This is a genomic window from Novosphingobium sediminis (genome assembly GCF_007991615.1).
GTDB lineage: Bacteria > Pseudomonadota > Alphaproteobacteria > Sphingomonadales > Sphingomonadaceae > Novosphingobium > Novosphingobium sediminis.
The window spans coordinates 1-170,418 of record NZ_BJYR01000003.1; the positions used below are offsets into that span (position 1 = coordinate 1).

Below are 170,418 nucleotides of genomic sequence, written 5' to 3' on the forward strand. Positions count from 1 at the left end.
CCGGATAAGGCCTCCCCGCCCCAGCATCCCCTTGGGAGAGGACCATGGCTGACTACAAGCTGCTGATCGGCGGGAACCTCGTCGATGGCGACATGACGATGGACGTCATCAACCCGGCAACCGGCGCGCCGTTTGCCACGGTGGCGCGGGCTTCGGCACGGCAGGCCGACGAGGCGATTGCCGCAGCCAAGGCCGCCCAGCCCGCCTGGGGCGCACTCGATTTTACCGAGCGAGCTGCAAAGCTCAACGCGCTCGCCGACGCCATCGTGGCGCGCGCCGACGAGTTTGCCCGCATCCTGACGCAGGAACAGGGCAAACCGCTGCCCGAGGCCATGGGTGAAGTTGCCTGGACCGAAGGGTTCCTGCGCCATTACGCGTCGCTCGAACTGCCTGACCGGATCATCCAGGACGACGAAGCCGGCTACATCGCCGTCAAGCATCGTCCGCTTGGCGTTGTTGTCGGCATCATCGCGTGGAATTTCCCGCTGCTGGTTGCCTGCTGGAAGATCGGCCCTGCGGTGCTTGCCGGCAATGCCATCGTGCTCAAGCCAGCGCCGACCACGCCTGTCACAGCGCTGCTGCTCGGTGAAGTCTGCCGCGAGATCTTCCCTGCGGGTATCGTCAACATCATCACCGATGCCAACGATCTCGGGCCGCACCTTACCGCCCATCCCGATGTCGCCAAGATCGGCTTTACCGGCTCGACCGCCACCGGCAAGCGCATCGCCGCTTCGGGCGCGGACACCTTGAAGCGCGTCACGCTCGAACTCGGCGGCAACGATCCGGCGATCATCCTCGACGACGTCGATGTGAAGGAAACCGCTGCCGCGATCTTCGGCAATGCCTTCCTCAATGCGGGGCAGGTCTGCCTCGCGATCAAGCGCGCCTATGTCCACGCCGATATTTACGACACAATGTGCGCCGAACTCGCGCGTCTGGCGGAAGAAGCCATCGTCGGTGATGGCCTTGAGCAAGGCACCCAGATCGGCCCGATCCAGAACGCCGCGCAGTACGAGAAGGTCAAGGGCTTCCTCGAAGCCGCGCGCGCCGAAGGCGCCATCGTGGCGGGCGGCAAGGCGCTCGAACGCGCCGGATACTTCATCGCGCCCACCATCGTGCGCGACGTGACCGACGGCGCGAAGATCGTCGACGAGGAACAGTTCGGCCCGATCCTGCCGCTGGTGAAGTTCGACAGTGTCGATGACGTGATCGCCCGCGCCAATGGATCCGAATATGGCCTCGGCGGCTCGGTCTGGTCGAAGGATGTCAAACGTGCGAGCGAGATCGCCGCAAGGATCGAGAGCGGTCAGGTCTGGGTCAACCAGCATATCGCCATCGGCCCGCACATCCCGATGGCCGGCTTCAAGCAGTCTGGCCTTGGCGTCGAGCAGTCGGTCGAGGGCCTGTCCGAATATACCCAGGTCCAGGTCATCAACATCAAACGATGAGCGCGCTGTCCTATGCCGCGGGGCCGGTGGAAACGCCCCTGCTCGACACGACGATCGGCGAGGCTCTGCGCCTCGCCGCGTCACGCTGGCCTGAAGGTCTTGCGCTGGCCTCGCGCCATCAGGGCCTGCGCTTCACCTGGGCGGAGCTCGATGCGGCGGTGGACCGGACCGCCACCGGCCTGCTGCGCCTCGGCGTCCGGGCGGGAGACCGTGTCGGCATCTGGGCTCCGAATTGCGCGGAATGGACGCTGATCCAGTTTGCCACCGCGCGGATCGGCGCGATCCTCGTCACGATCAACCCGGCGTACCGGGTGAACGAGGTCGAGTACGCACTCAACAAGGTCGGCTGCAGCGTGCTGGTTACCGCCGTACGCTTCAAGAGCAGCGACTACCTCGGCATGCTCCGCGAGATCGGCGCCGAGCGCCTGCCGCAGCTGCGCCACACGGTGACCATCGGCCCGGACGCGCACGAGGGCTTCCTGCCGTGGCACACGCTCGACGTATCGCCCGATGCAGATGCGCTGGCCGCTGCCGGAGCAGGTCTTGGTCCTGACGATGCGATCAACATCCAGTTCACCAGCGGCACGACCGGCTTCCCCAAGGGCGCCACGCTCACCCACCGCAACATCCTGAACAATGGCTATTTCACCGGGCAGACCATCGCCTTGAGCGATGCGGACCGCATCTGCATTCCGGTGCCGCTCTACCACTGCTTCGGCATGGTGCTGGGCAACATGGCCGCGCTCACCAGCGGCGCCGCGATGGTCTATCCCGGCGAAGCTTTCGATCCCGCGGCCGTGCTGCAGGCGGTCGAAGCCGAAGGCTGCACCGCGCTTTACGGTGTGCCGACAATGTTCATCGCCGTGCTCGGCCAGCCTGCATTGGAAACGACAGACGTATCCACCCTGCGCACCGGGATCATGGCGGGTTCGCCCTGCCCGGTCACGGTGATGCGCGAAGTGATCGGCCGCCTCGGCATGCGCGAGGTGACCATCGGCTACGGCATGACCGAGACCAGCCCGCTTACGACCCAGACTGCGCGCAACGATCCGCTGGAGGAGCGCGTGAGCACCGTCGGGCGCGTGCATCCGCACGCCGAGGCCAAGATCGTCGGCCCGGACGGGCAGACCATGCCCATCGGACAGCAGGGCGAATACTGCTCGCGCGGCTATGCCGTCATGCTCGGCTACTGGGACGATCCGGCCAAGACCGCCGAAGCCATCGACGCCGAGGGCTGGATGCATTCGGGCGATCTCGCGACAATGGATGCCAACGGCTATGTGCGCATCACGGGCCGCATCAAGGACATGATCATTCGCGGCGGCGAGAACATCTACCCGCGTGAGATCGAGGAGTTCCTGCTCACGCACCCGCATGTGGCCGATGCGCAGGTATTCGGCATCAGCGACGAGAAGTTCGGCGAAGAAGTCTGCGCCTGGGTAATCTCACGCAATGGGGCCGCGCTAGAGGCCGAGCATATCCTGGAGCACTGCCGCGGGCGCATCGCGCATTACAAGGTGCCGCGCTACGTCCGGATCGTCGAAAGCTTCGCAATGACCGTCACCGGCAAGGCACAGAAGTTCGAGATGCGGCGGATGATGGAAGCCGAATTGGGGATCGCCGGCGGCTGAACTTCCGCAAATGTGCGTCTCTGCTGCAACAGACGGCGTAATTCGCTCGGTTCGTCGCACATGCCCCAAGGGGCATTTCCTTAGGCCATTTGCGAACCGTTCATATCGATTTCGGTGTGTGGACTACCGTTCCTGACGCAGCCCGGCCCCATCACGCAAAGTTACATTCTGGAAAAAATTGCGCCACTTATCCTGTGGATAACCATGGTAACAGGGCTTGCCAGCCCTCTTCGTTAACAAACCATTTTGGTTAAATATTGGGTGAACTTACGAACCAGAGCGCCCAATATCCCCATTGCGGGCATAGTGCGAGAAACAAACGATATTTCCCGTTTTACCCATTTTTTCGCAGTTTCTTGCGGGTTACCGCCCTTTTGGGTGACGATATTGCCAAGCCTCTCGCAATGAGGCTCCCTACCTTTCCTAACACAAGAAGGGAGAGACGATTCGGTCATGACCGAGGCCCAGATCATCGAGAGAGCCCCGCAGGCCGAGATCAATCCGGTACGCACGCGTGCGGATTGGGAGGCCATGCGCGCCGCCGCGCTCGCTGATCCCGGCGCCTTTCACGGCGACATTGCTGCTCGGCGCATCCACTGGTTCGTCGCCAACTGCGGTCCCGATGGCGCGTGGCTTTCGAAGAACGATGCCGGTGCATGGACCGGTTGGGATGCCGCCACCGGCGCGCCTGTCGCCCCTGAGCTTCCATCGTCCTTCGTCCCGTGGACCAAGGCCTTTGACGACAGCACCCCGCCTCACTGGCGCTGGTTCACCGGCGCCCGCACGAACGCGGCCTTCAACGAGATCGACCGCCATGTCCTTTCGGGACACGGAGCCGAAGCCGCGCTGATCTTTGAAGGCGACCGCTGGGATATGGCAGCAGACGGCGGGCGCGGCGCGCCGGTCGATACCTTCACTGTCAGCCGCAAGCGCATGCTGCTCGAAGTAGCCAAGTGCGCCGTCGCGCTCGAGGGGCTTGGCCTCAAAGCCGGTGACCGCATTGCGCTCAACATGCCGAGCATCGTGCCCCAGATCTTCTGGACCGAAGCTGCGAAGCGCCTTGGCGTGGTCTACACTGCGGTTTTCGGCGGCTTCAGCGACAAGACCTTGTCGGACCGCATTGCCGATGCCGGCGCGCGCGTGATCGTCACCTCGGACGGCAGCTATCGCAATGCACAGGTCGCCGCGTTCAAGACGGCCTATACCGACCCTGCGCTCGATAACTACGTGCCCGTCAGCACCGCGTTGGCAGTGCTCGCCGCCACCGATCTTGGACTCGATCCGGCGGACGCGGCAGTCATCAACGACACGGTTGCCGAAACGCTGGCGGGTGAAGTCACCGTCGAACGCTCCGATGTCATGCGCGGTGTCGGCCGCGCCCTCATCAAGCTCGGCGAAACCGGCCGCATCGGCGCCAGCGATGCCGCGCGCGTGCGCCTTGCCATTGCCTCCAGCCTCGTCACTCTGCCGCCGCGCGTCGATACCGTCATCGTCGTGCGGCACACCGCGCAGCCCGATATCGTCTGGCGCGAGGAGCGCGACCGTTGGAGCCACGAGCTGACCGACGCAGCGCTCGAAGCGATCCTTAAGAAGGCTGGTGTCGCCAGCGAAGAAGCGCTGCTGGCGCTGCCGGATGCCGATTTCGTCCGTGCGGTCTGGGCAAGCTCGAAGCCGCTGCCGGTCGATTCAGAGTACCCGCTGTTCTTCATCTACACCTCGGGCTCCACCGGAAAGCCCAAGGGCATCGTTCACGTCCACGGCGGCTATACCGCCGGCATCGCGCAATCGATGCAGGTTGCCTTCGATGCGCGCCCGGGCGATACGATCTTCGTCGTCGCCGATCCGGGCTGGATCACCGGGCAGAGCTACCAGATCTCGGCGTCGCTGCTTTCGCGCGTCACCACCGTGGTGTCCGAAGGCTCGCCCGTATTCCCGCACGCAGGCCGCTTCGCCTCGATGATCGAGCGCCACAAGGTCACGATCTTCAAGGCCGGCGTCACCTTCCTCAAGTCGATCATGTCGGACCCGTCGAACCTCGCCGACGTCCAGCGCTACGACATGAGCCACCTGCGCGTCGCCACCTTCTGCGCCGAGCCGACCTCACCCAGCGTGCAGGCCTTCGGCATGGAGCACGTGACCCGCCAGTACATCAACAGCTACTGGGCGACCGAACACGGCGGCATCGCGTGGACGCATTTCTATGGCAACGCGGACTACCCGCTGAAGGCCGATGCGCACGCATTCCCGCTGCCGTGGATCGTCGGCGACGTCTGGGTCGAGGACGAGAACGCCGCACCCGGCACGTCGCCCTTCACCCGCAGCAGCAGCGAAGGCGTCAACTGGCGCCGCGCCGAACCGGGCGAAAAGGGCGAAATCGTCATCGCCGCCCCCTACCCCTACCTCGCCCGCACGATCTGGGGCGATGTGGAGAACTTCCACGTCAAGGACGGCAGCGTACAGGGCGATTGGAAGGGTGACGCGGGCCGCTGGGTCGGCGGATACTGGAACCGCTGGCAGGGCAGCTGGGCCTATACGCAGGGCGATTTCGCCATTGCGCATCCCGATGGCTCGTTCTCGTTCCACGGCCGATCGGACGACGTCATCAACGTCTCGGGCCACCGCATGGGCACCGAGGAAATCGAAGGCGCGGTCCTGCGCGACAAGGCGCTCGATCCGAACTCGCCGGTCGGCAATGTCCTCGTCGTCGGCGCGCCGCACCGCGAAAAGGGGCTGACCCCACTCGCCTTCGTCGTCCCCGTCGCGGGCCGCAAGCTGACCGAGGAAGACCGCCAGCGCCTGTTCAATCTCGTCCGCACCGAAAAGGGCGCGGTCGCGGTTCCGGCCGATTTCATCGAGGTCAGCCAGTTCCCCGAAACCCGCTCGGGCAAGTACATGCGCCGCATGGTCCGCGCGCTCGTCGAAGGCGGCGAGCTCGGCGATGTCACCACGCTGCGCAACCCGGATAGCCTGACCGAACTCAAGACCGCGATCGACGCATGGCAGCGTCAGCAGCGCCTTTCGGAGGAGCAGTCGCTATTTGAGCGTTATCGCTACTTCCTCATTCAATACAACGCGGTAGCCCCCGGCAAGCGCGTCGCCACCGTCACCGTCACCAACGCGCCGGTCAACGCGCTCAACGAACGCGCGATCGACGAACTGGTGATTGTCGTCGATCACCTCAGCCGCAAGGACGATGTCGTCGCGGTCGTGTTCACTGGCGAGGGCACCAGCTCGTTCGTCGCGGGCGCGGATATCCGGCAGATGCTGGAGGAAATCCACAGCCACGACGAAGCGATGGTGCTGCCCAACAACGCGCAGCTTGCCTTCCGCAAGATCGAACTGATGGGCAAGCCGTGCATTGCCGCAGTCCAGGGCGTCGCGCTCGGCGGCGGCATGGAATTCGCACTCGCCTGCCACGTCCGCGTGGCCGAGACGACCGCGCGCTTCGGCCAGCCCGAAATCCGTCTGCGCCTGCTTCCCGGCTATGGCGGCACGCAGCGCCTGCCGCGCCTGCTGGCCGACCGCCACGGCGCGACCGGCGTGCGCGATGCGCTCGATCTGATCCTCGGCGGCCGCAGCATCGATGCCGCGCAGGCCGAGGCTATCGGTCTCGTCGACGCGCTCGCCGATGGCCCACGCGATGCGCTGGCCGAAGCCCACGCGATGGTGCGCGACTGGGTGAAGCGCGGTGCAGAAAGCCCGCTCGGTAAGGCTTTCGCCGCGCGCGAAGAGGCGACGATGGCGTGGGAGAAGCCCTCCACCGTTGATCTCGACGCCGTGATGCAGGACGACTTCCTTCGGCGCATCCTACGCCAGCTTAATTGGGCCGGCCGTGGAAAGGCTGGCGAGCGCGCGCTCGATGCCGTCCGCACTGGCCTTGCCAGCGGCATCTCGGCCGGTCTCGCCCGCGAAGCTGCGCTGTTTGCCGAAGCCATCGTCGATCCCGAAGGCGGCAAGACTGGCATCCGCCAGTTCATGGACAAGGTCGCGCCCCCACTCCCCGTCCGCCGCGACGGCGTGTGGATCGACAGCGAACACGAGACCCGCGCAGCCGAGCTGGAAGCGAACGGCGATCTGCTCCCCGTGGGCGCGCCGTTCTACCCCGGCGTCACCGCGATCCCGCCCTATCAATATGCCTTCGGCATCGCCCGCGATCCCGATACCGGCGCGCCGCGCTTCGGCCCGCCCGCAACACATGAGCGCGAGCTGATCGTCAAGGTGCCCGAGCCAGCGCCCAACGAAGCGTTGCTCTACATGCTGACCAGCGAGGTCAACTTCAACGACATATGGGCGCTGACCGGCATTCCCGTCTCGCCCTTCGATAGCCACGAGGAAGACGTCCAGATCACCGGCTCGGGTGGCATCGCGCTCGTTGCGGCGCTGGGCAGCGAGACGCGCAGCGAGGGCCGCATCAAGGTCGGCGATCTCGTCACGGTCTATTCGGGCACCAACGATCTGCTCTCGCCTGCAGTCGGCAACGATCCGATGTACGCCGATTTCTCGATCCAGGGCTACGAGACCGAAACGGGCAGCCACGCGCAGTTCCTGACGGTGCAGGCGCCGCAGATGCACAAGGTGCCGCCGAACCTCACGCTGGAGCAGGCGGGCAGCTACGTTCTCAACCTCGGCACGATCTCGCGCTGCCTGTTCACCACGCTCCAGATCGCGCCGGGCCGCACGCTGTTCGTCGAAGGCGCCGCCACCGGCACCGGGCTTGATGCCCTGCGCTCCTCGGTCCGCACCGGCCTGCAGGTCACCGGCCTCGTTTCCAGCCCGGACCGCGCTGCGTTCATCACCACGCAGCAAGGCGCAGTCGGCGCGATCAACCGCAAGGACCCGCGCTTTGCGGATCTCTACACGACAGTGCCGGAAGACGCCGAAGCCGCCCGCATTTGGGAAGCTGCAGGCCAGCCGCTCGTCGAGGAATACAAGGCGCTCAATGGCGGCAAGCTGGCGGACTACGTCGTCAGCCACGCGGGCGAGACCGCCTTCCCGCGCAGCTTCCAGCTCCTCGCCGAGAACGGCACGCTGGCGTTCTACGGCGCGTCCTCGGGTTATCACTTCAGCTTCATGGGCAAGTCTGGCGCTGCCAGCCCCGAAGAGATGCTGCGCCGCGCGGCCCTGCGCGGCGGTGAGGCGGTGCTGATCTACTACGGCCCCGGCTCCGATGCGCTGCTTGATGACATGGGCCTCGAGATCATCGAGGCGGCCCGCCGCTTCAACGCCCGCAGCGTTGTCGCGACGACCACCGACGGCCAGCGCGAGTTCCTGGGCTCGCTTGGCCTCGAGGACGCCATCGAAGGCATCGTCAGCCTCGAGAGCATTCGCCGCCGCGAAGGCGACAACTTCCTCTGGCCCGACACGATGCCGCGCCTGCCCGATGCCAAGGCCGATATCGAGGTCTTCAAGGCAGCGGTGCGCGACTATCAGGACCGCGTGATGAAGCCGTTCGGCAGCGCCATCGGCAAGATCCTGCGCTCGGCGGACAACCCGCGCGGCGCGCCGGATCTCGTGTTCGAACGCACCGGACAGGACACGCTTGGCGTCTCGACCTCGCTGGTGAAGCCCTTCACCGGTCGCGTCGTCTTCGCCGAGGACTGCGCCGGGAGCCGTTTCACGTTCTACGCGCCGCAGGTCTGGACCCGCCAGCGCAAGATCCTCATGCCCACCGCTTCGATCCTCGGCACGCACCTCTGCAACGCCTTCGAAGTCGCGCGCATGAACGACATGATCGCGGCCGGCCTGCTCGAAGTGACCGAGCCCGAAGTCGTCAGCTGGGACGGCCTTCCCGAAGCGCACCAGTCGATGTGGGACAACCGCCATTCGGGCGCGACCTACGTCGTCAACCATGCCCTCCCCGCCATGGGCCTGCGCAGCCGCGACGCGCTGCTCGAGGCTTGGGCCGTTCTTGGGGCGGAACAGGAGGCGGATAGCAGCGATGAGTAGACCAACCTCGCCGCATTAGCGCGGCACCGCCTCCAGCTGCCCTCCCCAGGCCAGAATCCACCTCAATCCAGCGCCGCTCAGTCCGCGCATTTTTTCAGGAGAGTGACATGGCCAAGGCAAAGACCATCGATCCCGCACCGCAAGCCACGACCGCGGCTACCGGCCGCCTCGCCGGCAAGATCGCCCTCGTCACCGGCGCTGCCGGCAATCTTGGCGGCTATATCGTGCGCCACTACCTCGCCGAGGGCGCCACGGTCGTCATGACCGGCCGCACCGAGGCCCGCCTCGAAGCCGCGGCTGAGGCCATGCGTGCTGCCAGCGGCGTCGATGCGACCCGCCTTGCCACCGTCATCCTCGATGGCGGCAATGCGCAGTCCGTCCGCGATGCCGTCGCCGATGTCGTCCGCCGCTTCGGCCGCATCGACATTCTCGTCAACAACGCCGGATCGGCGGGGCCCAAGCAGACCATCGAGCAGCTGCCGTTCGACGACGAGGAACTGGCCGCCCTGCAAAAGCGCGGTGCGAACGATACCGAGACCGTGCCCGCCGCGATGCGCAACATCTTCGGCGTGGCGTGGAACCTTGCCCGCACCGTTGCCGCGGCGATGCCCGAGGGCGGTTCGATCATCAACGTCTCGACGATCTTCTCGCGCACGCCCTACTATGCCCGCGCCGCCTATGTCGTCCCCAAGGCGGCAATGAACGCGTGGTCGCGCGAGCTTTCGCTCGAACTCGGTCCGCGCGGCATTCGCGTCAATCTCGTCTTCCCCGGCCCGATCGAGAGCGAGCGCATCCGCACCGTGTTCGCGGCGATGGACAAGGCGCGCGGCGATGAGGACGGCACGACCGCCAACACCTTCTTCGACATGATGTCGCTGGAGCGCAGCACCGGCGGCGCGCCCAAGGCCAAGACCTTCCCGGTGCCTGACGACATCGCGACGACCTGCGTCTTCCTCGGCAGCGACGAGTCCGCCGCCTTCAACGGTCACGATTTCGAAGTCACCCACGGCATGACTGTCCGCAAGGAAGAGCGCGCGACCTACCTTGCGCGGCCGACCATGCGCTCGATGGACGGCGCTGGCCTTGCGATCCTGATCGTCGCCGGTGAAAACTGGGAAGAAGCGCTCGAGATCGCGAAGATCCAGATTTCCTGCGGCACCAGCGTCCTTCTCGGCGTACCGCGCCAGGCCGACGTCGCCATCGCGCAGGCCCGCGCCAAGGCGGAAGGCATCGGTGACGCGCTCACCATCGTGCGCTTCAACCGTACCGAGCCTGCGACAATCGAAGCCGCGCTGACCGACTACACCGAAAGCAAGACGCCGATCACCGGCGCGATCTTCCTGCCGGTGTTCGGTCCGGGCGAATTCGGCGGCCGCCTTGTCGACGCCGAAGACGACATGATCGACAGCTTCATGGATGTCGAACTCGTCGGCGCGATGGCTTTGGCGCGTACGCTCAGCCGCTACTGGAAGCGCCACGGTTCTCTGCTGCAGGCCCCGCGCTTCATCTTCATGTCCAACGCCAGCGACGGCAAGGACAACGTCTTTGGCAACGTGCTGCGCGCCGCGATCGAGCAGCTGATCCGCATCTGGCGCGATGAAAGCGAGATCGACGTCGCCCATGGCCGCCGCCGTCAGGGCGAATGGGGCAACCAGATCGTGCGCTTCACCAATGCGGAAAGCGAATGCACCCGCTTTGCCGCTGGGCACGCTGCGCGCGTGCTCATCAAGGAAAGCAAGATTGCCGAAGTCACGCTCTACGTGCCGCGCAGCATTGGCGAGGCGACGGGCGCACGCAAGGCGATGGCGGGCTTCAGCGAGAACATCACCGGCCTGCACCTCGGCAAGGTGGCGCTGATCACTGGCGGTTCGGCCGGCATCGGCGGCCAGGTTGCGCGTCTGCTCGCGCTGGCGGGCGGCAAGGTCATGATGGTTGCGCGCCGCGAAAGCGAACTCGCCGTCGCCCGCGCGCGCATCGTCAGCGAGCTTGAGGACATCGGCTTCGCCGGCGTCGAGCGCCGCGTGCAGACGATGGCCGGCATGGACGTCAGCAACCTCGACAGCCTCAAGGCGGCGGTCGACGCGACGATCAAGGCGTTCGGGCGAATCGACTACCTGATCAACAACGCCGGCGTTGCCGGTGCGGAAGAGATGGTCGTCGACATGAGCGTGGACGCGTGGAACTACACGCTCGACGCGAACCTCATCTCGAACTTCATCCTGATGCACCATGTCGTGCCGCACATGAAGGCGCAAGGTTCGGGCTACGTGCTCAACGTCTCGTCCTACTTCGGCGGCGAGAAGTACCTCGCGGTCGCCTATCCCAACCGTGCCGACTATGCCGTCTCCAAGTCCGGCCAGCGCGCGATGGTGGAATCGATGGCGCGCTACCTCGGGCCTGAAGTGCAGTTCAACGCGATTGCCCCCGGCCCCGTCGATGGCGACCGCCTTGCCGGCACGGGCGGCAAGCCCGGCCTGTTCGAGCGGCGCGGCAAGCTGATCCTTGCCAACAAGCGGCTCAACGCCATCCACGCGGCGGCGGTGAAGTCGCTGCGCCGGGGCGTCCGCGTCGAAGCGCTGCTCAGCCGCCTCGCCCGCAACGACACGGTCCGCATGTCACACGATACCAACAACCCGCGCGAAATCCGCGAGCTGGCGCTGGCCTGCGCGCGCGAGGGCGACGGTGTGTGCACCTGGGATCGCTATCTGATGACGCCGGACATCGCGGCCAAGCTCGTCAGCCGCCTGCGCGGCGCGGGTTACTTCCTCGACAGCCCGGAATGGGCGGACCGCCCGGATACCCCGGAGGCCAATCGCGACTGGCTGCTGAAGACCCCGCCGGAAGACGAACCCTTCCTCCCCGGCGACAAGATCGCGGTCGAGGCCAAGAAGGTCGGCACCGGCGTGCTCTCGCAGCTCTTCCTCGGCAAGATGCCGACCGAAACTGATGTGGCGCAGGCGACTGTGTTCTTCCTCGCCGATCGCGCCGTTTCGGGCGAGACGTTCATGCCCTCGGGCGGCCTCAGCGTCGAACGTTCGACCACCGAGCGCGAACTGTTCGGCAGCCCGAAGCAGGAACGGCTCGACCAGATGCGCGGCCGCACCGTGTGGATGATCGGCGAGCACCTCACCGATTATCTCGCCGAGACGGCACGCCAGTTCATCGCCGATTGCCACGTCGCGCGCGTGGTGATGATGACGGGGAGCGAGGCCGGCTACACTGCGGTCAAGGACCAGCTCGACGATATCGAGAACCCGGCGCTGGAATACGTCGCGCTCGATGGCGGCGTCGAGGCCGCAATGGACGAGGCGATCCGCCGCTGGGGCCACCCGACGACGATCGTCTCGACCCCCATGCAGCCGCTGCCGAACCGGCTGTTTGCGACAGATGCGCTGCTGACGCCGGAAGAGTTCCGCGGGCTGGTGAAGGACAATCTGACCAATCACTTCCGCGTCGCCCGCAAGGCCTCGCTCTTTGATGATTGCCAGCTCGTCCTCGTCTCGCCCGACGTGCCGATGGGCGACAAGAGCCCGGCCTTCGCGCTCGCCAACTTCATCAAGACGACGCTGCACTCGTTCACCGCCACCCTCGCGGTGGAAAACGAGCGCCTCGTCCACGGCGCGCCGGTCAACCAGATCAACCTCACCCGCCGCGTCCGTTCGGAAGAACCGCGCGATCTCGATGAACATCTGGAAGAAGTGAAGCGTTTCGCCCGTGCCGTGCTGCTTGTCGGTACCCCCCTCCCGGATGCCGAAGATTCGCGCTATCGTGCGCGCATCTATCGCGGGATGTCGATGACAGTCTGACGGACTTTGGGTGATTGGGGCCTGATGGAATACCTGTCGTTTGAAAAGCCGATCGAGGCTCTCGCGAAGCGCGCCGCTGCGCTTCGCGAGGGCGGAAGCGGCGAGGCCGAAGCCCTGATGCTCGACGAGCGGGCGCATCGCCAGCTCGCGGATCTCTATGCGCGCCTGACCCCTTGGCAGCGCACGCAAGTGGCCCGGCACCCGTCTCGCCCTCACTTCGTGCATTACGTGCAAGGCCTGTTCGAGGAATTCCTGCCGCTGGGCGGGGACCGCCTCTACGGCAACGACCAGGCGATCATCGGCGGCTTTGCAAGGCTCGGCGGGCGCGCGGTGATGGTCATCGGCCACGCCAAGGGCGAAGACACCACCTCGCGCCTCAAGCACAATTTCGGCATGGCCCGGCCCGAAGGCTACCGCAAGGCGATCCGCCTGATGGACATCGCCGACCGGTTCGGCCTCCCCGTGATTACGCTCGTCGATACCCCCGGCGCGTTCCCCGGCGTCGATGCCGAAGCGCGCGGGCAGGCCGAAGCCATCGCACGCAGCACCGAAAAGTGCCTCGAGATCGGCGTTCCGCTCATTGCGGTGATCGTCGGTGAAGGCGGTTCGGGCGGCGCTGTTGCGCTTGCCAGCGCTAACCGCGTGCTGATGCTGGAGCATTCGGTCTATTCGGTGATCTCGCCCGAGGGCTGCGCCTCGATCCTGTGGCGCGGCAATGATCGCGCGCCCGATGCGGCCGAGGCAATGAAGATGACCGCGCCCGACCTGATGCAGCTCGGCGTGATCCACCGCGTGATCTACGAACCCGTCGGCGGCGCGCATCGCAACCATGCCGAGACGATCAAGCGGCTCGGCACCGCGCTGCGCAGCGAATTGCAGGATCTCACGCCGCTCACGGCAGATGAACTGCGGGCTGAACGCTGGTCGTTCTTCATGAAGCTCGGTTCCGTCTGAAGCGATGGCGCGAGGGCCGATCGAAAACGACCGCGAGGGCCGTGAGGTTCTGGAGAACATGCGCGGCGGCCCGGGCAGCGTCTCCGTCCGGCACTTCCGGTTTGACGGCAAGGGCGCGCCGGCGCGCTTCCTGATCCTCGAAATTCCACCGGGCGCAGCCGAAGGCGACCACGTCCACTATGCCGATGATCGCAATGGCACCGGCGCCTACGAAGAATTCTACTACGTGATCTCAGGGCGCGGAATAGCGACCTTGGGAAACAAGACGTATCCGGTCTCGGCGGGCGACTACTGGCATGCCCCGCTCGATCTGGCGCGCGGCCTTGCCAACAGCGATCCCCATGAAATCCTGAAGGTCCATCTGACCGTGGTCCTGCGAGCCCCAGCCTAGAGCGTCAGACAGGCGGTGTCTGCGATCTGCTGGGCACGCTCCGGCTCAGCACCTAGGCCGGTCAGCCCGAGGACCAGCATCGCACTAAGCCGCTCGCGCGCGGTATCGAGGCCGCTCCGTTCTTCGACAAGGTTCGCGAGCAGGACCTGGCACAGGCCCAGCCAGTAGAGCACGCCGCCCGTGCGTGCCGCATCGCGCAGCAGGCCCGCTGCGAGCGCCGCTTCGATATCAACCACGAGCCCGCGATTGAGCGGATGCGACGTCAGGGTTGAACTGGCGTTGCTGCGCAGGAGCACGATCGTCCGCTTCGGCTCTGCCAGCGCAAAAGCAGCGCCGACGCACATGCCGCCTGCGATCCGCACAAGGGGATCGGCAACATCGGAATTGGCCGCGGTGATACGGTCTTCCAAATCGCTCCGGACTTCCTCTGCGATGGCAGAAGCGAACGCAGGTTTATCCGAAAAATGATTGAAAAAACTGCCTTTTGCTACCCCAGCCCGCGCGACGACCTCATCGATGGGTATCGCATCGATCGGCTTTTCGGCCAGCAGTTCGAAGCCCGCCGAAATGAGGGCACTGCGCGTGCGGGCAGCGCGCGGTGACAAGGATGGGGGCGATTGGATGGGAAGCGAAGCCATGCACCCCCTCTACTTGACTATATGGTCAAAAGCAAGATATTTGACCATATAGTCAACTGCGACTCGCCACTGCCGAAGCGAGCCAGTCGGGAGAGAACCTGATGCCGGTGATCAAGATCGAGGACATTGCCCATGTCCGTTTTGCCGCGCCGAGGCTCGCCGAAATGCGCGGCTTTCTTCTGGATTTCGGGTTCGAAACCTTTGAACAGGGCGGCAAGCTATATGGCCGTGGCAGCGATGGACGTCCTTTTCTCCACGTCACCGAACCGGGCGAAGCGCGCTTCCTCGCTGTCGGGCTGCGCGCCGCTTCGGTGGAGGATCTTGAAACGCTGGCGCAGGCAGAAGGGGTGAGTGTCGAACCATTCGATGCGCCCGGCGGCGGGCATGTCGTCCAGTTGATTGATCCCAATGGCTATCAGGTGGAAGTTGTGGCGGGCCAGGAGGTCGGCGCGCCCACCCCGCCCGTCACCGATACACCGCACAACACAGCCACAGCCAAGCCGCGCCTGCGCGAGCCGATCCGGCTCCAGAGCAGCCCGGCGCATATCCAGCGCATTGGCCATGCCGTCCTGCGCGTAAAGGACTTCCGAGCCTCAGAAGCCTGGTACAAGGCGCGCTTCGGACTGCTTACTTCAGACGAAATCGAGGCGGCAAAGGACGTCCCCCTTGGCGCCTTCCTGCGCTGCGACCGCGGTGACGTGCCAAGCGATCACCACACCCTGTTCCTTGCGCAGTTGCCGGGGCCGCCGGGGCTGCTTCATGCCGCGTTCGAGGTTGCCGATCTGGACGACCTGATGCTGGGCCACCAGCACCTCAAGGCCGCTGGTCGGAAAGCCGCCTGGGGTGTCGGCCGCCACATCATGGGCAGCCAGATCTTCGATTACTGGCTCGATCCCTTCGGAAATGAACTCGAGCACTGGACCGATGGCGATCTCTTCACCGCCGCCGATCCGCCGAACAAGCAGACGATGCAGGCGCTGCTTGCCGTGCAGTGGGGCACGCCCCACCCGATGCAGACCGGACGCCTCGCGCCGCCCGTCGGCCTTGTCGCTTTCGTCATGGCGCTGCGCCTGCGCGTGCTCCGCCTCTTCAGCCGCAAACCCGAAGGAAATCCCGCATGAAGCTCGCCACCTACACCGCCGATGGCCGGACACGCACTGGCATCGTCGTCGAAGACCGCATCATCGACACTGGCCTTGAGGGCACGATGATCGACCTGATCCGCGATTGGGATGCCCTGAAGGATGGCCTTGCCGCTAAGGCCGTAGCGGGCGGCGGCATTCCCCTCGCCGAGGTCACACTTGAAGCGCCAGTCCAACGTCCGGGCAAGATTTTCGCCATTGGCCTAAACTATGCCGATCATATTGCTGAATCCAATATGAAAACCCCTGAGAGGCAGGTCTGGTTCACCAAGGCGCAGACCTCGGTCAACGCGCCCTTTGCCGATGTCGAGATCGCCAAGGGTACAATGACGGCAGACTACGAAGTCGAGCTCGTCGCGGTGATCGGCAAGGGCGGCAAGCATGTCTCCGCCGACGACGCGGCCGGGGCCATCTTTGGCTACTGCGTCGGCAACGATGTGACCGAGCGCATGTGGCAGCATGCCTCGCCGCAGTGGTCGCTCGGCAAGAGCTTCGACACACACGCTCCGATGGGCCCGTGGATCGTCACCGCTGATGAAGTCGGCGATCCCCACACGCTCGGCCTGCGCTGTTTCGTCAATGGTGAAAAGCGTCAGGATTCCAATACGTCCCATCTCGTTTTCAATATCTGGCAACAAGTTGAGCATCTCTCGGTCGGCATGACGCTCGAACCCGGCGATTGCCTCTTCACCGGCACCCCCGGCGGCGTCGGCGCGGCGATGGATCCTCGCCAGTTCCTCAAGGCAGGCGATGTCGTGCGCTGCGAGGTCGACGGACTTGGCCACATCGAGGCCACCATGGTCGCTGAGGGCTGATCCGGCATGCGCTGGGGCAGGCTTGCGGCGGCGCTCGCCATCGCGCTGGGCGCGGTGGCGGCGGGCCTCTGGGTGGAACGCGACGCGCTGGCCGACCGGGCCATCCGCGCCCGGCTGCAAGCCAGACCCGACACGAGCTTCATCGACGACAAGGAGCACATCCGCGTCCTCCTGTGCGGAACGGGCTCGCCTGAAGTCAGCGGCGCGCGGGCGCAGGCCTGCACGCTGGTATCGGCCGGCGGGCGGATGTTCCTGTTCGATGCGGGTGATGGCGCCGTCCGCTCGCTGCTGGGATCGAAAGTGCCGGTGGGGCAACTGGAGCGGGTCTTCGTCACCCACTTCCATTCGGACCACATCAATGATCTTGGCCCGCTGGTAAACCAGACGTGGATCTGGGGCCGCAAGGTGCCACTGGTGATCGAAGGTCCGGTGGGCATGAAGCGCGTCCTCGCCGGCCTTGCCGAAGCCTATGCGCTCGACGAGCAGTACCGCAGCGCCAACATGCCGCACCTCGCCGCGACGCGGGTCGCTGCGTTTGCCGATGGCCGCGAGATTGCAACGCCAGGCCCCGGCGCTTCGGTTCGTGTTTACGACGAAAGGCGGCGTCACCATCGACGCTGCGCTGGTCGCTCACGATCCGGTGCGCCCGGCGCTGGGGTACGTCCTGCGCTACAAGGGCAAGAAGGTGTTCATCAGTGGTGATACCGAAGTCAGCCCGGTCAATTTCGCCGCGATGCAGGGCGCGGATCTCGTCATCCACGAATCCTACGCGGCGCACATGGTCCGCCGAGCAATCCCGCAGATGCGCGCGCTCGGCATGAATTTCGAGGCCGAGGTGGCGACCCGCACGATCCCCTATCATGCCGATAACTGGAAGCTGGCGGAACAGGCGCAGCAGGCGGGCGTGAAGCATCTCGTGCTCACCCACCTCATTCCATGGCCGGACAGCTTCATCGTCCGGCACATGTACACCGAAGGCATGGCGGAGCGCTTTCACGGCGAACTGACTGTGGGCGAAGACGGCATGGTGATCGTGCTGTGAAGGAGAGCGGCGTGAACGGGTTCGATTGCGATGTCCTGATCGCGGGCGGCGGGCCGACCGGCGTCACGCTGGCGGTGCTGCTGGCGAAACGCGGGGTGAAGGTGATCGTCGCGGAGAAGGAGGGGGAGATCTATCCCCTGCCCCGAGCGGCGCACATCGATCATGAGGGCATGCGCATTCTGCAGGAGGCCGGGGCGGCGGATACCGTGATGGCCACCTGCCGCCGCGCCTCACGTTATGAGTTCCGGAACGCCAAGGGTGAAGTGCTGCTGTGCTTCGAAGGGTCTGACCGGATTGGCCCGGGCGGCTGGCCCGGTGCCAACATGATCCACCAGCCTTCGGTAGAGCTGGCCCTGCGGGCAAGCCTTGTCGCCTGCCCCGAAGCCGCGTTGCACAGCAATTGGGAGCTCGGCGCCTTTGCCGAGGATGCCGACGGCGTCACCGCCGAGATCGCGACGCCCGAGGGCAAGCGTACGATCCGCACGCGCTGGCTGATCGGAGCGGACGGCGCCCGTTCGCCGGTGCGCAAGGCGGTGGACATCGCATTCGATGATCTCAATTTCGAAGAACCGTGGCTGGTGGTCGACGTGCTGGTCGATGATCCCTCGCGCCTGCCTACCGCCAATCTCCAGATCTGCGATCCGAAGCGGCCGACGACCTGCGTGCTGATGGGCGAAGGGCGGCACCGCTGGGAGTTCATGATCCTCCCCGGCGAAACGCCAGAGCAGGTCAGCGACGACGCGTTCATCGAAAAACTGATGAAGCCCTGGAATGTCGAAGGCGCTGTTCGGCTCGAACGCAAGGCAGTCTACACCTTCCGCGCACGCATCGCCCGCGAGTGGCGCAAGGGCCGCGTCTGTCTGGCGGGCGATGCCGCGCATCAGACGCCGCCATTTGCCGGGCAGGGCATGTGCTCGGGCCTGCGCGATGCGGCAAACCTTGCGTGGAAACTGGCGGCTGTCATCCACGAGGGTGCGCCGGAAAACCTGCTGGACACCTATCAGCCCGAGCGCGAACCAAACCTGCGCGCCACGATCGCGATGGCCATCATGATGGGCCGCATGGTTTGCACAACCAGCCGCTGGGGCGCCTTCGTGCGCGACACCAAGATGCGCATCGGCCGCGCACTGGGCAAGCTGCCGACCACGCCGCCCGACTATCCGCCGATTTCTGCCGGGGCGATCCATACCGGCAGCGCGGGCGCCGGCAGCTACTTCCCGCAGGCCATTGCAGAGGGCGGAGCGAAGCTGGACGACGCGCTGGGCGACGTTGCCTTGCTCATCACCCGCGATGCGCTGGCTGGGCAGGCGCTTTTGCCCTTTGCCCGCAAGCTCGGCGGCTGGCTGGAGAAGAATGGCGCGGAGGCCGTCCTCGTGCGGCCCGATCACTACGTGTTCGGCACGGGCCATCCGGAAGCGCTGCGCAGTGCATGGCAGGCCGCAACCGGCCTTGAGCCGCCCTCTCCCCTCGCCTAAGCGGAGGACGGCCCGCATCGGGTCACGAGGGAGATTGGCTGGGATGCCGGCAATGCAGGAGCAGGACTGGGTCCACTGGGCCATTGGGCGGATCGAGGCGGACTATGCCCGCTCGGCCGATACGCACCTGCTGCCGGTGCCGCTCCCGGCGCTGCCGGGCATCGCGATCTACCTCAAGGACGAGAGCAGCCATCCGACGGGCAGCCTCAAGCACCGCCTAGCGCGCTCGCTGTTCCTGCACGCGCTGTGCAGCGGCTGGATCGGGCCGGATACGACGGTGGTTGAGGCATCTTCGGGCTCCACGGCTGTCTCCGAAGCCTATTTCGCGCGTATGCTTGGCCTGCCCTTTGTGGCCGTGATCCCCGAACGCACGGCGCGCGAGAAGATTGCCGCGATCGAAGCTCTGGGCGGCACGTGCCACGGCGTTGCGGATCCGGGTACCGTCCACGCCGTAGCGGCACGCATCGCTGCCCAGTGCGGCGGGCACCACATCGACCAGTTCACCTTTGCCGAACGCGCGACCGACTGGCGCGGTAACAACAACATCGCCGAAAGCATTTTTACGCAGATGCGCCGCGAGCCGCATCCGGTGCCGACCTGGATCGTCTGCGGTGCGGGAACGGGCGGCACTTCGGCAACCATCGGCAGGTTCCTGCGCTACTATCGCCATCCCACCCAACTGTGCCTGGCTGATCCTGCCTCATCGGCCTTCCACCGCCACTGGTACGACCGCACGCAAAGCGCTGGCACTGGCGAGCCATGCCATATCGAAGGGATCGGCCGCCCGCGCGTGGAGGCCTCGTTCGTCCCCAGCGTGATCGACCGCGCCGAAGTGGTAGCCGACCGCGCTTCCATCGGCGCGGCGCGGGCGCTGTCTCGCCATCTCGGGCGCCGCGTTGGCGGCTCGACCGGGACCAACCTCGTCGCCTGCGCCCGCATCGCTGCCGAGATGGCCGGGCGCAGTGAGGACGGCGCTATCGTATCGATCCTGTGCGATTCCGGGGAGCGCTATGCCTCCACGCTCTACAGCGACGATTGGCTGGCGGCGCAGGGCCTCGATGTCAGCGCGGACGAAGCGCGGATGGCGCGCTTTCTGGCGGAAGGCTGCTGGCAGGACTGACCCTACCAGGGAATGATCAGTTGCTTGCCGTCCCAGTTTTCGGACTCATGGCGCGCGCGGGCATACATGCCGCGGATGATCTCGCTTTCAGGGTAAAGCTCGATCATGTGGCCCATGGTTGCCCGCGCATCGATATAGCAGATCTGCGCGCCGAAGCTGACGATGAACTCGCTCGCCACCGGCATTCCCGCCGCAACATAGCGGTCGCGGGTACCTTCATAGTCCTCGCAAAACATCGCCATGTGGTGGATGCCCTGCTCCCCGTTCGGGTACATGTCGTGGAAAGCGCTCGGCCCGGTCGAGACCAGCTCGACCAGTTCGATGTTGAGGTCACCGCTTTGCACGAACACGCCGCGGATGCGGATCGGCTCGGCGGGCTGGCCGCGATAGACGTGGTTATCCAGCACCCCGTTTCCGCCGCCGATGAACGGCCCCATGCCGAATAGCTTGTTATAGCGCGCGCAGGCCGCCTCGAGGTTGTCCACCACATGGCAGACCTGAATGAACGCGCCGCTTGGTACGATGCTTGAATCTGGCATGGGCACTCCCTCCCCTAGTCGACAACGGCCTCCACGAGGCTCGGGACATTGGCTGCGAACGACCACTTGAGCGCTTCGTCGAGTTCGGCCGCCGTCTCCGCGCGCCGTGCCACCACGCCCTGTGCCTGCGCCAGCGCGCAGAAATCGAGATCGGGCAGCTGCGTTCCCGGCAGCTTCTGGATGCCGAAGCGCCGACCGAAGCTGTGGAGCGCCTCGTAACGGCCGTTGCGGATGATGACGAAGCTGACCGGCGTCCCGAGTTGCGCCGCGGCGTGGAGGCCCTGGATCGCATACATGCTGGCGCCGTCGCCCAGCAGCGCGATGACCTTGTCGCTGGGGCGCGCCAGTGCCGTGCCGATGGCGGCGGGAAGACCGTATCCCAGCCCGCCGCTCGCCGTCGTGTAGAAGGTATCGCGTTCGACGATTGGCAGCCGGTCGTGCATTGCGCCCCGGCTGGAGGCGGCTTCTTCGACGATGATCGAGCCCTTGGGGCGATGCGCGGCGATCTGCTGGAGCAAGTAGGCATCGGTCATTACACTGCCATCCAGACGCGGCAGAGGTGTCAGCGGCGGCGGAGGATCGCGCCGCAACCGCGCCGGATCGGCCAGCAGCTTCTCCAGCGCGAGACGGCAGTTCGCGACAACGGCGTTACCTTCAGGCAGCCAGGCGGCATGGACCGGATTGTCGCCGATGAACCATAAGTCCGCGCCCTCCGGCACATGCGGGCCGAACCCTTCGACGTGGTAGAGCGACATCGGCCCGCCGAGCACGAGGATCAGGTCGTGCCCGGCAAGGCTCTCCACAATCGCCTCGCGCCCTGCCGTCAGGAACCCGCGAAACAGCGGATGGTTCTCCGGAAAACTGCACTGCGAGGAGAGCGGCGCAACCCACACGCCGGCCTGATGCCGTTCGGCAAGCGCGATCACCTGACCCCACGCGCCGTCCCGGCCCACCCCGGCACCAACCACGATGACGGGCCGCTCCGCCTTCGCCAGCGCTGCTGCCACTTCCGCCAGCGCCGCCGGATCGCCGGGATTGCGGGCGAACATGCGCCTTGCGGGCACAGGATCGCATTCCTGATCCCAATCGTCGATCGGCACCGAAACGAAGGTCGGCCCCCACGGCGGCTCCATTGCCACGTGATAGGCCCGTGCAATGGCGGCGGGAACATCCTGCGCCCGTGCCGGCTCGCACGCCCATTTCACGAAAGGCTGCGGAAACTCTGTCGCCTGCTGCGCGAACAGGAACGGCTCATAAGGCAGGATCGAGCGCGCCTGCTGGCCAGCCGTTACCACCAGCGGGGTCTGGTTCTTGTAGGCCGTGAAGAGGTTGCCGAGCGCATGGCCGGTCCCGGCCGAACTGTGCAGATTGACCAGCGCGGCATTGCGGCTTGCCTGCGCAAAACCGTCCGCCATGGCCAGCACCACAGACTCCTGAAGCCCCAGAACATAGCGGAAATGCTCCGGAAAATCGCGGAACATCGGCAGTTCGGTCGAGCCCGGGTTGCCGAACACCGTCGTCATTCCATAGGCTTCGAGCAGGGCGAAGGTCGCCTCGCGAACGGTCGTCATGGTCTCTCCCGTGGCAGTTGCGTGCGGTTCTGCTCCCCCGCAGCATCAAACACAACCGCCGCTAGCCACTGTGCTCGCGGTGCGAAACGCGCGCACAACAAAGCCCCTTGCCGAGCGACATCCAGACCGCAATGAATGGCAGCAAGAGCAAAAGAGGATGCCCCTGATGAATACGCGCCATCTCGTCGATCCCGATTTCCTGCCGCTGATCGACCTGCTCCCCAACAATGCCTTCACGCGTGAGAGCTTGCCCGCGATCCGCACGGAATCGGAAAACCGCTTCGCCTTTGTCGGCGCGCCGCCGATCGCACCCGAAATCAAGGTGATCGAGGGCGAAGGCGGGCCGCTCGAAGTCTATTGGTACGATCCTGCACCGGGCACGTCAGGCCGCGCCGCGCTGCTCCACATTCACGGCGGCGGGATGGTCATCGGTTCTGCGCGCTCGATGCAGCAGGCGCCTTCGGGCATGGCGGCGGCACTGGGCATTCCGGTCGCCTCGGTCGAATACCGGCTCGCACCCGATCATCCCTTCCCCGCACCGCAGAACGATTGCTACGCCGCTCTCAAGTGGCTCGCCGCCAATGCCGACGCGCTGGGGGTTGATGCCGCACGCATCGGCATCACCGGAGAGAGTGCGGGCGGCGGGCTGGCCGCAGCGACGGCGCTGATGGCGCGCGATCTCGGTGGCCCCGCGCTTGCCGCGCAGTTCCTTACCTATCCGATGCTCGATCACCGCACTGGTAGCCACGATTGCCCCTATGGCAACCCGATCACCGGCGAGTTCGTGTGGACGCGCCTCCACAACCAGTTCGGCTGGGAATGCCTCAAGGGCGATTATGCCGCCGATGATGATCGCAAGGGCTGGTTTTCTCCCGCACTTGCCGAAGATGTCTCGGGCCTGCCGCCGACATGGATCGGCACCGGCAGCCTTGACCTGTTCCTCGACGAGGACATGGATTACGCCTTGCGCCTCGTGAAGGCGGGTGTGCCGGTGGAACTCCACTCCTATCCGGGGGCGATCCACGCTTTCAACGCGATTGCCGAAGCGACCACGGCCAAGGCCTTCACTCGCGATCTGCTGGGAGCGATGGCCCGCATACTCAAGGTATGAGCAGCCCTAGGGCAGGCCATTAGGAATTCTGAAGTCCACGCCGTTTTTCACGATCGGCCCAATTCGCCATTCCAATCCGGCGCGGCACAATTAAGCTCGTCCCCAAAGGCCGAGAGGGAGCCCCATGAATTTCGAGACGTTCATCACCTGCGCCGTCACCGGCTCGGGCAACACCGCCGACAAGCATCCGGGCCTGCCCGTCACCCCTGTGCAGATCGCCGATGCAGCGATCGAGGCTGCCAAGGCCGGCGCGGCCATCGCGCACATCCACGTCCGCGATCCGGAAACGGGCAAGGGCAGCCGCGACGTGGCGCTTTACCGCGAAGTGGTCGAACGCATCCGCGCGAGTGACACCGACGTTGTCATCAATCTCACCGCCGGCATGGGCGGCGATATCGTGTTCGGCCCGGGCGAGAACCCCTTCCCGCTCGACCCCGCCGGCACCGACATGGTTGGCCCGATGGAGCGCCTGCTCCATGTGCAGGAACTGCTGCCCGAGATTTGCACGCTCGATTGCGGCACGATGAACTTCGCCGAAGCCGATTACGTGATGACCAACACGCCCGGCATGCTCCGCACGATGGCCGCCGAAGTGCAGCGCCTTGGCGTGCGACCGGAACTCGAAGTGTTCGATACCGGCCACCTCGTGTTCGTGAAGGAGATGATCCGCGACGGGCTGCTCGATGATCCCGTCATGATCCAGCTGTGCATGGGCATCCCCTATGGTGCACCGGACGATCCGCTGACGACGATGGCGATGGTTCACCAGCTGCCGCCGGGCGCTGTTTTCAGCGGCTTCTCGATTGGCCGAAACCAGCTGCCGTTCGTCGCGATGGCAGCGCTCGCGGGCGGCAACGTGCGCGTCGGGCTGGAGGACAACCTCTATATCGGACGCGGCCAACTCGCCACCAACGGCCAACTTACCGAGCGAGCGGTGCAGATCCTAACCGGCATGGGCGCACGCATCCTCACCCCCGCCGAAGTACGCACCAAGCTCAAACTGCAGAAGCGCTGAAACGCATGGCTCCGGCATCCCTCCCCACTCCGCTCACCCTGAGCTTGTCGAAGGGTCCTGGCGCGGCGGTTGGATGAGATGCTTCGACAAGCTCAGCATGAGCGGACTTTGGGGAATTTGACTGGGATTTCTCGCGAAGCCTCAGTGGAGATTTGAAAAATGACATCCGAGGCTGGTTCAAACATCCGGAAAGTCGGCATCGTTGGCGGCGGCGTGATCGGCGCCGGTTGGGCCGCCCGCTTCGTGCTCAACGGGATCGACGTTTCGATCTACGATCCCGACCCCGAAATCGAGCGCAAGACTGCCGCCGTCATCGCCAATGCCCGCCGCGCGCTGAGCCGCCTGTTCGGCAATGCGCTGCCAGCAGAAGGCAGCATCACCTTCGCGGCCAATCTTCAGGACGCAGTGCGAGACGCTGATTTCATTCAGGAAAGCCTGCCCGAACGCGAAGATCTCAAGATTCGTCTGCTTGCCGAAATGGACGCTGCGATGCCCGCCCATGCGGTGATCGGTTCATCGACCTCGGGCCTCCTTCCCACCAAGCTCCAATCCGGCATGGCGCGGCCTGATCGGCTAGTGGTCGGCCACCCGTTCAATCCGGTCTACCTTCTGCCGCTCGTCGAAATCTGCGGCGGCGACCAAACCAGCCAGGAAACGAAGGACATCGCCGCTGCCGTCTACACGCAGATCGGCATGAAGGTGCTCCACGTCCGCAAGGAAATCGACGGTTTCATCGCAGACCGCCTGCTCGAAGCCGTGTGGCGCGAGGCGCTGTGGCTGATCAACGACGGCATCGCTACGGCCTCCGAAATCGACGACGCGGTCCGTTTCGGCGCGGGCATGCGCTGGTCGTTCATGGGCACGTTCCTCGTCTACCGGCTCGCGGGCGGCGAGGAAGGCATGCGCCATTTCCTCCACCAGTTCGGCCCCTCCATGGAATGGCCGTGGACCAAGCTCATCGGCCCCAAGCTGACCGACGAACTGATCGAGACCATCGCCCGCCAGTCCGACGAGCAGGCCGGCGGCATCGACCTGCGCACCTACGAAAAGCTGCGTGACGATTGCCTCGTCGACCTCACCCACGCGCTCGAACGCAACGACTTCGCCTCGGGCCAGATCGCCCGCGCTCACCGGGCGCGGCTCACAGACGCGGGCAAGAGCGCAGCACCCGCCATCGGCTCGATCCGTGATGACGGGCGCATGCTCACCATCGCCACCCCGGTCCAGCCCGAGTGGATCGACTACAACGAGCACCTAACCGAATACTGCTATCTGAAGCTCTTCGGCGATGCGACCGACGTTGTCCTCGGCGCCATCGGCGCGGGCGCGGACTACGTCGCGGCGGGCCATTCGTGGTATACGGTCGAAACCCATATCCGCCACCTTGGCCAGGCCCGACTGGGCGACAGCGTGGAAGTGCGCACGCGCGTTGTCGCTGCCGATGCGAAGCGGCTGCACGTGTTCCACGAGATGGTCCGCGGCCCCGAAGCCGTGGTGATCGCCACCGCCGAGCATATGCTGGTTCACGTCAACGCCGCTGCGGAAAAGTCGGTCCCCGCGCCCGACGCCATGCAGCAGGCCGCTCAGGCACTCGTCACGGCGCAAGCATCGCTTGCGCCGCCCGAAGGCATGGGCCGGCAGATCAGGATGCCGGGCTGAGGCCAAGCTTAGGGGGGGATCGCATACCGCATGGCCTTGGTTGAGACGCGCTCGATCGATTACGTCCCCCTCGCCGAACGGCGCGGCAAGGTGCATCATCTCTGGCCGGTGTGGTTCATGGGTGACGCCCATCTTGCCACGCTTGCGACAGGCGCGATCAGCGTGGTCGGCGGGCTGGACCTGTTCTGGTCGAGCCTTGCAGTGATCGGCGGCTGCGCGTTCGGCACCGTGCTGATGGCGCTCCATTGCACACAGGGGCCGCACCTCGGCCTGCCGCAGATGATCCAGTCGCGCCCGCAGTTCGGCTACATCGGCGCGCTGCTCGTGTGGATCGTGGCGCTGTTCACCTACATCGGCTTCAACGCGCTCAACCAGTCGCTCGCCGCCAGCACTCTGCACGAACTTGTCGGCCTGCCAGAGGCGCCAGCGATCATCGGTTTCGGCCTCGTCGCCGCGCTGGTTGCGGGGATCGGGTACGACATCATCCACGCCACCCAGCGTGTGCTCGCCTATATCATGCTGGCAGCGCTGGCGGTCTATACGGTGGGCTTCTTCACCGCGTTCGATCTTGGCGCGCTGCTGAAACCTGGCGAGTTCAAGCTCACGCTATTCCTCGTCCAGTTCTTCGCCGCTGCCGGATATCAACTCAGCTGGTCGATCTACGTCTCGGACTACTCGCGCTATCTCCCGCGCGAGGTCGGCATCCGTTCGGCCTTCCTGTGGACCTTCTGCGGCGCATTCATCGGCGGCACATGGATGATGCTGGTCGGCGCCTTTGCGGGCGCAACGTTCACCGATCCCGATATCGTCGTCGCCCTCCGCCGCAGCGCGGATGCCATGTTCGGCGGCTTCGGTTGGCTCATGCTGGTGAGCAGCTTCTTCGGGCTGATCACGATCACCTCGCTCAACCTCTACGGTTCCTCGCTCACCCTGCTCAGCGTGATTGACAGCGTGCGCCCGATCCAGCTTGGCGCATCCTCTCGCCTCGTATCGCTCATCGTCTGCCTGATCGCCTCGCTGTCGCTCTCGCTCGGCATGGGCGGCAACGTGCTTCACCAGTTCGAAGCCTTCCTCGGCGTGCTCGTCTACCTGTTCACGCCGTGGACCGCGATCAACCTCGCGGACTTCTTCTTCGTGCGCAAAGGCCACTATTCGATCCGCGCGATGTTCATAGCGGACGGCATCTACGGCCGCTGGAACTGGCGCGGGCTCACCGCCTACGCCGTGGGCTTCACCGCGATGATCCCCTTCTTCAAGACCGAGCTCTACGTCGGCCCGGTCGCGCAGAGCCTTGGCGGCGCTGACATCTCGATGCTTATCGGTTTGCCGGTTTCGGCGGCGGTCTACTTGCTGCTCTGCCGCAATCTCGACCTTGCGCGGGAACTGGCGCAGATCCCCGCTCTCGACCGCAATCTCGAAACGGAGCCTGTGCGGTGATCATGCGGCTCGCAGCGCTGGCGCTGGCCTTGTTTGCCGTGCCGGCCATGGCAAAACCCAACGCCTTCCCGGACCGCTTCGATCCCATCGGCACCCCGGTGCAAAGCCTCGTCAGCGGCGAAGGCCGCACGCTCCACTACACCGATACCGGCGAGGCGGGCTGGCGCCCGATGCTGTTCATTGGCGGGGTGGGAACAAGCGCCCGCGCGCCCGAACTTGTAGCTTTCCTCGATACCCTGCGGCGCCGGTTGCATGTCCGGATCATATCGGTCGAACGCAACGGCCTTGGCGATACCGCCTATGATCCGAACTGGACTTTCGCAGACTATGTCGGCGAAGTCAGGCAGGTCCTCGGCCACCTCAAGATCGACCGGTTCGCCCTCGTCGCCATCTCCGGGGGCGGCGCCTATGCGGGCCACATCGCCGCTGCCATGCCAGAGCGGATCACCTCATGGCACATGCTGGCGGCCATCGCCTCGCTCCCGGCGGAAAGTCCGGTTTGCAAGGCCGATCCTGCCGCGCTTGAAGCCATGCTGGCCAAGCAGGTTGGCGCCCCGCGCGAGTTCTGGGCCATGCCGGCAGACGGTGTCGCCGCGCATGTCCCCGGCTTTGCCGACCGCGCAGCAGACGAAGGCGCGCATGCCTACTTCATCGCCGGCCAGCACGGCGATGCCCGTGCTGTGGCCCGCGAATATCGCAGCTTCTGCAATGCGCCCGCCGCTGTCACTCGCTTCCCCGCCCCCGCGTTCTTCACGTATGGCGAGGCGGACAAGCTCGTTCCGCCCGCGCAAGGCGAATACTGGGCCGCGAAAGTCGCCGGCAAGGTCACTTTCCGCCGCTACCCCGGCGAGGGGCACGACGTGCAATACCGGCACTGGGATCAGGTTCTGCTCGATGTTTCAGGCCGCGGCGGGGAGACACTGGTGTGCCGCGGCGGCAAATCGCAGCTTGTCTCCGGCATCATCGCACCAGCAGCAATGCCCAAGGGCAGCACACTCGGCCTCTGCGCCTGGAACAGGAAGGAGCCAAGCCATGCCGGACAATGAACCCCACGGCCTCACCACGCCGCTGGAAGGCATCGCCGCCGATCCGTTCCAGCCGGGCGAGGCGATCCCTGCCCCGCTACGCCTCATCCGCCCCACCGTCCCGCGCGAGTGGGTCGATTACAACGGGCACATGAGCGAGAGCTGCTATCTCCTCGTCTTCGGCGATCAGTCGGACGCCTTTTTTCGCAAGATCGGCATCGACGAGGCTTACCGCGCGGGCGGACATTCGCTGTTCACCGTGCAGACGATGATCTTCAACCTCGCCGAAGCGCATCTCGGCGATCCGCTCGATCTCGCGATCCAGCTGATCGATGCGGACGACAAGCGCCTCCACATCTTCCACACCATGCACCACGGCAAAACCGGCGAACTGCTGGCGACCGGCGAGCAGATGCTAGTGCATGTGGACATGAACGCAGGCCGCTCCACCCCCATGCCGCCCGAGCTGCACGCGCGGGTACACGCCGTTCTCGCCGCCCACGCGGGCCTCGAACGCCCGAGCCAGGTCGGCCGCTCCATCGGAATCAGACGGGACAAGAAGTGATGCATTTCGAACTTTCCTCCGAACAGCAGATGCTGGTCGATACGGTCCGCCGCTTTGTCGAGACCGAACTCTATCCGCACGAGAAGCTGGTCGAGGACACCGACAACGTGCCCGCAGACCTCGCTGACGAGATCCGGCGCAAGTCGAAGGAACTTGGCCTCTACGCGGTCAATATGCCCGCCGAACTTGGTGGCGGCGGCCTCGGCACATTCGATACAACGCTCATGGAGCGCGAGCTCGGCCGCGCCAGCTACGGACTGCAGATGATGATCGCGCGCCCCAGCAACATCCTGCGCGGCTGCACCGGCAGCCAGATCGAGGAATACCTTCTCCCCACGATCCGGGGCGAACGCCACGATTGCCTCGCCATGACCGAGCCCGATGCAGGGTCCGACGTCCGCTCGATGCGCACCTTTGCGCGCCGCGATGGCGATGACTTCGTGATCAACGGCTCCAAGCACTTCATCAGCCACGCCGATGTCGCCGATTTCGTGATCCTCTGCGCCGCGACTGGCGAAGCGGGCGGGAAGAAGACCATCAGCTGCTTCCTTGTCGATTTCGACACCCCCGGCCTCACCCGCCGTCGCGGGCCGAAGTGCGTCTCGCATCGCGGCTATCACCAGTGCGAACTGATCTTCGAAGACTGCCGCGTACCTGCCTCCGCCCTGCTGGGCGAGCTCGACAAGGGCTTCGAACTGATGGGCCAGTGGCTCGGCTCGACCCGCCTGCAAGTCGCCACCACCTCGGTCGGGCGCGGCCAGCGTGTGCTCGAAATGGCGACGCAGTGGGCCGCAACCCGCAAGCAGTTCGGGCAGGCCATCGGCAAATTCCAGGGCACCGGCTTCAAGCTCGCGGACATGAAGACCGAACTCGAAGCGGCCGAACTCCTCACCTTCCGCGCGGCGTGGAAGGACGATCAGGGCACGATGACCGATACTGATGCCGCGATGGCAAAGCTCTTCGCCTCCGAAGCGCTTGCCCGCGTGACGGACAATGCGCTCCAGATCTTTGGCGGCATGGGCCTGATGGACGAACTCCCCATCGAACGCTTCTGGCGCGATGCGCGCGTCGAGCGCATCTGGGACGGCACCAGCGAGATCCAGCGCCACATCATCAGCCGCGCACTGCTGCGTCCGCTGGAGGCATGACTTCGGATCGCCTCACACGCTTGCTGCGCCCGCGCAGTCTGGCATTGGTCGGCGGCAAGGCGGCAGAAGAAGCCGTGCGCCAGTGCCGGGCGTTGGGCTTTGCCGGACCGATCTGGCCGGTAAACCCGAAGCGCTCGGAAATGGCGGGCCTGCCCTGCTTTCCGGATATGGCCTCACTGCCAGAAGCGCCCGATGCAGTGTTCGTCGCGGCTCCCGCACCTGCGACCATCGCACTTGCAGCTGAACTGCAAGGCACCGGCGGCGCGATTTGCTACGCTGCCGACTTTGCCGAAAGCGGCGAGGAAGGCCGCGAACGGCAAGCCGCATTGCTGGAGGCCGCACAGGGCGTCCCGCTGATCGGCCCAAATTGCTACGGCATGCTCAACCTGTTCGACCGGGTGGCGCTGTGGCCAGACCAGCACGGCTGCCTGCCCATAGAGCATGGCCCCCATGGCCAGCGTGGCGTCGCCATCGTCAGCCAGAGCGGCAACCTTGCGCTCAACCTCACGATGCAGACGCGCGGCCTGCCCATTGGCTATGTCATATCGGTCGGCAACTGTGCTGACGTCACGCCGGCAGACCTGATCGAAGCGCTGATCGCCGATGAACGGGTTAGCGCCATCGGCCTGCATCTCGAAGGTCTTGGTTCGGTTGCGCGGTTCTCCGAAGCCTGCCTCGCCGCGCGCAAGGCTGGCATTCCGCTGGTTGCACTCAAGACGGGCGCTTCGGCCAAGGGCGCAGCGCTCACGATGTCGCACACCAGTTCGCTCGCGGGAGCCGATGCGCTGACCAATGCGCTGTTCGCGCGCTACGGCGTCGCCCGCGCGCATGATCCGGCCACGTTCCTCGAAACGCTGAAGCTGCTGCACGTTGCAGGCCCCTTGCGCGGGCGGCGGATCACCAGTGCAAGCTGCTCAGGCGGCGAAGCCTCGCTCACCGCCGATCTTGCCGAAGCCGCCGGCCTCGAAACGCCGGACTTCCCGGCTGCGACGCAGGCCACGCTCGAAGAAGTCCTCGGCCCCCGCGTCCATGTCGCCAACCCGCTGGACTACCACACATACATTTGGGGCGATCTCGCCGCGACCACCGCGTGCTTCAGCGCCATGCTCGGCGCGGACTTCGAAGCCTCGCTGCTGATCCTCGATTTCCCGCGTACCGACCGCTGCAGCGCTGCCGACTGGGATGTAACGCTCGCCGCCTACCGCGCGGCATGCCGCGCACCTGCGGCTCCCGGCACGGTCCGCATCGTCGTCAGCTCTCTGAGCGAAACGATGCCGGAAACCGTTGCAGCCGCGCTGCTCGCCGAAGGCATCCTTCCCGCCGCCGGACTTCCCGAAGCCTTACGCGCCATCGCCGCTGCCGCCAGCATCGGCGAAGCGTGGGCGAACCCTGCGCCAGATCCTCTGCCCGAATTGCCCGGGACGATCCACGGTGAACCTGCAAGCTGGGATGAAGTTCGCAGCAAGGCGGTGCTCGCCGCAGCAGGCGTTCCCATCGCGCGCGGCAAAGTGCTGACCCTTGCCGAACTGGAAGACCCGGCAACTCAGCTTCCCGCACCATTCCCATTGGTACTCAAGGCAGTAGGCGCCGATCTTGCACACAAGACCGAGGTTGGCGGCGTTGCCCTCAACCTATCCGGCCGCGATGCCCTGCTTGCCGCCGCCAAGGGAATGAGCCGCCTCTCCGACACGTTCCTGATCGAGGAAATGGTTGGCGGCGCGGTGGCAGAACTGATCGTCGGCGTCGGACGTGATCCGCAGTTCGGGTTGTTCCTCACCCTCGGCGCGGGCGGCATTTTCGTCGAGTTGCTGCGCCAGACCGAACAAATCCTGCTGCCGGCCAGCCACGCCGATATCGAGGCCGCGCTAGCCCGCCTCCCGCTCCACAAGGTGCTGACAGGCTATCGCGGCAAGCCCGGCTGCGACATGTCCGCGCTGGTGAACGCCATCGCCGTGATCGCCGGATGGGCCATGGCCCACGCTGATCGGCTCGAAGAAATGGACGTCAATCCGCTCCTTGCGCTCACCACCGGGGCCGTGGCGGTAGACGCCCTCATCCGCATCAGGGAACCGCAAGCATGACCGCCGTGAAGCTCGAAAACCGTGATGGTATTCTCCTCATCACGCTCGACCGGCCCAAGGCCAATGCCATCGACGTGGCCACCAGCCTAGAACTCTACGCCGCCTTCAAGGCACTGAACGACGACCCTGCTCTGCGCGTTGGCGTCATTACCGGCACGGGCCGCTTCTTTTCCGCCGGGTGGGATCTGGGCGCCGCCAACGATGGCGAAGCCGTCGATGCCGATCATGGCCCGGGCGGGTTTGCCGGCCTCACCGAATACTTCAGCCTGACCAAGCCGGTGATCGCCGCGGTCAATGGCCTCGCAGTCGGCGGCGGGTTCGAACTGGCGCTTGCGGCGGACCTCATTGTCGCCAGCGAAACGGCAAAGTTCTGGCTGCCCGAAGCGCAACTGGGGATGCTTCCCGATTCCGGGGGCCTGCTGCGCCTGCCCAAGGCCATCCCTGCCCGGCTTGCCCGCGAAATGATCCTTACCGGGCGGCGCATGGATGCGGCCGAGGCGCTGGCACTGAACCTCGTCAACCGGGTGGTGCCGGGGGAAGCTCTGCTCGAAACCGCGCTGGAACTGGCTGCGACCATCGCGAAATCCGCACCCCTCGCCATTACCGCGGCGCGCGATATCCTCCGCGAGACCGAGGCGCAGGGTGTCGAAGCCGGCTACAAGCACATGCGCAGCGGCGCGATCCCATCGTATCAGGCAATGCTGAAATCGGAGGATGCCCTCGAAGGCCCCCGCGCCTTCGCCGAAGGCCGTGCGCCGGAGTGGAAGGGGCGCTAGGCCGCTTCCCAATCCACCGGCGCGACGCGCGGCAGGATCACCAGCCAGCCGACCAGACCCAGCACGTTGACCAGCCCGGCCAGCAGGAACGCCGTGCCATAGGAACCGCCCCCGGCGTCGATCAACACGCCCGCAAAAAACACGCCGATGATGCCCGGCATATTGCCCATCATGTTCTGCACCCCCACCCAGCGCGCGGCTGCGCCCGGTCCGGCCATGATCTGCGGGATCATGAAGTACGCGGGAGAGGAGAACCCGAGAAAGATCTCGTACACGAACAGCAGCGCGATGCAGGTCCCGATCGGCATGAACGGCATCGCCAGCATGCAGCCCAGCCCTGCCAGATGCGCCAGCGCCAGCGGAGCCTTGAGCGTCAATGAAGGCGACCAGCCGCGCTGGATCAGCTTGTCGAACGCCCAACCCGCCGCCAGCGCCGCCAGCGCGTTGACGAGGTAGGCGCTGGCGACAACCTCGGCCATCTGCTCCTTGGAAAAGCCGCGCTGCATTTCGAGGTACATCGGCAGGTAGCCGAGGATGAAATACCAGTTCCAGTTGCCTGCAAAGTGCCCCAGCGAAGCCCCCCACAGCGCCCGGCGGGAAAGGATCTGGCGCATGGTCACAACCGGCCCTGCCCCGTCCTGCGCTTGCGTTGTCTCCTGGATCCGCACTCGGCTCCAGGGCAGCAGCCACAGCAGCGACAGCGCTCCAAACAGTATGAAGGTTGGCCGCCAGCCCCAGCGCGCCATCAGCATGCCGCCGATCAGCGTCCCTGCCGCTGGTCCGACCAGATAGCCGAAGCCGATCAGCCCGTTGGCCAGCCCCATCTGCGCGCGCGGCACATTGCTGGCGATGATCTTGGACGTGGTGGTGAAGGCAACGCTCTCACCCATCCCCAGCATCAGGCGCAGCACGAATAGCCCGGCAAAGCCCTGCACGAACCCCGTCAGCAGCGTGGAAACCGACCAAAGCGTGGCGCCGATCGCCAGCACCAGCTTGCCGCCCAGCCGATCAGATAGCGCGCCTGCCGGCAGCTGGCAGAACGCATAGGCAAAGTAGAACCCCGCCGCGAGCGCGCCGTAGGCCGTGGCGCTGAGGTGCAGGTCCGTGCGGATCTGTGTCGCGCCCGTCGCGAGGTTGCCGCGGTCGATGTAGTTGATGAACAGGCTGGTTGCCATGAGGCCGACCAGCAGCAGCGGCGCGGTGGTGCGAAGCGATCCGGCTTCACTCCGCATAGTCAGAGCCCTGCCTGTCGAGCATCCGCTTCAGCGCCGCGAAATGCAGTTCTATCCGGTCCAGCCCTTCGACCTGCGCGGAGGTGGTATACTGCTCGACCGTTCGGCCCAGCGCCGGTTCGTCAACCAACCGGATCTTCCCTCCGCTCGATTGCGCGAGGATCTGCGTCATCGCTGCACGCTCGAAGAAGTAGAGCGTGTTGAATGCCTCCGCGACGCTCTTGCCCGTTGTCACCACACCATGATTGCGCAGCAGCAGCACGGCCTTGCCGCCCAGAGCAGCAGCCATCCGCCGCCCCTCACCGCTGTCCAGCGCGAACCCTTCATATGCACACAGCGCGACGAGCCCTGAAAAACCGATGGCATTCTGGCTTGCCATCAGGAGTTCGGGCTCCTCCAGCATCGAGAGCGCCGTGGCATAGGGCATATGCGTGTGCATCACGCAGCGCACATCGGGCCGGGCGGCGTGGAGCGGAGCATGAATGTGGAACGCGGTGTCCTCGACCGGTCCCGTGCCTGCCAGCTTGTTGCCTGCGAAATCCACCACAAGGAAATCCGAGGCACGGATTTCCGACCAGTGCAGGCCGAACGGGGCAAGCAGGAAGCGGTCCGCATGGCCCGGCACCAGCAGCGTGAAGTGGTTATCGATCCCCTCGTGGTAACCGAAATGGACCGCCAGCCGGTGCGCGGCGGCAAGGTCTACCCGCGCCTGCCATTCGGCTTCGTCCAACCCGGCACCTGGCATCAGCGCGCAGGCTCAGGCGCGCCGTCAAGCTCGCGGATCAACGGTTTGCGCAGCAGCAGGATTACGGCCGCACCAACTACGCCAATGGCGGCATCCATGGTCCAGAATGCCGATGGGCTCATCGTGTCGAAGTAGCTGCCGACCCAACCCGCGGTGACGTGCGCGGCGAACGGAGAGAGGAACGCAACGCCCATAAGGGTCGAGGCGACGCGCGGCGGCGCTGCCTTGCTGACGATCGCCATGGTGGTCGGCCAGTAGTACATCCAGCCCAGCCCCATGATGAGCCAGCCTGCGACGGCCCAGAACGCGCCGACGCCGTGCGGCTCTGTCACGCCAAGGTTGGAGAACGCGAACAGCAGAGCTGCGAACGAGACGATGGCCGTGCCGATGCCCTGCTTGGTCACGTTAGCCGGTTCCTGCCCGCGCTTTGCCTGCCAGCTCCACAGCGCGACAAGGATCGGCGCGGCAAGGATCGATCCGAACGAATCCATGCCCGCAAACCAGCTTGATGGCACGGTGCCAAGCGGGGTGGCGAGGTTGACCCACTGATCGACCCAGAGGATGCCGATGCTCCAGACCATCGGATAGGTGATCTCGGCCGGGAAAGTCAGCGCGATGACGAAGATCAGCACCGCCACACGGCGGCGCTCGGCCGGCGTGAGCGGCGGCGCTTTCGTGCGCTCGGCACTCACCGGCTTGAAATCGGGCAGATGGCGCTGGCCCATGATGTATCCGACCATGGCCACCAGCATCAGCACCGCCGCCACGGCGAACCCGGCATGGAAGCCCCAGATCGCCGCCACGAGGCCGGTCGTCACCGGGCCGCTCGCGGCGCCGATGTTGATGCCCGTCGCGAAGATCGTGTAGCCCTGCGAACGGCGCGATTCATCCTCGCGCGGGTACAGCGTGCCGACCTGCGCCGAGATATTCCCCTTGAGGAAACCCGAACCCATGATGAGCAGCGCGAGCGCCAGCACGAAGCTTTCGTAGAACGACATCGCCGCGTGCCCGGCAGCCATCAGCAAGACGCCGATCAGAACGGTGCGCTTGGGGCCGAGCAGGCGGTCTGCCACCCAGCCGCCGATGATCGGGGTGAAGTAGACGAGGCCCGCATACCAGCCATAGATGATCGAGGCGAAAGCCACGTCGCTCATCGCGCCGTTGAAGCTGAGGCCATGGCGCAGCGCGGCCAGTCCGATGACCTTGTCTCCATGGAGGGGCAGCAGTTCCTTCACCATGTAGAGCGTGAGCAGCGCCGACATCCCGTAGAACGAGAAGCGTTCCCACATTTCGGTGAAGGCGAGGTAGTAGACCCCCTTGGGATGGCCGGCGAACTGTTCGAATTGCTGCTCTTCGGCCGCCATTATTCTATCTCACCCCTCATCGCGCACTTCGGTTCACGGTGCGCGGAAGTGCAAGGGATGGGCGATTGCTCGCCTATCCGTCAATTGCCAAAGTCATATATCTGTTCAGGGAATCGTGATGACAGCATTCCCGATTAGCCGCCCGGATTCGACTGTTTCGTGCGCCTTGGCGCTGTCTGCCAGATCAAACGTGGCGGCAATCGCGTGGTTCAGCGCGCCATCTTCCAGTGCGGCCGTCAGGCGCGCGATCATGCGCGCGCGCTCCTGCGAGGAAAGCAGGTAGACCAGCAACATCCTGAGCGTCACGTGGCGGAACATCAGCGGGTAGAACGGCAGCTTCGGCTCGGCATCAGCCATCGAGCCATAGGCGGCGATGACCCCTCCGTCACCGATCACGGCGGACGTCACCGGCAGATTCCCGCCAAACTCCACTTCGACCACGCGATCGACCGGCCTGCCCTGGTTGGCTGCGAGGATCGCATTGGCGATATCGCCGTCGCGGTAATTCACCACGGCATCAGCGCCAGCTTCCTGCGCCGCGCGCGCCTTTTCCGGTCCGCTCACCGTCGCGATCACCCGCGCGCCGCCCCACCGGGCCAGCTGAATGGCATAGTGCCCGACTGCACCGGCGCCGCCTGTCACCAGCACGGTCTGCCCTGTAACGTCGCCATCGGCGAACACGGCATGGCAAGCAGTGGAGGCCGGAATGCCGAGGCAGGCGCCAGCCTCGAAGCTGGTGCCCTGCGGCAGCGGCACGGCCTGCACTTCGGGCAGGCAGACATATTCAGCCGAGGTGCCGAAGGGCCGGCGATAGGCCGAGTTCCACACCCAGACGCGCGTGCCGATCCTCGCGGGCGAAACGCCCTCGCCGACCGCGTCGATCACGCCGGCTCCGTCGGAATGCGGTATGACGCGCGGAAAGGCGATGGGGCCGCGCAGCCCGGCGCGCGATTTCACGTCGGACGGGTTCACGCCCGAGGCATGCAGCCGCACCCGCACTTCGCCTGCACCGGGCTGCGGTGTCTCCATCTCTCCCAGCCGCAGTACCTGCGCAGCAGGGCCAGTCTCTTCATACCAAACCGCGCGCATCAAGCCTCCATATCCAATGACAGGCTCTCGGTATGCCCGTCGATCGCCAGCGCCTGCCCGGAAATCCGCGCCCCGGCCGGCGACATAAGGTATTGCACCATTGCCGCCACATCCTCCTTGGCCGCGAAGGTGCGCAGCGAGCTCTGCCGCTTGTATTCGCGCTCGACCTCTTCGGTGGTGAGGCCCCGCTCAGCTGCATCCGCCGCGATCACGCGATCGATGCGCGGACCTTCCACGCTTCCCGGGCAGATCGCGTTCACGCGGATGCCCTCGGGCCCCAGTTCCATCGCGAGCGTCTTGGTCAGCCCGATCAGCGCCCACTTGCTGGCCACATACGGACCCCGCAGCGGACAGCCAAACAGGCCCGCGTTCGAACTCATGCAAATGATCGCCGATCCCGGAGCGCGGCGGCGCAGCAGCGGGATAGCGCTGCGAGTCATCAGGAACGTGCCATTGAGGTTGACGTTTATTGTGGCGTTCCACGCCTCGATGGGCTGATCCTCCAACCGCGCAGTCGGCCCGGAAATCCCGGCGTTGTTGACGAGGAGATCAATGCCCGCAGCACCGCGAGCCATCAGATCGCTTGCGATCCATGCGTAAAACTGCGCGACCGACGCCGCATCGCTGACATCGCACACCATTGCGGCGAAGTTTTCGCGCCCGCGAAGCGCCTCTACTGCCGCCGTATCCTGATCGCCCGCATAGACCCGCCAGCCATTACCGCAGAGCGCCTCGGCAATGGCAAGGCCGATGCCGCTCGCCGCAGCCGAGATAACCGCAATGCGCCCCTTCATGCACCCGTCCTGCAATCTGCTTCAGTCCTGCACGGTCTTGTCACCGGCCGGGTCTGAATGGAACTCGTGCCAGATGCCGTTGAGGATGGCGACGCTCACCGCAAGGCCAAGGCCGAGTATCCACGAAAAATACCACATCGCGCTTGCTCTCTCTCAGTACATGTCGGGGTTTAGGCGGACTTCTTCGGCGCCCACTCGGCCGAACATCACCCGGTAGGCCCAGGTCGTGTAAGCGAGCACGATCGGCAGGAAGATCAGCACCACCACCAGCATGATGAACAGGGTGAGGTGGCTGGACGAGGCGTTCCATACCGTCAGGCTCGAAGCCGGGTCGATGGCGCTGGGCAGGATGAACGGAAACATCGAGAGCCCGACCGTGGCGATGATCCCGGCGGCCGCCAAGGTCGAACCGGCAAACGCCAGCGCATCACGCCGGATTCGCAGGCCCGCTAGTGCCACGAGCGGACCGAAAAGACCGAGCAAGGGCGCCGCCATCAGCCACGGATGCGCTCCATAGTTGTCGAGCCACGCGCCCGGCGCGGCAATCGCGCGGGCAAGGTGCGGATTGGACGGACCGCCGGTATCGACCACATCGGCCATGCGGAAGCCCAGACCGCCCCATGCGACATAGGCTCCACCCGCGGCGAACAGGACAAGGGTTGCCACCGCAGCACCCGCGCCAATTTGCCGCGCACGGTGCTGCACTGGTCCCGGTTCCAGCTTCATCGCCAGCCAGCCGGCACCGTGCGTCACCAACATTGCCACCGACAGCACGCCGGTCAGCAGGCTGAACGGCGTGAACAGGCCCAGCAGCGAGCCTTCATAGCTCGCGCGCAGATCGCCATCGAGGCGGAAGGGTGCGCCCAGCAGCACGTTGCCCACCGCGACGCCGAAAACCAGCGCAGGCACCAGACCGCCCGTAAACAACGCCCAATCCCACCGCGCGCGCCACGCCGGGTCTGGCCGCTTGGAGCGGTACTTGAAGCCGACCGGGCGCAGGATCAACGCCGCCAGCACAAGAAACATCGCAAGGTAGAAGCCGGAGAAACTCACAGCATAGACATAGGGCCAGGCCGCGAAGATCGCTCCGCCGCCGAGGATGAACCACACCTGGTTGCCTTCCCAGGTCGCGCTCACGGTGTTGATGACCATGCGCCGCTCAAGGTCGTTCTTCGCGACAAAGGGCAGGAGCGCCATCGCGCCAAGGTCGAACCCGTCGGTTAGTGCGAAGCCGATCAGCAATACGCCGATCAGCGCCCACCAGATCAACCGGAGCGTCTCGTAATCAAGCGGCAGCGTCATCGCGCCTCTCCTTCACTCGGCGGGAACGCTGTGGAACGGGGTGGGCGCCTGTGGCGGCGGAACCGGGTCGCGGCGCGGTTGCCAAGGCGTGTAGCCTTCCGGCCCGTGCCGGATTGTCGCCAGCATCAGCCGCACCTCGATCACCGCAAGCGCGCTGTAGAGCAGCGTGAAGCCTGCGATGGTCGTCCAGATCTGCGCGGTGGTGAGGCTCGATGCGCCAAGGAAGGTTGGCAGCACGCCATCGACCGCCCACGGCTGGCGGCCGATTTCGGCCACCATCCAGCCAAGCTCGATAGCAACCCACGGCAGCGGGATGATCATCACCGCGGCGCGCAGGAACCACTTGGCATTGAACCGCCGCGTATTGGCCATGACCAGCGCGGTCGCGAAAAAGCCGATGAACAGGAAGCCGAGCCCCGCCATACCGCGGAACATCCAGAACAGCGCCGGCACGTTGGGCACGGTAGACCACGCCGCCTTGTCTAGCGCGGCGCTGTCAGCCTTGCGCGGATCCGCCACGAACCGCTTCAGCAGCAGGGCATAGCCGAGATCATCCTTGGCGCTTTCAAACTGCGCGCGGGCCGCAACATCCTTGGGATTGACCTTGAGCTTCTCGACCGCGTCATAGGCCACCAGCCCATGCTCGATGCGCATGCGGGCGTGGGCGACAAGCGGATAGATCCCCTCGACCTGCCCGGTCAGGCTGCGCGTGCCGATAATGCCGAGGACGTAGGGAATCTTGACCTCGAAGAGCGTCTCGCGCCCCGTGCTCGAAGGCAGACCGAACACCGCGATCCCCGCAGGAGCCGGTTCAGTGTGCCATTCCGCTTCGACTGCGGCGAGCTTCATCTTCTGGTTGTCGGTCAGCGTGTAGCCGCTCTCATCGCCGAGCACGACGACCGACAGCGCTGATGCCAGCCCGAACGCGGCGGCAACCGCAAAGCTGCGCTTGGCGAGTTCGAGATGCCGCCCCTTGAGCAGGTACCAGGCCGAAACGCCCAGCACGAACACGCTTGCGGCGACATAGCCCGCGCTCACCGTGTGGACGAACTTGGCCTGCGCGACGGGATTGAACACCACATCGAAGAAATTCGTCACTTCCATGCGCATGGTGATCGGGTTGAACTCGGCCCCCGTGGGATGCTGCATCCAGCCGTTGGCGATCAGGATCCACAGCGCCGAAAGGTTGGAGCCCAGCGCGACCATGAAGGTCGTGAACAGGTGCTGGCGTGCGCTCAGCTTGTCCCAACCGAAGAACATCAGCCCGACGAACGTGGCCTCGAGGAAGAAGGCCATCAGCCCCTCGATCGCCAGTGGCGCGCCGAAAATGTCGCCCACGTAGTGCGAGTAGTAGGACCAGTTCGTGCCGAACTCGAACTCCATGGTGAGCCCGGTTGCGACACCCAGCACGAAGTTGATTCCGAAGAGCTTGCCCCAAAATCGGGTGATATCCCGCCATATCGGGCGGTCGGTCATCACATAGACGCTTTCCATGATGACCAGAATGAACGACAAGCCGAGCGTGAGCGGCACGAACAGGAAATGGTACAGCGCGGTCAATGCGAACTGCAGCCGGGAAAGTTCCACCACTGCCATATCCATCGCTTGTGCCCTTTCGTGGCCTGAGCGCAGCGGCGGGACCGAGTCTCTCGCCGCCGCCCGCCGCCCAATAAACGATTCCAAATCATGAGGATACCCAAAGCGGCAGGCCTTGCCTGGACTTCCGATATAATCGGCGCGGGCATATTCGCGTGGGGCGCCGCCAGCGCGCTTGAGGCGCGGCTGGAAGGCACTTCAGGCATGGCTACAGGTGCCGCCCTGATGCTGCTCGGCGGCCTGCTGCGGCTTGCCAGCCTGTATGGCGCGCAAGTCCTTGGCTTCGACGAAGGCCGGTTGCTCGCCCGGTCGCGGCGCGCAACGCTGTTCCCACACCTGCTCTCGCTGGCTGGGCCGGCAGCCCCGGCCCTTGGCGCAACCGCGACGCTGGCGATCGATCACGTCGCCGCCGAGCAGGCGAAGGTTGCCCGGTTCGATCCCGTGCGCAAATCGGCGACAATGGCGCCGATCCTCGTCGTCCTTGTGGTCGCGCTGCAAAGCCGGGTCGCCGCGCTGATCCTGTTCCTGACGCTGATCCCGTTCGTGATCGGCATGATCCTCGCCGGCGGCGCAGCCCGTCAAGCCGCAGACCGGCAGATGGCAGCAATCACTGCGCTATCCGCGCTTTATGTGGATCGCATCCGACATCTGCCGATCATCCGCCACTTCGCTGCGGAAGACAGGATTGCACGGCAGGCGGGCGGTGCCGCCGAGGACGTTGCCGAGCGGACCATCGCGGTCCTGCGGGCAGCGTTTCTGTCCAGCGCGGTGCTCGAGTTCTTCGCAGCGCTGAGCGTGGCGCTTGTCGCGGTCTATTGCGGCTTCAGCCTGCTCGGCCTGCTGCCGTTCAACCCGCCCGAACAGCTCGACTACCGGGCCGCGTTCTTCGTGCTGGTGATGGCCCCTGAGTTCTATTTGCCGATGCGCCGCCTCGCCGCTGCGTATCACGAGAAGCAGCTTGGTGAAGCAGCCGAGAAGGCGCTGGCGCAAGTGCCGGAGCCGGTCAGCCGCCCTGCCGCGTCAGATCATGTCTCGCTGCAGAGCGTTGCGATTGTCTGGCCGGGGCACCGCATCGGCCCGATCAGCTTCGAGCTTGGCGCGCGCGGCCTTGTGTGCATCACCGGGCCGACGGGCAGCGGCAAGACCAGCCTGCTTGCCGCGATTGCCGGCCAAGTCGCCCCAAGCGAAGGCGCGCTCGAAACCCTGCCGGCGGAAGCCATTGCGTGGGCCGGGCAAGTGCCGCTGCTGCTCCCGACCACGCTGGACGACAATCTGCGGCTGGGCCGGCCTGACGCTGGCGAGGACGAAGTTGCCGCAGCCATGCGCGCGGTGGGGCTCGATGCGCTGGTGGCCCGCCGCGACAATGGCCTTGCCACCGCCATCGACCACCACGGCGCATGGCTTTCCGGCGGGGAGCGGCGACGCCTGGGCCTTGCCCGCGCGCTGATCGCGGATCGGCCGCTCTTGCTGGCAGACGAGCCAACCGCCGATCTTGATGCCGCCAGCGCCGACCAGATCATCGCGCTGCTCAAGGCGGAAGCGCAGCGGCGGGCGGTAATCGTCGCGACACACGATGAGCGCCTTGCTGCCCTCGCGGATCAGGTGATTGCACTGTGATCTCGGTGCGCTTCCCCCTGCCCCTGCCGCGGCGCGTAAAGAGCCGCATCGCGCTGGGCTTTGCTGCGGCGCTGGCGGCGGGCATCGGCGGGCTCGTCCTGCTCGCACTGTCCGGCTGGTTCCTGACTGCCGCCGCCTTGGCCGGCGCGAGCGGGGCTGCAGCCATTGCGGCCTTCAACTACCTGATCCCGGCCGCCGCGATCCGGGGCCTTGCCATCGTGCGCACGGCGGCGCGCTATGGCGAGCGGCTGTGGAGCCATGAAGCCGCGCTCCACGCCCTTGCGGGGCTGCGCAGCACCCTGTTCGCCCGGCTCGCCCACGCGGATGGCCGCAGCGCTCCCGACCTTTCGGGCGGCGACGCGAGCGCGCGGCTGATCGGGGACATCGCAGCGCTCGAAGATCTCGTCGTGCGGCGCCCCGGTATCCCGGCGGCGATCGGGACGATGCTTGTCGGTATTGGCGCAGTGGCGCTCGCGGGGTGGCTGGCCGCCTTGCTGCTGCTGGCCGTGCTGGCGCTCCTCCTTGCCGCGCTGGCGATCCTGCCGACGCGCCTCAGCGCCGCCCCGGCTGCCGAGGCCGCCGCCGCGACAGCTGCGCTGCGGCGCATGTTGGTGGACTACGCCGCCGCGCGCAGCGAAATCATCACTTACGGCCTGGCAGACCGCGTGACCGGCTTGCTGGCAGAGCAAGCGGACAGGCTGGATAGCGCCCAACGCCAGTTGGCGCGGATCGAAGCGGCCAGCAGCGGGCTGCTGATCCTTGGGAGCGCATTGGCCGCTGCGCTCACCCTGATGGCAAGCACCGCCAGCGCACCACTGACCGCACTCGCCATGCTCGCCGCCACTGCATGCATCGAGGCTGTTGCCGCGATCGCCCGCTCCAGCGCGCGCGAAGCCGCCGTGGCCGAGGGGACCGAGCGCCTGCGGGTGCTGCTGGCACTGCCGGCACCGCAGGATGCGCCGTCCGTGGCAGCGACGGCGTCATGGCCGCTCGGCCTCGGCCAAGCCACCTTTGCAGCCGGCAGCCGGATCGCGCTTACCGGCCCCTCGGGTTCCGGCAAGACACGCGTGATCGAGGCACTGGCCGGCCTGCGCGCGCCGGCGCATCTGCTCTCGCTTGACGGCAAGGCGCTGGCCATGCTGCCGGAGGCGGAACTGCGCAGGCAGATCGCGCTCGCCCCGCAGGAGCCCATGCTGATCGCCGGCACGGTGGCCGATAACCTGCGCCTCGCCCGGCCCGGAATCGACGCGGCGGCGATGGAGCAGGCGCTGCGCACCGCGCAATTGTGGGACCGGATCACGCGTATGCCGCAAGGGCTCGATACGATGCTCGGCGAAGACGGCGGCATTCTCTCGGGCGGGGAGCGCAAGCGGCTATCGCTGGCGCGGGCGCTGCTGGCGGAGCGGCCGTGGCTGCTGCTGGACGAGCCGACCGAGGGCCTCGACGCGGCAACCGAAGCCTCGCTGGTGGCCGCGCTCGGGGCATGGCTCGATGCGACCGGCACCGGCCTGCTGATCGCTTCGCACCGTGCGGCACCGCTGGCGCTGGCAGCGGTTGTGGTTCCGGTCGAAGCTATCCCGGCCGCCTAACCTATTCGCCAGCCGCAGCGCCGAGGGCAATGGGATAAACTATACCCCGCAAAAGGGGAGACCCGCATGACAGTGACTGTCCTTACGCTGCTCAAGCGCCGTGCCGATATGAGCAAGGCCGATTTCATCGCCTATTACGAGACGCATCACCGCCTGATCGGCGAGAAGGTGCTTGGTCCTTGGGCGATCCGGTATGAACGCAAGCATCTGCATCCCATTGACGGCACCGACGCGGACCATGATTTCGACGTCGCCATGGAGATCGAATTCGCCGATGAAGCGGCCATGAGTGCCTGCTTTGCCGCGCTGGCGGAACCGGAGACGCGGCAGATCATCACCGAGGACGAGGAGCGCCTGTTTGACCGGCCGCGCATGCGCGTCTACCGGGTGGAGCAGCACCGCTCAGATATGCCTCAAACCACCAGCTTGCCGGCATAGACCTGCCGCAGCACCTCGTTGGAGAGCCGCTGCGTCAGCCGTGTCCGCGCCTCGCCGAAGACCGGTTGCTGCAGGAGCAGGCCCATGTGGAGCACGTTCACAAAGTCGCTCGCGAGCTTCATCTGCTCCCACTGGTCGCGCCAGTGCGGGAAGGCCTCAATCATTTCGGCGATCCACACTTCATCGTAGCGGCGCGCGACGGGGCCGAAGAACTGGTCAAGCTCGCGGTCCGTGCGCGCAGCGACGGCCAATTCGAGATAGGCGGCGTATTCGCGCGTCTGCACGCTGCGCCAGTGCGCCGCCGTGGCGATATCCAGCCGCTCCGCCTCCGATGCATCCTTCATCTTCTCGAGGTAGTCCTCGAGAAACAGGCGCATGCGTTCAAAGAACACATGTTCGACAACCGCGCCGACGAGTTCCATCCGGGTCGGGAAATGGTGATGCATCGCCCCGCGCGAGACCCCGGTGCGCTCCACCACGGCCTGCGTCGTAAGGCCCGAATAGCCGCTTTCGACCAGGCAATCGATCGCCGCCTCGATAATGCGCAGCCGCGTGCGCGCACTTTTCTGCTGCTGCCAGCGTGCCGGCTGCACCCCCTGCCCAGCCGGCAACAGGGCATGCAGCACACGCGTCTTGGTCGTCGATCCGGTCACTGGCATGCCCCTGCCCCGTATTTCGGATAATCCTACTCTTTCGCACACCCGCCAGCCAGCATCATCTTGCGATGCGCCGCGGGGCTGCCGTCAGGGGTGGCACGGTAGCTGCCGGGATTGAAGCCGGGGTTCGAGTGCTAGTCCTTCCGGCTCGCCCGTGCCTCGCGCTTGATGATGTCCAGGCCCTCGGGATCGACGAGTTGGCCATAGATCGCGAAGTTGTTGGCGTGGCCGAACTGATGGAGATTGAACGCGGACTGGATCGCGTTCCACATCCCCTGCGCGTCCATCGACTGGTTCACGCTCATCTTCGCCGTCTTGAGCCCGATGGCGGGGCGCGAAGCGATCTTTTCCGCCATTGCCAGCGTGAAGCTCTCAAGCTCCGCGCGCGGGACGACTTCGTTGACCATGCCGAGCGACTTCGCCTCCGCTGCGCCGATGGATTCGCCGGTGAACAGCAGCTGTTTGGCCTTGCGGTGGCCGAGTTCGAAGGCGTGGACGAAGAATTCGTGGCCGTTCATCCCGAAGGCGACGACGGGATCGGAGAACTCGGCATCATCGGATGCGATGATGAGGTCGAACGGCCAGATCAGCATGAGTCCGCCCGCAATCGCCTTGCCTTGAACGGCGACGATGATCGGCTTGGGCAGGTTGCGCCAGCGCCAGCAGAAGCCGAGGTAGACCTCCTGCTCGCGCGACATGTGGCCCTGCGGGCCCTTGTGGCGATAACCGCCGAAGCCGAGCACTGGCGGGCGCAGATCGCCGATGCGCACACGGTCGCTGAGATCGTGGCCGGAAGAGAAGTTCTTGCCTTCGGACGCGACCACAACGACGTTCACTTCGTCATCGTCCATCGCGATATCGAGGGCATCGTTGATCTCGTAGAGCATGCGCAGGCCCTGCGCGTTGTGCTTTTCCGGCCGGGCCAGCGTGATCCGGGCCACGCGCGGCGCCGGACGGTCGTAACGGATATCCTCGAACGCAGGCACCTCTGGCATGATCGCATTCCTTTTACAGGGCCCCGCGCAGCGAAGACGCATCGCCGTGGCTCCACCGCCGCCGACAAATGCGCCGCCAGCCGGACCCTCTGACGATTAGCGCCAAGTTGCCGGCCGCCACCCTCTCAAAATTGCGACAGCGCCGGATGCGAAGGCGCCGCTTGCCGCTTGATGCGCGCACAGGCGCTGTCAATCGCTCGCACTTGCTCGGCGGCGGGCCAAGCCTCGGGATCGAACACGACCTGCGTCGCGATCCCCACGAGCGCGGCGAGCAGAGCGCTTGCCGCTGGCTGCCGTTCGTCGGCCGCAAGGTGCGCACAGGCCGGGTCGCACGCCAGCACATCGCCAATCCGGCCAACAAGTTCGCGCACCCGGGTGCGCTGCTCGGCGGCGAATTCGGGGTCGGCAATCGCCATGCCCCAGAAAGAGAACCACACCCGCCAGTCTCGCTCGACGGTGGGATCGGTCGGCAGCAGGGCATGCAGCATGGCGGCAATGTCCCCGCCCTCGGCAGGCTGCGAAGCCTCGGTCCGCGCCTTTGAGCCGAGCGCGGCGTGCCGATATGTCAGCAGCATGAGCGCCCGCTTGTCGGCAAAGTAATGCGTTACCGCCTTGGTGCTGAACCCTGCCGCCGCCGCAACCGCGCGCACTGTTGCCGCCTCCGCCCCGCCAGCCGCGACGAGATCTGCGGCGACTTCGGCCAGCGCAATGCGCCGCGCATCATGATCGATTGCGGCGGGCATGCTCAGGCAAACGGCGAGGCGAGCAGCGCGGGGAGTTCGTCCTGCTCGGCCTCGATCAACCGGTCTAGCCAGCGGTGGAAATGCTGAAGCCCGCCCTCGTTGCGGCCAAAGCGCACCTCGTCGACCAGCCCCGTGCCGAAAACATGCTGCTGGAACGCCGAGGTCGGGAGGTCTTCATCCCCCACCACATGCGCAAGGAAGCCGCCAAGGTCTTCCATTGCCTTGCGGGTATCCGCATCGGGGGGAGTTTCGGCGAGGAACGTCTGGGTGGTGGTCGATGTGCCGACCTCCGCTCCCGGCACGACGATGGAAAGCAGCACACCGCGATGGCCGCCCGGGTAGAATGTGTTGATGGAAACCCCGGGAAACAGGATCCATTCCCCCATCAGCAGCGGATCGGCCGGTTCGCCTGCCGTCGGCACGCGGCCAAGCGCGTAGAGGTCGTCGCGCGAAACCGCGCCGGGCCGGCTCTGCGGGGCGATCACCCGCTGGTGCGGGCCCTGGCTGAAATAGAACGCGCGGTTGCTGCGGTCCGGGCCAAAGGTCTCGCGGTGGAGCACCGGCACATGATAGAACTCGAGATGCGCATCGAAGGCGAGCTTCCAGTTGGGCCCATGCAGCGTACGGCTGCTCACATGGGTCCATCCCGCAAGGCCAAAGCCTGAGATCAGGCTGTCGATCCCGCCAAGCAGGTCTGCCGGATCGTGCGGGCTTGCAGGGTCAAGAATGGCCCAGACAAGCCCGGCCCGCTCGGTCACTGGGAAGCGCTTCATTGCAAGCGCCGCCTTGTCCACTGCGCCGAAGTCGGTCGCGCTGGCGACCCCGAGCAAGGCTCCGTCCTGCGCGAAAGTCCAGCCGTGATAGGGGCAGGTAAACCGCGCCGCCGCACCGCAGCCGCTTGCCACCGCAACGCCGCGATGGGTGCAGCTGTTGAGCAGCGCATGGACCGCACCGTGCCGGTCGCGGACCAGCAGGATCGGGATGCCCGCCACCTCCAGCGTCTTGAAGTCGCCCGGCCCCGGCACCTCGCACGAAGCCGCGAGCACCAGCGGAACGCGCTGGAAGATGCGCGCCTTCTCGCGCGCGAACCGTTCGGGCGAGGTATAGTGCGCAGGATCGAGGCGCATCACTTCATCAGCCAGCGGGAATGTCTGTGCGGCAGTGTGCTCCAGCAAAGCCTCGGCATGCTGCTCAAGAACAGCCCGCGCGGGATCGCCCGGCAGCGGAGGAGGCGCGGCACCGATCACGCCCGGAGTCATGCTGTTCATTGTCCCTCTCCCCCGATCAAACTTCCTGCCGCAGCATAAGCAGGACGAACGCGGTGTGCAACACGCGTTGCACATGTCGATGCGTGGTGATCGCCAGCAATATCGCCAGTTTACGCGGTCCTTGCTAAGCGAAAGGAAGAGCGGGCAGGACGCTGGTGAGGGTGCACGATGGATCTCGGAATCAAAGGCCGCAAGGCGCTGGTCAATGGCGGCAGCGCAGGTATGGGGCGCGGCGCCGCGCTGGCCTTGGCGCGCGAGGGGGCCGAAGTATTCATTTCCGCGCGCGGAGCAGAGCGGCTTGAGGCCACCTGCGCCGCCATCGCCGCCGAGACGGGAGCAAGCGTTCACGCCATCAAGGCCGATCACGCGAGTGACGAGGGCCGCGACGCAATCCTTGCCGCCTGCCCCGATCCGGACATCTTCGTGGCAACCTGCGCGCCGCCACCGTTCACCGGCGATTTCCGCGATGTCTCGCGCGAGGAGTTCGAGAAATCCGTGGCAACCGCGCTGCTCAGCCCGATCGACTATATCAAGGCTGTTTCGGGGCCGATGATGGCGCGGCGCTGGGGCCGCATTGTCAACATCAGCACCGGTGCGGCGAAGTACCCAGCCGCAATGCGCGTGCTTTCCGGCCCGCCGCGCGCGGCGCTCGCCAACTACTGCCACGCGATCTCCAAGGAACTGGCGCGCTACAACGTGACTGTGAACTCGATACTGCCGGGCATGCACCATACGCCGGGGATCGAGGAGATGATGAACCCGCGCGCAGCCAAGAATGGGCGGACTTATGACGAGGAAGTCGCCGCCTTCGTGAAAGCCGTGCGCATTCCAGCCGGGCGCTTCGGCGATGCCGAAGATCTCGGCGCAATGGTCGCCATGCTGTGCAGCGCGCAGGCGAGCTTCGTCACCGGGCAGTCGTTGGTGGTTGATGGCGGGATGGGGACTTCGATCTTCTAGTTGAGGCGATAGCCCGCCCCCCGGATCAGCTTGCCCGGCCGCGCGCCGGTGGACTGGTCGAACCGGCGGATCACTTCGCCCGCGACCACGGTCGCTTCATAGCCCGTCGCGCGCTGATGGAGACGGCGGCCTCCGGCGGGCAGATCGCGCACCACTTCGGGGAGGTGGAGCGACAGTCCGTCGAGATCGATCACGTTAAGATCGGCGCGCTCACCCACAGCCAGCAGCCCGCGATCATTCAGGCCGACCGCACGCGCGGCCTTTCTGCCGAGCATGTGCACAGCCTCGGCCAGATCCAGCTTGAGCGGCCCTTCGCCCTTCACAAACTGGGTCAGCAGGTAAGTCGAATAGCTCGCATCGCAGATCGCGCCATAATGCGCGCCGCCATCGCCGAGGCCGGGAACGCAGTAGGGATGCTTCAGCATCTCGTGCGCGCTATCGAGCTTGGCGTTCTCGTAGTTGCCTAGCGCGGCAAGGAACAGCCCCTTGCCCTTCGTCTCCAGAATGCGGTCGTATGCGATCTCCTGCGGCGTGCAACCGCGTGCGGCGGCTTGCCCTGCCATGCTCATATGCGCAGGCGGTGCATAGTCTGGCGGATTGTCGAGCGGGAACAGCCAGCGCCAGTTGCGGGCCAGCGCGTTGAACGGATGGCCGGGGGCGAAGTCCTCGCTCAGCAGCGCCTCGCGCAGCGCGGGATCGCGCATCGCGGCAACCTGTTCGGGGATCGGCAGGTGTGCGATCTTGCTCCAGCTGGGGCAAAGCACGAAGGGATGCACCGTCAGTTCCAGCCCCGCGATCAGACCGATCGGGCGCGGCATGACTTGCGCGTGGGCGGTGCCGCCGGCAGCGTTGGTCGCCTCCAGCATTTCGAGGACCTTGCGCCAGCGCGGCGGCGCATCGTTGCCCGAAGCGAGCGTGAAGGTGGCGGGGCGCCCGCTCGCGGCGATCACCCGCTCGATCACGCGGTATTCCTTGTCCCACCCGACGAAGGCATCGAGCACGACCTGGAACGTGCCCGCGCCCACATCGCCCATGCCGCGCGTGATTGCTTCGAGTTCCGCAATATCGGCATCGAAGGTGGGGATCGCGCCGCCATCCGCCGTCTTGTGGATCGAGAGGCGCGAGGTGGCAAAGCCGATGGCCCCGGCACGCATGGCCTCCGCGGTCAGGCGCCGCATCAGCGCAAGGTCCGCCTCGGTCGCCGGTTCGCGCGCCGCACCGCGTGTCCCCATGGCATAGACGCGCAAGGGGGAGTGCGGGAGATAGGCGGCAACGTCGATATCGCGCTTCTGGGCGGCGACCTTGTCGAGGTATTCGGGGAAGGTTTCCCAATCCCACGAGAGCCCCTCGGTCATCACCACGCCGGGGATATCTTCCACGCCTTCCATCACGTTGATGAGCATATCGTGATCGGCCTTGCGGCAGGGCGCGAAGCCGACACCGCAATTGCCCATGACCGCTGCCGTCACGCCGTGCGCCGAGGACGGGGAAAGCTCCTCTGCCCAGATGCACTGGCCGTCATAATGCGTGTGGACGTCGATGAAGCCGGGGGTGACGATCCGCCCCTTTGCGTCGATCTCTTCCGCGCCGCGCCCGCTGAACGCGCCGATCGCGGCGATGCGGCCACCCGCGATGGCGAGATCGCCTTCGATCAGATCCCCGCCGCTGCCATCGGCAATGGTGCCGCCCCGGATCACCAGATCATAGTCAGCCATGCCTCAGGCCCCCTGTGCCACGCGAACGATCCCGCCGATGAGCGAGCCGAGCACGAATGTGTAGATCGGCGGCATCGAGATATAGAGCGGGATCAGCCGCTTCTCCGCCGCCTTGTGATAGCCGCGCGCATAGAGCACGCGCATGAAGGGCCAGATCGCGCCGATCCCGGCGGCCCAGTATGGGCTCACCACATAGGCGAACAGCCACATTCCCGGCAGGAACAGCACGAGGTGCTCCAGCGTGTTGTGGTGCGCACGGACATAGCGCTCGTATTCCTCCGGGCCGCTGTGCGAGGGGACCGGGATCTTGAAGCGCCCACGCGCAAGGCCCGCCATCAGCAGCGTGAAGTAATAGGCCAGCAGCGCCAGCGCGCTGACGATCACGACATAGACGTAAGGATCGACCATGGCCTCTTGCGCTTCCTCCCCCGCTGTTTGGGTGGAGGCTGACGCCGGGCAGGCATCACCGCAACTCGCATTTTTGGGGCAAGGCTGCCGTCAAGGCTCGCCGGTACGCTCCCGGGCCCTTAACTCCTCCTTGAGCGCGGCCTTGGAGATCTTGTTTGCGCCGCTGAGCGGCATCGGCAGATCACGGATTTCCAGCGTTCGCGGGCACTTGTAGTGCGCGAGAATACCGCGGCAATGCTCGATGAGCTCGCGCTCGGTGGCCTCCGCTCCGGGCTTGAGCGTGGCGACGGCATGGACCGCTTCCCCCCAGTGTTCGTGCGGGCGGCCAAACACCGCGCACTGCGAAACCGCCGGGTGCGAAGCGAGCGCGTTTTCCACTTCGAGCGAATAGACGTTCTCGCCGCCCGAGATGATCATGTCCTTCAGCCGGTCGACCACGAAGAGGTAGCCATCATCATCGAAGTAGCCGATGTCGCCGGTGTGCATCCAGCCGCCGCGCTTGACCTCGGCGGTGAGTTCGGGGCGGTTCCAGTAGCCGAGCATCACGTTGGGCCCGCGCGCCACGATTTCGCCCGCCTCGCCGGGCGGCAGCAGGCGGTCCTGCGCATCGACCACGCCGACTTCGGCAAGCAGCACCGGTCTTCCCGCCGAGCGCAGGCGGCCGCTGGCCCAGTGCTCGGGCAAGTGATCTTCGCAGTCCAGAATGGTCACGACCGGAGAAAGCTCGGTCATGCCGTAGGATTGGAGGAAGCCGACATCCGGCAGCGCCGCCATCAGTTCCCGCAGCAGCGCTTCGGGCATCGGGGCAGAGCCATAGGAAAGGACGCGCAGCGAAGAGAGGTCCGCTTCGATCAGTGCCGGATCATCGAGCATCGCGCGCAGCATCGTCGGGACGAATGTGGCATGTGTGACGCCCGTCCATTGGATTGCAGCAATGACTTCACCTGCCACGAAGCGCGGCAGCAGCACATGGGTGCCAGCGGCGTGCGTCACCGAAAACACCCGTGCGGCAGCGGCGACATGGAACAGCGGGCCGTGATGCAGATGCACGATGTCTGGCCCGAAGCCGAGATCGCCGTAGGTATTGGCCGTGTTGGCGACGAAGTTGGCATGGCTGAGCATGACACCCTTTGCCGCACTCGTGGTGCCGCTGGTGTACATGAGGACGGCAAGATCATCCCCGCACCGACCTTGATCCGGCAAAGGCTTTGAAGCTGCCATGAGGCTCTCGAGGCTTGCCATGCCGTCTGGTGCATCACCCTCGCCAGCAAAAAGCAGGGGCACCCGGCTGCCGGCCGCTGCCTGCAACTCCGGCCCCAGATCGCAGAAATCAGGCCCCAGCACGATCACGTCCGGCTGGCAGTCCGCCACCTGATCTCTCAGTTCGCCAAGCGACAGGCGGTGGTTGAGCGGCGTGATCGCCCCACCCGCATGGATAGCCGCGAAGAAGCATTCGAGCGAATAATGGCTGTTGAGCGAAAGCAGGACGACCCGGCCGCCCTCTGCAAGGCCCAGCGATGCGAATACGCCTGCCAGACGTGCAACGCGATTGGAAAAGGCTTCCCAAGTGAACGACTTGGCGCCGTCGATCACCGCCAGCCCCTTACCGCGCAGATGGACCGCACGCCGCAAGGCCTGCCCGAGACTGACCGCCTTGTTCACTCGCACGATCTCCGATTTCGCCGGTCCCATGCGCCAGCGTTCAAGCCCACTTGCAAGGCCAACCGATGTTTTTCAATCCGGACTGAATGCCACATGGCCCATTTGATAGGATGAGCGGCCGTTATCACCGCCTAAGCCCTTCGCCGGGTCTTGCTCAGACCTGCGCAAACGGGCCATGCGGCGCGGGATGACTCTCAAGGTAGACATGGGATTCGATGGTGCCGGGGGTGCGGCGCTGGTCGATCTGGAAGAGCTTCTGGCGACGCGTCTGCTCGTCCAGGGCAATTCCGGCTCGGGCAAATCGCATCTGCTGCGGCGGCTGCTGGAAAAGAGCGCCGGGCAGGTCCAGCAGATCATCATCGATCCGGAAGGCGATTTCGTTACGCTTGCCGGCCCACACGGCCACGTCGCGGTCGAGGCGGTCGACTATTCGGTGAGCGAGATCACCCACTTTGCGCGGCGCTGCCGCGAGCACCGGACGTCAGTGGTGCTGAGCCTCGAAGGGCTCGAGATGGAAGGCCAGATGCGCTGCGCTGCCGCTTTCCTCATGGGCCTGTTCGATGCCCCGCGCGAGCACTGGTTCCCGGCGCTGGTGGTGGTCGACGAAGCGCAGATCTTCGCCCCCGCTGCGGGAGCGGAAGTGAGCGAGGAAGTGCGCCGTGCCTCTCTGGGCGCGATGACCAACCTGATGTCACGCGGGCGCAAGCGCGGCCTTGCCGGGATCATCGCGACACAGCGCCTCGCCAAGCTTTCCAAGAACGTCGCGGCCGAAGCGAGCAACTTCCTGATGGGCCGCACCTTCCTCGATATCGACATGGCGCGCGCGGCGGACCTCCTCGGCATGGAGCGGCGGCAGGCCGAATCCATCCGGGATCTCGCACGGGGCACGTTTCTTGGGCTGGGCCCTGCCATCGCGCGGCGGCCGGTGATGCTGAAGATCGGCCCGGTCGAAACATCGGCGCGGAGCAGCAGCCCGGTGCTTGTGCCGCTGCCCGATGCCCCCGCCGGAGACATGCGCGAGTTCCTGCTGGCAGGGCTCGAGGATGCAGCCCCCCTCACCGCACCAGCGCCCACACCGCGCCCGCAACCCGCCACGCTCGTGCTGGAGGAACTCGCCCGCCTGCCGGTAACGCCTATCGCGGAAGATCTGCCAGAACCGGTTGATCCAGAGCCGGTCATGGCCGCCTCCCTGCGCGCCATCGTTGCCGATGAGGAAGCGACCGGAAAGACGACGGCGGTGCTGTTTCAGGACTTCCAGGTCCGCTGCCGCATGCATGGCCTGCGCCACACCCCGCTCGATCTGGCAGGCTTTACCCGCCGCTTCGCCGCCGCGCGTGCCGGCATTTTCGAGGGACTGGAGGATGAATGGGCCCCCGCACTCGAAGCAGGCCGCCGGGTGCCCGATGACATGCTTGGCGCCTTCCTCCTGATCGCGCGAGCTGCGAGCGAGAACCGCCCCTGCCCCAGCGATCAGGAGATCGCGCTGGTCTATGGCACCAGTTCGCTCGGCCGCGCGCGGCGCGTCCTGAGCTACATGGAAGAGCGCGATATCATCGTCGCGCGGACCGATCTTTCCGGTCGCCGTTCGATCACGATCCCGGCACTGGGCTGGACAACCCAGCCGACCGAGCCCTGAGCGCTCGTTGCTTTCCCAGCGGCTACGCTGCTCTGGAAATGCCGCATCGCCAGCCGATTTTCTGCAAGCCAAGCCTCTAGAAATATTGTAGAAACATGCGGCGCCTGCTGCGCTGCAACCCCGTTTCGGCAACCTTTCGTTTTTACCTCTGTCGAAGGAGATCGATGATGAGGAAGCCTCGAAAGTCCAGTCTGCGCAGCGCGAACTGATGGCCGAAGCCGCTCCCTATGTCTTCAAGCCGCATGAGCGGCCGACACTGCCCGGTTCGCCCGCCAATCCGGAGCATCCCGCATGGCGGCGGCGCGGTTACTTTGCCATTGGAGCGCTTGTCGGCATCACCGGCGGGCTGGGCAATGCGCTCACATTGGTGAACCTCAACTTCGCGCAAGGCTCGCTTGGGCTCTACAGCGACGAGGCGACATGGCTTACCGCCGCCTATTTCATGACCAATGTGCCGTCCAATCTGCTGCTGGTGAAGTATCGCCAACAGTTCGGGCTGCAGCCGTTCATCCGCTGGATGCTGGCGGCCTATGCGCTGGCAACGCTGCTCCACCTGTTCGCTCATGACTTCTGGTCGGCCGTGGCCGTGCGTGCGGTCAGCGGCGTCGCGGCGAGCGGTCTTTCCACGCTGACCATCCTCTATTTCATGCAGAGCATGCCCGCGCCCAAGCGGCTGGCTGGGGCAATGATCGGCATCTGCGTGCCGCAGCTGGCAAGCCCATTGGCGCGTGCGCTCTCGCCCCACCTGCTCGAATGGGGCAATTGGCACATGCTCTATTGGTTCGAGCTGGGGCTGGCGCTGGCCACGCTGGCGGCGGTCATGGCGCTGCCTCTGCCGCCCAGCGAACGCGACAAGGTGTTCGAGCCGCTCGATCTGCTGACGTTTGCGTTGTTCGCGCCGGGCACCGCGCTGCTGATTGCAGTGCTTTCGGAGGGGCGCATCGAATGGTGGACGGAGCGGCCGTGGCTCGGCATCGCGCTGGCGGCCAGCGTAGTGTTGATCGGTGCAGCGCTGCTGATCGAGCATCTGCGCAGGAACCCGCTGATCAACACCCGCTGGCTCGGCACGCGCGAACTGCTGCGCCTCATCCTGATCGCGACGGCGATCCGCGTCCTGCTTTCTGAACAGGCATTTGGCTCGATCGGCCTGCTGACGGTCGTGGGGATGAACAATGACGAGATGGTGACGCTCAACTTCATCATCGTGCTCGCGTCCCTGGCAGGCCTCGCCACGGCGGTGGTGACGTTCCGCCCCGAGCAGCTCTCAACGCCGATCACGGTCGCCGTGGTGCTGATTGCCGTGGGTGCGTTCATGGATGCCTCGGCCACGAACCTTTCGCGGCCGGAGAACTTCTATTTCAGTCAGGCGCTGATCGGCTTTGCGTCGCTGCTGTTCCTCGCGCAGGCGATGGTCATCGGCATTGCGCGCACGCTGCTGGCGGGGCCGAAGCACTTCATCAGCTTCGTCGTGATTTTCTCGATGAGCCAAAGCATCGGCGGGCTGGCCGGCGGTGCGCTGCTCGGCACGTTCCAGACCGCGCGCGAGAAGTATCACTCGCACGAGCTGGTCCAGTCGATCGTGATGACGGATCCGCTGATTGCCGCGCGGATGCGAGCCAGTGCCGGCGTGCTCGCACCGACGCAGGGCGATGCTGCCTATCGCAGTGCCGAGGGCGGTGCGCTGGTCGCCCAGCAGGTAGCGCGGGAGGCGAACATTCTCGCCTTCAACGATGTGTTCATGCTGGTTGGCATGCTTGCCGTGCTGACGTCACTGTGGGGCATCGGCATCCGGATCTCGATCTGGCGGCGCCATGAAACGTCCCCTGTCATCCTGCTCCAGCAGCGCATGGCACAAGCCGCCGCCGCTGCCGCAAACCAATCTACACCATGAGGCCAGACGATGAGTGAAGCCCCCGCCGAAGCGCAGGCCCCGACTGGCGATCCGCAGGTATCCGGCACGGCGCCGCAAGGCTGGCGACCGCCTGAAAAGAGCCGGCTGACCGTGATCGCGATCATCGTGGTCGCGCTGCTCGCGGTCCTCGCGCTCCTCTACGCATGGCGCCTGCCGCCGTTCGCCGGGATCACCGAAGCGACCGACAATGCCTATGTGCGCGGGCGTGTCACAATCATCAGCCCGCAAGTAAACGGCTACGTCACCTCGGTCCCGGTGCAGGACTTCACCGAAGTGAAGGCCAGCCAGATCATCGCCACGATCGACGACCGGATCTACCGCGCGCGGGTGGCGCAAGCCGAGGCCAATCTCGCGGCGCAGGAAGCCGCGCTCGCCAATTCGGCGCAGGCCCAGCGCTCGCGCGAGACGGCGACGCAAAGTCAGGATGCCGGGATTGCCAATGCCGCAGCGCAGCTGGAACGCGCCCGCGCCGACATGAAGCGCGCCGATGCGCTCGTCGCCGATGGTTCGATTTCTGAACGCGAGCGTGACCAGACCCGCGCCGCGCTGATGGCAGCCGAAGCCGGCGTGCGTCAGGCGCAGGCCGGGCGCGCGATCGGAACACAGGACGTGCGCACCGTGGTCGTTGGCCGCGAAGGCCTGCGCGCCGCTGTCGACGCGGCCCGCGCGCAGCTGCGGCTGGCCCAGATCGATCTCGACAACACGGTTATCCGCGCGCCGGTCGATGGCCAGCTTTCCGAAATCGGCGTGCGCAACGGCGCCTATGTGACGCCGGGCACGCAGCTGGTGTTCCTCGTCCCGCACGACGCATGGGTCGTCGCCAACTTCAAGGAAGCGCAGACGCGCGGCATGGCTGTGGGCCAACCTGCCCGGTTCCGCGTCGACGCGCTCGGCGGCGCCGAGCTCACCGGCCGGGTCCAGAACATTGCGCCCGCAGCGGGGTCCGAGTTTGCGGTCATCAAGCCGGACAATGCGACGGGGAACTTCGTCAAGGTTGCGCAGCGGATCGCGGTACGGATCGCGGTCGATCCCGGGCAGGCGGCGGCGCGGCGGCTGCGCCCCGGAATGTCGGTCGAAGTCACCGTGGACACGCGCGGAGCAAAACCATGACCTGGCGGCGGATGCCGCTCATTGCGGCCTTGCTGCTGGGGGCGTGCGTCTCTGGCGGCAAGCCATCTGAAGTGCCCCCGCTCACCCCGCCCGCCGCATGGCGGGGGAATGCCGATGCGCAGCGCGATCCCGTCGATGCCCGCTGGTGGAGCAGCTTTGGCGATCCTGTGCTCGCGCAGCTTGTCGAGCGGGCGATCGCCAACAACCCCGACGTGGCGATTGCCGCAGGCCGCGTGCGCGAGGCGCGCGCCAATGTCGCGCTCGCCCGGTCGCAGCTGCTGCCAACCCTCGATGCAGGAGCGGCGGGCGGCCATTCCCGCACCGTGAGCGCCTTCGGGACACCGCTCAATCAGGAGTTCCTCCAGCCGCAGGTTGTTGCAGGCTATGAAGTCGATCTGTTCGGACGGCTGGCGGATTCGACCGAGGCGGCCCGGCAGGCATACCTCGCCAGCGAAGCCGCGCACGGCAGCGTCAGGCTGGCCATCGCCAGTGCAGTCGCCAGCCAGTACATCGCGCTGCTCGGCCTCGATGCCCGGCTGCAGGTGGCGCGCGATACGCTCGCCGCGCGGAGCGAATCCTTGCGGATCGCGCAGTCGCGCGACCGGGCAGGCTATTCGCCCAAGCTCGAACTGCAGCAGGCCCGCGCCGAATACGATGCGACAGCCCAGATCATCCCGCAGATCGAAGGCGCGATCAGGCGGACCGAGGATGGGCTGAGCCAACTGACAGGGGAGCCGCCGCATGAAATCGAGCGCGGCGGTGCGCTGCGCTCGCTTGCCGTGCCACCAGTCCCCGCCGGCCTACCGTCCGACCTGCTGGATCGCCGTCCTGATATTGCGCAGGCAGCCGATCAACTCGCGGCCACCGACGCCGCTCTGCGCGCGGCACGCAAGCGTTTCCTGCCGCAACTTCGCCTCAGCGCCAGCGGCGGCCTTGCCATTTCGAGCCTCCTCGCTGACCCGATCACGCTGTGGCAGGCTGGCGGCAGCGTGCTAGCGCCGCTGTTCGCAGGTGGACGCCTGCGCGCCGGGGTGGAGGCCGCGGCCGGCCAGCGCGATCAGGCCGCCTTTGCCTATCGCCGGACAGTGCTGCAGAGCCTGCGCGAAGTGGAAGACGCGCTCGCCGCGATCGGCGCAGTCGATGCACAGATCGCGCTCGCCCGCCACCAGCGCGATACCGTGGCCGAGGCCTTGCGCCTTGCGACAAACCGCTACCGCGCCGGTTATTCCAGCTATCTCGAACAACTCGATGCCCAGCGCGGGCTGCTCAATGCGGATCTCGCGCTGGTAAGCCTGCAAACCGACGCGCTGACAGCGCGCGTGCAGCTGTTTCAGGCGCTCGGCGGAGGGTGGCGCTAGGCCGCATCCCAATAGGGCGGATCACCGAAGCTGCGCCGCAGGCTTTCGCTGAACGCCCGAATGCGGGCGGCGGCACCATGATCGCGGGGATAGGCAAGGAACAACTCGGCACCCTCGGCCGTGCTGCCGACGTCGACTTCGACGAGCGCGCCCGAGCGCACCTCCTCGTGGACGAAGAATGTCGGCAGCAGCGCGAGTCCCAGCCCGGCGAGCGCGGCGTCGCGCATGAAGATGCCGTTGTTCACCCGCAGCGCCGGTTTGGGCCGCACGACCACCCAGCCGTCCTCCGCCGCAAAGCGCCAGTCATTCAGCCGATTTGCGTAAAGCACGCCGCGATGGCGTTCGAGTTCGGCCAGCGAGCAAGGCGTGCCGTGCGCGGCCAGATAGGCGGGCGCGGCGACGAGCAGGCGCCGGCTGTTCGCCAGCCGCCGGGCTATCAGGCGGCTGTCACGGACCGGTCCGTGGCGCAGCACGGCATCAAACCCACCGGTGGCCGCATCGACGAAACTGTCATCGAGTTCGAGCGACAGTTCGATGTCGGGATGATCAGTCAGGAACCGCGCGATGGCCGGGCCAAGATGGAGAATGCCGAAGCCGACCGGCGCGGAGATCCTGAGCGGCCCGGCCAGCTTGCCGCTGCTCGCATCGAGTTCGTGCGCGGCCTCCTCCACCTCACGCAGAATACGCTGCGCGCGCGGGAGCAGCGACTGGCCCGCGCTGGTAAGCGTCAACCGGCGCGTTGAACGCTGAAGCAACGTGACGCCCAGCAACCGCTCCAGTTCCGCCAGCCTTTCGCTGACAACTGATTTGGCGAGGCCGAGCCGCCGCGAAGCCGCGCTGATCGATCCTTCGTCCACCGCGGCAACGAAGGCGGCAATGCCATCCAGCTTCATCATCGTTCGGAAATTCCGTCAGCAAGTTCCGGGATTGGATGCCTAGTGCGAACGATGCCGCAAGCGCATCTTCCAGTCCAGACAGCATGGCGGCTTCTTCAACCTGACAATCCGCCCGGCTGACCCAACCTGAAGGAGATTGATCATGACTGACCTTGCCCAGAAGAATGTCCTCGTCCTTGGTGGCAGCCGCGGCATCGGCGCTGCCCTCGTCCGGCGCTTCAGCGCCGCCGGGGCCACGGTTGCCTTCACCTATGCCGGATCACGGGATGCCGCCGAAGCGCTTGCCGCCGAAACCGGTGCCACGGCGCTACGGGCCAACAGCGCTGACCGCGCCGAACTCACGGCTCTCGTTTCCAGCCGCGGCTCGCTCGATGTCCTCGTCGTCAATGCGGGCACGCTCGTCCTTGGCGATCCGCTTGAACTCGATGCCGATGCGATCGACCACATGATCGACGTCAATGTTCGCGCGCCCTACCACGCCTCGGTCGAAGCAGCGCGGCGCATGAACGAGAACGGCCGCATCCTGATCATCGGCTCGGTCAACGGCGACCGCATGCCGTTCGCGGGCGGCGCGGCCTATGCCATGACGAAGTCAGCCGTACAGGGCATGGTTCGCGGCCTTGGGCGCGATTTCGGCCACCGCGGGATCACCGTGAACAGCATCCAGCCGGGGCCGACCGATAGCGACATGAACCCGGCGGAGGGGCCCATGGCGGCGACGATGCACAGCTTCATGGCGATCAAGCGCCATGCCAGGCCCACTGAGATCGCCGAACTGGCCACCTATCTGGCCGGACCTCACGGCGCGATGATCACCGGTTCGATGCAGACGATCGACGGCGGTTTCGGCGCCTGATTTCCGATGAAGATGGCGATGACCGAGGCTCGCAGCCGAGCTTCGGTCAGGCCTTTGATTCTAGCATCCGCGCCAGTTGTGCCGCAGTTCGTTCGATCGGCGCGCAGCTGGATTCGATCCGGGCCATGACGAGGCTCCCCTGCACCGCATTTGTGCACACCAGCGCAAGGTTTTCCGCCGAAACGGCGTCGTAGCCATCCTTGATCAGCCTGTCGCGCAGCAGCGCAAGGCGGCCCGCGAAGGCGTTTCGGCCGGCCTCGGCTACCTTTTCATCTTCGGGCGCAAGTTCGAGCAGTATCGTGGTGATCGGGCAGCCGTCGCGAAAGCCCGAGGCTTGCATCCATCCCGCCAGCAAGTGGGCATGTTCGACGACAAGCTCGGCAGTCGTCGTGGTGCGCGCGGCGACTTCCTCGAATGTCCGCAGCACCCGCAGCCCGGCTTCCTCGACAGCAGCGGCCGCAATCGCCGGCTTGCCTTCCGGAAAGTAGTGATAGAGCGAACCCTTGGGCGCGCCGCTTTCCTTGACCAGATCGTTGAGCCCGGTCGCCGCATAGCCCCGCTGGCGGAACAGCCGTACCGCTGCATCCACAATCGACTGCCTGTGCCTAGCTGCTGCCATCGTGCGTTTCCATCGGATCGAACTGCCTTGTGTGCCTGACCGGCAACGCGGCGGGCGTCAATCATCCAATGGTGACTAAATTATATTGACCGGTCTATATATCAATAATAGTACCTAGGCAGGTTCAAGGAGAAACGGTTGCCATGCCGAGTGTGCTTTACGAGTTCGAGGATGGCCTCGCCACGATCACCATCGATGACGGCAAAGTGAACGTGATGACGGCGGAGTTGCTTGGCGCGCTGTGCGGCGCGATCGACCGCGCCGCTGCAGATCGCGCGATGATCCTGCTCCGCTCGGGCCGGGACAGGGTGTTTTCCGCAGGATTTGATGTGAAGCCCCTGATGAACCGCGATGCTTCGGCGAGCCGGACCATGGTTCAAGCGGGGATCAGGGCCATTCTCGCCCTGCTCGAACACCCTTACCCGGTGATCGCCTTGTGCGGAGGCCATGTTTTTCCGATGGGCGCCTTCCTTCTGCTTGCAAGCGACGTGCGGATCGGCGCCGAAGGAGACTACCGCATCGGACTCAATGAAGTGGCGATCGGCCTTGCCGTTCCGGATTTCGCTTTGGAACTGGCGGGTTACCGCCTCGCGCAGACCTGGCGTCACCGCGTCTGTGCGCTTGGCGAAATGCTGTCACCCGGCGATGCTGTCTCCGCCGGCTTCCTCGATCGGCTGGTGCCGCCCGATCATCTTGCCGCCGCCGCCAATGCTGTTGTGGTGCAGCTGAAGGGCATCGACATGGCCGCACACACCCAGACCAAGCAAGCGATGCGCGAGCGCGTCATACGTTCGATCCGGACTATCGCCGGCGCGCGGCAACCCGAACACCAGTTCTAGGAGAATAAGCCATGAAGTTGCCTCTGCTCGCTGCCGGTGCAGCCACGCTCGCCTTTGCCCTGCTCGGCACAACTGCCAACTCCCAAGCCACACCGCCCGCCGCCGCGCACTACACGGCGCAAGGTGAGCTCGAATTCCCGGCAGATTACCGCGAGTGGGTCTTCCTCACCTCGGGCGTCAACATGAACTACAGCGACGGTGAACTCGGGATGGACCACGACATGGTCGACAACGTGTTCGTCGATCCGCAGGCTTGGCGTGCTTTCAAGCAGACCGGTCACTGGCCTGACGGCACCGTGCTGGTCAAGGAACCGCGTGCCGGGGCTCACTCGGGTTCGATCAACAAGTCGGGCACGTTCCAGACCGAGCAGCGCTTTGGGCTGGAAGTCCATGTGAAGGATACGCACCGGTTCAAGGGTGGCTGGGCGTTCTTCAACTTCGCAGATGAGGCGCCGGCGCGCGTGGTACGGGCCGAAGCGCAATGCTATAGCTGCCATACCGAGCACGGCGCGGTCGATACCACGTTCGTCCAGTTCTATCCGACTGCGAAGCCCATCGCAGTCAAGGCCGGTTCGTTCGACGCGACCAAGTAGCGGCTGACCCCGCGCACGCGGGGAAATGCGCCGCCGCATAATTGCCTGCCGCCCCGTCAGCCTCCCGTCAGGCCCGCTTGCTATTGCCCGCCCGCTGATGAAAGCAGGAAGCAATGGCGCGGGTTCTGATCATCGAGGACAATGAGCGGCTGGCCAGGCTGATCGCCGATGGCCTCGCCGCACAAGGCCATGTCTGTGATGCAGTCCATTCGCTGGCTGCCGCAGAAGACGCACTGGCAGGCGCCCCGTTCGACGGGATCGTGCTTGATCTTGGCCTGCCCGATGGCGACGGCGTTGACTGGATGCGCGGGCACCACGGTCCGCGCCCGCCTATCCTCGTGCTGACGGCGCGAGATGCGCTGGAAGACCGCATTCGCGGCCTCGATGCGGGTGCCGACGACTATCTCCCCAAGCCATTCGCGATGAGCGAACTTGCGGCGCGGCTGCGGGCGCTGTTGCGGCGGCCGGGTGGACGGCAGGATGCCGTGCTTGTTCTCGGCAACGTCGCCTTCGATCCGGCAAGCCAGCAAGTCACTGTCGATGGCACCGCGCTCGACCTCACGCGCCGCGAGGCTGCCCTCATCGAACTCCTGCTGCGCCGCGCAGGCCAGGTGGTGCGCCGCGCGGTGATCGAGAGCAGCCTTTATACGTTCGACGAAGCCGTGACCCCCAACGCGGTCGAGGCCAATATCTCGCGTCTGCGCAGGAAGCTGGAGGATGCGGGAGCCGCACTCGAACTGCATACGATCCGCGGCGTGGGCTACATGGCACGGGCGCGCGGGGCATGAAGCGGCCTCCCTCGATCATCCGCCGCCTGACTGCGAGCCTTGCATGGGTCGGCGGCCTCGGCGCGCTGCTGCTGCTGATCGTGATCGGCATCGAATACCGCATCTCGTTCAGCAATCTGGGCGACCACGATGCGTTTGTCCGGGCGATCCACGAACTCAGCGAACACGTGCTGCTGCCAATGGCGGTGCTGATCCTGCCGATGGCACTCGCCGGACGCTGGGCGATCAAGAGCGGGGTCCGCCCACTGATCGATGCCGCAGCGCAAATCGATGCGCGCGCCGGGGAAACCCGCGGGGTCCGCGTCGATACGACGGACTTTCCCATCGAAGCGCGTCCCTTTGCCGATGCGATCAACCGCGTGCTTGGCCGCATCGATGGCGCAGCCGCGCTGCATGAGGCGTTTGCCGCCGATATCGCGCACGAACTGCGCACACCGCTGACACTCCTTTCGCTCGAACTCGACCGGCTCGACCACCCGGACGCCGAACGCATGCGCGGCGATGTGGCGCGGATGCGGCGGCTGATCGACCAGCTCATGCTGCTGGCCCAGATCGATGCCGACCACGCCGCGCAGATCACGCCGACGCAGGTCGATCTCAGCGATGTGGCCGGGGATGTCCTCGCTCAGCTTGCCCCGATTGCGCTCGACCAAGGGCTGCGGCTGGCGCTCGAGGCTGATGCGCCGGTTGTGGTGAACGGACGGCGTGAGGCCATCGGCGCGGCGCTGCGCAACCTGATCGAGAACGCGCTGCGGGCGAGCCCGGCAGGCGGCTGCGTGACTGTGCGAACCGCTCACGGCGGCCTGATTGCTGTGCGTGATGAAGGACCGGGACTCTCGGCAGACCAACTGGCCGCTTTGACGCAGCGCCATCGCCGCGCCGATCACGCGAGCCGCGATGGCGCGGGGCTTGGCCTTGCCATTGTCGAACGCATCATGCGGGCACATGGCGGCACGCTGGAAACAAGCGCTGAGGCGCGCGAACTGAGGCTGCAGTTTCCGGCTGATGCCGCGTCAGGCTGACGTCAGCTTCACGAACTAGGGCGGGCACCATGAAGCAGAATACCTTGATCCTGGGCGGCGCGGCCGCCGTGCTGCTCGCTGGCGGTGGCTGGTGGTGGATGACCTCTCATGGCGCAGGAACCGCTGCACCCGCCGTGAGCGCTGCGCCCAGCGCCGCCAAGGACGGCATGATCGCACTCTCCGCCGACCAGATGCACGCGCTTGGACTGACCCTTGCGGTCGCCACGGCTGCGCAGACAGTGCCAGTGGCCGAACTGCCAGCGCAGATCATGCCGCAGCCCAATGCACGGGTTGCCGCCGCCGCGCAGTTTCCGGGAGTCATCACCCGCATCTTCGTCGTCAACGGGCAGGACGTGACCGCGGGCCAACCGCTCGCCACCATCGCGAGCCGCGACATGGTGAGCCTGACCGCCGAACTCGCCCGCGCTCGCGCCCGGCAGAACGTCGCACGCTCTCAAGCCGCAAGGCTCGGCCAGCTGGCGCGCGAGGGCATCATTGCCCCCGCCCGCGCCGATGAAGCTGCCTCGGTGGCGCGGCAGGCCGATATCGATGTGGGCGAGCAGGCGCGGCTGATCGGCCTCGTCCCCGGCGGACGTGCGGGCGGCGCGGGCTATACGCTCAGCGCTCCCATTAGCGGCCGGATCAGCGCAATGAGCGCGGAGACCGGCAAGGCCGTCGATCCCACGATGGCGCCTTTCGTCATAGATGGCGGCGGGCCGCTGCAAGTCACCGCACAGCTGCCCGAGCGGCTTCTGGCGACCGTGAAGCCCGGCATGTCCGTGCGCATCGGTACGGTTTCGGGAACCGTCACGGCGGTCGGCAAATCGCTCGATCCGGCAACCCGCTCCGCCACCGTCAGCGCGATAATCCCTGCTGGCAGCGCGGTGGCTGGCAGCGCAACGGCCATCGGCATCGAAGGCCCGGCCCCCACGGGCGCGGTGCGCATTCCGGTTGCGGCGCTCGGCGAAGTGAACGGCAGCAAGGTCGTCTTTGTCGCGGTGCGGGGCGGCGTGCGCGCACGGCCGGTAACGGTTGCCGGCGTTTCCGGCGAAAGCGCGGTCATCACCAAGGGCCTCGCGCCCGGCGACCGCGTTGCCGCAAGCAGTGTGAGCGAGCTTTCGACGCTCGCCGGCGCCAACTGACCGCGCCCGCACGATGCTCCGCGAACTTCTCGCCAAGGCGCTGTCCTTCCGTTTCCTCGTGCTGGCGGCCGCGCTTGTGGTCGCCGGGATCGGCGGCTGGACCTTCGCGAACCTGCCCATTGATGCCTATCCGGATATCGCGCCGACGCAGGTGAAGATCATCCTCAAGGCACCGGGCATGACCCCCGACGAGGTCGAAACGCGCATTCTTGCGCCGATCGAGCAGGAAATGCTGGGTCTGCCCAAGCAGGCCGTCCTTCGCGCGACCGCCAAGTACGCCATCGCCGACATCACCATCGACTTCATCGACGGCACCGACATCTACTGGGCGCGCCAGCAGGTGAGCGAGCGGCTGGCCGGCGTGATGGGCGATCTCCCCGCAGGCGTGAACGGCGGACTTGCTCCGATTTCCACGCCGCTTTCCGAACTCTTCATGTTCACAATCGACGGCCCGCAAAGCCTGGAGGCGCGGCGTACCGTGCTCGACTGGACCATCCGTCCGGCCCTGCGCACCGTACCGGGTGTCGCAGACGTCAATGCGCTCGGCGGCTATGTGCGCACCTTCGAAGTACGGCCAGACCCGCTCGCGCTCGGCGCTGCGGGGCTGACCATGGCCGACGTGAAGGCAGCCGTCGAAAGCGGCAATCGCAACGATGGCGCTGGCCGCCTTGCCAATGGCGAGAACGCGCTGATCGTGCGGGCAGTCGGCGCGATCAAGACGCTCGATGATCTGCGCGCGCTGGTGCTCCATGCCCCCGGTGGCCGCGTGCTGCGGCTAGGCGATGTCGCCACGATCAGCAATGGCAGCCTGACCCGCTACGGCGCGGTTACTGCGGACGGGCATGGCGAGACAGTCGAAGGCCTGGTCATCGCCCTGCGCGGTGCGGATGCCCGCAAAGTCGTCACCGGGGTGAAAGAGCGGCTCGCTGAACTGAAGCACAACCTGCCGCCGGGCATGACGATCAACGTGTTCTACGACCGTTCGGACCTGATCGCCCGCGCCGTCGGCACGGTGGAGGAAGCGCTGCTCGAGGCGACGATCCTTGTCGTCGTCCTGCTGGTCGTGTTCCTCGGCGATTGGCGCGCGGCAGCGATCGTGGCGACGACATTGCCGATGGCCGCGCTCATCTGCTTCATCCTCATGCGCGGCTGGGGCCTTACCGCGAACCTGATGAGCCTCGGCGGTCTGGCGATTGCCATCGGCATGCTGGTCGATGGCGCGGTCGTGGTGGTCGAGAACGTGGTCGAGCGGCTTTCGGCCGCCCGCGCCGAAGACCAGTCTCCGCGCCTGCACCACGTGTTCCGTGCTACCAGCGACGTGATCGTGCCGGTCTCGGCAGGGCTCCTCATCATCGCGCTCGTGTTCCTGCCGCTGGTCTCGCTCGAAGGCCTCGAGGGCAAGCTTTTCGCTCCTGTTGCGCTGACGATCATCTTCGCGCTGGTGGCGGCGCTGCTGCTGGCGCTGACGCTGGTGCCGGTACTTGCCTCGCTCGGCCTCAAGTCTGGCGTGCATGGCGAACCGTGGCTGATGCGCCAGCTTGCCCCGCGCTACAGCGCACTACTGGGCGCAGCCTTCGCACGGCAGAAGCTGGTCTATGGTGTTGCCGGCCTCGGCCTTGCCGCCGCCGTCGTCGCCTATGGCGCGGTCGGCAAGACCTTCATGCCGCAGATGGACGAGGGCAGCGTGATCGCCCAGCTGGTCAAGAGCCCCTCCATCGGCCTTGCCCACTCAGTCGCCGGAGACATGGCCGCGCAGCGCGTTCTGAAGGCCAAAGTGCCCGAAGTGGACCGCGTAATATCCCGCGTCGGCGCCGATGAGCTTGGCCTCGATCCCATGGGTCTTAACGAGACCGACACGTTCATCACGCTGAAGCCGCAGAGCGAATGGCGCGGCAGCAAGGAAGCGATCATCGAAGACATGCGCCATGCGATGGCCCTCCTCCCCGGCATCAGTGCCAGCTTTACCCAGCCCATCGAGATGCGCGTCTCCGAAATGCTCACCGGATCTCGCGGAGATCTGGCGGTCAAGATCTTCGGACCCGATGGCGCGACGCTCGGCAAGCTTGCGGGCCAGATCGAGGGAATCCTCAAGGCAACGCGCGGCGCGACCGAAGTGATGACCGTTGCCAACGACCGGGTCGATTATCTCCAGATCGATATCGATCGCCTCGCCGCCGGGCGCGCCGGGCTTTCGGTCGACGCCATCGAAGACACCCTGCGCGGCCAGCTTGAAGGCGTGCGCGCTGGCGTGGTGGCGGAAGGCAACCGGCGCATTCCCATCGTCATGCGCGGGGCCGGCGGCGTCGAGGCCAATCCGGCCGCCTTTTCCGATACCCTGCTGCGCGGTGCTGATGGCCAAACCGTCCGACTGAGCGATGTCGCGCATGTCCACCCGGTCGCCGGACCGGTAAAGATCGATCACGAAAACGGCTCGCGGTACGCCCTCGTGCAGGCCTTCGTCTCGGGCCGCGATCTCGTCGGCTACGTGGAGGAAGCCAAAGCCGCCGTGCAAGCCAAGGTGCCGATGCCCGCAGGTTACCGCGTGGTGTGGGGCGGCCAGTTCGAGAACCAGCAGCGCGCCGCTGCGCGGCTTTCGCTGGTGGTTCCGGCGGCGCTGCTGCTGATCTTCTTCGTGCTGCTCGCCACACTCCGCTCGCTGCGTGCGGCGCTGCTGATCCTCGTCAACATTCCCTTCGCGATGGTCGGCGGGATTGTCGCGCTCTGGGCGGCTGGGCAGTACCTTTCGGTGCCAGCCTCGGTCGGCTTCATCGCGCTGCTCGGCATTGCGGTGCTCAACGGGCTCGTGCTGGTTTCCTACTTCCGCCAGCTCAGGGCCGAGGGCGTGCCCATGGCCGAAGCCGTTCGGCTGGGCGCCGAACGCCGCCTGCGCCCGGTGCTGATGACGGCGAGCATTACCGCCTTCGGGCTCGTGCCGCTGCTCTTCGCGACCGGCCCCGGCTCCGAAATCCAGCAGCCGCTTGCGATCGTGGTGATCGGTGGGCTGGTCAGCTCCACCCTGCTGACGCTGGTGCTGCTGCCGATCCTGTTCGAACGCTTTGGCGAAAGCCCCGAGGAACGTGCCAATGGCTGACGTGCTGCTCACTCTTCACTGCGCCGCTGCTGATGCCGAAGTGATCGGCGAAGCGCTGCGCGCTGCGCTGCAGACGCCGGTGCATGTGCGCGCCGAGGCCGTGCTGGGGCTCGATTTCTCCGATGCAACGACCGCGGAGCGCGTGACCGCACGGCTGGATCGGCGGGCGATTGAACTCGTCCTGCCCGAGGGCGACATTCCGGAAGCCCTCGGCATCCTTGGCCGCGTGCGGCGGAGCGGGGCGGTGCGCTGGTATACCAGCGCTGTGCTTGAACGGGGGCGCGTGGCATGATCCGCGCCGCCTTGTTCGCCGCCGTGCTGCTGCCCGGCCTCGCCTTCGCGCAGGCCGCTCCCGCGCTCGACCAGCGCGCTGATCTGCCGCCTGCGCCGCTCGTCAGCGAAGCGCTGGACAGCTACCCCGGTGTGCTGTCAGCCGCCGCACGCATCGATGCCGCGCGGGCGCAGGCGGGCGCCTTGGCGCGGGGGCCGCAGGAAGTCTCGATTCAGGCGACAGCGCTCCAGCGCGCGGTCGATCGCGAGGGCAGGTTCGCCGAATTCGACGCAACCGTGACGCGCCCCTTCCGCCTGCCCGGCAAGGCTACGCTTGATCGCAAGACCGGCGCGGCAGGGGTTGCCTTCGCGCAGAACCAGATGGCCGATGCGCGCCATCAGGCCGCGCTTGCCTTGTCCGAGCAATGGTTCGACTGGGTTGAGGCCGGTGCCCTCGCCGCTAGCGACGCCGCCAATATCGCCAACCTCGAACGCGCGCTTGGCGCGATCGAGCGGCGGGCGGCGCTGCGCGACGCGGCAGCGCTGGATGTCGATCAGGCGCGGGCAGCGCTGTCCCGCGCCCGCGGCCAGCGCGCTGACGCTCTTGCCCGCGCAGCCGAGGCACGCGCCCGGCTTGCCGCCACCTTCCCAAGCATCCCCCTGCCGCCTGCCCCCCCTGCCCCGACGGCGCCGGCCGAGCCGCCGATGGGCTTCGATGCGCTGGCCCGGCTGGTCATCGAACGCAGCCACGAAATCGGCGCCGCACAGGCCATGGCCGATCGCGAAGGCTTTGCCGCCGATCGTGCCCGCGCTGAGCGCCATGCCGATCCCTCGTTCGGGGTTCGCGCGTTCAGCGAACGCGGCGGCATGGAACGCGGCCTCGGCGTTGTCGCCACGATGCCGCTTGGCGGAGGATACCGGCGCTTTCAGGCCGAGGAAGCTTCCGCCAATGCCCGTGCCGCGGCGCAGGATCTTGCCGGAGTCCAGCGTTCGGTGGCCGCGATGGCGGCTGCAGATCGTGCGCTTGCCGAAACCCGGCTGACCGGTTGGCAGGCGCTGGCGCAATCAGCCGAGGCGGCAAACGCCGTGGCGGACCGCACCATCGCTGGCGGCAAGCTCGGCGCGATCGATCTTGCGGATGTGCTCTTCGCCCAGCGCCAGGCGAACGACGCGCGGCGCGAGGAAATCGCCGCGCGCCTTGCCGCGCTGCGCGCGATCCTCAAGCTGGAGATCGATTCCCACGTGGTCTGGATCGATGCCGACGACCACGGGGAACCGAGCCCGGCGCCCTAATCTAGCGGAATTCAAGCTCCGGGAAGCCCGCTGCCGCCGACTGGTCGAGCGCGTCGTAATAGAAGTTCGCACCGCCGAAATAGATCAGCACGCGCGCACCCTTGTCCGCGCGGTTGGCGCCCATCATCCACGAATTGACCTTGTCGCCCTGCGCCATCAGCGTCTGGGCGTGGATATCGGCGGTCTGCTTCGTCCAGGCGGCTTCCGCATCGGCCTTGGGCCAGAACGTCGCGTAGCCTTCGTGCTCCATCTTGCGGATGCAGGCCGTGATCCAGATGACATTCTGCTCGATCGAGGTCGGCAGGTTGGCGAAGGGCGCCTGCGGGCCGGTGACCATGAACATGTTGGGGAAGTCTGCCACGGCGACACCCATGATGCTGCCCGAGACGGTCTGCCACTTCTCGTTCAGGGTCTGCCCCGTCGCCCCGATGATCGGAAACGCCTCGAGCGACCCGGTATAGGCCTTGAACCCGGTTGCCAGCACGATGATGTCGAACTCGAAGTCGCGCTTGCTCGTGCGCACGCCGGTCTCGGTCACCTCGACGATCGGCTCGGCCTTCTTGATATCGACGAGGTGGACGTTGTCGCGGTTGAACGCCTCGAGATAGCCGTGATCGAGCGGCGGCCGCTTGGCGAAGAGCGGATAGTCGTCATAGGTCGGGCACAGCAGTTCGGCGAGTTCGGGATCATTGACCCGCGCCTTCATCTTGCTCGTGATGAAATCGCCCGCCAGCTTGTTGGCCTCCGGGCTCGCCAGCAGATCGTCGAACGTCTCGAACACCCAGCGGAAGCTGCCGGTCCAGTTCTCCTCGAAGATGCGCTGGCGCTCTTCGGGCGGGGTATCGAGCACATTGCGGCCAACCGGGCTGTCGAACGCCATGCCGAACACGTGGTTGCGGCACTTGGCGATGATCGCTTCGTAGTTGTCCTTGATCTCCTTTTCCCACTCCGGCGTCATCGGACGCTGCATCGCGGGGAGGATGTAGTTCGGCGTGCGCTGGAACACGGTGACATCCGCCGCCGTCTTGGCGAGTTCGGGCACCATCTGCACCGAGGTTGCGCCTGCGCCGATCACGCCAACGCGCTTGCCCGCATAATCCAGGCCTTCCGGCCAGCGCGAGGAATGGAAGATCGGGCCCTTGAAGGTATCGAGCCCCTTGATCGCCGGGATCTCGGGCTGCGAAATCATGCCCATGCCGCTGACGAAGTATTTGCAGGTGAAGGTCTCGCCGGTCCCGGTGGTGACCTGCCACCAGCCCTTGTCGGCCAGATAGCGTGCTTCTGTAATCTCGGTGTTGAGCTGGATGTGCGGCATCATGTCGCACTTGTCGACGACGAAGCGCATGTAGGCCTGCGTCTCGGCGCGGCCCGGATAGCGCTGGGTCCACTTCCACTCCTGCAGGATCTCCTTCGAGAAAGTCAGGCAGTAGTAGTAGCTCTCGCTGTCAGTCGCCGCACCCGGATAGCGGTTCCACGCCCAGGTGCCGCCGACGTCCGAGGCGCGGTCGAATACGCGCACCGAAAGGCCTGCTTCGCGCAGGTAGTGGATGAGTGCGATGCCGGCAAAACCCGCGCCGATCCCGATTGCGTCGAAATCCGGTTTGCCCGCGCCGTTCGTGGCAGAAGCCGCCCCTGCCTCGGGGGCAATGGTGGTCGTGGTCATCGGTCTTCCTCTCTCACGATATGCTTTGAATCAGTATCTTGCAGGGCATTCCTGCAAGATCAGTAGAGTGTTTCCATGCAGGCCTTAGAATAGGGCTTGAGCTGATCGACCGCCCCCTCGCGCACCTTCTGCAGCCAGTTCGGATCGGCCAGCAGCGCACGGCCGACAGCGACGAGATCGAAGTCCCCGCGCTCGAAGCGGCGCACCAGTTCGCTCATGGACTTGAGCGTCGGCACGGATTCCCCCGCCACGAAGTCTTCCATCAGATCGCGGTCGAGGCCGACCGAACCCACCGTGATCGTCGGCTTGCCGGTGATGTGCTTGGTCCAACCGGCAAGGTTGCGGTCGTCCTCCCCGGGGAAGGCCGCTTCCCAGAAACGCCGCTCCGAGCAGTGGAAGATATCGACGCCGGCTTCCGAAAGCGGCGCGACCCAGCGCTCCAGCTCGGCCGGATCGTTCGCTATCTTCGCATCGTACTGGTAGGTCTTCCACTGCGAGATGCGGAAGATGATCGTGAAATCCTCACCCACCGCCTTGCGCACCGCAGCCACGCAATCGGCGGCAAAGCGCCCGCGCTGGGCAATGTCGTCGCCGCCATAGCGGTCATCGCGCTTGTTGGTCGCGGTCCAGAAGAACTGGTCGAACAGGTAGCCATGTGCGCCATGCATCTCGATGGCATCGCAGCCCATCTTCTGCGCTTCGACCGCGCCGCGCGCGAAGGAGGCGATCACTTCGTCGATATCGGTCGGCGTCATCACCCGCCCGCCCGGAATGTCTGGCCCGACGAGGCCCGAAGGGCTTTCAAGCGGCGGATGCGGCGAATCCGGGAAGTTGAAGTCCTCGCAGCCGCCCACGTGCCAAAGCTGCGGGATCATCGCCCCGCCTGCGCGGTGCACGTCGGCAGTTGCACGCGCCCATGCGGCAAGGCCCTCCTCGCCGTGGAACGCCGGAACCGTATCGGCCGCGACCGAGCCGGGCCGATCCACCGCGACGCCTTCGGTGATGACAGCGGCAACCCCGCCTTCGATGCGGCGGCGGTAATAGTCTGCCGATTCCTGCGTCAGGATGCCGCCCGGCGCGAAATAGCGCGACATCGGAGCCATCAGGAAGCGGTTCGACAAGTGCAGCGACTTGCAATCGAATGGAGTGAAGAACGGATCGAGTGACGTCATTATCGTTATCCCGCCTCGGGTCAGAGCTTGGCCAGAAAATCGCGCAGCGCCGCGTTGTAGGCCTCCGCATCCTCGATGAACGGGGCGTGCCCGCAGCCTTCGATCAGCGCGAGGGTGCCGTGCGGGGCCATCTCCGCAGCAGCCTTGCCAACCCCCGGATCGAGGATCGCGTCCGCGCTGCCGACGATGGAGAGCAGCGGCACTGGCAGCGCCTTGAGTGCTTCGCGCTGGTCGACCCGGCCAAGGTCCATGAGCGATTCGATCACGCCCGGGCCGCTGTCGATGAAGGCGGCCCACATCCAATCGACCATCGCATCGCTCACCGGCTTGGCGCAGACGCCGCCAGCAAGGCCGCGGAAGAACGCCGCACGGTCACCGCCGAGTGCGGCCTTGGTTGCCTCGAGCGAGCCGGGTTCACCGCCGTAGGGGAAGTCGTCCGACTTGATGAAGCGCGGCGCTGCGCCGCAAGTCAGCACCACACCAGCGCAGGCCGGACCGAGCAGACCGGCGGCTGCAACCGCCACCGCTCCGCCCAATGACCAGCCGTTGAGCACGGCGGGCTTGTCGGTGCACGTGCGCACGATACCAGCGACGTCGCCGGCAATCGCGGCGATCGAAACGTCATCGAAATCCCGGTCGGACTGGCCGCAGCCCCGGTGATCGACGACGATCACCGCATGGCCGGCTTCCTTCAGCACTTCGACAGTGCCCGCCCAAAGCCGGCCTGACATCGCCCAGCCGTGGATGAGCACGACCGGAACCCCGGCCCCGCGGTGGTGCTCGTAATAGACCGAGCGGCCGTCGCCGCAATCGAACCGCGCCATTGTCCTCTCCCTGATCCGCCGCCCGCTATTGCGGTGCGGTGAGTGTGATGCCCGTCAGCGGGCTGAAATGCTGCATGGTGACCTTGCGGCGGGCAATCTTCCACACGCCGTCGCGCCGTTCGAACCGGTCGGTATATGTCGCGGCCACGGTCTGCGCCTGGCCCTCGATCGAATTGCCGATGCAGTAGACGTCGCAGATGCCCTCGATCGCATCCTCGCCCACGGACGTCAGCCGCAGGTTGGTGGTGTAGTGGGTCGATTCCTTCCACGCGGGCCAGAGGATGTCCTCCACCGCATGGACAACGCCCGCGTGCCCCACGAAATCGCCAAAGGGCGGGCCGATTTCCCACACCGCATCAGGCCACCAGATCGCGAGGAAACGGCCCATATCGCGCTTGTCGAAGCCGAGGCAGTAGTCTGAAGTGAGATCCTGCAGTGCGAGCCGGGTCTCCAGCATCTCGACCCGCTGTTCGAGCGTGACAGCCATCAGCCAGCCTCCTCATCGAGATAGGGCGCGAACTTCGCCAGCGCGGCGGCGCGCGTTTCGGGGACGAAGTAGGTCGGCCACTGGCCGGGCGCCGGATCGACGCGGCGCAGGATGTCCTTTGCGACCGAGACCTTGTGCACTTCGGTCGGCCCGTCGACGATGCCCATCTCCGGCACGTACTGCCACATGTCCATCAGCGGCGTTTCGTTCGACATGCCGAGCGAACCGTGGATGTGCAGCGCGCGGTAAACGACATCGCGCAGCACGCCGGGCATCGCCGCCTTGATCGCCGAAATCTCGCGGCGCACGCGGTGGGTATAGCCCTTGTCCTGATCGAGCAGCCACGCGGCATAGAGCACGTGCAGGCGGAACTGGGTGATCTGGGTGTAGCTGTCGGCGATGCGCTCCTGCACCATCTGCTTGTCGGCCAGCCGCTCGCCCTTGGTGACGCGGCTGACAGCGCGCTCGCACATCATGTCGAGCGCCTTGTTGAGCATGCCGACCGTGCGCATGGCATGGTGGATGCGTCCGCCGCCAAGCCGCGACTGCGCGACGTTGAAGCCGCCGCCGACAGCGCCGAGCGTGTTGGAAAGCGGAACCCGGCACTTGTTGAAGCGCAGATAGCCATGCACGCCGCTGCCGATCTCGTCCTTCGGGCCGACGGCGGTGTTACGCACGATCTCCATGCCCGGGGCATCGCGCGGGACGATGATCGTGGTCGAGCCGGCATGGACCGCCACATCGGGATCGGTGATGCACATGACGATCAGGAACTCGGCCATGTCGGCATGGCTGGCGAACCACTTCTCGCCCTCGATCACCCAGTCATCGCCGTCAGCCGTCGCGCGGCAGAGGAATTCGCCGGGATCGGCGCCGGCCTGCGGCTCGGTCATCGAGAAGCACGAGACGATATCGCCATCGAGCAGCGGCTGGAGATAGCGCGCCTTCTGCTCTTCGGTGCCGAAGCGGGCGAGGATTTCGGCATTGCCGGTATCAGGCGCCTGCGTGCCGAACACTGTCGGCGCAAAGCGGCTCCGGCCGAGGATCTCGTTCATCAGGCCAAGGTGAAGCTGGCCATAGCCCTGCCCGCCAAGTTCCGGCCCGAGATGGCAGGCCCACAGGCCCTTGTCCCGCACCACCTGCTGCAGCGGCTTCATGATCCGGCGCGCCTTCGAGCGCGGATCGAACGGATCGCCCGGCCCGCGGAAGACAAGGTCCATCGGCTCGATCTCGCGCTTCACGAAATCGCGCATCCAATCGAGCTTTTCAGCAAACTCCGGTTCTGTCGAAAAATCCCACGCCATCAGATCAACGTTGTCCTTTCAGCACCCTGCATACCAGCCCCCGTCAACCCACAGCTCCGCACCGGTGATGTAACGCGCCTCGTCGGACGCAAGAAACAGCGAGGCATGGGCAATGTCCATCGGATCGCCAACCTCGCCCATCGGGATCGATGCCTTGATCGCCGCGTCCTGCTCGGGCGTGATATCACCGAGGATCGGGGTGCGGATCTGGCCGGGGAAGATCGTGTTGACGCGCACGCCCTGCTTCACGAATTCGAGCGCGGCGCCCTTGCCCATCACCCGCACCGCCGCCTTGGAGGCGTGGTAGCTGATGGCATCGGGGCTGCCGATCAGGCCGTAGAGCGAGGAAATGTTGACGATGGCCGCACCCTTGCCTGCCTTGGCCAACTCCGGCGCGCCCGCCTTCATGCCATAGAACACGCCCGTCTGGTTGACCGCAACCATGCGGTCCCAGCCCTGCGGCGTCTCGGCCTGAATGCCGCCGGGGTGGAAGATGCCGGCGTTGTTGACCAGCGTGGTCAGCTTGCCAAAGGTTGCGACGGTGAGCGCGACGGCGGCCTGCCAGCTGCCAAGGTCGGTCACATCGAGCCGGGTGAACGCAGCCTCACCGCAGGCATCCGTGATCTTCGCCACGACGGCCGCGCCAAGGGCTTCCTGAAGATCGCCGATCAGCACTTTCGCGCCTTCGCGGGCATAGAGCACGGCCTGCGCTTCGCCGAGGCCGCTCGCCCCGCCGGAAATGAGCGCCACCTTGCCCTCTAGCCTTCCACTCACCGGACCTCTCCTGTCCTTCGTTATGACCAATGTGGATCACACTTACTAGTTTCAGACAAGCAAAATTTGCTCGCAGCAAACTGCTATGGCCGAGTGCATTCCGCTGAAAATCCCGCAAAAATGCTAGTCCCTTGAGAAATCCCGGAGATTCTGCGGGGAATCCGATTTCGCAATATAACTTGTTTGGGTATAGCAAGTTTGGTAGACCCATCACAGGCCATGACGTCCGCCTCAGGCTGGAAGCGGGAAAGACCCGCCACCTGCGGCAAACTTCAGGACGACGTCGCCGGGGATAACGGGCCACGCCGAAAAGAGCGTGGCATGAGAGGGAGAGACGGGATGAGCATGTCGGTAAAGGCAATGCGCGCGCTTCTGGCGGCGTCCATTTCAGCCGCCGGTCTGGCTGCAGGCCAGGCCCACGCACAGCAGGCTGCGGCGAGTGCCAGCGAATCGAATGCCGATGATTCAAACGGCGGGCTGGAAGCCATCGTGGTGACCGCACGCAAGCGGACGGAAAACCTGCAGAGCGTCTCGTCCTCGGTCAGCGCGCTCAGCGCCACCGATCTTGCCAAGCGCTTCGATTCCGACGTGCGCGACTTCGCCAACTCGGCGCCCAACGTGCTGATCGATGATACGCAGCAGGGTCCGGGCGGTGTCGCCGCCATCTACATCCGCGGCATTGGCGTCGCAGACGTCGAGAAATCCGTGGACCCCGCAGTCGGCGTGGTGATCGACGATGTCTATATCGGCCAGAGCTCGGGCAGCCTGCTCAAGGCGATCGACGTCGACCGCGTGGAAGTGCTGCGCGGACCGCAGGGCACGCTGTTCGGTCGCAACGCCACCGGCGGTGTCATCAACCTCGCGCGGTCGCGGCCGACGCAGGAGCTGACCGGCAAGGTGCGCGGCACCTATTCCAGCTTCGACACCTTCGATTTCCAGGGCGTCGTCAGCTTCGGCCTCGCCCCCAATGTCGCGTTCAAGGTTTCGGGCGCGTACAATTCGTCCGATGGCTACATCTTCAACAAGACCTTCAACCAGCCGGGCCAGAAGTCGGATTTTCGCGCGATCGGCGGCCAGCTGCTGCTTACCCCCACCCCGGCGCTCGAAATCAGCCTCAGCTATGACCATCAGCTGACCCGGCAGGATCCGCCGCAGCTTTCGGCGCTGACCAAGCCGACCGATATCTTCTGTTCGCTGATCGGCTTCTGCTCACCCAAACCGGATGTGCCGATTTCGGGCAGCCGCTATGTCAGCGTGAGCAACGCACCGGTCGACAAGAGCGCCCGCTTCCAGCTCGACATGGCGATCGGCAAGCTCAAGTACGAGCTCGGCAACAATCTCGATTTCGAGTACATTCTGGGCTACCTGAAGACCAATGAATCGATCAATCAGGACTTCGATTCCACCCCGCTGACGCTTTACCACACCGACCGTCCGGCCCGCTGGAAGCAGGTGACGAACGAAGCGCGGCTCGTCATGGGCGGCAATGGCCCGCTGACCTTCGTGCTCGGCGGCTACCAGTGGTTCTCGAAATACACGATCAACCTCAAGAACTACATCGGCTTCGCCGGCCCGCCGCTGCTCACCAGCGCGCAGGACGTGACGCAGACGACCAAGTCGTGGGCCGGCTACTTCGAAGGTGACTACAAGTTCACCGACAAGCTCAAGCTCACCGTCGGCGGGCGCTATACCCACGATTCCAAGACCACCCAGGTCAACGACAAGACGATCTTCATCTACGGCACGCTGGAGGAGAAGGACCCGATCGCCGCCCTCCCGCCGGTGGCCGGGGTCAATATCGTGATGCCCACGCCGATCAAGGCGAGCTGGTCGAAGTTCACGCCCAAGGTGAGCCTCAGCTACAACTGGACGCCCGAGGTGATGACCTACGCGCTGTGGTCGCGCGGCTATCGCGGCGGCGGTTTCAATGGTCGCCCCTCGACGATCGGTGCGGCGATCACGCCCTACAACCCCGAAACGCTCGACAACTTCGAGCTGGGCTTCAAGACCCAGTTCCTGAATGACCGCGTCCGCCTCAACGGCGCGTTCTACCTGATGAAGTACAAGGACATGCAGCAGGATCTCGACGTGCCGGCGCCCGGCACCTCGACCGGCCGCGAGAACCGCACGATCAACGCCTCGAAGGCCGATCTCAAGGGTATCGAGCTGGACCTGACCGCGCGGGTGACCTCCAACTTCACCATCGGCGGCAACGTCGGTTACCTTGATTCCAAGTACAAGGACTTCTTCGGGGACATCTACAGCACCGGCACGCCAGTCGACGCGACCTTCCTGAAGATCCGCCGCGCGCCGAAATGGACCTGGGACCTGCGCGCTTCCTACGAAAACAACGTTGGCCCCGGCACGCTCATGGTCAATGCCGAACTGCACCATATCGGCGCGCACGAGCTGACGTTCCTCAACAACCCCAACTTGCGCAACGGCGCGCAGAACCTGCTCGACGCCTCGATCAGCTACAAGATCAACAAGACCATGATCAGCGTCTTCGGCAAGAACCTTGGCAACGAGGATGGCTGGACCATCGGCTATGACGTCCAGAACGTGTGGAGCTACGGCGCAGCGCGTCCGCCGCGTTCGTGGGGCGTTGCCGTGACGCAGACGTTCTGATCCGGAGCGGCCGGCGAGATGGTTGAGGTTCCTGCCCCCCTCGGGCCTTCCGCCCGCCGCTGGCTGGTAACCGGGGCATCGCGTGGTATCGGCCACGCGGTTGCCGCGCTTGCCGCCAGCCGGGGCGAGCGGGTCTGCATCGTCGGCCGTGACCCCGGCATTGCCGGGATCGCGGCGGCAATCGGCGGCGATGTCTTCGGCATTTCCGCCGATGTCACTAGCCCGGATGACGTCGCGCGGATCGCTGCCGAAGTCGAAGCGCGATGGGGCGGGCTCGACGTGCTCGTCAACAATGCCGGCCTGCACCGCGGCGGAGGGCTGGAGCGGATCGGCGACGCTGATTGGGAAGCCACCCTCGCCACCAATCTTACCGGTCCGATGCGGATGATCCGGGCGCTCGCGGGGCTCATGCCGCAAGGCGGATCGGTGGTAAACGTCGGCGCGGTCGTCGGCTTCCGCGGCTTCCCCGGGGATAGCTGCTACGGCGCTTCGAAGGCAGGTCTCACCGGGTTGACCAACGTGCTCGCAGTTGAACTCGCGCGGCGGCAGATCCGGGTGAACATGGTCGTGCCCGGCTTCGTGCAGACCGAAATGACCGCGACCATCTCCGAACGCGCGCGCAAGGCCATCATCAGCCGCATTCCGCTGCAGCGCATGGGCACTGCCGAGGAAATGGCCGAAGTGTGCTGGTCGGTCGCGGGTTCGACTTACATGACCGGGTCCGTCGTGTTCACCGACGGAGGCCTGATGTGCAACCTGTAGACGCCGAAAGGCGCCTGCAGGCATGGCTGGCAGAGGCGACCGGGCGCCAGGATATCACCCTCGGCCCGGTGCTAACGGGCGGCAATTCCAACGTGACCCGCCTGATCGAGACCCGCGAGGGACGGCTGGTGCTGCGTCATCCGCCGGTCGAAGTAATTTCCGACAAGGCAGCAGCCGGGATCGAGCGCGAGTACCGCGTCATTTCTGCGCTGAAGGGGCGTGCCCCGGTGCCGATGGCGGTCGCATGGTGCGATGACACCGAAGTGATCGGCCAGCCCTTCGCCATCACCGAATTTGTCGAAGGCGTGGCGCTCACCGAACATTTGCCCGCCGGCTGGCCGGATACTGACGAGACCGTCAACGCGCTTGGCCTCACCATGGTCGAAGGCATCGGCCGGGTTCATGCGGTAGACTGGCGCGAAGTGCTTCCCGCCGATTTCGCCAAGCCTGAAGGCTTCGTCCAGCGGCAGGTCGAACGCTGGCTCAAGGTGCGCGCCGCGGATCGCGTGCGTGATCTGCCGTTGCTCGAGGAAATCGGCGCATGGCTGCTCGCCAACCAGCCCGCCTCAACCCGCGCGAGCGTGATCCACTGCGATTTCCATCTCGACAACTGCCTTGTCGCCCGTGATCGACCGGAACTGCGCGTCATCCTTGATTGGGAGATGGCGACGCTCGGCGATCCGCTGGTCGATCTTGGCCTTTGCCTGTTCTTCTGGCAGCGCGATCCGGCTGCGGTCCTCGGCTTTCCCTTCGTGCAGGGGCTGACGAACCGGCCCGGCACCTTGCCTGCCCGCGCGCTTGCGGAGCATTGGTCCGCAGTGACCGGCATGGACCACGCGGCCATCGATTATTTCATCATTTTCGCTGCCTGGCGCCTTGCCGCCATCGTCGAGGGGGCGTGGGTCCTTCAGGCTCAGGGCAAGATCGACAGCGCCTATTCACGCGGCCTTGTGCGCGACGTGCCGGCCCTGCTGAGCGAGGCGGCGGTTATCCTCGAGAAGGGGAAAGTCCGGTGAGATCGACGATGATGGATCATGCGCTCTCCACGCAGATGATCTTCGATCGCGGCGAGCGCCTGTTCGCTGCGAGCAGGGTGCTCTCGTTCGATGGCACCACCATCCGCGCGCACAGTTTTGCGGAAACCGCGGCGCGCGCACGCCGGTTGGCGGGTGCGCTTGCGGCGCTGGGCCATCCGTCAGGTGAGCCGGTCGCGACCTATTGCTGGAACACTCCGGCGCATCTCGAAGCCTATCTCGCGGTTCCGGCAATGGGCGCGGTGCTCCACACGCTCAACGTGCGACTGCCGGCCGATCAGATCCGCTACATCATGAACCATGCGGCTGATCGCGCGCTGATCGTCGATGGCGTTCTGCTCCCCGCCGTCGCGCCAATTCTGACTGAATGCCCGGCGCTCGGCCACGTGATCGTGGTCGGCCAAGCACCCGCCGCGATCGAGGGCTTTGCCGGAAAGGTCCACGCCTACGAGGATCTCATCGCCAACGCTGCACCGATGCAGGAGTGGCCAGAACTTATAGAAACCGACGCGGCGGCGATCTGCTACACTTCGGGCACGACCGGCCTGCCCAAGGGCGTCGTCTACTCGCATCGCTCGGTCTACCTGCACAGCCTCGCTTCGATGGCTGCGGATACGTTCGCAATTTCAAACCGCGACCGCATCCTGATGGTGCCGCCGATGTTCCACGCGAATGCCTGGGGCATGCCCTATTCGGGCTGGCTTGCGGGCAGCGACCTGATCCTCCCCGGCCCTCACCTCCAAAGCACGCATCTCGCCCGCCTGATCGCGGCGGAACGCCCGACGCTGATGGCGGCGGTGCCCACGATCCTCAACGACCTGTTGCAGGCTCACGCCCAGACCCCGCTTGACCTGTCCTCCTTCCGCACCATCGTCTCCGGCGGGTCGGCGGTTTCGGCCGCTCTGATCGACCGGGTGAAAGCGGCATGGGGCGTCAACGTCGTGCAAGGTTGGGGCATGACCGAGACCAGCCCCATGTGCGTCCTCTCGTTCCCCCCGCGTGAAACCGGCGAAGAAGGCGAGACCCCGTGGCGCGCCAAGGCCGGCCGCCCGGTTCCCGGCATGCAGGTGCGCATCGTCGATGATGAGGACCGCCCCCTGCCCGAGGACGGTGCGGCGATGGGTCACCTCCAGCTGCGCGGACCGTGGGTGACCGGGGGCTACCTAAAGGAGCGCCCCGAGGATTCCCGCCTCACCGCAGACGGCTGGCTGCGCACCGGCGATGTCGGCAGGATCGATCCGCTCGGCTTCGTCGAGGTGACCGACCGCGCCAAGGATCTCATCAAGTCGGGCGGCGAGTGGATCTCGTCCGCCGACCTCGAAAACGCGATCGCTGCGCTGCCCGGCGTTGCCGAAGCGGCAGTCTTCGCCATTCCCGATCCGCGCTGGGAAGAACGCCCGCTTGCAGTAGTCGTCGCCGAGGCCAATCTGGAACTTGTCCCCGCCGCATTGCGCAATTGCCTGCGGGAGAGGTTTGCCAGGTTCATGATACCCGAGTATTGGGCCTTTGCGGACTTCATCCCGAGGACCAGTGTCGGCAAGTACGACAAGAAAACGCTCAGGGAGCAGTTCGACACCGGAGGGATGGCTGTCATCGTGGAAACTGGGTTCACCTCCGGAGACTAGGATTGAACGTGAATATCTCCCCTCCCGGTGAACTTCCGGTCGAACGCCCGAGGCTGACCCAGGGCGAGCGCACAGCGCTTTCGGACGCGCGCATGTTCGAGGCGGCGATGCACCTCATCGTCGAATGTGGCACCCACAACACCACGCTCAAGGAAGTGGGCGAGCGCGCGGGATACAGCCGCGGCCTTGCGAGCAACCGGTTCGGCTCCAAGGAAACGCTGTTCGGCTACCTGGTGCGGGATTTCAACGAGAAGTGGGCCGCCGAACTGCGCCGCTTCGTCGGCAAGAACACCGGACTTGCGGCGATCGAAGGTGCGCTCGATGCAGTGGAGTTCTTCCTGCTCAATCGCACCAAGCAGATGCAGGCCATGTATATCCTGTGGTTTGAATCGATCAGCAGTTACCCGCTGGTACGCCGCCGCCTTGCCGCCAACCACATCGCCTACCGCAAGGACACCGCGCGGTGGCTGGCGCAGGCGATCACCGATGGCGAAGTGCGCGCCGGTGTCGATCCGGAGAGCTTCGCTGTCGAATTCAGCGCGTTCATCTTCGGCCTGGTTTACCAGTGGCTGGCCAATCCATCAGCGATCAACCTGCACACGCTGATGCAGCACTACCGCGACAACACGATCCGGATGCTGCGCCAAACCAGCAGCTAGGATCAGGGTCTGGTTGATCAGCCGGCTGCCCCGCAGCTGTTCCGGTTCATGTTCGGCCAGAACCACCTGCCGCACTTTCCCGACCCGGACCGCATTCTGGCTTGAATCCGGCAGATGGCCGATGCGGAAACCGCGCGCGTCACCGCTGGCGGGCTCATGTGCAACCTGCGGGCGGCTTCAGCGAAACTGCCGCTTTCAGCCACTTTGACGAACGTCTGCATCGCCTCGAGCTTTGCCACACCGCATTCCTGGCCGACGCTGGCGAATGGTGCTCTGCGCTGAAGCGTGAGGCAAGATTATTGCACCCGATGCAATTATGCCTTCCAGCTTAACCGCATTCCCCCGCAAGCACGAATAGCTCACAACGGCAGTGCAAGAGGCGCAGTCCCTCACCCCCTGAGCCAGATGCACCCCGGAGATGACGTGATGAAGCTCTACTACCACCCCCTTTCCGGCCACGCCCACCGCGCGCGCCTGTTCCTTTCGCTCACCGAGACCCCGTTCGATCTCGCCCTCGTCGATCTTGCCAAGGGCGAGCACAAGGCCGCCGACTTTCTGGCGCTCAACCGCTTTGGCCAGATCCCTGTGCTCGATGACGAAGGCACCGTGATCGCCGATTCCGCCGCGATCCTGATCTACATCGCGAAGAAGCGCGGCCTGACCGACTGGCTGCCGACCGATCCGATCGAAGCTGCCGCCGTCCAGCGCTGGCTTTCGGTTGCGGCCGGCCAGATCGCCTTCGGCCCCGCTGCAGCCCGCCTCATCACCGTGTTCGGTGCCGGCTTCAATGCTGATGAAGTGATTGCGCGGGCCCACGCCGTTCTTTCGAACATTAACGCCGAGCTGGCGGATAAGCAGTGGATCATAGGCAGCGCCAAGCCGACCATCGCTGATGTCGCGCTCTACAGCTACATCGCCCGCGCACCGGAAGGGAACGTGGACCTTGCAGCCTATGCGCATGTCAACGCCTGGCTGAAGCGGGTGGAAGCCCTGCCCGGCTTCGTGCCCTTCGCAGAGACCCCGGTGGGCCTCTCCGCCGCCTGAACCGGAAGCATGGCCGCTCGCCCGAACGCGCGCGGCCATGCACCCTACTGGAGAACTTGCCATGCGCTCGAACAAGGAAAGACCGGCGGCTTCGCCCTTTCACAGCGGCGAAATCGAGCTGCAGCGCAAGCTTGGCGTTGCCGAGCGCATGGAAGTCTTCGGGCGGCGCGTGATCCGCGATTACATGCCCGATCAGCACCGCGAATTCTTTGCCCAACTGCCGTTTTTGGTAGCGGGCACGGTTGATGCAGCGGGTGATGCCTGGGCAACCCTGCTGGCCGGCGAACCGGGCTTTGCCCAGAGCCCCGATCCCCGATCGCTGAACCTTGCGATTGCGCAGGACCGTGCGGATCCGGCCTTGACCGATATGGCGCAGGGCACCGCCATCGGCCTGCTCGGCATCGAGCTGAACACCCGCCGCCGCAACCGCATGAACGGCATGGTGCGCGCGATCGATGCGCACGGCCTTGCCATTGCCGTAGAGCACAGCTTCGGCAACTGCCCGCAGTATATCCAAACCCGCAACTGGCGCCTGGCCGAACCCAGTGCTGTGCCCGCACCTGCGGACCACTTCTCGGCGCTCGACGCCGAAGGGCGGGCGATGATCGCCGGCGCAGATGCGTTTTTCGTGGCATCCTACGTCGATCTGCCGGACGGATCGCGTCAGGTCGATGCCTCCCATCGCGGCGGCAAGCCGGGGTTCGTGCGGATCGATGCCGAAGGCATGCTCACCATCCCCGATTTTGCCGGGAACCTCCATTTCAATACGCTGGGCAATGTCCTGCGCAATCCGCGCACTGGGCTGATCTTCGTCGATTTCGCGACCGGCGATGTGCTGCAGATGACCGGGGAAGCCGAAGTCGTGCTCGATTCCCCCGATATAGCCGCGTTTCAGGGCGCGGAACGGCTTTGGACGTTCACGCCGCGCAAGCTGGTGCGCCGCCGCGCCGCGCTGCCGCTGCGCTTCGACTTCCTCGAATGGTCGCCCAACTCGCTGATGACCGGTGATTGGGAGCAGGCCGATCAGCGCCGCAGGGCTTCCGAACGCGGTTCGGCGTGGCGGCCGCTGCGCGTGACGAAGATCGTCGAGGAAAGCAGCACGATCCGATCGTTCCATCTGGAGCCCACCGACGATGCCGGCTTGATCGCCAACCTCGCCGGGCAGCACTTGCCGATCCGGGTCAGACCCGATGCGGAGGCGGATCCCGTGATCCGCACCTACACCCTTTCCTCCGCCGCTTCGGACGGCGCTTATCGCATCAGCGTGAAGCGCGAAGGGCGCGTTTCCAGCCATCTCCATGACGATATCCGTGTGGGCAGCCTTATCGAAGCGCGGCCGCCAGCGGGCAGCTTCACCATCGATGCGGCGGAGCGCCGCCCGGCAGTGCTGCTTGCAGCCGGCGTCGGCATCACCCCGATCCTCGCGATGCTGCGCCACGTCGTATACGAAGGCCTGCGCACCCGCCGGGTGCGGCGAACCACCGTGTTCTATTCCGCAAGGACCAAGGCCGAGCGCGCCTTTGACAGCGAACTTCGCGCGCTTGCAGCTGAGGCCCGCGGCGCTGTTCGGATCATCCGCGTTCTGGGCGATGCGGCAGAGGCGGAAGCGGGCGAGGAATATGAAGCGATCGGCCGGATCGACATGGAACTGCTGCGCGAAAAGCTCGGCTTCGACGATTACGACTTCCTGATGTGCGGGCCGCCGTCCTTCATGCAGGCGACCTACGACGGCCTGCGCGGCCTAAACGTCGCCGATGCGCGCATTCATGCCGAGGCCTTTGGCCCCGCTTCGGTGAAGCGCAAACCGGATGCAGGCGATGCCCCGCAATTGCCGCCGGCAGCGAAAGGCCCCGTTCCGGTCGCCTTCGCCGTTTCCGGCAAGGAAGCCCGCTGGACACCGGAAAGCGGCACGCTGCTCGAACTTGCCGAGGCGCGCGGGCTGACGCCCGAGTTCAGCTGCCGGAGTGGCAGTTGCGGCAGCTGCAAGACGAAGATCGTGGCGGGCGCCGTCACCTACGCGCAGGCCCCTGCCTTCCAGACGGCTGAGGACGAAGCGCTGATCTGCTGCGCCGTGCCCGCAGCTGCAGAAGGCAGCGAGCCGGACCGCCTGGTCCTCGATCTATGAGGAGAAAGCCGCCGGTGAACATTCCACTTTGTGAAACAGTGCCTTCCGGAATTCATGCGTTCTTTCGCCCGGCAAACTAGGCCAGAGACGACCTCACACACAGCAATGCAAGTCCAGGGAGCCAGCCATGATCTACTGTCTGACGGACTTCGACTATATCCGGATCGTCGCCGACAAGGCCTGATCCGGACGCGGGCGGCACTACTCCCACCCTCCGGTGTCGCCCGCACCCCTTTCCCATCGCTCAGGAGCGAAACCCATGTCCCGTCCTCCCCTGCCCCCCTTCACAGCCGAGAGCGCTGTCGAAAAGGTTCGCTTGGCCGAAGACGGGTGGAACAGCCGCGATCCGGCACGCGTGGCGCTGGCCTACACGCCGGATAGCCAGTGGCGGAACCGGGCCGAGTTCGTCACCGGCCGCGAAGCGATCGAGGCGTTCCTCGCCCGCAAGTGGAGCCGCGAGATTGAATACCGGCTCATCAAGGAACTCTGGGCGCATGATGGCAATCGCATCGCCGTCCGTTTCGCTTATGAATACCGCGACGACAGCGGCCAATGGTTCCGTGCCTATGGCAACGAGAACTGGGAATTCGATGCCGATGGCTTGATGCGTCGACGCATCGCCAGCATCAACGAGCATCTGATCACAGAAGTTGACCGCAAGTTCCGCTGGCCGCTTGGCCGGCGTCCCGACGATCACCCGGGCCTCACCGATTTGAGCTTCTGATCGATCCGCGCGGTCTAGTTGCCCATCATAGTCCCGCCTCCACCCGATAAGATGGCGGAGGCGGGACTGGGCACCGAAGGACTTAAAGCAACCTCTTCGCGGCAGCGCCGCCTGCATCATGCAGACGGACCATCGAACCCGGTGTCTTCCGAGCGCGAGCGCCAAGGCGCGATGTCTGCTGCAACCATCGCCAGCTTGCGATCGATCCGCGCCAGGGCGTCGCGTCCGAGCGGCAGCCGCAAAGGCGGTGCCTCGGCCAGGATCGCCTGCATCAGCAACGCCATGCCGCGCGCCGGATCACCGGGCTGCGCGCCATTGTTCGCGTCGCTGAAATCGCGGGTCGCGCCGCTGGTCTGCTCGTAAGCGGCAAGGCGCGTCGCCCCGGCGGTGATCGACCGGCCAAGGAACGCAGTGCGAAATGCGCCGGGCTCCACGATAATCACCTTGATCCCGAACGGCGCGACTTCCTCCGCTAGTGCTTCCGACAAGCCCTCGACCGCGAACTTGCTGGCGTTGTAGAGGCCGAAGCCCTGCCGGCCGGTGAAGCCGCCGACTGACGAGAGGTTCACGATCCGCCCGCCAGAGGTGCGCCGCATCAGCGGCAGCGCCGCGCGGGTCATTTCGATCAGGCCAAACAGGTTCGTCTCGAACATCGGGCGATATTCCTGCGGCGCCAGCTCCTCGACCGCGCCGATGAGGCCAAAGCCGGCATTGTTGACCAGCACATCAAGCCGGCCAAACCGGGCCTCGGTGGTGGCGACGGCAGCCCTCGGACCATCCGCATCCGTCACGTCGAGCGTGATCGGCAACAGGGTCTCCGGGTAGCGCTCGCCCAGATCGGCGAGCGCAGCCGGGTTGCGGACGCCGGCGACAACCGCGTCGCCGCGCGCCAGCGCGAGTTCGGCGAGAATCCGGCCGAAGCCGGATGATGCGCCGGTGATAAGCCAGACCTTGGCTGCGTCAGAGATGTTCATGGCGAATTCCTTTCAGGCAACGGTGATGGCGATCTTGCCGCGCTGGCGCTCCGCACCATTGCGACCGAGTACGGCGTCATAGGCAGCAGCGGCTTCGGAGAGCGTGAAGCTGCGCGGATCGAGCCGGGGAAGCAGTTGCCCACCCTCTGCCAGCGCGGCGGCAGCTTCGAGAATCTTGCCGTAATGCGCGCGGCCTTCGTCTGCCAGCAGCGCATGCAGCGTGAAGACGCCCGAGTAGGTCGCTTGCTTGAAGGAAAGCGGCGCCAGCGGGTGCGTGCCCCAGCCAAGGCAGCTGACGACATGGCCCATCCGCCGCACCGCCCTGAACGCGGTATCCAGCATTGCGCCGCCGCCAGTATCGTAGACCACATCGAATCCCGCGCCGCCGGTATGCTCGGCAACGAAGTCCTCGACCGGCTGTTCGGCGTCGATCGGCACCGCACCGAGGCAGCTCAGGTATTGGTGATCGTGGCTGAATGCGGTTGCATAGACCCGGGCACCGTGCGCGAGTGCGATCTGCACCGCGACATGACCCACGCCGCCAGCGCCGCCAAGCACAAGCACCGTCTGCCCCGGCCGGATCTGCGCGCGGTCGATCAGGCCTTCCCACGCGGTGATGACAACCAGCGGCAACACCGCCGCCTCGCGCATCGTCAGATTCGCAGGCTTGTGCGCCAGCAGCCGGGCATCCGCCGCGACATACTGGGCAAGCGAGCCCTGCATGCCGGCAACGCCGCCGGTGAAGCCGTAGACTTCGTCGCCCGGCGCAAAGCCCGAAACGCCGCTGCCGACTTTCTCGACCACCCCGGCAAGGTCCATGCCGAGCACGGCGGGCAAGGCGTGGTTGGCATGGGCGGCCTGTCCGGCGCGGATCTTGGTATCGAGCGGGTTGGTGCCGCTGGCCTTGACGCGGACCAGCACCTGCCGGCTCGCCGGGACCGGGCGGGCCACTTCGCGGATCGTGAAAGGACCATCGTTGGTTTCGACGATGGCAGCAAGCATGGTAGTCTGTGACATGGTCTTTCTCCTCGTGATGGCACAAGAATGACCTCTTCAGTGTTGAACTGAAATCCAAATGAATGCATGTTATCCATGCGATTTTGAATGGATTACCAGATGCGCTCACCCCCACTCGAATGGAGCGACCTTCCGGTGTTCCTCGCCATCGCGCGCGAGGGGACGCTGGGCCGTGCCGCACGCCGGACCGGACAGTCGCAGCCCACAATGGGCCGCCGCCTCCGTGCGCTTGAGGAGGCCACGGGTCTGACGCTGTTCCAGCGCAGCAGCGAGGGCTTTGTCCTGACTGACGATGGCGAAGTCATGCTGCGCCACGCCGAACGGATGGAAGCCGAAGCGCAGGCGCTGGCGCGCGAACTCGCGGGGAGCGAGGCGGGCCTCGAAGGCATGCTGCGGCTGACGTGTTCCGACTGGTTCGGACGCATTGTGCTCGCGCCTGTCCTTGCCGAGTTCCACCGCCTCCAACCCGGCGTCGTGATCGAAACGCTGACCGATGCCCGCGTCTACAGCCTCTCGCGCCGTGAAGCCGATCTGGTGTTCCGCATCACCGGTTTCGACGAGCCCGAGGTGATCGCTCGGCGCGTCATGACGATGCCCTATGCGGTTTACGCAAAGGTCGGCAGCGCGAAACCGGTGGACGGCGATGGCAAGGCATGGCCGGTCATCGTCATGGATACGGCATTCAGTTCGATGCCTGATGTCGATTGGCTCATGCAAACGCTGCCTGGCGCACGGATCGCCGCGCGGAGCAACAGCCGCGACATGCAGGCGCAGCTTTGCGCGCTGGGCGCAGGCTTCGCCGTGCTGCCAAAGCCGCTTGGACAGGCGACCCCGGGGATCGAGGAAGTCGACCTCGGCTCAGCGCCGCCGACGCGGGACACATGGCTCGGCTATCACCGCGACATGAAGCGTCAGCCACGGCTTCGGGCGCTGCTTGATCTGGTGATCGAGCGCCTATCTCCGCAAGCCTAGGCGGCTCCCAGCTTGCCCCACGCGAGTTCGGCGAATTCACAGAGCAGCGGGCGCGTGTCACGCGGGTCGATGATGTCCTCCACCGCATAGCGTTCGGCAGTGCGGAAGGGGGAGCGCACCTTGTTGAGCCGTTCGCGGATCATCGCGAGATGGGCCGCCGGATCCTCTGCTGCTTCAAGCTCCGACTTGTAGGCGACTTCGATGCCGCCCTCGATCGGCAGACTGCCCCAATCGCCCGATGGCCACGCGAAGCGGTACTGAAAGTCGTCCGCATTGCTCATTGCGCTGCCCGCGATGCCATAGGCGCGCCGCACGATGACCGAGGCGAGCGGCACCGTCGCGCGGTAGATCGCGTTCATCGCCTGCACGCCGTAGCGGATCGTCCCCGTAGTCTCAGCAGCTAGGCCGATCATGAACCCTGGATTGTCGACGAGGTGGACAATCGGGAGGCGGAACTGATCGGCAAGCTTGACGAAGCGCTCGACCTTCTCGGATGTACGCGCTTCCCACGATCCGCCCAGAAACGAGGGATCGCTGGCGAGCAGCGCAACCGGCCGGCCATTGAAGCGGGCAAACGCGGTGATCGCAGCGCGGCCCCACTGGCGCCCCATCTCAAACACGCTGCCCTTGTCGGCCACGGCCTCGGCGACGCGGCGCATCGAATAGACCTGCTTGGGATCGCGCGGAACGGCAGAGAGCAGGAAGTCCTCGCGCCGGTCGACGGGATCGAAAGGTTCGGTCGCGGGTGCTGGCTGGCCAACCCGGCTTGGCAGGTAGGACAGGAACCGCCGCGCGCGCTGGAAGGCTTCGGCCTCGCTGGCGACTTCATCGTCGACGACGCCGTTACGGGTGTGGATCGCGCTGCCGCCAAGGCTTTCCTTGTCGCTCGCCTCGCCCAGTGCCTCGACCACGGCAGGTCCGGCGGCGAACAGTTGCGAGAGGCCCTTCACCATCAGCGAATAGTGGCTCGCCACCACCCGCGCCGCGCCCAGCCCCGCCGTTGGCCCGAGTGCGAGGGCGACCACCGGCACGCTATCGAGGTTGCGGATCACATCCGACCAGCCGGGAACTGCGGGCACGTATGTCGCGCCGATTTCTTCGAGCGTGCGCACCGAACCACCACCCCCGGTGCCATCGATCATGCGGATGATCGGGATGCCCAGCGTGTGCGCCATCTTCTCGCACTGGGTGAACTTGCGGTGGATCGCCGCATCAGCCGCACCGCCGCGCACGGTAAAGTCATCGGCGGATGCGACGACCGGGCGTCCCTCGATGTTGGCACGGCCGAAAATGAGGTTCGAGGCATTGAGGTCGGTGAGGTCACCCGCTTCATCGTAGTGACCCTTCCCGGCGATCTTGCCGATTTCACGGAACGATCCGGTATCGACGAGCCCGGCAATCCGGGCCCGCGCATCCAGCTTGCCGCGCGCATGCTGGCGCGCAACCTTGTCCGCGCCGCCCATCTTCTCGGCCATCGCCTCGCGGCGGCGCAGTTCATCGATCTCGGCTTGCCATGTCATCGTTCACGCTCTCCCGCCAAACGATGTGCCATGTCCGGCAGCGCGGTAAAAGAGGGCACGGCCTCGCTTTTCTGCCAGATCAGGGCTGGATCTGCGCCGCTGCCCGCAAGCCTGCGCGGATGCGGTCCATCACGCCCGGGTCCGCCTTGGCGGAATGGACGAAATAGGCCGAGTAGGAAAATTCCGGGCTATCCGGCACCAGCGCAAGCTGCCCTCTTTCGAGATAGGGCCGAATGAAGCCCTTGCGGAAGTAACCGCTACCGCCAACCTCAAGGATGTAATCCAGCGCTAGCGGACCGTAGCTGATCGAGACGACCGCGTTGGGGCGATCGGGAAACGCAGCCTGATGGTTGGCGGCGAATTCCTCCCCCCAATCGATCCGCACATGGGCCTCAGGCGGAATCGGCCCGGTGGTCGCCATGCTGCGGGCGAGGACCAGCTTTTCCTCGAACAACAGCTCGACGACGAGGCCCGGCCTGCTGGAAGCGCCGTAGATCACTGCAACGTCGAGCGTCCCGTCCTGCACTTGCTCGATAAGCCGATACGATGGATCGATCCTTGTGCTGACCGCGATTTCCGGACATTCGCGCCGCATCCACAGCAGCCAGTGCCGCAGCAACGGGTTCCACAGGCTTAGCTCGACGCCTATGGTCACGACCGTCTCGCGCCCCGGCGGGAGGCCCACCGCCGCCTGCGCCCGCTCCCACACCTGAACGAGCGTGGCTGCAAAGCGCTGAAACTGTTCCCCAGCCGCCGTCAGCCGCGCACCCGATTTGTTGCGGACGAACACTTGCCGATCGAGTTGGTCCTCCAGCACGCGAATGCGCGCGCTGACAGCAGTCTGCGTTATGTTGAGGTTCTCGGCGGCGCGCACGAAGCTGCCGGTCTTGACGACCTCAAGAAACGTCCGGGCGATGCTGATGTCCATTTTCGTGCTGCCCCCGGGGTTTGGCGGCTTCCATTCAGCATGGTGAGCCGGGTGCCGTAACTACAGTATTCTTGCGTAATACCATCATTATTTTGATCTATGGTACGCTACCAAAGGCCGCTAGCGCGCGCTGAAGCGGGGGCGCCAAAGCTGCACGGCGATCGGCAACACCCCCGCACGATTGCCGGAATCGATGTCCACGCTCACTGCCCAACACCGCTTGAAGCTGCCTCTGGTAGTGGTCGATCCGCAAAAGTTGCTGTTCTCGCTCAGCAGCTTCCTTGCGGCAGCGATCACGCTTGCTATCGCGTTTGCGGCCAGCATGCCGCGGCCATGGTGGGCCTTGCTGACCGTCTATGTCACCGCTCAGCCGATGGCGGGCGCGTTCCGGCCCAAGGTGCTCTACCGCATCGGCGGCATCCTGACCGGCGCAGCGATGACTCTGCTTCTGGTGCCGAACCTGCAGAATGCGCCCGAACTTCTGGTGCTGTGTCTGGCTTCGTGGACGGGACTGTGCATCTACCTTGCCGTGCTTGACCGCACGCCCCGGGCCTTTCTGTTCCAGATGGCAGCGTTCAGCGCGGCGGTGATGAGCTTTCCCTACCTCGACGATCCCAGCAGCATCTTCGAGACCACTATCGCCCGCGTGCTCGAAATGATGGTGGCGATCCTCAGCGTGACTGCTGTGCACGCGCTGCTGCAACCATGGAGCGCGACGCCGGTCATCCGCGCAAGGGCGCGCTCCTTTCTCGATCATGCGCGCCGGTGGACCGCGGAGGCGCTCTCCAGCCAGCACACCCGTCTCGAAAACGAGCACCGCCGGGCCTTGGCGGCGGATGTCACCGAACTCGGCATGATCGCGGTCCACCTGCCCTTTGACCAGCGCTGGGCACCTGCAACCCGGCGGCGCGTCTACGCGCTCCAGCAGCAACTCGCCAACGTTCTGCCGCTGGCTTCTGCCGCCGCGAACCGGCTTGATCTGCTGCGCGCCGCTCCTGGCATTTCGCCCGAATTGGCCGTGCTCCTCGATGACATGACCGATTGGCTGCGCCCCGGCGAAGGCAACCTCACGCAGGCCGCCGTGCTGGCGGCGCAGGCACGGCAATTGGCGGTGAGCTTGGAGAAGGCGCACGACTGGGATGGCCTGCTGGCAGCGAGCGCCTGCCTGCGCATGGCGGCGCTTCTGGATGCACTTGTCGCCAGCGAGCGCCTTTACGCAGGCATCGGGGAGCCCGGGGGTGCAAACGACGCCAGCCTCGAGGACGCCCCCTTCACGCTTGCCCGCGATCACGGCGTGGCAGCGCTGGCAGGGCTCGCGACCGGCACGGCAATCGTGCTCTACTGCGCGGTGTGGATCCTGCTTGCCTGGCCCAACGGATCTGCGACAGCAGCCTTTGCCGCGCTCATTACATGCTCCTTCGCCGCGCAGGACGATCCCGCTCCCGTGATCGGGCGCTACCTCATCGCGACACTCAAGACCTTTCCGTTCGCCGCGCTCTACCTTTTCGTGATCCTTCCGCGTGTCGATGGGTATGAGATGCTGGTGGTCACGCTGGCGCCGACGCTGGTGTGGATGGGATATATTCAGGCCGATCCGAAACGTTCGGCGCAAGCGTTGCCGATGTTCTCCTGCTTCATCGTCGCGATGGGCTTTCTTCCCCGCTTTCAGGCCGATTTCGCGAACTTCATCAACACCGGCCTTGCGCAAGTCGGCGGGATCGTGGCGACGCTGGCAGTCACGCGGCTGTTCCGTTCGGCTGGCGTGATCTGGACCGCACGGCGCATCGTGCGGGCAAATTGGGCCGATGTGGCTGAGCTCGCCGATATCCGCCGGCCGTTCCGACCCGATCGCTGGACTGCCTCAGCCATCGACCGCCTCGGCCAGGTTGCGGCGCGCATGGCGCTGGCCCGGTCCGGCGGCGATCTGCACGCGGCAGACGGCCTTGCCGACCTCAGGATCGGGCGTAACGTCATCCCCTTGCGCCGTGCGCTCCCCCATGTTCCGCACGACATGCGTCGTCATCTCGGCACCGTGCTCGCGGGCCTCACCGGGCTCTATGCAGATCGCTGGTGGAAGGGTGTGCCGCTGCCGGCCCCTGATACGCTGCGCCAGCATATCGACGATGCGCTGGCCGACTTGCTGGCTCTGCCCGCAGAGGAACACCGGCAGGCCGCATTGCAAGCGCTGGTCGGCATGCGCTGCAACCTGTTTCCGGACGCATCCGCGCCGCACTGGCAGGCTGCGGCATGATCGAGGAAATCCAATTGCTCGGCGTCTATGTGCCCGCCGCGCTCGTCTGGGCGGTCGTGGCAGCAGTGGCGGTCTATCTTCTGCGCGTCCCCTTGCAGCGCATACCGGCGGAGAAGCTCGTGTGGCACCCCGGCCTGCTCGATCTGCTCCTGTTCGTGCTCATCTGGTGGGGGCTCGGAGCCCTTGCCGATACCTACCTCACCTCCTGGCTGGCTTCTTGAACATGCCCGTTTTCCGAAATCTCCTGCGGTCCGTGCTGACCCTTGCCGTCCTGTTCGGCATCCTTGCCGGGATCTATGCGCTGTGGCTGCGCTATCAGGTCGCGCCGATCACCCGCGACGGCAAGGTCCGGGCCGATCTGGTGCCGGTGGCGGCGGACGTCAGCGGCCTCGTCACCGAAGTGCGGGTGCGCGACAACCAGATCGTGAAGCAAGGCGACGTCCTCTTCGTCATCGACAGGCCGCGCTACCAGCTGGCGCTGGAACAGGCAGAGGCCACGCTCGCCAACCAGCAGGCCGCATTGGCGCAGGCTGTCCGCGAAGACCGGCGCAACCGCGCAATGCCCGATGTGGTCGCAGCCGAGCAGACCGAACAGGGCGGCGCCAAGGTCGATGAACTGCGCGCGAGCATCCGGCTGGCAGCGGCGGCGCGCGATCTCGCCCGGTTCAATCTCGGGCGAACTGTCGTGCGGGCGCCGGTCGCGGGCACGGCCTCCAACGTGTCGCTACAGCCCGGCGTGTACCTCACGGCGGGCAAATCCGCGCTTGCGCTCGTCTATAACCAGTCGATGCGCGTGGAGGGCTATTTCGAGGAAACAAAGCTTCCCGCCATCCGCATCGGTGATCCTGCCAGCGTCTACCTGATGGGCGTGCGCGATGAGATCACCGGGCATGTCGAGAGCATCGCGGGCGGCGTCGAGGATCGAGAGCGCGCCGGAGCGGATGGGCAGCTTGCCAACGTCAACCCCTCCTTCACGTGGGTTAGGCTCGCCCAGCGCATACCGGTGCGGGTGGCGGTGGACAGGATCCCCCCCAATGTGCGGATGATCCCGGGACAGACGGCAACCGTCATCGTGCATCCGCGCAGCGACGGGCGCGAAATTCATCGCAGCCTGCCATGGTAAGGCGGCACCTTGCGCTGATCCCGGCGCTGTTGCTCGCCGGATGCGCGGCCGTGGGGCCGGACTATCATGTGCCAAACAACGCCGTGGTTCGCGCGCCAGAGGCCCAAGGCGCGTTCCTTTCGAGCGGCGGCGCCACCAACGCAGCACCCCTCCCCGACCATTGGTGGCAGCTGTTCGATGATCCTGTGCTCGACCGGCTCATTTCCGATGCCATGGCTGCCAACACGGACCTTCGCGTGGCGGAAGCCAACCTCTCGCGCAGCCTCGACTTGCTGGATGCACGCGGCGCCGATCGGGAATGGCAGGGGAGCCTTGCTGCGGAGACCAGCTACGCGCAGCGCTCGGCCGAGGCGGAGTTGCAGCATGTCCAGCCCCCGCGCCGCCAGATCTACAATGCGGGCGCGGCCTTCAGCTATGATCTCGACTTGTTTGGCGGCCTAAGGCGCGGGATCGAGGCAGCGAGCGCCGATGCGGAAGCGGCCCTTGCCGCGCGCGATCTGGTGCAGATCAACGTGGCTGCCGAAACCGCGCGGGCCTATGCGGATCTGTGCAACGGGGGCTTCCAACTCGATACGCTCGGGCGCTCGATTACCTTGCAGGAGAAAGCGCTCGCGCTGACACGCATACTCGTGAAGAACGGGCGCGCCGCCTCGTTGGAGATCGACCGCAGGCAGGGGCTGCTCGAGGCTGTCAGAGCGCGCCTGCCGCGGCTTGCTGCACGCCGGCAGAATGCACTGTTCCGGATCGCTGCGCTGCAAGGGCGCGTGCCCGGACAGGCGGATGGATCGCTGCTCGCCTGCCGCCACCCGATGGCTCTGGCTCAGGCCATTCCTGTCGGCGACGGACAGGCACTCCTCAGCCGCAGGCCCGACATCCGGATGGCTGAACGCCGGCTCGCCGCAAGCACCGCGCGCATCGGCGTCGAAACCGCCGCGCTCTACCCGGACATCCGCTTGGGTGCCTCGATCGGTTCCACCGGCGCAGTGGCAGATGCACTTTCGCCGCTGACCAACCGCTATGGCATCGGTCCACTCGTCAGCTGGACGCTCAACCGGCGGGCCGCACGGTCGCGCGTGGCAGCAGCCGAAGCGCAGACGCAGGCCGATTTGGCGACCTTCGACGGTGCAGTCATCAGGGCGCTGCGCGAGGTGGAAACCGCGCTCAACTCCTATTCCGCCGGGTTGCAGCAGCAAGCCGATCTGGACCATGCGCGCGATGCGGCGGCTGTGGTTGCCCGCACCACGATACAGTTGCGGCGCGGCGGCAGGATCGCGGCACTCCCCGCGCTAGAGGCAGAACGCGATCTCGTCGCCGCAGACCTCGCCGCTGCAGAGGCGCGTGCGGCAACCAACGACGATCAGATCACGCTGTTCCTCGCATTGGGCGGCGGCTGGAACCCGCCCCGCTGAGCGCAGGCGCCGCAAGGCGCGCAAATGCGCGGCAAACTTCCGCCATCGCCCGAGTCGGGGTGTAACAATTGTACAGTTAATCCTGAGTTAACCGACAATATTCGCGGATATGCCGTGTTTTTTCCGCGACGATCTACAGTTGACTCATTCATCGGAAATCACCTACTTTCGCATTGTTCGAATAAGGGTCGAACAACGTTCCTATAAGGAACGATGCAAAAAACGCACATTTTCAGCAGATTTGTCGGATTTTGGCATGAGTTCCAGTCTTCAGGCTGGGCTCGAGAGGATGCGCCTCTTCCCGACAGATTTCATCTGATTGCGGAAGTATTCCGGATTTACTCTGGAACTCGGCAGATTTCTTCGTACGACAACTTCACTGTTGTTGGCGATGATTGCCCCGTTTTGCGTTGGCCGACAAGTAATCGGCCGACAACCCTTTGGTGCGTGGGCTGCGGCCAGCACCGCCAGGACTTGCAAGGAAGCGCGCCATGCCCGTCACCGTCACGTATCCCGGCGTCTATGTTCAGGAAATTCCCAGCGGTGTCAGGACGATAACCGGCGTCGGCACCTCGATCGGGCTCTTCGTCGGTCGCGCTCTCAAAGGCCCGCTCTACGATCCGATCCAATGCCTGAGCATCGAGGATTTCGAGCGCGCGTTCACCAGCCAGTATGCCGGGGGCGATCTGGCCCGTGCGGTGCGGCTGTTTTTCCAGAACGGCGGCACGCAGTGCTACGTCTCTCGCATTGCTGACGAGATGGGCACCAACACCGTCAAAGCGGCCAAGGTCCAGCTCCTTACAGAAAGTAAGGCTCCCTCGCTCGACATTACCGCGCGGTCGCCCGGCGCACTGGGTAACGATATCCGCATCGGCGTCAGCTATGGCACCGGCGATCCCGAAGCGAGCTTCAACCTCGAGGTCTTTCGCTGGGCCAGAAGCAGCACCGGCGCGGATACCAAGGTCGACGGCGAAATCTACGTCGGCCTCAGCATGAACCCCAACAGTCCGCGCTATGCGCCCGACATCCTCACGCAGCAGTCGCGCCTGGTAACAGCTGCCGATGCCAGCGCAGCGCCGGGTGGCCCCGGGTTCTCGCAAGGCGGACGGCCAATCGCGGCAGCGTCCAATGCGAACTTGCGCAGCGAACTGATCGCTTTGTTCGGCAAGACGGCTTCGCGCACCAGCTTCCAGTTCCGCATTTCGGTCGATGGCGGCCCGGCACAGCTCGTCGATCTTGGCGATCTGGACTTCACCGTTGCACCGCTGCTCAATCCCGCGACGATCCAGACAAACATCTGCACCGCAATTGCCGGGCTGATCAACGCGCGGGTCGGTCCCTCGGTGGTGACCGTCAGCCTCCAGAATGGCCCAGCCGGGCAGACCGGTGAGACCAACCAGACGACCAAGCTGCTGCGCATCGCATCGGCGGCGGGGGATGTGCAGATCTTCCCCGGCCCGAACCCGGCAACCGACATTGCCGCAGCGCTGATGCTCGGCACTGCACAAGGCGGCGCGGAAGTCTCGCGCTGGGCCGCAAGCCGGCCAGCACCGAACGGCGTGGTGTTCGTCCCCGACCATGCCAGCGGAACCGCAGCAGTCGCCTTCGCAGCGCTCAAGCAGACGGGCGCAACTTCGCTCGGAAAGATCACCATTGGCGGGGTCGACGTGCCGCTCGGGCCGCTGCTTGCAACAACACCGACCGCAGTCGCCGCTCCTGCCGTCCCGATTGCTGATCCCCGGTTCTTCCAGGATCGCAACAGCGCGAAACCCGCCGGGCCGCCGGATCCCGTCTCGGACGGCGTGCGCGAGAAACTCGGCCTGATCGCCTCCGCCATCCAGGGCTTTCGCGCTGCCAATCCGCTGTTCCCGTGGACAGCCGAGGTCTGCGGCTCGCGCCTCGCGATCCTCCCGGTGAACGGCCCGGACACCCTTTCGGCAGCGGTCAGCACATCGGGCACCGATATCGGCCCCAACTTCAACCAGAACACCCGCTACTACAGCCTCGGCAGCGCTGGCGGTGCATTCCAGTCGGGCGTTGTCCCCGGAGTCAACGGCGGTCCGCCGAGCGCGGCGGACTACGAGCGCGCCTACCAGACGGCGGATCGCGAGATCGACTTGTTCAACCTGCTCGTGCTGCCAAAGGATTCGGGTCACGTCGATGCGACCACCCGCGCGCTGTGGGGGCCGGCGAGCATTTTCTGCCAACGCCGCCGTGCCTTCCTCATCATGGATCCGCCCTCAGACTGGACCGACTCTCAGAAGGCAGCCGGGCCTGCCGTCGGCGTCGACACGCTGCGCATCGGCCTCGTCAAGGACTACGCCGCGCTGTTCTACCCGAACCTCAAGATCACCGAAGCGGGCAAGGACGTGTTCGTCGGGCCGAGCGGTGCGATTGCAGGGCTGATGGCGCGGATCGACGCTTCGCGCGGGGTGTGGAAGGCACCGGCCGGCACCGAAGCCGATCTGCGCGGGGTGACCGGAGTCCAGTATCGCTTCACCGATGGCGAGAACGGCGTGATGAATCCCAAGGGCATCAACACGATCCGCGTCTTCCCCAATGGCATCGTCAACTGGGGCGCCCGCACGATGGACGGCGATGACGGCTTCGCCTCCGAATACAAGTACGTGCCGATCCGGCGCCTCGCGCTCTACATCGAGGAAAGCCTTTATCGCGGCGTCAAATGGGTCGTGTTCGAACCCAACGATGAATCGCTGTGGGCGCAGATCCGCCTGAACGTGGGCGCGTTCATGAACAACCTGTTCCGGCAGGGCGCATTCCAAGGGCAGACGCCCAAGGATGCCTACTTCGTGAAGTGCGACGCGAGCACCACCACGCAGAACGACCGCAATCTCGGCATCGTCAACATCGTCGTCGGCTTTGCGCCGCTAAAGCCAGCCGAGTTCGTCGTGCTGACGCTACAGCAGATGGCCGGACAGATCCAGGCCTGACACCCATCGAAAGGGTCTTTCAATGGTCCAGTTTCCCGTAAATACGCACCGGTTCGATCCCTACAAGAACATGAAGTTCCGCGTGAAATGGGATGGGCGCTATGTCGCCGGGGTATCGAAAGTCTCGGCGCTCAAGCGCAGCACCGAGATCGTTTCCCACCGCGAAGGCGGTGATGCCAGCACCTCGCGCCATTCGCCCTCGGTGTGGAAGTTCGAACCGATCACGCTCGAACGCGGTGTGACCCACGATCTCGAGTTCGAGGACTGGGCGAACAAGGTCTACACCGTCGAAGGCGGGATGGTGCAGACGCTCAAGGGCTTCCGCAAGGACATCCTGATCGAACTGCTCAACGAGCAGGGCGTGATCGCCAAGACCTACAAGGTGTTCCGCTGCTGGGTCTCGGAATACCAGGCCCTGCCCGAACTCGATGCCAACGGGCATGCGGTGGCCTTCGAACATATCGTCATCCAGAACGAAGGCTGGGTGCGCGATCTCGACGTTGCCGAACCTGCCGAGACATGATCGTGGCCGCGCGCGGGTGGTCCGAGCGCGTTTCCCCGCGCACCAGCTTTGCGGACCCGCCAACACTTCGCCTGCGTGAGCCGACCGGGCAGGACGAACTCTCGCTCGAGGGCATCGATACGCGCGCGGCCACCCGGTTGCTCACACGGCTGGCTGATCCGCCCGATGCCATTGTCGCCCTATCGGCCAGCGACCGCGATCTACTCTTGGCGGCGCTGCACCGCGGCCTGTGGGGGGACCGGATCGTCTCCTCGCTGGAATGCGCGGCCTGCGGTGCACCCTACGACCTCTCCTTCACCCTCTCAGACCTGCAGCGCCAGATCGAAAGCGCTCGCGCGCCCAGCGAGGTGATTGCACTGCGCACGCTGGAGGATGGCAGCGCTGTGATCTACCTGCCCTCAGCCGAAGAGGAGGATGCCGCCGCGCAAGCGGGGCCCCTCGCCGGGCAGGCGCAACTCGCCAACGCGATGATCGGTGATGGCGGCCCTATCCCCGCCGATCTCGACGAACGGCTTGAGGCACTGGCCCCGCTACTCGACGTCGATCTCGAGGCACCCTGCGCCGAATGCGGCCACGAGGCGCTGGCGCGGTTCGATATCCAGACCTTCACCCTCCAGCGCCTGCTTGATGAACGCGAGGCTGTGCTGGGCGAAGTGCACGAACTTGCCAGCGGCTATCATTGGGGGCTTGCCGAGATCCTGAGCCTCCCGCGCGGAGTGCGGCGGTCCTTTGCGCATCGGCTGGGCGCAGCCGAATGAACTATCGCGAACGCCTCCTGAGCCGCGCGGCGGCAGTGCCCCGATCGGGCGGCGAAGCGCTGTTCGATCCCTTTGCGCAAGTTGCCGCGTGGCTGCCCGAAGAAACGGCGCAAAGTTCGCCGATCGCGCCCGCCTCACCCCAGATATTGCCGCAAGGCGAGCCAACTGCGCGCGCCTCTGAAGTCCTGAGCCATCCGCCTGCCCCTCTCGCACAGCCGATCCGCCCCCAGCCCAATTCAGCAAGCGCGGCCAGCCCTGCCCCTGAACGCAGCGCAGCGGCACCTGCGGCGCTCACCGACAAGCCCGGCGCCGTCCCGCCAGCTGTGACCCCGCCCGATCCGCTGGCGATAGCCGACGCCTTCTTCAACGAGATCGCGCCGAACCTTGCTCGATCGCCAAGCTACGCGGCAACTCCGGCGACGTCCGAGCGCGAACCTTTGCAGCCCGGCAAGCAAACCGCACCCGCTGAAACACCCGCCATTCGCGCTGCGCCGGCGCTGCCGCCTGCACCATCTGCGCCGCTGCAGGCATCACACACGGTCGTACCGCCCAAGCCCGCCGAAGCGCCGCTGCCACGCGCTGCTGCGCAGGCGGCAAGGCGCTCAGCACCGCCCACAGAAGCCAGGCCCGCGCCGCAGCGGCCTGAACGGGCGCGCAAGCCGCAACCCCCACTGATCGACGCCGCGCGCGATGCGCGGGTGATCGCCGTCAGCTCATCCGCAGCGCCGCGCAGCGATCTGGCGCATAGCCTCGGCATCCTGCGCTTCGGGATCGGGCAAGGCTGATCGCCATGGCGCTGCTCGATCTCAGCCTCGTCACCCGCTGTTTCACCACCATGCTGAGCGAGCGCCTGCCGGCCTTTCCTGTCTGGCCGGGCAGCGCCACGCTGAATGTCTCGGCCGGCCCGCCCGATGCCGTGAACGGCGCTCACGCACTCAGCTTCTACCTCTACCACGTTCGCGAGGCTGCCCATGCCGTCGCGCAGGACTGGCCGGCGAGCGGCGACAACCCGCAACGCCTGCGGCCGATGAGCCTCACGCTGTCCTATGTGCTCACTCCGCGCTCCAACATCGCCGACGCCAACCTCAGGGCGCTCGCCGACCAGCTGATGATGGGTCTCGCGCTCAAGACTCTGCGCGATTGTGCGAAGATTGACGACACGACGATCGTGATCGGCAAAGGTGGCCCGGTGCTGGTGATGCCGACCGCCATGCGCGGCCGCCGCAACCTGCTGCGCGTAAGCCTGCGCCCGACCGAGGCAACCGAAGCCGCGCAATACTGGCAGGCGGGAACCGGCCCGGTGCGCCTTGCCGCGTACTACGAAGTCGCCGCGACGCTGCTTGAACCGGATGAGACGATGACCCGCAGCGGCCGCGTGCTGATGGTCGGCGTCCACACTTTCGTGCGCGGCGAACCGCGCATCGATGCGGTGACCAACACGCTCGCCTTTCTCGCACCGGGCGAAAGCGAACCGCGTCAGCTCGAGCTTTCGCCGGCGTCGGTGCCCTATGGCGGGCGGCTCATCGTTTCCGGCGCAGATCTCAAGGGTGATCGCACCGCGCTGCTCCTCACGCATCAGGATTTCGCCGATCCGGTGGTCGCCGATGCCGCCTGGAAGCTCGCAACCGATGGCTCTGTCCTGAGCGTAGAAGTGCAGCCCAAGGCCAGCGGCACCACGCTGCTGCCCGGCATCTATGGCGCGATGGTCCGCACCACCGCGCGCAAGACGCTGCCTGATGGTTCGCAGCGCGATTTCGATGCGGTCTCGAACCAGATCGGCTTCGCGATCGCGCCAGCGATCCTGTCTGTCACCGGCGGGGCCGTGCGCACAATCAAGGTCGACCGCTTCCAACCACACTTGCTGGCAGACGGCGACCTCATGGTCTTCGCCGGTTCTGACCGCCTGACCCGCAGCCCGACCTCTCCGCCCGGACCGGGGCAGTTCCACACGCCCTCCTCGCCCGCCGCCGCAACAAGCACCCTTCGCTTCCGTTTTCCCGCAAGCGCCGTGCCCGGCAGTGTCCTGCCGATCCGCCTGATCGTCCGTTCGGCGGAATCCGGTCCCTGGTGGGAGACCGTGCCATGACGGCCCGCCCGGCGCGCGAACCTGCACCGCATACGCTCGATCCGCTGGACGAGCGCGCATACGAACAGGAGCGCGTGGCGGCTGCGCTGGACGGGGCTCTGATCCCGGCGCCACTACCAGAAGGGCGGCTGGACAGGCTGGCAGAGCTGTTCGTGCTCGATGCGCTCGAACGCGATGTAGTCGCCGTGCTCTGGGCCGCGGCCTATGAACCCGCGCTGCGGGCGGCGCTTGTGTCACGCGAGGGATCGTGCGGGCATGTCACCGTCCTCCTCGTCAGCAGCCTCTTGGGCCACGCACTCCGGCCCCGGCTGCCCAGCGGTTCTCCCTTGCTGCTGTGGAAGCTGGTGCAGGAACATCCGCTGATCGATGGCGGCGCGGCGCTCTCGCTCGATCCGGCCATACTGGCGTGGCTTGCCGGCGATCACGAGCTTGACCGGGCACTGGCAGGCCGGGCGCAAATCCTGCCGCCGGGGCTGGAACTGGCGGAATGGCCGCTCGGCGAGTTGGCAGAGAGGCTGAGCGCGGCGTTCCGTGCGGGTCGGCGCGTGCGGATTCGCCTGAACACCGAGGACCAACTGGCCGCGCGCTGGTTTGCCGCAGCCCTCGGGCGGCGCATCGGCTTGCCGGTGCTGGCGGTCGAACCGGGCGGCCTCGCGGATGCAGAGAACGCGGCGGTGCGGCTCCACCGTCAGGCCTTTCTTGATGGCTGCATCCCCTTCTTTGCAGCTGCCGACACCGGCCTTCCAGCACCGGTCGGCGTGGCCAGCTACCCGGTGCAGATCATCCATGGCAGTGGGCCTCCCCTCGCCGCCGATCCCGATTGCGACGACCACGATCTCGTTCCCGCCGCACCTGGGCCTGCCGAACGCGAGCGGCTGTGGCGAATGCTGCTACCGCAAAGCGCCCGATGGCCCGCCGGCAAACTTGCCGATCTGGCGCTGTGCCACGCGGCTTCGGTCAGCCAGATCGCCAGTGTCGCCGCCAGCCGTCCGGCCAATGCCGCGGCGGCAAACCTTTCACTGCGCGAGCACTTGCGCGGCGAATGCAGCCCGCTCACGCGGCGCATCGATGCGGCCTTTACCTGGGACGACCTCGTGCTGCGCAAGGAAACGCGCGCCCGGCTGGAGGAAGTGACCTTCGAGGCGCGCGAGCGGCTACGGCTCTGGGCGGAACCTGCCGCCGCCCGGCTGTTTCCCTATGGCCGCGGGCTGGTGGCGCTGTTTGCTGGGCCTCCGGGCACCGGCAAGACCATGGCTGCAAACGTCATCGCCGCCGATCTCGGGCTCGATCTGCTTTCGGTCGATCTCTCGGCCGTCGTCAGCAAATGGGTCGGCGAGACAGCCCAGCACCTGCAGCAACTGCTCGGCTCGACTGCCGCGCAGCGCTCGGTGCTGTTCTTCGATGAGGCCGATGCGCTCTACGCCAAGCGCGTCGAGGACGTGCACAACGCCAACGACCGCTTCGCCAACTACGACAGCAGCGTGCTGATGACGGCGCTGGAAGCCTATCCGGGCATCGTCATCCTCGCGACCAACCTCAAGGCCAATATCGACAGTGCCTTCCTGCGCCGCATCCGCCATGTGGTCGATTTCCATGCGCCTGACGCGGCGGCGCGGCGGGAAATCTGGCGCAAGGCAATTGCCGCGCTGTTTCCGCGTCCACAGGCCCGCAATCTTGATCCTCAACTTGCCCGCGTCGCCGAAATCGAGGCGAGCGGCGCGCTCATCAAGAACGCGGCACTGTCAGCCGCTTTCAGCGCCCGGCGCACCGGCGCGGCACCAACCGCGCGTCTGCTCGGTGAAATGCTGGCGCGCGAACTCGGCAAGGAAGGCGTCAGCCTTTCGGACCATGACCTTGCCATCGCGCTGGGTGAGCCGGCATGAGCGCCGCGGCCCGCTCCCCGCGCCGCACCAGCGGCCAGCAGGCCCGGTCCGCGCCTGCTTTGGCGCTGCGCCAGCGGAGCACCCATGAACGGCAGGCGGATCAACGCGGGGCGAGATTTGCACGCGGCGAGAGCGGACTTTCGCGCGGTCTGTCTGCGGCGCCAACAGCCGGTTTCGCCCCGCATGGCAGCATCGGCGTTGCGCTCGAACCCGGCCTCCTCGGCGCGCTGGAAACGGCGTTCGAGGCGGATCTCGGGGCGGTGCGCGTCCACCGCGATGGTGCTGCCGGTTCTGCAGTGCGTGCGCTTGGCGCCAGCGCCTTTGCCAGCGGCACCGCGATCTATTTCGCGCCCGGCCGCTTCGATCCAGCGTCTCCTGATGGCCGCGCGCTGATCGGCCATGAAATCACCCACGTGCTGCAGCAAACCGGGCGCCGCAATGCGCGGGGACTTCTGGCAGCGCAGCCGCTTACCGGCATCGCCCCCGTCCAATGCGCACCGGGGCCAGCCAATGCGGCGGACGAAGCCTACAACGACGATGTGCGCGGCAAAGCGGCCAAACTCGCCGGCGGGCTCGATATCGGCACCCGCTTTGCCAAGCTCGGCCTCCTGAACACGGCAACCGGCACAGACAGTTGCCTCGCCGTGCTCGATCGCCATCTGGCGGCTGATCCTGATGCCGCCACGAAGGGCGAGATTGCGGCGATCCGCAAGGCCGTCGACGGGCAGGACACCGAAACCGCGCTCGTCGCGCTGCGCGAACTCGCCAAAGTCGCCGACCGCGCGGCCTTCGGCACGGTCTACCACAATTGCTTCAAGGCGCTCGGCGCGAATGGCGATGCAGCCGCCATGGTGGGCGACAAGCCGCCGATGGTCACTGCGTTTGGCAGCTGGTCTTTCTACGAAGCTACCCGTCCGGCCAATCCTTCGTGGGTCCTGGCAGAGCTTGCAATGCATCCGGTTGCGAAGAAGTACTATCCCGGCGCCGTCGTCGCGGTTGCGCGGATCGATTTCTACGGGCTCGGCCGGGTCGGCCAAAACCTCGATCCAAACGGCAAGTTCAACGAAACCATCGGCGCCGCGATTGCCGAGGCGCTGACCTATACCCCGCTGATGCCGCACGAGCGCACCGCCGCCGCGCTGCGGGCACTGGCCGCATTCGATACGGTGCGCCTCGAAACCTTCGGAGCGATCGAAAAGCTGCTCATGGGCTCCAGAGACCCGCTCGAGCGGTTCAAACTCAAGCGGCAAGTGATGGCCATCTATGCCGACAAGGACGGCCTCGCCAACCTTGCCCGCGCTGCAAAGGTCGAACCCGAAGTCCTTGTTATCGCTGCTGATGCCGGCGCGCGCATCGCACCCATTGCCGCGCGGTCAGCCGAAGCGTGGCGCCGGATCGAAGCGGCGACGGCCGCGTCCGACGCGCCGGCTGCGAATGCCACGCCAGAGCAGCAGATCATATCGGACGCCCTGCGCAAGGCGGTGCGCGCGCGCGCCGGTTCGATCAAGGGTCTCGCGAAAGTCGAAGCTGCTCTGGTCGCCGCACTCGCAATCGCGGCCCGGCTTGAAAGCGGAGGCCTCCCCTCGGGCGCGGCGCTGGCTCGCAACCAGAAGGCTGCTGCCGCTGCCGTCGCACAAGTGACCTTCGCAATCGACGGCGCTTTCGCGGCGCGCGAGAAAACGCTCGACGTGCGCGAATTGCCGCAGATCGACGCAAGCGCCGCAGATCCGGCCAGCGAGGTCACCGCCGCAGTCACCGACGATATGGTCTACGGCATCCTGCTGCTGAGCCTCTACCGGCTGGAAAGCCGCTTGCTGCAAGCGTTCACGGCGCCCGGCAAGGCCGCAGACGAGGCCGGGCGCATCCGCCAGCAGGATGAAGCGGCGCTGGGCTATCGCCGCACGCTGGAGCTGTTTTTCGATACGGCCAGCCTGTTCGGCTATCAGCGCCTGACCGAGGCGATCTTCACGGATTACCGGGCCGAACAGGCCGGTGTCACCCGCAGCTACGTTGCCCTGCTGGAGCCATTCAAGGCGGTGCCGGCGACCTTGGCGGAGTTCGCCAGAGATTTCCCCAAGGACGAGGTGAGCGGCATCCCGCTATCCGGCCAGGCCCTCGTCGAGTTCGTCTATTCGGCCTACTACGGCACGCTGCTTGCGCAGCTGCAGGTGGCATTGAAGGACCAGTCCGGGGTCAACACCGTTCTTCCGGATGGGTCGACCCGCCACACGCCCATCGTCAACATCGCTCTCGGGGCGACCGAAAAGCTGTTCAAGGTGCCCACCCGCTACAGGGTGAGCAGGGAGGCGACGATCCTGTTCGTCCGTCCCGGCGATGACCGGAATGACGTGCCGGCGCTACTGGTCCGCGACAAGGGCACGAACAGGCACCCGGTGGTGCAGGCGCTCGCCGATACGCTCGCGCCAGACGAGGTCTTCGTGCTGCCGCGCGCCTATGAGGCCCATCGCGAGGGATTCACTGCCTGGGTGATCGGCAACCTCGCCGAGCTATGCGAGACATTGGCGAACCTGCCCGGCGTGCCCGATCTCATCACCGACAAGGGCGTGCCGCTGGGCTGGCCCGATGCTTACGTGGGCGGTCCGGCCCGGTGGCTCATCGCACTCGGCAAGCTGATCAAGGACCCCACCGCTCAGAATGCTGCGGTGCGCGAGCAGATGCACAGCGACTTCGCCTCGCTCGCCGGGCCGATGCGCCGGGCGACCAACATCGAGCGCCGCTATGTCGGGCCGCTGATCGCCGAACAGTGGGAGAAAGTGCAGGTATCCTTCCTCAAGGACCCGGACGCTTTCTTCAACGCCCCGCGCCGCGCGCTGGAACTGACGCAGATCTTCGCCGGCAATGTCCAGCCGTCGAACCTCTCCGAGCAGCGGCTTCAGATGACCGCGCTGATGCTCGAACTGGCCCCAGTGCTGACCCGCAAGCTCGGAACTTCTACGCTGATCGGCGAAAGCGTGCGGATCGCCGGGACTGACCGCTTCGACGTCATCCTGCCGCTCCACCGCCATGTCGATGGGGCGGCCGCCTTTGCCAGCGATCCTGCCAACGTCCAGCTACTTGAAAACAAGCTGGAGCTGACCTTCCCGCCTGCAGATCTCGACCGCCGCGTCCGCATCCTGCGCACGTTGGCGGGCGAATTCGCCGATACGGTGAAGCAGCATCAGGCCGATGCCCTGGTGGTCGAAGGGCTGAAGAGCGAGAACGTGCTGCGCATCGCGGGGCGCGGGTTCGCGCTGGCAGGGTCGGATGGCTCACCAGATCATCCCGGCGAACTCTTCGACGCGGGGAATGCGGTCTACCAGCTGGTCACGGTCCACGAGAGTTTTCACTACGAACCGGCCATGCTCGGCGTGCCTTCGGTCGTCGAATGGGACCGCGAGGCGGTTGGCACGCGCAACCTCGTCATCAATGGCAGGGCCAGCAAGCCGGGCGATCCCCGCGTGCGGCTGGTCACGATCATGCGCACCGACAATCGCACCGGCCAGACGGAACAGAAGGAAATCTGGTCCGACGACACCGCGCTGCTCTCCGAACTCGGTTATGCGCTCGATCTCCACATCACCTTGCGCAACCTCGAGATTCTCGGCGAAGTGATGACCGAGGGCGCCAGCGTGCTCACGCTTGCGATCCAGGTTGCTTTCGCCGAAGTCCCCGGCATTTCCGAGGCGCTTGCCGCCGCCGAGATCACCGGATCGATCCTGCAGTTCTGGGGCAGCAGCGAATACGCCACGATCAAGTCGCTGCTCAGCGGCGATGTCGGCCCGCTGTTCGAGAAAGTGATCGGCCAGATCAGCCACGACATGTCACGCGAGGTGCTGTGGGGCTGGCTGGTGCTGGGCGATACCACGCCGCCCACGATCAAGGCGCTGGAAGCGGCGATGGAGCTGGCCGGCCGGATGGGCGTGCTCAAGAGCAAGGCCAATTCCGGAGACGAAGCCAAGGACAGCTCGATCAAGCGCGTGGTCGAGGGTCTGGTCAGCGGCAGCACCACGCTTTTCCGCGGTGCCGAGGCGATGCACACGGCCACCAGCTTTGCCATGCACAAGGTCGAGCTGGGCATCCAGGGCTCGCCGTGGGCCGCGCTGATCATGCGGGTGATCGCACGCAACCTCTACCGGCTCGAAGGTGTCTCGCTGAAGGAGTTCGGCATCGACCAGGCTGCCGACGCGCTGGAGGAATTCAAGGCGATCTACAAGCGCTTCGACGGGATCATCGAAGGCCTCGCCAGCTTTGAATTGCCGAGCGAACTGGTCCCGCTCGAGGCGATCATCGAAATGGTGGTCAACTTCGTCATCGACCACCTGCCGATAAAATATCGCCCGTTTGTCAAAGGGGCCCGCAGCGTCGTCAACGCAACGCCGATGCGCAAGCTTTACGACGAGCTGTTCAGAACCGTCGCCGACGAGATGCGCAAGGCCAGCATCGATCCCAACATCCTGTGGCGCGACCACATCAAGACCTCGCTCGATCCCTACCTCAAGCTCGCGGCAAGCGAAATCTCCGACGAGTGGCACGCCATTCTGGTCCGCGTGCCGTTCCTGAAATCGATCCCCACGCTGACCATCCCCGATCTCGCGGCGTCCTTCGTGAGCGGCGATGTCGCGCCGATGCTAGCGCAAGGGACAGCCACGCCGCCGGCACCGCCGCAGCTTCCCGCCGGGCGCGGCACAGCGCTCGGCCCGGGCGAGCGCGCGGCGGCGCAGCGCGGCTTCGGCCACGATTTCGGACATGTGCGGGTGCATCAGGGCAGCGCCGTCGACAGCAGCCTGCGGGCGTCCGGCGCAAGGGCGGCGACGAGCGGCAGCCACGTCTGGCTCGACAGCGCGGTGGCGGCCAGCGGCAGCGGCGGCCGCGATGTGCTCCATCACGAACTGGCCCACGTGCTGCAGCAGACCGGGCCGCGCCCGCTTGGCCAGCGTCACCCGGCGCAGCCGGTCGCCGGCAGTGCGGGTTCTGGCCCGGCGCGCTGGCGGATCGATCGCGGCGCTGAACGTCAGGCGGACCATCTCGCGCAGGCCTCACGCAGCAGGGCGGCAGGCCCTCGCCCCGTCAGCCACAGCGCCGGCATCGCTCCCAGCCTTACCGACATTGCCGAGAGGTTTTTCCAGAAGCTGGGCGATTCCACCTCGCTTGAAGAGAACGCGGCGGCGCTGATGAAAACCCCGGCACATGCCGCAGAGGTCAACAAGGCAGCACCGGGTCTGCGCACGGCACTCCCCGAAAAGCTCATTGAAGCACTCGGCCCCAAGGGTTCAGCCGGTTCGCGCATCACGTTCAAGGATCCGTTCGGCACCGCAGCCGAAGCGCTGCGCGAGTACATTCTCGTCAACCGCAAGCAGGAAGTGATCGACGGCATTCCCCATCTGCTGGGCGGCGCCTTGCAGGAGGTGAAGATCAAATCCGGCAAGGGCACGGCCAAGGCGAAGGTCGAAACCGCGCCCATCCTCAATGTCGGGCGGCTCGAAACGCTGCTGGAGGAGTTCTTCTTCGGTAAGACAGGCATCTCGGTCGACATCGAATTCAACACGACCAAGGAGCCGGGGCCCGACGGCAAGAAGCGCGACACGATCTCGCTCGACGATCCGTTCAAGACCTTTGCTGTCACCTATCTCCACCTGCCGATGATCGGCGGCACCGCCAAGCTGTGGGACGAGGTGATCGACGCCACTTTCCCCAAGGCCGGGGCCAAGCGGGCACTCTATCAGGCCAAGACGCGCCTCGCTTTGCAGGGGTTGCAGCCCGGCCCCGGCATCTTCACCACCGTGTCCGCAAAGGGCGGCAAGGCACTCGCGCTCGGCCTCAAGGCCAAGTCGCTCGCCGAAGCCTACGTCAATCCGCCGCCGACACGGGATCTGCCGGGCGATGCCGTACCGACTTGGGCCGAGTACACCGACATCAAGCCCCGCGCCCGCACCCAGCACGGCGGCAAGGACTACGGCCAGATCGGGCTGCGGCTCGGCACGTATGGCCAGAAGGACAATCCCGACCAGCAGAAGGGCACAGACCGCGCCTCGCATCACACCGTGCAGTATCTGCTGATCGAATACCTCGTGAACACAAAGGACCGGCACCAGCCCTTCCCGCATCCGCTGAGCCTCTACCCGGGCGTCACGGCGGCCACGGGCGGGCGGGTCGCGACGATCGGCAAGACACCGGGGGCAACCGACGGCATCCGCGTCGCGGCCAATGACAGCGGCGATCGCGGGCCGAACATGCCCACGATCCTGCTTTCGGTGCACGCCCACACGCTGGGCAACGTCCATGTTTCGGTAGAGCCCGACGACCTGCCGAACGCAGGCCCTTCGCAGGGTGCGGCAATCCACGGCAAGTTCCGTTCGTTCCTTGGCGATTATGCCGCGACCGTGGCTGACAAGAAGGGCCTGCAGGCGCTCGCCGCTCAGCGCGCGGGAAAGACCTTCGCCAAGAACGACCTGCCGAAGATCAAGGGCGCGCCAGTGACCGACGGCGATCTCAGCGCCGCGATCTTCACCGCCGCATGCAAGTCCTACACCTGGATGCAGGATCACATGAACAAGAAGCTCGCGCGCGCGCTAGATCATCAGGAGATCGATTACTACAATTCGCTGGTGGCCGCCGCGCAGTCCGCCACGATCCGCAGCGGCACCACCGTCCAGCCCGCTTACACACCCGGACCGGTCAGCGGCGATATCATCCCCGAGGTCGTGAAGGCGCAAGTCGCCGCCTTCGAATCCGCCGCATTCGGTTTCGAAAGGCGGTGATGCGATGACCTATCCGAACGGCCCGCTGCTGCTCAAGGGTGCCCTCATCTACTTCGGCGCGCCGATGCTGGTGCCGCTGCCCAACATCATCATGTTCCAGTACAATCCCGAGACGCTGACGCGCACCCTCACTCCGTGGGAGCCGCCGGCCAAGCGCGTCTACGAAGAGCGCAAGGACGGCGTCGTCACCAACGAAGCCGAGGTCAAGGCCTACCGCGACAGCCAGATCGCGCTTTCGCAGCCCTATGACCCGAAGGAGACATTCTCGCTGGTGCTCGAGGTCGATGCGACCGACGCGCTGGAATCACCGGAAAGCCATCCGGTTGCGGTGCTGGCCGGGGTTGCGGACCGGCTCGCTGCGATTGAAATGCTGATGTACCCGCCGGGCGACAGCCTGCTCGGCAATCTGCTCGGCTCGGTCAGCGTCTCGATCGGCGCGGGCGGGATCGAAGCGGGTGGCGGCGCCAGCCTCGAACCTGCGCTGGAGCGGCGGGATGCGCCGATCGTCCTGTTTTTCTGGGGTCCGGGGCGCATCGTGCCGGTGCGGATCAAGTCGCTCTCGATCGACGAGCAGGCGTTCTCCCCGATGCTCTACCCGATCCGCGCCAAAGCGACGATCGGCGTGCAGGTGCTGACCGAGGATGATCTGGTGCAAGTCACCGGCGATCCCGCCACCGGCGCGGCCGCGGCGCTGGCGGTCGCCTGCTACAAGTTCACGCGTGGCCAGAAGGAAGTCCTCGCCACCGCGAACCTCGCCAATGCCGTCGAATCCATCGTCGGCATGTTGCCACTGTAACGGGCCGGAGCGCGATCATGTCCCTGTTCGATCCCAAGAGCCGCTATGCCGATCTCCCCACGGTGCTGACCACTGATGCACGCGGACGCACCGTCGAGGCCGTTCCGCCAGCTCCGCCCCTCACGCAGGCGCTGCGCGGACGGCATTTGCGGCGGCAGGGCGAGCGGCCCGACCATCTTGCCGCGCTCTACCTCGGTGATCCGGCCGGCTTCTGGCGGCTTGGCGAAATCAACGACACGATGACGGCCGAGGCGCTCAGCGAGCTTCGCGAAGTCCGCATTCCAGTCAAGCGTTAGGAGTGATGCGCGCGTGGCACTCGGATGCGAAGTTCTGCCCGGCGGCACCAGCGATCCCGGCTTCACCCAGCCGGCGCGGGTCGAGATCGTGGAGGCGGTGGGCGCGAGCACGACGTTCGTGCTCTCCTACGACATCGCGATTGCTGATGGCGATCTGCAACTCGTCAGCGATGATGCGCTTGGGCCTGAGGCCGAGCTTGCCGTGCGCGTCGTCGATGGCGCCAGCACCGCAATCCTCGTGCGCGGTCCGGTGACCCGCCAGCGCATCGCGGTCGCCACCGGCGGCGATGGCTCGACGCTCGATGTGATCGGCGGCGATGTGACCATTGCGATGGCGCGCGAAGTCCAGGTCAAGGTCTGGCCTTCGACCACCGACGATGCGGCAATCCGCGAATTGCTCGGCAAGGCCGGCATTGCTCCGGAGCAGATCGCGCTGCCGACCAGCGTGGTCCATGATGAAACGAAGAACGCGCTCGTGCAGCGCGAATCCGATCTGCACCTGTTGCGCCGCCTCGCCCGGCGCAACGGCTGCTGGTTCTGGATCACCTACGATGCCAAGACCACGCTTGCCTCGGCGCATGTCGTGCGGCCTCCGGTGGATCAGGCCCCGGCGGCCGTGTTCCATCTGGCGGGCGCAGACCGCAACATCGATGATGCGGTGATCGAGTGGGATGCCGAACGCGTCGTCGCCACCGATGCCGCCAACCGCGACATATTCGCCGCCTCCGACATGGACGGCAGCGTGGATCGCTCGCCGCTGACGCCGATGGCCGACAAGGCGCTTGCGGACATCGTGACCAGCCCGCGCCGCGCCCGGCTCACCCATCCGGTCGACGATGCCGGTGATCTGATCACCCGCAGCGAAGCCGCGCTGATCGAGGAAGGCTGGTTCGTCACCGCTACGCTGGCAGTGCGCGAACGGCGGCTCAAGCAGGTCGTGCGCACACATACCGTCGCCGAGCTGCACGGCGCCGGCAAGCGCCATTCGGGCAAGTATCTCGTCGCCCGCGTCGCCCACTCCATCGATGCCAACGATCACCTGATGACGGTGACGCTGGTGCGCAATGGCTGGAACTGAACCATGCTGACCGATCCCTTCATCGCCTTCCAGCAAGCCCACAGCGATCATGTCTGGGGCAAACATGCCGGGACCGTGATCGACAATCAGGATCCCGAGAATTGCGGCCGCCTGCAGGTTTCCTGCCCCGCAGTGCTGGGTGAGGCCAATGTCTGGGCGATGCCCTGCGTGCCTTATGCAGGGCCCGGCGTGGGCATGTATTTCATCCCCCCGGTCGGCGCCGGAGTATGGGTAGAATTCGAGGGCGGCAAGGTCTCGCGGCCGATCTGGGCGGGCTGCTATTGGTCAAAGGACCAGCTGCCAGCGGCAGCTACCTCACCCGACATCAAGCTGATCGTCACCGCCGCCGCCAGCCTCACCATCGACGAAAGCTCGGGCGAAGTGGTGCTGAAGAACAGCAGCGACGCCAGCACGACATGGACCGACAAAGTGGCGACCGAAGCCGGAAAGGCGACCCACACCGTGGGAGCGGACGGCGTCGTCTCGGAATCAGCGGGCGGCGCCGGGAAGGTCGAGGTCAGCGATAGCGGCGTGTCGGTCAATTCCGGCGCGTTCAGCGTGATGTGAGGGGGAGCGCGCATGGCACAGCCCCTCCTCACCACGGCCTCTAGCCTGCAATGCCCGCACGGCGGCTCCGTTGCGATTGCCTCCGCCAACGCGCGCGCGATCGCGGGGGCACCGCTGGCGCTGGCGAGCGATGTGTTCACCATCGCGGGCTGCCCGTTCCAGATCCCGGTCGGGGCCGGCACCGTCCCGCATCCCTGCCTCACCGTGCAGTGGATCACGGTGAACCTGCACACCACGGTCGGCGGCCAGCCCACGCTCGCGCCAGACAGCGTCGGCCTGTGCCTTGCCGGCGATCAGGTTCCGCAGGGGCCGGTATCTGTCGTCACCGTCCAGCCGCGCGTCAGCGGATCATGAGGAGGAACGCCTGATGGCCGAGCCGCCCTTCACCAGTCTGCGCTATCCGCTCGCGGTTGACCCTGCACGCGGGCGGCTTGGGCAGGAGCAGGACTTCGACGCGCATGTCGAGCAGCTGGTCATGCAGGTGCTGCTGACCGCGCCGGGAGAGCGCATCAACCGCCCCGATTTCGGCTGCGGGGTTAAGCGGCTGGTCTTTGCTCCCGGCGGGGAAGTCGCCGCGACACTCGCGCAGGCCACGATCTATCAGGCGCTGACGACCTGGCTGGGCGATGTCATCACCGTCACTGAAGTCACCGCCCGCGCTGACGATGCCGCCCTGCTGGTGCGCATCGGCTATGCCGTGAAGGTGCTCGGCCAGCGCCGCTACCTCAACCTGCGGGTGACGCCATGAGCATCGACCGCGCCGATCTCCTGCGCGCCTCGACGACGCTGACGGGCATTGATTTCGTCGCCGTGTCACCCTCGCAGACCGTGCTCACTGTGTTCCTGCAGCACGATGTCCTGCCCGCAGCCGTGGCAGCACAGCTTGCCGCCCTCGCGGTAGAGGACATCCATATCGAGGCGATCGGTGCGGTCGATCCGGTGCGCGTGCCGGTGATCCAGTCCGCCTCCCCGCTCCCCGCGCCGGTCGATGGCCGCGCCGTGCTGCAGTTCCTCACCGCCATGCCCGGCGGCTTTGGCGATTACCGGCTGCGCATCGATAGTCCGGTGATCGATCCCTACTTCAACAACATCCGCTTCAGCTTCAAGGCGGCCTGCGACAGCGATCTCGATTGCGAAGCCGATCCCCGCGCCTGCCCGCCAGACGAGCAGGTGGACTTCCCGGTCGATTACCGCGCGCGCGATTTCTGGAGCTTCCGCCGCGCGCTGACCGACTTTGCCGCGCAGCGCTATCCCGATTGGCAAGACCGCCTCGAAGCCGACATCGGCATGATGGTCCTCGAACTGACGGCAGCGCTGGGGGACGAGTTCGCCTATGCCAACGACCGGCTCAGCCGCGAAGGGCGGCTCGATCAGGCCAGCCAGCGCCGCTCGCTGCGCCACCTCGCGCGGCTGGTCGATTCCCAGCTAGACGATGGCGCGGGCGCTTTCGCATGGATAGATGTTCAGGCCTCTGCTGCGGGCGTTGTCGATGCGGGCACCGCGATCACCGATGCGCAGCGGCAGCTGGTGTTCGAGATCGGCCGCGGGCTTGCCGACCAGCCGCTGGCATCGCCGCCCCAGCCACCCGCAAAGTTCGCCATCGATCCCGCGCGCAACGAGATCGCAGCCTATATCTGGGACGAAAACGACACCTGCCTCCTCGCCGGCACCACCGAGCTGACCATCACCGGGGCGCATGAAGCGCAGCTCCAGCCCGATGCGGCCATCGATGCCGAAGGGCGCTGGGTACTGCTGATGACCCGTCCGCCCTCACCCGACGTTCCCGAACGGCGGCTGGTCGTCCGTCTCAAGGACGCGCGCGATGATGTTGATCCGTTGACTTCAGCGCCGATCACCCGGCTTGTGCTGGAAACCCCGGCGGCGTTCGATCTCGATCTCGAAACGCTGGTGCTGCGCGCCAATCTCCTGCCAGCCACTGCCGGTGCCGCGCATCAAGCGCGCTTCCGCATCGGCCCGCCCGATGGCCCTGCCGATCCTGACGCGGTTCTGCCCATGGCAGTCGAGCGCGTGGGGGCGGACAGCACCGTCTGCTACCCCGATCCGGGCAGCCCGGCCGATCTGGCGGCGCGGGTCAAGACTTTGTTCTCGCTTGCCGGATCAGACGAGACGCCGCTTGTCTGGCATGCCGATCCATCGGGCGCGCTGCACCCCGAAGTGCAAGTGCTGTGCGAACGCGACACGTCTGCATGGCAGTGGCAGCCCGCGCTGGTGGGCGAAACCACTGCCGAGCCCGACGACCGCTTCTTCACGCTGGAAGACGGGCTCTACCACCGCGTGGTCGGCTTCGAACGCTTCGGCAAGGTCACCGAACTGATCGACTATGCCACCGGCGAGGGCACCACCCTGCGCTTCGGTGACGGCGTGTTCGGCATGGCTCCCGCAGCCGGAGACCGCTTCACCGTGCGCTACCGCCTCGGCAATGGCAGCCGCGGCAACGCAGCGCCCGATACCTTGACCGTGCTGCCTGTGGCGGTTCCCGGCGTGGTGTCGGTCAACAACCCGCTCGCGGGGACCGGCGGGCGCGATCCCGAAACGGCGCAGGCCATCCGCACCAACGCTCCGCAGGCCTTCCGCGCAATAACTTATCGCGCCGTCCAGCCGGCCGACTACGCACGCATCGCCGAGCGTGACCCCCGCATCCAGAAGGCCGGCGCCACCAGCCGCTGGACCGGAAGCTGGCCGACGATGTTCGTGACACCCGATCCGCACGAGAGCACCGCCGTTTCTCCCGCACTACGCAAGGATCTCCTGCTCGCGCTCGACCGCGCGCGGCAGGCAGGCCGCGAATGCAAGCTCATGGCCCCGCGCTATGCCGATTTCGATCTCGAGATCAGGCTCTGCGTCGCCGCCAATGCCTATCGCGGCGAAGTGGAGGAAGCCGCGCTCGCCGCGCTGTTCGGAAAGCCGGGCCAGGGTGGCGGATTCTTCGATCCGGACAACTTCACTTTCGGCATGCCGCTTTCGCGCGCGGCGCTGATCGCGGTTCTCCAAGGCGTGCCCGGCGTGTGCGGCGTCGAAGCCATGCGCGTGCGCCGCCCCGGCTATTTCGAGTGGCGCGCGTTCGACGAACTGAGCCTGCCGGTCGGCCTCAGCGAACTCGTCCGCGTGACGAACAGCCGCGCCCTGCCGGAGCGCGGGGCGGTGCAGCTGATCATGGAAGGGGGCGCCTGATGGCCTGCACTTGCGACACGCATGATTGCACTGCCCTTGCCATCCCGGCAGGCCTGCAGACAATTCCGCGCGCCATCGGGACGTTTTCCGAGTGGCGCACGGCCCTCCTCGGCGCGATCGGCCGCGAGCCGCTGCTCGATGCGTGGCGGGCGCGGGACCGTGCCGATTTCGGCGTCATGCTCACTGAAATGTTCGCCTACATGGGCGACGTCACCAGCTTCTACGACATGCGTACCTGCAACGCGGCCTATCTCGGCACGGCGAGCGATCCGGCAGCCGTGCGGGCGCTGACCGGGCTACTGGGATACAAGCCAAGGCCCGGCCTCGGCGCATCGGTCTGGCTCTCTGCGCAGGCCGACGGGGTGCGGCCTGTCAGCATTCCGCAAGGCACCGCGTTCCGGTCGGGCGCCTTCCCCGGCAGCCCGCCGCAAGTGTTCGAGGTGCAGCAAGCCGAAACCGCCGATCCACGCGTCAACCGGCTGGCGATCGACCGTGTACCCGCGACGTCCCTTCCCTCGCCGCTGACCGGCCTGCCGGTTGAAGCAAGCACCCTGCGCGCCGGGAGCGGCACGCTGGTTGTGATAGCCTCCCCCGGTGGCCTCGTCGCGGCTCGCATTGCGCAGGCCGCCCCCATGGCCCTGCGGATCCGCCGCCCGGTCACCATGGCGGCGTTCGCTGCCGCCGTGACGCCGCCCTCCGGCGCGACTTATGCCAACACGCGCCTGCTGCGCGGCGGCGCGCGCTGCGGCGTGTGGAAGCATTCGGCGGTTGCGGGCGATCCGGCGGTGCTCTCGGGCGCGACGCTCGCGCTGGAAGCACGGGTTCCGATCCACGCAGGCGATGTGGTGGCGTTCGAAGCAGGCGGCGTGATCGCTGCGCGCTGTGTCATCAGCGTTGGCGAGGCGCAGTTTACCGTGCTTGCCGGGCAGACCAGCACACTAACCGACAGCGCCAACAAGGTCAGCACGCTCGTCAGCCCCGCAGTCACCGTAGGCACTACGACGATCACGCTGGACAGCGCCCTCCCCTATGCGGCGGCTGATCTGCCCGGCCTTGTGGTCCACTATGCCATGGCCGATGCCGCAACGCTCCACGCGCCGCTCAAGGATACACTGGCGAGCGGCGACCCGGTGCACCTTCCCGATTTTATCGACCCGCCCCGCGTACCGGTCACCCATGTTGCGCTTGAAGATGCGCACGGCGAGGCGGTGGTCACCAGCGGCGCGCTCGATGCGGCATCGCGCAGCGCAGCCTTGTCTGCCGCGCCGATCTGGCCGCAGGACCTGGTCCAGCCCGTCAAGCTCTATGGCAACACCTTCCTCGCCACGCGCGGCGAAAGCGTGCACGGTGAGGTGATCGGCACAGGCAACGCCGCCCTCCCGCTCCAGACGTTCCGCCTGAAGAAAAAGCCGCTTACCTACCTTGCCGCAGCCAATGCCGCCGGGCGTGTCAGCACGCTCGCCATCCATGTCGGCGGGGTCCAATGGCGCGAAGTAGATAGCTTCTACGGCCAGCCCGCCGATGCGCCGGTCTATGTCGTGCGCCACGATGCGCAGGGTGAGACCGACATCGATTTCGGCGGCGCTTTGCGCCTGCCGAGCGGCGCGCAGGTTACCGCCGACTACCGCTTTGGCGCCGGTTCGGCAGTGCCGCCTGCCGATAGCGTCAAGCAGATCGCCCGGCCCATCGCCAAGCTGCGCTCGGTCCGCAACGTGCTGCCCGCGTTCGGCGGGGCTGATGCCGAAGCGGCAGAGGAAATCCGCTATCGCGGGCCGGCCTCGGCGCTCCTGCTGGGCCGTGCAATCTCGCTTGTCGATATAGAAGCAGCGGCTGCGCAGACCTCGGGCGTCCGGGCTGTGCGCGCGGTGTGGGCGTGGGACAGGACCGGGCAGCGCCCAGCTGCGATGGTCCGCTACATCGGCGATCCGCAGCTTGCCGCACCGATCCGCGCCGCCTTGCGCGCGCTTGCAGAGGATGACGCGCCGATTACTGTCATCAGCGCCGCCGCGCAATCGGTGCGGCTCGATGTCGCAATCGATGTCTCGCCGGATTACGTCGCCGACGCGGTCGCAGGCGCGGTCGGTGCGGTGCTGTTCGCGCCGGTCGGCCTGCCCGGCACCGGCGGCCTGCTGCGTCCCGAACGGCTCGGGCCGGACAGCGCGGTGTTCGCCAGCATGGTGATAAAGGCGATCATGGATGTCCCCGGCGTCACCGCGCTCAGCGCGCTGAGCCTCGACGGCACCCCGTTCACCGATGTCGCCCGCGCCCCGGCTGCAGGATCCTACTTCGATTTCGCGGACGGCGGCGTGCGCGTCAACGGCCGGTTGGCAGGATAGGGGGCACCATGGGAACCGCACGCGACTACTACCGCGAATACTACACCGAGCGGCTGTGGGATTGGGTGCCCGCCGCGATCCGCGAGGCAGACGAGACCGAGGGCGGCTCGGCCCTGCGCGCGCTGCTGCGGGCTTTCGCCAGCCAGGCGGCCGTGATGAAGCGCAGCCAGGACCGCTTGTGGGACGACATGTTCGTCGAGTTGGCCGACGACTGGGCCGTCCCCTACATTGCCGAACTCGTGGCCGCCCGGCTGGTCTCCGCGCTCAATCCGCGCGGGCGGCGCAGCGATGTTGCCAAGACCATCTACTACCGCCGCCGCAAGGGCACGCTCGCGGTCCTCGAGCAGCTTTGCGACGATATTGCGGGGTGGGACGCCAAGCTGGTGGAGGAGTTCCGCCGCCTCGCCCGCAGCCGCCACGGCCTCGATGGCTCCGCAGCGACAGGCCGGGTGACCGGCACGCCGGAAGGCGGGCTTGCCGATCTGCGCTCGGTGCGCGGCAGCCTGCTCACCGGCGATGCCTTTGACGAATTTCACTACACCCCGGAAATGCGGCGCCCCCGCGACCGGCTCGGCCTGCGCGGCATTCCGGTGCTGGGCTTCCATCTGCACCGGCTCACGCTGGTCCAGTTCAGCGATGTGACGCCCCGCCTCGTCAGGAACCTCGCGGGTACGCGTGATGGCTATGCGTTCGATCCCAGCGGGCGCGACGTGCCGCTGTTTGGGCGCGGGCGGGCGCGCGGCGATTGGAGCCAGTGGCGCAGCGCAGCGGAAGGCGAGCTTCCCCGCGTGATCGACTGCCGGCTCTACAACGAGGAGATCTTCGCGGTCGGCGATCCGGTCATCGCGTGGATTCGCAGCACGGGGCTGATCGCCAATCAGGCCACACGCCGCGCCTGCGCCAAAAGCCTCTCCCAGATCGCCGGGCAACGCTTTGCGACGCGCGCAGCGCTGCGGCGGGTGCTGGGCGGCTTGCCGCAAGGCGCAGTGCTGACCAGTGCGGGCGTCTTTGCCGAAATTCTCGCCCGCACTCTCACCGAAGACAGCGGCGCGGTGGTGCTACAGGATGCCGTGGCGCTCGGCCTGAAGGGTGCGGCCCCCATCCCGCGAGCGGCGATGCGGGCGGCAGACCTCGGCGATTGGAACCGCACCGCGCCGCCGGGCATCGACCTGCTGTTCGATCCGGCGCGCGGGCGGCTGCTGTTCGATCCCGGCGCCGCGCTGCCTGCAGACCTGCGTGCACGCTACACGGTGGGCATGAGCGCCCCGATCGGCGCGGGCGCCTTCGGGCGGCGCAATGCCCAGTCCGCCGCGAGCGTGCATTGGGCGCAGCGCTCTACCGCTGCCGGGGTGCCTGCGAACGGCGTGCTTGAGCTTTCGGACAGCACCACGTTTGACAACCCGCCAAACCAGCCCGCGATCACCGACCTCACGATCCGTGCCCGCGAACAGGAACGCCCCTATGTTCGCCTAGCCGCCGATTGGAAGCTTGGCGCGAGCGGCAACAACCGCACGCTGGTAATCGACGGGCTGTGGATCGGCGCGCTCACGGGCCAACTCCAGATTGAAGGCTCCTTCGCCAAGGTAACGCTGCGCTACTGCACGCTCGATCCCGGCGGCACAGATGGCGCGGGCGGCGTGATCCCGCCTTGCGGCCTCGTCATCACCGGCTCGGTCGACGAACTCGTCATCGAAAACTGCATTCTTCCCGGCCTCACGCTCAGCGGCGCAGGTGCCTCGCTTGATCGCCTTGTTGTCCGCGGCAGCATCATCGATGCCGCCAAGACCGGCGCGACCGGGATCATCGCCCCGCGCACGGCCGCGACGATGACGAACTGCACCGTGATCGGCAGCGCGATCGACGGGCTCGCCCTTGATGTCGAGAAACTGGACGCCAGCGATACCCTCGTCGCGGCCCGCGCCGATGTAACCGACCTCCAATCGGGCTGCTTCCGCTTCTCTGCGCGCGGGCCGGGATCGCGCGTGCCGCACCCTTATGAATCGCACCTACTGGACGATCTGCAGCGGCTGTTCGCCTCCCGCCGGTTTGGCAATCCTGCCTACGCAGAGCTTTCCGAAACCGCACCCGCCGCCATCCGGCGCGGGTCCGAAGACCAGTGCGAGATCGGCGCCTGGGCGGGCGAGCGCCGCCCGATCCGGCTCGATGGGCTGCGCGCCAAGATCGACGAATACATGCCCTTTGGCCGCTTGCCGGCCCTGATCGTGGAGAACTGAGATGTCGACCATCGACCTGTCGCGGCAGCTGGGTGACCAGCGCAAGCAGTACGCCGGGGTCCGCCATCAGCAAGGCCGCGTGCTGACCGACGACGATTTCAACGAAGCCTCCTCGATCGAGGCCGAGGAACTGCGGCGCACCCGCATTCACGCGATCGGCGCCTATGGCGCGCCGGGTGCTGGCTTCCTTCCGGCAGGTTTCGCGGTGAGCGGCGGCAAGCTCGATTTCACGCTTACTCCGGGCGAACTCTACCTTGGCGGACTGCGGCTCGAAACAAACGGAGGCGAGCATTTCCTCGAGCAGAAGGACTGGCTCAACTTCGACAAGGCCGCTGCCCCGGCAGCGCCCGCACCGGGCGTAAAGCGCACCGATCTTGTCTGGATCGAGGCATGGCAGCAGCCGGTTACCGCGGCGGAGGACAGCGAGCTGTTCGAAGTCGCGCTCGGCGGGCCGGATACTTCCGCGCGCTGGCGCACGATGCGCCGCGTCCATGTCCTGCCCGGAGTGACCGGCAGCGCCTGCCCCGCCGCTTGGGCTGCCGCTCTCGCCAGTTTTGCGCCGATGGGCAGCATCGCTCCCGACATGGAAATGACGACGACAGCCACGCTGACCGTGGGCTTTACCGCGCCGGTCAGCGTTGGCGATCTGTGCTCCCCGCCGCAGCCGGGCGGCTATCTCGGCGCGGAAAACCAGGCGATCCGCGTGCAGATGGTGGACGCGGGGCACTATACCTGGGGCTATAACAACGCCGCGCCGCTCTACCGCGCCCGGATCTCACCGAAGGCCGGGCAAAATGTCCTGCTCACGCTGCTCACCCAGCCGCGCGATGCGGCGCACTGGCCGCTGAAGGACATGGTGGTCGAGCTCTTGCCATGGTCCGCCGCGCTGCCCAACGGCGAGCGCGTTGCCGAAATGGCAGGCCACTTGTGCAAGGTCGCGGTGAGCTACGATCCGGATAGCCAGACATTCGAAATCGACGTTCCGCTGCTCGCCGCCGAGGGCTTCGCCAACTGGACCGGACGCAGCGACAAGGGCGCGTTCAATGATCCTGCCGACCCGGATGACGACTTCCTCTACGTGCGTGTATGGGACCGGGGCGACGACCTTGCCTCACCCGCCGCAATCCCCGTCGCGACGAGCAAGCTTGGCAACACCGGCCTCAGCGTGGCCTTCAACGGCGGCCCCCTGCGCCCCGGCGATCACTGGATCATCGCAGCCCGCCCTGCCGCGCCCTCCGCCATCGTGCCCTGGCAACTCACCCTGCCAAGCGGCGCCGCGCCGAACGGCATTCGCCGGTATCGCGCCCCGCTTGGTTTGATCGAGTGGACCGGCTTAGCCTCAGGCGGTGCCACCGGCGTCCTGATCGACGATTGCCGTCCGCCGTTCCTCCCACTCACCCGCATTCGCGGCTGCTGCACGGTCACCGTCGGCGACGGGATCGAGAGCTTCGGGATGTTCGATACGATTGCCGCCGCAATCGCCTCGCTGCCCCCCAGCGGCGGCGCGGTCTGCGTGCTGCCCGGCACGTTCCGCGAGGCGGTGGTGATCGACGGCCTGCACAACATCACCATCCACGGCTGCGGCCCGCGCTCGCGCATCGTCGCGCCAGAGGAAACCGGAGACAAGTCGGTCGCCATCACCATCAGCGAAAGCGAGGATATCTGCATCGAAACCCTCGCGCTTGAGGGCGGCAATGGTGCGGTCGTCGCGGTGCGGTCCGGCAAGGCGGTGCGGATCGCCGATTGCCTGATCCAGTTCCGCAACCAGCGCGAGGACTTCTCGCCGTGGACCGCCGTCTACGCAGAGGGCGAGGCAATCGAGATCGATAACAACATCATCGAGCCGCTGCCCAATACGCTCGAACGGGTCTTCCACAAGCGTGCCGCGCCCGACCGCGCAGTAGACGCCAATGCGGCGCGCGGCGGCATCCAGCTTGGCGGCGGCAGCGTCAATGTTCTCGTGCGCGGCAATGTCATCGTTGGCGGCATGGGCAACGGCATCACGCTCGGCAGCATCCGGCGGATCGACGAGGAAAACCCGGATGGCTCCGACATCCCTGACATCGACCTTGAAGACCCCTGCGCGCCCTGCGACCCGACAGACAGCAGCGTGCCGCAGGACAACGGCGATGGCACCGTGCGCTTCGTTTCGGCGGGAGACCTCTACGAGATCGAGATCGCGGAAAACGTGATCGCGCGCCACGGCGCAAACGGCATCGCAGTCGTCCGCTTCTTCGGCTTCAGCCAGAACACCGGGCTCGAACTCGTCACCGTCCATGATCTCAGGATAACCGGCAACCACATCACCCACTGCCTGCGCCATGCCGTCGCCCAGCCGAAATCGGCGATGATCCTGTTCCTCGGCTACGGCGGCATATCCCTCGCGCTGACGACCGGTCTGGTGATCGAGGGCAATCTGATCGAACGCAATGGCCGCGACTGGCTCACGCCGGTCTGCGGGGTGTTCGTGCTGGTGGCCGATGGCCTTGCCATCGAGCGCAATGTGATCCGCGCGAACGGCACGCCCTCGGACGAGCCTGCCGAAGCAGCGCAAGAGGGCATCCGTGCGGGCATCCATGTCTGGCTCGCCTTGACGCTCAATCTGCCCGGGACCGCCAAATACGGCTTTGCCAAATCGATGGTGGCCGAAGGCACGGCGCGCATGCGCCCCGCTGCGGGGCAGCTGCGCATCCATGGCAACGAAGTCGAACAGCCGCTTGGCCGGGCACTGTTCCTGCTTGGCGCAGGGCCAATGGCGATCACCGACAACCGCTTCCTCAGCGAAGCGCTGTCCGAAAAAGTGACGGACCCGATGGCGCGCACGGTGCTCGTCGCCAACTTCGGGGTGAGCCGTGAATGGACGCTCGGGCTGCTGCTGGCCGCCGTGCTGAAGGTGACTGAAGCGATGGGGCACGACCTTGGCGTAGACGCCTGCACCGTCGCCCGGCTCGGCGTGTTCACCAAGGGCATCTGGCCGCGGCTCCCCACAGGCAAGCTCGCCTTCAACGACAATCAGGTGAGCTTCCTGATGCGCACCGCCCCGAAAGGCGCAGACCTCAGTTCGGCCCTGCTGCTGTCACTCGACGATGTCTCCGCCTGCGACAACCAGTTCGAATACCACGTTGATGGCCGCGTCGCGGTCGCGGATCTGGTCGCTGCCGGTTCCTCTGTCCGCACCAGCGACAACCGCCTCGCGGAAACCTGGGGCCGCGCATTCTTCTCGGTCCTGAGCTTCGGCATCCTCAATACCGCCGACAGCAACCAGTCGACGCATTGCCTCAAGACGAACGGCATCAAGCGGGCGGTTGCCCACAATCTCGTGCTGGGCACCGCGTTCTGCGAGGAAATGTGCAGCGACGACCACGGCATCGAGAACCACCTCGCGATGGGCGCCAAGAAAGCGTTCATGGCCCAGCCCTGATTTCCGGAGAACGACCATGGCGCGTTTCAACGCCGAAAGCATGAAGGCCTTTTCGCAATCCGGTGTCCGCCACACCGCTGCCGATCAGCAGGCCGCGATCGACAGCGTATTCGGCCAGATCGCCCGGCTTGCCCCGCCGATGCTGCAATTGCAGCAGGCGTTGCTGAGCGGGCTCGCGCAGGCGCAGCGGCGTGAGGCGAAGCGGCTGGCAGGCACCGGCGGCGATGAAGCCGGGGCAGAACGCGCGCTTGAACGGGCCCGCCGCGCGCGCGATCTCCAGCAGGAGGTGGCAAGCTTCGCCCGGCTCGCGGGACAGCTTGCCGAGGGCCTTACCGAAAAGCCCCTCTTCCACGGCTACGTCCTCGATGCCGAGGGCGAGCCCGCCCCCGACCACATCGTGCGCATCGTCGGCGACAGCGCGGCTGACCAGAACTACGCCCACGTCGGACGGCGCGAAGCGAAGACCGATGCCACCGGCTACTTTCGCTTCGAGTTCGATACCGTAAACGAGTACCGCATGATGCGGGTGACCGAACGCGAGACCTATTCGGCGGTCGGCGCGGCCCCTGCGCAAGATGCGGCAAGGTTCGATGTCGAAGTGCTGGACCCGGAAGGCACCGTGGTGTTCCACGACCCCGCCCCGCCCAGTTTCAGCGGTCGCGGCGCCGAGTTCCGGTTCTACCCCTTGCTCGACCTGCGCGCGGCGGCGCATCGCTTCCGATGAGGGCGTACGCTCGTCGTCGTTGCAGGAGCAAGGCTGCCTCGCTAGCCTCTGCCCATGACACTTCGGCAGCTCCTCTTAGGCCTTGCCCTGCTCCCGATCTGCTCCACCACGGCAAACGCGCAGTTCTATCCGCGCGAAGCAATGGCGCCGGTCGAACTCAGCGCCCAGAAGCTCCCCGCCGATCGCACGGCGCCGACACCAGAGCAGCGCGCGCAGATCGAGGCGCTCGAAACGCAGGCCGGGGTCAATCGGCCCTGCAATGCGGCATCCATGAAGGACTTGCTCCCGGCGCGCCGCGCATTGCTCGCCTTATACAAGAACACCTACGGACCGGCCCATCCTGCGACAGCTAGGCCGCTGTACTCGCTCCTCTGCCACTTCGCCTACAACACGAAGACCGATGCGGATCGGGCGGAGCGCAAGCAGATCATCGCCCGGCTTGTCGCCATTGGGCGTGACCGCAAGCAGCCGCAGATCCTTGCCGCAGCCTTGAGCGCGCGCGCATCGGTAGCGCTCGAACAGCCGGGCGCCGTGGACGCAATCGACGATGCCAAAGAAGCGCTCGCACTATCGCGCCAGCTATTTGCGTCCAATCCCAAGATAATGGCGGATGCGACCGGCCTGCTTGCGTGGGCCTACGAGGGCGCAGCGAGACCGGTCGAAGCGGAACCCCTGCGCGAGGAGGCAATCACCTGGCTCCGGTCAGGCCCGCAAAGCGATCCATTCGTGCTCGTCGAAGCCTACGGGTGGCTCGCTGACAATCTGATCCGGCAGATGCGCAGTGCTGACGCCAAGGTCTGGTATGACCGTGAGTTCGATGTGCTCGAGGCCGCAGTGCCGGGCGCCGATGTCAATGGGCTCGAGAGGATCTCGCTTTACGGACAGCGCTTCGGCTGGATCAATCCGGACCGCGCCGAAGCGCTGTTTCGCAAGGTGCTCGCGCAGCAGGAACGCCAACCGGGAAGCACCGACTCGAAGAACTGGATGACCTTGTGGAACCTTGGCAAAACAGCCCGACTGCGCGGCGCCATCGACGCGGCGATCGCCTATCAGCGCAGGGTCATTGCCGCGATCGGCCCAGGTCCGGACGGAGATTTTGTCAACAAGCTTGCGCAGATGCTGTCCCAGCGAAAGGAGACAGCCGCCGGAGCCAGCCCAATCTTCAGCAAGGCGCTGTCCGCTCATCCCGATGATCCAGCGATCATCGAGGACTATGCGAACAACCTCTGGACCCTTGGCAAGTTCGAGGAAGTGCTGCCGCTGCGCCGACGCTCGATCGAGATCGCCAATGCACGTTTCGGCCCAGCACACCGCGAGACATTGCGCCTCACACAGAACCTCGCCGTCGCGCTCTGGATGAACCAGCGCCCCGCTGAAGCGCTGCCCTATTACGAGGCCGTGCTGGCTGGCTACCGCTCCGAATTTTCCGCGATCCCTGAGGCGGCCAATGCGGCCTATCGTCAGGAACTCTCGGGCTTTGTCAGCACCAAGGCGAGCGAGCTGCTCAAGCTCTACTGGGCCGTGCGCGGAAAGGCAGAGAGCCCATCCGATGCCGCCGCGCGCGCCAAAGGCTTTGCGGCTGCCCAGTTGGCGCATCCGTCCGTCTCCGCCGCCGCCATTGGTGAAACGGCAGCGCGCGTCCTTGCCGAACGGTCGGGCAAGGCAGCGGCGTTTGCGCGCTGGGTCAAGGCCCGCGATGCGGTCATGTCGCTAGACAAGTCCATCAGTGATGCGGCGCAGCGCGGCACTGCTGCCGATGCCGAGCGGACCGCATTGCTCGCCCGCCGCCCCGCCGTCAGCGCCGAACTCGAGGCAGCCGGCGCGGCCCTGCGTAGCGAACTCCCGCAAGTGTTTGCAATGCTCCGACCGGAGCCGGTGCCGCTCGGTGAAGTGACGGGTCGCAGCGGCTTGCTTCATCCCGACGAGGCCCTTGTCCTGCTCTATCCCGGCATGCCGAAATATGGCGCTCAGATGAGCCGGGGCTTGGTGTTTGCCGTCACGCGCGAAGGCTCGGCATGGAGCGAGATCGCCCTCGACGGGATCGATCTCGCCACGATGGTCAGCGATCTCCACAGCCAGTTGGGCCACCCGCGCAATTCCGGCATTACGATCCTCGAACCCGGTGAGAACACCTCCGGCCTGCTGCGCTATGACCGCGCCGCCGCCCATCGGCTTTACCGGGCCCTGTTCGGCGATCCGGCGGTGGCAGCGCTGCTGGCAGGCAAGCGGCGGTGGACGCTGGTGCCCGAGGGCCCACTGCTTTCGCTCAACTTTGCCGCGCTTGTCGCTGCGCCGCCGCCCGGCGGGCCGAACGGAGACTTCGATCCGGGGGCCCTGCGCGCGACCCGCTGGCTCGGGCTGGACAAAGTGCTGGCCGTGATGCCTTCGGTCGATGCAGTGCGCCTTGCCCGCAAGGGACCAGCGGCGGCGGCTGCAGCGGCGGCCGGGGGCTTCTTCGGGATGGGCGATCCGGCGTTTCGCGGCGTGAGCGACCCGCCCGGTCAGCCGCTCCCCGGCACGCGCCGCGGCCTGCCGGATGCAGCAACCAGCGCGCAGCTTGCCCGCCAGCCATTGAGCCACAGCGGCGTGGCCGATCCGGCCATGCTCGCAAAGCTCCCGCGCCTCGATTTCAGCGCCGCCGAGGTAACCGCTGTGGCAAGCGAGCTGCACGCCCCGGCAGACCGCCTTCGCCTCCAGCTTGCCGCCACGCAGCGCGCGCTCGAACAAAGCAGCGCCGATGGCACGCTCGGCAAGAGCGGCCTCGTGCTGTTCTCCACCCACGCCCTTATCAGCGGCAGCTTCGAGGGCTCGCTTGCCGAACCGGCGCTGGCTTTGACACCCGGTCCGGCCCTGCTGAAGGGTATTGCCGATCCTCATGACGACGGCCTGCTCACCGCGTCCGAAGTCGCGCAGCTTCAGTTCAATTCCGCGCTGGTGATCCTATCAGCCTGCAACACCGCTTCGGGAGCGGAAGGCGGCGACGGGTTTAGCGGCCTCACCCGCGCGTTTCTGCTGGCAGGTGCGCGTTCGGTGCTGGCAACCTATTCGCCGGTCGTTGACGAGGTCGGGGCGCAGCTCACCACTGCCGCCATTGCGGGATACGCCACCCGTCACGGCGATATTGCCGAGGCCTTGCGAGCGGCGATGCGGACGGTGGCTGCCGATCCGGCGCTTGATGAACGCGGGGAGTCGATGGCGCATCCGGCAGCTTGGGCGGTTTACGTCGCAGTCGATCCCAACTGAGCGCGCAGAGTTTGGGCGTCAGCGGCCCAGGCTGCGCATTCCGGGCAGATTGCCGGGCGCACAGATCCATTCCCCGCCAGACTTTCGCGGACTGGTCTCAATCCGCGAGCGCCCTTTGGCCTTTGCCAGCAGCAGGGCCAGTTCGGCGTGTTTCAAGGTGTTGTCGGCCGATTGGGAAATGTGGGCAATGCCCACGCTTGTCGAGACGGGGAACTTTCCGCCCAGCGCCGCGCGACCGGCCTCGCCGAACGCTTCGACGATGGGCATGCAGGCCGCCGCCGCCTCCTCGGGCAGAAGATCGGGCATGATAAGGCCGAAACGCCCACCCGATACGCGCGAAATGATGTCGGCGCTGCGGGTTACCGTGCGCAGCAGCTCGGCAAAGGCGATGAGCAGGCCGTCACCCGCAGCCTGCCCGAAGCGCATGTTGAGCTTCATGAAATGATCGATATCGAACAGCGCCAGCGCAGCCTGTTGCGGCCGGGCCACCAGATGCTCGAGCATGGCGACAAAGGCGATGCGGTTGGTCAGACGGGTCAGCGGGTCGGTCAATTCGGCTGCGAACAAACGCTCTTCCAGCGACTTGCGCTTGGTGATGCAGCGCATGACGACGAGCACGCCATAAGTCTCGCCCGCAGCATCGGCCATCGGGCTCATCTGGAACTCATACCATTGCCCCTCACGCGCCGTGTGCCGCACGGGAAGTTCCAGCCAATCGCCGCTGCCTTGCCCCGCTATCGCCGCCGCGTGTTCAGCCTCTATCAGCGCGCCGTGATCCGAATGGACAAGATCGCGCAGATGGGGTCCGATCAACATCGTCGGCAGGGTCAGCCCAAGCCGTTCGAACGCAGGCGAAGCAGCAAGCACGAAGCCGCGCCGATCCGTCTTGAGGATGATATCCTTCGAATGGTTGGCAAGCAGGCCATAGACCGCTGAACGCTCGGTAACCGTGAACTCGACCCGCATGTACCCGTTGCCCCCTGAGGACCGCACATCTGCTCAGCCAGCCAAGTGCCCCCTGGCTTTTCCTGACCATCAATTGCCAGCCGCCACGACAGAAGCCTTGTCGACAAGGCCCGCCGAAGTTAGTCGAGTTAGTTAACCTGACTAAAATAACCGCTGTATTTCAATATGATAGCGGCAAATTCCAGCGGTGAGAAGTGGTTAATTTGCGGCAAATTGATCTGGAACGGATCTGTCCGGGCTTAAAGCTCGATGATGACCTTTACGCGGGCCGGATCGATCCCGAACGCCTTGGCAACGACGCTGCGCGCCTGATCCAGTGCCTTGGCGAGAGCATCGGTGTCGCGCCCGGTCCTGAGTTCGTTCTCATCCACACCAAGCAGCTTGGCGAGCGCCGCGATGCGCTCCGGGGTCGGCCGGGCCTTGCCCTGTTCCCATGCCCAGACGGTGGGTTTGCTGACATTCACAAGGCCCGCCAGCGCCTCCAGCGTCAGACCCTGCTCCTTGCGCAATTTGGCAAGCCTGGCCGGAAGGCTGTCCTCGGCAGGACCAGTCGCCGGGACGGCCTTTGGCTCGGAGAAAAGCTCCAGCGCGCCGAGCGCACCCACCGGAAGCGCAGCATCGAACCGGCAGCCATAGAAGTTCTCGCTCATCCAGACGACCCGGGCGGCGGCACTGCCCACCTGCGGCAGGTCAAGCTCGACAAGTTCGCCCTCGATGAGGGCAATCGGGCTTTCGATGAGGAGACCAGTGGCAGAGACATTGTGGATCATCACGCGCGCGGTCTGGCCGCCAGCAGTGGTGCCTTCCGCTTCGAGCCGCAATTTGCGCCGCGGGGCACGCGGGTGCTGCGGATCAACCGGGTGGTCTTCGAAATGGGCAGGAATCGGCATGACGGCGTGAACTCTCTTCACGCCAAGAAGCGGGCAGGAGCGGTTAAGATCAGGTTATCAGGGCCTTGCCTTGAGCCGCGGAGAGCAATTCTTCGGGTGGAGCGCGATATGCTCAGCAGCCTGGGCTCTGCCGCTCCGCGCTAGCTCCCGAATGCCGAGCGCAAGTCTGCCTTCCACGCCGCGGTGAACGCACGCGAAACCCGCGCCTCGGGCACGAAGATATCGAAGCCATGCCATGCGCCCGGTGTCACATGCAGGTTCGTCTTTACGCCAGCCGCGATCAGGCGCCGGCTGAATGCGATATCTTCGTCCGCGAACAGATCGAGCGTGCCGACGCCGATGAAGGTGGGAGGAAGTCCCGCCAGATTGCGTTCCCGCGCCGGAACACTGCCGCGAGGCACCTTCTCAGAACCAGCCGGCGCCCCCAGAAACGAAGACCAGCCGAACCGGTTTTCTTCTGCCGTCCAGCCGATCCTGCCGATCTGCGGCGGCACCGCGCGCATCGATCCGGTGCGATCATCGAGCATGGGGTAGATCAGCACGATCTGGCACAGCGGCACTTTCCCTCGATCACGCGCCATCAGGGCCACCATTGCTGCAAGCCCGCCTCCGGCGCTTTCGCCGATGATAGCGATGCGCGCAGGATCGATGCCAAGGCTCTGCGCATTGGCCGCCATCCATTCGAGCGCCGCGTAGTTATCAAGCACAGGCCCCGGGAACGGCGTTTCAGGAGACAATCGGTAGTCGACGTTGACGACGACGGCGCCGAACTCCGCTGCGAGCGATTGGCAAAACGCGGTGAGATGGCGCGCGCGCCCCGATATCATGCCGCCGCCGTGGATGTGGAGGATCGCAGGACGCAGCCGGGCAGACGGTCCAGGCGATATCAGTTCGATCGGCACCGGCGGCGCGCCGGCAGGCCCCGGAATGGTCTTTTGCACGACCTCGGGCGCAGGCAGCAGCGGCGGCGTCACCCACCCGGCCCGAATGGCCGGCAGCGCCTCGCGCGTCATCGGCGGGAAGCCCCTCTCCATCAGCATACGTGCGGCCGGGAGCAGTTCCGGATCGACCAGCGCCAGTGGATCAGGGGCCGCCATCTTCGCGCCAAGCACGATGGCCTGACGAGCCGCGACGGGAACGAGCGCAACCGCGCCGATGCCGAGCACAATGCGGTGCAGATCGCGGCGGCTCAGCTTCAAGTCGATCTCCGTCCCAAGCAGCCTGCCGACCGCGCATTCATCTCACCACACGCTATTGATCCGTGCCTGACGTCCGGTAATCCCCGAAGGCCCCGTCGCGGGCATCGAGCGCGCCGCGCACATCCCCGGCGCGGAAACCGGAAAAGGTCTGTTTCGAAGCTTCCGTAGTCATCGCCAGAGCCTGCATTTCCGTGCCTGCGCGGATGGCAGAGCGCAGCCCCATCGCCTCCATCGCCCGGTGCACCGATCGCTTGTTGATCTGCTGCACCTCGGGCGGGATCTTCGCCACCCGCTCGGCAATGGCGAGGACTTCGCTCTCCAGCGCTTCGGCCGGGAACGCCCGGTTGGCGAAGCCCACGCGCACGGCTTCCTCAGCCGAGAGCGCGTCACCGGTGAGCATCTGCTCCATCGCTGATCGGAACCCGCACAGCCACGGGTGGAACTGGGTATCGGGCGGGCTCATCCCGCGCACCGGCGGATAGCCGATCCGGGCATCGTCGCTCAGGTACACAAGGTCGCAGGCCGTGGCGAGTTCGGTGGCTCCGGCAAGGCACCACCCGTGCACCTGCGCAATCACCGGCTTGGCCAGATCCCAGATCCGGAACACGCCTTCGACAACATGCCGGGGCCAGAAACCGGCGCCGCCCGCGGTGTAGTAGGGCGGCGCTTGCGTGCCGGCCTCGGGCGAGAGGTCATAGCCGGCGGAGAAGCAGGCCCCCGCCCCGCGCAGGACGATAACACGCACCTCCGCGTCCCTGTCCGCCGCTTCGAGCGCAGCGAACAGCTCCGTCCGCAGCGCGTTGGAGAGCGCGTTGCGCTTCTCCGGGCGGTTCAGCGTCAACCGGCGCACGCCGGGCAGCGGCGTGTCGCTCAGCACCAGTGGCGCAGTAGCATGTTCCATGGCGAGAGCTCCTGCAGGGTCAGTAGATCGTGTATCCGCCATCGAGAACGATGCTGTCTCCGGTGTGGAACCGTGATGCATCAGAGGCGAGGTATACCGCGATCCCGCCGAAGTCCGAAGGCCCCGCCCCAACTGCTGGTGCGCAGCCTGACCTGGCAGGCCTACCTGCAGGGAGGGCTCGACAATGCAGCGTCCAAAGCGGCGATGGACCGCGCCATGGCCCTCGCCGCCCGCGCGCCCGATCCGGAATTCGATGCCGTACGCCTCGCCAATGCCTCGATGGTTGCTGTGGTCTTCGGCAAGCTCGACGAGGCGAAAGCCTTGCTGCAATCCGCGCAGGCAGCACCGCACGCAGGGACAGGCCAGCGCAGCGTGCAGGCCTATTGGGCGGCGATCGCCCGGAACTTCCTCGCCTGGCAAAAGGGTGACGGCCCCACCGCGCTCGCCGCCAGCCGCGATATGGTATCGCTGGCCGAGGCCTGTCTGGCAGAGGGGGCGGCGGCCACCCTCACCGCGATGACCAATCTGGGGGCCGCGCTGGATGCCTCCGGCAGGCAGGAGGAAAGCCTTGCCGCGCAGGAGAGGGCGGCTGTCTGGGGCCTCGAACATGTCGACGAGAGCAGCACGGGGCTGGCTACCGCCATTAACAACTACGGCGTTGATCTGCGCAATTCCGGCCGCTTCGCCGAAGCGGTGACGGTTCTGCGCCATTCGATCAACCTGTTTGCCAAGTATCAGCCGACCAATCTCAACCAGCGCGCCACGGCGCTGGGCAACCTTGCCTGGGCTCTCGATTATCAGGGGCAATCGCGTGAGGCTGAGACCCTGTGGCTGCAAGCCCTCGAGTGGTACGAGAAGGCACCGCAGGGCGATTTCATTTCCCCGGTCGTGACAAGGCGTGCCGCAGCCGATGCGGCCTACAAGCGCGGCGATCGGGCTCTGGCACTGAAGCGGCTGCGCGAGGCTGCGGCCTATGCCGAGGCGCATTTGCCAAAAGACAGTCTCGATACTGCCCAGACGCGCATGCACCTTGCGGATATTCTCGCCGCTGAAGGGCAAGTGGCCGAGGCCATGGCCATCGCTGAACCTGCCGATGCCAAAGTCCGCGCCGCCATGCCGGAAGACAGCCTGCGACGGATGAGCAGCGAACTGATCTTCGGCCGGGTGGTGGCCAAGGCCAAGGGCGCAGCTGCCGGGGTAGCGGCATCGCGCCCCGTACTGGCGCGGCTCAGCGCCAAGCTGGTCGCCACCGATGGCAACGCGCGCCAGCGGATCCGCTACCGCTCGCTGGTGCTGGGCAGCTTCATCGCCCTCGCGCAGATGGCGATGGATGCGGGCGACACCGAACTGGCCTTCGAGGTGCTGCAACTCATCTCGATCAGCGAGATCACCACGGCCGAAGCCCAGTCCTTTGCGCGGCGCGCCAGCGACGATCCGCTTACCGCCGAGCGCTTGTTCGCCTACCAGCAGGCGGTGACGGCCCGGCAGGCGCTGGCTGCCAAGCGCAATGCGCTGGCGGCGGAGGACCGGGCCGGGCGGCAGGATATCAATGCTGCGATTATGGCCGCCGACGAGAACGTGACCCGGCGCGAGGCGGAACTGGCCGCGCGTCTGCCCGATTTTCTCCGACGGACCCATCCCGCGCTGGTGGACCTCGCCGCGTTCCGGGCCGGACTGGCGGCGGACCAGATGGTGATCATTCCTCTCGTCAGCGATAGCCGGGCGATCACCGTGGCGATCACCCGCGAGGGGCTGTTTGCGGCCAGCGGCGGCGCTGCCGCAGACTATGCCGCCGCGGTCCGGCAGGTGCGCGCCTCGATTGACGCTTATGCCTCGGCGCCGGGCCGTGCCCGGTTCGATGAGCAGGCTGCGCGCAAGCTCTATACGATGCTGTTTCCGCCAGAACTGCGCCCCATGCTGGCCGCGCATCCCAACCTGCTCTACGTCCCGCGCGGCGTTCTTGCCGAATTGCCGCTCGGCCTGCTCATCGCGCCGGGGCGGGCTGTGGGCGGCAAGGTCAACTGGATGGCGCGCAGCCACGCCATTACGGTCCTGTCCGGCCTCTCGATGCGGCGGATGGAAAGCACATCGGCACGCTCGCCGGACCTTGCCTTCCTTGGTGTCGGTGATCCGGTAATACCTCCTGCAGCCACCGGAAACACCGGGCCATTGCTCGCGGTCAGGGCAGGACAGATCGATGTGGCCGGAGTGGTCCGACTTGCTGCCTTGCCTGGAGCGGCAGCCGAACTGCGCCAATTGAGCACCGCCCTGACTGCTGGAACCTCGGTCGTGCTGACCGGGGCCGATGCCACGCGCCGCAAGCTGAACGCGCTTGATCTGGGCCGCTTTCGGGTCATCGCCTTCGCCACGCATGGGCTGGCCCCGAGCGAAAGTGGCCGGGCCGGTGAGGCGGCGCTGGTCTTGTCATCCGAAGGTGACGCGCCGGATCTGCTTACCGCCAGCGAGATTGCCCAGTGGCAGCTCAATGCGGACTGGGTCATCCTGTCGGCATGCAACAGCGCAGCAGGCTCGGAACCGGGCGCCCCGCAACTGAGTGGCCTCGCCAGCGCGTTCGTACGCGCCGGAGCCCGCAATCTGCTGGTCTCGTCGTGGCCCCTGCGCGATGACGCGGCCGCCCGGCTTACGGTCGCAACGTTGCAAGGCGCAGAACAGGGCCTGCCACGTCCCGAGGCGCTGCGCCGGGCGATGGTCTCATTGCTCGATGATCCGAAGCTCGCTGATGCAGCGCATCCAGCCGTCTGGGCCGCCCTTTCGCTAGTAAGCCCCCTGTAGTGCGCTCGAAGCATCCTCCGCGGAAGTGTGCCGAGCGAGACTAGACCGGCAAGCGTATGCGGCCTTGCAAACGGGGGGCGAGGCTATGGCCCTTGCCTTCCGTGAGCCAGCGCAGCGCCTCGACCTTGCAATGACGGGCAACTTTCAGTGAAACGTGGTGATAGGCGCCGAGAATCAGCCGGCGCTCCTAGCCTCCGAAGCGCGTTAATGAAAACCGGCCTCACGCGGGAGGCCGGCTCTTCACGAGACGCCTGCGCTCAAAACTTGACCGCGGCGGTGACGGAAACCTCACGGCCCCGGTTATAGACGCCTTCAAAAGCCTGGATCGCGTCGACCAGAATGCCCGACATCAGGAAGCGCTTGTCGGCGATGTTCTTGATCGTCGCGGTCAGCCCGTATTTCCCGCCGCTGCTGGTCCAGCCAAGGCTGGCGTTGAACAGGCTGTAGCCCGGCTGGGCAATCTGGGGCGTGTTGAAGGTGTTGTTGAAGAACTTGCTGCGATAGGCCCAGTCCGCATGCGGGCGCAGGGTGGAGCCGCCGGGCAGTTCCCATTCGTAGGTGACAGCGGCTGAAGCTGTCCACTTCGCGACGCGCTCGAACATGTTACCCTTGGCGATGAAGGTCGTCGCAAGGTCGATCTGGTCATAGCTCGCGTCGGTCAGGCCAAGCGCACCCTCGATCAGCAGGCCATGCACCGGACGCAATTGCGCCTCTGCCTCAAAGCCCTTGATCGTCGCGCTGCCGGCATTGCGGAACACCGGCGCGACGCTGGTGAAGACCTGGACCTGAAGATCCTTGTAGTCGGTATAGTAGGCCGAGGCATTGAGCGTCAGCAGCCGGTCAGGTGTCTGGAACTTGAAGCCGGCTTCAAAGGCGTCGACCTTTTCCGGTGCAAACGAAGGGATCGCAGCGACAGGATCGGTGATCGGCGTCGTCACGCCGGGGATGATAGGCGGAAACACCCGTTGGCTGAACCCGCCCGACTTGAACCCGCGCGACCAGGTCGCATAGGTCATCATGGTGTCGCTCGCCTGCCACGCGAGGTTTACCATCGGCGTCACTTCGCCGAAATGAACCTTGGCCTCGACATTGGGCAGGACGCGCGTGCCCGGATCGAAGATCGGCGAATTGAACGGCGGCCCGAGGAACGCCGCGCGGTTGGCGATGATGAACTGGTCCGGATGGAACGCCTTGTTGTCGCGCGTATAGCGCAGGCCAGCGGTCAGCTTGATCCTGCTGCCAAGCTTCAGGGTACCCTGCCCGAAGGCCGCGAGGCTCTCGTTGCGGAAGGCCCCGCCCGACTGGAACTGGCTGATCACGAAGGTCAGCCCGTTCACGTTCACCCCGCTCTCGCGGAAGTAGTAGGCGCCCAGAATCCATTCGAGCGCGCCGTCGAAGCTCTTGCCGAGCAGCTGGAATTCCTGGCTGAACTGCTTCTGATCGATGCGGTCGGTAAACTCGGCGATCGTGAGCGGCGAGCCATCCCCGTCGCGAGCGAAGTTGCCGAGCAGGCGGCGATAGGCGGTGATCGACTTGAGCTTGATATCGGGGCTGAGCTCGAAGGTGTTGGTGAGGCCGATGCCCCAGATGTCCGAGTTGGAATAGCTCGGCGCAGTACCGGCGTTCTTGTCAGGCCCGAGCACGTAGCGGTTGTCGTAGCAACCCGCCACGGCAAGGTTCAGCGGTGCCGCGGGTGTCGCGCAGGGAAAGAACCCGACGCCAGCGACGACATTGGCGATGATGTTGTTGATGTCCGCGAAGGGCGGCGTGTTGGGATCAGTAGTGCGGCCGTAGTTGATCCCGATCAGGCTCATGGCCGGGCCGTTCTCCCGCGCCGTGGTGCCGTCAAAGCCGAGGTCAATACGCCAGGTCTCGGTGGGATCGAGCCGCAGGGCGATACGGCCGGCGAAGCGGTTGGCATCGCCCAGCTTCTTGCCGTCGGAAGTGCGGGTGACATAGCCGTCCTGCCCGAAGTAACCACCAGAAACGCGCAGGGCCGCCTTTTCGCCCAGCGGCAGGTTCACGGTCGCCTTGCCGACGATGAGGTTGTTCGTGCCGTAAGTCACCGCACCATTGGCGGAGAGGGTGTCACCCGGTGACTTGGTCGTCACCGAGATCGCGCCGCCAATCGTGTTGCGCCCGAACAGCGTGCCCTGCGGCCCGCGCAGCACCTCGATCCGTTCGAAATCGACCAGATCGAGAATGGCACCGACTGACCGCGCGACGTAGACGCCGTCGACATAGACCCCCACGCCCGGCTCGACCGTAGGCACAAAGTCCTGCTGCCCGACACCGCGGATGTAGATCGAGGCGCTGTTGCTGGCGCCCGAGAAGGAGGGGTTGTTCTGCAGGGTGAGGTTCGGGGTCACTTCCGCCAGCCGATCAGTAGACTGGATCCCTCTTGCCTCCAGCCCGGCGCCGGAAAAGGCGGTGATCGAGATCGGGGTGGTCTGGATCGATTCCTCGCGCTTTCGGGCAGTGACCGTGATCGGTGCGTCGAGTGCCGAAGTCTCGGCCTGCGCCGCCGCTTCGGCATTCTGGGGGCCAGCCTGCTCGGCCCTTGCAGTCAGCGGCGCCAGAGCCAGGAGGGACACTGCACATAGCAGCGGGACGCGCCCGCACGAGATCACAGAACGCATGATAGATACCCCCCTAGGTGTTTTGCATTGTTCGTTTGAAAGAAGGTGCGCCCGCTCAGGCGGCGAGCGCAGCGCGGCCGGCGAGGAACGTCTCGGCTTCGGCCGGATCGTAGTACCAGGGCGCGATCGACTTCGGGTCGTTGAAGCTGTTGGCCATGATGTGGGCCAGCCCGGCATCGCTCTCCGCGGTCTTGAGGATGCGCATCATGTGCTCAGGCGGCACGCCGAGGGTCTGGTTGGTGTAGGCGACCGGATAGCGGGCGTAGTCCCAGTAGGTCTCGAACACGGCTTCCATCCACGCGCGGTCGAACGGTTCGTCGCCGCGTGCGGCGATGGCATCGAGATAGATCTTCGCCGCCTTGGCCGCGTTGTTCGAGCCCTGCCCTGTCAGTGGATCGTTGAGACAGACGACATCGCCGAGCCCCATGACAATCGCGCCGCTCGGCAACGTGGCAACCGGGTGCTTGGTGGTGGGCGTCACCCGTCCGCGCAGCACGGCGCCGGGATCGGTCAGTTCGAGATGGCCGTCGATGCGCTCCGCCTCGATCGGGAAGAACGTGCGCAGCAGGTGCTCGCTCATGGCGAGGTGATCCTCGGGCGTCTTCACATCTGCCCACTGGTCCATCGGGCCGCCCGGAATGCATTCGATCGTGAAGATCTCGCACGGGCCTGAGAGCGTCAGCCCCGGGAAGGAAACGAACTCTCCGATGCCCGGATTGATGTTGATGCAGATCGCCGGCACGCCGGGGCGCGGGCGGAACCGGTTGACATACGTCAGCGCCAGCACCCGCTGCGGCGCCGTATAGGGCGACCGCGCCGGATCGCGCTCGAACAGCGCGCCCACTTCGCCCTTGCCCGCCGCGACCACGGTCAGGTCATGCGCAGCCGCAAGCCGTTCCAGCGTGGCGATGCCTGCATCCTCGATCACGAAATCGCCGCCAAGTTCGACGAAGCGGTCGATCCAGCGCGGCATCTTGACGCGCTGGTCGATCGACTGGCCGGGCTCGTCCATCGCCCCCTGCCAGAACAGCATGACATTGCCATCGCTGTCCGCCACACGCATTTGCGCGCCGGCGTAGGGCGGCGCTTCGTCCTGCCAGAAGTCGATACCCAGTTCGCGCTCGAGCCCAAGCGCCATGCCGTACATCGACTGGCTGGAAAGAACTGTCCCCGCCGCGATCTGGGCGCCAGTCCGGTTCGAAACCAGCGTCACCTGATGGCCGGCCATGAGCAGGCCGATCCCGAGATGCAGCCCGGATTGCCCGGCGCCGACGATTGCAATGCTTGCCATACCATTATCCCCGTTCACGCTTTGGAGCGATTGGGGTCAGGCTATTCTACGACAGCATTGTAACAATCCGCTGGCGGCAACGACTGTCCGCCGAGCGCAAACGCCCTCAGCTCACGCCAGTTCGGCAGCGCTGCAAGGTCTCGCGCGGGGTTTCCCCGAAGCGCTCGCGGTAGCTGGCAGCGAAGCGCCCGAGGTGATCGAACCCCCAGGCCAGCGCCACGTTGGTTACATTGACCCCGCTGCCCCCCGCGAGCAGCTCGCGCCGCACCCGGTCCAGCCTGATCGTGCGCAGCATCTGCATCGGCGAAACGCCGTGGACGCGCTGGAACTGGTGGTAGAGCGTGCGCACCGGGATCCCGGCAATTTCGGCAAGTGCGACCATGTCGATGGGCTCGTGCGCCTTTGCCTCGAGATAGTCGCGGACCCGCCGCACCGGCCCGGTGTCGTACCCGCTGCCGCCCGCAAAATCGGCGCTGTAATTGTGCGGCTGAAGGAACAGCAGCGCGCCCATCAGCGTCGTTTCGAGGTGTGTCTCGAACAAGGGCGGCAGGGACTGGCCCCGCAACTCATCACGCCGGAGGACTCCAAGCGCCGAGCGCAGATGATCGACCAGCACCTGCCCGCCAGCCGACGTCAGTTCCAGCCGCGGCGCGAAGCGGACCGCATCGCGGAGCGGCTTGCCGAGGTAGATTTCCACGAACCGCTCGAACAGCGCCCGCTCGTAGCGAAGCACGACCTTGCGGCAGTCGCGGCTCCAGAACATGTCCATCGGCTCGACCGGGTTTTCGACCGAGGCGCTGCCAGGAAGGAAGACCTCTTCGCGCCCGCCAAGCGTCACCCGCGCTCTCCCTTCGAGCGGGATCTGCACGAGGTAGAAGTTTTCCAGCCGCCCCGCGTCGATCAGCACGTCGGCGCCGTACTGCATCTCGGTAATTGAAACGCCCCGGCCGCAGCGCAGATGCGCGATCCGCGTGTCCAGTTCGGCCCGCGCGTTGACCAGCGCCATCGTGTGGTCGCAGAACATCTGGCCGACCCGGGCTCGAACCGCGTCACCATCGTGCGAACGAAAGACCTGGTTCGGATAGCCCCCCAAGGCCCCGGAATAATGGCTCGCGCCCTCGTCGAACGCGCCAAGATTGATCCTGTGCAAGGCGGCACCCCTCCGCTGGTCAGCCCACGCAGTCAAATTCAATGGAATCTCGATTGATCTTCATGGAAAGGGGCGCGCCCGTCAACTGCAGAACTGTTGCGGCAACAGGATAGTTGCCTGCGGCCAGCGGATTTCGCCGGGACCGCCCCTCAGGATAGGCCTTGCACCCAAGAAACCGGGGAGACTGCGAGTGACGAGCCAGCGCGAGGAGCAACCATTCAGGGAAGGCATGCGTCGGCTTGCCGGGGCGGTCACCATCGTCACCGCGGGCGAAGGCGAGGAAGCGGTGGGCATGACGGCCACGGCCATCTGCTCGCTCAGCATGGACCCGCCGCGCCTGCTCGCCTGCATCAACCGCTTCGGCGCCATGTACCGCGCGCTGTCGCCAAACGCCCGCTTCTCCGTCAACCTGCTACCCGCCGGCGCCCGGTCCGTCGCCGAACGCTTCGCCGGAAGCACGGCCCTGTCAGGAGCGCAGCGGTTCGATCCCGAACATTGGCTCAGCGAGCCCGGCTTCTCTCCGCGGCTGGCCAAGGCAACCGCCGCGATCGCCTGCACCGTCCATTCGCTGACCGTGCTCGATACCCATGCCATCGTCGTCGGCTCGGTCGAGGCAGTTTGGAACGCGGAAGAAGACAAAGCACCGCTTGTCTATCACCAGCAGGCGTTCCGGACGCTCTGCGCGATCGACGAGGATCAGCCCTAGGTCGCCTGAGAGGTGTCAGTCTGATGCGAAACGCTCTCCGTTGTCAAAGCTGGCCCTTCCCCGCACGCGATCAGAGCCGTACCGTTTCGTGCCAAATGTCGATGCCGCGCTCAAACAGTAAGTCTTCCACGTTCCGCAGGCTCAACGAAAAGCAGACATTCATCATGACCACAAGGCGGATCACCCCCGGCAAGGAGTGGAGATACTGGAACGGATTGGCTGGGTTGCAAGGACGGCCCAAGCCTGAGCACTATCCTTCCACCTCTCCGCCACAAGAGGTGCAATCCTTTTGACACTGCCGGCGATAGCTCGGCCGGCTAACGCATCACGCCAGCCGGCCTCACCGTCCAGAACCTTCGGGGCGGACCAGCGAGGAGCTCGTGGCCCTGCCCTGCTTAGCCGCGCGTAAAGCTTCCGCCTGCGGCAGCCTTGTCGACCAGCAGTTTCGCGGGTTCGATGCCCATCGCGCGAAGGCCTTCGACCACCTTGGGGAGGCCCACGGTATCGGCCCAGAACATCGGCCCACCGGTGTAGACCGGCCAGTTGTAACCGAGGATGCAGGCCACATCGATGTCACTGGCGCGGATCGCGACGCCTTCCTCGAGGACTTTGGCGCCTTCGTTGACCACCGGATAGAGCAGCCGCGCAACAATCGCCTCGGCGCTCTGCGGGCCCTTGTTCTCGACACCCTTGGCCTTGGCGAAATCGGCGATCACCTGCGCGGCGACCGGGCTGGGCGAAGGCTGGCGCTTTTCATCATAGTCATAGAAGCCGCCGTTCTGCTTCTGGCCGAGCCGGCCCAGCTTTACGAGATCGCCGTTGAGCGTGCGCTCGTTCGAACCGCGCCCGATCACGTCGAGGCCGACCAGATCGCTCATCGCGAAGGGGCCCATGGCAAAGCCATAGTCGAATAGCGCCTTGTCGATATCCTGCGGGGTCGGGCCTTCGAGGACCAGCGCGGACGCGGCATAGCTGCGCGGGGCCATCACGCGGTTGGCGATGAAGCCGGGGCCGACGCGGCTGACCACGGGAACCTTGGCAATTGTCTTGGCGATCTTGAGCGCGGTGGCCAGCACGGCGTCGGAGGTCTTGGCGCCGCGCACGATTTCAAGGAGGCGCATGACATTGGCCGGCGAGAAAAAGTGCAGGCCGATGACGCTTGCAGGGCGCGAGGTGGCGCTGGCGATCTCGTCCAGATCGAGGAACGAGGTGTTGCTGGCAAGGATCGCGCCGGGCTTGGCAATTCCGTCGAGCTTGCCGAACACGTCCTTCTTGATGCCCATTTCCTCGAACACCGCCTCGATCACGAGGTCGACATTGTTCAGCGCTTCGAGGCCGAGCAACGGAGTGATCAGCGCCATGCGCTGCTCGACCTGCTCGGCGGTCATGCGGCCCTTGGCAGCGGTGTTTTCGTAGTTCTTGCGGATCACGCCCACGCCGCGATCGAGCGCGGCCTGGCTCATTTCCACCAGTGTCACGGGGATGCCCGCATTCAGGAAGTTCATGGTGATGCCGCCGCCCATCGTGCCGGCGCCGATCACACCGACTGACTTGACCGGCAGGGCTGCGGTATCCTTGGGCAGGTCCGGTACCTTGGCGCCTTCGCGCTCGGCGAAGAAGTAATAGCGCTGCGCCGCGCTTTCGGTGCTGGTCAGGAGTTCCTGGAACAGCTCGCGCTCCCGCGCAATGCCCTGATCGAAGGGCAGCTCGGCAGCAGCCTCGATCGCCTTGACGATGTTGAACGGCGCCTTGAAGCCCCGGAACGCGCGGGCGTTCTTCTTGAGGTAGTCGGCGTATATTTCGCTCTGGCCGCGATAGGGCTCGACCTTGTCCTGCCGGTCTCGCACGCGCAGCAACTGGCCACCTTCGGCCACGACCGTACGGGCGAACGCAATCGCGTCATCGCGAAGCTTGCCCTCTTCGGCGAGGGCATCGATCATGCCGAGGCTCAGCGCCTTCTTCGCCGGCACGGGCGCGCCGCCGGTGATGAGATCAAGCGCAGCCGGGATGCCGACAATACGCGGCAGGCGCTGCGTGCCGCCCGCGCCCGGCAGCAAGCCGAGCGCGACTTCAGGCAGGCCGACCTTGGCCGAGGGAACGGCGATCCGGTAATGACATACAAGCGCCAGTTCATAGCCGCCGCCAAGCGCCGTGCCATGAATCGCCGCGACGACTGGCTTGGAGCCGCTCTCGATGATGTCGAACACCTCCAGCAGGTTCGGCCCTTCCGGGGCCTTGCCGAACTCCGAGATATCGGCGCCCGCGACAAAGGTCCGTCCCGCGCAGATCAGCACGATGGCTTTCACGCTGTCATCGGCGGCGAACTGGCGGAAGCCTTCGTCCAGCGCCTTGCGCGTGTGAACGCTGAGCGCGTTCACCGGCGGATAGTCGATGGTGAGGATGCCGATGCCGTCGATGACTTCGGTGGTGCCGACCTGGCTCATGTCTCTCGTCCTTCTGCTGCCGCCGTTCAGGCGCTGATACGTTCGATGATGATGGCTGGCGCCATGCCGCCAAAGGCGCACATCGTGATGAGGGCATAGCGGCCGCCCGAGCGCTCCAGTTCATCGAGCGCCATGCCGATCAGGATCGATCCCGTCGCGCCAATCGGGTGCCCAAGCGCGATGGCGCCGCCATTGATGTTCACCTTGGCCCGGTCGAGACCAAGATCGCGGATCGCCTTCTCGGTGACGACCGCAAAGGCCTCGTTGATTTCCCAGACGTCGATGTCCGCCACGGTCAGCCCTGCGCGCTCCAGCGCCTTCTTCGCCGCTGGGACCGGAGCGTTGAGAATGAGCGTCGGGCAATCGCCCGCGTTGACCGCCGTGACGATCCGCGCGCGCGGCTTCCAGCCACCCGCCTTGAGGCCTGCCTCGGACGCCAGCAGCAGCGCCGCCGATCCATCGACCACGCCGGAGGATGTGCCGACATGGTGGACCGGTTCCCACGCGAGATCGGGATACTTGCGCTCGATCATCTGGCGCATGGTGGTGCCATCGGGGGCAGCCGCGACTTGTTCCATCGCGGTGAAGGCGGGCTTCAGCGCAGCGAGCGTTTCCGCCGTGGTTTCGGGGCGCGGGTATTCGTCGTGATCGAGCGCGAGGCTGCCATCGCGGTTGTGAACCGGCACCAGACTGCGTGCGAAACGTCCGGCGTCGATGGCGGCCTTGGCGCGGCGCTGGCTTTCCACGCCCAGCGCTTCGAGATCGGCGCGTGCTATCCCTTCCATCGCGGCAATCGCATCGGCGGCGACGCCTACGGCGGAAATGGGGTGATCCCGGTATAGCTCGTAGTTGCCGCGGGCACGGCCCAGCGTCGCCAGCGGCGTGCCCGCTTCCCAGCCGTCAGCCTCGGCATGGTGGCTCATCATTTCGGTGCCGCCCGCGATGACCACATCCTCGAACCCGGCCATGATCTGCCCGGCGGCAAAGCCGACGCTGGTGATCCCGCCACCGCAGAAGCGATCGAGCGTCACGCCGCTGGCCTTGTCGTCATACCCGGCCCAGAGCGCGGAGAGGCGGCCAAGATCGCCCCCCTGCTTGCCGCGCTGCTGGCTACACGACCAGACGATATCGTCGACCCATGCGGTATCGAGCGCATTGCGATCCCGGATGGCGCGCAGCACGGCCGCTCCCAGATCCTGCGGGTGCAGGTGCGCGAGCGCCCCCTTCCCCAGCTTGCCGATCCCGCGCGGTGTGCGCACCGCGTCGACGATGTAAGCCTCGGTCATGTGACCGCTGCTCCTCAGGCCGGAATCTGGTTGAAGGGCACGCCCTTGTCAGGGCGATGGTCCTGCGGCAGCCCCAGCACCCTTTCGGCAATGGTGTTGAGCAGGACTTCGTCCGAGCCGCCCGCGATGCGGCCGGTCGGCGCGTTGAGCCAGCTCGTGCCCCAGTCTTCCTTGACGTGAGCATGCGGATCGAAATCGAACGCGAGATTGCCCCTGAGATCGAGCGCCAATTCCGAGAGCTTCTGGCGGCTGCGCACCGCAACCAACTTCTGCAGCGACCCTTCCGGCCCCGGCTCCATCCCGGCCTGCATCATCGCAAAGGCGCGGGCGGTGATCGAATCGAGGCCCGCGCGCATCGCGTGGTTGCGCGCGATCTGCTGGCGCACGCGCCCATCCTTGAGCGCGGGCTGGCCGTTGATCTCAAGCCCCTTCATCAGATCGACGAACACATCGAGGTGCGGGCCGAAGCCGCCGCTGTCGGTGGCGATGTAGCGTTCGATCATCAGCGTGGTGAGCGCCACGCCGAAACCGCCGCCCACCGGGCTCATGCGCTGCGAATCCTCCAGCCGGACATCATCGAAGAACACTTCGTTGACGTGGCTGTCCCCCCCCGCCAGCTTGATCGGACGCACGTCGACCCCCTTGGCGCGCATATCGACCCAGAAATACGTCAGGCCTTTGTGCTTTTCGACCGTCGGATCGGTGCGGACCACGATCACGCCGTAGTCGGAATAGTGCGCCCAGCTGGTCCAGACCTTCTGGCCGTTCATCTTCCAGCCGTTGCCTTCGGGTTCCGCGCGGGTGCGCAGACCGGCAAGGTCGGAACCGCCCGCCGGTTCGGAGAACAGCTGGCACCAGATTTCCTCGCCGCGCAGCGCCTTGATCACCCGCTCCTTGACCCAGGCGAAGTGTTCCTTGTTTTCGCCCATGCCGTAGCGGATCAGGATAGGCACCGGCATCCCCAGCGAAATGCCGAAGAACACGGTCGGCATGCCGAAGCGCATTTCCTCGGTGTCGTAGGCCACCTTGTGAAGGTGCGTCAGGCCCTGCCCGCCGATTTCGACCGGCCAATTGATCCCGGCATAGCCGGCCTCGTACTTGATCGCCTGGAACTCGCGGCCCAGCGCCAGTTCCTGCTCCTCGGTCATGCCCCGGCGCGCGGCGCGGCCATACTTGGGGGCCATGCTTTCCAGCCAGGCGCGTGCCTTGGCCCGGTAGGCGTCCAGATCGCTCATGCTGCTTCTCCCGTGAGCTGTTCGACCAGCAGATCTTCCCAGAAATAGAGGTTGCCCAGTTCGATCGCGAGGCTGCGGGCGCGGCGCATGTGCAGGTGCAGGCCCTGCTCCCACGTCACCCCGATGCCGCCATGGATCTGCACGCAATCGCGCGAGGCGGTGTCATAGGCTTCGGTCGCGGAAATCCGCGCATCGGCGGCGGCGAGCAGGAAATCGGCCTGCCCTTCGCGGCTGGCGGCGTGGATGCAGTTGGCGCGGGCGATTTCCACCACGCCGTACATTTCCGCGATGCGGTGCTTGATCGACTGGAACGCGCCGATCAGCTGCCCGAACGCGCGGCGCGTGACGGCATAGTCGCGCGCGATGTGGAGCAGCGCATCCGCCCCGCCAACTTGTTCGTGCGCGGTGACCACCGCCATGCGGCCCAGCACGTCGCGGGCCAGTGCCACAGCAGCATCACCATCGGCGAGCAGCGTTGCCGGGGTGCCATCGAACGCGAGATCTGCATAGAGGCGGCTGTTGTCGAAGCCGGAGACCGGCGTGCGCGCGGCGCTCGCAAGGTCCGCCAGAACGAGCGCCGGACGGCCTTCGTGGCTGGCCCAGACGACCGCGAAATCGGCCTTGAGCGCACCGACGACCGCTGGCTTCGTTCCTGAAAGCTTGCCGCCCGCATACGTCGTGGCAGGCCGGGGCGGCAGCGCAGCGCTGCCTTCGGCGAATGCCACGGTGCCGATGGCTTCGCCGCTGGCGAGCTTGGGCAGCCAGGTGGCCGCAAGGTCTGCATGGCCCGAGCCGAGTAGAGCCTGCGCGGCGCCGTAGCTGAAGGACAGGAACGGTGCGCCCGCCGTAGCGGCGCCGGTGGCCACCGCCACCAGCCCAAGCTCGATCAGGCCCAGCCCCAACCCGCCATGCTCTTCGGGGATCGCCAGCGCGGTCCACCCCTGTTCCACCGCCGTGTCCCAGAATGGCTGGTCATGCTCGCCCACCTGCTCAAGCAACTTGAGCAAGCGATCCTTGGACACACGCGCATCGAGCACTCGGCGAGATTCGGTCGCAATGGCCTGTTGGCCTTCATCGTACAAGATTGACATCCAGGGTATCCCTCATCCCAAATGGCGCTCTCATTTACATAGCTGGGCCATACAACCAAGCGCCGTTAATCGCCCGATTAAACCCTCGGAGGCGACCCGGCAACCCATGCGTAATGCAAAGTGGACAAAGCGGTCGTGCTGGACAGGAATTAGTGGAAGCCCTTGCCTTCCGCCCCGATGATGTTGGCGGCATTGATCGCGGATGGACGGTTCTGCGAAGAGTGTGCGGATGCTTGGTAACGGCAGGCACAGCCGTCAACGGTCGTTCAAGCGTCGAATGCTTTTATCTCAATTTGGTCGACTGCTGCCGATTGCCGTGAACGCCGCATCGCGGGACTTGGCTGCTGTTCCACAGTCGCCAATTGGATGGCAGGCTGAGCCAAAAGCCTCCGTTCATACGCGGGGATCTGAATGACCCAGAATGCGAACTATCCGGTACGGCAGGTTACAGCAGCAGAAAATGGGATAGTGGACTTCGGGGGTATACGTCGGCGGCGGTTTCCGGACCGACCCTTCACACCCGTTTGACGGCCGAATTCGGACTCTCGGGTGTGGACGGTCCGCTCGTGTGCCTCGCTCACTTGATGGGCCGCTCTGCTCCCCTGCCTACCCCCTCCAGATCGGCACTCAGAAACTGCCCGAACGCGTTTCTAAGCGGTAAGTGCGCCGAGGTGGGTTTCCCAGGTGATCGTATCGTTGTGCGAATGGGTGAAGCCGATCGAGCGTTCGAAGTCGACGCAGGCTTTTGAACGGAAGGCGACGATATAGGTGCGGCGCCAGCGGTCCTGCGAAATGTTTCCGCCCGAACCGTGCACGATCAACTCGTCATGCACGGTGATGTCGCCGCGCTTCAGCGGCAGGTCGACCACAATATCGGAATCAGTCAGTTCGACGCTCAGAATGTGAGACTTGCTGCGATCCTCACCCATCAGCGGGCGGTGCGGGCGAAGGCCCTGTTTCTGCGAACCAGGCACCACCTTGAGGCATCCGTTTTCGGGATCAGCGTCGTCTAGCGCGAGGCTGCAGGTCGCGGTTAGCGGCTCCGGCGTTCCGGTTGGCCAGTATCCCAAATCCTGGTGCATCGTGAACACGGCATCGGGCTTTGCTGGGCGCTTTGCCAGGAACTGATCGTAATCCAGCGTCGCACTTGTTCCCAGGAGTTGCCGCGAGATTGACGCCGCGCGCCGTTCGTAGAGGTTGTCGCGCAGGGTGGGCTCGTAATGGCGAGGGAGCACGGCATTCACGAGGCTGAAGTTCTCGAACGCGCGGTCAAAGGGCCCGGACATGTCGCAGAAATCCTTGCCCATGCCGCCCACTTCGCCGCGGATGAAGCGACCGAACTCGGCCTCAAGCGGTGCAAGTTCGTCCTCGGCCATCACACTGCGAAGGGTGATGTAGCCATCGCGATGGAACTGGGAAATCTCCTCTGGCGAGAGGATGTAGTCATCGCCTTGGCGACCGAATTGCTGCGTCATTTTAGCTGAAACCTTCGCGTTCTTGATGGGCCGTCAATGCCCTGGCGATTCAACTTTCGGGATGGGTGTACGTCAGGCGATGCAGATGGTGCCGTAGCGTTCGGCATGCATCGGGAAGATGTGCACGTCGGGCGGGAAGTAGGAATAACGGATGCGGGCGAGGACCTCGATCTTGTGGACGCCGGGTTCAAGGCCGCCGGGTTTGTCGACGAGGATTTCGCCCCATTCGGCGAGGCCCCAGCGCGCAGTGGTCTCCTCGCGCATTTCGGCCATGGTGTAGACTTCGTCGCGGATGCCGAAGCGGTTGATCTCGTGATCATAATAGACGCCGTCAACCGTCACGTCGAAGCCATCCAGCTGCGACAGGCGGGTGCCGTGGTAGTTGGGGATGCGAATGCGGATGGCGAAGCCTTCACGCGCACCGACGGGTCCGAAATTGCGGAAGCCGGTGCTCTGGATGAGCTGGTGTTCGAGCATGGTATTCTCCGGGAATTCTTATGTGCAAAGCGGGATTAGGCGAACTTGCCTTCGTCGAACTCCCGCTCGAGCTTGCGCAGAAGCGCATGCTGGCGGCGGACCTGATCGATCGAGCGCCATGGTGCGCGCCAACCTTCATATTCGCTGGAAAGGTAGCCGGAATAGCCCGAGCGCTTGATCGCCGAGATTACGGGCTTCCAGGGGATGTTCTGGTCCTCGAGATTCTCGTCGATGTCGTGGAACTTGGCCTGAATGAACACGACGTACTGGGCGACATCAAGGAAGTGCTCGGGCGGAACCTTGATGCCGTTGAGGAACTCCATGTGCTTGCGCGCTTCCTCGTTGATCTGGTGCGAGCCCCAGTGCGTCAGCGGGCGGTCCTGGAAGATGCCGGTGTCGATCATCAGGCCGAAGTTCTTCGTGCCAGTGCGCTCGATGAAGTTGATGTAGCCATCGACCACTTCGTGCTTGATCGGCGTGGGCGCGTGGATTTCCGGGCAGATCACCACGCCGAGCTCGTGGGCGAGTTCGAGGTTGCGCTCGGTGTAGGCTTCCCACTGCGGCTCGGGCATCAGGTCATGCGATAGCACGCCGAACTTCGGGCGCAGGAACTTGAAGCCCAATTGGTGAGCAAGCCGCAGGTCGCGCTCGAGCTCTGCCGCCCCTTCCTCGATAGTGAGGTTGCGCTGCAGGGTGATGCGCATGTCTACCCACGAGCACATGTTGGTCGGTTCGAGCTTGTACTTGTCGAGCAGGCCGAACCAGCGGTCGAGAAACTGGCTGGAGGGGTTAGGAAAACCCTCGATCTGGCCCTCGCCGAGGATCTCGATGCCGGTGGCTCCGGTATCGGCGATATGGTCGAACGCGTCTTCCAGCGTCATGACCGAGCCATAGTCATCGACGTAGCTGTAAGTTGAAACACCGTATTTGAACGAACCGGGCATGTCTTGCTCCTGAATGGCAGGAGACGGAGCCAAGGGCTCCGCCTTCCGCCGGTATGCGTTGCGATCCCTGGAGGGATCAGAAGTTCACGCCCGCCCGTACGCCGTAGGTGCGCGGTGGCTGGAACTGGCAGTTGTCGCTGAAGCCGTTGAAGTTCTGCTCGGCGAAGGACAGGACGTTCTTGCTGAACACGTTTCGCACTGCGTCTGCGGCATCAGCCCGATATTTAATCGGTGATTAAATCGGTGCAGACGGAGCGTCAAGCTCAAATCTAATCACTGCTCTGATTGGATGATGGCGCAGGGATGCCGGCGAAGCGGTGCGCCTGTGTCCGTGGTAGCGGGTGATCAGTCTGCCAAGGCGGCGAGCGTGGCGCGGGCGACGATGGCTTCCGCGATATCGACAGTGGGCACCACGCTCTCGCTGGGCCGGATCACGCCCTTCTTGCGCATGGAAGAAAAGCCATAGATCGCGGACCAGAAGGCGATCACGCGCAAGTCGGCTTCGTCATCGGATACGCCGGGGAGCGCTGCCCGGAGATGGTCACGCAGGTTGAAGTGGCCCTTGAGCTGGTAATCGAGCAGCGCGGGGTCCAGCACCGGCGAGGTCAACTCGCTTTCATACATGAGGTCGAGCAGGAACGGGTTGGCTTCCGCAAAGCGGATGAACAGCAGGCCCATGCGACTCAGCTTTTCCGCCGGGGTGACCGTGCTTCGGCGGACCTGTTCGGCCCCGTCGAGCATCTCCTCGAAGCCTTCGATGGCAAGCGCCAGTAACAGCGAGCGGCGGTCGGGAAAGTGATGGTAAGGCGCACCGGGCGAGACGCCGACCTGCTGCGCCAGCGTGCGGATCGACAACCCGTGATGCCCGTTCTGCCGTACGTATTCGCGGCCGGCATCGAGCAGATCGCGGCGCAGGTTCTCACGGTGGTAAGGCTTCTTGGCGGGCATCGTTCTGTCAGGCGACCAGACAAGCTGATAAGGGATAATGGTGCTTCCCTAACAGCAAACCGCCTTCTGGCCAGACGGAAACCTCTGACGTCCCTCGAATAGGGTGGGCAGGCGCAGGCATTTTCACTGACTGCGGCGAGCATCTTGCCACTCAATCTGAGCAATGCTCAAATGCCTTCATGGATGATCACGGCCTGGTGACGCTGACGGCGTCGGATTACGAAGTAACCATCGCGCCGCAGGTGGGAGGGTCGCTGCGCAGCTTGGATTGGAAGGGGCTGCCGGTGTTGCGCAAGGCGTTGACTGGACACATCCTCGACGCGGCGTGCTTCCCCATCGTGCCGTTCTGCAACCGAATTGCCGAGGGGCGATTCACGGCGGGCGGCATAAGGCATCACCTGCCATCGAATTTTCCGGATGCCTATCATGCCCATGCGCTGCACGGCTATGGCTGGGTGCGGCCGTGGCAGGTGATCGCGCGCGATGCTGCGTCGATTCGGCTGGTCCATGACTACGACGAAGGGGTGTGGCCGTGGCGTTATCGCGCCGAGCAGCGCGTCGAGTTGGCTGCTGACGGCGTGCGGATGTTGCTTCGCGTCACCCATCTCGGCCCCGGCGTCATGCCGGCAGGCTTGGGCTTTCATCCCTATTTTCCGGGCGATGACAGCGCCGTGTACCATGGCTTGCACCGCTTCGAATGGCAGACTTCGTCCGATGGATTGCCGCTGGCATTGCTTGACGCAGGCGCGGCGGTGGACTGGTGGCAAGGCGCGCCAGTGACGAGCCGCGCGGTCGATACCATCCAAGAGGGGCGTCAAGGTACGCTGGCGATCCAACGATCGGCGAGCGACATGCTGATCGAATTGGAGCCGTCCGACTTGCTGACCTGCACGGGTGTCTATGTCGGGCGTGATGGGGATTTCTTCTGCGTCGAACCGCTTAGCCATCCGACCGACGCGATAAATCGCGCGCCCGAACAGATGGCGATGCTGGCTGAGGGCGAAACGCTGGAGGCCAGCCTGCTGATCCGTGCTCGCCACATCCCGCCGCAGGACGATTGACTTCGTCGCCCGATAATCTAATCAGCGATTAAATTATCGGGCAGAGGGTGCAGAACGCTTTGCGTGTGCCCCGGGAGGAATGGATGGAACCTGTCAGGATCGGCGTCATCGGCGCAGGCGATATCAGCATGGTCTATCTCAATGCGATTGCGCGCTCGACCGCACTTGACCTGCGCGCAATTGCTACGCGTGAACCCCAGGTGATTGCGGAAAAGGCCAACCGGTTCAGCGCGCAGGCCGTGTCCGTGCGGGATTTGTTGGCGGACGAGGCGATCGAGCTGGTCGTCAATCTTACCCCGGGCGCGGGGCTGGTCGATCTGGCGCTCGCCATCCGCTCAGGCAGCAGGCACCGCACCGAGGCGGAGTTCATCGTCCACTCGGTCGAGGTGATGGAGGCCATCGTCAAATCGGCCAAGACGCGCTCGGTCGTCGATCTTGTTTCAACCTGCGAACGCCCGGCGATCATCGATCCTGAAGCCGACGCTGCACTGATCGCGCTTACGGCATCGCCGTTCGATCTCGCCGAGAACGCATCGGCGCACTGATCTATCGTCTTTTCTTGGAGTGTTACGACATGTCCGCAACTCACCGCATAATTGCCGCAAGCCTTGCTCTCCTTGCTCCTGCCGACGCAATTGCCGCCGATGGTCCGCCCGACGGTTCGACCCCCGAACAGAAGGCCGCGATTGCCAAGGACCCGGCCTTCCGCCAACAGGACCTCGTCCTTACCAACCTGCCGCGCAACAAGGAGGCGCCGAGAAAGCTGTTCAATGGCCGCGATCTGGCCGGATGGGACAGTTGGCTTGGCGTTACCGTGCCGGCCACCACCTATGGGACGCCGAGCAGCGCACCGATCGGGCTCAATCACGATACCTACGGCGTGTTCAAGGTGGTTGAGCAGGATGGCGCGCCCGCAATCTATTCGAGCGGAAAACTGTTCGGTGGATTGCTGACGAAGCAGGCCCACCGCAACTATCACCTCCACGTGGAATACAAGTGGGGCGCGAATACCTGGACGCCGATGCCGCGCAACAACGGCGTGCTCTATCATTCGCACGGGGCCTATGGCGCGTTCTTCGGCACCTGGATGAGCGGCGTCGAGTTTGAAGTGGTGCCGCACTCGGTCGGCATGCTGCTGACAGTTGGGGATTCCAAGGGCAAGCAATCGTTCGAGACTGTCGACTGGCGCGTTGGCGCGACGGTGCCGGTCGCCCATGATTCGTCGATCCCTTATCCCAGCCGTCGCTATTTCCATGGCGGCCTACTTTCGCAGCTGACCTTCCCGACGTGGAATGTTGAAGCCGGAACAGACGCGGAAAGGCCGCTCGGCGAGTGGAATTCGCTCGATCTCTATGTCTTTGGCGACAAATCGATCCACGTGGTCAACGGCGTGCCGGTGATGGCTGCGTCCAACCTTACCACCCGCGACGCCAAGGCGCGGACGATCCCGTTGACCGCTGGCAAGATCCAGTTGCAGTCGGAAGGCGCGGAAACCTACTTCCGCGCGATCACGATCGAGCCAATCCGTCACCTTCCGACCATCGCCGAGCGCAAGGCACGCTGACAGAGAGATGGATCGGGCATCATGGCAGAGACGGTTTTCTAGCAGATCACGGGCGAGTTTGACCTGCTCGACGTGGCCGAGTTTCGCGCGGCCGCCGAGCCGTTGATGCCCGAGGCCTACCGCAACTTCGTCAACAATGTCGGCATGGAGCGCGCGCTGCTCGACGATATCGCGGCATGGCTGTCTGATACGAAACACTCTCCGCTGTCAAAGCTGGCCCTTACCCGCACGTGATCTCAGCCCATAAGGTTTTGCCACTCGACCAAGGCAGCCGAGCGGCGAAGCTTGTAGGTCTGACGATCGACGAGATGTCGTTCCTGAGAATAGTGGTTGTGGATCGAGGCATGGACGGAAGCGAATTTCTGTAACGACCTCACCTGCCGACGCCGGATCTGCGCCGCGAATATCGGCCTGAATCGGTTCCATCACAGCCGCACCGTCTCATGACAAATGTCGATGCCACGCTCGAAGAGTAGGTCTTCAGCATTCCCCAGGCTCAGCGGAAAGCGAACATGCATCATGACAACGAGCCGGATCACCTCTGACGAGGAGTGGAAATGCCGGAACGGATTGGCTGGTTTTCGAGGGCGGCCCACGCCGGAGCACTACCCTTCCCCCTCCCCCGCTAACAAAGGTGCAATCCTTTTGACACTGCCGGTGTGCCAGCACCTGCGGTAGCGCAGGGAAGTGTGCAACAGGTTGGAAACACGCGCCTTTCTCGGCCCCGGCGGTGTGCCAAAGCTGTGCCACGGGGCCGAGAAAGGGGGTGCGCCAGAAACAGCAGACCCATTTCGGGGTCCAACTAATTGATTTTATGAGAAATTTCTGGCGGAGCGGGAGGGATTCGAACCCTCGATACGCTTTTGGCGTATACTCACTTTCCAGGCGAGCGCCTTCGACCACTCGGCCACCGCTCCGCATTGCACTGGAAGGCGCGGCCCTAACCGCATGGAAGCGCTTTCGCAAGGCCGGGAAGGCTGGCATGCTCGCTTTGTGATGAAACACCCGGCTTTGCTCTCCCTCGTCCTGCTCGCCAGTTGCTCCGCAACTCCCGCGCCTGCCCCAGCTCCTTCGGAAGCGTCCGCTCCGGCCCTCGCCCCGACCGAGATCGTCGCGGCAGCCCCGGTGGCGGACTGGTCTGCCATCGCGCCGTCAGATCTGCTCGTGATGGACTTGTCCCCCGGTGCCAAGGGCGCCGCGCGTCGGGTGGTGATCCAGTTGTTGCCAGCGCCCTTTTCACAAGGGTGGATCGGCAACATCCGCAAGCTGGCAGCCGCAAAGTGGTGGGACGGGACAGCCGTGAACCGCGTGCAGGACGGGTACGTCGTGCAATGGGGCGATCCGGACGGCGAGGACAAGGCGAAGGCCAAGCCGCTGCCGCCGGGGCTCAGCAAGGTCGATGCAGCAAGTTACGCGACTTCAAGCTCGGAAGTCCGTCCGCTGGTCGCGGATGCCATCGCGCATGAAGCGCTGGGGACGCCGCATCCGAACACGCCCATTTTCATGAAGGACGCCTATGCCGACACGACGCTTGTCTGGCGGGGCTGGCCCATTGGCACTGATGGGGAAAAAATGTGGCCCATCCACTGCTACGGCACCGTTGGCGTCGGCCGCGATTATCCGCCTGACACCGGCTCGGGCGCGGAGCTCTACGCCGTCATCGGGCAGGCCCCGCGCCAGCTGGACCGGAACATCGCGGTTGTCGGCCGGGTGATCGATGGGATGGAGAACCTCTCCAGCCTGCCGCGCGGCACCGGCGATATCGGGTTCTACAAGACCGCGGAGGAGCGCACGCCGATCCTCTCGATCCGTATCGGCAGCGAAGTGCCCGGCCTGCCGCGCTATGAGTACCTGTCTACCGACAGCAAGAGCTTCGCGGCCTATGCCGATGCGCGCGCCAATCGGAGGGATTCGTTCTACATCCGGCCTGCAGGCGGGGTCGATATCTGCAACGTGCCGGTGCCGGTGCGGCGGGTGCCCTGACGAGACCTACAAGCAAGCCGCTCACCCTGAGCTTGTCGAAGGGTCCCTCGGGCAAGCGCCACGCCAGCGTGCTTCGACAGGCTCAGCACGAGCGGGGGTAGTTCTGGCCCCCGCTACCCCAGCCCCAGCGGCTTGTAGGCGCCGAAGATCAGCTGCTCGAACACGCCCGTTCCCACTTCGCCCGCGCTTGTCGTGACGCGCGAGACGATCTGCACGTGGAAGTTGTCCATCCGCTTGGGGTCGATCTCTGCCAGCACGATATCCTCGCGCTCCACTTCCAGCGGTCCATGGTACAAGCCGTGCCCCCACTTGGGCGAAGTATAGCCCAGCCCGCGCATCTGGAAGCGCACCAGCGGTTCGAAGGTGACCGTGAGCGGCTCATGACCGCCGATCACCAGTTCACCGCCCGCAGGCCACAGCGTCCCCGGCTGCAGCGGCGCATCGAGCCTGGCCGAGGGCGTCTCGAAGAAACCGTCATGCCCCGCCCCATCCGGCGCGATCACCGCGCGGGTATTCCACGGCGCGCCGTTCGCATCGGCGTTGATGTGGAAGAAAACGCTGCGAGTGGGCAGGTTGATTGGCGTCCACTGCCAGAAGAACTGCGGCACCACGCCATGCCCATGCGGCTGCGCATCGCTGGTGCCGACGGGCCGCACGCCCCAGCTGCGGTCGCGCGTACCCGCCGTGCCGGGTTTCAGCTCCGTGCGCTTTCCGTCAATCTCGACCCAGCCGGTATAGTGCCCGTTCTGCGTCAGCCGCGTATAGTCCATGAACGTGCGCGGGCCGATGCGGTGGATGAAGCGCGGCTCCTCAATGGGAAACGCACGGCCCGTAAACGTGATCTCGGCCTTTATGCCCTCGCCTTCCACGCTGATCGAGAGGCGTTTCAGCGGCTCTTCCACGCGGATCGCGATGGGCCCGCAGGTCAGGTCCAGCCGCTCCATGTTGAGCTCGCGCGAGGCGTGGAGCGAATGCTGCACCCCGTCCTTGATGAAGCAGAAGTGTGCATCCGCCACGTTGAGGTGAGGATAGATGCCGAAGGCCGCTGCGAAGAAATCGGTCCCGTCTGCCGCGTAGCCGTTGAAAAAGTAGCGGTCGTAGAAATTGCGGTCGGTGCCGGAATAGGCAATCGGCTCGGGCGTCTGGTGGAGGGGGAAATCATCACCATTCGTCAGCATTGTCCACTCTCCATCATGGCGTCCAAGGCGCCGATGCTATCGTGATCGAGCGCGAGTTCGGCCGCGCCGCGCGCCATCGAAAGGAAGTTGGCGTCGCCCCGCTCGGTGCGCACCACGAAGGCCGCGCTGAACACTGCCGTGAACAGCCCATGCAGCGCCCCGATCCGGTAGCGCCGCATCATGACATCTTGCGCAATCGGTGCCCCGTGCCGCGACATTTCCTCGGCATAGAGCCCCAGCAAGGCAGCCTCGTTGGGCCGCCTCAGATCGCTGCCGATCCCGCAACCCATGAAATAGCCCACGTCGGTCATCGCGCAGCCTATGGCGCAGGTCTGCCAGTCGACAATGGCAATCGGCTCAGCCCCGCCGCCGACGCCGAACAGCATGTTGTCGAGCCGGAAATCGCCGTGGATCAGGCATGGCTCTTCCGGCTGCCGGTTCAGCCAGCGCTCCACCCGCTGGTCGAGTTCGTCGCAAAGCAATAGCGCATCCTCCGCCAGTTGCCCGGCATACCGTTCGCGAAAGATCGCATGGGCCTGATGATAGAGCGTCCCGATCTGGTTCAGCAGCCCCTCGCGGCCATGGAGCCAGTCCGCACCGAGCACCGCAGGAAGGCCCTTGGTCGCCGCATGGAGCGCCGCCGCTTGCCGGATTGCTGCTTCGGCATCGGCAAGGCCGCAGCCTTCCAGCTGGTTGCCGCCGCGCTCGGGCGCGAGATCCTCAAACAGCAGCACGAAATCGGTGCCATCAGCGTTGATTTCCGCCGCATAGACCGTGGGCGTGCGCACCGCGATGCCCTTGGCGAGTTCGCGGTAGAAGCCCACTTCCTTCACATAGAGCATCATCGCCGCCGCCGTGCCGCGGCTGGTGGGATCGGCTGATGCAAACTTGCCAGCCAGCGTTGCCGGGGCCGCCGTGGGCCGGTCATAAGTCAGCGTAAAGCGCGCGGTATCGCCCACTTGCCCGGTGCCGATGGATTTCCATTCCAGCCCGGTAATCCGCGCGTCACCAAGCAGGCCTGCGCCCGCCAATTGCGCTTCGATCCAGCCCGGCGTTACCGCCGCGGCCGTCGTCGGAAATTCCACCATGTATCACTCTCCGCCAGCAAGACTGGCAGAGAGCGACAGCAATGGAAAGAGACTTTAAGCGGTCAGTTAAACTTACGCCAGACGCCCGAACGCCGCAGCGCCCGCATAGCGCGCCGACTGGCCCAGCTCTTCCTCGATGCGGATCAGCTGGTTGTACTTGGCGAGCCGGTCCGACCGCGCGAGCGAGCCGGTCTTGATCTGGCCGCAGTTGGTGGCGACCGCGAGGTCCGCAATCGTCGCGTCCTCGGTCTCACCCGAACGGTGCGACATGACCGCGGTATAGCCGTTGCGCTGGGCGATGCTCACAGCTTCCAGCGTCTCGGTCAGCGTGCCGATCTGGTTGACCTTCACCAGCAGCGAATTGGCGAGGCCCTTGGCGATGCCCATCGTCAGGCGCTTGGGGTTGGTGACGAACAGGTCGTCGCCCACCAGCTGCACCTTCTTGCCCACCTTGGCGGTCAGCGCGGCCCAGCCTTCGAAATCGTCCTCGCTCATGCCGTCCTCGATGGAACGGATCGGATAGGCATCGGTCAGCGCCGCGAGGTAATCAGCCATCGCTTCGGGCGAAAGCGAAAGGCCCTCGCCGCTGATCTCGTACTTGCCGTTCTTGAAGAACTCGGTCGCCGCGCAGTCCAGCGCCAGCACGATATCGGTGCCCGGCTTGAAACCAGCCTGCTCGATCGAGGCCATCACGAAATCGAGCGCATCGCGGGTGCTGGCAATGTTCGGCGCGAAGCCGCCTTCATCGCCCACGCCAGTGGCGAGGCCCTTCTGGTGCAGCGCCTTCTTCAGCGTGTGGAACACTTCCGCGCCCCAGCGGACGGCTTCGGCCAGCGTCGGCGCGCCGACCGGCATGATCATGAATTCCTGGAAGTCGATCGGGTTGTCGGCATGTTCGCCGCCGTTGATGATGTTCATCATCGGCACCGGCAGCAGGTGCGCCGAAACACCGCCGACATAGCTGTAAAGCGGCAGGCCGCGGGCATCCGCTGCGGCCTTCGCCACCGCAAGGCTGGTGCCGAGGATCGCGTTCGCGCCAAGGCGGCTCTTGTTCTCGGTCCCGTCGAGAGCGATCATCGCCATGTCAATGTCACGCTGGTCCTCAGCGTCCATGTCGACCAGCGCTCCGGCGATCTCGCCGTTGACCGCGCCCACAGCCTGCAGCACGCCCTTGCCAAGGAAGCGCCCCTTGTCACCGTCGCGCAGTTCGACGGCTTCGTGGGCACCGGTCGAGGCGCCCGAAGGCACTGCGGCGCGGCCGAACGAGCCGTCTTCCAGCAGCACATCGACTTCGACGGTCGGGTTGCCCCGGCTGTCGAGGATCTCGCGGGCGTGAATGTCGATGATCGCGGTCATGGTCGCTTCCTCGTATGGTGACGTATCGGGTGCGCCCTATCGGTGCTTCGCCGGCGATACAAGTCCGCCTAGCTATGCGTGGAACCGTCCGGTCGTCCCATGCGTAAGGCAAATGCGGCCGCAGCGCGCTTTCGCACTTGCGGCAATTGGGCTAGGACCGGAACGTAATCCAGAATCGCCCCGTGAAAGGACCCGCACCATGGCCGATACCCCTGACAACGCGGCTCCCGAAGCCGCTCCCAAGCCCAAGAGCCGCAAGAAGCCGGCGCTGAAGGCCGTCGAGACTGCGATTGAAGCCGTGGCCGAAGCCGTGCCTGCCGAGATCGCACAGATCGAGGAAACCGCCTCCGAAGCGGCCACCAGCGTCACCACCCGCTTCGGCAAGGCAATCGAAGACGCCAAGGCCAGCGCTGCCACGCTCACCGGCGAGGCGCGCGAACGCACCGCTGCGCTCACCGGAACCGTCTCCGCGACGGCCAGCGAATACACCGAAAAGGCCGGCGAATATGCCGAGCAGGCCAAGGTCGTCGCGCTTGATCTCGCGCGGCAGGGCAAGGGCAAGGCCACCCAGGCGCTCTCCACCCTCGGCGAGACGATCGAGAGCAACGCCGGCGTGATCGACGAGAAGCTCGGCGTGCAATACGGCGATTACGCCCGCGGCGCAGCGCATACGCTGCAGTCGACGGCCGCCAGCCTCGAAGCCAAGGACATTCCCGAGATCGGCGAGGAGATCGTGACCTTCGTGAAGAAGAGCCCGGTCAAGGCGCTCGGCATCGCAGCGGTGACGGGTTTCGTCCTCTCGCGCTTCCTGCGCCGCAAGCCTGCGCCTGCTGCGGACAGCGCCGAAACCACGGAAGCCTGATTTCAGCGCGTGACCGAAGACAAGGTCCACACCGAAAGCGAAACAGGGGCAGACGAGTCCCTGCTTGGAGGCGCGCGCGCACTGCTGGAGGACGGCCAGACGCTGATCGCGGCAGAGCTTGAATTCCAGAAGGCGCGCGCCGGTTTCGTGCTCGGCCGCGCCAAGGGCATTCTTGGGTTCGCCGCGCTGGCGCTGGCGCTGCTGTTCTTTGCCTTGATGGCGCTGGTCGTGGGCCTGCTGCTCGCATTGGCGCCGCTGATCGGGCCATGGGGCGCTCTGGCGGTCGTCTTTCTCGGCCTGCTGGCGCTCACCGGTCTTTGCGTGCTTGGCGTGATCGGCCGTGTCCGTGCGGTCAGTCGCGCGATCAAGGGGCGGGACGGCCCGGCATGAGCGACGAGACGCTGCACGAGGCCCGCGCCCGGCGCAATGCGGCCTGGGCCCGCTTCAACGGCCAGAAGGATGCGCTGCGCACCGGTCTGGCCGAGAAATCCATCCCTGCCCGCATCAAGGACGCGGCGATGGACCGCGTGATCGACACAGTCGATGAGGCGAAGGCCGTCGCCAAGGACAATATCCCGGTGATCGGCGGCACGCTGGCGCTGCTCGCCGCGTGGTTCTTCCGCCGCCCGCTCATCAATCTCATCAAGAACCGCTTCGGCAGCGACGAAGCGGACGAGGACGTCACATGACCGAGAGCGAAACACCCCAGCCGAATGCGGAAACGCCCGAAACCGAAAAGCCGGCGGATACGCTCGGTAAGGTCAAGGGCTTCGTCGAGGAGCATCCCGTCGCCATGGTCGCGGGCGGCATTCTTGTCGGTGCGCTTGTGGCAGGAGCGCTGTCCCGCGCCGGAAGCGGCGTTACCGGCGACAAGGCAACCCGCAAGGGCACCCTCTCGCGCATGTCCCTCCCCCGCCGCGCGGCGGATCTTGCCGCAGTGGGGCTCGAGATCGCAGCCGCCTACGTCGCCGGTGCGGCCGGTGAAAAAGCCGCCGCTGCCACAAGCGAAGCGCCGGAGGACGCCGCAAAGCCTGCAAGGCCGAGCCTGCCTGCGCTGGCCGACAAGACGCTGCGCACGCTCGCGCCGGTCATCACGCGCCACCTTCCCGGCAAGAAGGCTGATTAACGGCCTATTCCGTAGCGGCCGGGGCTTGCACGCCCCTCTCTATTTTGCGAGGGGCAGGCTTCCTCCCCAAGGAACGGAAGCCAGCCATGCAGAAACTGCACCTCGTCATGGGCGGGCGGGTCAAGGACCCGCAGCACCTCGAATTTACCGATCTTTCGAAGATCGACCTCGTCGGCGTCTATCCCGATTATGCCAGCGCTGAAGAAGCATGGCGCAGCTGTGCCCAGCGCACGGTCGACGATGCCGAAATGCGCTACGTGGTGGTCCATCTCCACCGCCTGCTGGAACCCGCGCTGCACAAGCCGGAGTAACGCAACGAAAAACGGCCGGGGCAGAACCCCGGCCGTTTTTCGTTCATACCTCAGCGTGGCGAGACCTCAGATAAACTCGATCTTCTCGACCACATAGAACCGGTCGCCAGAAGGCACGGTCACTTCGATCTCGTCTTCCACCCGGCGGCCGATCAGCGCGCGCCCGAGCGGCGAGTTGTAGCTGATCCGGCCGCGCTTGGCGTCAGCCTCGGCCTGGCCAACGATCTGATAGCGCACCGGCTTGTCGGCATCATCGAGCAGCGTGACGGTCGCGCCGAACACGATGCGGTCGCCCGAAAGCGTCGTCGGGTCGATGATCTGCGCGCGGCTGAGCTTGTCTTCCAGATCGCTGATCGCTGCTTCGACCTGACCCTGACGCTCCTTCGCGGCATGGTATTCGGCGTTTTCGGAAAGATCGCCGTGCGCGCGTGCTTCCTCGATAGCATCGACGATGTGGGGACGTTCTTCGCGCAGCGCCTTTAGCTCTGCCGTAAGCTTCTCGTAGCCTTCGGCCAGCATCGGCAGCTTTTCAACACTTGCCATCCCTAGTCCTTCTTGTCTTTCAATCCCTTGGGCCAACAGCGCCAAGAGAAAACCATTCCTTCCCGGCAGGCATGATGCCGAACCGGGCCCCAATCGCCGCAATGCTGGGGGTCACGTGGAGAGCTGATAATAATCCTGCAATGACCTTACCGCAAGTTCGGCGCTGCGCAGTGCCTCGATTGCCCCCGCCGCCGCGACCGAAGCCGCCGCCGTGGTGAAGTAGGGCACCTTGCCATAAAGCGCCGAGCCGCGGATCGATTGCGAGTCCTTGTGGCTCTGCCAGCCTTCCGTGGTGTTGAAGATCAGCGCGATCTCGCCGTCGATGATCCGGTCCACGATATGCGGACGGCCTTCAGCCACTTTGTTGACCCGCTCGACCTTCACGCCCGCCGCGGTCAGGAACGTCGCCGTACCGCCCGTCGCCACGATGCGGAAGCCTTGGCTCACGAGCTTCTGCACCGCCGGCAGGATCACCGGCTTGTCGCTGTCCTTCACCGAGACGAACACCGTGCCGCCCACCGGCAGCACCATGCCCGCGCCCAACTGCGCCTTGGCAAAGGCGACCGGGAAGCCGCTGTCGATGCCCATCACCTCGCCGGTCGACTTCATCTCGGGCGAAAGCACCGGATCGACGCCGGGGAAGCGTGCGAACGGGAAAACCGCTTCCTTCACCGCCATGTAAGGCACGTCGCGCTTGATCGGCGGCAGGTCCCTGATCTTCTCGCCCGCCATGATCCGCGCGGCATACTTGGCGATCGGCTGGCCGATGGCCTTGGCGACGAACGGCACTGTGCGGCTGGCGCGCGGGTTCACCTCGATCAGATAGACGAGGCCGTCCTTCACCGCGAACTGGATGTTCATCAGGCCCTTGACGCTCAGTGCCTTGGCCAGCGCCACCGCCTGCCGCTCCATCTCGGCAATGATCTCGGCCGGCAGGCTGTAGGGCGGCAGGGTGCAGGCGCTGTCGCCTGAATGGATGCCCGCTTCCTCGATGTGCTGCATCACGCCCGCGACGACGACATCGTCGCCATCCGCCAGCGCATCGACGTCGCATTCGATCGCATCGCGCAAGTACTGGTCGATCAGCACCGGGCTCTCGCCCGAAACCTTCACCGCGGTCGCGATGTAGTCATCGAGCTGCGCCTGGCTGTCGACGATCTCCATCGCGCGGCCACCGAGCACATAGCTCGGCCGGATCAGCACCGGATACCCGATGCGAGCCGCCACCGCGACCGCTTCGTCGCGGCTGCGCGCGGTGCCGCCCGCAGGCTGGAGTAGGCCCAGCTTCTCGACCAGCCGATTGAACCGCTCGCGGTCCTCGGCAAGGTCAATCGCGTCAGGCGAGGTGCCGAGGATCGGGATGCCCGCATCCTCCAGCGCCTGCGCGAGCTTGAGCGGCGTCTGCCCACCAAACTGCACGATGACGCCCACCAGCGTACCGTTCGCCTTCTCGGCTTCCAGCACCTCGAGCACGTCCTCCGCGGTCAGCGGCTCGAAATAGAGCCGGTCCGAGGTGTCGTAGTCGGTCGAAACCGTCTCGGGGTTGCAGTTGATCATGATCGTTTCGAAACCGGCGCCGGCCTCGCCGCTCGCCGGATCCGTGTCGCCCAGCGCGAAGCAGGCGTGGCAGCAGCAGTAGTCGAACTCGATGCCCTGCCCGATGCGGTTCGGCCCGCCACCGAGGATCACGATCTTCTTGCGGTCCGAAGGCGCCGCCTCGTTCTCCGGCTCGCCAAACAGGCCGCCTTCGTAGGTCGAGTACATGTAGGGCGTCACCGCCTCGAACTCGGCCGCGCAGCTGTCGATGCGCTTGAACACCGGGCGCACGCCCAGCTTGTGGCGCAGCGCGCGGACTTCTTCCTCGCTCGTCGCGCCCGCCATCGCGCTCAGCACGTCATGCAGCAGCCCGGAACGACGCGCCTGCGTCTCGCCCAGCCCGCCAGCCACGCCCACCGAACGCACCGCCAGCGTCGCCAGCCGCTTGTCCGAGAAGCCCATGGCCTTGAGGCGCCGCAGCCCCGCCGCGTCGATCGGCAAGCCTTCGTCTGCAATCTTCGATTCCTCGGCGATGATCGCCTCGATCTGGCGCAGGAACCACGGCTCGTACTTGGTGACGGCGTGGACTTCCTCCACTGTCATCCCCTCGCGGAAGGCCTGCCCGATCACGAGCAGCCGCTCCGGCGTCGCCCGGCTGAGCGCTGCGACCAGTTGGTCACGCGAAGCGCCTTCCAGTTCGACCACGCGGTTGAAGCCATCCAGCCCGGTTTCCAGTCCGCGCAGCGCCTTCTGCATCGATTCCTGGAAATTGCGTCCAATTGCCATGACTTCGCCGACGGACTTCATAGCCGTTCCGAGCAGCGGCTCAGCGCCCTTGAACTTCTCGAAGGCAAAGCGCGGGATCTTGGTGACGACATAATCGAGTGTCGGCTCGAACGCCGCCGGGGTCGCGCCCGTGATGTCGTTCATGATCTCGTCGAGCGTGTAGCCCACCGCCAGCTTCGCCGCGACCTTGGCAATCGGGAACCCGGTGGCCTTTGAAGCCAGCGCCGAAGAACGCGAAACGCGCGGGTTCATCTCGATGACGATCAGTCGCCCGTCCTTCGGGTTGACTGCGAACTGCACGTTCGAACCACCTGTTTCAACGCCGATTTCCCGGAGCACCGCGATCGATGCATTGCGCATGATCTGGTATTCCTTGTCGGTCAGCGTCAGCGCCGGGGCGACGGTGATGGAATCGCCCGTATGGACGCCCATCGGATCGACGTTCTCGATCGAGCAGATAATAATGGCATTGTCGTTCCGGTCACGGACGACTTCCATCTCGTACTCTTTCCAACCGAGCAGCGATTCCTCGATCAGCACTTCGGTGGTCGGCGAAGCTTCCAGCCCGCCGCGCACAATCTTGACGAATTCTTCCTTGTTGTAGGCAATCCCGCCGCCGGTGCCGCCCATGGTGAAGCTCGGCCGGATGATCGATGGAAGTCCGGTGCGTTCCAGCACCGCCAGCGCTTCATCCACCGTGTGCGCGATGCCGGAACGGGCCGATTCCAGCCCGATCTTGTCCATCGCATCGCGGAACTTCATGCGGTCCTCGGCCTTGTCGATGGCCTCGGCATCCGCGCCGATCATCACGCAGCCATACTTTTCCAGCGTGCCATCGCGCGCCAGCGCCAGCGCCGTGTTGAGCGCAGTCTGCCCGCCCATCGTCGGCAGCACCGCATCGGGGCGCTCTTTCTCGATGATCTTGGCGACCACCTCGGGCGTAATCGGCTCGACATAGGTCGCGTGCGCCATGTCCGGATCGGTCATGATCGTCGCGGGGTTCGAGTTGACCAGGATGATGCGGTAGCCCTCTTCCTTGAGCGCCTTCACCGCCTGCGTGCCCGAATAATCGAACTCGCAAGCCTGGCCGATGATGATCGGCCCGGCGCCGATGATCAGGATCGAGGAGATGTCAGTGCGTTTGGGCATTAACCTAAGCCTACCTGTTTCACGAGAACCGCCAGTAGTGCTCCGGCAAGAGCGCCGACCGTCTCTTTCTCATACCTAAGGGCCAAAAATTTAAGACCCTCAATTAGGGTCCATTGTAGTGCATATAACTTAAAGTTACCTGCGCGAATTAACTCTCGACCAGCCTTAAGCTGACCAATGATTATCTCACGAAAACCAGACTCTCCGTCAATTCCATTGAGCCGTTCAACTGCATCAATCAGTTCAGATGTCTGTTCATCAAATTGACTGATCTGATTGTGATTTAGAGATACAGTTCTATCCGAAGCTGGAAAATCTGAAGATACGCGATCCACATCACTGATATTACTTTCAATTTCCTGATCATACTTACCCATCTCAACACCATCTGAGCGAGCAATATTGATCAGAGCCTTAGTGAATGCACCATCTCCAAGATTAGAGATCCTAATTCCAACCTCAGATCCAGAACGAATTATATTGTAGTAATTTATCACATTTGAGATAGGCATTTTAAAATAATGCCCTGTGAATTCATCACCCTCAATGAAAATTGCCTGATTATTCTTTAAATCATCAATAAAAATATTCACAATATCTTTATATTTATCGCCAATTTCAATACCTATATCCTGAAAATGCCGGGCCAATGCCTTATGAAAAATATCCTCCATTCGCTCGACTGGAAGCCACTTCTTCGTGGTCTCAACGAAATCAGTTTTACAGATCGCATTGAGCAGAGCGAGTTTTAGATAGTCTTCCTTCACCCCAGCATCCCCACAAACTTCTCGAACAGATAGAAGCTGTCCTGCGGCCCCGGGCTCGCCTCAGGGTGATACTGCACCCCGAACGCCTTCTTGCCGGCGATCTCGATCCCGCAGTTCGAACCATCGAACAGCGAGACATGCGTTTCCACCACGCCTTCAGGCAGAGTTGAATTATCGACCGCAAATCCATGGTTCATCGAGGTGATCTCGACGACGCTGTCCGCATGCCGCTTTACCGGATGGTTCGCGCCGCGGTGGCCTTGGTGCATCTTCACCGTCTTCGCACCCGCCGCGAGGCCGAGCATCTGGTGGCCAAGGCAGATGCCGAACACCGGAATGTCGCGCTCCAGCAGGCCCTGGATCAGCGGCACGGCATAGACGCCCGTCGCAGCCGGATCGCCCGGACCGTTCGAGAGGAACACGCCCGCCGGCTCCAGCGCCAGCACCGTCTCAAGCGAAGTCTCCGCCGGCACCACCGTCACCCGCGCACCGGCGCGCACCAGATTGCGGAAGATGTTGTCCTTGGCGCCGTAATCGACCGCCACGACATGCGGGCGCGCGTCACGCGGCGAGCGGGCATAGCCCTGCCCGAGATGCCAGATGCCGCCTTCCCAGTCAGCCTGCTCGTCCCGGCTCACCACGCGGGCGAGGTCCATGCCTTCAAGGCCCGGCCAGGCCTTCGCTTCGGCGATCAGCGCCGGAATATCGAAATTGCCCTCGGGATCATGCGCGATCACTGCATTGGGCGCGCCGAGCAGGCGGATCCGCCGCGTCAGCGCCCGGGTATCCACGCCCGAAAGCCCGATCTTGCCGCGCGCCGCCAGCCAAGCCTGCAGCGGCTCAATCGCGCGGAAATTGGCCGGCTCTGTCACATCCTCGCGCACCACGCAGCCAACCGCGCCGGGCACGTCATGGCTCTCCATGTCCTCAGGATTGGTGCCGACATTGCCGATATGGGGGAACGTGAAGGTCACCACCTGACCCGCGTAGGACGGGTCCGTCATCACTTCCTGATAGCCCGTCATCGCGGTGTTGAAGCACACTTCGCCCACCGCCTTGCCTTCCGCGCCAAAGCCGCGTCCCCACGCCACCGATCCATCGGCGAGAACAAGAACGCCGGTTGCGCCGGCCGGCTTGGGCGCATGAGTGTGGGCGGGGTCGGCCATGATAGGGGGCGCTCCGTTGGCAAGGGTCTGGCGATGTCGCTAAGGCTCGGTCGCTAGGCCCCTCGCCCCCTCCCGTCAACCTAGCGAAGGCAGAAAGTTTCGCCTAAGTGACAAGGCTTCGCGCCCGAAAGCGGCGCTCAATCCACAGGAATACGAATCCCATGATCCGCGATACGATCAAGGCCGCCCAGATCAGCGCCATGAAAGCCGGCGACAAGGCCCGCCTCGCCGCCGTCCGCCTCATCCTTGCCAAGCTGAAGGACAAGGACATCGAACTGCGCACCGCCAGCACAGTGCCGGATGACGATGTGCTCGTGGTCGACGTTCTCCAGAAGATGGCCAAGCAGCGCCGCGAATCGATCACGCTCTATGTCGAGGGCGGCCGGCAGGAACTCGCCGATATCGAACAGGCCGAACTCGCCGTGATCGAGGAATTCCTCCCCGCCCAGATGAGCGAGGACGACACCAAGGCCGCGATCGAGGCGATCAAGGCCGAACTTGGCGCGACGTCGATGAAGGACATGGGCAAAGTCGTCGCCGCCCTGAAGGCCCGCCACGGCAGCCAGCTCGACATGGGCAAGGCGAGCGGGCTGGTGAAGGCAGCGCTGGCGTGACTTCCCCCCTCCCGCCTGCGGGAGGAACCATGCCATCTTCTCCCCTCCCGCTTGCGGGAGGGGTCGGGGGTGGGCCCTTGGTGGTGCGCGCTCTCAGG

At 65.5% G+C, this 170,418-nt stretch carries 136 protein-coding genes, 1 tRNA gene and 2 pseudogenes; 83 read left to right on the forward strand and 56 right to left on the reverse strand.

Annotated elements, in window-relative coordinates; all coding sequences use genetic code 11:
• The first annotated feature begins 44 nt into the window (after window positions 1-44).
• From NSE01_RS02380 to NSE01_RS02405, 6 genes are all read left to right on the forward strand, one after another.
• Entirely contained in the window at window positions 45-1,448 is a 1,404-nt protein-coding gene (locus NSE01_RS02380; protein ID WP_147158036.1) for an aldehyde dehydrogenase family protein, read from the forward strand.
• Entirely contained in the window at window positions 1,445-3,079 is a 1,635-nt protein-coding gene (locus NSE01_RS02385) for an AMP-binding protein (RefSeq protein WP_147158037.1), read from the forward strand. Before NSE01_RS02380 ends, NSE01_RS02385 begins: the two co-directional genes overlap by 4 nt.
• Window positions 3,080-3,532: 453 nt before the next feature.
• Window positions 3,533-9,025, forward strand: a complete 5,493-nt coding sequence (locus NSE01_RS02390) for an AMP-binding protein (RefSeq protein ID WP_170233736.1) — start codon at window positions 3,533-3,535, stop codon at window positions 9,023-9,025.
• 107 nt (window positions 9,026-9,132) lie between these two features.
• The gene (locus tag NSE01_RS02395) at window positions 9,133-12,831 is read left to right on the forward strand and encodes an SDR family NAD(P)-dependent oxidoreductase (protein WP_147158038.1); all 3,699 of its coding nucleotides are present in this window, start codon (window positions 9,133-9,135) and stop codon (window positions 12,829-12,831) included.
• A 21-nt stretch (window positions 12,832-12,852) separates the two neighbouring features.
• Window positions 12,853-13,785: an acetyl-CoA carboxylase carboxyltransferase subunit alpha gene (locus NSE01_RS02400; protein ID WP_147158162.1), complete on the forward strand. Its 933-nt coding sequence runs from the start codon at window positions 12,853-12,855 to the stop codon at window positions 13,783-13,785.
• 4 nt (window positions 13,786-13,789) lie between these two features.
• Window positions 13,790-14,176: a cupin domain-containing protein gene (locus tag NSE01_RS02405; RefSeq protein WP_147158039.1), complete on the forward strand. Its 387-nt coding sequence runs from the start codon at window positions 13,790-13,792 to the stop codon at window positions 14,174-14,176.
• On the opposite strand, the gene NSE01_RS02410 is transcribed toward NSE01_RS02405, so the two are convergent.
• A complete protein-coding gene (locus tag NSE01_RS02410; RefSeq protein WP_147158040.1) occupies window positions 14,173-14,814 on the reverse strand; it encodes a TetR/AcrR family transcriptional regulator in 642 nt (213 codons plus the stop codon). The genes NSE01_RS02405 and NSE01_RS02410 overlap by 4 nt on opposite strands.
• A gap of 101 nt (window positions 14,815-14,915) precedes the next feature.
• Between NSE01_RS02410 and NSE01_RS02415 the strand changes: the two genes are divergently transcribed.
• Genes NSE01_RS02415 through NSE01_RS02440 form a run of 6 tightly spaced genes read left to right on the forward strand, consistent with a single transcriptional unit; the run spans window position 14,916 to window position 20,408 of the window.
• The gene (locus NSE01_RS02415) at window positions 14,916-15,935 is read left to right on the forward strand and encodes a VOC family protein (RefSeq protein ID WP_147158041.1); all 1,020 of its coding nucleotides are present in this window, start codon (window positions 14,916-14,918) and stop codon (window positions 15,933-15,935) included.
• The gene (locus tag NSE01_RS02420) at window positions 15,932-16,771 is read left to right on the forward strand and encodes a fumarylacetoacetate hydrolase family protein (RefSeq protein ID WP_147158042.1); all 840 of its coding nucleotides are present in this window, start codon (window positions 15,932-15,934) and stop codon (window positions 16,769-16,771) included. The genes NSE01_RS02415 and NSE01_RS02420 overlap by 4 nt, the downstream gene beginning before the upstream one ends.
• 6 nt (window positions 16,772-16,777) lie before the next feature.
• Window positions 16,778-17,473: an MBL fold metallo-hydrolase gene (locus tag NSE01_RS21840; RefSeq protein ID WP_147158043.1), complete on the forward strand. Its 696-nt coding sequence runs from the start codon at window positions 16,778-16,780 to the stop codon at window positions 17,471-17,473.
• Window positions 17,412-17,813 carry an MBL fold metallo-hydrolase gene (locus NSE01_RS21845; protein ID WP_281289460.1) on the forward strand — a complete coding sequence of 134 codons (402 nt, stop codon included), beginning with the start codon at window positions 17,412-17,414 and terminating at the stop codon, window positions 17,811-17,813. The genes NSE01_RS21840 and NSE01_RS21845 overlap by 62 nt, the downstream gene beginning before the upstream one ends.
• Before the next feature lie 11 nt (window positions 17,814-17,824).
• The gene (mhpA, locus tag NSE01_RS02435) at window positions 17,825-19,288 is read left to right on the forward strand and encodes a bifunctional 3-(3-hydroxy-phenyl)propionate/3-hydroxycinnamic acid hydroxylase MhpA (RefSeq protein WP_170233740.1); all 1,464 of its coding nucleotides are present in this window, start codon (window positions 17,825-17,827) and stop codon (window positions 19,286-19,288) included.
• Window positions 19,289-19,331: 43 nt separating this feature from the next.
• Window positions 19,332-20,408 carry a PLP-dependent cysteine synthase family protein gene (locus tag NSE01_RS02440; RefSeq protein WP_147158046.1) on the forward strand — a complete coding sequence of 359 codons (1,077 nt, stop codon included), beginning with the start codon at window positions 19,332-19,334 and terminating at the stop codon, window positions 20,406-20,408.
• Window positions 20,409-20,410: 2 nt separating this feature from the next.
• On the opposite strand, the gene NSE01_RS02445 is transcribed toward NSE01_RS02440, so the two are convergent.
• Complete coding sequence (locus tag NSE01_RS02445; protein ID WP_147158047.1) at window positions 20,411-20,947, reverse strand: VOC family protein; 537 nt, start codon at window positions 20,945-20,947, stop codon at window positions 20,411-20,413.
• A 14-nt stretch (window positions 20,948-20,961) separates the two neighbouring features.
• Window positions 20,962-22,518 (reverse strand): benzoylformate decarboxylase, encoded by a 1,557-nt coding sequence (gene mdlC, locus NSE01_RS02450; protein WP_147158048.1) that lies wholly within the window; start codon window positions 22,516-22,518, stop codon window positions 20,962-20,964.
• 166 nt (window positions 22,519-22,684) lie between these two features.
• On the opposite strand from mdlC, the gene NSE01_RS02455 reads away from it, so the two are divergent.
• From NSE01_RS02455 to NSE01_RS02495, 9 genes are all read left to right on the forward strand, one after another.
• Window positions 22,685-23,629, forward strand: coding sequence for an alpha/beta hydrolase (locus NSE01_RS02455; RefSeq protein WP_147158049.1), 945 nt, complete (start codon window positions 22,685-22,687; stop codon window positions 23,627-23,629).
• A gap of 124 nt (window positions 23,630-23,753) precedes the next feature.
• Entirely contained in the window at window positions 23,754-24,644 is an 891-nt protein-coding gene (locus tag NSE01_RS02460; RefSeq protein ID WP_147158050.1) for a beta-keto acid cleavage family enzyme, read from the forward strand.
• Between the two features lie 159 nt (window positions 24,645-24,803).
• Window positions 24,804-26,303 (forward strand): carnitine 3-dehydrogenase, encoded by a 1,500-nt coding sequence (locus NSE01_RS02465; protein ID WP_147158051.1) that lies wholly within the window; start codon window positions 24,804-24,806, stop codon window positions 26,301-26,303.
• Between the two features lie 30 nt (window positions 26,304-26,333).
• A complete protein-coding gene (locus NSE01_RS02470; protein WP_147158052.1) occupies window positions 26,334-27,740 on the forward strand; it encodes a purine-cytosine permease family protein in 1,407 nt (468 codons plus the stop codon).
• Window positions 27,741-27,742: 2 nt separating this feature from the next.
• On the forward strand, window positions 27,743-28,786 hold the full coding sequence (locus NSE01_RS02475; protein ID WP_371863196.1) for an alpha/beta fold hydrolase: 1,044 nt from the start codon (window positions 27,743-27,745) through the stop codon (window positions 28,784-28,786).
• A complete protein-coding gene (locus NSE01_RS02480; protein ID WP_147158054.1) occupies window positions 28,773-29,330 on the forward strand; it encodes a thioesterase family protein in 558 nt (185 codons plus the stop codon). Before NSE01_RS02475 ends, NSE01_RS02480 begins: the two co-directional genes overlap by 14 nt.
• On the forward strand, window positions 29,330-30,478 hold the full coding sequence (locus NSE01_RS02485) for an acyl-CoA dehydrogenase family protein (RefSeq protein WP_147158055.1): 1,149 nt from the start codon (window positions 29,330-29,332) through the stop codon (window positions 30,476-30,478). Before NSE01_RS02480 ends, NSE01_RS02485 begins: the two co-directional genes overlap by 1 nt.
• The gene (locus NSE01_RS02490; RefSeq protein ID WP_147158056.1) at window positions 30,475-32,559 is read left to right on the forward strand and encodes an acetate--CoA ligase family protein; all 2,085 of its coding nucleotides are present in this window, start codon (window positions 30,475-30,477) and stop codon (window positions 32,557-32,559) included. Before NSE01_RS02485 ends, NSE01_RS02490 begins: the two co-directional genes overlap by 4 nt.
• Window positions 32,556-33,335, forward strand: coding sequence for an enoyl-CoA hydratase-related protein (locus NSE01_RS02495; protein WP_147158057.1), 780 nt, complete (start codon window positions 32,556-32,558; stop codon window positions 33,333-33,335). The genes NSE01_RS02490 and NSE01_RS02495 overlap by 4 nt, the downstream gene beginning before the upstream one ends.
• On the opposite strand, the gene NSE01_RS02500 is transcribed toward NSE01_RS02495, so the two are convergent.
• From NSE01_RS02500 to NSE01_RS02535, 8 genes are all read right to left on the reverse strand, one after another.
• Window positions 33,332-34,567 carry an MFS transporter gene (locus tag NSE01_RS02500; RefSeq protein ID WP_147158058.1) on the reverse strand — a complete coding sequence of 412 codons (1,236 nt, stop codon included), beginning with the start codon at window positions 34,565-34,567 and terminating at the stop codon, window positions 33,332-33,334. The genes NSE01_RS02495 and NSE01_RS02500 overlap by 4 nt on opposite strands.
• Entirely contained in the window at window positions 34,557-35,312 is a 756-nt protein-coding gene (locus NSE01_RS02505) for an aldolase (RefSeq protein WP_147158059.1), read from the reverse strand. The genes NSE01_RS02500 and NSE01_RS02505 overlap by 11 nt, the downstream gene beginning before the upstream one ends.
• On the reverse strand, window positions 35,312-36,676 hold the full coding sequence (locus tag NSE01_RS02510) for a peptide MFS transporter (protein WP_147158060.1): 1,365 nt from the start codon (window positions 36,674-36,676) through the stop codon (window positions 35,312-35,314). The genes NSE01_RS02505 and NSE01_RS02510 overlap by 1 nt, the downstream gene beginning before the upstream one ends.
• 105 nt (window positions 36,677-36,781) lie before the next feature.
• Entirely contained in the window at window positions 36,782-37,765 is a 984-nt protein-coding gene (locus NSE01_RS02515; protein ID WP_147158061.1) for an NADPH:quinone reductase, read from the reverse strand.
• A complete protein-coding gene (locus NSE01_RS02520) occupies window positions 37,765-38,559 on the reverse strand; it encodes an SDR family oxidoreductase (RefSeq protein ID WP_147158062.1) in 795 nt (264 codons plus the stop codon). The genes NSE01_RS02515 and NSE01_RS02520 overlap by 1 nt, the downstream gene beginning before the upstream one ends.
• 21 nt (window positions 38,560-38,580) lie before the next feature.
• Window positions 38,581-38,697, reverse strand: a complete 117-nt coding sequence (gene cydX / locus NSE01_RS02525) for a cytochrome bd-I oxidase subunit CydX (RefSeq protein WP_072380472.1) — start codon at window positions 38,695-38,697, stop codon at window positions 38,581-38,583.
• Window positions 38,698-38,712: 15 nt separating this feature from the next.
• Window positions 38,713-39,861, reverse strand: a complete 1,149-nt coding sequence (gene cydB, locus NSE01_RS02530) for a cytochrome d ubiquinol oxidase subunit II (protein ID WP_147158063.1) — start codon at window positions 39,859-39,861, stop codon at window positions 38,713-38,715.
• 12 nt (window positions 39,862-39,873) lie between these two features.
• The gene (locus NSE01_RS02535; protein ID WP_147158064.1) at window positions 39,874-41,463 is read right to left on the reverse strand and encodes a cytochrome ubiquinol oxidase subunit I; all 1,590 of its coding nucleotides are present in this window, start codon (window positions 41,461-41,463) and stop codon (window positions 39,874-39,876) included.
• 84 nt (window positions 41,464-41,547) lie between these two features.
• Here NSE01_RS02535 and NSE01_RS02540 point away from each other — a divergent pair, with 84 nt between their 5' ends.
• The 3 genes from NSE01_RS02540 to NSE01_RS02550 all read left to right on the forward strand — a co-directional run bounded on the left by NSE01_RS02540 (window position 41,548) and on the right by NSE01_RS02550 (window position 45,101).
• Window positions 41,548-43,074 (forward strand): ABC transporter ATP-binding protein/permease, encoded by a 1,527-nt coding sequence (locus NSE01_RS02540; RefSeq protein ID WP_147158065.1) that lies wholly within the window; start codon window positions 41,548-41,550, stop codon window positions 43,072-43,074.
• Entirely contained in the window at window positions 43,071-44,663 is a 1,593-nt protein-coding gene (locus NSE01_RS02545; RefSeq protein WP_246134995.1) for an ATP-binding cassette domain-containing protein, read from the forward strand. The genes NSE01_RS02540 and NSE01_RS02545 overlap by 4 nt, the downstream gene beginning before the upstream one ends.
• A gap of 66 nt (window positions 44,664-44,729) precedes the next feature.
• Entirely contained in the window at window positions 44,730-45,101 is a 372-nt protein-coding gene (locus NSE01_RS02550) for an EthD domain-containing protein (protein ID WP_147158066.1), read from the forward strand.
• Here NSE01_RS02550 and NSE01_RS02555 read toward each other — a convergent pair.
• From NSE01_RS02555 to NSE01_RS02570, 4 genes are all read right to left on the reverse strand, one after another.
• On the reverse strand, window positions 45,077-45,754 hold the full coding sequence (locus NSE01_RS02555) for a TetR/AcrR family transcriptional regulator (RefSeq protein WP_147158067.1): 678 nt from the start codon (window positions 45,752-45,754) through the stop codon (window positions 45,077-45,079). The two genes, NSE01_RS02550 and NSE01_RS02555, sit on opposite strands and share 25 nt — an antisense overlap.
• Before the next feature lie 137 nt (window positions 45,755-45,891).
• A complete protein-coding gene (locus NSE01_RS02560; protein ID WP_218033233.1) occupies window positions 45,892-46,752 on the reverse strand; it encodes an enoyl-CoA hydratase in 861 nt (286 codons plus the stop codon).
• Between the two features lie 125 nt (window positions 46,753-46,877).
• On the reverse strand, window positions 46,878-47,495 hold the full coding sequence (locus NSE01_RS02565) for a TetR family transcriptional regulator C-terminal domain-containing protein (RefSeq protein WP_147158068.1): 618 nt from the start codon (window positions 47,493-47,495) through the stop codon (window positions 46,878-46,880).
• Between the two features lie 2 nt (window positions 47,496-47,497).
• Window positions 47,498-48,763: an aromatic ring-hydroxylating oxygenase subunit alpha gene (locus tag NSE01_RS02570; protein ID WP_170233741.1), complete on the reverse strand. Its 1,266-nt coding sequence runs from the start codon at window positions 48,761-48,763 to the stop codon at window positions 47,498-47,500.
• A gap of 168 nt (window positions 48,764-48,931) precedes the next feature.
• Here NSE01_RS02570 and NSE01_RS02575 point away from each other — a divergent pair, with 168 nt between their 5' ends.
• Window positions 48,932-49,720, forward strand: a complete 789-nt coding sequence (locus tag NSE01_RS02575; protein WP_147158070.1) for an SDR family oxidoreductase — start codon at window positions 48,932-48,934, stop codon at window positions 49,718-49,720.
• Here NSE01_RS02575 and NSE01_RS02580 read toward each other — a convergent pair.
• The 3 genes from NSE01_RS02580 to NSE01_RS02590 all read right to left on the reverse strand — a co-directional run bounded on the left by NSE01_RS02580 (window position 49,717) and on the right by NSE01_RS02590 (window position 53,505).
• The gene (locus NSE01_RS02580) at window positions 49,717-51,435 is read right to left on the reverse strand and encodes an N-acyl-D-amino-acid deacylase family protein (protein WP_147158071.1); all 1,719 of its coding nucleotides are present in this window, start codon (window positions 51,433-51,435) and stop codon (window positions 49,717-49,719) included. The two genes, NSE01_RS02575 and NSE01_RS02580, sit on opposite strands and share 4 nt — an antisense overlap.
• A 3-nt stretch (window positions 51,436-51,438) precedes the next feature.
• Complete coding sequence (locus NSE01_RS02585; RefSeq protein WP_147158072.1) at window positions 51,439-51,843, reverse strand: MAPEG family protein; 405 nt, start codon at window positions 51,841-51,843, stop codon at window positions 51,439-51,441.
• Between the two features lie 90 nt (window positions 51,844-51,933).
• Entirely contained in the window at window positions 51,934-53,505 is a 1,572-nt protein-coding gene (locus NSE01_RS02590; RefSeq protein WP_218033234.1) for an acyl-CoA synthetase, read from the reverse strand.
• Window positions 53,506-53,692: 187 nt separating this feature from the next.
• Between NSE01_RS02590 and NSE01_RS02595 the strand changes: the two genes are divergently transcribed.
• The 4 genes from NSE01_RS02595 to NSE01_RS02610 all read left to right on the forward strand — a co-directional run bounded on the left by NSE01_RS02595 (window position 53,693) and on the right by NSE01_RS02610 (window position 59,521).
• A complete protein-coding gene (locus tag NSE01_RS02595) occupies window positions 53,693-55,141 on the forward strand; it encodes a helicase HerA domain-containing protein (RefSeq protein WP_147158074.1) in 1,449 nt (482 codons plus the stop codon).
• Between the two features lie 208 nt (window positions 55,142-55,349).
• Window positions 55,350-57,032 carry an MFS transporter gene (locus tag NSE01_RS02600; RefSeq protein ID WP_147158075.1) on the forward strand — a complete coding sequence of 561 codons (1,683 nt, stop codon included), beginning with the start codon at window positions 55,350-55,352 and terminating at the stop codon, window positions 57,030-57,032.
• A gap of 9 nt (window positions 57,033-57,041) precedes the next feature.
• Window positions 57,042-58,163 (forward strand): HlyD family secretion protein, encoded by a 1,122-nt coding sequence (locus NSE01_RS02605; RefSeq protein ID WP_147158076.1) that lies wholly within the window; start codon window positions 57,042-57,044, stop codon window positions 58,161-58,163.
• The gene (locus NSE01_RS02610; RefSeq protein ID WP_147158077.1) at window positions 58,160-59,521 is read left to right on the forward strand and encodes an efflux transporter outer membrane subunit; all 1,362 of its coding nucleotides are present in this window, start codon (window positions 58,160-58,162) and stop codon (window positions 59,519-59,521) included. The genes NSE01_RS02605 and NSE01_RS02610 overlap by 4 nt, the downstream gene beginning before the upstream one ends.
• On the opposite strand, the gene NSE01_RS02615 is transcribed toward NSE01_RS02610, so the two are convergent.
• On the reverse strand, window positions 59,518-60,417 hold the full coding sequence (locus tag NSE01_RS02615) for a LysR family transcriptional regulator (RefSeq protein WP_147158078.1): 900 nt from the start codon (window positions 60,415-60,417) through the stop codon (window positions 59,518-59,520). The two genes, NSE01_RS02610 and NSE01_RS02615, sit on opposite strands and share 4 nt — an antisense overlap.
• A gap of 142 nt (window positions 60,418-60,559) precedes the next feature.
• Here NSE01_RS02615 and bdcA point away from each other — a divergent pair, with 142 nt between their 5' ends.
• The gene (bdcA, locus tag NSE01_RS02620; protein WP_147158079.1) at window positions 60,560-61,273 is read left to right on the forward strand and encodes an SDR family oxidoreductase; all 714 of its coding nucleotides are present in this window, start codon (window positions 60,560-60,562) and stop codon (window positions 61,271-61,273) included.
• A 46-nt stretch (window positions 61,274-61,319) separates the two neighbouring features.
• On the opposite strand, the gene NSE01_RS02625 is transcribed toward bdcA, so the two are convergent.
• On the reverse strand, window positions 61,320-61,892 hold the full coding sequence (locus tag NSE01_RS02625; protein WP_147158080.1) for a TetR/AcrR family transcriptional regulator: 573 nt from the start codon (window positions 61,890-61,892) through the stop codon (window positions 61,320-61,322).
• A 143-nt stretch (window positions 61,893-62,035) separates the two neighbouring features.
• On the opposite strand from NSE01_RS02625, the gene NSE01_RS02630 reads away from it, so the two are divergent.
• The 8 genes from NSE01_RS02630 to NSE01_RS02665 all read left to right on the forward strand — a co-directional run bounded on the left by NSE01_RS02630 (window position 62,036) and on the right by NSE01_RS02665 (window position 70,930).
• A complete protein-coding gene (locus NSE01_RS02630) occupies window positions 62,036-62,731 on the forward strand; it encodes a crotonase/enoyl-CoA hydratase family protein (RefSeq protein WP_147158081.1) in 696 nt (231 codons plus the stop codon).
• Window positions 62,732-62,742: 11 nt separating this feature from the next.
• A complete protein-coding gene (locus NSE01_RS02635) occupies window positions 62,743-63,324 on the forward strand; it encodes a cytochrome P460 family protein (RefSeq protein ID WP_147158082.1) in 582 nt (193 codons plus the stop codon).
• Between the two features lie 113 nt (window positions 63,325-63,437).
• A complete protein-coding gene (locus NSE01_RS02640; protein ID WP_147158083.1) occupies window positions 63,438-64,112 on the forward strand; it encodes a response regulator in 675 nt (224 codons plus the stop codon).
• Window positions 64,109-65,134, forward strand: a complete 1,026-nt coding sequence (locus NSE01_RS02645; RefSeq protein ID WP_147158084.1) for a sensor histidine kinase — start codon at window positions 64,109-64,111, stop codon at window positions 65,132-65,134. The genes NSE01_RS02640 and NSE01_RS02645 overlap by 4 nt, the downstream gene beginning before the upstream one ends.
• A 29-nt stretch (window positions 65,135-65,163) precedes the next feature.
• Window positions 65,164-66,276, forward strand: a complete 1,113-nt coding sequence (locus NSE01_RS02650) for an efflux RND transporter periplasmic adaptor subunit (RefSeq protein ID WP_246134996.1) — start codon at window positions 65,164-65,166, stop codon at window positions 66,274-66,276.
• Between the two features lie 13 nt (window positions 66,277-66,289).
• Window positions 66,290-69,367 carry an efflux RND transporter permease subunit gene (locus NSE01_RS02655; RefSeq protein WP_147158085.1) on the forward strand — a complete coding sequence of 1,026 codons (3,078 nt, stop codon included), beginning with the start codon at window positions 66,290-66,292 and terminating at the stop codon, window positions 69,365-69,367.
• Window positions 69,360-69,659 carry a DUF3240 family protein gene (locus tag NSE01_RS02660; protein ID WP_147158086.1) on the forward strand — a complete coding sequence of 100 codons (300 nt, stop codon included), beginning with the start codon at window positions 69,360-69,362 and terminating at the stop codon, window positions 69,657-69,659. Before NSE01_RS02655 ends, NSE01_RS02660 begins: the two co-directional genes overlap by 8 nt.
• Complete coding sequence (locus NSE01_RS02665; RefSeq protein WP_147158087.1) at window positions 69,656-70,930, forward strand: TolC family protein; 1,275 nt, start codon at window positions 69,656-69,658, stop codon at window positions 70,928-70,930. The genes NSE01_RS02660 and NSE01_RS02665 overlap by 4 nt, the downstream gene beginning before the upstream one ends.
• A gap of 1 nt (window position 70,931) precedes the next feature.
• On the opposite strand, the gene NSE01_RS02670 is transcribed toward NSE01_RS02665, so the two are convergent.
• From NSE01_RS02670 to NSE01_RS02695, 6 genes are read right to left on the reverse strand one after another with little or no spacing between them, the layout of a single operon-like run.
• Entirely contained in the window at window positions 70,932-72,593 is a 1,662-nt protein-coding gene (locus tag NSE01_RS02670) for a flavin-containing monooxygenase (protein WP_147158088.1), read from the reverse strand.
• 59 nt (window positions 72,594-72,652) lie between these two features.
• The gene (locus NSE01_RS02675; protein ID WP_147158089.1) at window positions 72,653-73,765 is read right to left on the reverse strand and encodes an NADH:flavin oxidoreductase; all 1,113 of its coding nucleotides are present in this window, start codon (window positions 73,763-73,765) and stop codon (window positions 72,653-72,655) included.
• Between the two features lie 20 nt (window positions 73,766-73,785).
• Window positions 73,786-74,589, reverse strand: a complete 804-nt coding sequence (locus NSE01_RS02680; protein WP_147158090.1) for an alpha/beta fold hydrolase — start codon at window positions 74,587-74,589, stop codon at window positions 73,786-73,788.
• A gap of 25 nt (window positions 74,590-74,614) precedes the next feature.
• Window positions 74,615-75,076, reverse strand: coding sequence for a nuclear transport factor 2 family protein (locus tag NSE01_RS02685; protein ID WP_147158091.1), 462 nt, complete (start codon window positions 75,074-75,076; stop codon window positions 74,615-74,617).
• Window positions 75,076-76,380 (reverse strand): acyl-CoA dehydrogenase family protein, encoded by a 1,305-nt coding sequence (locus NSE01_RS02690; RefSeq protein WP_147158092.1) that lies wholly within the window; start codon window positions 76,378-76,380, stop codon window positions 75,076-75,078. The genes NSE01_RS02685 and NSE01_RS02690 overlap by 1 nt, the downstream gene beginning before the upstream one ends.
• Window positions 76,381-76,398: 18 nt before the next feature.
• Window positions 76,399-77,154 carry an SDR family NAD(P)-dependent oxidoreductase gene (locus NSE01_RS02695; protein WP_147158093.1) on the reverse strand — a complete coding sequence of 252 codons (756 nt, stop codon included), beginning with the start codon at window positions 77,152-77,154 and terminating at the stop codon, window positions 76,399-76,401.
• Between the two features lie 339 nt (window positions 77,155-77,493).
• On the opposite strand from NSE01_RS02695, the gene NSE01_RS02700 reads away from it, so the two are divergent.
• Genes NSE01_RS02700 through NSE01_RS02720 form a run of 5 tightly spaced genes read left to right on the forward strand, consistent with a single transcriptional unit; the run spans window position 77,494 to window position 83,862 of the window.
• Window positions 77,494-79,782: a TonB-dependent receptor gene (locus NSE01_RS02700; RefSeq protein WP_170233742.1), complete on the forward strand. Its 2,289-nt coding sequence runs from the start codon at window positions 77,494-77,496 to the stop codon at window positions 79,780-79,782.
• Window positions 79,783-79,800: 18 nt separating this feature from the next.
• Window positions 79,801-80,544, forward strand: a complete 744-nt coding sequence (locus NSE01_RS02705) for an SDR family NAD(P)-dependent oxidoreductase (protein ID WP_147158095.1) — start codon at window positions 79,801-79,803, stop codon at window positions 80,542-80,544.
• The gene (locus tag NSE01_RS02710; protein ID WP_170233743.1) at window positions 80,532-81,560 is read left to right on the forward strand and encodes a phosphotransferase family protein; all 1,029 of its coding nucleotides are present in this window, start codon (window positions 80,532-80,534) and stop codon (window positions 81,558-81,560) included. Before NSE01_RS02705 ends, NSE01_RS02710 begins: the two co-directional genes overlap by 13 nt.
• Complete coding sequence (locus tag NSE01_RS02715; protein WP_218033235.1) at window positions 81,557-83,203, forward strand: long-chain-fatty-acid--CoA ligase; 1,647 nt, start codon at window positions 81,557-81,559, stop codon at window positions 83,201-83,203. Before NSE01_RS02710 ends, NSE01_RS02715 begins: the two co-directional genes overlap by 4 nt.
• Before the next feature lie 8 nt (window positions 83,204-83,211).
• Window positions 83,212-83,862 carry a TetR/AcrR family transcriptional regulator gene (locus NSE01_RS02720; protein ID WP_147158097.1) on the forward strand — a complete coding sequence of 217 codons (651 nt, stop codon included), beginning with the start codon at window positions 83,212-83,214 and terminating at the stop codon, window positions 83,860-83,862.
• 17 nt (window positions 83,863-83,879) lie between these two features.
• Here NSE01_RS02720 and NSE01_RS21940 read toward each other — a convergent pair whose 3' ends face one another.
• Window positions 83,880-84,083, reverse strand: coding sequence for a helix-turn-helix domain-containing protein (locus tag NSE01_RS21940; RefSeq protein WP_371863197.1), 204 nt, complete (start codon window positions 84,081-84,083; stop codon window positions 83,880-83,882).
• Between the two features lie 205 nt (window positions 84,084-84,288).
• Between NSE01_RS21940 and NSE01_RS02730 the strand changes: the two genes are divergently transcribed.
• The 3 genes from NSE01_RS02730 (at window position 84,289) to NSE01_RS02740 (ending at window position 87,755) form a co-directional block, all read left to right on the forward strand.
• Window positions 84,289-84,906, forward strand: coding sequence for a glutathione S-transferase family protein (locus NSE01_RS02730; RefSeq protein ID WP_147158098.1), 618 nt, complete (start codon window positions 84,289-84,291; stop codon window positions 84,904-84,906).
• 61 nt (window positions 84,907-84,967) lie between these two features.
• Entirely contained in the window at window positions 84,968-87,031 is a 2,064-nt protein-coding gene (locus NSE01_RS02735; protein ID WP_147158099.1) for a 2Fe-2S iron-sulfur cluster-binding protein, read from the forward strand.
• A 259-nt stretch (window positions 87,032-87,290) separates the two neighbouring features.
• Window positions 87,291-87,755 (forward strand): nuclear transport factor 2 family protein, encoded by a 465-nt coding sequence (locus NSE01_RS02740; protein WP_147158100.1) that lies wholly within the window; start codon window positions 87,291-87,293, stop codon window positions 87,753-87,755.
• Between the two features lie 116 nt (window positions 87,756-87,871).
• Here NSE01_RS02740 and NSE01_RS02745 read toward each other — a convergent pair whose 3' ends face one another.
• Together NSE01_RS02745 and NSE01_RS02750 are read right to left on the reverse strand one after the other, a co-directional pair.
• Window positions 87,872-88,729 (reverse strand): oxidoreductase, encoded by an 858-nt coding sequence (locus NSE01_RS02745; RefSeq protein ID WP_147158101.1) that lies wholly within the window; start codon window positions 88,727-88,729, stop codon window positions 87,872-87,874.
• A 12-nt stretch (window positions 88,730-88,741) separates the two neighbouring features.
• Window positions 88,742-89,746 carry a zinc-dependent alcohol dehydrogenase family protein gene (locus NSE01_RS02750; protein ID WP_147158102.1) on the reverse strand — a complete coding sequence of 335 codons (1,005 nt, stop codon included), beginning with the start codon at window positions 89,744-89,746 and terminating at the stop codon, window positions 88,742-88,744.
• 87 nt (window positions 89,747-89,833) lie between these two features.
• Here NSE01_RS02750 and NSE01_RS02755 point away from each other — a divergent pair, with 87 nt between their 5' ends.
• Entirely contained in the window at window positions 89,834-90,718 is an 885-nt protein-coding gene (locus tag NSE01_RS02755; protein WP_246134997.1) for a LysR family transcriptional regulator, read from the forward strand.
• Here NSE01_RS02755 and NSE01_RS02760 read toward each other — a convergent pair.
• The gene (locus NSE01_RS02760) at window positions 90,715-92,238 is read right to left on the reverse strand and encodes an acyl-CoA carboxylase subunit beta (RefSeq protein ID WP_147158104.1); all 1,524 of its coding nucleotides are present in this window, start codon (window positions 92,236-92,238) and stop codon (window positions 90,715-90,717) included. The genes NSE01_RS02755 and NSE01_RS02760 overlap by 4 nt on opposite strands.
• Before the next feature lie 79 nt (window positions 92,239-92,317).
• On the reverse strand, window positions 92,318-93,166 hold the full coding sequence (locus tag NSE01_RS02765; protein ID WP_147158105.1) for a LysR family transcriptional regulator: 849 nt from the start codon (window positions 93,164-93,166) through the stop codon (window positions 92,318-92,320).
• Between the two features lie 193 nt (window positions 93,167-93,359).
• Between NSE01_RS02765 and NSE01_RS02770 the strand changes: the two genes are divergently transcribed.
• The 23 genes from NSE01_RS02770 to NSE01_RS02880 all read left to right on the forward strand — a co-directional run bounded on the left by NSE01_RS02770 (window position 93,360) and on the right by NSE01_RS02880 (window position 130,795).
• Window positions 93,360-95,417, forward strand: a complete 2,058-nt coding sequence (locus tag NSE01_RS02770; RefSeq protein ID WP_147158106.1) for an FUSC family protein — start codon at window positions 93,360-93,362, stop codon at window positions 95,415-95,417.
• A complete protein-coding gene (locus tag NSE01_RS02775) occupies window positions 95,414-95,638 on the forward strand; it encodes a DUF1656 domain-containing protein (protein ID WP_147158107.1) in 225 nt (74 codons plus the stop codon). Before NSE01_RS02770 ends, NSE01_RS02775 begins: the two co-directional genes overlap by 4 nt.
• 2 nt (window positions 95,639-95,640) lie before the next feature.
• Window positions 95,641-96,540: an efflux RND transporter periplasmic adaptor subunit gene (locus NSE01_RS02780; protein ID WP_147158108.1), complete on the forward strand. Its 900-nt coding sequence runs from the start codon at window positions 95,641-95,643 to the stop codon at window positions 96,538-96,540.
• Window positions 96,534-97,949: an efflux transporter outer membrane subunit gene (locus NSE01_RS02785; protein WP_147158109.1), complete on the forward strand. Its 1,416-nt coding sequence runs from the start codon at window positions 96,534-96,536 to the stop codon at window positions 97,947-97,949. The genes NSE01_RS02780 and NSE01_RS02785 overlap by 7 nt, the downstream gene beginning before the upstream one ends.
• A 491-nt stretch (window positions 97,950-98,440) precedes the next feature.
• Window positions 98,441-100,900 (forward strand): phage tail sheath family protein, encoded by a 2,460-nt coding sequence (locus NSE01_RS21480; protein ID WP_147158110.1) that lies wholly within the window; start codon window positions 98,441-98,443, stop codon window positions 100,898-100,900.
• 22 nt (window positions 100,901-100,922) lie between these two features.
• The gene (locus NSE01_RS02795) at window positions 100,923-101,423 is read left to right on the forward strand and encodes a phage tail protein (protein ID WP_147158111.1); all 501 of its coding nucleotides are present in this window, start codon (window positions 100,923-100,925) and stop codon (window positions 101,421-101,423) included.
• A 2-nt stretch (window positions 101,424-101,425) separates the two neighbouring features.
• Window positions 101,426-102,181 (forward strand): hypothetical protein, encoded by a 756-nt coding sequence (locus NSE01_RS02800; RefSeq protein WP_147158112.1) that lies wholly within the window; start codon window positions 101,426-101,428, stop codon window positions 102,179-102,181.
• Window positions 102,178-102,966 (forward strand): hypothetical protein, encoded by a 789-nt coding sequence (locus NSE01_RS02805; protein ID WP_147158113.1) that lies wholly within the window; start codon window positions 102,178-102,180, stop codon window positions 102,964-102,966. Before NSE01_RS02800 ends, NSE01_RS02805 begins: the two co-directional genes overlap by 4 nt.
• A 5-nt stretch (window positions 102,967-102,971) precedes the next feature.
• Window positions 102,972-104,267 (forward strand): Pvc16 family protein, encoded by a 1,296-nt coding sequence (locus tag NSE01_RS02810; protein ID WP_147158114.1) that lies wholly within the window; start codon window positions 102,972-102,974, stop codon window positions 104,265-104,267.
• Window positions 104,264-106,150, forward strand: a complete 1,887-nt coding sequence (locus NSE01_RS02815) for an ATP-binding protein (protein WP_147158115.1) — start codon at window positions 104,264-104,266, stop codon at window positions 106,148-106,150. Before NSE01_RS02810 ends, NSE01_RS02815 begins: the two co-directional genes overlap by 4 nt.
• Complete coding sequence (locus NSE01_RS02820) at window positions 106,147-112,908, forward strand: eCIS core domain-containing protein (protein WP_147158116.1); 6,762 nt, start codon at window positions 106,147-106,149, stop codon at window positions 112,906-112,908. The genes NSE01_RS02815 and NSE01_RS02820 overlap by 4 nt, the downstream gene beginning before the upstream one ends.
• A 4-nt stretch (window positions 112,909-112,912) precedes the next feature.
• Entirely contained in the window at window positions 112,913-113,704 is a 792-nt protein-coding gene (locus tag NSE01_RS02825; RefSeq protein ID WP_147158117.1) for a hypothetical protein, read from the forward strand.
• 17 nt (window positions 113,705-113,721) lie between these two features.
• Window positions 113,722-114,000, forward strand: coding sequence for a hypothetical protein (locus NSE01_RS02830; protein WP_218033236.1), 279 nt, complete (start codon window positions 113,722-113,724; stop codon window positions 113,998-114,000).
• Window positions 114,001-114,013: 13 nt separating this feature from the next.
• A complete protein-coding gene (locus tag NSE01_RS02835) occupies window positions 114,014-115,078 on the forward strand; it encodes a contractile injection system protein, VgrG/Pvc8 family (protein WP_147158118.1) in 1,065 nt (354 codons plus the stop codon).
• A 3-nt stretch (window positions 115,079-115,081) separates the two neighbouring features.
• Window positions 115,082-115,645 (forward strand): phage baseplate assembly protein V, encoded by a 564-nt coding sequence (locus tag NSE01_RS02840; RefSeq protein WP_147158119.1) that lies wholly within the window; start codon window positions 115,082-115,084, stop codon window positions 115,643-115,645.
• Window positions 115,646-115,657: 12 nt separating this feature from the next.
• Entirely contained in the window at window positions 115,658-115,999 is a 342-nt protein-coding gene (locus NSE01_RS02845) for a hypothetical protein (RefSeq protein WP_147158120.1), read from the forward strand.
• Window positions 116,000-116,012: 13 nt separating this feature from the next.
• Complete coding sequence (locus tag NSE01_RS02850; protein WP_147158121.1) at window positions 116,013-116,393, forward strand: GPW/gp25 family protein; 381 nt, start codon at window positions 116,013-116,015, stop codon at window positions 116,391-116,393.
• The gene (locus NSE01_RS02855) at window positions 116,390-118,837 is read left to right on the forward strand and encodes a baseplate J/gp47 family protein (RefSeq protein WP_147158122.1); all 2,448 of its coding nucleotides are present in this window, start codon (window positions 116,390-116,392) and stop codon (window positions 118,835-118,837) included. Before NSE01_RS02850 ends, NSE01_RS02855 begins: the two co-directional genes overlap by 4 nt.
• A complete protein-coding gene (locus NSE01_RS02860; protein ID WP_147158123.1) occupies window positions 118,837-121,173 on the forward strand; it encodes a baseplate J/gp47 family protein in 2,337 nt (778 codons plus the stop codon). Before NSE01_RS02855 ends, NSE01_RS02860 begins: the two co-directional genes overlap by 1 nt.
• Before the next feature lie 8 nt (window positions 121,174-121,181).
• The gene (locus NSE01_RS02865; protein ID WP_147158124.1) at window positions 121,182-123,407 is read left to right on the forward strand and encodes a serine/threonine-protein kinase; all 2,226 of its coding nucleotides are present in this window, start codon (window positions 121,182-121,184) and stop codon (window positions 123,405-123,407) included.
• A gap of 1 nt (window position 123,408) precedes the next feature.
• A complete protein-coding gene (locus NSE01_RS02870) occupies window positions 123,409-126,828 on the forward strand; it encodes a DUF6519 domain-containing protein (protein WP_147158125.1) in 3,420 nt (1,139 codons plus the stop codon).
• A gap of 16 nt (window positions 126,829-126,844) precedes the next feature.
• Window positions 126,845-127,552, forward strand: coding sequence for a carboxypeptidase-like regulatory domain-containing protein (locus NSE01_RS02875; RefSeq protein WP_147158126.1), 708 nt, complete (start codon window positions 126,845-126,847; stop codon window positions 127,550-127,552).
• Window positions 127,553-127,606: 54 nt separating this feature from the next.
• The gene (locus NSE01_RS02880; protein WP_147158127.1) at window positions 127,607-130,795 is read left to right on the forward strand and encodes a CHAT domain-containing protein; all 3,189 of its coding nucleotides are present in this window, start codon (window positions 127,607-127,609) and stop codon (window positions 130,793-130,795) included.
• A gap of 18 nt (window positions 130,796-130,813) precedes the next feature.
• Here NSE01_RS02880 and NSE01_RS02885 read toward each other — a convergent pair whose 3' ends face one another.
• The 4 genes from NSE01_RS02885 to NSE01_RS02900 form a co-directional block, all read right to left on the reverse strand.
• Window positions 130,814-131,761 carry a GGDEF domain-containing protein gene (locus NSE01_RS02885; RefSeq protein WP_147158128.1) on the reverse strand — a complete coding sequence of 316 codons (948 nt, stop codon included), beginning with the start codon at window positions 131,759-131,761 and terminating at the stop codon, window positions 130,814-130,816.
• Between the two features lie 239 nt (window positions 131,762-132,000).
• Entirely contained in the window at window positions 132,001-132,651 is a 651-nt protein-coding gene (locus NSE01_RS02890; RefSeq protein ID WP_147158129.1) for a helix-turn-helix domain-containing protein, read from the reverse strand.
• A gap of 140 nt (window positions 132,652-132,791) precedes the next feature.
• Window positions 132,792-133,850 carry an alpha/beta hydrolase gene (locus tag NSE01_RS02895; protein ID WP_147158130.1) on the reverse strand — a complete coding sequence of 353 codons (1,059 nt, stop codon included), beginning with the start codon at window positions 133,848-133,850 and terminating at the stop codon, window positions 132,792-132,794.
• A gap of 52 nt (window positions 133,851-133,902) precedes the next feature.
• Entirely contained in the window at window positions 133,903-134,751 is an 849-nt protein-coding gene (locus NSE01_RS02900) for an enoyl-CoA hydratase/isomerase family protein (RefSeq protein ID WP_147158131.1), read from the reverse strand.
• A 138-nt stretch (window positions 134,752-134,889) separates the two neighbouring features.
• Between NSE01_RS02900 and NSE01_RS02910 the strand changes: the two genes are divergently transcribed.
• A complete protein-coding gene (locus NSE01_RS02910) occupies window positions 134,890-137,544 on the forward strand; it encodes a CHAT domain-containing protein (RefSeq protein WP_170233744.1) in 2,655 nt (884 codons plus the stop codon).
• Between the two features lie 257 nt (window positions 137,545-137,801).
• Here the strand turns inward: NSE01_RS02910 and NSE01_RS02915 are convergent, their stop codons facing one another.
• The 3 genes from NSE01_RS02915 to NSE01_RS02925 all read right to left on the reverse strand — a co-directional run bounded on the left by NSE01_RS02915 (window position 137,802) and on the right by NSE01_RS02925 (window position 142,624).
• On the reverse strand, window positions 137,802-140,183 hold the full coding sequence (locus NSE01_RS02915) for a TonB-dependent receptor (RefSeq protein WP_147158133.1): 2,382 nt from the start codon (window positions 140,181-140,183) through the stop codon (window positions 137,802-137,804).
• Between the two features lie 55 nt (window positions 140,184-140,238).
• Complete coding sequence (locus NSE01_RS02920; RefSeq protein WP_147158134.1) at window positions 140,239-141,474, reverse strand: styrene monooxygenase/indole monooxygenase family protein; 1,236 nt, start codon at window positions 141,472-141,474, stop codon at window positions 140,239-140,241.
• A gap of 106 nt (window positions 141,475-141,580) precedes the next feature.
• On the reverse strand, window positions 141,581-142,624 hold the full coding sequence (locus tag NSE01_RS02925; protein WP_147158135.1) for an AraC family transcriptional regulator: 1,044 nt from the start codon (window positions 142,622-142,624) through the stop codon (window positions 141,581-141,583).
• A 190-nt stretch (window positions 142,625-142,814) separates the two neighbouring features.
• Here NSE01_RS02925 and NSE01_RS02930 point away from each other — a divergent pair, with 190 nt between their 5' ends.
• On the forward strand, window positions 142,815-143,330 hold the full coding sequence (locus NSE01_RS02930; RefSeq protein ID WP_246134998.1) for a flavin reductase family protein: 516 nt from the start codon (window positions 142,815-142,817) through the stop codon (window positions 143,328-143,330).
• Window positions 143,331-143,403: 73 nt separating this feature from the next.
• Here NSE01_RS02930 and NSE01_RS22010 read toward each other — a convergent pair.
• The 9 genes and pseudogenes from NSE01_RS22010 to NSE01_RS02975 form a co-directional block, all read right to left on the reverse strand.
• Window positions 143,404-143,571 (reverse strand): annotated as a pseudogene (locus NSE01_RS22010) (IS6 family transposase); the annotation flags it as partial.
• 154 nt (window positions 143,572-143,725) lie between these two features.
• Window positions 143,726-145,774, reverse strand: coding sequence for a 3-hydroxyacyl-CoA dehydrogenase NAD-binding domain-containing protein (locus tag NSE01_RS02940; RefSeq protein ID WP_147158136.1), 2,049 nt, complete (start codon window positions 145,772-145,774; stop codon window positions 143,726-143,728).
• A 26-nt stretch (window positions 145,775-145,800) separates the two neighbouring features.
• The gene (locus NSE01_RS02945) at window positions 145,801-147,060 is read right to left on the reverse strand and encodes an acetyl-CoA C-acetyltransferase (protein WP_147158137.1); all 1,260 of its coding nucleotides are present in this window, start codon (window positions 147,058-147,060) and stop codon (window positions 145,801-145,803) included.
• A gap of 14 nt (window positions 147,061-147,074) precedes the next feature.
• Complete coding sequence (locus tag NSE01_RS02950) at window positions 147,075-148,295, reverse strand: acyl-CoA dehydrogenase family protein (RefSeq protein ID WP_147158138.1); 1,221 nt, start codon at window positions 148,293-148,295, stop codon at window positions 147,075-147,077.
• Window positions 148,292-149,386, reverse strand: coding sequence for an acyl-CoA dehydrogenase family protein (locus NSE01_RS02955; protein ID WP_147158139.1), 1,095 nt, complete (start codon window positions 149,384-149,386; stop codon window positions 148,292-148,294). The genes NSE01_RS02950 and NSE01_RS02955 overlap by 4 nt, the downstream gene beginning before the upstream one ends.
• Window positions 149,387-150,036: 650 nt before the next feature.
• The gene (locus tag NSE01_RS02960; protein ID WP_147158140.1) at window positions 150,037-150,861 is read right to left on the reverse strand and encodes a phytanoyl-CoA dioxygenase family protein; all 825 of its coding nucleotides are present in this window, start codon (window positions 150,859-150,861) and stop codon (window positions 150,037-150,039) included.
• Window positions 150,862-150,933: 72 nt separating this feature from the next.
• A complete protein-coding gene (locus NSE01_RS02965; protein WP_147158141.1) occupies window positions 150,934-151,338 on the reverse strand; it encodes a C-glycoside deglycosidase beta subunit domain-containing protein in 405 nt (134 codons plus the stop codon).
• A 35-nt stretch (window positions 151,339-151,373) separates the two neighbouring features.
• Entirely contained in the window at window positions 151,374-152,282 is a 909-nt protein-coding gene (locus NSE01_RS02970; RefSeq protein WP_147158142.1) for a sugar phosphate isomerase/epimerase family protein, read from the reverse strand.
• A gap of 345 nt (window positions 152,283-152,627) precedes the next feature.
• On the reverse strand, window positions 152,628-153,230 hold the full coding sequence (locus NSE01_RS02975) for a TetR/AcrR family transcriptional regulator (protein WP_147158143.1): 603 nt from the start codon (window positions 153,228-153,230) through the stop codon (window positions 152,628-152,630).
• A gap of 179 nt (window positions 153,231-153,409) precedes the next feature.
• Here NSE01_RS02975 and NSE01_RS02980 point away from each other — a divergent pair, with 179 nt between their 5' ends.
• From NSE01_RS02980 to NSE01_RS21130, 4 genes are all read left to right on the forward strand, one after another.
• On the forward strand, window positions 153,410-154,291 hold the full coding sequence (locus NSE01_RS02980; RefSeq protein ID WP_147158144.1) for an aldose epimerase family protein: 882 nt from the start codon (window positions 153,410-153,412) through the stop codon (window positions 154,289-154,291).
• Between the two features lie 83 nt (window positions 154,292-154,374).
• Window positions 154,375-154,836, forward strand: coding sequence for a Gfo/Idh/MocA family oxidoreductase (locus tag NSE01_RS02985; protein ID WP_147158145.1), 462 nt, complete (start codon window positions 154,375-154,377; stop codon window positions 154,834-154,836).
• Window positions 154,837-154,865: 29 nt separating this feature from the next.
• Window positions 154,866-155,855, forward strand: a complete 990-nt coding sequence (locus NSE01_RS02990) for a 3-keto-disaccharide hydrolase (protein WP_147158146.1) — start codon at window positions 154,866-154,868, stop codon at window positions 155,853-155,855.
• A 72-nt stretch (window positions 155,856-155,927) separates the two neighbouring features.
• A complete protein-coding gene (locus tag NSE01_RS21130) occupies window positions 155,928-156,089 on the forward strand; it encodes a hypothetical protein (protein WP_170233745.1) in 162 nt (53 codons plus the stop codon).
• A 2-nt stretch (window positions 156,090-156,091) separates the two neighbouring features.
• Here NSE01_RS21130 and NSE01_RS22015 read toward each other — a convergent pair.
• A pseudogene (locus tag NSE01_RS22015) lies at window positions 156,092-156,451 on the reverse strand (hypothetical protein).
• A 230-nt stretch (window positions 156,452-156,681) separates the two neighbouring features.
• A tRNA-Ser gene (locus tag NSE01_RS03000) sits at window positions 156,682-156,772 on the reverse strand.
• A gap of 79 nt (window positions 156,773-156,851) precedes the next feature.
• Here NSE01_RS03000 and NSE01_RS03005 point away from each other — a divergent pair.
• Window positions 156,852-157,838, forward strand: coding sequence for a peptidylprolyl isomerase (locus tag NSE01_RS03005; RefSeq protein ID WP_147158147.1), 987 nt, complete (start codon window positions 156,852-156,854; stop codon window positions 157,836-157,838).
• 113 nt (window positions 157,839-157,951) lie between these two features.
• On the opposite strand, the gene NSE01_RS03010 is transcribed toward NSE01_RS03005, so the two are convergent.
• The 3 genes from NSE01_RS03010 to eno form a co-directional block, all read right to left on the reverse strand.
• Entirely contained in the window at window positions 157,952-159,016 is a 1,065-nt protein-coding gene (locus NSE01_RS03010; protein WP_147158148.1) for an Rv3169 family protein, read from the reverse strand.
• Window positions 159,010-160,104: a phosphotransferase family protein gene (locus tag NSE01_RS03015; protein WP_147158149.1), complete on the reverse strand. Its 1,095-nt coding sequence runs from the start codon at window positions 160,102-160,104 to the stop codon at window positions 159,010-159,012. Before NSE01_RS03015 ends, NSE01_RS03010 begins: the two co-directional genes overlap by 7 nt.
• Before the next feature lie 72 nt (window positions 160,105-160,176).
• Entirely contained in the window at window positions 160,177-161,460 is a 1,284-nt protein-coding gene (eno, locus tag NSE01_RS03020) for a phosphopyruvate hydratase (RefSeq protein WP_147158150.1), read from the reverse strand.
• A gap of 199 nt (window positions 161,461-161,659) precedes the next feature.
• Between eno and NSE01_RS03025 the strand changes: the two genes are divergently transcribed.
• The 5 genes from NSE01_RS03025 (at window position 161,660) to NSE01_RS03045 (ending at window position 163,759) form a co-directional block, all read left to right on the forward strand.
• On the forward strand, window positions 161,660-162,322 hold the full coding sequence (locus NSE01_RS03025) for a hypothetical protein (RefSeq protein WP_147158151.1): 663 nt from the start codon (window positions 161,660-161,662) through the stop codon (window positions 162,320-162,322).
• Between the two features lie 9 nt (window positions 162,323-162,331).
• A complete protein-coding gene (locus NSE01_RS03030) occupies window positions 162,332-162,712 on the forward strand; it encodes a phage holin family protein (protein WP_147158152.1) in 381 nt (126 codons plus the stop codon).
• Complete coding sequence (locus tag NSE01_RS03035) at window positions 162,709-163,011, forward strand: hypothetical protein (RefSeq protein WP_147158153.1); 303 nt, start codon at window positions 162,709-162,711, stop codon at window positions 163,009-163,011. The genes NSE01_RS03030 and NSE01_RS03035 overlap by 4 nt, the downstream gene beginning before the upstream one ends.
• Window positions 163,008-163,448 carry a hypothetical protein gene (locus NSE01_RS03040; RefSeq protein WP_147158154.1) on the forward strand — a complete coding sequence of 147 codons (441 nt, stop codon included), beginning with the start codon at window positions 163,008-163,010 and terminating at the stop codon, window positions 163,446-163,448. The genes NSE01_RS03035 and NSE01_RS03040 overlap by 4 nt, the downstream gene beginning before the upstream one ends.
• Before the next feature lie 86 nt (window positions 163,449-163,534).
• A complete protein-coding gene (locus tag NSE01_RS03045; RefSeq protein ID WP_147158155.1) occupies window positions 163,535-163,759 on the forward strand; it encodes a DUF4170 domain-containing protein in 225 nt (74 codons plus the stop codon).
• Between the two features lie 66 nt (window positions 163,760-163,825).
• Here the strand turns inward: NSE01_RS03045 and greA are convergent, their stop codons facing one another.
• The 4 genes from greA to carA all read right to left on the reverse strand — a co-directional run bounded on the left by greA (window position 163,826) and on the right by carA (window position 169,706).
• A complete protein-coding gene (gene greA, locus NSE01_RS03050) occupies window positions 163,826-164,302 on the reverse strand; it encodes a transcription elongation factor GreA (protein WP_147158156.1) in 477 nt (158 codons plus the stop codon).
• A gap of 111 nt (window positions 164,303-164,413) precedes the next feature.
• Window positions 164,414-167,773 carry a carbamoyl-phosphate synthase large subunit gene (carB, locus tag NSE01_RS03055; protein WP_147158157.1) on the reverse strand — a complete coding sequence of 1,120 codons (3,360 nt, stop codon included), beginning with the start codon at window positions 167,771-167,773 and terminating at the stop codon, window positions 164,414-164,416.
• The gene (locus NSE01_RS03060) at window positions 167,773-168,540 is read right to left on the reverse strand and encodes a hypothetical protein (protein WP_147158158.1); all 768 of its coding nucleotides are present in this window, start codon (window positions 168,538-168,540) and stop codon (window positions 167,773-167,775) included. The genes carB and NSE01_RS03060 overlap by 1 nt, the downstream gene beginning before the upstream one ends.
• On the reverse strand, window positions 168,537-169,706 hold the full coding sequence (gene carA, locus NSE01_RS03065) for a glutamine-hydrolyzing carbamoyl-phosphate synthase small subunit (protein ID WP_147158159.1): 1,170 nt from the start codon (window positions 169,704-169,706) through the stop codon (window positions 168,537-168,539). The genes NSE01_RS03060 and carA overlap by 4 nt, the downstream gene beginning before the upstream one ends.
• A gap of 161 nt (window positions 169,707-169,867) precedes the next feature.
• Here carA and NSE01_RS03070 point away from each other — a divergent pair, with 161 nt between their 5' ends.
• On the forward strand, window positions 169,868-170,320 hold the full coding sequence (locus NSE01_RS03070; RefSeq protein WP_147158160.1) for a GatB/YqeY domain-containing protein: 453 nt from the start codon (window positions 169,868-169,870) through the stop codon (window positions 170,318-170,320).
• Window positions 170,321-170,418: the final 98 nt, after the last annotated feature.

Excerpts from the sequence above, each read along its gene's own strand:
- NSE01_RS02795 (WP_147158111.1), top strand. The coding sequence starts at position 100,923 with ATGGTCCAGTTTCCCGTAAATACGCACCGGTTCGATCCCTACAAGAAC.
- NSE01_RS03010 (WP_147158148.1), bottom strand. The coding sequence starts at position 159,016 with ATGCTGACGAATGGTGATGATTTCCCCCTCCACCAGACGCCCGAGCCG.
- NSE01_RS02585 (WP_147158072.1), bottom strand. The coding sequence starts at position 51,843 with ATGGTCGATCCTTACGTCTATGTCGTGATCGTCAGCGCGCTGGCGCTG.
- NSE01_RS02605 (WP_147158076.1), top strand. The coding sequence starts at position 57,042 with ATGAGTGAAGCCCCCGCCGAAGCGCAGGCCCCGACTGGCGATCCGCAG.
- NSE01_RS02970 (WP_147158142.1), bottom strand. The coding sequence starts at position 152,282 with ATGCCCGGTTCGTTCAAATACGGTGTTTCAACTTACAGCTACGTCGAT.
- NSE01_RS02480 (WP_147158054.1), top strand. The coding sequence starts at position 28,773 with ATGCCGGACAATGAACCCCACGGCCTCACCACGCCGCTGGAAGGCATC.
- NSE01_RS02660 (WP_147158086.1), top strand. The coding sequence starts at position 69,360 with ATGGCTGACGTGCTGCTCACTCTTCACTGCGCCGCTGCTGATGCCGAA.
- cydB (WP_147158063.1), bottom strand. The coding sequence starts at position 39,861 with ATGACGCTGCCGCTTGATTACGAGACGCTCCGGTTGATCTGGTGGGCG.
- NSE01_RS02735 (WP_147158099.1), top strand. The coding sequence starts at position 84,968 with ATGCGCTCGAACAAGGAAAGACCGGCGGCTTCGCCCTTTCACAGCGGC.
- NSE01_RS02860 (WP_147158123.1), top strand. The coding sequence starts at position 118,837 with ATGGCCTGCACTTGCGACACGCATGATTGCACTGCCCTTGCCATCCCG.
- NSE01_RS02915 (WP_147158133.1), bottom strand. The coding sequence starts at position 140,183 with ATGCGTTCTGTGATCTCGTGCGGGCGCGTCCCGCTGCTATGTGCAGTG.
- NSE01_RS02630 (WP_147158081.1), top strand. The coding sequence starts at position 62,036 with ATGCCGAGTGTGCTTTACGAGTTCGAGGATGGCCTCGCCACGATCACC.
- NSE01_RS02510 (WP_147158060.1), bottom strand. The coding sequence starts at position 36,676 with ATGGCGGCCGAAGAGCAGCAATTCGAACAGTTCGCCGGCCATCCCAAG.
- NSE01_RS02390 (WP_170233736.1), top strand. The coding sequence starts at position 3,533 with ATGACCGAGGCCCAGATCATCGAGAGAGCCCCGCAGGCCGAGATCAAT.
- NSE01_RS02490 (WP_147158056.1), top strand. The coding sequence starts at position 30,475 with ATGACTTCGGATCGCCTCACACGCTTGCTGCGCCCGCGCAGTCTGGCA.
- NSE01_RS02750 (WP_147158102.1), bottom strand. The coding sequence starts at position 89,746 with ATGTCACAGACTACCATGCTTGCTGCCATCGTCGAAACCAACGATGGT.
- NSE01_RS02625 (WP_147158080.1), bottom strand. The coding sequence starts at position 61,892 with ATGGCAGCAGCTAGGCACAGGCAGTCGATTGTGGATGCAGCGGTACGG.
- NSE01_RS03025 (WP_147158151.1), top strand. The coding sequence starts at position 161,660 with ATGGCCGATACCCCTGACAACGCGGCTCCCGAAGCCGCTCCCAAGCCC.
- NSE01_RS02570 (WP_170233741.1), bottom strand. The coding sequence starts at position 48,763 with ATGAACAGCATGACTCCGGGCGTGATCGGTGCCGCGCCTCCTCCGCTG.
- NSE01_RS02385 (WP_147158037.1), top strand. The coding sequence starts at position 1,445 with ATGAGCGCGCTGTCCTATGCCGCGGGGCCGGTGGAAACGCCCCTGCTC.
- NSE01_RS02730 (WP_147158098.1), top strand. The coding sequence starts at position 84,289 with ATGAAGCTCTACTACCACCCCCTTTCCGGCCACGCCCACCGCGCGCGC.
- NSE01_RS02540 (WP_147158065.1), top strand. The coding sequence starts at position 41,548 with ATGAGGATACCCAAAGCGGCAGGCCTTGCCTGGACTTCCGATATAATC.
- NSE01_RS03005 (WP_147158147.1), top strand. The coding sequence starts at position 156,852 with ATGAAACACCCGGCTTTGCTCTCCCTCGTCCTGCTCGCCAGTTGCTCC.
- NSE01_RS02575 (WP_147158070.1), top strand. The coding sequence starts at position 48,932 with ATGGATCTCGGAATCAAAGGCCGCAAGGCGCTGGTCAATGGCGGCAGC.
- NSE01_RS02765 (WP_147158105.1), bottom strand. The coding sequence starts at position 93,166 with ATGGACATCAGCATCGCCCGGACGTTTCTTGAGGTCGTCAAGACCGGC.
- NSE01_RS02845 (WP_147158120.1), top strand. The coding sequence starts at position 115,658 with ATGGCACAGCCCCTCCTCACCACGGCCTCTAGCCTGCAATGCCCGCAC.
- NSE01_RS02415 (WP_147158041.1), top strand. The coding sequence starts at position 14,916 with ATGCCGGTGATCAAGATCGAGGACATTGCCCATGTCCGTTTTGCCGCG.
- NSE01_RS02650 (WP_246134996.1), top strand. The coding sequence starts at position 65,164 with ATGAAGCAGAATACCTTGATCCTGGGCGGCGCGGCCGCCGTGCTGCTC.
- NSE01_RS02470 (WP_147158052.1), top strand. The coding sequence starts at position 26,334 with ATGGCCTTGGTTGAGACGCGCTCGATCGATTACGTCCCCCTCGCCGAA.
- NSE01_RS02505 (WP_147158059.1), bottom strand. The coding sequence starts at position 35,312 with ATGCCAGGTGCCGGGTTGGACGAAGCCGAATGGCAGGCGCGGGTAGAC.
- carB (WP_147158157.1), bottom strand. The coding sequence starts at position 167,773 with ATGCCCAAACGCACTGACATCTCCTCGATCCTGATCATCGGCGCCGGG.
- NSE01_RS03040 (WP_147158154.1), top strand. The coding sequence starts at position 163,008 with ATGACCGAGAGCGAAACACCCCAGCCGAATGCGGAAACGCCCGAAACC.
- NSE01_RS21940 (WP_371863197.1), bottom strand. The coding sequence starts at position 84,083 with ATGCAGACGTTCGTCAAAGTGGCTGAAAGCGGCAGTTTCGCTGAAGCC.
- NSE01_RS02755 (WP_246134997.1), top strand. The coding sequence starts at position 89,834 with ATGGATTACCAGATGCGCTCACCCCCACTCGAATGGAGCGACCTTCCG.
- NSE01_RS02960 (WP_147158140.1), bottom strand. The coding sequence starts at position 150,861 with ATGACGCAGCAATTCGGTCGCCAAGGCGATGACTACATCCTCTCGCCA.
- bdcA (WP_147158079.1), top strand. The coding sequence starts at position 60,560 with ATGACTGACCTTGCCCAGAAGAATGTCCTCGTCCTTGGTGGCAGCCGC.
- NSE01_RS02840 (WP_147158119.1), top strand. The coding sequence starts at position 115,082 with ATGCTGACCGATCCCTTCATCGCCTTCCAGCAAGCCCACAGCGATCAT.
- NSE01_RS02600 (WP_147158075.1), top strand. The coding sequence starts at position 55,350 with ATGGCCGAAGCCGCTCCCTATGTCTTCAAGCCGCATGAGCGGCCGACA.
- NSE01_RS02500 (WP_147158058.1), bottom strand. The coding sequence starts at position 34,567 with ATGCGGAGTGAAGCCGGATCGCTTCGCACCACCGCGCCGCTGCTGCTG.
- NSE01_RS02870 (WP_147158125.1), top strand. The coding sequence starts at position 123,409 with ATGTCGACCATCGACCTGTCGCGGCAGCTGGGTGACCAGCGCAAGCAG.
- NSE01_RS02395 (WP_147158038.1), top strand. The coding sequence starts at position 9,133 with ATGGCCAAGGCAAAGACCATCGATCCCGCACCGCAAGCCACGACCGCG.
- NSE01_RS02520 (WP_147158062.1), bottom strand. The coding sequence starts at position 38,559 with ATGAAGGGGCGCATTGCGGTTATCTCGGCTGCGGCGAGCGGCATCGGC.
- NSE01_RS02595 (WP_147158074.1), top strand. The coding sequence starts at position 53,693 with ATGACTCTCAAGGTAGACATGGGATTCGATGGTGCCGGGGGTGCGGCG.
- NSE01_RS02410 (WP_147158040.1), bottom strand. The coding sequence starts at position 14,814 with ATGGCTTCGCTTCCCATCCAATCGCCCCCATCCTTGTCACCGCGCGCT.
- NSE01_RS02805 (WP_147158113.1), top strand. The coding sequence starts at position 102,178 with ATGAACTATCGCGAACGCCTCCTGAGCCGCGCGGCGGCAGTGCCCCGA.
- NSE01_RS02515 (WP_147158061.1), bottom strand. The coding sequence starts at position 37,765 with ATGCGCGCGGTTTGGTATGAAGAGACTGGCCCTGCTGCGCAGGTACTG.
- NSE01_RS02890 (WP_147158129.1), bottom strand. The coding sequence starts at position 132,651 with ATGCCGATTCCTGCCCATTTCGAAGACCACCCGGTTGATCCGCAGCAC.
- NSE01_RS02455 (WP_147158049.1), top strand. The coding sequence starts at position 22,685 with ATGAATACGCGCCATCTCGTCGATCCCGATTTCCTGCCGCTGATCGAC.
- NSE01_RS02815 (WP_147158115.1), top strand. The coding sequence starts at position 104,264 with ATGACGGCCCGCCCGGCGCGCGAACCTGCACCGCATACGCTCGATCCG.
- NSE01_RS02950 (WP_147158138.1), bottom strand. The coding sequence starts at position 148,295 with ATGAGCGATCTGGACGCCTACCGGGCCAAGGCACGCGCCTGGCTGGAA.
- NSE01_RS02495 (WP_147158057.1), top strand. The coding sequence starts at position 32,556 with ATGACCGCCGTGAAGCTCGAAAACCGTGATGGTATTCTCCTCATCACG.
- NSE01_RS02640 (WP_147158083.1), top strand. The coding sequence starts at position 63,438 with ATGGCGCGGGTTCTGATCATCGAGGACAATGAGCGGCTGGCCAGGCTG.
- NSE01_RS03015 (WP_147158149.1), bottom strand. The coding sequence starts at position 160,104 with ATGGTGGAATTTCCGACGACGGCCGCGGCGGTAACGCCGGGCTGGATC.
- NSE01_RS02485 (WP_147158055.1), top strand. The coding sequence starts at position 29,330 with ATGCATTTCGAACTTTCCTCCGAACAGCAGATGCTGGTCGATACGGTC.
- NSE01_RS02405 (WP_147158039.1), top strand. The coding sequence starts at position 13,790 with ATGGCGCGAGGGCCGATCGAAAACGACCGCGAGGGCCGTGAGGTTCTG.
- NSE01_RS02655 (WP_147158085.1), top strand. The coding sequence starts at position 66,290 with ATGCTCCGCGAACTTCTCGCCAAGGCGCTGTCCTTCCGTTTCCTCGTG.
- NSE01_RS02700 (WP_170233742.1), top strand. The coding sequence starts at position 77,494 with ATGAGCATGTCGGTAAAGGCAATGCGCGCGCTTCTGGCGGCGTCCATT.
- NSE01_RS02445 (WP_147158047.1), bottom strand. The coding sequence starts at position 20,947 with ATGCCAGATTCAAGCATCGTACCAAGCGGCGCGTTCATTCAGGTCTGC.
- NSE01_RS02785 (WP_147158109.1), top strand. The coding sequence starts at position 96,534 with ATGGTAAGGCGGCACCTTGCGCTGATCCCGGCGCTGTTGCTCGCCGGA.
- NSE01_RS02780 (WP_147158108.1), top strand. The coding sequence starts at position 95,641 with ATGCCCGTTTTCCGAAATCTCCTGCGGTCCGTGCTGACCCTTGCCGTC.
- NSE01_RS02580 (WP_147158071.1), bottom strand. The coding sequence starts at position 51,435 with ATGGCTGACTATGATCTGGTGATCCGGGGCGGCACCATTGCCGATGGC.
- NSE01_RS02775 (WP_147158107.1), top strand. The coding sequence starts at position 95,414 with ATGATCGAGGAAATCCAATTGCTCGGCGTCTATGTGCCCGCCGCGCTC.
- NSE01_RS02665 (WP_147158087.1), top strand. The coding sequence starts at position 69,656 with ATGATCCGCGCCGCCTTGTTCGCCGCCGTGCTGCTGCCCGGCCTCGCC.
- eno (WP_147158150.1), bottom strand. The coding sequence starts at position 161,460 with ATGACCGCGATCATCGACATTCACGCCCGCGAGATCCTCGACAGCCGG.
- NSE01_RS02460 (WP_147158050.1), top strand. The coding sequence starts at position 23,754 with ATGAATTTCGAGACGTTCATCACCTGCGCCGTCACCGGCTCGGGCAAC.
- NSE01_RS02820 (WP_147158116.1), top strand. The coding sequence starts at position 106,147 with ATGAGCGCCGCGGCCCGCTCCCCGCGCCGCACCAGCGGCCAGCAGGCC.
- NSE01_RS02990 (WP_147158146.1), top strand. The coding sequence starts at position 154,866 with ATGTCCGCAACTCACCGCATAATTGCCGCAAGCCTTGCTCTCCTTGCT.
- NSE01_RS02740 (WP_147158100.1), top strand. The coding sequence starts at position 87,291 with ATGTCCCGTCCTCCCCTGCCCCCCTTCACAGCCGAGAGCGCTGTCGAA.
- NSE01_RS21840 (WP_147158043.1), top strand. The coding sequence starts at position 16,778 with ATGCGCTGGGGCAGGCTTGCGGCGGCGCTCGCCATCGCGCTGGGCGCG.
- NSE01_RS02705 (WP_147158095.1), top strand. The coding sequence starts at position 79,801 with ATGGTTGAGGTTCCTGCCCCCCTCGGGCCTTCCGCCCGCCGCTGGCTG.
- NSE01_RS02690 (WP_147158092.1), bottom strand. The coding sequence starts at position 76,380 with ATGGCGTGGGATTTTTCGACAGAACCGGAGTTTGCTGAAAAGCTCGAT.
- NSE01_RS02565 (WP_147158068.1), bottom strand. The coding sequence starts at position 47,495 with ATGCCCGCCGCAATCGATCATGATGCGCGGCGCATTGCGCTGGCCGAA.
- NSE01_RS02900 (WP_147158131.1), bottom strand. The coding sequence starts at position 134,751 with ATGGAACATGCTACTGCGCCACTGGTGCTGAGCGACACGCCGCTGCCC.
- NSE01_RS02975 (WP_147158143.1), bottom strand. The coding sequence starts at position 153,230 with ATGCCCGCCAAGAAGCCTTACCACCGTGAGAACCTGCGCCGCGATCTG.
- NSE01_RS02675 (WP_147158089.1), bottom strand. The coding sequence starts at position 73,765 with ATGACGTCACTCGATCCGTTCTTCACTCCATTCGATTGCAAGTCGCTG.
- carA (WP_147158159.1), bottom strand. The coding sequence starts at position 169,706 with ATGGCCGACCCCGCCCACACTCATGCGCCCAAGCCGGCCGGCGCAACC.
- NSE01_RS02760 (WP_147158104.1), bottom strand. The coding sequence starts at position 92,238 with ATGACATGGCAAGCCGAGATCGATGAACTGCGCCGCCGCGAGGCGATG.
- NSE01_RS02670 (WP_147158088.1), bottom strand. The coding sequence starts at position 72,593 with ATGACCACGACCACCATTGCCCCCGAGGCAGGGGCGGCTTCTGCCACG.
- NSE01_RS02475 (WP_371863196.1), top strand. The coding sequence starts at position 27,743 with ATGCGGCTCGCAGCGCTGGCGCTGGCCTTGTTTGCCGTGCCGGCCATG.
- NSE01_RS02645 (WP_147158084.1), top strand. The coding sequence starts at position 64,109 with ATGAAGCGGCCTCCCTCGATCATCCGCCGCCTGACTGCGAGCCTTGCA.
- NSE01_RS02885 (WP_147158128.1), bottom strand. The coding sequence starts at position 131,761 with ATGCGGGTCGAGTTCACGGTTACCGAGCGTTCAGCGGTCTATGGCCTG.
- NSE01_RS02745 (WP_147158101.1), bottom strand. The coding sequence starts at position 88,729 with ATGAACATCTCTGACGCAGCCAAGGTCTGGCTTATCACCGGCGCATCA.
- NSE01_RS02880 (WP_147158127.1), top strand. The coding sequence starts at position 127,607 with ATGACACTTCGGCAGCTCCTCTTAGGCCTTGCCCTGCTCCCGATCTGC.
- NSE01_RS02940 (WP_147158136.1), bottom strand. The coding sequence starts at position 145,774 with ATGAGCCAGGTCGGCACCACCGAAGTCATCGACGGCATCGGCATCCTC.
- NSE01_RS02770 (WP_147158106.1), top strand. The coding sequence starts at position 93,360 with ATGTCCACGCTCACTGCCCAACACCGCTTGAAGCTGCCTCTGGTAGTG.
- NSE01_RS02825 (WP_147158117.1), top strand. The coding sequence starts at position 112,913 with ATGACCTATCCGAACGGCCCGCTGCTGCTCAAGGGTGCCCTCATCTAC.
- NSE01_RS02865 (WP_147158124.1), top strand. The coding sequence starts at position 121,182 with ATGGGAACCGCACGCGACTACTACCGCGAATACTACACCGAGCGGCTG.
- NSE01_RS02985 (WP_147158145.1), top strand. The coding sequence starts at position 154,375 with ATGGAACCTGTCAGGATCGGCGTCATCGGCGCAGGCGATATCAGCATG.
- NSE01_RS02855 (WP_147158122.1), top strand. The coding sequence starts at position 116,390 with ATGAGCATCGACCGCGCCGATCTCCTGCGCGCCTCGACGACGCTGACG.
- NSE01_RS02420 (WP_147158042.1), top strand. The coding sequence starts at position 15,932 with ATGAAGCTCGCCACCTACACCGCCGATGGCCGGACACGCACTGGCATC.
- NSE01_RS03045 (WP_147158155.1), top strand. The coding sequence starts at position 163,535 with ATGCAGAAACTGCACCTCGTCATGGGCGGGCGGGTCAAGGACCCGCAG.
- NSE01_RS02955 (WP_147158139.1), bottom strand. The coding sequence starts at position 149,386 with ATGTCAATCTTGTACGATGAAGGCCAACAGGCCATTGCGACCGAATCT.
- cydX (WP_072380472.1), bottom strand. The coding sequence starts at position 38,697 with ATGTGGTATTTTTCGTGGATACTCGGCCTTGGCCTTGCGGTGAGCGTC.
- mdlC (WP_147158048.1), bottom strand. The coding sequence starts at position 22,518 with ATGACGACCGTTCGCGAGGCGACCTTCGCCCTGCTCGAAGCCTATGGA.
- NSE01_RS02810 (WP_147158114.1), top strand. The coding sequence starts at position 102,972 with ATGGCGCTGCTCGATCTCAGCCTCGTCACCCGCTGTTTCACCACCATG.
- NSE01_RS02615 (WP_147158078.1), bottom strand. The coding sequence starts at position 60,417 with ATGATGAAGCTGGATGGCATTGCCGCCTTCGTTGCCGCGGTGGACGAA.
- NSE01_RS02535 (WP_147158064.1), bottom strand. The coding sequence starts at position 41,463 with ATGGATATGGCAGTGGTGGAACTTTCCCGGCTGCAGTTCGCATTGACC.
- NSE01_RS03035 (WP_147158153.1), top strand. The coding sequence starts at position 162,709 with ATGAGCGACGAGACGCTGCACGAGGCCCGCGCCCGGCGCAATGCGGCC.
- NSE01_RS21480 (WP_147158110.1), top strand. The coding sequence starts at position 98,441 with ATGCCCGTCACCGTCACGTATCCCGGCGTCTATGTTCAGGAAATTCCC.
- NSE01_RS02380 (WP_147158036.1), top strand. The coding sequence starts at position 45 with ATGGCTGACTACAAGCTGCTGATCGGCGGGAACCTCGTCGATGGCGAC.
- NSE01_RS02685 (WP_147158091.1), bottom strand. The coding sequence starts at position 75,076 with ATGGCTGTCACGCTCGAACAGCGGGTCGAGATGCTGGAGACCCGGCTC.
- NSE01_RS03070 (WP_147158160.1), top strand. The coding sequence starts at position 169,868 with ATGATCCGCGATACGATCAAGGCCGCCCAGATCAGCGCCATGAAAGCC.
- NSE01_RS02945 (WP_147158137.1), bottom strand. The coding sequence starts at position 147,060 with ATGACCGAGGCTTACATCGTCGACGCGGTGCGCACACCGCGCGGGATC.
- NSE01_RS02980 (WP_147158144.1), top strand. The coding sequence starts at position 153,410 with ATGGATGATCACGGCCTGGTGACGCTGACGGCGTCGGATTACGAAGTA.
- NSE01_RS02850 (WP_147158121.1), top strand. The coding sequence starts at position 116,013 with ATGGCCGAGCCGCCCTTCACCAGTCTGCGCTATCCGCTCGCGGTTGAC.
- NSE01_RS02830 (WP_218033236.1), top strand. The coding sequence starts at position 113,722 with ATGTCCCTGTTCGATCCCAAGAGCCGCTATGCCGATCTCCCCACGGTG.
- NSE01_RS02560 (WP_218033233.1), bottom strand. The coding sequence starts at position 46,752 with ATGCCAGAGGTGCCTGCGTTCGAGGATATCCGTTACGACCGTCCGGCG.
- NSE01_RS02465 (WP_147158051.1), top strand. The coding sequence starts at position 24,804 with ATGACATCCGAGGCTGGTTCAAACATCCGGAAAGTCGGCATCGTTGGC.
- NSE01_RS02610 (WP_147158077.1), top strand. The coding sequence starts at position 58,160 with ATGACCTGGCGGCGGATGCCGCTCATTGCGGCCTTGCTGCTGGGGGCG.
- NSE01_RS02680 (WP_147158090.1), bottom strand. The coding sequence starts at position 74,589 with ATGGCGCGGTTCGATTGCGGCGACGGCCGCTCGGTCTATTACGAGCAC.
- greA (WP_147158156.1), bottom strand. The coding sequence starts at position 164,302 with ATGGCAAGTGTTGAAAAGCTGCCGATGCTGGCCGAAGGCTACGAGAAG.
- NSE01_RS02920 (WP_147158134.1), bottom strand. The coding sequence starts at position 141,474 with ATGGCAAGCATTGCAATCGTCGGCGCCGGGCAATCCGGGCTGCATCTC.
- NSE01_RS02550 (WP_147158066.1), top strand. The coding sequence starts at position 44,730 with ATGACAGTGACTGTCCTTACGCTGCTCAAGCGCCGTGCCGATATGAGC.
- NSE01_RS02875 (WP_147158126.1), top strand. The coding sequence starts at position 126,845 with ATGGCGCGTTTCAACGCCGAAAGCATGAAGGCCTTTTCGCAATCCGGT.
- NSE01_RS02965 (WP_147158141.1), bottom strand. The coding sequence starts at position 151,338 with ATGCTCGAACACCAGCTCATCCAGAGCACCGGCTTCCGCAATTTCGGA.
- NSE01_RS02440 (WP_147158046.1), top strand. The coding sequence starts at position 19,332 with ATGCCGGCAATGCAGGAGCAGGACTGGGTCCACTGGGCCATTGGGCGG.
- NSE01_RS02635 (WP_147158082.1), top strand. The coding sequence starts at position 62,743 with ATGAAGTTGCCTCTGCTCGCTGCCGGTGCAGCCACGCTCGCCTTTGCC.